This is a genomic window from Arthrobacter sp. JZ12, assembly GCF_035189165.1.
GTDB lineage: Bacteria > Actinomycetota > Actinomycetes > Actinomycetales > Micrococcaceae > Arthrobacter_D.
Genome location: NZ_CP045246.1, coordinates 2119130 through 2349815, shown reverse-complemented (window position 1 = coordinate 2349815; position 230686 = coordinate 2119130). Strand labels below are relative to the sequence as shown.

General features: G+C 61.5%; 183 protein-coding genes, 1 tRNA gene, 5 pseudogenes and 1 riboswitch (2 of these 190 cut by a window edge). Of the genes and pseudogenes, 115 read left to right on the top strand and 74 right to left on the bottom strand.

Features of this window, described 5'->3' with window-relative positions; translation table 11 throughout:
* The 4 genes from GC088_RS10765 to GC088_RS10750 all read left to right on the top strand — a co-directional run.
* Positions 1-171: the 3' portion of a DivIVA domain-containing protein gene (locus tag GC088_RS10765; protein ID WP_323959006.1), read on the top strand. 171 nt of this gene lie to the left of the window's left edge; only the last 171 of its 342 coding nucleotides appear in the window; the start codon falls outside the window, past its left edge; its stop codon occupies positions 169-171.
* The gene (locus GC088_RS10760; protein WP_323959005.1) at positions 168-755 is read left to right on the top strand and encodes a DNA-3-methyladenine glycosylase I; all 588 of its coding nucleotides are present in this window, start codon (positions 168-170) and stop codon (positions 753-755) included. Before GC088_RS10765 ends, GC088_RS10760 begins: the two co-directional genes overlap by 4 nt.
* 28 nt (positions 756-783) lie before the next feature.
* On the top strand, positions 784-1953 hold the full coding sequence (locus GC088_RS10755; RefSeq protein ID WP_323959004.1) for a putative hexosyltransferase: 1170 nt from the start codon (positions 784-786) through the stop codon (positions 1951-1953).
* A gap of 144 nt (positions 1954-2097) precedes the next feature.
* Positions 2098-2265, top strand: a complete 168-nt coding sequence (locus GC088_RS10750) for a DUF3117 domain-containing protein (protein ID WP_084033880.1) — start codon at positions 2098-2100, stop codon at positions 2263-2265.
* Positions 2266-2269: 4 nt separating this feature from the next.
* Here GC088_RS10750 and GC088_RS10745 read toward each other — a convergent pair whose 3' ends face one another.
* The gene (locus tag GC088_RS10745) at positions 2270-2905 is read right to left on the bottom strand and encodes an O-methyltransferase (RefSeq protein ID WP_323959003.1); all 636 of its coding nucleotides are present in this window, start codon (positions 2903-2905) and stop codon (positions 2270-2272) included.
* 279 nt (positions 2906-3184) lie between these two features.
* Here GC088_RS10745 and sigE point away from each other — a divergent pair, with 279 nt between their 5' ends.
* Genes sigE through GC088_RS10730 form a run of 3 tightly spaced genes read left to right on the top strand, consistent with a single transcriptional unit; the run spans position 3185 to position 5281 of the window.
* The gene (gene sigE, locus GC088_RS10740; protein ID WP_323959002.1) at positions 3185-3820 is read left to right on the top strand and encodes an RNA polymerase sigma factor SigE; all 636 of its coding nucleotides are present in this window, start codon (positions 3185-3187) and stop codon (positions 3818-3820) included.
* A 4-nt stretch (positions 3821-3824) separates the two neighbouring features.
* The gene (locus GC088_RS10735) at positions 3825-4790 is read left to right on the top strand and encodes an anti-sigma factor family protein (protein WP_323959001.1); all 966 of its coding nucleotides are present in this window, start codon (positions 3825-3827) and stop codon (positions 4788-4790) included.
* Positions 4791-4831: 41 nt separating this feature from the next.
* The gene (locus tag GC088_RS10730) at positions 4832-5281 is read left to right on the top strand and encodes a twin-arginine translocase TatA/TatE family subunit (protein WP_323959000.1); all 450 of its coding nucleotides are present in this window, start codon (positions 4832-4834) and stop codon (positions 5279-5281) included.
* A gap of 23 nt (positions 5282-5304) precedes the next feature.
* Here the strand turns inward: GC088_RS10730 and GC088_RS10725 are convergent, their stop codons facing one another.
* From GC088_RS10725 to GC088_RS10715, 3 genes are read right to left on the bottom strand one after another with little or no spacing between them, the layout of a single operon-like run.
* Positions 5305-6426, bottom strand: a complete 1122-nt coding sequence (locus tag GC088_RS10725) for an Mrp/NBP35 family ATP-binding protein (RefSeq protein ID WP_323958999.1) — start codon at positions 6424-6426, stop codon at positions 5305-5307.
* Positions 6423-7025: a DUF1003 domain-containing protein gene (locus tag GC088_RS10720; protein WP_323958998.1), complete on the bottom strand. Its 603-nt coding sequence runs from the start codon at positions 7023-7025 to the stop codon at positions 6423-6425. The genes GC088_RS10725 and GC088_RS10720 overlap by 4 nt, the downstream gene beginning before the upstream one ends.
* The gene (locus tag GC088_RS10715) at positions 7018-8298 is read right to left on the bottom strand and encodes a magnesium transporter MgtE N-terminal domain-containing protein (protein ID WP_323958997.1); all 1281 of its coding nucleotides are present in this window, start codon (positions 8296-8298) and stop codon (positions 7018-7020) included. The genes GC088_RS10720 and GC088_RS10715 overlap by 8 nt, the downstream gene beginning before the upstream one ends.
* Positions 8299-8429: 131 nt before the next feature.
* On the opposite strand from GC088_RS10715, the gene GC088_RS10710 reads away from it, so the two are divergent.
* Positions 8430-9230: a YflT domain-containing protein gene (locus tag GC088_RS10710; RefSeq protein WP_323958996.1), complete on the top strand. Its 801-nt coding sequence runs from the start codon at positions 8430-8432 to the stop codon at positions 9228-9230.
* A 70-nt stretch (positions 9231-9300) separates the two neighbouring features.
* Here GC088_RS10710 and GC088_RS10705 read toward each other — a convergent pair whose 3' ends face one another.
* On the bottom strand, positions 9301-10875 hold the full coding sequence (locus GC088_RS10705) for an aminopeptidase P family protein (protein ID WP_323962038.1): 1575 nt from the start codon (positions 10873-10875) through the stop codon (positions 9301-9303).
* A 187-nt stretch (positions 10876-11062) separates the two neighbouring features.
* On the opposite strand from GC088_RS10705, the gene GC088_RS10700 reads away from it, so the two are divergent.
* Positions 11063-12880 (top strand): acyltransferase family protein, encoded by a 1818-nt coding sequence (locus GC088_RS10700; RefSeq protein WP_323958995.1) that lies wholly within the window; start codon positions 11063-11065, stop codon positions 12878-12880.
* A 29-nt stretch (positions 12881-12909) separates the two neighbouring features.
* Positions 12910-13755: a PHP domain-containing protein gene (locus GC088_RS10695; RefSeq protein WP_323958994.1), complete on the top strand. Its 846-nt coding sequence runs from the start codon at positions 12910-12912 to the stop codon at positions 13753-13755.
* 13 nt (positions 13756-13768) lie between these two features.
* Here GC088_RS10695 and GC088_RS10690 read toward each other — a convergent pair whose 3' ends face one another.
* The 3 genes and pseudogenes from GC088_RS10690 to GC088_RS10680 form a co-directional block, all read right to left on the bottom strand.
* Complete coding sequence (locus GC088_RS10690) at positions 13769-14668, bottom strand: DNA-methyltransferase (protein WP_323958993.1); 900 nt, start codon at positions 14666-14668, stop codon at positions 13769-13771.
* A 6-nt stretch (positions 14669-14674) separates the two neighbouring features.
* Positions 14675-16291 (bottom strand): DEAD/DEAH box helicase, encoded by a 1617-nt coding sequence (locus GC088_RS10685; protein WP_323958992.1) that lies wholly within the window; start codon positions 16289-16291, stop codon positions 14675-14677.
* A gap of 254 nt (positions 16292-16545) precedes the next feature.
* A pseudogene (locus GC088_RS10680) lies at positions 16546-18164 on the bottom strand (RNB domain-containing ribonuclease).
* Positions 18165-18231: 67 nt separating this feature from the next.
* On the opposite strand from GC088_RS10680, the gene GC088_RS10675 reads away from it, so the two are divergent.
* Positions 18232-18957, top strand: a complete 726-nt coding sequence (locus GC088_RS10675) for a ferritin-like fold-containing protein (RefSeq protein WP_323958991.1) — start codon at positions 18232-18234, stop codon at positions 18955-18957.
* 135 nt (positions 18958-19092) lie between these two features.
* Here GC088_RS10675 and GC088_RS10670 read toward each other — a convergent pair whose 3' ends face one another.
* Together GC088_RS10670 and thiE are read right to left on the bottom strand one after the other, a co-directional pair.
* A complete protein-coding gene (locus GC088_RS10670; protein WP_323958990.1) occupies positions 19093-20670 on the bottom strand; it encodes an HNH endonuclease signature motif containing protein in 1578 nt (525 codons plus the stop codon).
* A gap of 94 nt (positions 20671-20764) precedes the next feature.
* The gene (gene thiE, locus GC088_RS10665; protein ID WP_323958989.1) at positions 20765-21415 is read right to left on the bottom strand and encodes a thiamine phosphate synthase; all 651 of its coding nucleotides are present in this window, start codon (positions 21413-21415) and stop codon (positions 20765-20767) included.
* Positions 21416-21428: 13 nt separating this feature from the next.
* Positions 21429-21566, top strand: a riboswitch (TPP riboswitch).
* Between thiE and thiO the strand changes: the two genes are divergently transcribed.
* From thiO to GC088_RS10650, 3 genes are all read left to right on the top strand, one after another.
* Positions 21559-22692, top strand: a complete 1134-nt coding sequence (thiO, locus tag GC088_RS10660; protein WP_323958988.1) for a glycine oxidase ThiO — start codon at positions 21559-21561, stop codon at positions 22690-22692. Its footprint overlaps the riboswitch before it by 8 nt.
* Positions 22689-22949: a sulfur carrier protein ThiS gene (thiS, locus tag GC088_RS10655; protein ID WP_323958987.1), complete on the top strand. Its 261-nt coding sequence runs from the start codon at positions 22689-22691 to the stop codon at positions 22947-22949. The genes thiO and thiS overlap by 4 nt, the downstream gene beginning before the upstream one ends.
* A gap of 130 nt (positions 22950-23079) precedes the next feature.
* The gene (locus GC088_RS10650; RefSeq protein WP_416377534.1) at positions 23080-23799 is read left to right on the top strand and encodes a thiazole synthase; all 720 of its coding nucleotides are present in this window, start codon (positions 23080-23082) and stop codon (positions 23797-23799) included.
* A gap of 21 nt (positions 23800-23820) precedes the next feature.
* Here GC088_RS10650 and GC088_RS10645 read toward each other — a convergent pair whose 3' ends face one another.
* From GC088_RS10645 to GC088_RS10635, 3 genes are all read right to left on the bottom strand, one after another.
* Positions 23821-24126, bottom strand: a complete 306-nt coding sequence (locus tag GC088_RS10645) for a hypothetical protein (RefSeq protein ID WP_323958986.1) — start codon at positions 24124-24126, stop codon at positions 23821-23823.
* Positions 24127-24157: 31 nt separating this feature from the next.
* Positions 24158-24382 carry a DUF3107 domain-containing protein gene (locus tag GC088_RS10640; RefSeq protein WP_323958985.1) on the bottom strand — a complete coding sequence of 75 codons (225 nt, stop codon included), beginning with the start codon at positions 24380-24382 and terminating at the stop codon, positions 24158-24160.
* 78 nt (positions 24383-24460) lie between these two features.
* Positions 24461-25081 (bottom strand): TetR/AcrR family transcriptional regulator, encoded by a 621-nt coding sequence (locus tag GC088_RS10635; protein WP_323958984.1) that lies wholly within the window; start codon positions 25079-25081, stop codon positions 24461-24463.
* A gap of 232 nt (positions 25082-25313) precedes the next feature.
* Between GC088_RS10635 and moeB the strand changes: the two genes are divergently transcribed.
* Positions 25314-26495: a molybdopterin-synthase adenylyltransferase MoeB gene (gene moeB, locus GC088_RS10630; RefSeq protein ID WP_323958983.1), complete on the top strand. Its 1182-nt coding sequence runs from the start codon at positions 25314-25316 to the stop codon at positions 26493-26495.
* Positions 26496-26519: 24 nt separating this feature from the next.
* Here the strand turns inward: moeB and GC088_RS10625 are convergent, their stop codons facing one another.
* Entirely contained in the window at positions 26520-27842 is a 1323-nt protein-coding gene (locus tag GC088_RS10625; RefSeq protein WP_323958982.1) for a glutamyl-tRNA reductase, read from the bottom strand.
* A 220-nt stretch (positions 27843-28062) separates the two neighbouring features.
* On the opposite strand from GC088_RS10625, the gene hemE reads away from it, so the two are divergent.
* The 8 genes from hemE (at position 28063) to hemL (ending at position 36736) form a co-directional block, all read left to right on the top strand.
* On the top strand, positions 28063-29130 hold the full coding sequence (gene hemE, locus GC088_RS10620) for a uroporphyrinogen decarboxylase (protein WP_323958981.1): 1068 nt from the start codon (positions 28063-28065) through the stop codon (positions 29128-29130).
* Positions 29127-30587, top strand: a complete 1461-nt coding sequence (gene hemG, locus GC088_RS10615) for a protoporphyrinogen oxidase (protein WP_323958980.1) — start codon at positions 29127-29129, stop codon at positions 30585-30587. The genes hemE and hemG overlap by 4 nt, the downstream gene beginning before the upstream one ends.
* Positions 30588-30673: 86 nt before the next feature.
* Positions 30674-31399, top strand: a complete 726-nt coding sequence (gene hemQ / locus GC088_RS10610) for a hydrogen peroxide-dependent heme synthase (protein ID WP_323958978.1) — start codon at positions 30674-30676, stop codon at positions 31397-31399.
* Positions 31396-32598: a ferrochelatase gene (locus GC088_RS10605; RefSeq protein ID WP_323958977.1), complete on the top strand. Its 1203-nt coding sequence runs from the start codon at positions 31396-31398 to the stop codon at positions 32596-32598. The genes hemQ and GC088_RS10605 overlap by 4 nt, the downstream gene beginning before the upstream one ends.
* Positions 32595-33551, top strand: a complete 957-nt coding sequence (hemC, locus tag GC088_RS10600) for a hydroxymethylbilane synthase (RefSeq protein WP_323958976.1) — start codon at positions 32595-32597, stop codon at positions 33549-33551. Before GC088_RS10605 ends, hemC begins: the two co-directional genes overlap by 4 nt.
* Positions 33548-34426, top strand: a complete 879-nt coding sequence (locus GC088_RS10595) for a uroporphyrinogen-III synthase (RefSeq protein WP_323958975.1) — start codon at positions 33548-33550, stop codon at positions 34424-34426. The genes hemC and GC088_RS10595 overlap by 4 nt, the downstream gene beginning before the upstream one ends.
* A gap of 3 nt (positions 34427-34429) precedes the next feature.
* On the top strand, positions 34430-35413 hold the full coding sequence (hemB, locus tag GC088_RS10590) for a porphobilinogen synthase (RefSeq protein WP_323958974.1): 984 nt from the start codon (positions 34430-34432) through the stop codon (positions 35411-35413).
* Positions 35414-36736, top strand: coding sequence for a glutamate-1-semialdehyde 2,1-aminomutase (hemL, locus tag GC088_RS10585; RefSeq protein WP_323958973.1), 1323 nt, complete (start codon positions 35414-35416; stop codon positions 36734-36736). It begins immediately after the preceding gene.
* Between the two features lie 109 nt (positions 36737-36845).
* Here hemL and GC088_RS10580 read toward each other — a convergent pair whose 3' ends face one another.
* The 4 genes from GC088_RS10580 to GC088_RS10565 form a co-directional block, all read right to left on the bottom strand.
* Positions 36846-37688: a MetQ/NlpA family ABC transporter substrate-binding protein gene (locus GC088_RS10580; protein WP_323958972.1), complete on the bottom strand. Its 843-nt coding sequence runs from the start codon at positions 37686-37688 to the stop codon at positions 36846-36848.
* A gap of 117 nt (positions 37689-37805) precedes the next feature.
* Positions 37806-38561 carry a methionine ABC transporter permease gene (locus tag GC088_RS10575; RefSeq protein ID WP_323958971.1) on the bottom strand — a complete coding sequence of 252 codons (756 nt, stop codon included), beginning with the start codon at positions 38559-38561 and terminating at the stop codon, positions 37806-37808.
* Complete coding sequence (locus tag GC088_RS10570) at positions 38558-39538, bottom strand: methionine ABC transporter ATP-binding protein (RefSeq protein WP_323958970.1); 981 nt, start codon at positions 39536-39538, stop codon at positions 38558-38560. The genes GC088_RS10575 and GC088_RS10570 overlap by 4 nt, the downstream gene beginning before the upstream one ends.
* Positions 39539-39826: 288 nt before the next feature.
* Positions 39827-40513 carry a 3'-5' exonuclease gene (locus tag GC088_RS10565; RefSeq protein ID WP_323958969.1) on the bottom strand — a complete coding sequence of 229 codons (687 nt, stop codon included), beginning with the start codon at positions 40511-40513 and terminating at the stop codon, positions 39827-39829.
* A gap of 108 nt (positions 40514-40621) precedes the next feature.
* Here GC088_RS10565 and GC088_RS10560 point away from each other — a divergent pair, with 108 nt between their 5' ends.
* From GC088_RS10560 to GC088_RS10550, 3 genes are read left to right on the top strand one after another with little or no spacing between them, the layout of a single operon-like run.
* The gene (locus GC088_RS10560; protein WP_323958968.1) at positions 40622-41041 is read left to right on the top strand and encodes an MGMT family protein; all 420 of its coding nucleotides are present in this window, start codon (positions 40622-40624) and stop codon (positions 41039-41041) included.
* On the top strand, positions 41038-44418 hold the full coding sequence (locus GC088_RS10555) for an ATP-dependent helicase (protein ID WP_323958967.1): 3381 nt from the start codon (positions 41038-41040) through the stop codon (positions 44416-44418). Before GC088_RS10560 ends, GC088_RS10555 begins: the two co-directional genes overlap by 4 nt.
* Positions 44415-47927: an ATP-dependent helicase gene (locus GC088_RS10550; RefSeq protein ID WP_323958966.1), complete on the top strand. Its 3513-nt coding sequence runs from the start codon at positions 44415-44417 to the stop codon at positions 47925-47927. Before GC088_RS10555 ends, GC088_RS10550 begins: the two co-directional genes overlap by 4 nt.
* On the opposite strand, the gene GC088_RS10545 is transcribed toward GC088_RS10550, so the two are convergent.
* Complete coding sequence (locus tag GC088_RS10545; RefSeq protein WP_323958965.1) at positions 47879-48988, bottom strand: macrolide 2'-phosphotransferase; 1110 nt, start codon at positions 48986-48988, stop codon at positions 47879-47881. The two genes, GC088_RS10550 and GC088_RS10545, sit on opposite strands and share 49 nt — an antisense overlap.
* A 129-nt stretch (positions 48989-49117) precedes the next feature.
* Here GC088_RS10545 and nudC point away from each other — a divergent pair, with 129 nt between their 5' ends.
* Genes nudC through GC088_RS10530 form a run of 3 tightly spaced genes read left to right on the top strand, consistent with a single transcriptional unit; the run spans position 49118 to position 52767 of the window.
* Positions 49118-50095 carry an NAD(+) diphosphatase gene (gene nudC / locus GC088_RS10540; protein WP_323958964.1) on the top strand — a complete coding sequence of 326 codons (978 nt, stop codon included), beginning with the start codon at positions 49118-49120 and terminating at the stop codon, positions 50093-50095.
* Positions 50095-52200 carry an ATP-dependent DNA helicase UvrD2 gene (locus GC088_RS10535; protein ID WP_323958963.1) on the top strand — a complete coding sequence of 702 codons (2106 nt, stop codon included), beginning with the start codon at positions 50095-50097 and terminating at the stop codon, positions 52198-52200. The genes nudC and GC088_RS10535 overlap by 1 nt, the downstream gene beginning before the upstream one ends.
* Before the next feature lie 27 nt (positions 52201-52227).
* Positions 52228-52767, top strand: a complete 540-nt coding sequence (locus tag GC088_RS10530; protein WP_323958962.1) for a M48 metallopeptidase family protein — start codon at positions 52228-52230, stop codon at positions 52765-52767.
* Positions 52768-52834: 67 nt separating this feature from the next.
* Here the strand turns inward: GC088_RS10530 and GC088_RS10525 are convergent, their stop codons facing one another.
* On the bottom strand, positions 52835-54262 hold the full coding sequence (locus GC088_RS10525; RefSeq protein ID WP_323958961.1) for a zinc-dependent metalloprotease: 1428 nt from the start codon (positions 54260-54262) through the stop codon (positions 52835-52837).
* 353 nt (positions 54263-54615) lie between these two features.
* Between GC088_RS10525 and GC088_RS10520 the strand changes: the two genes are divergently transcribed.
* From GC088_RS10520 to GC088_RS10505, 4 genes are all read left to right on the top strand, one after another.
* Complete coding sequence (locus GC088_RS10520; protein ID WP_323958960.1) at positions 54616-55644, top strand: YlbL family protein; 1029 nt, start codon at positions 54616-54618, stop codon at positions 55642-55644.
* Between the two features lie 176 nt (positions 55645-55820).
* The gene (locus GC088_RS10515; RefSeq protein WP_416377459.1) at positions 55821-58844 is read left to right on the top strand and encodes a UPF0182 family membrane protein; all 3024 of its coding nucleotides are present in this window, start codon (positions 55821-55823) and stop codon (positions 58842-58844) included.
* A gap of 69 nt (positions 58845-58913) precedes the next feature.
* Positions 58914-58987, top strand: a tRNA-Met gene (locus tag GC088_RS10510).
* A 107-nt stretch (positions 58988-59094) separates the two neighbouring features.
* Positions 59095-59619, top strand: coding sequence for a DUF6328 family protein (locus GC088_RS10505; RefSeq protein WP_323958959.1), 525 nt, complete (start codon positions 59095-59097; stop codon positions 59617-59619).
* On the opposite strand, the gene GC088_RS10500 is transcribed toward GC088_RS10505, so the two are convergent.
* From GC088_RS10500 to GC088_RS10490, 3 genes are all read right to left on the bottom strand, one after another.
* Positions 59588-60976 carry a cryptochrome/photolyase family protein gene (locus tag GC088_RS10500; RefSeq protein WP_323958958.1) on the bottom strand — a complete coding sequence of 463 codons (1389 nt, stop codon included), beginning with the start codon at positions 60974-60976 and terminating at the stop codon, positions 59588-59590. The two genes, GC088_RS10505 and GC088_RS10500, sit on opposite strands and share 32 nt — an antisense overlap.
* Before the next feature lie 84 nt (positions 60977-61060).
* Entirely contained in the window at positions 61061-61828 is a 768-nt protein-coding gene (locus GC088_RS10495; protein ID WP_323958957.1) for a PspA/IM30 family protein, read from the bottom strand.
* A 49-nt stretch (positions 61829-61877) separates the two neighbouring features.
* Positions 61878-63980, bottom strand: coding sequence for a TPM domain-containing protein (locus tag GC088_RS10490; RefSeq protein ID WP_323958956.1), 2103 nt, complete (start codon positions 63978-63980; stop codon positions 61878-61880).
* A 307-nt stretch (positions 63981-64287) separates the two neighbouring features.
* On the opposite strand from GC088_RS10490, the gene GC088_RS10485 reads away from it, so the two are divergent.
* The 4 genes from GC088_RS10485 (at position 64288) to GC088_RS10470 (ending at position 68464) form a co-directional block, all read left to right on the top strand.
* Entirely contained in the window at positions 64288-65739 is a 1452-nt protein-coding gene (locus GC088_RS10485) for a S1C family serine protease (protein WP_323958955.1), read from the top strand.
* A gap of 134 nt (positions 65740-65873) precedes the next feature.
* Positions 65874-66698: an electron transfer flavoprotein subunit beta/FixA family protein gene (locus GC088_RS10480; protein ID WP_323958954.1), complete on the top strand. Its 825-nt coding sequence runs from the start codon at positions 65874-65876 to the stop codon at positions 66696-66698.
* Between the two features lie 57 nt (positions 66699-66755).
* Positions 66756-67703, top strand: a complete 948-nt coding sequence (locus GC088_RS10475) for an electron transfer flavoprotein subunit alpha/FixB family protein (protein WP_323958953.1) — start codon at positions 66756-66758, stop codon at positions 67701-67703.
* A gap of 2 nt (positions 67704-67705) precedes the next feature.
* Positions 67706-68464 carry a PIG-L deacetylase family protein gene (locus GC088_RS10470; protein WP_323958952.1) on the top strand — a complete coding sequence of 253 codons (759 nt, stop codon included), beginning with the start codon at positions 67706-67708 and terminating at the stop codon, positions 68462-68464.
* Between the two features lie 6 nt (positions 68465-68470).
* On the opposite strand, the gene GC088_RS10465 is transcribed toward GC088_RS10470, so the two are convergent.
* The 5 genes from GC088_RS10465 to GC088_RS10445 all read right to left on the bottom strand — a co-directional run bounded on the left by GC088_RS10465 (position 68471) and on the right by GC088_RS10445 (position 72321).
* Positions 68471-69268, bottom strand: a complete 798-nt coding sequence (locus GC088_RS10465) for an anti-sigma factor (RefSeq protein ID WP_323958951.1) — start codon at positions 69266-69268, stop codon at positions 68471-68473.
* A 16-nt stretch (positions 69269-69284) separates the two neighbouring features.
* Positions 69285-69899 carry an ECF RNA polymerase sigma factor SigK gene (gene sigK / locus GC088_RS10460; RefSeq protein WP_323958950.1) on the bottom strand — a complete coding sequence of 205 codons (615 nt, stop codon included), beginning with the start codon at positions 69897-69899 and terminating at the stop codon, positions 69285-69287.
* 167 nt (positions 69900-70066) lie between these two features.
* Positions 70067-70861 carry a class I SAM-dependent methyltransferase gene (locus tag GC088_RS10455; RefSeq protein WP_323958949.1) on the bottom strand — a complete coding sequence of 265 codons (795 nt, stop codon included), beginning with the start codon at positions 70859-70861 and terminating at the stop codon, positions 70067-70069.
* Positions 70858-71343, bottom strand: a complete 486-nt coding sequence (locus GC088_RS10450) for a tRNA (cytidine(34)-2'-O)-methyltransferase (protein WP_323958948.1) — start codon at positions 71341-71343, stop codon at positions 70858-70860. The genes GC088_RS10455 and GC088_RS10450 overlap by 4 nt, the downstream gene beginning before the upstream one ends.
* 57 nt (positions 71344-71400) lie before the next feature.
* On the bottom strand, positions 71401-72321 hold the full coding sequence (locus tag GC088_RS10445; protein ID WP_323958947.1) for a J domain-containing protein: 921 nt from the start codon (positions 72319-72321) through the stop codon (positions 71401-71403).
* Positions 72322-72542: 221 nt separating this feature from the next.
* On the opposite strand from GC088_RS10445, the gene GC088_RS10440 reads away from it, so the two are divergent.
* Complete coding sequence (locus GC088_RS10440; RefSeq protein ID WP_323958946.1) at positions 72543-73256, top strand: hypothetical protein; 714 nt, start codon at positions 72543-72545, stop codon at positions 73254-73256.
* On the opposite strand, the gene GC088_RS10435 is transcribed toward GC088_RS10440, so the two are convergent.
* Both GC088_RS10435 and folP read right to left on the bottom strand, forming a co-directional pair.
* Positions 73253-74014, bottom strand: coding sequence for a pyrimidine reductase family protein (locus GC088_RS10435; RefSeq protein ID WP_323958945.1), 762 nt, complete (start codon positions 74012-74014; stop codon positions 73253-73255). The genes GC088_RS10440 and GC088_RS10435 overlap by 4 nt on opposite strands.
* Positions 74008-74943, bottom strand: a complete 936-nt coding sequence (folP, locus tag GC088_RS10430; RefSeq protein ID WP_323958944.1) for a dihydropteroate synthase — start codon at positions 74941-74943, stop codon at positions 74008-74010. The genes GC088_RS10435 and folP overlap by 7 nt, the downstream gene beginning before the upstream one ends.
* A gap of 67 nt (positions 74944-75010) precedes the next feature.
* Here folP and GC088_RS10425 point away from each other — a divergent pair, with 67 nt between their 5' ends.
* The 4 genes from GC088_RS10425 to GC088_RS10410 all read left to right on the top strand — a co-directional run bounded on the left by GC088_RS10425 (position 75011) and on the right by GC088_RS10410 (position 78867).
* Complete coding sequence (locus tag GC088_RS10425; RefSeq protein WP_323958943.1) at positions 75011-76219, top strand: cysteine desulfurase family protein; 1209 nt, start codon at positions 75011-75013, stop codon at positions 76217-76219.
* A 62-nt stretch (positions 76220-76281) separates the two neighbouring features.
* On the top strand, positions 76282-77421 hold the full coding sequence (gene mnmA, locus GC088_RS10420) for a tRNA 2-thiouridine(34) synthase MnmA (RefSeq protein WP_323958942.1): 1140 nt from the start codon (positions 76282-76284) through the stop codon (positions 77419-77421).
* Between the two features lie 71 nt (positions 77422-77492).
* Positions 77493-77855: a chorismate mutase gene (locus GC088_RS10415; protein WP_323958941.1), complete on the top strand. Its 363-nt coding sequence runs from the start codon at positions 77493-77495 to the stop codon at positions 77853-77855.
* Positions 77848-78867 (top strand): uroporphyrinogen decarboxylase/cobalamine-independent methonine synthase family protein, encoded by a 1020-nt coding sequence (locus tag GC088_RS10410; RefSeq protein ID WP_323958940.1) that lies wholly within the window; start codon positions 77848-77850, stop codon positions 78865-78867. The genes GC088_RS10415 and GC088_RS10410 overlap by 8 nt, the downstream gene beginning before the upstream one ends.
* A 13-nt stretch (positions 78868-78880) precedes the next feature.
* Here the strand turns inward: GC088_RS10410 and GC088_RS10405 are convergent, their stop codons facing one another.
* From GC088_RS10405 to GC088_RS10380, 6 genes and pseudogenes are all read right to left on the bottom strand, one after another.
* Positions 78881-79561 (bottom strand): DUF4166 domain-containing protein, encoded by a 681-nt coding sequence (locus GC088_RS10405; protein WP_323958939.1) that lies wholly within the window; start codon positions 79559-79561, stop codon positions 78881-78883.
* Entirely contained in the window at positions 79558-80850 is a 1293-nt protein-coding gene (locus GC088_RS10400; protein ID WP_323958938.1) for a DUF58 domain-containing protein, read from the bottom strand. The genes GC088_RS10405 and GC088_RS10400 overlap by 4 nt, the downstream gene beginning before the upstream one ends.
* A 16-nt stretch (positions 80851-80866) precedes the next feature.
* Positions 80867-81915: pseudogene (locus tag GC088_RS10395) on the bottom strand (AAA family ATPase).
* Positions 81912-83141, bottom strand: a complete 1230-nt coding sequence (locus GC088_RS10390) for a DUF4350 domain-containing protein (RefSeq protein ID WP_323958937.1) — start codon at positions 83139-83141, stop codon at positions 81912-81914. The pseudogene GC088_RS10395 and the gene GC088_RS10390 overlap by 4 nt, the downstream one beginning before the upstream one ends.
* The gene (locus tag GC088_RS10385) at positions 83138-83815 is read right to left on the bottom strand and encodes a DUF4129 domain-containing protein (protein ID WP_323958936.1); all 678 of its coding nucleotides are present in this window, start codon (positions 83813-83815) and stop codon (positions 83138-83140) included. The genes GC088_RS10390 and GC088_RS10385 overlap by 4 nt, the downstream gene beginning before the upstream one ends.
* Positions 83816-83821: 6 nt before the next feature.
* Positions 83822-84922, bottom strand: a complete 1101-nt coding sequence (locus GC088_RS10380) for a DUF7847 domain-containing protein (RefSeq protein ID WP_323958935.1) — start codon at positions 84920-84922, stop codon at positions 83822-83824.
* Between the two features lie 430 nt (positions 84923-85352).
* Here GC088_RS10380 and mtrA point away from each other — a divergent pair, with 430 nt between their 5' ends.
* From mtrA to secA, 7 genes are all read left to right on the top strand, one after another.
* Positions 85353-86030 carry an MtrAB system response regulator MtrA gene (mtrA, locus tag GC088_RS10375; RefSeq protein ID WP_323958934.1) on the top strand — a complete coding sequence of 226 codons (678 nt, stop codon included), beginning with the start codon at positions 85353-85355 and terminating at the stop codon, positions 86028-86030.
* A 1-nt stretch (position 86031) separates the two neighbouring features.
* The gene (gene mtrB, locus GC088_RS10370) at positions 86032-87750 is read left to right on the top strand and encodes an MtrAB system histidine kinase MtrB (RefSeq protein WP_416377458.1); all 1719 of its coding nucleotides are present in this window, start codon (positions 86032-86034) and stop codon (positions 87748-87750) included.
* The gene (locus GC088_RS10365) at positions 87747-89441 is read left to right on the top strand and encodes an LpqB family beta-propeller domain-containing protein (protein ID WP_323958933.1); all 1695 of its coding nucleotides are present in this window, start codon (positions 87747-87749) and stop codon (positions 89439-89441) included. The genes mtrB and GC088_RS10365 overlap by 4 nt, the downstream gene beginning before the upstream one ends.
* A 397-nt stretch (positions 89442-89838) precedes the next feature.
* Positions 89839-90372, top strand: a complete 534-nt coding sequence (locus tag GC088_RS10360; RefSeq protein WP_323958932.1) for a ComF family protein — start codon at positions 89839-89841, stop codon at positions 90370-90372.
* A 184-nt stretch (positions 90373-90556) separates the two neighbouring features.
* Positions 90557-91282 carry a ribosome hibernation-promoting factor, HPF/YfiA family gene (gene hpf / locus GC088_RS10355; RefSeq protein ID WP_323958931.1) on the top strand — a complete coding sequence of 242 codons (726 nt, stop codon included), beginning with the start codon at positions 90557-90559 and terminating at the stop codon, positions 91280-91282.
* A 29-nt stretch (positions 91283-91311) separates the two neighbouring features.
* Positions 91312-92628: a winged helix-turn-helix domain-containing protein gene (locus GC088_RS10350; RefSeq protein ID WP_323958930.1), complete on the top strand. Its 1317-nt coding sequence runs from the start codon at positions 91312-91314 to the stop codon at positions 92626-92628.
* Positions 92612-95347, top strand: a complete 2736-nt coding sequence (gene secA / locus GC088_RS10345) for a preprotein translocase subunit SecA (RefSeq protein WP_323958929.1) — start codon at positions 92612-92614, stop codon at positions 95345-95347. Before GC088_RS10350 ends, secA begins: the two co-directional genes overlap by 17 nt.
* A gap of 44 nt (positions 95348-95391) precedes the next feature.
* Here secA and GC088_RS10340 read toward each other — a convergent pair whose 3' ends face one another.
* Positions 95392-95937 carry an Rv3235 family protein gene (locus tag GC088_RS10340; RefSeq protein WP_323958928.1) on the bottom strand — a complete coding sequence of 182 codons (546 nt, stop codon included), beginning with the start codon at positions 95935-95937 and terminating at the stop codon, positions 95392-95394.
* An 862-nt stretch (positions 95938-96799) separates the two neighbouring features.
* Between GC088_RS10340 and GC088_RS10335 the strand changes: the two genes are divergently transcribed.
* Entirely contained in the window at positions 96800-97348 is a 549-nt protein-coding gene (locus tag GC088_RS10335) for a hypothetical protein (RefSeq protein ID WP_323958927.1), read from the top strand.
* 58 nt (positions 97349-97406) lie between these two features.
* On the opposite strand, the gene GC088_RS10330 is transcribed toward GC088_RS10335, so the two are convergent.
* Positions 97407-97625 carry a helix-turn-helix domain-containing protein gene (locus GC088_RS10330; RefSeq protein ID WP_323958926.1) on the bottom strand — a complete coding sequence of 73 codons (219 nt, stop codon included), beginning with the start codon at positions 97623-97625 and terminating at the stop codon, positions 97407-97409.
* A 195-nt stretch (positions 97626-97820) separates the two neighbouring features.
* On the opposite strand from GC088_RS10330, the gene GC088_RS10325 reads away from it, so the two are divergent.
* The 4 genes from GC088_RS10325 to GC088_RS10310 are packed head-to-tail and all read left to right on the top strand — an operon-like array spanning position 97821 to position 106199.
* Positions 97821-98474, top strand: coding sequence for a CpaB family protein (locus GC088_RS10325; RefSeq protein WP_323958925.1), 654 nt, complete (start codon positions 97821-97823; stop codon positions 98472-98474).
* Positions 98471-99796 (top strand): CpaE/TadZ family protein, encoded by a 1326-nt coding sequence (locus GC088_RS10320; RefSeq protein WP_323958924.1) that lies wholly within the window; start codon positions 98471-98473, stop codon positions 99794-99796. The genes GC088_RS10325 and GC088_RS10320 overlap by 4 nt, the downstream gene beginning before the upstream one ends.
* A 46-nt stretch (positions 99797-99842) precedes the next feature.
* Positions 99843-104687 carry an NAD-glutamate dehydrogenase gene (locus GC088_RS10315; RefSeq protein ID WP_323958923.1) on the top strand — a complete coding sequence of 1615 codons (4845 nt, stop codon included), beginning with the start codon at positions 99843-99845 and terminating at the stop codon, positions 104685-104687.
* Between the two features lie 12 nt (positions 104688-104699).
* Positions 104700-106199, top strand: coding sequence for a sensor histidine kinase (locus GC088_RS10310; protein WP_323958922.1), 1500 nt, complete (start codon positions 104700-104702; stop codon positions 106197-106199).
* A 77-nt stretch (positions 106200-106276) separates the two neighbouring features.
* Here the strand turns inward: GC088_RS10310 and GC088_RS10305 are convergent, their stop codons facing one another.
* Positions 106277-106525 (bottom strand): WhiB family transcriptional regulator, encoded by a 249-nt coding sequence (locus tag GC088_RS10305; RefSeq protein ID WP_056549944.1) that lies wholly within the window; start codon positions 106523-106525, stop codon positions 106277-106279.
* 293 nt (positions 106526-106818) lie between these two features.
* On the opposite strand from GC088_RS10305, the gene GC088_RS10300 reads away from it, so the two are divergent.
* Entirely contained in the window at positions 106819-107193 is a 375-nt protein-coding gene (locus GC088_RS10300) for a hypothetical protein (RefSeq protein ID WP_323958921.1), read from the top strand.
* A 43-nt stretch (positions 107194-107236) separates the two neighbouring features.
* On the opposite strand, the gene GC088_RS10295 is transcribed toward GC088_RS10300, so the two are convergent.
* Complete coding sequence (locus tag GC088_RS10295) at positions 107237-111145, bottom strand: FtsK/SpoIIIE domain-containing protein (RefSeq protein ID WP_323958920.1); 3909 nt, start codon at positions 111143-111145, stop codon at positions 107237-107239.
* A 184-nt stretch (positions 111146-111329) separates the two neighbouring features.
* Between GC088_RS10295 and GC088_RS10290 the strand changes: the two genes are divergently transcribed.
* The 7 genes from GC088_RS10290 to GC088_RS10260 are packed head-to-tail and all read left to right on the top strand — an operon-like array spanning position 111330 to position 118749.
* Positions 111330-112619: a nucleotide sugar dehydrogenase gene (locus tag GC088_RS10290; protein WP_323958919.1), complete on the top strand. Its 1290-nt coding sequence runs from the start codon at positions 111330-111332 to the stop codon at positions 112617-112619.
* Positions 112619-113557, top strand: coding sequence for a glycosyltransferase family 2 protein (locus GC088_RS10285; RefSeq protein WP_323958918.1), 939 nt, complete (start codon positions 112619-112621; stop codon positions 113555-113557). Before GC088_RS10290 ends, GC088_RS10285 begins: the two co-directional genes overlap by 1 nt.
* Positions 113544-114959: a hypothetical protein gene (locus tag GC088_RS10280; protein WP_323958917.1), complete on the top strand. Its 1416-nt coding sequence runs from the start codon at positions 113544-113546 to the stop codon at positions 114957-114959. Before GC088_RS10285 ends, GC088_RS10280 begins: the two co-directional genes overlap by 14 nt.
* A complete protein-coding gene (locus GC088_RS10275; protein WP_323958916.1) occupies positions 114943-115539 on the top strand; it encodes an acyltransferase in 597 nt (198 codons plus the stop codon). The genes GC088_RS10280 and GC088_RS10275 overlap by 17 nt, the downstream gene beginning before the upstream one ends.
* Complete coding sequence (locus GC088_RS10270) at positions 115536-116627, top strand: DegT/DnrJ/EryC1/StrS family aminotransferase (protein ID WP_323958915.1); 1092 nt, start codon at positions 115536-115538, stop codon at positions 116625-116627. The genes GC088_RS10275 and GC088_RS10270 overlap by 4 nt, the downstream gene beginning before the upstream one ends.
* Positions 116627-117619 carry a Gfo/Idh/MocA family oxidoreductase gene (locus GC088_RS10265; RefSeq protein ID WP_323958914.1) on the top strand — a complete coding sequence of 331 codons (993 nt, stop codon included), beginning with the start codon at positions 116627-116629 and terminating at the stop codon, positions 117617-117619. The genes GC088_RS10270 and GC088_RS10265 overlap by 1 nt, the downstream gene beginning before the upstream one ends.
* A complete protein-coding gene (locus GC088_RS10260; protein ID WP_323958913.1) occupies positions 117616-118749 on the top strand; it encodes a glycosyltransferase family 4 protein in 1134 nt (377 codons plus the stop codon). The genes GC088_RS10265 and GC088_RS10260 overlap by 4 nt, the downstream gene beginning before the upstream one ends.
* Positions 118750-118807: 58 nt before the next feature.
* On the opposite strand, the gene wecB is transcribed toward GC088_RS10260, so the two are convergent.
* Positions 118808-119875: a non-hydrolyzing UDP-N-acetylglucosamine 2-epimerase gene (gene wecB / locus GC088_RS10255; protein ID WP_323958912.1), complete on the bottom strand. Its 1068-nt coding sequence runs from the start codon at positions 119873-119875 to the stop codon at positions 118808-118810.
* Positions 119876-119885: 10 nt separating this feature from the next.
* Entirely contained in the window at positions 119886-121046 is a 1161-nt protein-coding gene (locus tag GC088_RS10250; RefSeq protein ID WP_323958911.1) for a glycosyltransferase family protein, read from the bottom strand.
* A 116-nt stretch (positions 121047-121162) separates the two neighbouring features.
* Here GC088_RS10250 and glf point away from each other — a divergent pair, with 116 nt between their 5' ends.
* From glf to GC088_RS10210, 8 genes are all read left to right on the top strand, one after another.
* On the top strand, positions 121163-122350 hold the full coding sequence (gene glf, locus GC088_RS10245) for a UDP-galactopyranose mutase (RefSeq protein WP_323958910.1): 1188 nt from the start codon (positions 121163-121165) through the stop codon (positions 122348-122350).
* Positions 122347-124353, top strand: a complete 2007-nt coding sequence (locus GC088_RS10240) for a glycosyltransferase (RefSeq protein WP_416377457.1) — start codon at positions 122347-122349, stop codon at positions 124351-124353. The genes glf and GC088_RS10240 overlap by 4 nt, the downstream gene beginning before the upstream one ends.
* Positions 124350-125213, top strand: a complete 864-nt coding sequence (locus tag GC088_RS10235; protein WP_323958909.1) for an ABC transporter permease — start codon at positions 124350-124352, stop codon at positions 125211-125213. The genes GC088_RS10240 and GC088_RS10235 overlap by 4 nt, the downstream gene beginning before the upstream one ends.
* On the top strand, positions 125214-125942 hold the full coding sequence (locus GC088_RS10230) for an ABC transporter ATP-binding protein (protein WP_323958908.1): 729 nt from the start codon (positions 125214-125216) through the stop codon (positions 125940-125942).
* Between the two features lie 44 nt (positions 125943-125986).
* Positions 125987-128002 carry a DUF6541 family protein gene (locus tag GC088_RS10225; RefSeq protein ID WP_323958907.1) on the top strand — a complete coding sequence of 672 codons (2016 nt, stop codon included), beginning with the start codon at positions 125987-125989 and terminating at the stop codon, positions 128000-128002.
* Positions 127992-128693 (top strand): glycosyltransferase family 2 protein, encoded by a 702-nt coding sequence (locus GC088_RS10220; protein WP_416377456.1) that lies wholly within the window; start codon positions 127992-127994, stop codon positions 128691-128693. Before GC088_RS10225 ends, GC088_RS10220 begins: the two co-directional genes overlap by 11 nt.
* A gap of 6 nt (positions 128694-128699) precedes the next feature.
* Complete coding sequence (locus GC088_RS10215) at positions 128700-129080, top strand: DUF2304 domain-containing protein (RefSeq protein ID WP_323958905.1); 381 nt, start codon at positions 128700-128702, stop codon at positions 129078-129080.
* 111 nt (positions 129081-129191) lie between these two features.
* Positions 129192-130253, top strand: coding sequence for a glycosyltransferase (locus tag GC088_RS10210; protein WP_323958904.1), 1062 nt, complete (start codon positions 129192-129194; stop codon positions 130251-130253).
* 480 nt (positions 130254-130733) lie between these two features.
* Here GC088_RS10210 and GC088_RS10205 read toward each other — a convergent pair whose 3' ends face one another.
* From GC088_RS10205 to GC088_RS10190, 4 genes are all read right to left on the bottom strand, one after another.
* A complete protein-coding gene (locus GC088_RS10205; RefSeq protein ID WP_416377455.1) occupies positions 130734-131954 on the bottom strand; it encodes a glycosyltransferase family protein in 1221 nt (406 codons plus the stop codon).
* 316 nt (positions 131955-132270) lie between these two features.
* A complete protein-coding gene (locus tag GC088_RS10200; protein ID WP_323958902.1) occupies positions 132271-133611 on the bottom strand; it encodes a glycosyltransferase in 1341 nt (446 codons plus the stop codon).
* Between the two features lie 1064 nt (positions 133612-134675).
* A complete protein-coding gene (locus GC088_RS10195; RefSeq protein WP_323958901.1) occupies positions 134676-136457 on the bottom strand; it encodes an ABC transporter ATP-binding protein in 1782 nt (593 codons plus the stop codon).
* 186 nt (positions 136458-136643) lie between these two features.
* Positions 136644-139283 carry a lysozyme gene (locus GC088_RS10190; RefSeq protein WP_323958900.1) on the bottom strand — a complete coding sequence of 880 codons (2640 nt, stop codon included), beginning with the start codon at positions 139281-139283 and terminating at the stop codon, positions 136644-136646.
* Between the two features lie 248 nt (positions 139284-139531).
* On the opposite strand from GC088_RS10190, the gene GC088_RS10185 reads away from it, so the two are divergent.
* Genes GC088_RS10185 through GC088_RS10175 form a run of 3 tightly spaced genes read left to right on the top strand, consistent with a single transcriptional unit; the run spans position 139532 to position 142541 of the window.
* The gene (locus GC088_RS10185) at positions 139532-140755 is read left to right on the top strand and encodes a TadA family conjugal transfer-associated ATPase (RefSeq protein WP_323958899.1); all 1224 of its coding nucleotides are present in this window, start codon (positions 139532-139534) and stop codon (positions 140753-140755) included.
* The gene (locus GC088_RS10180) at positions 140752-141609 is read left to right on the top strand and encodes a type II secretion system F family protein (RefSeq protein WP_416377454.1); all 858 of its coding nucleotides are present in this window, start codon (positions 140752-140754) and stop codon (positions 141607-141609) included. Before GC088_RS10185 ends, GC088_RS10180 begins: the two co-directional genes overlap by 4 nt.
* Complete coding sequence (locus GC088_RS10175) at positions 141606-142541, top strand: type II secretion system F family protein (protein WP_416377533.1); 936 nt, start codon at positions 141606-141608, stop codon at positions 142539-142541. The genes GC088_RS10180 and GC088_RS10175 overlap by 4 nt, the downstream gene beginning before the upstream one ends.
* A gap of 390 nt (positions 142542-142931) precedes the next feature.
* On the opposite strand, the gene GC088_RS10170 is transcribed toward GC088_RS10175, so the two are convergent.
* The gene (locus GC088_RS10170) at positions 142932-144008 is read right to left on the bottom strand and encodes a hypothetical protein (RefSeq protein WP_323958895.1); all 1077 of its coding nucleotides are present in this window, start codon (positions 144006-144008) and stop codon (positions 142932-142934) included.
* A 1003-nt stretch (positions 144009-145011) separates the two neighbouring features.
* Between GC088_RS10170 and GC088_RS15505 the strand changes: the two are divergent.
* The 13 genes and pseudogenes from GC088_RS15505 to GC088_RS10115 all read left to right on the top strand — a co-directional run.
* Positions 145012-145443, top strand: a pseudogene (locus tag GC088_RS15505) (hypothetical protein); the annotation flags it as partial.
* Positions 145444-146571: a site-specific integrase gene (locus tag GC088_RS10165; protein WP_416377549.1), complete on the top strand. Its 1128-nt coding sequence runs from the start codon at positions 145444-145446 to the stop codon at positions 146569-146571.
* A 290-nt stretch (positions 146572-146861) separates the two neighbouring features.
* On the top strand, positions 146862-148280 hold the full coding sequence (locus tag GC088_RS10160; protein WP_323958893.1) for a hypothetical protein: 1419 nt from the start codon (positions 146862-146864) through the stop codon (positions 148278-148280).
* 434 nt (positions 148281-148714) lie between these two features.
* Complete coding sequence (locus GC088_RS10155) at positions 148715-150466, top strand: hypothetical protein (RefSeq protein ID WP_323958892.1); 1752 nt, start codon at positions 148715-148717, stop codon at positions 150464-150466.
* Positions 150463-151011: a hypothetical protein gene (locus GC088_RS10150; RefSeq protein ID WP_323958891.1), complete on the top strand. Its 549-nt coding sequence runs from the start codon at positions 150463-150465 to the stop codon at positions 151009-151011. The genes GC088_RS10155 and GC088_RS10150 overlap by 4 nt, the downstream gene beginning before the upstream one ends.
* 68 nt (positions 151012-151079) lie before the next feature.
* Positions 151080-152084 carry a hypothetical protein gene (locus GC088_RS10145; RefSeq protein WP_323958890.1) on the top strand — a complete coding sequence of 335 codons (1005 nt, stop codon included), beginning with the start codon at positions 151080-151082 and terminating at the stop codon, positions 152082-152084.
* Between the two features lie 534 nt (positions 152085-152618).
* Positions 152619-152870: a helix-turn-helix transcriptional regulator gene (locus GC088_RS15500; RefSeq protein ID WP_416377453.1), complete on the top strand. Its 252-nt coding sequence runs from the start codon at positions 152619-152621 to the stop codon at positions 152868-152870.
* A 477-nt stretch (positions 152871-153347) separates the two neighbouring features.
* Positions 153348-153482, top strand: coding sequence for a hypothetical protein (locus GC088_RS10140; RefSeq protein WP_323958889.1), 135 nt, complete (start codon positions 153348-153350; stop codon positions 153480-153482).
* Positions 153448-154245 carry a metallophosphoesterase family protein gene (locus GC088_RS15495; protein WP_416377452.1) on the top strand — a complete coding sequence of 266 codons (798 nt, stop codon included), beginning with the start codon at positions 153448-153450 and terminating at the stop codon, positions 154243-154245. Before GC088_RS10140 ends, GC088_RS15495 begins: the two co-directional genes overlap by 35 nt.
* Positions 154246-154365: 120 nt before the next feature.
* Entirely contained in the window at positions 154366-157080 is a 2715-nt protein-coding gene (locus GC088_RS10130; protein WP_323958887.1) for a type I restriction-modification system subunit M, read from the top strand.
* A complete protein-coding gene (locus tag GC088_RS10125; protein WP_323958886.1) occupies positions 157073-158281 on the top strand; it encodes a restriction endonuclease subunit S in 1209 nt (402 codons plus the stop codon). Before GC088_RS10130 ends, GC088_RS10125 begins: the two co-directional genes overlap by 8 nt.
* Positions 158278-161562 carry a type I restriction endonuclease subunit R gene (locus tag GC088_RS10120; protein ID WP_323958885.1) on the top strand — a complete coding sequence of 1095 codons (3285 nt, stop codon included), beginning with the start codon at positions 158278-158280 and terminating at the stop codon, positions 161560-161562. The genes GC088_RS10125 and GC088_RS10120 overlap by 4 nt, the downstream gene beginning before the upstream one ends.
* Entirely contained in the window at positions 161559-162302 is a 744-nt protein-coding gene (locus GC088_RS10115; protein WP_323958884.1) for a M48 family metallopeptidase, read from the top strand. The genes GC088_RS10120 and GC088_RS10115 overlap by 4 nt, the downstream gene beginning before the upstream one ends.
* A 284-nt stretch (positions 162303-162586) precedes the next feature.
* Here the strand turns inward: GC088_RS10115 and GC088_RS10110 are convergent, their stop codons facing one another.
* From GC088_RS10110 to GC088_RS10100, 3 genes are all read right to left on the bottom strand, one after another.
* A complete protein-coding gene (locus GC088_RS10110; protein ID WP_323958883.1) occupies positions 162587-166783 on the bottom strand; it encodes an NACHT domain-containing protein in 4197 nt (1398 codons plus the stop codon).
* A gap of 170 nt (positions 166784-166953) precedes the next feature.
* Positions 166954-167961, bottom strand: a complete 1008-nt coding sequence (locus GC088_RS10105) for a RelA/SpoT-related domain-containing protein (RefSeq protein WP_323958882.1) — start codon at positions 167959-167961, stop codon at positions 166954-166956.
* Entirely contained in the window at positions 167948-169015 is a 1068-nt protein-coding gene (locus GC088_RS10100; RefSeq protein ID WP_323958881.1) for a nucleoid-associated protein, read from the bottom strand. The genes GC088_RS10105 and GC088_RS10100 overlap by 14 nt, the downstream gene beginning before the upstream one ends.
* Before the next feature lie 364 nt (positions 169016-169379).
* Here GC088_RS10100 and GC088_RS10095 point away from each other — a divergent pair, with 364 nt between their 5' ends.
* The 5 genes from GC088_RS10095 (at position 169380) to GC088_RS10075 (ending at position 177592) form a co-directional block, all read left to right on the top strand.
* The gene (locus GC088_RS10095; protein WP_323958880.1) at positions 169380-169790 is read left to right on the top strand and encodes a TadE/TadG family type IV pilus assembly protein; all 411 of its coding nucleotides are present in this window, start codon (positions 169380-169382) and stop codon (positions 169788-169790) included.
* 475 nt (positions 169791-170265) lie between these two features.
* On the top strand, positions 170266-173172 hold the full coding sequence (locus GC088_RS10090) for an NACHT domain-containing protein (protein ID WP_323958879.1): 2907 nt from the start codon (positions 170266-170268) through the stop codon (positions 173170-173172).
* A 293-nt stretch (positions 173173-173465) separates the two neighbouring features.
* Positions 173466-176735, top strand: a complete 3270-nt coding sequence (locus tag GC088_RS10085; protein ID WP_323958878.1) for a S8 family serine peptidase — start codon at positions 173466-173468, stop codon at positions 176733-176735.
* 185 nt (positions 176736-176920) lie between these two features.
* Positions 176921-177190 (top strand): hypothetical protein, encoded by a 270-nt coding sequence (locus GC088_RS10080; protein ID WP_323958877.1) that lies wholly within the window; start codon positions 176921-176923, stop codon positions 177188-177190.
* Positions 177191-177262: 72 nt separating this feature from the next.
* Entirely contained in the window at positions 177263-177592 is a 330-nt protein-coding gene (locus GC088_RS10075) for a hypothetical protein (RefSeq protein WP_323958876.1), read from the top strand.
* 304 nt (positions 177593-177896) lie between these two features.
* On the opposite strand, the gene GC088_RS10070 is transcribed toward GC088_RS10075, so the two are convergent.
* A complete protein-coding gene (locus GC088_RS10070) occupies positions 177897-178244 on the bottom strand; it encodes a hypothetical protein (protein WP_323958875.1) in 348 nt (115 codons plus the stop codon).
* Positions 178245-178327: 83 nt separating this feature from the next.
* Here GC088_RS10070 and GC088_RS10065 point away from each other — a divergent pair, with 83 nt between their 5' ends.
* The 3 genes from GC088_RS10065 to GC088_RS10055 all read left to right on the top strand — a co-directional run bounded on the left by GC088_RS10065 (position 178328) and on the right by GC088_RS10055 (position 179932).
* Positions 178328-178999 carry a DUF6308 family protein gene (locus GC088_RS10065; RefSeq protein WP_323958874.1) on the top strand — a complete coding sequence of 224 codons (672 nt, stop codon included), beginning with the start codon at positions 178328-178330 and terminating at the stop codon, positions 178997-178999.
* Between the two features lie 122 nt (positions 179000-179121).
* Positions 179122-179475: a hypothetical protein gene (locus GC088_RS10060; protein WP_323958873.1), complete on the top strand. Its 354-nt coding sequence runs from the start codon at positions 179122-179124 to the stop codon at positions 179473-179475.
* Between the two features lie 85 nt (positions 179476-179560).
* A complete protein-coding gene (locus GC088_RS10055) occupies positions 179561-179932 on the top strand; it encodes a hypothetical protein (RefSeq protein WP_323958872.1) in 372 nt (123 codons plus the stop codon).
* Here GC088_RS10055 and GC088_RS10050 read toward each other — a convergent pair whose 3' ends face one another.
* The 4 genes from GC088_RS10050 to GC088_RS10035 are packed head-to-tail and all read right to left on the bottom strand — an operon-like array spanning position 179933 to position 182202.
* Complete coding sequence (locus tag GC088_RS10050; RefSeq protein WP_323958871.1) at positions 179933-180619, bottom strand: endonuclease/exonuclease/phosphatase family protein; 687 nt, start codon at positions 180617-180619, stop codon at positions 179933-179935.
* Positions 180620-180633: 14 nt separating this feature from the next.
* A complete protein-coding gene (locus tag GC088_RS10045; RefSeq protein WP_323958870.1) occupies positions 180634-180816 on the bottom strand; it encodes a hypothetical protein in 183 nt (60 codons plus the stop codon).
* Positions 180817-180836: 20 nt separating this feature from the next.
* Positions 180837-181220 carry a hypothetical protein gene (locus GC088_RS10040; protein WP_323958869.1) on the bottom strand — a complete coding sequence of 128 codons (384 nt, stop codon included), beginning with the start codon at positions 181218-181220 and terminating at the stop codon, positions 180837-180839.
* A 7-nt stretch (positions 181221-181227) separates the two neighbouring features.
* The gene (locus GC088_RS10035; RefSeq protein WP_323958868.1) at positions 181228-182202 is read right to left on the bottom strand and encodes a hypothetical protein; all 975 of its coding nucleotides are present in this window, start codon (positions 182200-182202) and stop codon (positions 181228-181230) included.
* Here GC088_RS10035 and GC088_RS10030 point away from each other — a divergent pair.
* The 5 genes from GC088_RS10030 (at position 182186) to GC088_RS10010 (ending at position 185623) form a co-directional block, all read left to right on the top strand.
* Positions 182186-182416 (top strand): hypothetical protein, encoded by a 231-nt coding sequence (locus GC088_RS10030; protein WP_323958867.1) that lies wholly within the window; start codon positions 182186-182188, stop codon positions 182414-182416. The genes GC088_RS10035 and GC088_RS10030 overlap by 17 nt on opposite strands.
* A gap of 104 nt (positions 182417-182520) precedes the next feature.
* Complete coding sequence (locus GC088_RS10025; RefSeq protein WP_323958866.1) at positions 182521-182976, top strand: hypothetical protein; 456 nt, start codon at positions 182521-182523, stop codon at positions 182974-182976.
* Positions 182977-183465: 489 nt separating this feature from the next.
* Positions 183466-183705: a helix-turn-helix transcriptional regulator gene (locus tag GC088_RS10020; protein WP_323958865.1), complete on the top strand. Its 240-nt coding sequence runs from the start codon at positions 183466-183468 to the stop codon at positions 183703-183705.
* A complete protein-coding gene (locus GC088_RS10015) occupies positions 183686-184108 on the top strand; it encodes a helicase associated domain-containing protein (RefSeq protein WP_323958864.1) in 423 nt (140 codons plus the stop codon). Before GC088_RS10020 ends, GC088_RS10015 begins: the two co-directional genes overlap by 20 nt.
* A 690-nt stretch (positions 184109-184798) precedes the next feature.
* Positions 184799-185623 (top strand): hypothetical protein, encoded by an 825-nt coding sequence (locus GC088_RS10010; protein ID WP_323958863.1) that lies wholly within the window; start codon positions 184799-184801, stop codon positions 185621-185623.
* A 213-nt stretch (positions 185624-185836) separates the two neighbouring features.
* Here GC088_RS10010 and GC088_RS10005 read toward each other — a convergent pair whose 3' ends face one another.
* A complete protein-coding gene (locus tag GC088_RS10005) occupies positions 185837-186016 on the bottom strand; it encodes a hypothetical protein (RefSeq protein WP_323958862.1) in 180 nt (59 codons plus the stop codon).
* A gap of 96 nt (positions 186017-186112) precedes the next feature.
* Between GC088_RS10005 and GC088_RS10000 the strand changes: the two genes are divergently transcribed.
* The gene (locus tag GC088_RS10000; protein WP_323958861.1) at positions 186113-186964 is read left to right on the top strand and encodes a helicase associated domain-containing protein; all 852 of its coding nucleotides are present in this window, start codon (positions 186113-186115) and stop codon (positions 186962-186964) included.
* A gap of 27 nt (positions 186965-186991) precedes the next feature.
* On the opposite strand, the gene GC088_RS09995 is transcribed toward GC088_RS10000, so the two are convergent.
* The 7 genes from GC088_RS09995 to GC088_RS09965 form a co-directional block, all read right to left on the bottom strand.
* A complete protein-coding gene (locus GC088_RS09995) occupies positions 186992-188992 on the bottom strand; it encodes an FG-GAP repeat domain-containing protein (RefSeq protein ID WP_323958860.1) in 2001 nt (666 codons plus the stop codon).
* 769 nt (positions 188993-189761) lie between these two features.
* Entirely contained in the window at positions 189762-190151 is a 390-nt protein-coding gene (locus tag GC088_RS09990; RefSeq protein ID WP_323958859.1) for a hypothetical protein, read from the bottom strand.
* On the bottom strand, positions 190148-190540 hold the full coding sequence (locus tag GC088_RS09985; RefSeq protein WP_323958858.1) for a hypothetical protein: 393 nt from the start codon (positions 190538-190540) through the stop codon (positions 190148-190150). The genes GC088_RS09990 and GC088_RS09985 overlap by 4 nt, the downstream gene beginning before the upstream one ends.
* Before the next feature lie 629 nt (positions 190541-191169).
* A complete protein-coding gene (manA, locus tag GC088_RS09980; protein WP_323958857.1) occupies positions 191170-192318 on the bottom strand; it encodes a mannose-6-phosphate isomerase, class I in 1149 nt (382 codons plus the stop codon).
* Positions 192312-193259 carry an N-acetylglucosamine kinase gene (locus GC088_RS09975; protein ID WP_323958856.1) on the bottom strand — a complete coding sequence of 316 codons (948 nt, stop codon included), beginning with the start codon at positions 193257-193259 and terminating at the stop codon, positions 192312-192314. Before GC088_RS09975 ends, manA begins: the two co-directional genes overlap by 7 nt.
* Positions 193256-194875 carry a glycoside hydrolase family 43 protein gene (locus GC088_RS09970; RefSeq protein WP_323958855.1) on the bottom strand — a complete coding sequence of 540 codons (1620 nt, stop codon included), beginning with the start codon at positions 194873-194875 and terminating at the stop codon, positions 193256-193258. Before GC088_RS09970 ends, GC088_RS09975 begins: the two co-directional genes overlap by 4 nt.
* On the bottom strand, positions 194872-195999 hold the full coding sequence (locus tag GC088_RS09965; RefSeq protein ID WP_323958854.1) for a hydroxyacid dehydrogenase: 1128 nt from the start codon (positions 195997-195999) through the stop codon (positions 194872-194874). The genes GC088_RS09970 and GC088_RS09965 overlap by 4 nt, the downstream gene beginning before the upstream one ends.
* Positions 196000-196185: 186 nt before the next feature.
* On the opposite strand from GC088_RS09965, the gene GC088_RS09960 reads away from it, so the two are divergent.
* The 3 genes from GC088_RS09960 to GC088_RS09950 all read left to right on the top strand — a co-directional run bounded on the left by GC088_RS09960 (position 196186) and on the right by GC088_RS09950 (position 199624).
* Positions 196186-197520 (top strand): ABC transporter substrate-binding protein, encoded by a 1335-nt coding sequence (locus GC088_RS09960; protein ID WP_323958853.1) that lies wholly within the window; start codon positions 196186-196188, stop codon positions 197518-197520.
* 164 nt (positions 197521-197684) lie between these two features.
* Positions 197685-198677 (top strand): carbohydrate ABC transporter permease, encoded by a 993-nt coding sequence (locus GC088_RS09955; protein WP_323958852.1) that lies wholly within the window; start codon positions 197685-197687, stop codon positions 198675-198677.
* Positions 198674-199624: a carbohydrate ABC transporter permease gene (locus tag GC088_RS09950; RefSeq protein WP_323958851.1), complete on the top strand. Its 951-nt coding sequence runs from the start codon at positions 198674-198676 to the stop codon at positions 199622-199624. The genes GC088_RS09955 and GC088_RS09950 overlap by 4 nt, the downstream gene beginning before the upstream one ends.
* Positions 199625-199828: 204 nt before the next feature.
* On the opposite strand, the gene GC088_RS09945 is transcribed toward GC088_RS09950, so the two are convergent.
* From GC088_RS09945 to GC088_RS09920, 6 genes are all read right to left on the bottom strand, one after another.
* The gene (locus tag GC088_RS09945) at positions 199829-202654 is read right to left on the bottom strand and encodes a DUF4365 domain-containing protein (RefSeq protein WP_323958850.1); all 2826 of its coding nucleotides are present in this window, start codon (positions 202652-202654) and stop codon (positions 199829-199831) included.
* Positions 202655-203904: 1250 nt separating this feature from the next.
* Positions 203905-205962 carry an alpha-galactosidase gene (locus tag GC088_RS09940; protein WP_323958849.1) on the bottom strand — a complete coding sequence of 686 codons (2058 nt, stop codon included), beginning with the start codon at positions 205960-205962 and terminating at the stop codon, positions 203905-203907.
* Positions 205963-206057: 95 nt separating this feature from the next.
* A complete protein-coding gene (locus tag GC088_RS09935) occupies positions 206058-210359 on the bottom strand; it encodes a discoidin domain-containing protein (protein WP_323958848.1) in 4302 nt (1433 codons plus the stop codon).
* A gap of 111 nt (positions 210360-210470) precedes the next feature.
* Entirely contained in the window at positions 210471-211577 is a 1107-nt protein-coding gene (locus GC088_RS09930; protein WP_323958847.1) for a LacI family DNA-binding transcriptional regulator, read from the bottom strand.
* Positions 211578-211693: 116 nt separating this feature from the next.
* Positions 211694-212389, bottom strand: a complete 696-nt coding sequence (locus tag GC088_RS09925; RefSeq protein WP_323958846.1) for a ThuA domain-containing protein — start codon at positions 212387-212389, stop codon at positions 211694-211696.
* Positions 212389-212631 (bottom strand): hypothetical protein, encoded by a 243-nt coding sequence (locus GC088_RS09920; RefSeq protein ID WP_323958845.1) that lies wholly within the window; start codon positions 212629-212631, stop codon positions 212389-212391. Before GC088_RS09920 ends, GC088_RS09925 begins: the two co-directional genes overlap by 1 nt.
* Before the next feature lie 646 nt (positions 212632-213277).
* On the opposite strand from GC088_RS09920, the gene GC088_RS09915 reads away from it, so the two are divergent.
* Positions 213278-213799 (top strand): family 43 glycosylhydrolase, encoded by a 522-nt coding sequence (locus GC088_RS09915; protein WP_323962029.1) that lies wholly within the window; start codon positions 213278-213280, stop codon positions 213797-213799.
* Between the two features lie 195 nt (positions 213800-213994).
* On the opposite strand, the gene GC088_RS09910 is transcribed toward GC088_RS09915, so the two are convergent.
* The 4 genes from GC088_RS09910 to GC088_RS09895 form a co-directional block, all read right to left on the bottom strand.
* Positions 213995-214933 (bottom strand): alpha/beta hydrolase, encoded by a 939-nt coding sequence (locus GC088_RS09910; RefSeq protein ID WP_323958844.1) that lies wholly within the window; start codon positions 214931-214933, stop codon positions 213995-213997.
* A 121-nt stretch (positions 214934-215054) separates the two neighbouring features.
* The gene (locus GC088_RS09905; protein ID WP_323958843.1) at positions 215055-215942 is read right to left on the bottom strand and encodes an aldo/keto reductase; all 888 of its coding nucleotides are present in this window, start codon (positions 215940-215942) and stop codon (positions 215055-215057) included.
* 27 nt (positions 215943-215969) lie between these two features.
* Positions 215970-216986, bottom strand: coding sequence for an aldo/keto reductase (locus GC088_RS09900; RefSeq protein WP_323958842.1), 1017 nt, complete (start codon positions 216984-216986; stop codon positions 215970-215972).
* An 8-nt stretch (positions 216987-216994) separates the two neighbouring features.
* Entirely contained in the window at positions 216995-217849 is an 855-nt protein-coding gene (locus tag GC088_RS09895) for an aldo/keto reductase (RefSeq protein ID WP_323958841.1), read from the bottom strand.
* A 94-nt stretch (positions 217850-217943) separates the two neighbouring features.
* Here GC088_RS09895 and GC088_RS09890 point away from each other — a divergent pair, with 94 nt between their 5' ends.
* The 4 genes from GC088_RS09890 (at position 217944) to GC088_RS09875 (ending at position 221390) form a co-directional block, all read left to right on the top strand.
* Positions 217944-219029 carry an FAD-dependent monooxygenase gene (locus GC088_RS09890; protein WP_323958840.1) on the top strand — a complete coding sequence of 362 codons (1086 nt, stop codon included), beginning with the start codon at positions 217944-217946 and terminating at the stop codon, positions 219027-219029.
* Positions 219030-219039: 10 nt separating this feature from the next.
* Positions 219040-220275, top strand: a complete 1236-nt coding sequence (locus GC088_RS09885) for an MFS transporter (RefSeq protein WP_323958839.1) — start codon at positions 219040-219042, stop codon at positions 220273-220275.
* A gap of 34 nt (positions 220276-220309) precedes the next feature.
* Complete coding sequence (locus tag GC088_RS09880) at positions 220310-220969, top strand: TetR/AcrR family transcriptional regulator (protein ID WP_323958838.1); 660 nt, start codon at positions 220310-220312, stop codon at positions 220967-220969.
* A 118-nt stretch (positions 220970-221087) separates the two neighbouring features.
* Complete coding sequence (locus GC088_RS09875; protein WP_323958837.1) at positions 221088-221390, top strand: DUF4193 domain-containing protein; 303 nt, start codon at positions 221088-221090, stop codon at positions 221388-221390.
* A 119-nt stretch (positions 221391-221509) separates the two neighbouring features.
* Here the strand turns inward: GC088_RS09875 and GC088_RS15490 are convergent, their stop codons facing one another.
* Positions 221510-221833 (bottom strand): helix-turn-helix domain-containing protein, encoded by a 324-nt coding sequence (locus GC088_RS15490; RefSeq protein ID WP_416377451.1) that lies wholly within the window; start codon positions 221831-221833, stop codon positions 221510-221512.
* Between the two features lie 296 nt (positions 221834-222129).
* Here GC088_RS15490 and GC088_RS15485 point away from each other — a divergent pair.
* From GC088_RS15485 to GC088_RS09850, 7 genes and pseudogenes are all read left to right on the top strand, one after another.
* Positions 222130-222498: pseudogene (locus GC088_RS15485) on the top strand (TniQ family protein); the annotation flags it as partial.
* A gap of 342 nt (positions 222499-222840) precedes the next feature.
* Positions 222841-224247 (top strand): hypothetical protein, encoded by a 1407-nt coding sequence (locus GC088_RS09870; RefSeq protein WP_323958836.1) that lies wholly within the window; start codon positions 222841-222843, stop codon positions 224245-224247.
* A gap of 309 nt (positions 224248-224556) precedes the next feature.
* A pseudogene (locus tag GC088_RS15480) lies at positions 224557-224940 on the top strand (TniQ family protein); the annotation flags it as partial.
* 807 nt (positions 224941-225747) lie between these two features.
* The gene (locus GC088_RS09865) at positions 225748-227049 is read left to right on the top strand and encodes a LysR family transcriptional regulator (RefSeq protein ID WP_323958835.1); all 1302 of its coding nucleotides are present in this window, start codon (positions 225748-225750) and stop codon (positions 227047-227049) included.
* A gap of 138 nt (positions 227050-227187) precedes the next feature.
* Complete coding sequence (locus GC088_RS09860; protein WP_323958834.1) at positions 227188-228015, top strand: TnsA-like heteromeric transposase endonuclease subunit; 828 nt, start codon at positions 227188-227190, stop codon at positions 228013-228015.
* 228 nt (positions 228016-228243) lie between these two features.
* On the top strand, positions 228244-230154 hold the full coding sequence (locus tag GC088_RS09855; RefSeq protein WP_323958833.1) for a TnsB C-terminal domain-containing protein: 1911 nt from the start codon (positions 228244-228246) through the stop codon (positions 230152-230154).
* 11 nt (positions 230155-230165) lie between these two features.
* Positions 230166-230686, top strand: partial view of an AAA family ATPase gene (locus GC088_RS09850; RefSeq protein WP_323958832.1) — the beginning only. Its footprint extends 595 nt past the window's final position; the window shows 521 of its 1116 coding nt (coding positions 1-521); the start codon lies at positions 230166-230168; its stop codon lies beyond the right edge, outside the window.

Sequence of the window (230686 nt, the reverse complement as noted above, 5' to 3'; positions counted from 1 at the left end):
GTGGCCCGCATCCGCTTTTCCCTGGGATTCCGCGGCTACCGCATGGACCAGGTTGACGAGGTGCTGGACCGGCTTGCGGCAGCCCTCCAGGAGCGGGATGAACTGCTCGAGCAGCTTCGGGGCGAGAGCCAGGAGAGCCAGCGGCGTACCAATGAGGGGGAGGCGCAGTGAGCGCGGTCAACGGCACGGACGGACGACCACGCTGCGGGTGGGCGGTGTCCAGCCCGGAGTACGAGCGATACCACGACCTCGAGTGGGGCCGCCCCGTCTTCGGTGAAGCGGCCCTCTACGAGCGGATCAGCCTGGAAGCTTTCCAATCGGGCCTGAGCTGGATCACCATCCTGCGCAAGCGGGAGGCTTTCCGCCGTGCTTTCGCGCGGTTTGATCCGCACGCGGTCGCAGCCTTTGACGACGACGACGTAGCACGGCTCATGGCCGATGCAGGCATTGTCCGCAACCGGGCGAAGATCCTGGCAACCATCGCAAATGCCAGGACGCTGTTGGCACTGCCGGACGGGACCACCCTTTCAGGGATCCTCGAAGCACACCGGCCGGCACCGAAGCCGGCGCCCCGCGAGCTCTCGGAAGTGCCCGCCGTCGTTCCGGAGTCGGTTGCCCTCGCCAAGGAACTTCGTCGGCACGGGTTCCGCTTTGTCGGCCCGACCACCGCCTACGCAATGCAGCAGGCAACCGGCTACGTCAACGACCATCTCGCCTCGTGCTGGGTGCGGGACAGTGCCGGCGAGAATTCCTGACCTACAGCTCCCGGCTCGCGCCGCCCAGATGCGCGAAAGGCTTGCCGCGTTGCCGTGGTGGGTGCACGTCCTGCTCATTTACGGTGCGTCCCGCCTGTTCTCGACGGTCGTTCTCATCGCGGTCAGCCGCCGCCAGATAGCGAGTCCGTGGGGACCGGCGTCACCGAGCTATGAAGAGTTCGTCAATTTCTGGGACAGCGGCTGGTATCAGCGGATCCATGATGGCGGGTATCCCGTCGAACTGCCGCGCGGCGACGACGGGAACGTCCTGGAAAACCAATGGGCGTTCTATCCACTGTTCCCGGCTGCCGTTCGTCTGCTGTCCCGGGCCACGGGCACGGGATGGAATCCCGCGTCGGCCATCCTCGCCACCGTCTTCGGCTTCATCGCAGCGCTGCTCATCTACCGCATCTTCCGGTTGCGCGCATCGGCCCCCGACGCCCGGTGGGCGGTCGCGCTCGTGGCATTCTTCCCGGTCTCACCGATCCTGCAGATTCCCTATGCGGAGTCCCTGCACCTTATGCTCCTGGCGCTTGCGCTGTACCTGGTAATGACGGAGCGTTTCCTCGCCGCGCTGCCCGTGGTCGTGCTCATGTCCCTGGCAAGGCCGGCCGGGGTTCCATTCGCCATCGGGCTCGGCCTTCTGCTCCTGGTCGGGATCTGCGGGCGGGGAAGCGTACGTTCAGCCGGTGGGCTGATTCGGCTCGGTGCGCTCGCGGTAACCGCAGGACTGGCCGCGCTCGCCTGGCCGGCGGCGGCCTGGCTCATGACCGGTGAGCCTGACGCCTACGTCCAGACCGAGACGGCCTGGCGGGGTTCGGACCTGTTCCTGTTCGCGCCCTGGCTGCATGTGGCAACTGACCTGCTCGGGCCGTTGCTCGGGCCGTTGGCGCTGGTCGCGGTCGCTGGAGCGTTGGCTTGGCTCCTGCTGTCTCCCGGTGGACGGACGCTGGGATTGCCGCTGCAGCTGTGGTGCGTCGGCTACCTGCTCTACCTGGCGGCGTTCTGGCACCCCCAGACAAGTACTTTCCGCATCCTGCTGCCGCTCTTCCCACTGGCCCTTGCCGCCGTGCTGCTGTCCGGCTCCCGGGCCTACCGCCTTCTGGCCGTGGCGGGCTTCGGGTGCCTGCAGATCGTATGGGTGGCATGGCTGTGGGCCTGGCTGCCGCTGTTCGGGGGCGGGGACTATTCGCCCTGAGAGTGTGATGGGCGCCGCATGGCGATTAGCTCGGGGCGCATTTCTACGGGATAATAGGCGAGGACGAGCGTACGGGGGTAACTCCGCCGTGCAATGTTAACTGCGGCCGAACAGAGGCCGCGCACCGTGGAAGGAAAACTGTAGATGGCTGCGATGAAACCCCGTACCGGTGATGGACCTATGGAGGTCACCAAAGAGGGACGCAGCCTCATCATGCGGGTTCCTATCGACGGCGGCGGACGCCTGGTGGTGGAACTCAATGCGGAAGAAGCAGGCAAGCTCAAAGACTGCCTGCTGACGGTGACCGACTAGCCGTTCAGGGCCGTTTGACGGCCACCAGCAGGCCGTTCCCGGCGGGCAGCAATGAGGTCGCAAGCTGCTCGTTCGCGCGCAGGGTCTTTCCCACCTGGCGCAGGGTATTGGTCGATGTGTCCCGCACGGCGGGATCCGGCACCTTGCCGCCGTCGAGCGCGTCATTGATCAGCAGGGTTCCCCCTGGCTTGAGCAGGCGAACAGCCTGGTCGGCATAGAGCGGAAGATTGCCCTTGTCGGCGTCGAGGAACACCAGATCGTATGCTCCGTCGGTCAGCCGGGGAAGGACGTCCGCCGCGCGCCCTGAAATGGTCCGCGTGCGGTTGCCGGGAATTCCCGCTTCCGCATAGGCCTCGCGGGCGGCACGCAGATGATCCACGTCTGAGTCGATGGTTGTAAGCACAGAATGTGCTCCCATGCCGCGCAACAGGCAGACCCCCGATACTCCGGCTCCTGCACCAACCTCAACCACGGTCATCGCCTTGGCCGCGGCAGCAAGCACGGTAAGGGCGGCGGCGATGCCTGTGCTCACGGGTGTCACACCAAGTTCGTAGGATCTGTCCCGAGCTCGCAGCAGTACGTCGTCCTCAACCGGCAGACCTTCCGTGTAGGACCAGTTAGCCTGCTTCTGCGCGCTCATGATGTTCCGTTCTGTCCAGGAGCTCAGTGGGGGATTGCTAGGTCTCAGACTACTTCGAGGGCAGCGGGCCCAAGGAATCGGCGCACCGTTCGCGTTTCCCTGCGTTTCCAGCGAGTTCACAGCAATGTTGGGCACCATTGATAAGGCAAGACATCCAATCAGGACATCCAACAGAGGCGAAGCCCCGAATACCGGATACACCAGATGCTCACCAACTTGCACTGGGGCAGCGGGCAGGCCCGCACACCAATCGGATTCGAGGGCGAGAGGAGAAGGTCGATGTCTACTTCGCGCGCGGTGGCAGCCATCGGAGGCGCCACCACCGAAGAGCACGATCACAACGCACCCGCTTGGGTGCCACCGTCATGGGAGGAAGTGGTCCGCGACCACTCCCCGAAGGTCTATCGGCTGGCCTACCGGCTCACGGGCAACAAGTACGACGCCGAGGACCTCACGCAGGAAGTCTTCGTCCGCGTCTTCCGGTCGCTGGCGAACTTCAAGCCGGGCACCCTGGACGGCTGGCTCCACCGCATCACCACAAACCTCTTCCTCGACCAGGCGCGCCGGAAGAACCGCATCCGCTTTGATGGCCTGGCCGACGACGCCGAGAGCCGCCTGCCCACCACCCACCCCAGCCCCGAGCGCAGCTTTGAGTTCAACAATCTGGATCTGGACGTGCAGTCAGCGCTGGAGGAGCTGCCGCCGGACTTCAGGGCCGCCGTCGTTCTGTGTGATCTGGAGGGCTTGCCCTACGACGAAGTAGCCAAGGCCCTTGGCGTGAAGCTCGGTACGGTTCGGTCCCGCATCCACCGCGGCCGAACCATCCTCCGGGAGAAGCTGGCCCACCGTGATCCGCGAAAGGGAACTCCCGTTACACCCCGACTGAGCCTGCCTCGGATTGCGGGCGCTCGCTAGGTCTATGCGCCATCCATCGCGTTATCTGATCGGTTACGCCGCAGGCGAGCTGAAGCCCTCCCGCCAGCGCGCAGTCGAGAAGCACCTCCACGGCTGCCGTTCGTGCCGGGAAGCGTTGGCGCAGGAAGAGGCGGTTCGCGCCCGCCTGCATGCAGCCTCGACTCCGGATCCGTCCAAGGACCTGTGTGAGCGGATCCTCCAACGGTCTGCGGCAGCACGCGCGGGAACAGGAGATGCCGATTTCCGGCTTGCCCAAGCGGAAGGTGACAGACGCCGTCGTTCGGTCGAAGGGTTCCTGCAACACCACCGGTCCAGGCTGGCAGTCGGGGGAGGAGTTACCGTGGTGGCCGTTGCTACCCTGACCGCAGCCTATGCCCTCGGTTCCGAGGTGCAGCCGCACGAATCCGTGGTGGCCGGACAAACAGCGTCGGTGACCGAGAGCTTCCAGACCGTCGCAGCCGGCACACCGACCACCCTGACCGCCGGGCAGGTTGAGCAACTGCGCGACGAGGGGTGGTTCTGCCCCGAACTGCACAGCCTCGGATTCCAGTTGGTCAACGCCTCGGCACTGACCGTGGACGGACAGCCGACCCTGCAGCTCGAGCTCTCCGACGGAACGCATTCCCTCACCGTGTATGAGCAACGCACGGTGAACGAGACCGGAACCGGGATTGTCCCGGTGAACGCGGCAACAGGTAACAGCGTGATTGAGGACGGATTCGAACGGATCGGCGGACCCGAACAGACCGTATGGCTGCACCCGGGCCGCGCCTGGCAACTCGTCATCGATTCGGGCTCGGCCACCTACACCGTGGTGTCATCGCTCCCCGTCTCGGATATGCCGCGCGCGGTCAGCCAGCTGATCCTGACCGAACGTTCGCAGCTTGCCTACTCCCGGCCGGACGTTCCAAATGACCCGGTGAGCCGGATACTGCGCGGTTTGGGCAAGCTTGCCCAGCCCGCGCCGTGACCCAAATAGATTCAGTATCACGCGGCAGGTAGGCTTCTAGCGTGTTTGGAATCAACGGGTACGAGTTCGTACTGCTGGCGCTCATCGCCGTGATTGTCCTTGGTCCCGAACGCCTGCCCGAATACGCATCCCAGCTGGCGCAGCTCGTGAAGGGTCTGCGCCGTATGGCCACCGGGGCGCGCGAGCAGCTCCGGGAAGAGGTCGGTTCGGAGTTCGACGACGTTGACTGGCGGAAGCTCGACCCCCGCCAGTACGACCCCCGCCGGATCATCAAGGAAGCGCTTCTCGACGACATCGAGGATGCGATTCGGCCCGTCAGCGAGAACGGATCCCACCCGCAGCCACGATCTTCGATCGCAGCAACATCCCGACCTGCCCCTGGTTCAGCTCCCGAATCAGCGGCGACTGCTGCGCCGGCGGCGCCCCGGCCGGCCCCGCTGCCTCGACTCGCCGAGGGCCAGGCCGCTCCCTACGACGCCGAAGCAACCTGACGGGTTCCCTGCCCTTACGGGAATCACGCCCGGCGTGGCGACACGTTCAGCCGGAGATCCGTCAGACCCCGTGGACGGCGTGCGAGAGCGGAAGCAATGCCCTTCAGCTCGCGGGCTGCGGGCGAGGCTGAGTCCAGCACAACGGGCCTTCCGGCGTCGCCGCCCTCCCGCAGTGCCGGTTCAAGCGGGATGCTGCCCAGCAGCTCGACGTCGTAATTCACAGTGGCGCTCAGCCTTCGGGTCAACTCACGGCCGCCACCGCTGCCGAACACCTCAAGCCGCTCCCCGGTGGGCAACTCCAGCCAGGACATGTTCTCGATGACTCCCGCGAGCTTCTGCCCGGTCTGCACCGCCATGGAGCCTGCACGCTCGGCGACGTCCGCTGCTGCGGATTGTGGCGTTGTAACGATCAACAGTTCGGCACCGGGCAGCAGTTGGGAGACTGAGATGGCGATGTCACCCGTACCCGGCGGCAGATCCAGGAAGAGCACGTCCAGGTCTCCGAAGTAGACGTCCTGCAGGAACTGTTCGAGAGCGCGGTGCAGCATGGGTCCGCGCCAGGCGATGGGCTGGTTCCCGGTCACGAACATGCCGATCGAAATTGCCTTCACGCCGTGGGCCACCGGGGGAAGGATCATCTCGTCCACGCGCGTGGGCGGCTGCTCGATGCCCATTAGCGCGGGTACCGAAAAACCGTAGACGTCGGCATCGACAATGCCCACACGCAACCCCTGGGCTGCCATCGCAGTTGCGAGATTCACGGTGACGCTGGACTTGCCGACCCCACCCTTGCCGCTGGCAACCGCATAGACGCGCGTGAGCGAACCCGGCTCGCTAAAGGGAATTCCACGCTTGCCGTTGCCCCTCAGCCGCGCCTTCAGCGCGTCGCGCTGCTCCTGCGTCATCACGCCTAGCGTGACCGAGACACTCGTGACCCCCGCCAGGCTACCGACGGCGGCCTCCACGTCGGTGGTGATGGTTCCGCGAAGTGGGCAGCCGGCGATGGTGAGAAGCACGTGCACGACGACGGCGCCGTCGTCGTCCACGGTGATGTCCTGGACCATGCCGAGCTCGGTGATCGGACGGCGCAGCTCCGGGTCGATTACGTTGTCCAGCGCGGACCGGACGTCAGCCTCAAGCGTCACTTCTTGTCCTTGCCGGGCACGGGAACCTGCGGAAGAGAGACCGTTGTGTCCGGCACCTTCCGTCTGGGCTTCCGCTGCGAGGGCGCCTCATGTCCGTCCGAGGATTCCAGTAGTTCCTCCAGCACCGAGCGGAGCTCCGAGCGGACGAAGTCGCGGGTGGCAACCTCGCGCACGGCGATGCGCAACTCGGCGATCTCGCGCGTCAGGTACTCGGTGTCCGACAGGTTCCGCTCCGCGCGCTGCCGGTCCTGCTGCAGCGAGACCCGGTCGCGGTCATCCTGCCGGTTCTGCGCAAGGAGCAGCAGGGGAGCGGCATAGGAAGCCTGAAGGGACAACATGAGGGTCAGCAGCGTGAAGCCGAGCGCTGCGCTGTCAAACCGCCAGGCATCCGGAGCCCAGCTGTTCCAGGCAAGCCAGACGGCAACGAACACCGTCATGTAGAACAGGAACTGGGGAGTTCCCATGAAACGGGCAAAGCTTTCGGTTGCGATGCCGAAGGCGTCCGGATTCGGGCGGAGACGGGGCAGCCAACGCCCTTTGCTTTCGCGCGGTGTATCCAGGCCGCTGGTGACGGTGATGGTTCTGGTTCTCTCAGCCATTCAAGCCTCCCCGCGTTGTGTCGGGCGTGACGTCCTGGGCACGCCAGTCTTCAGGGAGCAGGTGATCCAGAACGTCGTCAACGGTCACCGCCCCCACCAATCGGCCATCGCTGTTGACGATGGGCAACGAGTTCAGATTGTAGGTCGCGAGGATTCTTGACACCTCGCTGATGTTTGCCTGGTCTCCCACCGGCTCCAGGTCAGTGTCCACGATATTCCCCAGCTGTTCCGGCGGAGGGAAACGCAGGAGTTGCTGGATGTGGACCACCCCGAGGTAGCGGCCCGTAGGCGTCTCGAGCGGAGGCCGGCAGACAAAGATGGACGAGGCGAGGGCAGGGGTCAGTTCCTCCCGCCGCACGTGCGCAAGTGCCTCGGCGACCGTTGCTTCCGGCGGCAGGATCACTGGAACCGGGGTCATGAGCGAGCCGGCTGTGTTCTCTTCGTACTGCAGCAGGCGGCGTACGTCTTTCGCGTCGTCGGGCTCCATGAGCTGGAGCAGTTCTTCCTTCTGGTCCTCCGGCAGTTCGTTGAGGAGGTCGGCGGCGTCGTCCGGATCCATCTCCTCAAGGACATCGGCCGCCCGCTCGCGGTCCAGGGAAGAAAGGATCTGTACCTGGTCGTCGTCGGGCAGTTCCTGCAGGATGTCGGCGAGCCGCTCATCCTGCAGCTCAATTGCGACCTCTATGCGGCGCTTGTCGCTCATCTCATGCAGCGCGTCGGCGAAGTCCGCGGCCTTCAGGTCGTCGTGCTGTGCAACGAAGGAGGTGGCCGCCTGCGGCTCGGTGGAATTGCCGTGGTACGCATCGAGCCAATCGATGATCAGGCGCTCACCCCTCCTCAGGCCCCTCAGCCGGGACTGAGTGCCACCCCGCCGCACGAAGATCTGCGAGATGTGCCAGTCGCCCGCGCGGTCCTTTTCCATGGCGACGTCTTCGATGGTTGCTTCCCCGCTGCCGTCGCGCAAGGTGATCCGCCGGTCAAACAGCTCGGCAACGACGAGTTGTTCAGCGCCCCGCTGGTCGAACCTGCGCAGGTTAACCAGGCCGGTGCAGATGATTTGGCCCGCCTCCATGGAGGTTACGCGCGTCATGGGGACGAACACGCGTTTCTTCCCGGGAACTTCGACAACAAGCCCGACCACCTGCGGTTCAACCGCGGGTCCCCGATCCAGGACAACGACATCACGAAGGCGCCCGAGACGGTCGCCGAGCGGGTCGAAGACGTCCAGGCCCAAAAGTCGTGCCACGAAAACGCGGGTTGGGTTGCTGCTCACATGCCTAGGCTACTGCCGTTACCGCACTGGCGCCGTATTGCGTGACAGCGTGCACACGACGTTCCAGTGCCGGCAGTTCACCGCCAGCGATACCGGGACACAGGGCGACTTAAGTAGGCGAGAATGAGGGTATGTCAAACGTTCTTGGACGAACTGCTTCGCGCGATGAGAGCCGCACCCTTCCCAAGGGGGAGGCCATCGGCCGCTACAGCTCATACCTTGACGCCCAAAAGGCCGTCGACTATCTCGCGGACAGCAAGTTCCCGGTTCAGCAGGTGTCGATCATCGGCAACGACCTGAAGACAGTCGAGCGTGTGACCGGCCGGCTCAGCTACCCCCGCGTGGCTCTCGCCAGTGCTGCGACCGGTGCCTGGTTCGGTCTTTTTGTGGGCTTCATCCTCACGCTTTTCGGCGGTGACTCTACCTACCTGCCGATCCTGTCCTCGATGGCCCTCGGCGCGGTGTTCTGGGTGCTCTTCGGTGTCATTGCGTACGCGTTCCAGCGGGGCAAGCGGGATTTCACCTCAACCAGCCAGGTGATCGCCACCAGCTACGACATCATCGTCGATCCTTCCGTGGCAGGCGAGGCGCGGCGCCTGCTCCAGCAACTGCCCATGAACCCGCAGGCCAATTCCAATGCGGCGTCCGGCCAGTATTGGGGAGCGCAGCCCCCGCAGCAGGGCCAGCCGCCGCAGCGGCCTGAGAGCTGGGGCCCGCCGCCCGGACAGAACCTGCAGTCGGACCGTCCTGCCCCGGAGGCCGCGGAGGGTGCTCCCACTGAGCAGCAGCCCGCGCGCTCCTCGTCCCCGGCCCGCGGCCAGTTCCCCGACCTGCCTGACGGTCGTCCTCAGTACGGCGTCCGCATCAACCCGAAGACCGAGGAGGATCGGGCCCGTTCCGCAGAGAGCGGGGAAAGTTCCCGCAGCAGCTAATAGCAATAAACGAAAGCAGGCGAGCGACCCGCCGATAAGGCGGGCTGCTCACCTGCTTTGTTTAGCGGTGCTATTCCCCGGTGGGACTGTAGATGCCCGCCATCCAGGCTTCGACGTCGTCGGGGTTGCGCGGAAGCGCTGAGCTGAGGTTGACCGGACCATCGGCGGTCATCAGCACGTCGTCCTCGATCCGCACTCCGATACCCCGGTACTCTTCCGGGACGGCAAGGTCCTCTTCCTTGAAGTAGAGCCCGGGTTCGATCGTGAAGACCATGCCCTCGGTCAGCACCCCGTCAAGGTAAAGCTCCCGCTTGGCCTGGGCGCAGTCGTGGACGTCCATGCCGAGGTGGTGGCTTGTACCGTGCGGCATCCAGCGCCGGTGATGTTGTCCTTCCGGAGACAGGGCCTCCTCGAGCGAAACGGGAAGCAGTCCCCACTCATCCAGGCGCTCTGCCAGCACCGCCACCGCGGCAGCGTGCACGTCGCGGAACTTCGCTCCCACCCGGGCGGCAGCGAAACCCGCGTCCGCCGCGTCGAGCACGGCCTGGTAGACCTTTCGCTGGACCTCGGAGAACGTCCCGTTCACCGGGAGGGTGCGGGTGATGTCGGCGGTGTACAGGCTGTCGGCCTCGACGCCGGCATCCAGCAGGAGAAGGTCGCCTGCGTTCACCTGCCCGTTGTTCCGGATCCAGTGAAGGACAGTGGCATTGTTGCCGGCGGCCGCGATGGTGTCGTAACCGAGATCGTTTCCTTCTTCCCGGGCACGGGCGAAGAACGCGCCTTCGACCACGCGTTCCCCGCGGGGGTGGGTGATTGCCCGCGGCAGTTCCTTGACCACTTCGTGGAATCCGTTGACGGTGGCCTCGACCGCCTTGCGCATCTGCTCGATTTCCCACTCATCCTTGAGGAGTCGAAGTTCAGACAGCGCTTCGGCCAGCTTGGCGTCCAGTTCGTCGGAGGCCTCGAGGTCCACGCCGGTGTTGATGCGCGAGGTGTCAACGAGGGCGTCAACGTTCAGGTCCACCTCACGGAGCAGGCGGATACGGATTCCGCCGATCTCCACCGCACCGGCGTCCTTGGTGATCGCGGTTTCCAGGTCGGCAAGGTCGGCAGTGGTCAGCGACAGCAGGGCCTGGACTTCGGCGCGGGAGAGCCGGGAACCAATCCAGAACTCGCCGTAACGGGCATTGGCGTAGAACTCGGCGCTGTCCCGGCCGGCCAGCTCCCGGAAGTAGAGCGTGGCGTGGTGGTTGCCGCCGTCGTCGCCCTTGCCCTCATCGGTGGGTTCCAGAACCAGGACGGCGTCGGGCTCGTGGTCGAGCCCGAGTCCGGTAAGGTGCGCGAACCCGGAGTGGGGACGAAAGCGGTAGTCGGTGTCGTTCGAGCGGACCTTGAGGGGCCCGGCCGGAATCACCAGCCGCTCGCCCGGGAAGGACTTGGAGATTTTCAGACGGCGCTGGGCGGCGAAGCGGGCGACCTCCGCCTCCGACGGCAGGTCAGTGCCCTTCGGCGCCCAATTGGAGGCCATGAAGGCCTTGAATGCGTCGGAGTCCGGGCGCTGGGAACGGTTCTCATTCCGGCTGGACAGGGGCTGGTCCTCCGGCGTTACCGGGGTGGCGTCAACGGAGCCGGCGGGTGATTCCATGGCTGCTGACGACGGGGTGTCTTCTGCTGTAGTCACCGTCCCATCGTCTCACCGGCATGGTGGCAGTCCAAACGTTCAGTAGGGCACGCCCGGTCCGCGTCGGTTGCTGGTGCTGGACCCCGGTTTTTGTAAGGTGGCTCGGGGGCCTGTCCGCAGGATGTCTTTGCAGCCGACCACCAAAGGACCTATGTCGCCGCACAAGCCGACGCATCGGAACAAACCGCTCGATGGGCTGAGGGCGATCGCCGTCAGTGCTGTCGTTGCCTATCATCTAGCGCCCGGCGCGCTGCCCGGGGGATTCCTCGGCGTGGACCTCTTCTTCGTGTTGAGCGGCTACCTCATTACAGCGCTCGCCGCCGAGGAGTTGCGCACTTCCGGCCGCCTCGATCTTCGTTCGTTCTGGACCCGCAGGCTCCGACGGATCGTGCCTGCACTCGTTCCCGTGGTGCTGGTGACCTTCGCGCTTGTACTGCTGTTTCCGACAGGAGCGGACCGTGAGCTTCGGAGCCAGGCCTTCGGTGCTGCGACCTTCAGCACCAACTGGGTGCAGGTAGCCTCCGGCGGCACCTACTTCGCAGAGTCGGAGCCGCCGCTGTTGCTTCACCTGTGGTCGCTGGCAGTCGAGGAGCAGTTCTACCTGCTCTGGCCCCTTCTGCTGGTGCTGCTCTGGAGGCTCTGGCGGGTACGGTCGGGAGACGGGCTTCCGCTGCCCGCTGCTTTCGTAGTCCTCGCCGCTGCTTTCGCAAGCGCCGGGCTCATGGCGCTGAACTTTTCTCCTGCCGCCGATCCGAGCCGGCTGTACTTTGGCACCGAAACCCACGGTTTCGGCCTGCTTTTGGGTGCGTGGTCAGCACTCGCCGGGGCTGGTACCGGCAGGCTGCTGGCACCGGCCGCAAGCCGCGTGGTGCTTCCTGCCGCACTGCTCGTCCTGCTCGCGTTCTTCGTGGTCCTGCACGACGACGGTGCTGCCGCCTACCAGGGCGGAATGTTCGCCTTCACGGCGGTTACGGCATTGGTCGTGGCCATACTGCGTCATCCGGAAGGTGCCGCCGCAGGGTTGCTCGCGAGCCGGCCGCTGCAGTGGGTGGGCAGGCGCAGCTACGGAATCTATTTGTGGCACTGGCCCTGGACCGTCCTGGTAACCGGGTGGCTTCCGGCAGAGGCGGACGCATGGGCGGCCGCCGCCGTCGTGCCGTTGACACTCACTTGCGCGGCACTGAGCTGGCGCTTCCTGGAGAAGCCAATCCTGGCCCGCGGTGTACGTACGTCGGGCGCGGGTGTCTTTCGATCATGGCGTGCGCGGGAAGTTCGGCCTGCCCTCATCGGCGGCACGGCTGCCCTGGCCTCCGTCACGGTACTGGCCGGTACGGCCGTTGCAATGTCCCCGGCGACTACCCAGCTTGAGGACCAGTTGGCCGCAGGACAAGCAGCGGCGGAGCAAGCCGCAGCCGAGGCGAACGCAACTCCTGCGCCGTCGGCACAGCCCACCAACACTGCACCGGAAAAGCCTCCGGCAGCTTCCGAAGCGGTGGACGACGCCCCCCTGCAGGGCGGGTCTGTGACAGCGCTCGGCGATTCGGTGATGCTGGCGGCTGCGCCCCACCTGGTGGAGCAGATGCCCGGCATCGACGTTCAGGCGGAGGTGGGCAGGCAGATGTCGGAGGCGCCGGCGCTCGCCGCCGAACTGGACAGGCAGGGCAAGCTTCGGCCAGTGGTCGTCGTCGGACTGGGTACCAACGGTGAGTTTGACGCTGGGGTACTAGAGGAACTCCTGAGGGCCATTGGCCCCGACCGGAAGTTGGTGCTTGTGACTGCGCACGGCGCACGGGAGTGGGTGCCCATGGTGAACGAGACGATGCGGTCGTTCGCGGACGGCCGGCCCAATGTGGTCCTGGCGGAGTGGGACCGGGCGGCGCCTTCGGTCACCGATTTTGCCTCGGACGGGATCCATCCGGGACCGCAGGGAGGCGCCAGATACGCGGAACTGGTGCGTTCCGGGCGATGACGACCACGGCGCAGGCGTAGAGTTGTTCGGTGAGAATCGACCTGCACGCCCACTCAACGGTGTCCGACGGTACGGAAAGTCCGGCGGAGCTTATGCGCGCGGCCGCAGCGGCAGGGCTTGATGTCATCGCGCTGACCGATCATGACTCCACCGCGGGGTGGTCTGAGGCGGCGGCGGAAGCCAGGACCCTGGGACTGGCGCTGGTGCCAGGCATGGAAGTTTCCTGCCGAACGGACACGGGAGTCAGCGTCCATGTGCTGTCCTACCTCCACAACCCGGATGATCCCGGGCTGCTCGCCGAGGTGGAGCGGTCACGGGATGCACGGCTCACGCGCGCTGAACGAATGGTGGAGAAGCTGGCGGCGGACTATCCCATCTCCTGGGAGCACGTCCTGGAACACGTGGCCGACGGCGCCACCATCGGCCGGCCCCACATCGCCGACACCCTGGTGTCCCTCAATGTGGTGGGAACCCGTAGCGAAGCGTTTGCGAGTATGCTCAGCGCCCGCTCGCCCTACTGGGTGGGACACTATGCGCCGCATCCCGTCCATGCCGTGGCACTTGTGCGGGCAGCCGGGGGTGTGCCGGTGTTCGCGCACCCCGTCGCTTCTTCCCGCGGCCGTATCGTTGACAGCGACGTCACGCATGCCATGATCGACGCCGGCCTGCTGGGCCTCGAGATCGAGCACCGGGACAACCCGGAGGAGGGACGGAAAGAGTTGCGGGGCATTGCGGCGAAGAACAACCTGCTGGTGACCGGCTCAAGCGACTACCACGGTACGGGTAAGCCCAATCTCCTGGGCGAAAACCTCACCCATCCGGACGTTCTGGCCAGACTTGAGGAACTCGGCACCGGAAGCCGCGTCATTCGCTAACGGCGGAGTCGGGTTATCCGGTCGCGACGGGGACGCCGTCCCGGTCGGTTTCGACAAGCCAGGGCGCCAGGCGGCGCTCCATCACTTCGATGGCCTGGGGATTGCTGTCCACGCAGACGAACCTTCGGTCGAGCTTTCCGGCTGCGGCGCCCAGGGTGCCTGATCCCGCGAAGAAGTCCAGGACCCAGTCGCCCGGCCTGCTGCTTGCTGCGACCGCCCGGCGTATCAGGCCCTCGGGCTTCTGCGTGGGGTAGCCGGTCTTTTCCCTTCCGGTGGGCGAGACGATCGTATGCCACCACACGTCGGTGGGAAGCTTGCCGAGCGCGGCCTTTTCGGGGGTTACCAGGCCCGGGGCCATGTAAGGTTCACGGTCCACTTCATCGCTGTTGAAGTAGTAACCCTCGGGATCCTTCACGTAGACAAGGATGTTGTCGTGCTTGGCCGGCCAACGGCGGCGGGCACGGGCACCGTAGTCGTACGCCCAGATGATCTCGTTGAGGAAGCTAGCCCTGCCGAAAAGCATGTCCAGCATCACCTTGGCGTAGTGCACCTCGCGGTAGTCCAGGTGAACGTAGAGGGTTCCGTCGTCAGCCAGCAGGCGCCAGGCTTCGGCAAGGCGCGGGGCCAGGAACTCCCAGTAGTCCTCGAAAGCATCGTCGTAGCTCGCCAGCATGCCCCTGACGGTCGAGTAGCTAAGGCCCTTGAACCCGATCCGGTCGCCCTCGCCGGGTGCGCTTCTGACCATAGTTGTCTGCTGCCGCCGCTGGGCCCGCCCGGTGTTGAACGGAGGGTCCACGTAAATCATCGTGAAGGAACCGTCCGGTAATCCTGCGAGGTACTCCAGGTTGTCGGCATGCACCACGAGGTTCGGTCCATCCGGCGTCCAGGCCGGATGGACCGCAGCGTCAACCATGAACGGTCAGCCCTCGGCGGTGGGCTTGGTTACGACCTCGCCGTTGCGGCGTCGGGTGCGGGAGCGCCTCGTGCGTTCAATGCGCTCGGTGCGCTGGCTTGCCTCGGCATCGCTGCGTTCCTCGCTCGCTGCAGCCTTGGCGCCGTTGGGGCCACCGGAACGGCTGCGGCCGCGCGACCGCTCCTCCGTCCCGGACCCGGACGCGGAACCGCTCCGCCGCCCGCCTGAGCGGGAGCGTCCGCCCTTCTTGCCGGTCTCACCCAGGTCTTCGATCTTTTCCGCACCGATGCCGGCGAGTGTGCGCTGGCTGCGGGGGAGACGGCCCTTGGTGCCCTCCGGAATGTCCAGGTCGGTGTAAAGGTGCGGGGATGAGGAGTATGTTTCCACCGGCTCAGCCTGGTCCAGGCCGAGCGCCTTGTTGATCAGGCCCCAACGCGGAACCTCGTCCCAGTCCACGAAGGTGATGGCGGTACCCTTCTTGCCTGCGCGGCCGGTACGTCCGACGCGGTGCAGGTAGGCCTTTTCATCCTCGGGGCACTGGAAGTTGATGACGTGGGTGATGTCCTCGACGTCGATGCCGCGGGCCGCGACCTCGGTAGCCACCAGAACGTCGATCTTGTCTCCGCGGAAGGCACGCAAAGCCTGCTCGCGCGCTCCCTGGCCGAGGTCACCGTGGATGGCACCGGCAGCGAAGCCGCGGTCAACCAGTTCTTCGGACAGCTTCGCGGCCGTGCGCTTGGTCTTAGTGAAGATGATGGTCCGGCCGCGTCCCTCGGCCTGCAGGATGCGGGCCACGACCTCGTCCTTGTCCAGGCTATGAGCACGGTAGATGAGCTGCCGGATGTCCTTCTTCGTGGCGCCGTCGTCCTCGGGGTCAGCTGCCCGGATGTGCGTGGGGTGCGACATGTACCGGCGTGCCATTGCCACGACCGGGCCCGGCATGGTGGCGGAGAACAGGAGGGTCTGGCGGACCGGAGGCGTTGCGGACATGAGGGTTTCGACATCGGGCAGGAACCCGAGGTCCAGCATTTCGTCAGCTTCGTCAAGGACAACAATGCGGACATTCTTCAGCGACAGGATCTTCTGTCGGTACAGGTCGATCAACCGGCCCGGTGTACCGACCACAATCTCCGTCCCCTTCTTGAGGGCTTCGATCTGGGGCTCATAGGCCCGGCCGCCGTAGATGGTCACAATGCGCGCGTTGCGCTTCTTCGACGCCTTGGTCAGGTCGTCGGCAACCTGGACAGCGAGCTCGCGCGTGGGTACTACGACCAGCGCCTGCGGGGCTCCCGGTGCGGGCAACTTGTCATAGCCGTCGTCGGAGGGGCCGACCACACGCTGAATTGCCGGCACGCCGAACCCGAGTGTCTTGCCGGTTCCGGTCTTCGCCTGCCCGATGATGTCGTGGCCTTCCAGAGCAATCGACAGCGTCATTGCCTGGATGGGGAAGGGGTGGATGATTCCGGCATCGGCAAGCGATTCGACGATGTCAGCGCGCACGTTGAAGTCCGCAAATGTCTCCGGCGCCTCGTGGTGCGGCTCTTCAGTGCTGACAAGCGTCTCTTCGACGAAGATTTCGTCGTCGCTGTTGTCTGCATGGAGGTGATGGTTGTCTATGGTCACTCGTACTACCGTTCAATTAGGCACTGCCGCGGCCGGGCTCGACGACGGCCTCGAAGGGCCATTCGGAGCAGGACGGGGCAGGGCGTCCAGTGGAAGCCGATCGCGGGCTATCAACGGCGGCTCTGACGCGGTGTATTCCGCCTAGAGCTGGTAAAACTCAAGATCGCGTAGGTACTGCGGGTCGAGTGTCGGCTCAAATTCCGACGCAAGTTCATCAAAAGAACGACCGGGCATCCATTACTACGCACCCAAGTCTACCCTGCTGCGCTCTCGCTCTCTGACGCCGTGGTCTGCGGGATGGCAGCGACCAGTTCGAAGCGCAGCTCGCGACGCCCAATGTCCGCTGTCACCAGTCGGACCCGGACAGCCTCGCCGGCCGTCATCACGCCGTCACAGCGGGCCTCAACGGCGGGGTCGGCGATTTGAATGATGCCGTGCGGCCCGCCGTTCCCGTTCTTGCCGTTGCCGTTCTTGCCGTTCCCGTTTTTTCCATTCCCGTTGCCGTTGCGGCCGTTGCCGTTCTTTGCTTCGCCGTTCTTCCCGTTGCCGGACACGGCTCCGTCGCGCTCGGCATCCGCCGGCGGAACCGGACGCGACGCGCTGATGACGACGGCGTCAAACTCCTCACCCACTCTGTTGCTCAGCAGCGCCGCCTCCACAGCCGCGATGGCTCCGCTTTCCAGGCGGGAGGCCAACTGGTTCGACGACGACATCAGGGCGTTCAATTGCGGCAGGGCAGCGCGAACCCAGTCAGGGACCTCCCTGCCGGCGCACAGCGCCTCGCAGATCACCAGCACGAAGCGGTCCACGAGACGCCGGAGCGGGGCTGTGGTGTGGGCGTACGGAGCGGCGATGGCGGCCTGATCCACTGCCTCGGGGATCTCGCCGTCGAAAGCCGTGTAACCGGCTCCGCGGAAGAGGGAGGCAGCAGCGTGCATGAGCGACAACTGCCGCGGGTCGGAGGTGTCGAGGCTTCGGAGGAACTCACCATAGGGAACCGTGTGCGGCCACGAACGGCCAAGCGCGCGGGCCTGGTGCCGGAAGCGGGCAAGCGAGGTCTCATCGGGTGCGGGCATGGTGCGAAGGATCCCCACCCTGCCCTCAAGCATGATCTCCGCAGCAGCCATGCCGGTCATCAGGGACAACTGGGCATTCCAATCTTCCGCCGCCAGCGGGGACGGGTGACGATGAAGTACCGCTCGCCGTCGTGCGCTATTTCCTGCTCGGGGAGATTGAGGCTTGCGCCTCCGCGTTCCTTCTCCAGAAGGATCCGCTTGATGCCGATCTCCTTCAGCAGCCTCAGGTTCTCTGCTGCGCCTCCGGAGTCGATGTCTTCCTGGACCTGCTGGTAGGTCAGCTGGGCGCGGCTGCGGACCACCGCGCGTTCGACGCTGACAGACTGGACCTGCGCATCCTCGTCGAGCTGGAATTCCCATACGAAGGCGGACCGTTCCCGGCCGGGCAGAAGGCTTGCGGCGTCTTCGGCGATGATCTCGGGGTGGAGCGAAATTCGTCCATCCGGTGCATACATCGTCTGCCCGCGGAGCCTGGCCTCGGCATCGATGGCGCCGCCCGGGACAACGAAGGCCGGAACATCGGCGATGGCGTACCAGACGCGGTAGCCCGAGCCGGCCCGTTCCAGGTGGAAGGCCTGGTCCAGATCGGTTGACCCGGGCGGGTCTACGGTGATGAAGCCCAGGGCCGAGAGGTCCCGTGCAGGGGGCGAATGCCGCTGCACAGCTGAACGCGCCTCCGCCAGCACCTCAGGCGGAAACTCACCTCGCAGTTCCAGCTCCTGCCGCAGCTTTTCCAGGGCCGCGGTCAGCTGGATCTGCGAGTCGCGGTTGCTCAGATCCAGATGCGAATAGGGCACAGTGACAACTTAGTACAAGGTACGGACAAATCTGCGGGTAGAAATGCGTGCGGGTACGCTGGATTGCATGACTGCCTTGCACCCTCGAACCCCTGCAGGCCCTCCGTCGAAGGCCTCGGCAGGCGGGCGGGCCAATGGTCCTGGGCGTCCCGACAGCTTTGTCGTGGACCTGTTCGGCGTGATGGCCTACGGTGAACTGTCCGCGTTCGAGCGGCTCTCGTCCGACGCCCGGTTTTCGCCGACCCTGCGTGACAAGGCCGCCCTCGGGAGGCTCGCGGTCACCGAGTTCCAACATTTCGAACTGGTGAGCGCTCACCTCGCCGAGATGGGTGTGGACGCCGAGGATGCGATGGCGCCCTTCCAGGCCTCCGTTGACTCCTTCCATGAGCGCACCCGGCCTGCCGACTGGTATGAGTCCCTGATGAAGGCCTACGTCATTGACGCAATATCCAGTGACTTTTACACCGCGCTTGCGGGCAGCCTGGACGAGGACACGCGGAGCATCATCGCCCAGGTCCAGTCCACCGAAGAGCAGAGCGAACTGCTGCAGTCACGGCTGAAGGGGGCGCTCGCCGACGACCCCCGGCTCGCCTCAAGGCTGGCCCTGTGGGGGAGGAGGCTTGTGGGCGAAGCGCTCACGCAGGCCCAGCGGGTCGGCATCGAACGGCAGTTCCTCGGTGGCCTCCTGTTCGCTGGGGAGACAGCCGACCATGAACGTGAGACAGCGCAGCTCTTCGCCCAGCTGACCCGCAACCATTCCCGCCGTATGAGCCTGCTCGGCCTCACCGCCTGAACTCACCGCCTCAACCCGCACAAGCGCGCTTGACGTGATCCCCGCGCGGGCTCCGCTTCGGCACTCCGGGCGCGTGGGAGCGGCTCACCTGCCGCTCGCTCTTCAGAACCGCCCACCTAGTCACCTTCCGCGCGCCTAGAAGGGCGGGGGTGGTTCGGGGAGGGTGGTGTAGGTTTTGCCGGCCAATGAGGTGGTGTGGGGTGGTCCTGACCGGGTTGGAGTGATGGTCCAGATGCCGTCGGTTTTGAGTGTGTGGTGGAGTTTGCAGCGGGGTGCGAGGTTGGCCAGTTCAGTGGTTCCGCCATGGGCCCAGGGCTGGCTGTGGTCGAGTTCGCAGGACCAGGCTGAGCGGTTACAACCCGGGTGAACGCAGGTGGGATTGGTGATCCTGACCCAGTCCTGAAGGTGTCTGGGCGGCCGGTACCGGTCACGCCCGACGCTGAGTACGGCCCCCGTTTCGGGGTGAACGAGGATCCGGGTGAAACTCGGGGCGTGGGCGGCAAGGTTCCGAGCCGTTTCCGGGTCGATCGGCCCGTGCCCGTCCAGCAGACCGTTCGCACAGCCTTCGACCGAGGGCGGGGTGTCATCGGTGGTCGCGCCGTTCCGGTTCGCTGCGTTGTCCGGATTCTCGGCCTTGGCGTGTTGCCAGTCCTGCCGGCGGTGGCCGAGCAGGGTCATGACCGGGACGGTGACGTAGACCGAAGCTCCGATGCCGCGGTACCCGGTGCCCTTCTCCGGGTTCCCTGTGCAGGTGTGGGTGAGCACGTCCGTGAAAACGTCGGCACGGAGCTGGGCAAGGGTACGGTGTTCCTCGGGTCCTTGGAGGGAACGGGCGGCGGTGTCGACCCGGTTGAAAATACCGACGGCTTGCTCGGCGGGCAGGTACGCCGAAAGCCAGGCCATCCCGTCCTGGTCCGGCTGCACGGTCACGTCCCGGGCCTTCCGCGCCCGGTTGGCCCGTTCGACAATGGAATCCGGATGCAGTTCCTCCCGCAGCCGCCGGCACCGCCGCGCAAGCTTCGGTGGAGTCAACATGGCCGCGGTTTCCAGGATCGTCTCTTCGAAGTGTGGCACCGCGTGGGCCGGGATGAAGGAGGATTCCTCCACGATCACCCGGGCCTGCGCGGTAGTGATGCTACCGGCTTCCAGAGCCTCCCAGGTGGCGGGAAGATCATCAGCCAGGCGTAGCGAGTTCCGAAGCATTCGATGCGCCGTCCGGCCGGGTACCCGCAGCAAAGGCGCAATCTCCTCAGCGGCCAGCGGATGAGTCCCCGGCGGGTGCTCTTCACCGGTACGGCCGGCTTCGTGCCCGTCGACCTGACGGAAGACCTGAGCAGTCAGCGCAACCTTCTGCGCTGCCACCCACGACTCCAACCGGTCCGCCGCCAGCAGCAGATCAAGGGCGTCGGGCAGCCCCTGCAACCATGGGTTCGAGGTGGCGAGCATCCGCATCAGCGTCTCCGGCTCAGCTGCCTCAACCCGGGCGCGTTCTTCCTCATCGGTGGTGGAGTCCAGCTCGAACCCGTTGCAGTACCGCGGCGGGCCCGGACAAAACAGGCCCGTACACAGGTACGGCCGCCCACACGAGCACCGCGCACTGGCTTCCCCGCGGGCATCACTCTCGCGCGCACCACTCCCTACCGCAATGCGCGCAGGTTCAAGGGAGGCCGCACCATCGGAGCGGAGATCCTTGGTAGCCGTCGCCTGAGCCATGACTACAGTCCATCACCCGCCTCCGACATTCTTGGCCCGTATGCGTCCCTCGCTTTGAAAAATTGTTGAAACGCGTTGAGCGGGCAGACAATAGCTAGGCGGGAAGCTCCGCACGCAGTGCCTGGGCAGCCGCTTTGGGGTCCGTCGCCTCAGTGATGGCGCGAACGACGACGACGCGGCTCGCGCCTGCCTCAATCACGTCGCCTATATTCTGCTGGTCGATCCCGCCGATGGCGAACCAGGGCTTGAGCGCCCGGCCTTCGGCTTCGTGCGCCTGCTCCAGACGCGCTGCTTCCTGCACCAACTCGAGTCCGACGGCGGCCCTCCCGGGCTTGGTGGGCGTAGCCCACAGGGGCCCGACGCAGAAGTAGTCCACGTTCGGGTTTGCCGCCGCAGCAGCAGCCTCGACCGGGGAGTGTGTCGACAGGCCCAGGATGCCGCCGTCGTGCAGGAAAGGCCGGGCAATACCGGGCGGAAGATCCCGCTGACCAACGTGCAGGACCGGTGCGCCGCTTGCGGCGGCGATATCGGCGCGGTCGTTCACGGCCCAGAGCTTTCCATGCGCCACTGCGGCTGCCCGGAGCACCTCCAGAACCTCGAGTTCTTCCGCCGCTTCCAGGTTCTTGTCCCGCAACTGGATGATGTCCACACCGCCGGCGAATGCTGCGTCGACGAAGTCGGCGAAGTCGTTTTGTTGCGGGCGGGAATCGGTGCACAGGTACAGGCGAGCGGCGGAAGTTTGCATGCCACCTACAATAAGGGGGTACTGCGGGAGCCGTGCCGCGCTGACTTGGTTCAGTGCCAACGGCTGAGAGGGCGTTCGGCGCCGACCGCGTTGTGGAAACAACAAACCTGATCCGGGTCATGCCGGCGTAGGGAAGGACTCCTGTGGAAACAGAGGTGGATGTCGCCGTCGTCGGCGGTGGGATCGTAGGGCTGGGTATTGCGTGGGAAGCTCTCCGCAGGGGCCTGACCGCCGTCGTGATCGATCCGGCGCCCGCGACCGGAGCCACCCACGCCGCCGCCGGCATGATCGCGCCGGCCAGTGAACTGCACTACCGCGAGGAACACCTCCTGCAGTTGACTCTCGACTCGGCAGCCCGTTACCCGGAGTTCCTAGCCTCCCTCGAGTGGACCGGCATCGATCCCGAATACCGCGGGACCGGGACCGTGGTGCTCGCCGTCGATGCGGCTGACCGGCAGTCCCTCGCGGACCTCCGCGAGGTGCAGAAACTGCACGGACTTGATGTCGAACAGCTTCCGGTGCGCGAGGTGCGCCGCTCCGAACCCCTGATCGGGCCGGCACCAACCGGTGCATTTCGTGCCGCCGGTGACCACCAGGTGGATCCACGGAAGCTCGCAGAGTCGCTGCTCGTTGCGGTTCGCGCTCGGGGGCAGGTCATCGGGATGCGCGCCACTGCGCTCCAGCGCAGCGGGACGACGGTGACGGGGGTAATGCTCGACGACGGCAGTGCCGTTCGTGCCCGCTCCACCGTTGTTGCCAACGGGCTTGACGCAGCAACCCTCGAGGGACTGCCCGTCCCGCTTCCACTGCGTCCCGTGTACGGCGACATCCTCCGGCTGCGCGTGCCGACGACCTTGAGGCCGCTGCTCAACGCCACCGTGCGTGGACTGGTCCGCGGTCATGCGGTGTACGTGGTGCCGCGCGAAGACGGGACAGTGGTTATCGGCGCCACAATGAGGGAGGACGGCAGCGGTGCGGTGTCCGCGGGCGGTGTCTATCAGCTGCTCCGGGATGCGCAGCAGTTGATTCCGGCCGTAGCAGAACTTGAGCTGGAGGAAGTGCTTTGCCGGGCCCGTCCGGGCACGCCGGACAACGCGCCGCTGATGGGCTGTGTCCCGGGAAACGACGGCCTCATCGTGGCCACAGGCTTCTTCCGGCACGGGGTGCTGCTGACCCCCGCTGCGGCGGCCGCTTGCATTGATCTTGCGGAAGGCAAGCCGCTGCCGGCAGGCCATGAGCGGTACCGGCCCGACAGGTTCCAGAAGGGAAGTGTATGAGCACTCAACAAGTACAGGCCGCCCGCACCGTTACGGTGAACGGCGAAACGCTATCGACGGCGGCTGCCGACCTGCTTCAGCTGGTCGCAGAACATACCGGCAGGCCCCTGGCGCCGTCCGGGCAGCCTGCAGACGGAGCCCGTCTTGGCGTGGCCGTCGCGGTGAATGCCACAGTGGTGCCGCGCAGCCAGTGGGCGGGCCTGCAGTTGGCCGATGGCGACGACATCGAACTCGTCACAGCAGTACAGGGAGGCTGAGTTGCAGGAAAACACTAACGTGCAGGAAAACACTAACGTGCAGGGGAACTTTAAGGTGCAGGAGAACTTGGCACCCCAGCCCGCTGACCCGCTGGTGATCGACGGGATAGCGCTCGCATCCCGACTGATCATGGGGACGGGGGGAGCTCCCAGCGTGGACGGACTGGGCGAAGCACTGGCGGCCTCGGGCACAGAGCTGACGACGGTGGCCATGCGGCGCTACACGCCACAAGCGGGCGCTAGTCTGTTCCAGTTGCTTGAGGGACAGGGGATGAGAATCCTGCCTAACACCGCGGGCTGCTTCACGGCCCGGGAGGCAGTGCTGACCGCCGAACTGGGCAGGGAGGCGCTGGAGACGAACTGGGTGAAGCTGGAAGTTATTGCGGATGAGCAGACGCTGCTGCCCGACGCCGTCGAACTGGTGGAGGCAACGGAGCAGCTCGTCGGGCGGGGCTTTACCGTGTTCGCCTACACCAATGACGATCCGGTGCTCGCCCTCCGCCTGGAGCAGCTCGGCGCGGCCGCTGTGATGCCGCTGGGAGCTCCGATCGGTACCGGACTGGGGATCCTGAATCCGCACAACATCGAACTGATCGTGTCCCGGGCATCGGTTCCGGTAGTGCTCGACGCCGGGATCGGCACCGCATCGGATGCGGCCCTTGCAATGGAACTTGGGTGCGACGCCGTTCTGCTGGCTACCGCTGTCACCAGGGCCCAGGATCCGGTTGCGATGGCAAGTGCTTTCCGCCACGCGGTGATTGCCGGCAGGCTTGCGGCACGGGCGGGCAGGATACCGAAGCGCGAACATGCCCTGGCATCCTCATCATTCGAGGGCCGGGCCGACCTTTGAAAGCGCGTTATGCGGCGATACTCAGCGCCGCTTGAGGATTGCCGTCATAGCCGCCTGGTCAGCCTGCTCCCTGTGGCGGCCGAACCACCAGGCTGTGCCGGCCGTGACTCCTGCCGCCACGATCAGCGGCAGGAGCCAGGCCAGCCAGAACAGATCCGGATGATAGCCCAATCCCGTGAACTGCAGGATTATCCAGGTGAGAAGGGCTGAGACAAGGGCTGCCGCGGGCAGCAGCAGTAGTCCGTAGCGGTGGTGCCGAGGGTCTATCAACGAGGCTAGAAACCCGATGAATACTGACACCCCGGCGACCACGATCAGGGAAACCACTGCAGCATCCTTATCAGCTGGAGGGTGTGGGCTAGAGGGCGCCGAAACCAATACGGCGCGACTCGCTTTCGCCGATTTCCACGTAGCCCAGAACAGCTGAAGGGACAATCACCTGACGGCCCTTGGAGTCCGACAGTCGCAGCTCGGCACCGCCGTTCATGGCTTTGCTGACGATCTCTGCCACCTCGTCAGCGGTCTGGTTCGATTCCAGGACAATCTCACGGTTGACGTTCTGGACGCCGATCTTGATCTCCACGGTCAGGCCTTCCTGTTGGGTGAGCGGAAACGTGCATGGCGGGAACGTGCCGCGCCAGCAGACTAAGGGAAATGTAACTCAGATTTCCTTGGGGAACCGACTGATTCCGCGCCAAGCTAAACGGTAAATGAGTTCAGCAGCGGCATCGATGTCCAGGCTGCCGTCCGTCTCCAGCCAGTAACGGGCACTGACCTGCGCCATGCCTGCCATTGCACGGCCAAGGAGCGTAGCTTCAAGATGGGAGAGCCTGGTGTCGCCGGCAATGACACCGGCGATCTCATCCGCAAAGTGTGCGTTGAACGCTTCGAGCCTTCGGCTGACATCAGGGTCGTTGTTGAGGTCGGACTCGAAGACGATGCGGTGTGCCTGACTGTCCTGGGCGATGAACTGGAAGTAGGCACGCATGGTCGCGTGCACGCGCTGCTTGTTGTCCGTGGTTGACCGAATGGCTTCCACCAGCAGATCGGTCAGGGACGCAAGATGATTCTCCAACAGGGCCAGGTAAAGCTCGCGCTTCCCCGGGAAGTGCTGGTACAGCACAGGCTTGCTCACGTGCGCCACTTCGGCGATCTCGTCCATGGCGGCACCGTGGTAGCCGTTCGCGACGAACACCTCATGAGCGGCGCGCAGCAGCTGCCGTCGCCGCTCGTCACGGGGAAGCCTAACGGCCTTTCCGCTTGCCGGTGCCTCTGAGCTCACGTTCCTGGGCTTTCGTCTGTGTGCTGAATCTTGTCTTTGATATCTGTTTTGGTCTCTGTCTTGGTCGTCGGGCTCTCGCCAACAGGTCCGCCTGATCGACGGGCTCCCAGTCTACCTGTGCACTGCGTCAACGGACCGAAAGCCGCCCGATTCATTGCGCTTGGGTTGCTGTCCGGAAGTCTTGCCTGAAGTTGCATTGCATGTATCGGCCTTGAGGGGCATACATTGAAGCATGAGCTCTCCGACTGCTGTACCTGGTCCGCTCGTAGACCCGCACCCAGAGCTGACGAGGGAGGAGACCGAACGCTATTCGCGGCACCTGATTCTTCCCGAGTTCGGACTTGAAGCCCAGAAGCGGCTCAAGAATGCGAGGGTGCTTGTGATCGGAGCCGGTGGGCTGGGATCGCCCGCCCTGCTCTACCTGGCGGCAGCGGGCGTGGGGACGCTGGGAATCGTGGACGACGACGTCGTCGATGTCTCCAATCTCCAGCGGCAGGTGATTCACGGCGTGAGCAATATCGGCCAGGAGAAAGCGCGTTCGGCCGAGCAGAGCATCCTTGAACTCAACCCGCATGTACAGGTCATCCGCCACGAGGTGAGACTGGACGCGGGAAACGCGCTGGACATCTTCGCGGGCTACGACCTGATCCTGGATGGCACGGACAACTTCGCAACCCGTTACCTGGTGAGCGATGCCGCCGAGATCCTGGGCAAACCGTATGTCTGGGGCTCAATTCTGCGCTTCGACGGGCAGGTCAGCGTCTTCTGGGCCAAACATGGTCCCAGCTATCGGGATCTGTACCCGGAGGCGCCACCGCCAGGTGCCGTTCCTTCCTGTGCGGAAGGCGGAGTACTCGGGGTGCTCTGCGCCCAGATCGGGTCGGTCATGGTGAATGAGGCGATCAAGCTGATCACCGGCATCGGAACCACGCTCCTCGGCCGCGTGCTCATCTTCAATGCGCTGGACATGACGTGGCGGGAACTGCGTGTACGGCGCGACCCCTCAGCAGCGCCTGTGACTGAACTATCGGACTACGAGGCCTTCTGCGGGCTAACTCCTGTCACCACCAAGGACGAGGAAGAGCTTCCCACCGTTACCGTCCAACAGCTGGAGGAACTCCTCAGGGACCGCTCAGCCGGTGCGCGTGACTTCGACCTGATTGACGTGAGGGAGCCGGGGGAGTACGAGATCGTCCGGATCGACGGATCGACACTCGTTCCCCAAAACCGAGTATTGAATGGCGAGGTCCAGCTGGATCCGGAGCGGGAGATGTACGTCCACTGCAAGGCGGGAGGGCGCTCAGCCAATGTGGTGCGTTTCCTTCGTCAGCAAGGAGCACGCAAGGCTTACAACGTGGATGGCGGAATCCTGCGCTGGATCAGCGATGTGGAGCCGAATAAGCCTGTCTACTGACTGTGCGGTTCGGGCCAACCTGAGTCAGGCTGAATCGACCTGTGCCTGATGTGCCGGGCAGGCCTGCTCGGACGTGGCAGCGGGGGCGACCGCCTGTTCAGGCTCAATTCCGTACAGCGCTTCGAGGGCCGCTGTGTAGTCCTCCTGGCGTCCCTCTGCCGCAAGCTGACGTGCCCGGACCGTGGGGATGTGCAGCAACTGCCGTACCATCCGCCGGAGCGCGAATTCCACTTCCTCGGCCGCGGCGGTGCAGCCGTGCTGCGCCCGAACGCGTGCCATTTCAGCCTCAAGCACCTGGTGAGTGTGCTTGCGCAGTGCAACGATCGACGCGTCGACCGAACGGGCGTTCACCTGCTCCTGGAATGACTCGGCAGCCTTTGAGACCAGATCCCCGGCCTGGCGCAGCGACTCTGCCTGCTCCTCGGGCGCCGCGAGGCGAACCGATTCCAGGGTGATGAGTTCAACGTTCTCCACCATGTCGACCTCGGGATCGAAGTCGTGGCTCAGTGCGAGGTCGACGATGACAAGGGTGCGGTCCACGCCCTCCCGCAGTCGGCGCACATCATCGGCGCTCACGCGGCGCTCGCTTCCGCTGCAGCCGATGACGACGTCGGCCCGGGTCAAAGCAGCCGGCAATGTCTCCTCGGACAGCGCCGCACCGCCGCGGGTCGCGACGAAGCTCTCTGCGCGGCCCGATGGTGAGTAAACCGAGATGTCCGTGCAGCCGCGCTCGCGCAGCAGGGCCATGGTTGCGCCGGCGTAGGCACCGGTACCGAAGATGACTACTGCCTTGTCGGACAGTTCCGGGTTGCCGGCCAGATCGGACGCAAGGTCGAGTGCGACCGAGACGATCGAACGTCCCCGTGCACCGAGCGCGGTCTGGGCGCCGACGTCGCGCGCTGTCCGCGATGCTGCCTGGAAGAGGCGGACGAGGCCGCCGCTGGCCGTGCCGGTGCCCTGGGATTCAATCAGTGCGCGGCGTACCTGGCCGGCGATCTCGCGCTCGCCGACCACTGCGGAATCCAGGCCGGAGCTTACGCTGAACAGGTGGCGGGGAACTTCCTGGCCGGTCAGGGTGGCGAAGGAATCAGAGACGGTGCTCTTGGGCAGTCCGGACTGCTCGCTGATAGCTGTGATGAGGGAGGCCCGTGCGGCTTCGACGTCCTGCTCGGAGGCTGCCTCGCCGTAGATCTCAAACCTGTTGCAGGTGGCGAGCGTTACCGCTCCAGTCAGCGCCGGGCTGTCCTGAAGCGCGGAAGAAGCGACCTGGGACGCCCCGACGCTAAGGCGGGCTACCGTCTCCAGATCGATATCCGAGTGGGTCGCGACCAAGGAAAAGTAATTCACAGCCCTTCCAGCATAGCCAAGCGCCCCGCCTCAGCCCTAATAGGTCAACCTAACCTGCAAGGTTTCTCCAAGTCCACAGAAGTGGCGCTTTTCCGCGAAATTTCGGGGTTTTTCCACAGCTCTCAGAATTTTGCACGCCACCGTGATGTCGGCCACCCACGCCGCTGCGCCCGGCAGGTGCAATTATCCGAACTGGACGAACTTCGGCAGAATCAACCCTATGACCCTCAGCGCAACTCATCCGCTCTCCGACGGCAGGACTTCGGAGTCCCCGCTCATCCAGGCCTACCGCGGCAAGACCCCTGCCCGGCGCCCCGTCTGGTTCATGCGGCAGGCCGGTCGCTCGTTGCCTGAGTACCGTGCGCTGCGTGAAGGTACGGCCATGCTCGATGCCTGCCTGGACCCGGCCATGGCTGCAGAGATTACGTTGCAGCCGGTACGTCGGCACGACGTCGATGCCGCCATCTTCTTCTCCGACATCGTCATCCCGCTCAAGCTGGCGGGAGTCGACGTCGACATCGTTCCGGGCGTGGGACCTGTGCTCGGCAAGCCCGTCCGAACGGCGGCCGACGTCGCCGCACTGCCGGAGCTCCGTGCCGTATCCCTGGAACCCATCCGGGAAGCCGTGGCGCGCACAGTGGCTGAACTGGGGAACACTCCGCTGATCGGCTTCGCCGGCGCCCCGTTCACCCTCGCGGCCTACATGGTCGAGGGGCGTCCCTCCCGTGACCACTTGGGTCCGCGCACGATGATGCACGCTGACCCTTCAGCCTGGCGGGCCCTGACCGAGTGGGCGGCCGACGCATCGGGGCTTTTCCTTCGAGCCCAGCTTGAGGCCGGAGCGAGCGCCGGCCAGCTTTTCGACTCCTGGGCCGGCTCCCTCGGACTGGCCGACTATGTGCGCCACGTGGCGCCGGCGTCGTCCCGGGCCCTTGACCACGTGCGCGACTGCGGTGCGCCGCTGGTGCACTTCGGCACCGGAACGTCCGAGTTGCTCGTGGCGATGCGGGACGTCGGCGTCGACGTTGTCGGAGTCGATTACCGGCTCCCGCTTGATGAGGCGAACCGCCGGCTTGGCGGAAGCGTTGCGCTCCAAGGCAATATCGATCCCGCCCTGCTGTCCGCGCCGTGGGACGTCCTCGAGGCCCACGTCCGCGAGGTCCTCGACGCCGGATCATCGGCTCCTGGTCACGTTGTGAACCTCGGTCATGGAGTTCCGCCTGAAGCCGATCCCGACGTTCTCACCCGTGTCGTTTCGCTCGTTCACTCGGTGCCGCCCAAGCGATGAGCCGGGGTAGCCAGAGCAGCAGGGCCGGCAAAAGCACGACGACGACTCCGGCCTCGGTGGTCGTCGTCGGCGGAGGCATGGCCGGTCTCTGCTCGGCGCGCGAACTCGCCGCTGCCGGACTTGCCGTGACCGTGCTTGAGGCATCGCCCGACTTCGGCGGCTCGGTTGCCCCCCATTCGTTGGCGGGCCTCACGCTCGACGCCGGTGCGGAGTCGTTCTCGACGCGCGCGGACACTGTCCCTGCCCTCGCCCGCGAACTCGGACTGGGGGACCGGATCCGGACTCCGAACCCGGCCGGTGCCTGGCTGCAGTTGCCTGCGCCGGACGGCGGACGGATGGCGGCCCCGCTGCCGATATCCGGGGTACTTGGGATTCCCGCCGACGTCCGCGACCCCGACATCACACGCCTGATCGGCCGTGCCGCCAGCGTGCGTGCGGCGCTGGACCGCGCGCTGCCCCTCGGCTCGTTGCTGAACCAGTCCGAACTGAGTTTGGGTGCGGTGGTCCGGGCGCGGATGGGGTCCGAGGTGCTGACCCGGCTGGTGGCTCCCGTCGTCGGCGGCGTGCTGTCTGCCGACCCCGACGACCTCGACGTGGACTCCGCCGTACCCGGCCTCCGCGCCGCCATGCGCAGGCACGGGTCGCTGGGTGCCGCCGTCGGTGCGATGCGGCAAGCGGCCCCGGCCGGTTCAACCGTCGCTGGACTCGACGGCGGAATGCACCAGCTTCCCGCGGCCCTGGTGGACGTGCTCAAGCGCGATGGCGCGAACCTCCTGGCGTCCGAGCCGGTCCGCACGCTCACCCGCCGCCCCGACGGGTGGACCGTGGTAACCGACTCCCGGACCCTGGAGGCGGACGCGGTGATAGTGGCCGTGGACGGTCCCACCGCCGTCGACCTGCTTTCACCGACGCTGCCCCAGCTGGCAAGGGACCGGCCGGAGGTGGTTCCCGACGTCGCGCTGGTGAGCCTGGTTGTGGACGTTCCCCAGCTCGACGCAGCCCCTCGCGGCACCGGGGTGCTTGTCGGAGAGGGGACTCCCGGGGTACGGGCCAAGGCGCTCACGCACGCCACCGCGAAGTGGCCATGGCTTGCAGACAAAGCGGGTCCGGGAAACCACGTGGTGCGCCTCTCCTACGGGCGTGCCTCCGACACCACCGCCCAGGTTGCCGACGACGCGCTGTTCTCGGCAGCACTGCATGATGCGTCGCTGCTGCTGGATGTGCGGATCGGGCAGGCCGACGTCGTCGACTGGGACGTCGTCCGGTGGAACAACGCCCTTCCGCACGCAACGATCGGGCACCGCGACCGGATTGCCCGGGTTCGGGCGGCCACGGCCGATGAGCGCGGGCTCGAGGTCGTGGGCGCCTGGCTTGCCGGCACGGGACTGGTGTCAGTAATCGACAATGCGCGGGACCGTGCGTCCGCTCTCGCCCGACGCCTGCTGGACGCATACTGACGTCGGTGTGTGACATTGATAACCTTCTACAGGCTGTAGAAGCCGCTGATTTCTTATTTGCCTGAGGACAGGAGCAGACTGGATTCATGAGCGAGAACGCGGGCCCCGACTACGGGCAGAGTACCTCCACTACCCATTCCACCCAGAGCAGCAACGACGCCGGAACGTCCCAGTTCTACACGCTCTGGACTGTGTTCAAGCGAGGGTCCGGAACCCCTGACGACGGCGTCGCACTCGAGTCGGCTATCTCGGACCTGGCTGCATCCGGCGTGACTGTCCGCGGACTGTACGACGTTTCTTCCATGCGGGCCGATGCCGATGTCATGGTGTGGCTGCACGGTCCCCAGCCGGAAAAACTCCAGGCCGCGGTTCGCACCCTGCGCCGCACTGCCACGTTCGACGGCACGGACATCGTGTGGTCCGCGATGGGCGTGCACCGTGATGCAGAGTTCTCCAAGAGCCACTCTCCGGCGTTCGCCCGCGGGGTGGAGCCGTCTACGTGGGTGTGTGTCTACCCGTTCGTGCGTTCGTACGACTGGTACATCCTTCCCACCGAGGAGCGCCGCGAGATGCTCTACGACCACGGCATGAAGGGGCGCCAGTACCCGCAGGTAATCTCCAACACCGTCTCCTCCTTCGCTCTCGGCGACTGGGAATGGATCCTTGCGCTTGAAGCCCCGGATCTGGTTGACCTGGTCGACCTGATGCGTCACCTTCGCGAAACCGAGGCGCGCCGCCACGTCCGCGAGGAAGTACCCTTCTACACCGGCCGGCGCATCGACGCCAAGGAAGCAGCAGAGGTCCTGCGATGAGCACCCACACTTTCCACCCGCTCGACGGGGTAGACGAGAACGGCCGGATGGCGCCGAAGAAGTACGACGCGATTGTGCTTGCGTCCTTCGGCGGACCCGAGGGCCAGGACGACGTCATCCCCTTCCTCCGCAACGTGACCCGCGGACGCGGAATCCCGGATGAGCGGCTCGAGGAGGTCTCGCACCACTACCGTGCGTTCGGCGGCATCAGCCCGATCAACCAGCAGAACCGCGAGCTCAAGGCCGCCATGGAGGCGGAGCTTGCCCGGCGCGGCATCGAACTGCCGGTGCTTTGGGGCAACCGGAACTGGGCTCCGTTCATCGCCGACACCCTCAAGGAAGCGTACGACGCCGGCCATCGCCGGCTGCTCGCCGTCACCACGAGTGCTTACTCCTGTTACTCCAGCTGCCGCCAGTACCGCGAAGACCTCGGCATGGCCCTGGTGGAAACAGGCCTGGACGGGCAGCTCGAAGTGGACAAGGTCCGCCAGTACTTCGACCACCCTGGATTCGTGGAGCCTTTTGTCGAGGGTGTGACCAACGGACTCAAGTCGGTCCGGGACCGCCTCGTCGCCGCCGGCGATGGGGACGCTCCGATCCACATCATGTTCGCCACGCACTCCATTCCCACGGCTGATGCTGAAGCGGCAGGTCCCCGCAACGACGACGGCGGCCCGGCCCTCGAAGACGGCGCCTACGTCGCGCAGCACCTCGCTACCGCCCAGGCGGTACTGGACCGGGTTCCCGAGGCTGCGGGCTGCGAATGGTCGCTGGTTTACCAGTCCCGTTCTGGAGCACCGCATATTCCGTGGCTCGAGCCTGACATCAACGACGCACTAGGCGATCTGGCAGCAACGGGTGCCAAGGGTGTGGTGATCGTTCCGCTGGGGTTCGTCAGCGACCACATGGAGGTTGTCTGGGACCTGGATACCGAGGCGTTGGAGACCTGCGCGGAGCTCGGCCTTGTTGCCGAGCGCGTCCCGACTCCCGGTACCCATGACAAGTTCGTGGCAGGCCTCATCGACCTGGTGAGCGAACGCACCGCCGACAACACCATCCTCGACCGTCCGGCCACCACGGACCTCGGCCCCTGGTACGACGTATGCCGGCCGAACTGCTGCGCCAACAAGCGCGGGGAGAAGCCGACTATCGCGGGGGCCGATTCCACGGTGGGCCTGCCTGAAGAAGAGCGGGCATGACCGATCCGGTCCTCGTCGGGACGCGGGCCAGCGCGCTTGCCCTGACCCAGACCACCACTGTGGCCGAGAGCCTGGCCGGGCTCGGCGGCTTCGGCTACGAACTGGTACGCGTGAGTACAACCGGTGACGTGAACCGGGCTTCCCTGTCCCAGATCGGTGGAACGGGCGTCTTCGTCACGGCTCTTCGGGAGGCCCTGCTCGCCAAGACCTGCGACGTCGCGGTGCATTCCCTCAAGGATCTGCCCACCACGCAGGCAGAAGGGCTGGTTGTCGCGGCGATCCCTGAACGGGTCGATACCCGCGATGCGCTGTGCGCACGGGACGGGCTGACGCTGGCCGAACTACCCGGGGGCGCGAGTGTCGGAACCGGATCTCCGCGCCGTGCCGCCCAGTTGCGGTCGGCTCGCCCCGACCTGACCGTGATCGACATCCGCGGCAACGTGGACACCAGGCTCGGCCGGGTGGCCGGACTGGTCGAAGGCGGACCGGGCGACCTCGACGCCGTCGTGCTGGCCGCCGCCGGGCTCTTCCGCCTTGGCCGCCAGAACCTGATCACGGAGTACCTGGACCCGGCGCTCATGCTGCCGGCTCCCGGGCAGGGTGCCCTTGCCATCGAGTGCCGCACGGCCGACGCCGGCGAGTCGCAGTTCGCCGAGGCCCTTCGGCTCTACGACCATGAGCCCACCCGTCTCGCGGTGACCGCCGAGCGTGCTCTGCTCCGGCGGCTCGAAGCCGGCTGCACCGCACCCATCGGTGCGCTTGCCGGCACGGAAGACGGCGTCCTCGCCCTCGAAGCTGTGGTCTGCAGCGCGGACGGGAGCCGTCTGCTTCGGCGTGGACAGACGACGCCGCACCTGACCGAATCCGGGGCCGCAGCCCTCGGCATCGCCCTGGCCGAGGAACTGCTGGCTGCCGGTGCAGCAGAGATCGCCGGGCTCAGCGCGGATTCATGACGCCATCTGATCCAGCCCCCGATCTCTCGGGGGTAACGGTGGCCCTGCTGCGCAACCCTGAGCGGGCTTCGGAAATGGCCGCCGAGCTGGGTCGCCGCGGAGCCAGGGTGCTGAACGTACCCCTCATTGACTGGGAACTGCCCGCGGATACGTCCACGCTAGACGACCGGCTCCGCGCGGCGTCAACCTATGACTGGGTCCTCCTGACCAGCGTGACCACCGTGCGGGTGCTCGCTCAGCGCGCCGAGGCACTCGGGTTCAGCCTCCCCGTGTTGTTGGCACCGGCTCGGGTGGCAGCGGTGGGCGCAGCCACCCAGAGGGAGCTCGAGCGCGTTGGCGTCGTCGTCGACCTTGTGCCTGAGCAGGACCAGTCAGCGGTGGGACTGCTGTCCGTACTGCCGGAAGGAACCCCACGGGCAGGAACCCCGCGCGCGCTGCTGCCGCAGTCCGAGATCGCGGCAGACACCCTTCGCGCGGGCCTGGCAGATCGTGGCTGGACCGTGGACGCGGTGTCAGCCTACGCAACGGTCGACTATCCGGCCGCGGCCGATCTCCGCATCAAAGCACCGCACACTGCAGAACCATCCGACAGCCATGAGCCTGACGGCATGCTCAGCAGCGGGGAACTCGCTGCCGGCCTCAGGGGCGGTGCGATTGACGCCGTCGTACTGACCTCGCCCAGCGTCGCCGGGCGACTGCATGCCATGATGGGACAGTTGCCCGGGCATGTGGCCACAGCTGCAATCGGCCGCCGTACCGCACAAGACGCCGCGAAGCTTGGGCTCAGGATCGATGCCGTCGCCTCAATGCCGGGTCCAGCCGGCATCGCAGACGCGGTGGCTGCCGCCGTCGCTCATCAACGGAAGAAAAGGTAACCCGTGAGCTTTCCCCAACACCGCCCACGCAGGCTCCGCTCGACCGCCGCGATCCGGCGGCTCACCGCCGAGCACCGGCTCAGCGCCGCCGAGCTCATCCTGCCGGCCTTCATCCGCGAGGGTCTCGACAATCCCGTCGCGATAAGTTCCATGCCCGGAGTGGTCCAGCACACCAGCGACACCCTCAAGCGGGCAGCCGCCGAAGCTGCTGCCCTGGGAGTCGGTGGGATCATGCTTTTCGGAATCCCCGCACACCGCGATGCAACCGGTAGCGCCGGGCTGGATCCGGAGGGCGTGTTGAACAGGGCCATCGCCGACGTGCGGGCGGAGGTGGGCGATGATTTGGTCGTCATGAGCGATGTCTGCCTTGATGAGTTCACCGACCACGGCCACTGTGGTGTGCTGTCCGCGGACGGTGCCGTGGACAACGATGCAACCCTTGAGCTCTATGCCCGGATGGCCGTAGCGCAGGCCGACGCCGGAGCCCACGTCCTCGGCCCCTCGGGCATGATGGACGGCCAGGTCGGGGTCATCCGACGCGCGCTTGACGCGGCCGGACATCAGGACACCGGTGTGCTGGCCTATGCCGCGAAATACGCCTCCGCGTTCTACGGACCCTTCCGCGAAGCGGTTGACTCACAGTTGCAGGGCGATCGCCGGACCTACCAGATGGACGCCGCAAACCGCCGGGAAGCTCTCCTTGAGGTGCAGCTGGACCTCGAAGAGGGTGCCGACATGGTCATGGTGAAGCCCGCCATGAGCTACCTGGACATCGTTGCCGATGTTGCGGCCATGTCCCCGGTGCCCGTCGCGGCCTACCAGATCTCCGGTGAGTACGCCATGATCGAGGCGGCCGCCGCGAACGGCTGGATTGACCGCCGCCGGGCAATCGAAGAATCGGTACTTGGAATCAAGCGGGCCGGAGCCCAAATTATTTTGACCTACTGGGCAGCCGAACTGGCCACCTGGCTGAAGGAGAACGAGTAAATGACAACTTCCGAAGAGCTTTTCGCCCGCGCACAGTCGCTCCTCCCAGGCGGGGTCAACTCGCCGGTCCGCGCGTTCGGCTCCGTTGGGGGTACGCCACGGTTCCTGGTATCCGCCGAGGGTGCTTACGTCACGGATGCAGACGGCCGCCGCTACGTCGACCTGGTCTGTTCCTGGGGTCCGGCGCTCCTGGGGCACGCGCACCCCGCAGTGCTTGAGGCAGTCCACTCCGCCGTGGACCGGGGCCTCTCGTTTGGAGCCTCCACCCCGGCTGAAGCGGATCTGGCGCAGCTGGTCCGGGAGCGGGTTCCCGCCGTCGAGCGCCTCCGGATGGTCTCGACCGGCACCGAAGCCACCATGACCGCCGTTCGCCTTGCGCGCGGGTACACGGGCCGGAACCTGATCGTAAAGTTCGCCGGCTGCTACCACGGGCACCTGGACGGGCTGCTCGCGGCAGCCGGTTCCGGTGTGGCTACCCTTGCCCTTCCCGGGTCTGCGGGCGTAACCGAGGCGACGGCGGCGGAGACTCTGGTCCTGCCCTACAACGACGTCGACGCCGTCGAAAAGGCTTTTGCGGAGCACGGCTCCTCCATTGCAGCGGTGATCACCGAAGCTGCTCCCGCGAACATGGGCGTGGTGGAGCCCGCGCCGGGCTTCAACGCCGCGCTTTCCCGGATTACCTCCGAGCACGGGGCTCTGCTCATCGTCGACGAAGTCCTGACCGGGTTCCGTGTAGGACCGGGCGGCTACTGGGGACTCACCGGGCGCGGCGAGGGTTGGACTCCCGACCTGTTGACCTTCGGGAAGGTGATCGGCGGCGGCCTGCCGGCTGCAGCCCTCGGCGGCCGCGCGGACATCATGGAGTACCTCGCGCCACTCGGGCCGGTCTACCAGGCCGGCACCCTGTCGGGGAACCCGCTGGCCATGGCGGCCGGTGTGGCCCAGCTGACTCACGCAACGGATGAGGTCTATCAGCACATCGACGCGCGCTCCCTCGAGCTGTCCGCTGCCGTATCCGCTGAGCTGGACCGTGCCGGCGTTGACCACTCCGTGCAGCGCGCCGGAAACCTGTTCAGCATCGCGTTCGGCACCGCCGAGCGGGGAGTATCCAACTACGCCGATGCGCAGGCACAGGAGTCCTTCCGGTACGCACCGTTCTTCCACTCCATGCTCGAATCCGGCGTGTACCTGCCGCCCTCGGTTTTTGAGGCCTGGTTCCTTTCATCAGCCCACGACGACGAAGCCATGCAACGCATCTTCGACGCATTGCCGGCAGCGGCCCGGGCCGCCGCCACCGCCGGGGCCACGCCCTCGGGCGTCTAACCGAAGGTGCATTCGGCGAAGACAACGAAAAGGCCGGCGGCCCCTCAGGGGGACCGCCGGCCTCTTCATAGCCGTTACGTGCAGCCGGAGCTACCTATACGGCCGTAGCCTAGAAGGCCGGGGTTACGTCACCGCTGGGCCAGGTCTCCTCGATGTACTGCTTGACCTCAGGTGAGTGCAGCAGCTCCTCGAGCTTGGCGATGCGTGCATCGCCTTCCGAGGACGTGTTCCACGCCAGGAAGTTGGCGTACGGGTTCTCCTCGACGGACTCGACCACGAGCGCGTCCTCGGTGCTCAGGCCTGCGTCAAGGATGTAGTTGCCGTTGATGATGGCAAGGTCGACCGTGGGGTCCTGCAGGTCATTAAGCAGCAGCTCGGGCTGGTTCTCAACGAACTCAAGGCCCTTCGGGTTCTGCTCGTCGGTTAGCGCGAGGACCGAAGCATCGGCCTCGATGTTCTCCAGCAGGCCCGCCTCTTGAAGCAGGGTCAGCGCCCGTGCCTGGTTGGAGGGGTCGTTGGTGATGGCAACGCGGCCGCCGTCGGGAACGGCCGAGATGTCGTCGTGCTTCTCCGAGAAGGCGGCGTAGGGCTCGATGTGGACGCCCTCACCGTGCGCGAAGTCGTAGCCCTGGCTCTCGACCTGGCTCTCGAAGTACGGCAGGTGCTGGAAGTAGTTCGCATCCAGATCGCCCTCGCTCAGTGCGATGTTCGGAGTCGTGTAGTCGTCGAACTCCTGAATATCGAGCTCGATGCCGGATCCCTCGGTGAGGTTGTCGCGGACGAACTCGAGAATCTGTGCGTGCGGCACCGGGCTGGCACCGACCGCGATCGTCTCCGGGTTGGCCGGGTCGAGCGATTCGACGGCAGCCGGAGCGTCGTTGCCTGCGCCGCAGGCAGAGAGGGTGAGAAGTGCGGCGAGCCCGGCGGCTGCCAGCGAGAACTGCTTACGCATGAATTCGTGCGTTCCTTTCGTAGTACCGGCCATGCCTTCGTCAGGCGTGCGCCGGAGGGGTGACGGCTGGCGGCTACCGGCCGTCGTCGTCCGCTGCTGGGCGGGACAAATGGGTGGTCAAGAGCCGAGGACGCCGTTCACGACTTCCTGCCCGCGGGAGCGCCTGCGGCGGCGTACACCGGCAGTAGCTGCCGTGCGGTGATCCACGCGCTGGGCGAGCCGGTCGCCGATCAGCTGGATGATCTGGACGATGGCAACGATGATCACGATGATCACCACCATCACGGCGGTGTCGAAGCGCTGGAGGCCGTAGTTGTACGCGAGCCGACCAAGGCCGCCGCCACCGATGATTCCTGCCATCGCTGAGTAACCTACAAGCGTCACAAGCGTTGTGGTGAAGGCGGCAATCAGCGACGGGAGCGCCTCGGCGATGAGCACCTTGGTGATCACCTGCATCCGGGTGGAACCCATGACGAGTGCGGCATCGATTTTCCCTGAGGCAACATCGCGCAGGCTTGTCTCCACCAGACGGGCGAAGAACGGGATCGCACCGATGCTGAGGGATACTGACGCGGCTACCGGTCCGATTGAGGAGCCGGTGAGGAAGCGAGCAAGCGGGATCAGGGACACCATGAGGATGGCGAAGGGAATGGATCGCGTGATGTTGACGACGATGTCGCTGACGATGCGGTTGACGACCGGCATCGGCCGCAGGCCTCCCGGCGCACTGGTGTGCAGGAATACGCCCAGCGGCAGGCCGACCAGGAGCGTGAAGAACCCGGAGATGCCCACCATTTGCAGGGTGGCCACGAATTCCTCGGGCAGGGCTTCGGTGATGCCGGGATTGTTGAACAGATCACTCAGGACGTTCATGCCGCCACCTCCACATGTACGCCGGCGGTCTCCAGGTATTCCGTGATCTCCGTAATGGGATGCGGGGAGTCGACCTCGACACGTAGCCGTCCGAAGCGGCTGCCGCCAAGCGTTTCGACTGTGCCTGCGATGACATTCACATTGGCGTCGAAGCGGCGCGTGAGCTCGGAGAGGATCGGCGCGGTGGCGGTTTCTCCGACGAGGAGAAGTTCAAGTTCGGGAAGATCCTTCTTCACGACGCCGGATGGAAGCGGCATCAGCGACTTGCCGAGAGAACCTGTCCGGCTGGCCACAACCTGCTGCAGCGGCCCATGCTCCACGATCCGGCCGCGTTCCAAAAGGGAGACCGAATCGCAGATGCGCTTGACCACATGCATCTCGTGGGTGATGACAAGAACCGTGAGGTTGAGCGTCTGCGTGAGGTTCCGGATGAGCGTCAGGATGTCTTCCGTTGTTGCCGGATCCAGCGCGGATGTGGGCTCGTCGCAAAGCAGAACATCCGGGTCCGAGGCAAGCGCCCGCGCTATTCCCACCCGCTGTTTCTGCCCGCCCGACAGTTGGGAGGGGTAGGCGTCCGCGAACTCGGCCAGCCCCACCAGCGAGAGTAGTTCAGAGACTTTGCGGCTGATCGCTGCTTTAGGAGTTTTCACGAGCTCAAGCGGATGGGCCACATTCTGCGCGGCAGTGCGTGAATCCATGAGGTTGGCGTGCTGGAAGACCATTCCAATCCGCCGGCGCGCAGAGCGCACCTCCGAATCCTTGACGTTGGTGAGTTCGCGGTCATCAATGACGACCGAGCCCGAAGTGGGCCGGTCAAGGAGTGTCAGGCAGCGGACCAGGGTGGACTTGCCTGCGCCGGAATGACCGACGATTCCGTGGATCGACCCCCTAGGAACGGAGAGAGAAACGTCGTCGAGCGCGGTAACGGTCCGCTCACCCTGACGATAGGTCTTGCGCAGGTTGGTGACTGTAATCATTGGTCCTCGTGCAGGTTGGAATCGCAGGGTCTCTGCGGTGTCCGTAACTCCGATGAACATGGAAGAGGCATCTGTCTGATGCTTTGGGAGGAGTCCGATGGATTGTCTTTCCACGTGCCGACAGTCGGCTGGAAAGATTGGACGCCATGCAATTGTGCCACGGTTGAAAGATCCGACTGAAATTTGGTGCTGCTCCTCACGGCCTCGGTGGAGTGGGAAGCAAATCAACCCGGAAAATCGAAGAATCTGCGACGAACCTCCTTGGGGAGCAATTCTTTGGAGGCACGATCAGCAGGCAATTGCCGGCCACTGGCCTTCGACAGCCGCAGACGGATCCATGCGTCGCAGATACTCCTGCAGGCTCGCCGCCTGCCCTCGAGCCCACCTGATCTGTGATCCGTGCAGTTCGGCAGCCGGGCGGCGGAGGTGCTCAAAACGCTGGGCAAGCTTCGACCCGACTGCGAGCGTGGCGGCAGCGTCCGCCGTCGACGTATGCGCGTTGAGCAACTCCACGCCGTAGTGCTCACACATTGCGGACAGGGTGCGTTTCCCCGGACGATAGCGGTCTGCCTGCTTGTCCATCACCCACGGATCGAGGACCGGACGAGCATCCGGAGTAGAGACGCCGTACCGCATGCCCTCCCGGGCAAGCACGGTGAAGTCGTAGCGGGCGTTGAACGCGAGGACAGGGATTCCCGCCCGGAAATAGCCCGCCAGGACGCTGGCTACCTGCCTCACCACCAGCGGGGCGGCTGATCCGCGCGCGACGGCGGTGGCAGTTGTAATTCCGTGGACCGCCGAAGCCTCATCGGGGATGTCGACGCCCGGATCGGCAAGCCACTCATGCTGCTCAACCAAACCACCGTGTTCGTCCACAAGAACTACCGAGGCGGTCACTATGCGCGCGGTAAGCGGGTTACGCCCCGTGGTTTCCAGGTCAAAAGCTGCGCGGGGGCGGAGGTGCCAACTGTTCATGGGAAGAAGCTACGGCGCGCCTCTGACATTGCAGTACGGCAGTAGCCGGCAACCCGAGAAACGAGCCCGAACTTCGGCGGGCCTCCACCGCACCGCTACGCTGGTGCGGTGCGGAACAGAGGACAGGCTTACGGGGAAGCCGTCCTCGACGTCGTTCGGCTGGTGCCTCCGGGCAAGGTCCTCACCTATGGCGACATCGCTGAGATTCTTGAAGTCGGCGGTCCCCGGCAGGTCGGGTCCGTTCTCTCCCGTAGCGGAGCCGACGTTCCGTGGTGGCGGGTACTCAGGGCGGACGGCCGACCTCCCACCGGTCTGGAGGCCGACGCCGTCGAACACTACCTGGCGGAGGATACGGCCCTCCGGGCATCCGAAGAGCAGAAGGTCGATCTTGTCCGCGCTCGGTGGCTACCCCGGCTGCCGGAGCAGGAAGAACTGCAGCGTATCCGGCAGCGGCTGGCCCGGGCTCTGGCCGGGGGAGCACCGGAAATGTCGGAAATGTCAGAGGTGGATGATGGAGTCGGTTCATGAGCAGTTTCCGTCAGATGCACCCGGATTCAGGTGGGCAGAACATTCCTGGTTTGGCAGCCGGTCTTCGTCTTCCATCCGTGGGACCGGGCGCTGAGGAAGACCGCAGGACAATCCGGCCCAGCCGCGCCCAGCAGGAGGTACTGGGCCTTGGTCCCGGTTGCGGCCCTGTGCTCGTCCTTGGAGGACCAGGAACGGGCAAAACCAGCCTTCTCGTCGAGTCGGCGGTGCGGTGGATCCGGCAGGGGCAGGCGGACCCTGCGGAGATCCTTGTCATTGCTCCCACCCGTACGGCCGCAGCGCGCCTTCGCGATGAGGTGACCCTGAGCCTTAACCGCACCGTCAGCGCTCCGCCGGCACGTACCTGGTCGTCGTTCGCCTTCGACCTTGTGCGGCGCGCCAGGGTCGCAGGGTTGCTCCCGGAGCTGGCTCGCGCGCCGCGGCTTTTGTCCGGGGCTGAGCAGGACCTGATCATCAAGGAACTGCTCGACGGCCATCGGCGGCTCGGGTTGCTCGAAGCCCGCTGGCCGGACGGGTTAAGGCTGGCGCTGGGGACACGCGGCTTCCGACAGGAAGTCAGGGAACTCTTCGACCGCGTCAGCGAGTACGCGCTCCACCCGGATGAACTGGCAAATCTGGGCCGCAGATTCGACCGCCCTGACTGGACGGCCGCCGCCGCCCTCTACAGCGAGTACAGGGATGTCCTGGACTTGAGGATGCCGGAGGCGTTCGACCCTGCGGGAATTCTCACGGCTGCTCGGGGTGTCCTGGAGAACAACAGTGAATTCTGGGAGGAGGAACGGCGACGCTACAAGCTGATTCTCATCGACGACTACCAGGAGTCCAATACAGCCATGCACGCCCTCTGCGGGCTGATCGCTGAGGGAAAGGATTCGCTGATCGCAGCATGCCCGGACACCGTTGTACAGGGTTTCCGTGGAGCACGGCCGGAGTTGGCCGGACGGCTACCCGAGGTTCTGGGCGAAGTCCGCACCATGATCCTGGGAAAGTCGCACCGACTACCCGCCGCCCTCGCGAGAGGCTGGCGCGCCGTCGCTGCAAGGACTCCCGTCAGCGGAGTGGCGGTCGGCTATCGAAAACTCTCGGAAGAGCCTGGAACTGATGGACAAGGTGCCCAGGCTGGTCCCGAGGAAGGCATTGGAGGCACCCTGTCCGTGCACGTCGTGGATTCCGGGTACCACGAGCAGCGTTACGTTGCGCAGCGGATCCTGGAAGCACACGTCCAACAGGGACGGAGCTTTGACGATATCGCCGTGATCACGCGCACGGGTGCGCATGTGGGTGCGCTGCAGCGGTATCTGGCTGCACAGGACATTCCCGTGAGCGTGCCGCCGGCCGAGCGCGCGATCAGGGATGAGCCGGCGGTACGTCCGCTGCTGGACATTCTTTCCGTTGTCACAGGAATCACCGAACTGGACGCAGAACTTGCCGTATCGCTCATGACCTCCAGAATCGGTGGAGCCGGACCTCTCGAGATCCGCCGCCTGCGCCAGCTGCTCAGAAGGCGGGAACGGATCGCCGACGGAGAGCGGGAATCAGATCAGCTGATAGTCGACCTACTCAGCGGAGGCGCAATAGAGGACAACTCGGTACAGCTGCGGCCGGCCCGTCGGCTGTGGACAATGCTGAACGCCGGTCGGCAGGCTCTGCAGGATGAGGCCAGCACTCCCGAAACCGTGCTCTGGGCCGTGTGGTCGTCCTCCGGCCTCTCTGCCCGGTGGGAGGAGGCAGCGCTTCGTAGGGGTCCCTCCTCGGCCCGTGCTGATCGCGACCTGGATGCCGTTGTCGCGCTCTTCCAGACGGCTGAACGCTACGTCGATCAAATGCCCGGCGCGCCCACCGCCGGCTTCCTCGAGTACCTGCTCAGCCAGGAACTGCCCATGGACACCTTGGCTGCGAGGGCTCAGAAGGGTGCTGCAGTAGCAGTGATGACCCCCGCCGCGGCAGCGGGCCGCCAGTGGCCGCTCGTCCTGATCCCAGGGGTGCAGGAAGGGGTCTGGCCCAACCTGCGGATCCGCGGTGAGTTGCTTGGCTCAGGGGACCTCGCAGCGCTGCTTGAGCATGGGGCAGATTTCCGGAAGCACCGCGACCCGCTCAGTCTCATGCAACTCACCCGGGCAGATGAACTACGCAGCTTCTCAGCTGCCGTCAGCCGCGCATCGGAAGAACTGATCTGTGTGGCGGTTTCGTCGGAGGACCAGCAGCCGTCGTCGTTCCTTGACATTCTCGACCCGCTTCCTCCGGGAACCTTCGATCGGCCGCGAACCGAGGTGAAGCGCCCATTGACGCTGCGCGCCCTCGTGGCCGAGCTACGCAAGTATGCCCAGCAGCCGGAGCGACACCCGGAGGAGGCCCGCGAGGCGGTCGGCCATCTCGGGTCCATGGCGGTGCAGCAACCGGAGGTTCCCGGCGCGCACCCCGATCAGTGGTGGGGCCTGGCTGAGCTGTCCTCAACCGGCCCTGTTGTTCCGGACGATGGCATCGTTCCGGTTTCCCCATCGAAGGTCGATGCTGTGCTCTCCTCTCCGCTGAACTGGTTTGTATCGGCGGCGGGAGGGGAACGACCCACGGACTTCGCCCGATCGCTTGGAACACTTGTCCACGCGATTGCACAGGACATGCCGGACGCCACTGGGAACCAGTACGCTGCCGAGCTGATGCGCCGTTGGCCGGGGCTGGGCATGAAGGACACTTGGGAATCAAAGGCCGACTTCCAGAGGGCCGAGCAGATGGTGAGGAAGCTCGGCGCCTATCTGGTCGAGATGAGACGCGCCGGCCGTTCCCTTGAGAGGGTTGAGGCGAGCTTCAGCGTCGACCTTCCGGTGCCGATCAATGGGACAGAACGGCAGGCGCAGCTGAGGGGACAGGTCGACCGCCTTGAAGTTGACCAGGATGGGCGATTCTTCATCGTTGACCTGAAGACCGGAAAGAGCGCGCCGACCGACGCCGAGGTTCCCCAGCATCCCCAGCTCGCGAGTTACCAGGTTGCCGCGGCGGAGGGCGGGTTCAACCGACATTCCCACTCCGACTCCGACTCCGACTCCGACACCGGCACCGGGGAGGCAGGTGCAGGTGTTGGCAACTTCGGCGACACAGGATTGTTCAGCGGGCAGCGATTGGGTGGGGCGGCGCTGGTGCATTTGGGCACAACCGCCAAGAGTCCGAGGATCCAGGACCAGCCGGCGCTGCTCGCCGGCGAAACCTGGGCGTACGAAATGATCCAGCAGGCAGCGGTGCTCATGGCCGGGGCCGAATTCGAAGCAGTACACGACCCCAAACGCTCGGGCTACGGAGCCGGAAGCTGCCGTCTTCCGGAGATCTGCCCACTGTGCCCTGAAGGAAAGCAGGTGACCGAATGAGCGCTCGAACCACGCAGCAAACCCAGCCGGACAGTCCGGAGGAGGTACTTTCTGCCGAAGCCCTTGCCCGCCTGCTCGCCGGTGACTCGGCAGCTGAGGTTCTGTACCCGACTCCGGAGCAGACCCGGATCATTGAAGCCCCGCTCACTCCTCTGCTTGTGATTGCCGGTGCCGGTTCAGGCAAAACCAAGACCATGGCAGACCGGGTGGTATGGCTTGTGGCGAACGGGCTGGTCCGGCCGGAGCAGATCCTCGGAGTGACGTTCACACGTAAAGCCGCCGGCGAACTGGCCACACGCATCCGCCAGCAACTGGCCGCTCTCTATCGTGCAACAGGCGAAACCGTGGATGAGCCCGCTGACGACCGGCTGGAACCGACGATTTCCACCTACCACTCCTACGCGAATGGGATCGTGCAGGACTACGGCTTGCGGATTGGTGTGGAACGTGACGCCGTCATGCTCGGCACAGCACAGTCATGGCAACTCGCCAGCAGGGTGGTTGAGTCCTACCCGGGGGCCTGGGAACACCTCTCTGCTGCCAGGTCCACCCTGACAAACGCCGTGATCTCGATGGCGTCCGAGTGCGCCGAGCACCTCGCTGATCCCGCTGCGGTCCGCAGCACCCTCCTTGCACACATTGACTATGTCGAGGGCCGTCCCTTCCAGGCGGGGAAGGTTAAAGCGGCAACCCAGGGAGTGCAGAAGCTCCTGAACAAGTTGCGTACCCGGGCAAGCGTCACCGAGATGGTTGAGCAGTACGCTTCAGCGAAGCAGCAGGGCGGACAGTTGGACTATGGAGATCTTGTCTCCCTCGCTGCCCGGATAGTGAGCGAGGTTCCGGAAGCCGTGGAAGTGGAGCGGCAGAAGTACTCCGTTGTCCTGCTGGACGAGTTCCAGGACACGTCCCATGCGCAAATGGTCCTCTTCTCCACGCTCTTCGGAGATGGCCGGTCGGTAACGGCCGTGGGCGACCCGCATCAGTCGATCTATGGCTTCCGGGGTGCCTCAGCCGGGCAGCTTGGCACCTTCCGCACCCGATTCCCAATGCGGAAAGACCACTCCCTGGTGCCCGCGCCCGTGGTCAACCTTTCCGTTGCATGGCGCAATTCCACCGGAATCCTGGCTGCGGCCAACACGGTAGCCTCTGCATTGAACGACCCCCCGCCCTGGCTGCGGACACAGAGGCGCCTTGAAGTGCCCGCGCTGCTTCCCCGTCCCAAGGCCCCGGTCGGGGAGGTTTACATTGGCCGCTATCTCAGTGAATCGCGTGCCGATTCGACGGCGCCTTCCGCGCCGGACAACCCACGCGCCAGTGAGGCTGCTGCCCTCACGCAAATTATCGAGGCGCAGCGTCGGCGCTCGTTCGACACCGACGACGGCGGACGTCCGCTCCGTCCCACTATCGCTGTCCTATGCCGCGGACGCAGGCAGTTCGAGCCCATCCGGAAGGAGCTGGAAGCAGCGGACATCCCGGTGCAGATCGTCGGTCTTGGTGGGCTCCTCAGAACTCCTGAAATCATCGAGATCCTCTCTGTGCTGCGGGTGCTGGGAGACCCGGAACGATCAGACGCCATGATGCGGCTTCTGGCTGGGGCACGCTGGCGCCTTGGCGCTGCGGACCTGATGGCGCTCGGGGACTGGTCGAGGCAGATCGCCCAGGATCGCGACGCACGCATTGGTCAGCTGAAAGCCCAAGGCAAGGGAGCCAGTCCCTTCGAAGGAGGGGAAGCACCGCCGGACAACGGAGAAGCGCCGGCTTCCGCCTCCGTACCACCCACGGATGCTGAACCGGCAAGTCTGGTCGATGCAGTAGACCACCTCCCGCCGGTGGGCTGGGTATCGGCGGGCGGCCGGAGCCTGTCCGATTCAGCGAGGCAACGGCTCGGGCTCCTGCGCGACGAGCTCCGACGGCTGAGGCTGTCGGTGGGAGACGACCTGCACTCGCTGATCGGCGAGATCGAACAGACCCTGCTGTTGGACATTGAGCTAGCGGCCAAGCCGGGGGTGAGCATTCACGAGGCCCGACGCAACCTCGATGCCTTCGCCGATGCCGTAACCAGCTTCGTCTCAACCTCCGACCGCATCGACCTTCCTGCCTTCCTGGCCTGGCTGGAAGCCGCGGATGCCGAAGAGGACGGTCTGCCGGTCACCGCCCTGGAGACAAGCAGGGAAGCAGTACAGTTGCTCACTGTCCATGCATCCAAGGGCCTGGAATGGGACGTGGTCCTCGTCCCCGGCCTGAACGCCGGCTCTTTTCCGAGCAGTACCGACTCACGCTGGAGTTCGGGCGACGCGGCCATTCCGTGGCCGCTGCGGGGTGATGCAGCAGAGCTCCCTGTCTGGGACTGGGAGCAACCGGACCAGAAGACCTGGCTGGAGAGCGAGAAGCTGTTCGCGGAGGACGCGCTCCTGCATACGGAGCGTGAAGAGCGGCGCCTTGCCTACGTCGCAGTGACCCGCGCTCGCCACGTACTCGTCTGCTCGTCTTCCGCATGGGGCGGGGGACGATCGAAGAGCACAGCCTCCTCGCCATACCTTGAGTCGCTCCGGGCACTGGCGGCGGCCGGGGAACCGGGATACCGGGAGCTCGCCTGGCTTGAGGACGCAGATGTCGGCGAGAGCAATCCCGCCCGAGCGAATGAAGAACGGGCGCTTTGGCCCACGGACCCGCTGCGGGAACGACGCGAAGCCATGGAGTCGGCAGCAGCGGCGGTCAGGGCAGCCGCAGAGCAACGGCACTCCGGTGGGGGAGTTGATTCCCCGCAAGCTCTCCCGCCTGGCACAGGCCGATGGGACGACGAGGTGCGCAAGGCGCTCGCCAGGCAACAGCGGCCGGCAGAGAGCACCGTAGAACTACCAACCCATATCTCGGCGTCGCTCATGGTGGAACTGACCGAGGACAGCGCGGCGGTGGCACGAAGGCTGAGGCGTCCTGTGCCGCGCAGGCCCGGCACTGCCGCGAGGCGAGGAACCGCCTTCCACGCCTGGATCGAGGAGTTCTACGGGTCAACCGGCATGCTCGATCTTGGCGAGTTCCCTGGAGCAGCCGATTCATTCGTCGACGACGGTTTGAAGCTGGAGCAACTCACAGAGAATTTCCTCGCATCCCCGTGGGCTGGACGCATGCCCTACGGCATTGAGGTCCCCGTGGAGACGAGGGTGCAGGCGCTGGTCGTACGCGGACGCATCGATGCCGTTTTCCTCGATGATGACGGCGCGTGGGACCTGATCGACTGGAAGACCGGACGTCCTCCCGCTCACGCGGACCGGGAAGCCAAGGCCGTCCAGTTGGCCGTCTACCGGTTAGCCTGGTCCAGGTTGAAGGGCGTGCCGCTCGAGAAAGTGCGGGCAGCCTTCTACTACGTCAGCCATGACCTGCTCGTCAGGCCGCATGACCTTGCGGACGGCAACAAGCTGGAGGGGATTCTGCGTAGGGCGACGCAGAATCCGCAGGGAATTCAGGAAAGGCGCACCACCGGAAGCGCCGACGTTTCGAGGCTCTCGTGATGCGACCACGAGCGGTCAGCTTCCCTGCCGTTGTGCCCGTCGCTATTGTCCGTCGACCTTCCGCGGCGTGCAGTGTCGCCGTTGTCGGCAGTCGCATTGCCGGCGTGGTGATCATCGCCATCGTCAGCGGCATCGGGCGAGGATGCCTCCTCGGCGGCCAGGTCCGCTGACAGCGATGCCATCATCTCTTCCGCTTCGGACACCATGGTCTCGTCATTCAGTGCCAGCCCCCGGACCATCCACTGCGCAAGAGCAAATTCTGCGGCAAGTGACGCCCGGCGCAGCAGGTGACCGTCCGAAGCGTCGGAACGCGCCTCGAGGTAAGCAGCGTGCACGCGGTCGGCGAATTGCGCATCCGGGGCTGCGGCCAGCCAGGCAAAGTCATCGGCCGGATCTCCAACTGAAAGATCCGTCCACCCGGCGACGGCAGATACCCTGCCGGCAGCGACCAAAAGGTTGTCCTCGTGGAGGTCGCCGTGCACCACCGTCGGGTTGAATCGCCACAGCGAGACGTCCTCCAACGCATGCTCCCAACGGAGCAGCAGGTCGGAGGGAATCCGGCCCGTGGTCGCAGCCTGGTCCAGCTCATTGAGACGGCGCTGACGTACTTCATTCGCTTCATACGAAGGGAGGTCCGCACTGCTCACTATGGCTCTCGGCAATTCATGGACGGCAGCGATGGCCCGACCCACTTCAGTTGCCAGAGCCGGGCCTCCGGATGCCAGTTCCTCAAGCGACCGGGTAGCGCCCTCGATGTGTGAGTAGACGAACGTCCGCAGCTCGCCCTGGCGCACCGTCCCGGCGACGTGCGGAACCAGGAATGGCAGTTCAGCCCGCACAGCGGGAGTGAACGCGCGCAGTACCTGAAGTTCCGTTTCCAGGCGCATGCTGGCCTCAGCGTGCCGCGGGGCACGCACGCGCCACTGCTTGCCGGCGTCGTCAATCAACAGCGCCGACTCGAAGTCAGCCGGATCATCCGGTGCACCGCACACGCCGGTCGGGGAAAGACCGGGCACGGCCGCGCTGGCGAGGGCGGCGAGTTCCATGGGTGAGCGTTTCACTCCTCCACGTTAAGCGCGCCGCCCGCAGGCGGCGGGGGTTCCGGACGGCGAGTCGCGGCTAGGGCCCACTATTCCTCCCAGGAGGCCTCCGAATGTCCATTTGAGGGTGCTGGAAAGTACCTTAGAAGTATGACCCGAGGACTCGGTACCCAGCCGGTCGGCGCCACCAGCCTTCCTCCCATCGGATCCCTGCCGCTGGCACGTGGAACCGCTGACCGCGGATCCACCTTCCGCACTGCTCCGGATCTTTTCGACCGTTTGTGGGAGCAGCCGGAGACACGTGTCCTGCACCTGGCGCAACAGAGAACGCCCATTGAGCGGAACCGGCTCATCCTGAGCAGGGCAACGGACGTGGAACGTCCGGCGAACCCTATCTACCTGGGAAGCACAGTGGAGCAGGACGCTGAGGTGCCGGTCGGAACCCACGTAATCCTGGTCGAGCACCAGGACATCCAGACCGGCATCGCTCCCGAGAAACAATGGACGGGATTGCGTGCGGCTGCTGCTGCCATGTCCGCCCAGGAGTCTGGGCTCTTCGTTCAGGCTCTGGCGATTTCCAACTGGCATGCGGTACATACCCACTGCCCGCGATGTGGTCACGCCACCGAGTTGACCGACGGCGGATGGGTCCGGCGCTGCCCGAATGATGAGAGCCTGCATTATCCGCGCACTGATCCGGCGATAATCGTGGCCGTCACCGATGAAGAAGACAGGATTCTGCTCGGTTCCTCTGCGTCGTGGCCGGAGAACCGCTATTCAACTCTTGCGGGGTTCGTGGAGCCCGGCGAGTCCCTGGAGGCCGCGGTGATCCGCGAGGTGGAAGAGGAATCAGGGGTAGTCGTGCACTCGCCGGAGTATGTCGGTTCCCAACCATGGCCCTTTCCCGCGTCGTTGATGCTCGGGTTCACTGCGCGGGCATCCCACAGTCGTCCCGTACCTGACGGCGTGGAAATCAGGGACGTGCGTTGGTTCAGCAGGGAGGAGCTGTTCAACGGACTCATGGAGGAACGGATCTCGGTGGCTTCCGGCGCCTCGATTGCGCGCGCGTTGATCGAACACTGGTACGGGGGGCCGCTGGATGAGATGCCGTCGGCCGGTAGGCCGTAGTGGAGGATTCTGTGGAGGAACGGATCCTTGCGGGTCTGGATGATGAGCAGCGGGCAGTTGCCACGCAGTTGACGGGACCGCTGTGTGTCCTGGCCGGCGCGGGTACCGGCAAGACCCGCGCCATCACGCATCGGATCGCCTACGGGGTGCATACCGGTGTCTACAAGCCGCAGCAGGTCCTGGCGGTGACCTTCACGGCACGGGCCGCGGCGGAAATGCGGACCCGTCTTCGCGATCTCGGCGCGCAGGGCGTGCAGGCCCGGACCTTCCATGCCGCCGCCCTCAGGCAGCTGCAGTACTTTTGGCCCCAGGCTGTCGGAGGTTCGCTGCCCGGGCTGGTTGACCATAAGGCCCAGCTCCTCGCCGAGGCATCACGGCGGTTGCGGCTGAGTACCGACAGGGCTTCCATCCGGGACCTCGCTGCCGAGATTGAGTGGGCGAAGGTCTCGATGTTGACCTCTGACACCTACGTTGAGGCGGCTGCCGGGCGTTCGGAGCCGGCCGGAATGGATGCCACAACCGTGGCGCGGCTGTTCGCGGCCTACGAAGACCTCAAGGTCGACCGCAACGTGATCGACTTCGAGGATGTCCTGCTCATCACGGTGGGGATCCTTCAGGAGGATGAGAAGGTCGCGGCCACTGTCCGGGCCCAGTACCGGCATTTCGTGGTGGACGAGTACCAGGACGTGTCGCCGCTGCAGCAGCGGCTGCTGGATCTCTGGTTGGGGGAGAGGGATGAACTCTGCGTTGTCGGTGACGCAAGCCAGACGATCTATTCCTTCACTGGCGCAACCAGCTCGCACCTTCTTCAGTTCACCGGCCGGTACCGTAACGCGAAAGTCGTGAAGCTAATTCGGGATTACCGATCCACGCCCCAGGTGGTCCAGCTCGCGAACTCCCTGCTCGCGGCACGCACGGCAGAATCAGAGCGGCGCGGCACCCGGGACTCCTGGCCCACCCCGTTGCAGCTGGTTGCCCAGCGTCCTCCGGGGCCATCGCCCACTTTCACGGAGTGCAGCGACGACGAAGCGGAGGCAGCGGATGTGGCGCGCAAAATTACCGAGCTCCTGAACAACGGTGTCCCGGCCAGCGAGATCGCTGTGCTGTATCGCACGAACGGGCAGTCGGAGGCGTACGAGCAGGCCCTTGCCTCAGCAGGAATCGGTTACCAGCTCCGGGGAGCGGAGCGTTTCTTCGCCCGCCGCGAGGTGCGTGACAGCCTGCTGCAGCTTCGTGCCGCCGCACGCACGGCAGGTAACGACGACGTTCCCCAGCAGGTGCGCGATGTCCTGTCATCGCTCGGCTATACCCGCGAGGCTCCTCAGAGCTCGGGAGCCGTGCGGGAGAAATGGGAGTCACTTGCCGCCCTCGTATCGCTGGCTGACGAGCTTTCTGAAGCACGGGCGGATCAGGGTTTCACCCTGCAGGCGTTCGTCGCCGAACTGGAGGAGCGGGCAGCGGCGCAGCATGCGCCTACCGTCCAGGGCGTAACCCTCGCCTCACTGCATTCGGCGAAGGGACTCGAATGGGATGCCGTGTTCCTGGTGGGCCTGAGCGAAGGCCTTATGCCTATCTCCTTCGCTGACACGCCGGAGGGGGTGGACGAGGAACGCAGGCTGCTGTACGTCGGCATCACCCGCGCCCGGAAGTACCTGGCACTGTCCTGGTCCACCTCCCGTACACCGGGTGGTCGTGCCTCGCGCAAGCCCTCCCGATTCCTGGACGGACTCCGGCCCGATTCCGGAGCGGCGCGTTCCTACCGGCAGCCGACAATGCGGCGCGAGCGGAAACTATCGGCGCCCGCACACTGCAGGACATGCGGCAAGGTCCTTGCATCCGGGGCAGAACGCAAGATGGGGCGCTGTGCGGACTGTCCGGCCAACTACAGCGAGGAGACGTTCGAGGCCTTGAGGGCCTGGCGGCTGCAGGCGGCACGCGAGACCGACGTGCCCGCGTTCGTGGTATTCACCGACGCAACCCTCGTAGCCATTGCGGAGGCGCGGCCGAATTCCCTGGAAAAGCTTGCGGAGCTCGCCGGCGTCGGACCCGCCAAGCTTGACCGGTACGGGGAGTCGGTGCTCTCCGTACTCGCCCAGACCAATTAGGAGTGCCCATTGTTGAACGAGTCAAGCGTGGCTCTGAGCACGGAACAGTCGGCCGTCTCCTATCCCGTGGAAGTGCGGCGTTCGGCGCGGCGGCGCAGGACCGTCAGCGTGGACCTGCGGGACGGAGTGGCAGTGGTCTCCATCCCGGCTTCCTTCTCCGCCGCGCAGGAGAAACACTGGGTGGAGCGCATGGTCGCTAAGCTTCACGCAAAGTCCCGCGTGCCAGGACAAACGGAATCCGAATTGGCTGGTCGGGCCACCGACCTTTCAGCGCGGTTCCTGCAAGGGGAAGGCGCTCCGCACAGCATTCGGTGGGTTACCAACCAAAACTCCCGTTGGGGCTCAGCTACACCGGCAACGCGTTCCATCCGTCTCTCCCAGAAACTTCAGGGAATGCCCGACTGGGTTGTCGACTATGTCATCCTTCACGAGATGGCCCATCTGATTGAGCCCTCACACAACAGGCGCTTCTGGTCGCTCCTTGAGAGCTACCCGCACACGGAAACGGCCAAGGCATTCCTGCAGGGCGCAGCGTACGCGTCGGACCATGGCCTAAGCGGAAGGTAGGCGGGCCAGCATCGGCACGCCCTGGCGATTTTGCCGCTGCTCCTGTTAATCCGCCCTTCCTCTTCTCCTACCGGCGAGGGGCGTCGTCGTCCCCGTCAGGGCCGTTATTGTCCTTCTCACCGCTATCCTGGCCGCTTTCTTCGGCAGCCTCGTCCCCGGGTGATTCGAATCCGCCCGAGAGCAGCTTCTCAAGGGCTGCGTCGACGTCGGCACCCTCGGATTCGGCGAGCTGCCGGCGGGCGCTGAAGCCGGCCGGATCATCAAGATCCTCCGGGGTGGGAAGCAGATCGGGGTGATGCCATACGGCATCCCGCCCGGCCACTCCACGTTCCTCCTGCAGCTGCTTCCACAGGGCAGCTGCGTCCCGCAGGCGGCGGGGCCGCAGTTCAAGGCCTACAAGGGAAGCGAAAGCGTTCTCGGCGGGTCCGCCCGTGGCACGTCGCCGGCGCACCATCTCGCGCAGGGCCGCCGAGGACTCGAGGTTTGCAGTAGCTGCCGCCGTCACCTCGTCGACCCAGCCTTCGATGAGGGCCAGTGTGGTCTCCAGCCGAGCAAGTGCCGTCTCCTGTGCGGGAGTCCGCTGCGGCATGAAGACGCCCTGCGACAGCGCGGCCTGCACCGATTCTGGGTTGGACGGGTCGATGTCCCGGGCTACGTCCTCGATCTTGGACATGTCGATATGGATTCCGCGGGCATAACTTTCGACTGCTCCGAGCAGGTGGGCGGTGAGCCAGGGAACGTGCGTGAAGAGACGGACGTGCGCCGCTTCGCGTGTGGCGAGGAAAAGCCGGACATCGTGATCCGACAGGTCAAGACCTTCCCCGAACGCCGCGACATTCGCCGGCAGCAGGGCCATGCTGTGCTCGGCCAGCGGGATTCCGATGTCCGTGGAACTGACGACGTCGCGGGAAAGCGCACCGACTGCCTGTCCGAGCTGCATTCCGAACATGGCGCCTCCCATGTTCTGCAGCATGGAGGATGCAGGGCCCATCATCGTCTTCATCTCTTCGGGCATCTGCTCTGTAAGTGCGTTGGAAAGAGCGGTTGCGATGCTGGTTGCAACCGGTTCCGTCAGACGCTTCCACGTGTCCATAGTGGCCTCGACCCACTCGGCGCGGGACCACGCACGCCCGAGGAGCGCGGTCGAGGGGAAGTCCGTTACAGGGTCGAGCCACATCTCTGCGAGCCGCAGCGCGTCGTCGACTTCACGCTGCTCCCGGGAGGAAACAGACGGATCACCCCCCGTCGCGGCGGCACGCCGCGCCTGATCGTGGGCAAGCTTCCAATTCACGGGCCCCTCGGACTGGGCGGCGGAGAACATCGCCTGGACTTGCTGCATCATCATGGCCATCGCCTGCGGATCGCTAGGCAGACCGGCCGCCCGGGCTAGTTCCTGCGGGTCCATTCCCTGCATGTTGCCGCCCATGAGGCGCTCAAGCATTTCCGAGAAAGGATCCTTGGGAGCATCATCGTCATTCGACGGGTTTGAACTCATCGGTACCACCGGTCCTTGGTCGAAAGGTGTCTGATCGGAAGCTGTCTGATTGAAAGGTGTCTGGCCGACAGCGGTCGCTCGGGGTTTCAAACGTTACCGGCACGTTCCGGCGTTGTCGTCTGTGCCCTCGTGAGTTCGCTCTAGGCAAAGCAGGTGCGGGAAGATCGGCAGGCTTCTATCAGGAACGGCTTGTAGGCTTGGGCTGTGATGCCCAGGGGCGGCGCCGGATCTGGGTTGCCCTTCAGGACGCCACCCCAAGCTGAAAGTGATTCTCCTTGACCCAGCCGACGCTCTCGCCAGATACGTCCCGGCGCAATGATCTCCCCAGGAAGCGGGACCCCCGCTTCACCGTCATGTCGGTCTCAGGGCTGCTCGCGATAGGACTCGGTGCTGCTGCCGTGCTACTGCCTGCGCCGTACGTCGTGGAATCCCCGGGCCCAACCTTCAACACAATCGGGACGGTGAATGAGGACCCGCTGATTTCGGTTGAAGGGCGCGAGACCTATCCCACCAGCGGGAAACTGGACCTGACCACGGTTTTCGTGGCGGGCGGACCGGGCCAGCAGATAAGCATCTTCGACGCATTCCGAGCGTGGGCGGATCCCGCGCAGACCGTCACCCCCCGCGAGCTGGTCTATCCACCTGAGACCTCCCAGGCGGAAATCGAAGAGCAGAACGCGGCCGCCATGACCTCCTCGCAGGAAGCAGCGGTTGCAGCCGCTCTCGGCCACCTTGACATACCGTACGAGGAAACCCTCTCGGTGGTTGGGTTTGCGCCGGAATCGGTGTCGGAGGGCATTCTTCGAGAAGGTGATGTGCTGACCGAAGTCGACGGAGATGCGGTCCAATCCCTGCAGCCCCTGCGGGATGCCCTGAATGAAGCCGCCGGAGATGCCGTCGACATCACGGTACTGCGGGACGGCGAGGAGGTCGTGGAGTCGGCGCAACCCCGGAAGGGGGACACCGGCGACTACCAGCTGGGCATCTTCCTGATGTCCGAGTTCCAGTTTCCCTTCGACGTCGATATCGCCCTGAACAACGTCGGTGGACCTTCAGCGGGAATGATGTTCGCCCTCGGAATTGTCGACAAGCTGACCGAGGGGGAACTTACCGGCGGGCGCCACTTCGCCGGCACCGGCACGATCGAGTCCTCCGGAACGGTCGGCCCGATCGGGGGTATCCGCCAAAAGCTGGTAGGGGCCCGCGAGTCCGGCGCTGAAGTGTTCCTTGCGCCGGCAGATAACTGCGGAGAGGTCGTCGGCCATGTTCCGGAGGGGCTTCAGGTAGTCCGCGTTGAGACCCTTGCTGACGCGGTCAGCGCGGTCGAGGCATTGGGCGCGGGAAATGACGACGGCGCCCAGCTACCGTCCTGCGAAGGCTGACGTCGAGGGTTCCGCAAGAGGCAGTTTGGACACGATTGGGAAACGATTGCGTCCCGTCTCCGAAGAGCCGGAACTGAATTGGGTGGCGCGCACGTGCTCAGGGCAGAATAAACAACAGTGGAGCCCGCGCCGTCGGGTGTTTCCAGCACTCCGTACCCCCCAAGGATGAGGTCACAGTGACATCCGGACAAGACCGGCCTTTCAGCAACCGGCCGAGCCAACCGTATTCCTCCCCGAACAGGCGGCGCGGGCCGCTGGTTCCAACGCTGGTAGTCCTGGGACTGCTTGTAGTTGGGTTCGTCTACTTCTCGCAGGTCTACGCAGACGTCCTCTGGTACAACCAGCTCGGGTTCCTGGAGGTGTTCGTCACCGAGAACCTTTCCCGGATCGGCCTCTTCCTGCTTGCCTTCCTGGTGATGGCGGTATGCGTCTACTTCAGCATGCGCATCGCGTACCGGTCCCGTCCTATCTACGCGCCGGACAGCAGCATCCAGGACAACCTCAACCGCTACCAGACGCAGCTGGAGCCCATCCGCCGCCTCCTCATGATCGGCATACCGCTGGTCCTGGGCGCCTTCGCCGGCACTGCAGCAGCCTCGCAATGGGAACGGATGCTCCTTTTCTTCAACGCACAGCCCTTTGGCGAACCAGACCCCCAGTTCCAGCTGGATATCGGTTTCTACGTCTTCACACTGCCGTTCCTTGGTTTCCTCGTCGGGTTCCTGGTCAGCGTGGTCGTGATCAGCGGTATCGCCGGCATCCTCACCCACTACCTCTACGGCGGCGTCCGGATTGAGGAGAAGGGGCTGTTCACCAGCAGGGCCGCGAGGACGCACATTGCCGTCCTCGCCGCACTCTTCCTCATCCTGCAGGGTGTCAACTACTGGCTCGACCGATACGCCACCGTGACCGGCAGCAGCGGTAAATGGGCCGGCGCGCTCTATACGGACGTGAATGCTGTCATCCCAACCAAGGCAATCCTGGCGGCCGCTGCCATTATCGTCGCCGTCCTCTTCCTCATCTCGGTGGCTATCGGCCGCTGGCGGCTTCCCGTCATCGGAACCGCGATGCTCATCATCACCGCCATCCTGGCGGGAGGAATCTATCCATGGGTCATCCAGAGGTTCCAGGTGGTTCCGTCCGAGTTCAGCCGCGAGGAACCGTTTATCGAGCGCAACATGAACATGACGCGCGCTGCCTATGGGCTGGACCAGGTGCAGGTGAGCAACTACGGCGTCGAAGAAGTGCCCCAGGAGGGCGCGCTGAACGAGGACGGCGAAACAACTGCGAATATCCGCCTGCTGGATCCGAACCTCGTCAGTGATGCGTTCAGCCAGCTCCAGCAGTTCCGGCAGTACTACCAATTCCCCGAGATCCTCAACGTCGACCGGTACGAGATCGACGGCGAGATCGAGGACACCGTGATCGCGGTTCGCGAACTCAACACTGCGGGTGTGCCCGACGGCTGGATCAACGAGCACGTGTATTACACCCACGGCTATGGCGTGGTTGCGGCGGCAGGTTCGACCGTCGAGCCGGACGGGCGCCCATCATTCATCCAGTCCGGCATCCCGTCCACGGGTCTGCTGGGAGATGAGAGCACGTTCGAACCCCGCATCTACTTTGGGGAGGAGTCTCCGGAGTACTCCATCGTGGGTGCCCCTGAGGGAGCAACCCCGCTGGAGATCGACCGGCCGCAGACCGAGGAGTCGGATCAGGAGGCGCGCAGCACCTTCGAAGGCGATGGCGGGCCGGGTGTCGGGAACTTCTTCAATCGTCTTGTGTACGCACTTAAGTTCCAGTCGACGGATCTGTTGCTCTCCGACCAGGTGAACGGCGAGTCGCAGATCCTCTACGACCGGGATCCCGTGGAACGGGTCGAGAAGGTCGCGCCCTACCTGACCCTGGACAGCAACGCCTATCCGGCCATCGTAGACGGACGCGTGAAGTGGATCATCGACGGCTACACCACCACGGCCGACTACCCGTATTCCACGCAGCAGGAGCTTCAGTCCGCCACGGTCGACTCGCTGACGGCGGAAGGGGTGGCCACCGCCCTCCCTGCTGAACAGGTCAACTACATCCGCAACGCAGTCAAGGCAACAGTCGATGCCTACGACGGCTCAGTGAACCTTTATGCCTGGGATGACCAGGATCCGATCCTGAAGGCCTGGCAGAACGTGTACCCTACGTCGCTTCAGCCGTACAGCGAGATGTCAGCCGACCTGATGGCCCACGTGAGGTATCCGGAGGATCTCTTCAAGGTTCAGCGCGAACTCCTCGCCCGCTACCACGTCACCCAGACCCAGCCGTTCTACAGCAACAACGAGGCGTGGGCCGTTCCGGTCGACCCGACTCTGGAAGAGGGCGAGCAGGAGGTCAAGCAACCGCCGTTCTACCTCTCGCTTCAAATGCCTGAGCAGGAATCGGCAAGCTTCTCCCTGACGACGCCGTTCATCCCGTTTGTGCCTGAGGGGCAGGAACCGCGCAACATCCTCTACGGCTTCCTTGCTGCCGACGGTGATGCAGGAACGGGCGAGGACGGCGTAAAGGCAGAAACCTATGGCACGCTGCGGCTGCTGGACTCCTCGGGGCAGGACTCTGCAGTCGGTCCCGGACAGGCAGCCAACCTCTTCAACTCGGATACCGAGGTTTCCCAGCAGCTAAACCTGCTGCGGCAAGGTGCTTCCGAAGTGATCAGCGGCAACCTGCTCACCCTGCCGATCGGCGGCGGCGTAGCCTATGTCCAGCCCGTTTTCGTTCAGTCTTCGGGTGACTCGTCCTTCCCGGTGCTGCGTCGTGTGCTTGTGAGCTTCGGGGAACAGGTTGGATTTGCGCCCACGCTTGCCGAGGCGCTGGACCAGGTCTTCCAGGGTGACTCGGGCGCCGAGACCGGTGACAGCGAGAATGTGGGTGAAACACCGGACGATCCGGCAGCGCCACCTGCGGGTGAAGAGCCAACCGGCGAAGCGACAGCCGAACCTACCCAGGAGCCCACGGCGCCGGCTGATCCGGGTACCGGGGATCCGGCAGCGGATCTCCGTGCGGCGCTTCAGGATGCGAACACTGCGATCCAGGAGGGAGAGGCCGCACTCGCTGAGGGAGACTTCGCTGCTTACGGCGAAGCCCAGGAGCGGCTCAACCAGGCCCTGCAGCGTGCTCTCGACGCTGAAACCCGGCTCTCGGAAGCCGGAGAGTAGGCAATCGAATAGGCTGCAGACCCTCGATTTGGGATCCGGCCCCGCGGCGGGTAGAGTAGTAATCACCGCCGCGGGGTGGAGCAGTTCGGTAGCTCGCTGGGCTCATAACCCAGAGGTCGCAAGTTCAAATCTTGCCCCCGCAACTTACTGAAGGTCCGGAAAGCTTAGCTTTCCGGACCTTCGCTTTTGCCGGTCGCTTTCGCTGGCATTTGTCCGGCGGAGTGTGCCTCAGCTCACCTACACTGTATCCATGATTGAGCAGGGTCCGATTGGCGGTGACAGTGAGCGTGGGGAAACAGCTCTACAGCGGGTCGACCGGAACTGGCTGGAGTTACTTCAGGAGTTGCGCGTACTTCAAACCGGTATACAAATCCTGACGGGGTTCTTGCTCACGCTTCCATTTCAAGCGCGCTTCGAAGAGCTCGATGATTTCCAGTTGGTTGTCTACCTTGTGCTTGTGGTGCTGTCTGCGCTCATTACGACACTGCTCCTGGCTACCGTGATCATGCACCGTACATTCTTCCGTCTGCGAATCAAGGAGACACTGGTTCGCAATGCAAACCGCATCCTTCGTGCCACAATGGTTTTTGTTGCGCTCGTCCTGATCGGAACAACCGGCCTAATCTTTGACATCGTGCTGGACCGAAGCGCAGGAACTGTCGTTGCCGTCAGCCTAGCAATGCTGATTCTGGTCTTGTGGGTAGTGATCCCGGAAGGGATTAAACGTCGGTCGGTCCAGAATGCTAATTCCGGCGCAGATCCCGGTAGGCGGTGAGGGCGCGCTCGCGCGACTCCTTCAGGTCCAATAGCGGAAGCGGATACCCGTTCCTTGGTCCCCTCCACGGTTCGTGCACATCTTCCGCTCCGCGGAGCTCCGGGACCCACCTTCGGATGTACTCTCCTGCGGCGTCGAACTTTCGGCTCTGTGTCACTGGATTGAAGATCCGGAAGTACGGGGCTGCGTCTGCCCCCGAGCCGGCCACCCACTGCCAATTCGCTGCATTGTTGGCCGGATCGGCGTCGACGAGTGTGTCCCAAAACCACTGCTCGCCCACCCGCCAGTCCACCATCATGTTCTTGACCAGAAACGATGCCACCGCCATGCGGACGCGGTTGTGCATCCACCCGGTGTGCCACAGCTGACGCATCCCGGCGTCGATCAGGGGGTAGCCGGTCAGCCCGCGCTGCCAGGACCGCAGCTCAGCCGGGTCCGGCGTCTGCCAGGGGAAGGCGTTGAACTCCGTGCGGTAGTTCTCGTCCGCCAGGCCTGGATTGTGGTACAGCAACTGCCAGCAGAATTCGCGCCAACCCAGCTCTTTGGTGAAGACGGTCAGGTCCGGCGCGCGGACTGCGCTTTGGGCGAGCGATGCAGCATGCCAGACCTGGAAGGGGCTTGCTTCGCCGAAGCGAAGATGCGGTGAGAGGCGACTTGTTCCCTCAACGTGCGGCAGTTGCCGGGCATCGGCGTAGCCGTCAATGGCCTCCTCGAGGAATCGCGCAAGCTGGCCCTGCGCGGCGGGTTCCCCGGGAGTCCATGTCTCGCGCAGTCCGCCTGCCCAGTCAGGTGCGCTAGGCAGAAGGTGCCAGTCCGCCAGGTTTTCGGACCCAATTACGGGACCGGAGAGGGCAGCTGGCGGATCGAGCGGAGCACGGGGAAACGGCTGTGCGAGGCACGCCCGCCAGAAGGGCGAATACATGCGGTAGGGCGAGCCGTCCGCTGTAGTAACCGTCCACGGCTCGAAGAGAAGGTTCGCCTGGAAGCTGTGAACCTCGCGGCCGATTGCGCTAAGTCTCGCCTTTATGCCGGCATCAACAGTTCGTTCGGCGGAGCCGTATCGACGATTCCAGACAACGGCGTCCGCACCAGTGTCCTGAACCAGTTCGGGAATGACTGTTTCCGCCGGTCCTGACCGCAGTACCAAACCTGCCCCCAGCGCGCGCAGGGACTCAGCGAGGGAAGCGAGAGAGTGGTGAAGCCACCAACGCGAAGCTCCACCAAGGGGCCTCAAGTTTGGGCTCTCTTCGTCCAGAACGTAGCAAACGACGACGTCGCCGCGCTCAGCAGCGAACTGCAGCGCCGGGTTGTCGCTCACCCGCAAGTCATCTCGAAGCCATACCAGGGTCAGAGGCACAGGGCTCAATCTACCGTTCCGGACACAAGAACGGCGGCCCGCAGCGGACCGCCGTTCTTGTGTTGCTGATTGTCTGACAAGTTGTCAGTACTTGGGGCTTTCCTCGCCCTGCTCAATTGCCGACGGCGCGGCAGAACTTGACGCTCCGGCCTTGAGGGCGGCGAGGCGGGCCTCAATCTCGGTCTGCTCGCCAAGGTCCTCCAGGCTCTCAAACTGGGCGTCAAGGCTGGAGCTGGCCAGTTCCTGCTGACCGCGAACACGTGCTTCCTCGCGCCGGATCTTCTCCTCGAAGCGGCCCACCTCGCTGGTGGGATCCATGAAGTCAATGCTCTTCATAGCCTCGTGTACCTGCTGCTGGGCTGCTGCTGTCCGGGAGCGGGCAATGAGTTCATCACGCTTGCTCGTGAGCTCGTTGAGCTTGCCCTTCATCTGGTTGAGGCCGTCCTTCAGCTTCTCGACGATCTCCGTCTGTGAAGCGATGGTCGGTTCTGCGCCCTTGGCCTCATTCTCGGCGTTGATCTGCCGCTGGATGGCCACCTTGGCAAGGTTGTCGAACTTCTCGGCATCGGTCGTGTTTCCGGCCGAGCGGAACTCATCGGCCTTCTTGGACGCGGCCAGCGCCTTGTTACCCCAGGTGCGCGCGTTTTCGCGGTCCTCGTTGTAGTCCTCCTGAAGCATGCGCAGGTTACCGATTGTCTGGGCTACGGCGCTTTCAGCTTCGGCGATGCTGTTTGAGTAGTCCCGCACCATCTGATCGAGCATCTTTTGCGGGTCCTCGGCCTGATCGAGCAGTGCGTTGATGTTGGCCTTGGCGAGGGTTGCGATTCGTCCGAAAATTGACTGCTTTACCATGAGATACCTTCCGATGTGCCTGGATAATTACTGCCTGAAAGGCGCCCGACTAGAAGTCGCCGAAGCCCCCGAAATCTCCGAATCCGCCGCCGCCGGAATCGAATCCACCGAACCCGCCGCCGCCGAACATCCCGCCTCCGTCTCCTCCGAAGTCCCCGCCTCCTCCGCCGAAGAAGCCGCCCCCATGGCCGCCACCGTTGAGGATGGAACCGATCAGGATCCCGCCAAGAAGGGCGCCGCCCATGCCGTCACCGCGGCTTCCGAACATGCCGCCGCCGCCGAAGCCGCCCATCCTTCCACCGAATCCCTCGACGTCGCTCTGCGCGATCTGGCCGGCCTGCTCCGCCAGAGCTGCGGCCTGCTGGGCGTGGGACAGCGCCGTCACTGGGTCCTGACTCTGGATCCTGAGGGCATAGTCGAGGTTGCGTTCGGCCTCCGCCAGGCGGGTTCGTGCCTCACTGCCGACGCCGCCGCGGCGTGCGCGGATGTAGTCAGCCGTGCCCGAGATTCGGGATTGTGCCGCCATGATGGTGTGCTGCAGGGTTTCCCGCGCTCGACGAACCTGCTCCGCATGGTCACGTACTCCGCCGATCGCTGCATCCAGCTGTGTATGCGCTGCCTCGACCCGCTGTAGGAGGGCGACCGGATCAATACGGCCGCCTGCGATTTCCCGCTTCACGGCCTCCAACGCGGCGGCCGCACCGGCTACCGGACCCGACAGTTCCGGGTTGGAGCCGGCGGCAACCATGGCCTGGCCCTGCGCGAGGTCCTGTTCGGTATCTGCGACCGCCCGTTCCATTTCACGCTCCGCAGTGGCCAGCTCTTCGGCCCGTCGATCGATGGCCTCCAGAAGGACTTTGGTCTGGTGCACGCCTTCTTCCGCAGCGCGAACTGCAACGACGGCGGCACCGGTGTTGCCCTCGGACAGGTGGCGTTGCGCGGTCGCGGCAGCGTTGTCCACGAACTGAAGACGCTCGCGGGCCTGGTCGACATTGTCCTCGACCTGAGACGTGGCGGAAGCTGCGTAGCGGCTCTGAAGTTGGCGGAGCCTGCCCTCCGCCGCCGTCAGGTGCGTCCCGACTTCGCCTGCTGCGGCCTGGGCTTCAGACAGTGCACGGGGTGCGTTCCGTTCCAGCTTCCGCAAAGCGTCGAAGTCGGCCTTGTGCTCCTGGAGCGAAGCATTCACTGATTCACACCGGCGAATGATGTCGCCCAGCCACTTGCGCTGGTCTTCTTCGGTGTCCGGAATGTGGTCGTCAAGCTGCTGCTGGAGTTTGAAGGACTCGCTCATATGTGCTTTGGCAGCTGCGATGTCGGCTGCGAAAGGCTTGACGGCGTCGTCGCCGTACTGCGCCTGGGCGAAGCCAAGCTCCTGTTCGCTGGATTTAATCGCGTCGTCCGCAGCGATGAGAAGACTCCCGGCCCGGCGCCGCAGGTCCTCGATGCTGACCGACGCCAGCGGATCAAGGACTTCGCCGTTACTACCCCTGCCGGGCCCGAATTCCATCTCGGACGGCAGTTGCTGCTGGCCGGCTGCCTGCCTCCTGCCTTTTGAGCGGAGGTAGAAGTAGCCGCCCACGCCGGCGAGGATCAGAAGCAGTCCGATGAAGAGCACGGATCCGAAACCTCCACCGCCCTGGTCAGGCGTGCCTGTACCTACGGTTCCGCCTTCAACGACCTGGGCGATGGCGTTGGTTGCTGCGATAGCTGCCCCATCCCAGTCGCCGTCCGAAAGTTCGGGCAGAATGACGGAATTGTTGATCTGATTTTCCTGGTTCCCGAAGGGTGCCGAGTCATCAGCGATCAGACCTGCGCGCTCTTGCTCAAGGCCCACCACCATGAGTGCGTCCGTCGGTGAGAAGCCGCTTGCCGATGCCGATTCCTGAGCCCATGCCTCGGCATCCGAAGGATTGGTGAATGAGTCTACGTAGGCGACGTGCAGCGTATACCCGTGCTCGCTCTGCAGCTGGGAGATCGCCTGCTCAACCTGCTGCTGCTCGGCGTCGGTCAGAACGTCAGCCTGGTCGATGACTGTCTCGGAGCTGAAGTCAACGGGATCCACGGCGTATGCCGCTCCGGCAGCAAAGGGACCTATCAGTAACAGCGTTCCGACACCCGCAACGGAGGAGATGCGTGTGATGCTCGACTTCATGCACGACCCTTCAGCTGTGTCCGCCGGGCGCTCCGGGAACGGGCGAAAAACCCGGCCTGCATGGGCAAAATCCCCGGGTTCGCCTGTTTGCGATTCTATGGTGCCGTCTGAAGGCAGTCCACCGGACCGCGTATGCCTGGAGCGAAATGGCGAAGGCGTGCGGAGGAGCGCGGAGCGGATGGCAGTGCGGAAGAATGGGAGTCAAGACGTGCCGCTTGGTCGGCTCACAGCGCGCTTACAGCTAATGTGGGCTGTTGGCTCAGGCTGCCTTGGCATAGTGCTGGAAGCATCATTGAAAGGACACCCGATGACCGAGAACAACCCCGGTTCCTACAATGGACCGCTTCCTCCGAGGCCGCAGAACCCGCCGAGTCCCCGATGGGGGGAAGACCACCCGCTGTACCCCCGGACAGAGCAGCAGCCCGCTCTTCCTCACGAGGCTCAGGCACAGGCTACCCAGCACGCGGAGGCCCACAGGGAGACGGAGCATTACGGAAACGGCGCGTTCGGTTACGGCCCGCATCATCAGCAGCCCGAGAACATTCAAGGGGGCAAGGCAAAGGAGCGGGTGGGAACCGGCACTTTCATCGCCGGCATGCTGGTTGCCGGCCTCATCGGTGGCGGCGTGGTGGCCGGCGCTGATGCCCTGCTGGAGTCCGGAGGCGGCGGAGCCAACGGAGGGGCAGCGCAGGCGGAGTCCGTCGTCGTCAATGACACCGAAAGTGTCAACGAGATTACCGGCGCCGCTGCCAAGGCATCACCGAGTGTTGTCACCATTTCGGTCAGTGGAGCGGGATCCGGCGGGTCCGGTTCGGGAATCATCCTCGACGCCGAAGGCCACATCCTGACGAACACCCATGTGGTCACCCTGGGTGGCCAGGTGGCTGATCCGGCGGTCGAAGTCAAGACGAACGACGGCCGGGTATTTCAGGCGCAGGTGGTTGGCACCGATCCGCTTTCCGACCTTGCAGTGATCAAGATCGATGCGCCGGATCTACAGCCGGCAACGCTCGCCGACTCCTCCGAACTCAATGTAGGAGATGTGGCGATCGCTATCGGCGCACCCCTCGGACTCAGCGGGACAGTCACAGACGGAATCATTTCCACTCTGAACCGAACCATCGCCGTTCAGTCATCGGCCGTTCCGGAACAGCAGTCGGACGCGCCCGAGCAGGAGCCGGGCGAGGGATTCAACTTCCTTCCGCCGGACGGCTCGCAGGCCCCGGAGCAGTCAGCGCAGGGGTCCATCTTCCTGAACGTTATACAGACGGACGCTGCAATCAACCAGGGCAATTCGGGAGGCGCCCTGGTGGACTCGCAGGGCCGCATCATCGGGGTCAATGTTGCGATTGCCTCTGCCGGAAGCGGAGAAAGTGCGGGAAACATAGGCGTCGGCTTCTCCATCCCGATCAACTACGCCCAACGCGTCGCCAACGAGATCATCGCCAATGGAGAAGCCACGCACGGCTTCCTCGGCGTGAGCGTCGGTGCAGCGGCATCGGGTGGTGAGGAAGCATCGGCCAGCTCCTTCTCAGTGGGCGCCGAGGTGCAGTCAATTGAAGGCGGTAGCCCTGCTGAGACAGCCGGGATCCAGGAGGGCGACGTGATCACCAAGGTCGGTGAACTGGTGATTGACGATCCACAGGCGTTGACGGCTGCTGTGCGCATGCTTGCCGAAGGCGAGACGACAACGGTGGAGCTCCTCCGCGGCGGGGAGACGCTCACGCTCGACGTCACTGTCGGGCAGGCGCCCGCCTAGGGAATCCCGCCTGGACCCTCGCCAAAAGCAGCCCTTCCTGGAAGGGCTGCTTTTGGCGTCATATCCCTGCCGTAAACGGCGCACCGGTGTGGTTAGCTTGTGTGCGGCAGCTAGAAGCCGGAGGAAAGGCAGCAATGGCCGAGACAGAATCCGCACTGAAAATCGCGGTACTGGTTAAGCATGTCCCTGACGCACAGTTCGATCGGCACCTGAGCGGGGACAACAACACTACCGACCGCTCGGAGAGCATCCTGTCGGAACTTGACGAGTACGCCCTGGAAGCGGCGCTGCAGCTGATCGAGGCCAGAGGCGGTGAGGCAGCCGGGCACCGTGTCACGGCGGTGACGATGGGTCCTGCCGGAGCGGTTAATGCAGTCAAGAAGGCGCTTCAGATCGGTGCCCATGACGGCGTGCACCTCAGCGACGAGGCACTGGCCGGGTCCGATGCCTCCGGAACATCAAAGGCGCTCGCGGCTGTTGTCCGTCATCTGGGTGACGTCGATCTGGTGCTGACGGGGATGGCATCCACCGACGGCGAGACCTCCCTTGTTCCCGCGCAGCTTGCCGAAATGCTCGGCCTGCCGCAGGTAACCTTCGCATCCTCGCTCGAATTGCAACAGGAGGACGGCGGCTGGCGGCTGACTGCCCGGCGGGAAAGCGACCACGTTGCCGAAACTGTGGAGAGCGCCCTGCCGGCTGTGGTCTCGGTGACAGACCAGATCAACGAGCCCCGGTACCCGAACTTTAAGGGCATCATGGCGGCGAAGAAGAAGACCATTACGACGCTCTCACTGGCAGACATAGGACTTGACGCGTCCGAAGTAGGCTTGGCCGGCGCCTGGACCCGCGTGAATGATGCTCAGCCGCGACCTCCCCGCTCGCAAGGTGTAATCATCACCGACGAGGGAGATGCCGGGATCCGGCTGGTCGATTTCCTCGCGGAGCAGAAGCTGCTCTAGAGCGCCACTTCCTACCAGCGACTTCTTCCAGCGACCCTCTTCTCAAGGAGCCTTGCCATGGCAACCGTCCTCGTATATCTCGACAATCCCGGCGCCAGCCTGCACAAGACCGACCGGGAATTGCTGACCCTCGCCGGGACGCTCGGCGAGCCATCCGTTGCCCTGATCGGGGAATTGGACAGCGCTGTAGCGGCCGAACTTGGTGCCTACGGTGTGCAGACGGTCTTCCAGCCGTCAGACTCGGGGCTTGCCGACCTGCTGGTTGCAGGCAAGGCGGCCTTCCTTGCCGCCGCCGCGGAAGCCGCGAACGCAGGCGCACTACTGCTCGGCAATACATTCGAGGCGAAAGAGATCGCGGCCCGGGCCGGGGTTAGGCTCGAATCCGGTGTCATCACGGACGCGGTCGCTATTGCCCCGGACTTCACTGTGACCAAGTCGGTCTTCGCAGGCTCCTACACGGTCAACGCTGTTGTCACCACCGGCCGCCCCATCATCACAGTCAAGTCCAACAGCATCGAGGTTGCGGACCCAACGGAAGCAGGTACGCCGGAGGTTCGCGAGATCGACGTTCCGGCACCGACTGCGGCTGCACGGATCACCGGCCGGTCGGAGAAGACGGCAAGCGGGCGCCCCTCTCTGGATGAAGCGAGGATTGTGGTGGCTGGCGGGCGCGGCGTCGACGGCGACTTCAGCCCCGTTGAGGATCTCGCGGACGCGCTTGGCGGCGCTGTCGGAGCTTCCCGTGCGGCTACCGACGCGGGGTGGATCGACCACTCTGCCCAGATCGGGCAGACAGGCAAGACTGTATCGCCGCAGCTGTATGTCTCGGCTGGTATTTCCGGTGCCATCCAGCAGAAGGCAGGGATGCAAACCGCGAAGGTCATCGTAGCGGTGAACAAGGACCCGGACGCCCCGGTCTTCGAGATCGCCGACTTCGGCGTTGTGGGTGATCTCGCTACGGTGCTGCCGCAGGCGACGGAAGAGATCAGAAAGCGCAAGGGCTGAGGGTGGCACAGGAACCCTCCAAGCGGGAAGAGGGCGTGGACCGGGTTCTGTGTTTCGCGGCGCACCCGGACGATATCGATTTCGGTGCGGCCGGCACCATCGCCCGCTGGACGGCGGCGGGCGTCGTCGTGGATTACTGCATCATGACTGACGGCGACGCCGGCGGGTTCTCGGAGGAGCACCGCCCGGACATTGTTGAGCGCCGCCGCGAGGAGCAGCGGGCGGCAGCGCGTCTGGTGGGCGTGGAAACGATCCACTTTTTGGGGCACCGCGACGGCTACCTGGAGCCCAGCCACGAATTGGTCGCAAGCATCGTTGAGCTCATCCGGGCCCTGCGTCCGCAGATCGTCCTGTCCATGCACCCGGAGCGGAACTGGGACCGTATCCAGAAGTCACACCCCGATCACCTCGCCTGCGGGGAGGCAGTCACCCGGGCGGTCTACCCGGCCGTTGAGAACCCCTATGCCTTCCCCGAGCTGGCGGCGAAGGGGCTGGAGGCATACCGCCTTCCCTGGCTGTGGTTTTACGGCGGCCCCTCCCACCTGGAAAACCACTTCGTCGACGTAACCGAGCATGTCGAGGACAAGATGCGCGCCCTGCATTTCCACACCAGCCAGCACCCTGACGTGGAGCGGATGGACCGGAGCGTGCGGGGCTTCCTCACGGCGAACGCAACGCGTGCCGGTTTGCCGGAAGGTCGGAGCGCCGAAGCCTTTCAGAAAGTTCCAGTCAACACAGAAGCTACGATCGCCGGCTTCTAGGGCAGCTCACGCGTCGAAGGGTATCTGGACGACCAGCGGCAGGGTGGGGGTCTCCGAACCGCCTTCGGGCTCCACCGTGATCGCCAGGCCGCTATAGGCACTGATGCCTTCGATGGCGACTTCGGTATGGGCGACGTCTTCGCCGGTCATGGTTCCGAGCGATTCCGGTGATGCTCCGCCCTCCGGCAGGCGCCACATTTGGTAGACCTTGCCTTCGGGAGGCGCGGGAACTCCGTCCAGGGTGACGACGGCGGCGTCCTCCGACCTGGAAACCGCCAGTTCCGCGGTACCGCCGGCGCCGATTGCGACCTCGTCGCGCTGCAGGTCAGCCGCCCGAAGCACTTCCTGCTCAACTGACGACGGCTGCAGGTTCTGCGCTATGGTCACTCCGCCCACCGCCAGGACTACGGCAGCGGCCGCGGCCAAAAGCCAGCGTGTCACCGAAGAGGTGGTTCGCCGTTCACGCCGCTGGGCGAGCTCGACAACCGGAGCAGGAGCGGAGATCGGGGTCTGATCAGGAGCGGCAGGGCGTTCTGCTGCGGGCAGGCTGCCCATGATCCGGTCGAACAGGTCTGCGGGCGGCTCGGCCTCGTCTACCGCGTAGGCCCGAGCGAGAGTCTCCCGTGTGGACCTGACGCGGCTGTCGAATGCCTCACGCACCGTGGGAGCAGCGCTGGACATGTAGCCCTCAAGAGTCGCTCGCTCTTCATCGCTTACAGCGTCCAGCGCATAGACCTCGGCCCATTCGAGGGCAAGGCCGTTTTCCAGGTCCTGCTGAAGGTTGTCCGCGAACCGCTTGTTCATATCCTTGTCCTGCATCTCAGCTCACCCCCAGACAGGTTTTCAGCCGGATAAGCCCGTCCCTGATTCTCGACTTGATGGTTGGTACCGCCACCTGAAGTTTCTCGGCGACTTCCCGGTAGGTCAGGCCGCCGTAGTAGGCCAGGCGAACCGATTCCTGCTGTGTGGGCGTGAGCGTTTCGAGACATTCGATGACAGCTTCCGCCTCCAGCCGCTGAGTAACGGTATCGACGACGTCGTCGTGGTCCTTCACCTGCATAGCCGCCCCGTACCGCGCCTCGCGCTCGGTGGAACTCTGCTCCGAGCGCACCCGGTCCACCGCACGCCGGTGCGCCAGTGTCATCAGCCAGGCCATGGGGCTCCCGGCAGCAGGGTCGAACCGTGCTGCGCTGTTCCAAACCTGAAGGTAGACCTCCTGCGTTGTGTCCTCGCTGAGCTCGGGATCGATCAGGACGCGCCGTGCAAGTCCATAGACTCTCCGCGAGGTTAAGGCGTAGAAGTCCGCGAACGCGCCCTGGTCTTGCTGCGCAATCCGGTCAAGGAGTCCGGCCAGATCCGCTGCAGACCCTGCAGGCTCTCCGCCGGACGCTTCCGTTTCGGAGGAGGTGAGTCGGCTCACACGCGGCGTATCCATAGGCCTCAAGCATAGAACGCCCAAGGGTTCTTCCCGAACAACAGGATCCGCCAAGGGAACGAGCATGCCTGCCTGCTGCCCAACGTCCATCATGCGACACCGCCATCTCCCTCACTATCAGCGTGAATGATTCGGAGCGGGCGAACCCGCGGATGGGTCAGCGGTAGTTACCGGCTGGCTACCGCGATCAGTGAGTCGGCGTTGAGTGCGAAGTCATCTCCGAGAGTTCCCAGGAAGCGGTCCCGAATTCGGTCGCGGCCGTCCTGGTCGATGGGGAGCAGGGCCCGATACCCGGTGCCCAAAACCAGTTCCCAGGCAAGTTCCGCATCGAGCGGAACTTGAAGAGCCATCTCGTCGATCTTTGTGTCCTCGAACCCGCAGGAGGCCAGGAAACCGTCCAGCTTCTCCGGGGTCGAGATTTCCCGAAGCTGACGGCTCGGGCGCGGTTCAGGAGCATCCCGCAAATGCGGCTGCTCTTCGAAGCACGCTTCCTCGAATAGGGTCACGAAAGGTTTGTGGGCCTGTTCCTGCCAGGTGCTGACCGCCAGCCTGCCGCCGCGCCGCAGCTGGGAGGCGAGATGACGGACTCCCGCTGCCATGTCGGGCAGGAAGAACAATCCGTAGCAGCAAAGCACAGCGTCGTAGGGTTCCGATCCCGTCCAGGTGGCGGCGTCGGACCTTGCAAACGTGATGGTGTCAATGTCCAGAGCGCTCGCCTTGGCCGCTGCGAGGTCAAGGAGTTCGGACGAGAGGTCGACGGCGTCGACCCGGCCGCCCGGTCCGACTTCCTGTGCTGCGGGGATAGTGCTTGCACCACTGCCGCAACAGACATCGAGGACGCGCTGATCAAGGGAAAGTCCGGCTGCTGCTACGACGGCGTTCCCCATCGGATTCCACAGCGCGGGGGCCAGACGCTCGAAGTGCTCGGCGGCGTCATTGAAGAGCTCTCCAACGGTGGTCATACCTGCCTTTCAGATGTTAGTTGCGCACCCTTGAACCCCTGCTGTCGCCAGGCTTCGTAGACCACGATCGACGCGGAATTGGCAAGGTTCAGCGAACGCCGGGACGGGAGCATGGGCAGCCTTACACGCGAAGTCACTGCGGGGTGGTCCTTCACATCGGCGGGCAGCCCGACTGACTCCGGCCCGAAGAGGAGGACATCCCCGGGGCGGTACTGGATGTCGGAATAGTTCACGGTGCCCTCGGCTGTGTAGGCGAAGAGCCTGTCGGGCTGCAGGGCGCCGAGGGCTGTCTCGAGGTCCGGGTGGACGGTCAGGACCGCGAGGTCATGGTAGTCGAGTCCGGCCCGCCGGAGCTTTGCATCATCAAGATCAAACCCCAGCGGCTCCACCAAATGGAGTTCCGCGCCCGTGACGGCAGCGAGCCTGATGGCGTTTCCGGTGTTGCCGGGAATTTCGGGAGTGTAGAAGAGGATGCGGAACACCGTGCCATCCTAACGCCCTGCCATCCTCACGCCCTGCCGTCCTGACGCCCTGTCGTTCTAGTGGGCTGCAGCGCGAAGCAGCCTCGCCAGCACCGGAACCTGGACGGTGTCGGGCTGTGGCCCTTCGGCGAGGAAACCGCGCACTTCGCGCAGCAGGGAGCCGGCATTGGCCACGTGCACCGAAACGAGCGCCGACCGGTCCAGGCTGGGCGGATAGTCGATGATCGGCTCGAATGGATTGTCCGGTCGTCCGTGCAACACCAGCCATGCGCGGACGTTGCACTCGGGAAACAGATCCTGAACCCTGCGCACCGAATTCCGAATGCGCACGTCACCGGCGGGCCGGCCACGGTGGCGGAGGTGATGCCCATCCCAGGAGTAGTTGCCCGGGGGAGCCTGAAGGGAATCGATGACGGCGATTCGGTACCCTGCAAGTACGGCGTGGCCGACGTCGACCCCCCCACCGAAGGAGAGTCCGTTGACCAGCCTCGCGGCGGGAAAGCCGGGCAGCAGTTGCGCCTCGAGCAGCCGGGCTGTGGCGCGCTCGCCGTCATAGCGCGCCCCTGATCCCCGGCGCAGTCGAGCCAGAGTCCCGGGTTGGCGGGCCGTTCCGTGGACCTGGATTCCCGCGATAACCAGCGGAAGCGCGGGCTCAACTCCGGTTGAGTAGGAGGGTTCGTAACGCGCCGGCTGAGCGAAGGTATCCACCGGTGTCGGCCGCGGGCGCCTTCCTGACGGCGCTGGGCGTGCGTGGGGGAGCGGGTCTTCCACTCCGAGAGTGCGGTCGTACCGCCGTCGCCGTTCAGGGTCTGAAAGCATCTCGTATGCAACGGCGACGTCGTGGAACAGTTCCGAACTACCGCCGTGGTCGGGGTGGGCTGAACGGGCGGCCCGACGGTAGGCGTCCTTGATCTCTTTGGCTGTGGCGCCCCTGCTCACCCCAAGCACCGCATAGTACGTGCGGTCTTGGGATGCCATGAAAGCCTTTCATCACCGGCAGCGGGAGCGCGCCGATACTGGCGCGCTGGTGGACGTCGCTTCGACTCTAACGCGCGTGGCGCCGAAACGGTGCCCTCCGCTCGCCCAGCACAGCGCCGGACAACAGACGAACGGCCATCCGAACCGGCGTTGCCCGGCCGCTAGAGTAGGGTGCGAATGCCCGGCAGCGGTTCGGGCTGAAGGTAAAGGGGGAGCGGGGAATGCTGGTGCGGCCGTTCCGACCGGTTCTCCGGCTGACGAGCCTGGCCGTTCTGGTCCTTGTCCTGTCGGGCTGCCGGATCGAGGTGCCCACGGGGACACCTTCCGCGCCCCCAAATGCAGGAACGACGACGGCGGCCTCCGAGCCGCCGGCCTCGCCTTCCGGTTCGTCCGCTGCGAAGGTTGAATTGCCGCCGCTGCCGCGCGCCGAGATCGTCGGCAACGATCTCACCTTCGATCGCGGCGCCTACGTCGGCGACGCCTCCGCCGTCGGATTCTCCGATGGTATGTCCCGCGTGCCGGGCTGGACGCAGACAAAGAACCTGGTCAATGGAGAATCGGTCTACACAAACGCGGTGGGGTGCACCGCAGCGCTACGCTCCACTCAGCCTCAGGACCCGCTGGTGGTGGCCGGCGATGACAGGGCCTCCACCGAGGAACTCTTCCGCTTCATTGACCCGAGCATCCTTCCCGAGTACCTCACCGTCAGCAGCTGGTTGTGGGGAGCCTCACCGGACGACTCGAAGGCATCTATCGAGTTCCTGAGCTATGCGCAGAAGGCGGCCGGCGAAAGTCCCGCCAGCCTGGTCTCGCTCCGTCTGTTCCACACAACGCGTACGGCGCTCGCGTTCACAGTTTCGTGTCCTGCCGATGATGCCCTGAAGGCAGCGGTTGCCGACGTGCGCGCCAACACGTCGGTGATCCCACCACGTTAGGCGCCCGGGCGCACCCAACGGCCATACAGCGCTGAATCGGACTCAAGGAGGGAAGCCAGCTCAAGCCGCCGCAGGCCCGGGCTGTCCGATCCCGACGAGATCTGCTGCCCCGCTCCTCCCGACAGCAGCGGGCTCAGCGACAGGCATAGCTCGTCCACGCCGTCGTCGGCAATGTATCGGCCGAACACGCTGGGACCGCCCTCGCACAGTATCCGCCCCAGCCCCCGCCCGTGCAGCCACTGCACGCAGCCGCGGCTGTCCACGCTGTCTTCGCCGCATATGACGATGTCCGCCACCCCGGCCAGTTCCTGCGACCGCCCGGGCTCCGCGGCAGCGGAAGTGAAGATGAGCGGCCGGACAGGGGACCGGGAGAAAAGTTCACTGTGCGGATCGAGGTCCAACCTTCCGGAAATCAACGCAAGCGCCGGATGCGCAGAAAGGCCGTTCGCCTCCCGCCAGCGGGAATCAGCGCTGCTGACCAGGGGACCGGCATAGCCCTCAGCGCGAACGGTGCCGGCACCCACGAGGATCACGTCGCAGAGTCGGCGGATGAGGGCGAACAGGCGGCGGTCGCCGTCGTTCCCCAGGGGAGCCGATACCCCATGATGCGTGGCGGAACCATCGAGGCTTGCGATGAAGTTGAACCGCACCCACGGCCGGCGCTCCGGATAGGCGTACAGGTTCAACAGCTCCTCATCGCTGAGGTCGGCACCGGGCTGGGGAAGAAGCTGGTTGATCCTGGTTTGTTGATTCAACATGGCTCGTTGAAGTCCCCCATGTTGTGCTTCAGGTAGGCGGGCTGTCGCCAACCCATGGCGGCCTCGACAACATTGATCGCCGAGCGCGCGGCGGCTACGTTGTGCATTCGGAGAACCCTCGCGCCGCCCAACGCGCACATCACCGCAGCGGCAAGCGAACCCTCGACCCGCGCCTTCTTAGGCAGGTTCAGCGTCTCACCGATGAAGTCCTTATTGGAGACCGCAGCCAAGGTGGGGTAGCCGAGGCCTGCAATCTCCGAGAACCGGCGCGTGATCTCCAGCGAGTGCAGGGTGTTCTTGTTCAGGTCGTGTCCCGGATCGATGAGGATGCGGTCCTCCCCGATACCCAGGGAAACGGCGTGCTCCACCTGCCTGACCAGGAACTCGGCCACCTCCGTTACCACATCTGCGTAGGTTGGCCGCCCCAGCACGGTACGCGGCTCGGCGAGGCTGTGCGTGATGATCACATGGGTGCGAGTCTCCGCGATCACGGCGGCGAGGTCTCGGTTCCGAAGGCCGGTGGTGTCGTTGATGACATTGGCGCCCGCCGCGATGGCCTGTTGGGCCACTTCCGGAAGGAAGGTGTCGGCCGAGATGACGACGTCGGACGCTTCCCTCACTGCCTGAATGACCGGAACCACCCGGTTGGCCTCCTCAGCCGCCGGAATGGCGGGACCGGGAGCGAAAGGTGCGCCGCCGATATCAACCCAGTCCGCGCCGTCGGAAACGGCCCGAAGCGAGGCATCCACCGCAGCCTGCAGCGCGAAGGTGCGTCCGCCGTCGTAAAAGGAGTCAGGCGTTCGGTTGATGATCGCCATGAGGGCGATCTGGCGCTCGAAGTCCAGGATGCGCTGCCCGAATTCATGCTTGGGATGCAGCAGGCGGGGGAGGAAATGCTGGGAGCCGGTGCGCACGGGAGTCTCTTCCACAGCTTATTTCTATCAGCCGGCCCTGACAGGTTCGTCAGCATCAACTGCCCGACGATAGAATCAAAGGGTGCCCGTGTACCTCGACCACGCGGCGACCACGCCTCTTTCAGCGCCCGCGCTCGCCGCACTCACCACCGAACTCAGCCGCAGCGGAAATCCCTCATCGCTGCACGGCTCGGGTCGTCGTGCCCGCAGGGTCGTGGAGGACGCGCGTGAAACCATCGCGCGTGCGGCAGGAGCCCACCCGTCCGAGGTGATTCTCACATCGGGCGGAACTGAGGCTGACAACCTTGCCGTGAAGGGCCTCTACTGGTCCCGTACCAGCGAGGACGCGCGCCGTACGAGAATTCTGTGCAGCGCCGTCGAACATCACGCGGTGCAGGACACCGTGGAGTGGCTGGAGCAGCATGAAGGCGCGCAGGTCACCTGGCTGCCGGTGGACAGCGAGGGGGTTATCCGCCTGGACGTACTCGAATCGGAGCTCGCGGCCCACGGGGATGAGGTAGCCCTGGTAACCGTGATGTGGGCGAACAACGAGGTGGGCGCGCTGCAGCCGATCCCGGAAATCGTAGCTGCGGCTTCAGCTCACGGAGTTCCCGTCCACTCTGACGCAGTACAGGCATTCGGTTCGGTGCCGGTTTCGTTCTCCGCCTCCGGGCTTGCCACGATGGCCATCAGCGGGCACAAGATCGGCGGACCTGTCGGCGTGGGTGCGCTGCTTGTCGGCCGCGCGGTGAAACTCACGCCTGTCCAGCACGGTGGGGGACAGGAGCGCGACATCCGGTCGGGCACGCTGGATACTGCCGGCGTCGCGGCCTTCGCAGCAGCGGCGGACGACGTCGTCGGGCACCTCGCCGAGGAAGCGGCGCGCATCGGTGCGCTGCGGGACGAACTGATCGCCGGCGTCGAACGTGTGGTTCCGGAAGCGGTGCTTCGCGGCTCGCGCAGCAGGCGGTTGCCCGGCAACGCCCACTTCACATTCCCGGGCTGCGAGGGTGACTCTCTTCTCTTCCTGCTGGATGTGGCAGGCGTGGAGTCCTCAACAGGTTCCGCGTGCACGGCGGGAGTTCCCCGCCCATCGCACGTTCTGCTGGCCATGGGCCTGTCTGAAACGGAAGCCCGCGGCGCTCAGCGTTTCAGTCTCGGGCATACATCGACCGCTGCCGACGTTGATGCATTGGTGGCCGCTTTGCCTGAGGCGTACGAGCGTGCCCGGAAGGCCGGTATGTCGGGCCATGCGTCGTCGATTCGGACCGCCGGCACTGGCTTTGCCTGACAGTCGATTCTGGACTGTCTTTTGCCATTGAAATACGTACTGAGACTTAAGGACACGGATACATGAAGGTGCTAGCTGCGATGAGCGGCGGAGTCGATTCGGCAGTGGCCGCGGCGCGCGCAGTCGAGGCCGGACACGACGTCGTCGGCGTCCATCTGGCTCTTTCGCGCATGCCCGGAACCCTGCGTACCGGTAGCCGTGGCTGCTGCACCATCGAGGACAGCCGCGACGCCTGGCGGGCCTGCGACATCCTCGGCATTCCCTACTACGTCTGGGATTTCTCCGAGCGGTTCAAGGAAGACGTCGTTGACGACTTCATCGCCGAATACGCCGCCGGCCGCACGCCCAACCCCTGCATGCGCTGCAACGAGCGGATCAAGTTCGCCGCCCTGCTGGAGAAGGCTCTTGCCCTCGGTTTCGACGCCGTCTGCACCGGTCACTACGCGAAGGTCATCGAGAACCCTGACGGCAGCCGCGAACTCCACCGGGCCGCTGACTGGGCCAAGGACCAGTCCTACGTCCTCGGCGTGCTCACCCACGAGCAGCTCAAGCACTCGATGTTCCCGCTAGCTGACACCCCGTCGAAGGCGGAGGTCCGCGCCGAAGCAGAACGGCGGGGGCTGTCCGTGGCCAACAAGCCGGACAGCCACGACATCTGCTTCATTCCGGACGGTGACACGCGCGGTTGGCTCGAGGAGCGGATCGAGCTTACCGAGGGCGACATTCTTGACGTGAACGGCGAGCGGATCGGCACCCACCCTGGAGCGAACGCTTTCACGGTGGGACAGCGCAAGGGCTTGAGGCTCGGCCGCCCGGCGCCTGACGGCAAGCCGCGCTTCGTCCTGGAGATCCGGCCGAAGGAGAACACCGTCGTCGTAGGTCCCGAACACCTGCTCGCGGTGGACCAGCTGCGCGGGATCAAGGTGTCCTGGGCGGGGCTGCCCATCCCCGCCGTCGAAACCGGCGAGGAATTCGAGTGCATGGCGCAGGTACGCGCGCACGGTGACCCCGTGGACGCCCGCGCGCGCGTGGAGTACGACGACGACGGCCGGCAGAGCCTGCTGGTCCGGCTCGTGGAGCCCATGCGGGGGGTCGCCCCTGGGCAGACGGTGGTGATCTATCAGGGCACTCGCGTGCTGGGCCAGGCAACCCTGGACTCAGCCCGGTCACTGGAGCGCCCGGACCTCGCGGCGGCACGCTAGCCGCACGCCGCCTCCTTACCGTCGTCGTACACAATGCGGGTTGGGCAGGCACGGTCTGCTTAACTGGAACCATGACCGAGAAACCCCAGGAATTCGATCCTGCGGCGAGCTCACTCGCCGGTGAAGTTGACCCAGCCGTCATGGAGGAACTGCTTGCCGTCCGGGGCAGTATCGACAACATCGATGCCACCCTGGTCTACCTGCTGGCCGAACGCTTCAAGGCGACGCAGCGCGTCGGTCACCTCAAGGCGGAGCACAAGCTGCCGCCGGCGGATCCGGCCCGGGAAGCGGCCCAAATTGCACGGCTGCGGGCGCTTGCCGAGGAAGCGCACCTGGATCCGGGCTTCGCGGAGAAGTTCCTCAACTTCATCATCTCCGAGGTAATCCGCCACCACCAGGACATCTCCCAAAACCACTCCTCCCGTAATGCCTGACGCAGGGGCGGTAACGGTCACCGCCCTGGGGGACTGGCCGGGACGTGACCCGGTGGAGGCCACGCGAATCATCCGCGGCGAACTGGGCGAGCCGAATCTGCCGTTCCTTCCCTCCCTCCCTGAACGCGGCGTCGGCAGCGACGAGGTCGGTCGGACCGCCGGCCTGCTTGAGGAGCTTCCCGTCGACGTGCAGCCGCACGGTTGGAGGCTGGTCGATCGGCCCGGACAGGATGTTCGAAGGGCCGTTTCGGCGCTCTCCACGGACCTGAACGTTCTCGCTGATGTGGCCGGGGCAGAGGAAACCCCTGCGACAGGACTTAAGGTGCACTGCCGAGGTCCGCTGTCGCTGGCCGCCAACCTGTACCTTCACAACGGTGAGCGTGCGCTGCTCGACTCCGGTGCCCGCCGAGACATCCGCGACGCGCTTGTCGACGGCATCTCGACGCTGCTGCGGCGTGCCGCCTCCGCCTGCCCGGGAACCAGCATCACGCTGCAGTTGGACGAGCCGGAGATTTCGGACGTGATGGCAGGCACGATTCCCACAGCAAGCGGCTACCGGACGCTTCGCGCCATTGCCGAGCAGGAAGTCCTTGAGGCGTGGGCCCGGGTAGCTGACGGTGCCTGCGGTTCCGGTGCCGCCGCCGTCGTGCTGGCCGCACGGAGTTTCACCGCCCTCCCTCTCATCCGGCGGATTCCCGAGCTCGGTTGCGCGCTTCCCGTCTCGGGGCTCGGCGACCGGGACTGGGAACCTATTGCGGAACTGGTCGAAAACGGGCGCGCGTTCTGGGCGGGGATGTCCTACGCAGGAACCCGGCCGGTGCAGATCCGGGCGGCAGCGGACTCGCTCCTGCGTCCCTGGCGGGGCATGGGGCTTCCCCTGTCTGCCCTCGGAACGGTCCGGCTGACTCCCACCGGTTCTCTCTCGGGAGACGGAACCGACGCTGCACGGCGGTTCCTGACGCAACTTCACGGGACCGCAGACGCGCTTAACCAGGCAATCGCGGACGCCTGAGCTGCTCTGCCTGCTACCTGCGCCGTTCCCACCGCAGCGGAGAAGCAGCGGTGGGCAGGCCGCCGTCGTACGCAGCAAGTTCATAGGTGAATGCGCCCGCGTAAACAAGGACCGGCCCAAGCTGCCGGTGGAGGACGTTCGCCGAGATGCGGAAACGGTTCTCCTCCCTATCCCACCACTGCTCGACGAAGGCCTGGGCACCCACGACATCGGGGACGGGTAGTCTCAGTGGCCCGGCAAAAAGGCGGGTAGCCGAAGAAACCATGCGCATGCGGCGCTGCTCCGTCACATGACACACCAGGGCGGTGGCCACGCGGCGATGCGCTCCGAGGTAGTCGACTAGGGTGTTCCCCGTCCAGGACGTGGTGTCCTCGAACACGCGGCTCGCGGTGGGGAAGGCGAGCTCACGCCGTGCGGTGAGAGAGGGCCGGCCGAACGGATCGAGGTGTGCCCAGTTCCGGATCGTGAATCCGACTCCATCGGCATACTCGGGGAAGAACGCGTTCTCGCGGGCCGTCAGCGAGAAGACCGGCCGAAGGAGTGGGGAGGGGCAACCGGCGACATCGAATGTGCCCCGGCCGACCCCGAACATCCCGGAGTGTTCGTTGAGACTGAAGTATTCCTGCAGCTCGGGCTGCAGACGGTTGAACTCACCTCCCAGAGCGCGCTGGTACACGGACAGCGTTCTGCTCACAACCGCCCCGCTGCCTTGAGACGGATGTAAAGGTCGGCGAGTTTTGACGGAAGCTCATGGGGCGGTTCGTCAACAACTTCTGCGCCCAACTGATGAAGCCGGGCCTTGATGGCAGCGCGGTCGAGGACGGCACGCTCGGCTGCGGCCGCCCGGTAAACCTCCGCAGCTGTGGTCCGCTCATGCCGGAGCGCATCCAGCTGCGGATCACGGACTGATGCCACCACCACGAGGTGCTGGGCGGTCAACGACGGCAGCACAGGAAGAAGCCCTTCCTCGACGGCGCCGGCTTCAAGGGAGGTCAGCAACACCACGAGGGAACGATGGGCGGTGATCGACCTGACCTGTGCCGGGATTTGGGAGAAGTCGGCTTCGATCAGCTCAGGTTCAAGCGGAGCCATTGCCTCCACCAGTGAGGAAAGGAGGTTGCCCTTTGCAACAGATTGCACCCTCGCACGCGGACGCCGGTCGAACGCAAGGAAATCCACCCGATCACCCCCGCGCTGCGCCAGAACTGCCAGCAGAAGGGAAGCTTCGATGCCGGTGTCGAGCCGGGGCTCATCCTCGATCCTCGCAGCAGAGGTGCGTGAGGTGTCCAGGACGATCAGGACCCGCCGGTCGCGTTCAGGCCGCCAGGTCCGTACCACCGTATCCCGGCGTCGGGCGGATGCACGCCAGTCAATCGATCGAACATCATCACCACGGACGTAGTCGCGGAGCGAATCGAACTCGGTACCGGCACCCCGGATCTGGACAGCAGCCCGGCCGTCAAGCTCGCGCAGCCGGCGAAGTTTGGATGGCAGGAGGCGCTTCGAATGGAACGGTGGCAGGACCCGCAGTACACCCGGTGCAGGAATCGTGATCTGGCGTGCCGCAAGCCCGAGGGGTCCGACGCTGCGAATGGTCACGTGGTGCACGGCCAGATCACCGCGGCGTCGGGGTAGCAGGCGCGTCGATACTCGGCGACCCTCGCCCGGAGGGACACTGACGCGATGGACGGAGTCCTGGGCACCCGCTGAAGGTTGCCAGCCCTCACGTACCCAACCCCGGAGGGTTCTGGACCCGTGGTTCCGTATCGTCAGGGTGCTTGCGCAGTCCTCGGTCAGGCGGACGGTAGAGGGCACGCTGCGCTGGACCCCGACCTTCCGGGGTGAAGCGGCAAGGGCGAGGTCTACGGCCGCTGCAAGGACCAGCAGGGCAAGCCACACTGCGGCCGACACAGCCCCGGGGTACAACATCACCGGGATGGCACCCGCAAGGGCCAAAACGACAAGTCGAGCAGTAATGCTCATGCTGCGGCACTCACCGTTACCGGGGCACCGGAACGGTGGCCAGAATGCTTCCGAGCACGTTGTCGACGGTGACGCCGTCCATCTGGGCCTCGGGCGAAGGGCAACACGGTGCCGCAGCGCCGGTAATGTGAGGGCCTTGACGTCGTCGGGAGTTACGAAGTCCCGGCCGGAGAGCCACGCCCAGGCGCGGGACGTGTTCAGAAGCCCGGTGGCCCCGCGAGGGGACACACCGAGCTGGAACGAAGGTGCGCTACGGGTGGCGCGGACCACGTCCACGATGTAGCTAAGCACCTCCGGAGCAATGGTGACGCCCTGAACGGCCCGCCGTGCGGCTGCCAGGTCCTGCTCACCGGCAACGGCAGACACCCCCGCCTCGGAGAGGTTGCGCGGATCGAAGCCGGCACTGTGGCGGCGGATCACCTCGATCTCATCCTCCCGGCTGGGCAGGGGAAGGGTCAGCTTGAGGAGGAACCGGTCGAGCTGTGCTTCGGGGAGCGGATAGGTTCCCTCATACTCCACCGGATTCTGGGTAGCGGCAACGATGAACGGTTCCGGCAGCGGGCGTGTAACGCCATCGACGGACGCCTGCCGCTCTTCCATCGCTTCCAGCAGGGCAGCCTGGGTCTTGGGCGGGGTCCTGTTGATCTCATCGGCAAGCAGGATGTTCGTGAATACAGGGCCCTCGCGGAAGGTGAATTCGGCTGTCCGGGACTCGAAGATGAGCGAGCCGGTCACATCGCCCGGCATCAGGTCGGGAGTGAACTGGACGCGCTTCGTGTCAAGGCTGAGCGCCGCAGAGACGCTCCGCACAAGCAGGGTCTTGGCCACTCCAGGCACACCTTCAAGCAGCACATGCCCTTTGGCTAGGAGAGCGATGAGCAGTCCGGTGACGGCGGCGTCCTGCCCCACTACAGCCTTGGCGACCTCCTCCCGTACCGCAGTCAGGGCGCGGCGTGCCGGGTCTCCACCCGGCCCATCTGCCGTCAGGACGGGCCGGCTTCCGGGAGCGGGATCGGCCGGACGGTATGTGGGCGGTGCCGGCTGGTACGGCTGCTGCTGGTTCATGCGCGTTGAATCTCCTGTTCGAGGTCTTCCAGTTTCTGGCTCCACCGAACCAAATCGGCGTCGGAACTTGGCATGTAGGCGTTGAGCAGGTGGTCCAGGTCTGCAGGACTATGGCCTGTTCGCTGTGCGGCGGCGTCCACCACCGCGCTTCGCGGGCTTGAGGCCGGCACCCGAAGCACCGCAGCCATGCGGGTCAGTGTTCCCGCCCGGAGTGTCTCGGCTGCATGCCGGACGGCGCCCGCGTCCTGGTAGAGGCGTGCCCGTCCCGCGGCCGTCTCTGAAGACCGCACAATCACCGGAAGCGGTTCAGTCACCAGCGGGCCAAGCCTGCGTGCCCGCCACAGGATGGCAAGCAGGGCGACCACCAGCAGCCAGAACATGAGTGGATTGACGAAGGGTGGCAGCAGGCTCAGCGGGCTCACCGGTTCAGAGCCAACCGCCAGATCCTCGCTCGTTGGCTGGTACCAGACGAGGGTCGGGGTGCTGCCGAGCGTCTGCAGCGCCAGCGCGGCGTTACCGTGCTCGTCGATGTGCTGGTTGCTGAGTACGGCGCTGTTGCCCATTGTTGCCACCCGACCGTCCGCAGTAGTGACGAAGGTGCCGGCGGGGTTGTCGCTTCCGCTCTCGGGTACCAGGAAGCACGTGACGTCGCCGCGGTAGGACATTCCCCCGGCAGTGGTGCTCACGGCAGCCTGGGCGCCGGCGTTGCTGCAGCTCGCCTGGAGGGTCTCCTCGAAGTCCATCGGTACCGCACCGGCTGACCGGATGCCGTTTCCCAGCTCCGCCAGTATCGTCAGGTCAGGCTCGACCAGGACGATCCGGTCTGCACCGGCGTCGTCAAGGACGGCAAGCTGGTCGGTTGACAGCCATCCGCTGGGATCGTGCAAAAGTAGGGTGTCATTCGAGGTCGCAAGAGCGGTTGCGGCATCCTCCAGCGATTGCGCACGAATGACGCGCACGCCGTTCTGTTCGAGCACCTGCGCCGCCGCCCGGGCACCTTCCGGGGCGGGATTATCGGGGGACAAGGGAACGCGTCCTTCATCGCCTCCGGCCAGCACTCCCACCAAAAGCACCAGCAACAACAGCGCACCGAGAACGATCCATGCTCTCGCGCGCCGGAGTTTTCCGGCCAGCGTGCGCGCGGGGCTGCCGCCGTCGCCAATGATTTCCGCACTGCCCTCGCCGCCCGGTGGATCAGCCACGTGCACCGGATCTGCAGTTCTCATGCCGGCACCGCCCACCGGGGGCCGCTCACTCCACGTTCCGGTTGGCTGTGCAGCAGCTGCCCATCAAGGTTGACGGTACGCAGATAGTCCTCCTGTGTAGCGGGCCGCGCACCGTAGTGGACCTCGTTGAAACGGGAGGCGAGCCAGGCCAGCTCTGCTGACAGTGGGTTGAACGAGTTGCTGAGCTGGTCAGCAACTTCGACGGCGGTACGTCCCGGCTGCTCGTCCAGAATCACCCGCTCTTCCGCCGTCCTGGTGATAGCGCGGAATCGCTCAGTAAGGGCAGTGTCCCAGTCGGTGCGTCCCGCGGCGGATTCGGCGAGCTCACGGTGCCCTGCGGCGGACCGGCCGGTCTCCGCGCCGAAAACCTGCGGGTCCCGGCGGCGGCGTGCGTTCAGCCGGGGGCGGATCAGGAGAACAGCGACGAGAATGAGCACAACAGCACCGGCAGCGAGGAGGATTGTCCCGATCCCCGCATCCACGCTCTGAATACTGCCGAGAACCTCAGCCAGCCAGTTCAGCAACGCCGTCCATGCACGTTCGAGCAGGGACGGCTCCGCTTCCTGGTATATACCTTTGGCAAGCTCTTCCCGTAGCAGTTGGCGTGCTTGTTCATCGTCGGGCAGCAGGGGAACCGATACAGGAACCGGAATGGAGGTGAGATTCAACAGCATGCGGTGTCAGGTTCCCGGCTGGTTGGAAGGACCCCGGTCTCCCGGATGCCCGAAAGTTCCACCAGCGGACCGCCCGGGGATGGAGGTAGCCCTTCCCTGTGTCCTGGCCTCGTTCTCCCGAAGCAGTACGATGTCGAATCCTTCCCGCCGGATACGCAGATCCACGTAGAGAAGCGCGGTGACTCCCGCCTGGAAGGCGAATCCGATCGCCGTGAACACCGCAGTGACAGCCTGCGTGATGAGCAGAACGGGAAGCGATTCCAGCAGGGCGGTCTCGGCGGAGGCTGGGTCCGTGGTGAAGGAACCGAATCCGAAAACGATGAAGGATAACGGGGCGGTGACCACTTGCGTGATGATCGAAACGATGATTGCGGTCAGAACGAGGATGCCGAAGGTTCGCCACCAGTTGCGCGTGGTCAGGGTCCAGGACCGACGCAGGGCGGTGATCGGCCCGACACCCTCCAGCATGAGCGCAGCCGGCGCCATCACCCACTTGATGTTCAGCCAGACCGCGGCCACGATGGCCAGCAGGATGCCCACGATCACTATGGCGATGGCCGCTTCCTCAAAGGCAAGCGAAAGCCCGACAAAGATCAGTACCAGCACAACAACGGACACAGTCCAGAGCAGGACGAGGATCAACCCCAGTCCGATCAGGGGAAGGATGCGCCCCCAGGCCAACTTCCACAGTTGAGCGAACCCGGTGCGCTCGTTCAGCACCGCCCGCGCAATGGGAATGATGAGGACACCCTGCAGGATAAGCACTCCGGCCGAGGTCAGCAGGACGAGGACGGAGCCGACCGAGAGCGCTGAAGCTACGAGGCCTGTGACCTGGCTGGCGGAGGCCGTCACCGGGTCCAGGTTCGCCAGCGTTCCTGTGAGCCCGAAGGTGAGCAGGACCGTGATGACCGCAATGACCACCTGAAAGAGGATCGCGATTCCGAAGGTGGACAGCGGATTGCGCCGACAGGCCTGGAAAGCGCCGTCGAGTATCTCGCCCAGACCCAGCGGACGCAGAGGAATGATTCCAGGCTTCGGCGGAGCCTGGTAGCCGTAGGGGACCGGGCCAGTCGATGGCCAGCCAATTCCAGCCTGAGCAGGCGGCATGTGGGGATTGGGAGGCCAGGGCCCGGGTCGCTGTTGCCCCCATTGCGGCTGTTGCTGAGGCTGAGACTGGGGCTGGGTGGATGGGGCTCCCCATTGCTGCTGTTGCCCCGGCTGCGAAGGATCGAAAGGAGCATCGGAAGGGGGCTGCCACGGCCGGTTCTCCGAGTCCTCGCCCGGGTAGTTCCCGCTCATGCCTGATCCCCTCATCACGTGTTGCTGACTTAACTAGAACTATAGTGACCGCCGCTGACCGTTGGCCTTGCACGAGCGCACCGTGTGGACACACATCGGCTCCGCGGGCTGTGCTGCCTTCCATTCTTCCCGCTGCGGTTAGGCCGCAAATCGTCCTCTAGGATGACAAAGGCATGCCCGCCCGCTAAGGGGCGCGCGGCAATGCGACATTGTTGGGGCGATGGGAGAACATGGAGTCATGAAGGCACGGATCCTGGTCATAGACGACGACGAAGCACTGGCCGAGATGATCGGCATTGTCCTGCGTAATGACGGGTTCGATCCGGTGTTCTGCGCGGACGGGGCGCAGGCACTCGACGTCTTCAGGGCCACCAAGCCGGATCTGGTTTTGTTGGATCTGATGCTTCCCGGGATTGACGGAATCGAGGTGTGTCGCCAGATTCGCAACGAATCGGACCTTCCGATCGTCATGCTGACCGCGAAGTCGGACACCTCCGACGTCGTTCGCGGCCTGGAATCGGGAGCTGACGACTACGTGCCGAAGCCCTTCAAGCCGGCGGAACTGGTTGCCCGGGTCCGGGCACGCCTGCGTCCTGGGGAGCAGAAGGCGCCGGAGACCCTGCGCATCGGGGAAGTGAGTATCGACGTCGCCGGGCACTCGGTCACCCGCGCGGGGGAGCCGATTTCACTGACGCCGCTTGAATTCGACCTGCTGGTGGCACTGGCGCGGAAGCCCTGGCAGGTGTTTACGCGGGAATTGCTGTTGGAACAGGTGTGGGGCTACCGGCACGCAGCCGACACCCGACTCGTTAATGTCCATGTGCAGCGGTTGAGGTCCAAGATTGAGCGTGACCCGGAGGCTCCGGAGATCGTACTGACAGTTCGAGGCGTTGGTTATAAGGCAGGGCAAGCGTAATTTGAGTGGGCGGGCAGGCCAGTCCCTGCGTGCGGCTTCGGTTCTGGCCGCGAAGGGATTGAGATGGATTCGATCCATCACCAGGCAGACTGCGCGGCAATGGCGCCGATCGCTGCTGTTCCGTACTGTCACGTCCACCCTCGTGCTCACCGCTGTGGCGCTCATCGCCGTCGGAGCATTTCTCTCGAGCCAGATTGCCAACGGCCTCTACCAGGAGAGGCTCGACCAGTTCAAGGCTGAGGCGAGCGCCGGGCTCAGCGAGGTAAAGCAGATTTTTGCGCAGACCTCTGTGACGGATCGTGAGTCCACCGCCCAGCTGGTCCGCGACACCCTGCCAAGTCTTGAAGGCGGCGCAGCCGATGCCCCACGCCAGTTCATCCTCAATAGCGTCCCGGATCAGCAGACCCCCATCTTTGTGTCACCGTTCGCGAGTCCGGACCGGACGGAATCTTCCACAATCCCTGAGAAACTGATTGAGGCGGTGCGGCAGGGGGATGATCAGTACTGGGCTCCCATCACCCTGGCCACGTCGGCCTCCGGTACAGAGTTCGACGTGCCCGGGATCGCATTCGGCACCAAGGTCACGCTTCCGCCCGAGCAGACGGAATATGCCCTTTACCTCCTGTATGACCTCTCATCCATGCAGGCCACACTCGACTACATCCACGGCGTCATCTGGATTGGAGGCACGCTCCTGCTCGTGACGATCGGGGCTATCGTCTGGCTGGTCACACGAAGCATCGTGGGGCCGGTCAGCCATGCCGCCCTTGTCTCAGAGAAGCTGGCGGCCGGGCAACTGCAGGAGCGCATGGAGACTCAGGGCGAGGATGAGGTAGCGAGACTTGGTGCGTCCTTCAACCATATGGCAGCCAGCCTTCAGGATCAGATCACCCAGTTGGCACAGCTGTCCCAGATGCAGCAGCGCTTTGTGTCTGACGTTTCGCATGAATTGAGGACGCCGCTGACAACGGTTCGGATGGCGGCTGAGGTGCTGCATGAGGCCCGTGAACAATTCGATCCCGTGAACCGGAGGTCGGCCGAGATTCTGTACAACCAGGTCGAACGGTTCCAGTCGCTTCTCGCGGACCTGCTCGAGATCTCCCGGTTCGACGCCGGCGCCGCCGTGCTGGATGCTGAGCCCACGGACATCTTCCAACTCGTTCAGCACGTGATCGACGGCGCCCGGCCCCTGGCGGAGAGCCACAAATCCGAGATCAGCATCATCTCGAACGAGTCAAAGTGCATTGTCGACGTCGATCCGCGCCGAATTGACCGCATCCTCCGTAACCTCGTGGTCAATGCACTGGAGCACGGCGAGGGCCGGCCGATCAATATCTACATAGCCTCAAGCCCCGATGCAGTCGCCGTGGCCGTCCGCGACTACGGCATCGGCATGACTGCCGTCGACGCTGCCCGCGTGTTCGACCGGTTCTGGCGCGCCGATCCCGCCCGGGCACGGACCACGGGAGGCAGCGGCCTCGGATTGTCGATCGCGACCGAGGACGCCCGCCTGCACGGCGCATGGCTTCAGGCGTGGGGCGCGTTGGGTGAGGGTTCGTGCTTCAGACTTACGCTGCCCAAACGCCGGGACACCGTGCTCAAGATGTCACCGCTGCCGTTACCGCCGCGGCAGGCGGCGCTCCCGGCGGGCCCGGTCAGCAATAGCTCCTCGCCTGATGCAGTGCCGACACTGCATGGTGCCACTGGAGGTGACCGATGACTGTGAAAAGTGCGCTTGTTCGGGGGACTCTCGCCGTCTTGCTGATCTGCACGCTCGGCGCGTGCTCCTCCATACCGACGGCCGGACCCGTAGGGACAATTGAGGTGACAGCCGACGCCGGAGCCGGCGCCCGCTTCGTCAACAACCCGCCGCCGCCTCCCCAAGGTGCGAGCCCAAGCGGGATTCTCGAAGGATTCCTTGTTGCCGGTATCGGCGTTTCAGATGACTACGGCGTCGCGCGCAGTTATCTGACCCCTGCTCTGGCCCAGACTTGGGAGCCGGAGGAGGAAATCACAATCTACCGTTCGGATTTCAAGATCAGTTCGACCCCCACCGAGGGGGAGCTACAGCTGCAGATGGAAGTCGCAGGTTACGTCGACGGCTCTGGGGTGCGGCGCAACGTCGGTCCAGGCACTACTGAGTCCCATACCGTGCGACTGGAGCAGGTGCAGGGGGAGTGGCGCGTAGCCGACATCCCGAACGGGATCATGATTTCAGCCACGGATGCTGAGAACCTGCTTCAGTCTCACGAGCTGTACTTCTACAGCAGCGGCTACCGTTACTGGGTCCCGGATGTCCGGTGGTTCGTGAATCGGCAGGGCATTGCAGCCAATATCGTCCAGTCACTCATCGCCGGTCCGGCCGCCTACCTGCAGGGGGCGGTGACCAGCGCATTTCCGGAGAACGCTGCGCTCGCCGTTGAATCAGTTCCCATCGAGTCGGGTACGGCTACCGTGGATTTCACGGCTGAGATTCTTGCTGGAACCGATGACCTTCAGCGCCAGCAGATGAAACAGCAGTTGCGGGCTACCCTCACCGGTCTGAACACCGTGAACTCGGTCGAGGTGCGCGCAGGGCAGCTTTCCTTTGATGAGGATCCCGACCTGGTTTCCGCAGGCCTGAATCCGGCGGTACCCAGTCGGCAGATCGTCATCAGCGAGAACGAATTGGCCTTCTTCGAGGGCGGCCAGCTGACTCCGGCTGACGATGTCCCGTCCGTCTCCCACCTTCGTCCCCGAGACCCGGCCATGTCGTATGACGGACAGAACTTCGCGTTCCTCAACCGGGCTCGGACCCAATTACTGGCGACCGGGGCGGGTCAAGCCGTCCGGACGTTGACGACGGGCGCCGGCCTTACTGCTCCAAGTTATGACCCAGCGAACTGGATCTGGACAGCCGGCACATCCAATGAACGGTCATATGTGCGGGCGGTTCCTCCGGGTGGAAGCAGCGACAATGCAGTCGATGTGCAGGCGCCATGGTTGGGCAGCCGCACGATTAGCGAGATCAGGATTTCCCGGGACGGTGCGCGCGCCCTGATAGTTGCGCAACAGTCCGGACAGAGTCAGCTTCTGCTGTCAGGTGTCAGTCGAAATGAGGACGGAGTTCCTCAGACTTTGGGAGAACCTATCTCACTCAATGCTCCGGGGCCTATCAACACAGCGAAATGGGTGTCTGAAACCTCTGTCGTCGTGGCCAACACCTCCACCGAAGAGCCGGTTACCGCCATTGTGATTCCCTTCGCCGCTGATCCTGAAGAGTTGCAGCCGCTTGATGGCCTGCAGCATCTCAGCGCGGGAACCGGGCGTTCGAATATCTATGCCCAAAGCGGCAACAACATCTTTGCGGTGGTCGGCAACACCTGGGGGAATCAGGGAGTGGCCGCGATCGATCCTGCCTTCGCCGGATAAGCCCAGCCAGTCATCCACAGATCCCCGGAATGCCTCCCAACCGGAACACCGATGTGGGAGCGTGGGGCCCATGACATGGGCCCGATTACGGAAGTTTCTTGACCGGGCACGGCTGAATGTGCATTGGCGCAAGGTCAGCGAAGCTCTTCGCGAGTTCCTGTCGCTTGTAGTTCCCACTGAGTGCGTGGTGTGTGAGTTTCCGGACGTTTCCCTTTGCGATCGGTGTGCGGCCTCGCTCAGGCGGGCGACAGTTCGTCCGTTCCGGGCGGAGTCAGGGGCGGAAGGTCTCCCTTCCTCGGAGCTTCCTGCAGTTGGCGCGCCCCCCGCCAAACCGCAGTCGTTCTCACCACTTCCAGTCGTCGCTGCCGGAAGATACGCGAAGGCCCTCGCATCAGCGGTGCTGGCCTTCAAGAATCACGGACATACCGACCTGGCGCGGTGGCTGCAGGCCGCCATGGCCGGCGCCCTGCATGATGCCCGCTGGTCGCTCTGTCCTGCCTCCGCCGAAGTTCTGCTCGTTCCCGTTCCGTCGCGCGGAGCGTCAGTGCGACGCCGGGGCTACGACCCGTTGGCCGTGCTGCTTGGCGGATTGGAACGGCGCAACGAACTTCCTGCCGGAACTTTCGTGGCTCCCGCAGTCCGACAACGATCCAGTCCGGTACTGCCCGCGCTGCGGGGTACGGGCGGGTCCGGCCAGAAGGCACTGGGCAAGCGGGGGCGTCGCAGGAACGTAAGGGGAAGTATGGAGGCCGTTCAGCCCCTCCGCCGAGCTGTCAGGGGCCGGCACTGCCTCGTCGTCGATGACGTTCTGACCACCGGGGCAACCATCGCCGAGACGACTCGAGTGCTGCGGGGCATGGGCGCCAAGGTAGCGGGCGCCGTCGTGCTTGCGGCCACTCCTGCACCGCAGGGAGCAAACAGCACCCCTTGAGCGGCGTGTTGTCAGCTCTCAGCGCACCGGAACAAAAAAACCGATGAGTAGGGGTGATTTCAAACATTTGGTGAACTACCGTGAAGTATGGGTATCACAACGAAGACAGTTACCCATCGACAGCGGCTGGAAGGAGCAAATCCTCGGCCGCTGTTGTGTCACCTGAGCGATTTTGGAGGGCACTATGGAATTCATGATCAACGGCCGAAACCTGGCAGTTTCTGACCGCTTCCGGGAGTACGCGGAAGAGAGGATCGACAAAATCGAACAACTGGGGGACAAGGTCCAGCGGCTTGACGCGAAGGTTACCAAGGAGCCGAACGCCCGTCAGGCAGACAGCGCGCTCACTGTCGAACTCACGGTTCTCGGAAGGGGTCCGGTAATCCGGGCCGAAGCATCCGCTGCGGATAAGTTCGCAGCATTTGACCTGGCTTACAGCAAGCTTCTGGAGAGGCTGCGCAGGGCCAGGGACCGCCGCAAGGTTCACCATGGGCGGCATACCCCCGTCGCGGTCCGGGAAGCGACAGCTGCCCTGGAACCTGCAAGCACCAGTCAGCCAATCTACGCGGAATCTTCCAACGACACAGGAAATGCCGCACCGGAATCCGCGGAACAGAGCGGTTATGAACCGCAAGAACATATTCCAGCGGGTGACTCACCCGTCCTGATTCGGCGCAAGGTCTTCTCGGGAACCCCGATGAGCCTTGATGACGCCGTTGACAACATGGAGCTTGTAGGACACGACTTCTACCTCTTCGTCGACTCCCAGACCGGCGCGCCCTCTGTTGTTTATCGCCGTCAGGCCTGGACGTACGGCGTAATCACGCTCGACTCCAAGTGCGCTGAGGCGCCGGAAGACCCACATGAGGAAGTCGTCGCCTACCGTGCGCGGGAGTCTGCCTCCGCCTGATATGGCAGACCGGAGCCTATGATCAGGAAATGAGCTCAATCCTGACGCTTCCGCAGGCGCGTCGAATCGCGCTGGAAGCACAGGGTTTGGCAAGGGTGCGGCCCATCAACGGCGTGACAACGCGGGAGATGGGCCGCACCCTTGCGCGGTTGCAGCTTCTCCAGATCGATTCTGTGAATGTCCTCTCGAGGAGTCACTACCTGCCCCTTTTCGCCCGGCTCGGCTCCTACGACGGGACGCTGCTTGACAGGTTCTCCGGGAAGTCACCGCGTCGCTTGGTGGAGTACTGGGCGCACGAAGCAAGCTTTGTTCTTCCGGAACTGTTCCCCTACCTGGTGGCTGTCCAGCGTCGCCGGTGGGCGAGCGCATCCTCCCTGCCCGTCGATGTCAAGGAATCGCTGGCGCACAGGATTCTTAATCTGCTCGAATCCAGCAGACCGCTCACGGCAGGGCAGGTTCAGGACCAGCTCGGTCATGAGGAAGAACGAAGCACGGAGCAGTGGGGCTGGAACTGGAGTTCGGTGAAGCGCGTCCTCGAGGACCTGTTCCAGCACGGGCTGATCTCGTCCGCGGGTCGGACGGCGCAGTTCGAACGCCGCTATGCGCTGACCAGGAAAGTGATGCCTGACCCGTCACTGGCAGGCCGGGAAGTGCCGCCTGCGGAGGCATACCTGTTCCTGACCGAGCGCTCCGCGGCCGCGCTTGGGATCGGGACGACCCGTTGCCTGGCGGACTACTTCAGGATCCCGGTCAAGGCAGCAGCTTTTGCAATTCAGACGCTGGTACAGCGGGGAACGTTAGTGCCGGTTTCGGTTGAGCACTGGAAGCAGCCCGCCTATCGTTATGCCGGATCCGTGCTTCCGCGTGCGGCTGCGGGGCGTGCCTTGCTCAGTCCATTCGATTCGCTCGTGTTCGAGCGCCAGCGGCTGCACTCCTTATTCGACTTCCACTACAGGATCGAGATCTACACTCCCGCCGAGAAGCGGAAGTACGGGTACTACGTGCTCCCGTTCCTGCTGCGTGACCGCATGGTTGCCCGAGTGGATCTGAAGGCAGACCGTGTCCAGGGACGATTGATGGTGCGTGGCGCGTACGCCGAGGATTGCGCGCCGGCTGACACCGCCGTCGAGCTCGCGGAGGAGCTTGTGCTAATGGCCGGATGGCTGGGTCTGGACCACGTTGTCGTCCAGCCGCGAGGAGGGCTTGCGCAGCCCCTCGCCACAGCACTAGCGCGAGAGTACGGCTGGGAACTAAATCGGGAGACGGCGCGTCTCTCACGTAGACTGACAACGCCAGAAAGCGGCGTACCGAGATTGGGAGCAAACACCAGTGCCATCACTTCTTGAACGAGTCCTTCGTACCGGCGATAAGAAGACACTGAAACAACTCCGCAACTACGCCGACGCCATCAACGTCCTCGAAGACGAGTTCCGCGGCCTTAGCGATGAGGAGCTGCGGGGTGAAACCGACAAGCTCAAGCAGCGCTACCAGGACGGAGAGTCACTGGACGCGCTGCTGCCCGAGGCGTTCGCCGCAGTCCGGGAAGCGGCCGGCCGCACCCTCGGCCTCCGCCATTTCGACGTTCAGCTCATGGGCGGTGCCGCTCTTCACCTCGGGAATATCGCCGAAATGAAGACAGGCGAAGGAAAGACCCTGGTCGCAACAGCGCCGGCCTACCTCAATGCGCTGACAGGCAAGGGCGTCCACGTCGTTACCACTAACGACTATCTGGCGGAGTACCAGTCCGATCTGATGGGCAGGGTCTTCCGCTTCCTGGGACTCAGCTGCGGATGCATCCTTTCAAAGCAGGATCCTGCCACTCGCCGCGCCCAGTATGCCGCTGACATCACCTACGGCACGAATAACGAGTTCGGGTTTGACTACCTGCGCGACAACATGGCGTGGAGCGCTTCCGAACTGGTCCAGCGCGGTCACAACTTCGCTATCGTCGACGAAGTCGACTCGATCCTCATTGACGAGGCCCGAACCCCGCTCATCATCTCCGGGCAGGCCTCCGGCGACGTCAACCGGTGGTACACGGAATTCTCCAAGGTGGTCACACGGCTGGCACGCGAGACCGATTACGAGGTCGACGAGAAGAAACGAACCGTCGGCGTGCTCGAGAGCGGCATCGAGAAGGTCGAGGATTACCTTGGCATCCACAATCTGTACGAGTCGGCGAATACGCCGTTGATCGGTTTCCTCAACAACGCAATCAAGGCCAAGGAGCTGTTCAAGAGGGACAAGGACTACGTGGTCCTGAACGGCGAGGTCATGATCGTCGACGAGCACACCGGCCGCATCCTCGCGGGCAGGCGCTACAACGAAGGTATGCACCAGGCGATCGAGGCCAAGGAAGGCGTCGAGATCAAGGCGGAGAACCAGACCCTGGCAACCGTCACTCTGCAGAACTACTTCCGTCTCTACGACAAGCTGTCGGGCATGACCGGCACAGCTGAGACCGAAGCGGCAGAGTTCATGAGCACGTACAAGCTCGGGGTGGTTCCCATCCCGACCAACCGCCCGATGATCAGGGAAGACCGCTCAGACCTCATCTACAAGAACGAAGTGGCGAAGTTCGAGGCTGTGGTCAAGGACATCGCTGAGCGTCACGAAAAGGGCCAGCCTGTACTTGTCGGCACCACCTCGGTGGAGAAGAGCGAGTACCTGTCGAAGCAGTTGGCAAAGGCAGGCATCCGGCATGAGGTGCTAAACGCGAAGAACCACGCTCGTGAAGCGGCTATCGTGGCCCAGGCCGGCCGCAAGGGCGCCGTCACGGTAGCAACCAACATGGCAGGACGCGGTACCGACATCATGCTGGGCGGAAACGCCGAGTTCGACGCCGTGGCCGCCATGGAAAAGAAGGGGCTGCATCCGGCGGAAAACCCCGAAGAATACGAAGCGCAATGGCCTCATGAGCTTGCCGCCGCGAAGGAAGCGGTGGAGGCGCAGCAGGAGGAAGTACGCAACCTGGGCGGCTTGTACGTCCTCGGAACCGAACGGCACGAATCACGCCGTATCGACAACCAGCTGCGCGGACGATCCGGGCGCCAGGGCGATCCAGGCGCTTCCCGCTTTTACCTGTCGCTGACCGACGATCTGATGCGGTTGTTCAATTCGGGTGCGGCCGAGCGCATCATGAACAGTTCCTCCATGCCCGACGACGTCGCGCTGGAGTCAAAGATGGTCTCAAAGGCTATTGAGAGTGCCCAGGGACAGGTAGAGAGCCGCAACGCGGAGCAGCGAAAGAACGTCCTGAAGTACGACGACGTCCTCAACCGGCAGCGCGAAGCTATCTACAGCGATCGCCGCCGGATTCTGGAGGGCGACGACCTCCACGAAAAGGTCGAGCATTTCCTCGAGGATGTAGTGACCGCGATGGTTGACGAAGCTACGTCGCAGGGTCACGGGGACGACTGGGACTACGAACAGCTGTGGACCAACCTCAAGACGCTCTACCCCATCAGCCTCACCATCGACGAGGTGGTTGAGGAAGCAGGCGGCAAGTCCAAGGTCACCCGTGATTTCCTTTACTCCGAAATTCTCTCGGACGCGAAGGTTGCGTATAAGCAGCGCGAGGAAGCCCTGGGCGAGAAGACAATGCGGGAGCTTGAACGGCGCGTTGTCTTGTCGGTGATCGGCCGCAAATGGCAGGAGCACCTTTACGAGATGGACTACCTCAAGGAGGGAATCGGTCTGCGCGCAATGGCTCAGCGCGACCCGCTCGTTGAGTACCAGCGGGAAGGGTTTGTGCTCTTTCAGGCGATGATGGAGGCCATCCGGGAAGAGAGCATCGGCTACATCTTCAACCTCGAAGTAGAGGTCGCTCCCGCCCAGCAGAGCACCCTGCCTGGCGTTACTGACGCACGGGGAGTAGTTGGTACTCCAACGATCAAGGCTGCGGGACTCGAGGAACCCGCGCGTCCGGCGAGTCTGGCATTCACGGCACCCAATGCGCAGGGCGGCGTCGAGACGAGGGTTGAGCGTCGTCGCAGTGACTCGGACGAGGCCGCGAAGGGCGGGCGCGCGGATCAGCGCGCGGCAGCGAAGCGTCGTCGTCGGTAGTAGTAGTTGTCGGTAGTGGTAGTAGACGAGGCAGGCCGGGCGGATCAGCCAATCTGAAGTTCGGTGACGCGCCACTGCCCACGCCATCGCTCTATCCGTAGCGCGAGAGCGCGGACGCGTTTCTGCTCGGCGGCTACTACGGACGCCTCGAAAACGACTGGGGTAATGGGGCAGATGCGAACGCTCCTGATCATGACGTTGCGATGCAGTCTGACTGCGCCGCCCTGCATGGCCGTTCCGGTCGGCAACGCGTTCTGCGACAGTTCGATGCTTCTGACGAGGTTGGATCGTAGTTGCAGCCGCTCGTAGCTCCGGGCGTCAAGAAGCCTGGACATCTGTTGCAGGGGCCTGGTTCCACCGAGTACCTCCAGCGCGCCGCGGGCCACCTTCCGGGCAATCGACTCGAGCTCATCCGGTACCTCCGGTACCGGACTTGGGGCAGGTATGGGACGGGGCTCAAACCGCGCTTCAAGGTCCTCAATGTCTCCAGTAGAAGTCGAAGGCCGAACGAGGACCGGTCGAGGTGGAGTCGCAGGTCCTGCGGGGTGAGCAGGGCCGACGGGCGCCGGCAGATGGGTCAGTGCGCTCATGTTAATACCTCTTTCACTGTTGGGCGGCAGGTGGTTGAAGTACCTGTCCGGGGCATAGGAGATCAGGATGCTCTCCGATGATGTGTTTGTTCGCTGCGTACCAGTGCGGCCAAGCTTCGGCCACATCAGCGTCGGTTCCGCCTGGGCCGATCCACCGGGATGCAATTGACCAGAGAGAATCGCCGGGAGTCACTGTCACTTCCGAGCGCTGGTGACGATCGCCTGCCCGTTCTGCTTTGACGTTGCCGATCAGCAAGCTTCCGTCTGACGGCAGCCTGGAGGGACGCCAGGAGGGTCCGGCAGCTTGCGTTTCCTCAGTTGTCTGCCAGAGCGGGCTAGGTGACGGAGCAATTCCAGATTCAAAGCGGGCTTGGACAAGTTCCAGGGTGTGGCTATGGCGAGGACCATCAGCGTGAGCGGATGGAATTGCAACGAGTTGCGCACCCAGAGCGACGCACACCGTCCGACGCATGAAGGCAGGAGACAGGGCGCCGACGCGTTGGGCGGTTCGCCATGAGCCGCTTCTTGCCAGAGCCTCCGCAGCAACCGCGAGGCAGAGCGTCGCAATCCACCATGCGATCACGAGGAGACCGAAGCCCGTAACACCAAGCCCGACCAGAAACTGCAAGTTCAGTGCCGACGGTCTCTCGGTTGCAAGCAGATAAGCGCCGGTCAGCGCCAACACACAGCCGAGCAAGAGTACGCAAAGCGCTAACGCTGTCTCGGGATAGCCTTTTTTCACTTTCAACCCGCCTGATGCAGTTTGATGCCGTTTGATTAACTTTGCTGCTCCTTGTCTACCTTGAAGCGCACTCGATGTCTACTGGTTGCTGCAGGCGGTTCTCGCACTTAGGCTGAACTGATGCGCTGGAAGTCCCTCTTTGATGACGTCGAAGCTCAATTCGAGGCAGCTGAGCAGGCTGCGCTCGAGAGTGAGGTCGCAGATCGATTCCGAAGCGAGCAGGCAACCCTAGGGCTGGTTGATCGGATGCGAGGGCAGATCGGGCTGGTGTTGAAAGTCGCTGTTTCGAACGGGCGGGTGTTCACAGGGGAACTTACCCACGTCGGTTCTGAGTGGCTTGTTTTGAGCTCAGCGGCGGAAGAGGTAATCGTGCCCATCCACGCTGTTCAGCTTGTGGAGGGACTAGGCAGGACCGTAGCGCTTGAAGCGTCGCGCCTTCAGCAAGCTCTGGGTCTGTCGTCGGCACTGCGTACGCTGTCGCGGGACCGCGCTCCTGTCACTCTGCACCGGGTTGGCAGCGAATTGCGTGTAGAGGGAGTCATCGACCGCGTCGGAAAGGATTTCGTGGAGTTGGCCGAGGTGCTGCCGGGGGAGCAGCGGAGACGAACTGGAGTGAGTTCCGTTTTTGCTGTGCCGTTTCGAAGCATTGCGGCGATTTCGACGCGATGAGGTTGTCCTTGGGCGCCGGAGGTGGAAGCTTTCGCCTCTGGTAGAGGAGAGGCACTGACTACTCGGCGTGTAGACCTTCCCTGACGCTGGCTGCAGTTTTCTCGTAGGCGCGGGCAATGTAGTCCTCGAGGGCCTGCGTCTCGACACGCCACTGGCCGCGGCCACCCACCTGGATTGCCGGTAGTTCCCCCGAGCGCACAAGCGCGTACGTCTGCGAGGACGAGATGTTGAGCACTTCTCCGACATCGGCGAGTGTCATGAACCGTTTCTGTGCCACGAAAAGTCGCCTTCCTCTCGCCCGTGCAACAAACCGTTGAGTCTATCTTGTCACCAATAACCCCGTTTGATCGCCCTTATCCACAGTTTGCGGCCAATTGCCCCGGAAGGTTTTCATTTGCCGAAGCTGTACAAGAGAATGTGTGCGGGTGGCTGGATCGGCCACCCAGTGCCGCTGTTGGGGGTATAGCAAAAAATGAGTCTCAAGTTCGAAAGCATGACGGGCGCGACGACGCCACTGCGGTTGCGCAAGCCGTCCTGGAAGGATCCCCGGCTTCTCATCGGACTTCTGCTGGTCTGTATCTCCGTGGCAGGCGTTCTGGCGCTGGTCAATAGCGTGGACAGGACTACAGACGTCTATGCTGCGCGGGAGGACCTTCCGGTAGGCACAGAATTGACTCCTGAGCATTTTCGAATCGTCCCGGTTCGGCTCGGTGAGCTGGAGGGTACCTACCGCACCGTCGCCGCAGGGTTACCGGATGAAGCGGTCGCACAACGCATGATCGCAGCAGGCGAGCTGGTGCCGGACTCAAGTATCGGTTCACCTGATGCGTTGGACCGAAAGCCTGTTGGCCTTTCAGTCGAGGCGCCACTCCCTGCAGGGACATCTACAGGTGATCGAGTAGATGTATGGGTGTCCCCCCGAGGCGAGGGCAACGAGTATGGAGAGCCGGTCCTGCTACTCGAGGGGGCAGAAATTTTCGACTACGTCGAGGAAGATTCAGCGCTTGCCGCCACGCAGTCAGCACGCGTCTTCGTGTTGGTGGATGATGAAACGATGCCGTCGCTGCTCGATGCGCTATCCAACGACGCAAGGATCGCCGTCGTAGTCAATGCGGGTATGCGATGAGCATCCCGGTGGTCACCCTGGGCCGTTCGGCAAGTGACTGTGTTCCCGCTCTGGAGCGGCTGCGCGGTCCGGTCACGGTGGTCCGTCGGTGCGACGAATTTGCTGAACTACTGGCCGCCTGCCAGACAGGCATCGCCCGCGCTGCAGTCATAGCCGCGGACGCCGTCGAGCTCACGTCCTCGCTCCTGGAACGGCTCCACGCCGCCGAGGTGGCAGTCGTTGCCTTGACAGATGATTCGGATACACAGGAAAAGCTCCGTGTCCTCGACGTACGGTGCGTCCCGACAGCGGTTCACTCCGAGGTTTTGTCCGATGAACTCGCCGCGGCAGTGACCGATCTTGAGTTGCGGGGAACAAGTGCGTTGAGGACAGCGCTGGCCGACCCATCCCAGTCCCTTGCTCCCCGGAGCGCCGAGCCCGACGATCTGCCTGAACCCGACGGTCAGGGCACCCTGTCCGTTATCTGGGGTCCCACCGGTGCCCCCGGTCGGACGATAATCGCTGTGAACCTGGCGGCCGAACTTGCCGCTGATGGTTCCCGCGTTCTACTGATCGATGCCGATACGTATGGAGCCAGTGTTGCTGCCTTCCTGGGACTGCTCGATGAGTCAGCGGGCATAGCGCAGGCCTGTCGTGTTGCCGATCAGGGCTCGTTGAACGCTGACGCTCTTCTCCGCCTGTGCTCGGAGATACCACTAAAAGGCCAAGTGCTCCATGTACTGACCGGGATTACGCGTCCCGACCGCTGGGCGGAGGTGAGGCCGGCTGCCCTGGGGCTCGTGCTTGGCATGGCACTCTCGGTGTTCGATGCGGTCATCGTTGATTGCGGGTTCGGCCTGGAAGCGGATGAGGAACTCAGCTTCGACACCCTTGCACCGCGGCGCAACGGTGCCACCCTTCGTTGCCTGGAATTGGCAGATGAGGTATATGCCGTTGGCTCCGCCGATTCCGTAGGCGTACCGCGCCTCGTGCGAGGAATCGCCGAACTGGAGGATGCCGTGCCGTCCGTGGCTCCGCGTGTTGTTCTGAACAAGGTTCGGGCTTCCTCCGTGGGCCGCTCCCCAGAACGACAGCTTCGGGAAGCCTGGGAGCGTTTCGGACCGCAGGCTGCTATCGGAGCATTCCTGCCTGCTGATTTCGATGCCGCAGATGGCGCTCTTCTCAAGGGACAGACCCTCCTCGAAAGTGCCCCGACGTCGCCGCTTCGTCTTGCTCTGATGCAGTTGGCTGGTGGGCCGCTTGAACAACGACGGCGCACGTCTTCTGGACCTACCCACAAGGAAATGAAGTTTCCCGGTAGCGGCGTTAGGCTCTCACAGTAAGGGGGCCGCAAGGGAGCGGCCTTTCATCTCGTTATGGAGGCGTTTCATGTCGTCTGGATCCAGCACCACGGAACAATCCAGCCCAGACACTTCACTCACCGAGTTCGTCCAGCACTATTTCCAGCATCTGGCCGAAGAGGATTCCGCCGCTTATTCCCCCGCAGCACTAGCGGATCGTGCCCAGGAGCACCGCGCGCTTGCACGGGTACGTCCTGCCGGCGAAGCGGTGGTTGGGATTTTCGACCAGGATGACGCGAGCGTCGTCATGATAGTCACCGACGATATGCCGTTCCTCGTCGATTCAGTGACCGCGGAGTTGGTCCGGCAACAGGCGGCTATCCGGCTCGTGGTGCACCCCACCTTCGTGGCGGTGCGTTCCCGATCGAGCCATGAGCTGATCCGGCTTCGCCGTGTCCCTTCCTCCGCCGGTTCGTCGAGCGGAGACACAGCCGCCCTTCCCAAGCTCGCCGACCTCGCGGCCGAAAGCGACATCAGCGCGCACGTGGAGTCCTGGATCTCCGTCGAGGTCGGACGCATCACGGGGGAGGACCGCCGTGGGAAGGTGATTGAAGGTCTCCAGCGTGTGCTGACCGACGTGAGGGCTGCCGTCGACGACTGGAGCGAGATGCGCGGCAAAGTGCGGGAGATCTGCCGCACTCTTGAAGCCCTGCCTGCCGCCGCCGAAATTCCCGACCTGCAGCAGGCACGCGAACTTCTCGCCTGGCTTGATGACGGAAACTTCACCTTCCTCGGCTACAAGGAATACGACCTCGAGACTGAAGACGGCGAGGACGTCCTGCGCGTTCGCAGTGACAGCGGCCTTGGGCTGCTGCGGTTCCCTGGTGTCGATAGGCGGCAGGTGCAGCACCTGACGCAGGCCGGCCAGGCCAAGGCACGGGAGAAGCGGGTCCTGGTCATCACCAAGGCGAACTCACGTTCAACGGTGCACCGCGCAGCATATCTCGACTACATCGGTATCAAGCAGTTTGATGCGCAGGGGAACGTCTGCGGTGAGCGCCGCTTCATCGGTCTCTTTGCAACCAGCGCATACACGGGTTCCGTCCGGAGCGTGCCCATTGTGCGGGATAAAGTCAATGAGGTTCTCCGGCGCTGCGGTTTCCCCTCTGATTCCCACTCAGGCAAGGACCTGCTGTCCATCCTCGAAACGTATCCGAGGGACGAACTATTTCAGATCGACGTCGATGACCTCGTTGCCACGGCAATGGGGATCCTTCGGCTTCAGGAACGACGCCGGACCCGGCTTTTCCTTCGTCCTGACACTTACGGCCGGTTCATGTCGGCTCTCGTCTACCTGCCGAGGGACCGTTACACGACAAGCGTTCGCTTGCGCATCGAAGAGGAACTGCGCCGGACCTTCAATGCGGAGTCGATCGATTATGAGGCGCGGATGAGCGAGTCGGCCCTCGCACGTCTGTTCTTTCGCATCCGGCTTCCGCAGGGACTTGAGATAGCACAGGTCAAGGTTGCTGAACTGGAAAAGCGGCTTGTCATGGCCGCGCGATCGTGGTCGGAGGGAATCGACGAGGTAGCCCGCACCAGGTTCAGCCGCGCGGAGGCCGAGCGATTCTCGGAACTGTGGGCGGAAGCATTTCCTGCCGCCTATCGCGTCGACTACGAGGTGGAAGACGCGCTTGAGGATATTGAACGTTTCTCTATTTACGACGAGTCGGGCACCCCGAGCCCGATCATGCACGTCTATACACCTACTGGAGTAGGGGATCGCCTCGAAGAGGACGCGCGACTCAAGCTCTATCTCACTGAGCCGAAGAGCCTGAGCCAGATCCTGCCGTTCCTGCATAATCTGGGACTCGAGGTCCTCGATGAGCGTCCCTTTGAGATCCGGCGCGGCGACGGCAGGGAATTTTTCCTGTACGACCTCGGGCTGAGGTATCCGCAGGGGATCGATCCTGCAGGCACAGGAGAACTCCTGGAAGAGGCCTTCGCGGCAGCGATGGTGAACCGCAGCGAGTCTGATTCGTTCGACAGGCTGGTGCTCCGTGAGAATCTTCGCTGGCGGCAGGTCGTAATTCTGCGCGCCTACGCCAAGTACATGCGCCAGATGGGCAATACAAACTCGTACGGCTTCATCAGCGACACGCTGCTGCTCAATCCGGACGTGACCCGATCCCTCATCGCCCTCTTTGAAACGCGGTTCGATCCGAGAGTGCCTGGGTCGGAGCGCGAAAGCCTGATGGGTGAGGTGCGGGAACGCCTCAGAGCGGACCTGGAAAAGGTGCCAACCCTGGACGCGGACCGCGTCCTTCGTACCTTCGCAAACCTCATCGAGGCAACCCTTCGAACCAACTACTTCCAGGAGAAGGCCCACGTCAGCTTCAAGCTGAACACGTCAGCGATCGAGGGAGCGCCCTACCCGCGTCCGAAATACGAGATCTGGGTGTACTCGCCCCGGGTCGAGGGGGTCCATCTGCGATTCGGACAAGTTGCGCGCGGTGGATTGCGATGGTCCGACCGGCGCGAAGATTTCCGAACCGAAATCCTCGGTCTCGTAAAGGCGCAGACCGTCAAAAACGCCGTCATTGTTCCAACCGGCGCCAAGGGCGGCTTCTACGCAAAGCAGTTGCCGGACCCTGGCTCTGACCGGGCGGCGTGGATGGCTGAGGGCCAAGCCAGCTATCGAACGTTCATCAGGGGTCTTCTGGACATCACCGACAACCTGGCCACTACCGCCCAAGGCGAAGAGGTTATCCCGCCGGACCAGGTGGTGCGACACGACGGTGACGACAGCTACCTGGTGGTTGCAGCGGACAAGGGAACAGCATCCTTCTCCGACATCGCCAACGAACTGTCCGCTGAGTACGGGTTCTGGTTGGGCGATGCGTTCGCTTCCGGAGGCTCGGTTGGGTACGACCACAAAGCTATGGGTATCACCGCCCGCGGCGCCTGGGAATCCGTCAAGCGGCACTTCAGCGAGTTCGGCGTCGACACCCAGACCGAGGACTTCACCGTCGCCGGCGTCGGTGACATGAGCGGTGATGTCTTTGGCAACGGGATGTTGCTCTCCCGCCATATCAAGCTGGTGGCCGCCTTCGATCATCGCCACATCTTCCTCGATCCGAATCCGGATCCGGCTGCGTCATGGATCGAGCGGAAGAGGCTATTCGAATTGCCCCGTTCAAGCTGGGAGGACTATGACGCCGAGCTCATCAGCGAGGGCGGCGGAGTCTACCCGCGCCACGTGAAGTCCATTCCGGTCAGCAGCCAGGTGCGCGCTGTCCTCGGTCTGGAGAGCACCGTAACCAACATGAGCCCGCCGGAGCTGCTGCGTGCAATCCTGACTGCTCCTGTAGATCTGCTCTACAACGGCGGTATCGGTACTTACGTGAAAGCATCCACCGAATCTCATGGCGATGTGGGGGACAAAGCCAATGACGCGATCCGCGTCGACGGCAACCAGTTGCGCGCTCGAGTGGTGGGTGAGGGCGGAAATCTTGGGATGACCCAGCGCGGCCGCATCGAAGCTGCACTCAACGGCGTCATCCTGAACACGGACGCGATCGACAATTCCGCGGGCGTGGACTGTTCCGATCACGAGGTCAACATCAAGATCTTCGTCGACCGCATGGTCCGCACCGGAAGATTGTCCGCTGAGGAACGGACGGCTTTCCTCCATTCCATGACCGATGAGGTGGCGGAGCTTGTCCTGCAGGACAACATTGACCAGAACGTGCTGCTGCTCAATGACCGGCAGCGCGTGGTCGAATGGAGCGCCAGCTTCGAGCGGCTTATGGACTGGCTTGAGGTTCATGCTGACCTGAACCGCGAACTCGAGGCGCTTCCCACCAACCAGGAACTCCGGGCCCGGGTCGAGCAGGGACAGGGGCTAACCTCCCCTGAACTGTCGGTCCTTGCGGCTTACGCAAAGATCGAGCTGACCAAAGCACTCACCAAGAGTGATCTCGCTGACGACCCGTGGTTCAAGGGAACGCTCAGGAGCTACTTCCCCCGACAGGTGGTGGAGCGGTTCGACGACGACCTGGACACTCACCCTCTGCGCCGGCAGATCATCGCCACCGTCATCGCGAATGACATGATCAACATGGGCGGGATCACGTTCGCGTTCCGGGTGATGGAGGAAACGTCCGTTAGCGAAGCGGTGGTGGCGCGTGCGTTCGTGGCGCTCAGGGAGATCTACGAACTTGACCGCATCACGGACGCGCTCGCCGAACTTCCCGCAAGCTTCCCCACGGAGCCCTGGACAATAGTGCATCTTGACGTGCGCAGGCTCCTCGATCGGGCAGTCCGGTGGTTTGTCAACCATGTCGGAGGCGAGACCACCATCGCTGAGGACGTTGCCGCGTTCAAACCGCTGATCGATCCATTGCGCACCCGACTCGTCAACTATGTGCGCGGTGGTGACCTCGACCGCATCCGCAGGTGGTTCGACCAAGCGGAGGAGTGGGGCCTGCCGAACTCGATCGCCCAGCACTGGGCTGAGCAGTTCGAGTCATTCGGCCTGCTTGATGTCGCTCTGATCTCCCGCCGCGTGGACGAGCCGGTCGAACGGATTGCACAGGTCTACTTCGCAATCTACGACCGTTTCGACATCGATAACCTGCTGGAACGCATCACCTCGTTACCGCGTGAGGACAGATGGCAGGCTTTGGCCCGCGCTGCATTGCGGGACGACCTCTACTCCACGGTTGCGGAAATGACAGTGTCGGTTATGAACAGTTCGTCCCATCTGGGAACATCGGATGCGTCGGTCAGGCTTCAGGAATGGGAAAATCTCAATGCTGAACACCTGGACCGGGCAAGAAAAATGTTCGCCGAGGTGAACCAGCTGGAGCGGGACGATATGGCGTCCCTTTCCGTTGCACTACGTCTGTTGCGCTCGATTGTGCGGCAGTAAGAAAGGGTTCACGTGGCAATTTTCACCGATCCGATCCGGGATCACGCCGGCTTCGCCCCGGGGGACGCTGAATGGCTCCACCTTCTGGTCGGTGACTGGCAGATGGTGGCTGACCTGGCGTTCGCCGACCTGGCACTGTGGTTCCCGTTGCACGACGGCGGTTACGTCGCCCTCGCTCACGTCCGCCCCTCCACCTCGCACACCGTATTCCACAGCGACTTCGTCGGCGAGCGGATACGGGCCGACCTGCAGCCTCTCGTGGACAAGGCGTGGGAGAGCCGGCAGATAGAGCGTTCAAGTGAGACGAGCTGGACGTCCGAGATGGCGATGCGCGTGGAAGCCGTGCCCATGGTGCGCAATGGGCGCACCCTCGCCGTCGTGACGTCCCACATGGATCTGTCCAGTTCGAGGATGCCGTCCAGGCTTGAGTTGACCTACCGGCAGTGCGCCTACGACCTGCTGCGCATGGCCACACTGGGGCTCTGGCCGGATTTCGCCACACCGACCGGCTCACGGCGCGGCGCACCTCGTGTGGGTGACGGTCTCATCAGGCTCGATGTCGACGGCGTTGTCCAGTATGCGAGTCCGAATGGCGTATCGGCCTTCCGCCGGCTTGGCGACGTCGAGACCCTGGAAGGGCGCCCGCTGGCGGAGATAGTCACCTCGCTGCTCAAGGACCGCCGGATGGTGGATGAGACTCTGCCGCTGGTGCTGACGGGCAAGATGCCCTGGCGCACGGAAATTGAGTCCCGCGGCGTGAGCCTGTCCCTGCGTGCCATTCCACTGCGGGACGAAAAAGAGCGCTTCGGAGCCCTGGTGCTGTGCCGGGACGTTTCGGAGTTGAGGCGTCGCGAGATGGAGTTGGTGTCGAAAGACGCGACCATCCGCGAGATTCACCACCGTGTGAAAAACAACCTGCAGACGGTCGCTGCGCTACTGCGCATGCAGTCGCGCCGAATGGTCAGCGACGAAGCCAAGCAGGGCCTCGAACAGGCAATGCGCAGGGTAGCGACCATCGCACTCGTTCACGAAACACTGTCGCAGGGTCTCTCTCAGAGCGTTGACTTCGACGAACTGATTGCGCGTCAGTTCCGGCTCTCGGCCGAAGTAGCCTCGCCCAACCGGACGGTACGAACGGAGCGTTCCGGTGAGTTCGGTGAACTGCCCAGTGACTTCGCAACCCCGCTGGCACTTGTGATCAATGAACTGGTGACCAACGCCGTCGAACACGGGTTGGCAGACCGGCCGGGTACGGTCTGGCTGACAGCGGACCGAAGTGTCGGTAGCGATGGGGAAGTGCTCACCGTGTCAGTGGCGGACGACGGCGCGGGGATTCCCGAGGGTGACTACACCGAAGGCCTGGGGCTGCAGATCGTGCGAACCCTGGTGATGAGTGAGCTCGGGGGCACGATCGAGTGGAAGCCGCGTGATGGCGGAGGAACGGTTGTCACCATCGAGATGGGCATCAGGGGCGCTCGACGCGCTCCCGAGGTGTCTGGCGGTGCTTCATAGCGGCGGTAAAGCAATGCCGAGCAAGCAGAAAGGGGAGGACATTCAATGTCCTCCCCTTTCTGCTTGACCCGTCTAAGTCAGGAAGCCCGCCGTGCGCGAGCGGCCCGGCGCTTGAGAGCGCGCCGCTCATCCTCGCTCAGCCCGCCCCATACACCGGCATCCTGCCCTGACTCGATTGCCCACTGAAGGCAGGTATCGATGACCTGGCATCGGCGGCAAACACTTTTCGCCTCTTCGATCTGAAGCAGGGCAGGTCCTGTATTGCCCACCGGAAAGAACAGTTCCGGATCCTTGTCCAGACAGGCAGCGCGGCTACGCCAATCCATGCTGATCACTTCTCCTTACGACCCGTGAGCTTTGTGAAAACATTCACGAGGGGTTTCATAGTAAAGGGGGCCACTACGGCCCCCGCATTTTCCTCCATCAAGGCTGTCACGTTACGTGCATGCAAACAAGAGGTAACCGTGAGGTAATTGCCTCAAAGCGTGAGGGATGCGTCACAGGATCAACGCCAGGAATAGCGCTCGTAGCTGTGCACGACTATGTCGGGTAGGGTGCCACTGTGTCAAGACCCACCCAGGAACCCCAGCCCGATCGAATTGCCCGGCCCAAAGGGGTCATGATCATCGCAGCTATCCTCGTCTGCGAGGCCGCGGCTCTTCTGGCTGTGGCAGGGTGGTTCCTCCTGGGTCTGATAACGAGTACGCCCATGTCGCTGGGCGGGGCGATCTTCATGCTCGTCCTCCTTGTGCTCCTGGCGGGGTGGCTTCTGGCGGTAGGGCACTTTTTCTTCCGGGGGTACCGGTGGACGCGATCGGCTGCCCTTGTGTTCCAGTTCTTTGTAGCCGTTATCGCAATTCCTGCCCTGACCGCCGGTGTTATCTGGTTGGGCCTGTTGCTGCTGGTGCCTGCGGTCATCATGGTGCATCAACTGTTCACCCGGCCCGTTGTGGCGTACACCAGCAGGACCAGCGACGGCACTCCTATGCTCTAGCCGGCGTCTGGTCTGGCCCGGCACCGATGACGCGGCCCTGCTTTCATAAGCTCGCTACCTGAATTTCCCTGACTCCGCTGGAGTCGACGAGCACGCCGCGGCCGGGGGGAGGTGCGTTTTCGACGCCCAGCCGCACGCCGAACAGATCGCCGTCGCCCGAAGAGCGAGGACCCAGCACTATGCCAAGGGGGCTGGTGCGCAGGTTCCCGGCGAGGGGGCTGACCGACAGGAGCGCAAGGGCTGGCGACGAGGCAAAAACGGCACGAGCGCCGGCAGCCACAAGCTGCGCAAGCAACTGATGGCTTTCCCGCGGCAACCGGTCTGCTTCATCCACGAGGAGGAGCTCATTCCCGCGGGCGCCGACGGTCGAAAACCGCCGCCAGAACGCCACCGCGTCTTCGCCGGCAGCGGGCCGGATCCTGCGAAGAAACGGCGGAGCCGTCTGCGCGATGAGATTGAGCGTATGCGATTTGCCGGAGCCGGCAGCTCCGAGGACGAAAGCGGCAGTGCGTTGCGGCAGCAGGAGGTGTGCGGTCGCGAGGTCGTCGCCTGCCACTCCCATCGGGATCGCTGCCGGTTCGATTTCCTCGTCTGCTGTATGAAGGGTTTCCACGCTCACGGCCCGCGGAAGTGCGGCTACCTGAAAGGGCTTGAACGTGGGTCCACGGGAATGTTCAATTTCCTCGCCGACATCGAGTACAAGTTGCGCTACCGCGTCCCCGGATGGACTGATGCGGCCCTGTACGAAGGCGCGACCGGGCAAGGCGTCGATGGTGGGCAGCCTGGGCCAGGTGAACAGGGTTTCAGAGGTGGCGCCGAATGGAAGGAATATGCGGTTGGGCAGCATCGGGAAGAACCTGCCCGACGCGAGTTCCCTTTCACCCCCGATCATGACCGTCACGGACGCGGCTTCACCGTCGCGAACAATATTCTGCAGGGCGTCCTCAACATCGCCGTGCCGACTCGACCTGAATGACGCCGACCACCTGCCCCAGCCTGAAACCAACAGTGCCAGGCAGGGGCGAACGGACCGCCGGCCCTGCACCGGACGATCCAGTCGGTGGGTAACCTCCTCGGCGACGCGGTTCAGAACGCGGGCGGCGCGCTTGACTTCGGAGGCGGTCACATACGCACCCACCTGCGGTGCGGAGTCCCAGGCAGCCAGCGTGCCGTCGCCGTCGAGGACGTAGAGATGGGTGTCCGGGCGCATGTGCAGAAGTTCGCTGAGCGTGCACGCGAGCGCCTCTGCCAGCCCGCTGCCGGGTGGACCCACAAAGGCGAGGTGTGAGTGACGCTCGGGATCCCACCGCAGCGGATGCTGGTTCTGGATATGCGGTAGATCGAGGATCCCCAGGTACAGCGAGTAGTTGCCGGAGTCGGGCCGGTTGAGGCGATGCGGAAGCGGCGGCAGCACTGGCAGGTGCTGCGGACCCGTCAACATCTCCTGGGCAGCTCCCTTGATAGCTGTAATGAGTCCTTCGAGATGGCCGGCAGCGCTTCCTCTTGCTCCCCTCTGCCCCAGCGACCTATGGGTTCCGGCGCCTGCGGGGTCTTCCAGGTAGGAGCTCAGGGGCCGAACGCGGACATCCGGTGCACCTTGCCCGATGACTGCGGCTGCTGTCTGAAACTCGACCGGCATGCCCGCCCCAACCCGAAGGAAGCCTCGCCCGGGTAGTCCGACAGGGATGCCGGTGGCGACCGTCGAATCCAGAATGTCCTGCGACTCCATAGCGGACTGCACTCTCAGGGCTATCCAACTTGTGATGTTCGCCCGGATGTCTGAGGTGACCGCGCCCTGCGGCCGCTGGGTAGCCAGCACCAGGTGCATGCCCAGCGAACGTCCCAGCATGGCGATCCGCATCAGGTCCTGGACCGCATCGGGCACTTCCTCGGCAAGCATCCGAAATTCGTCGATCACCGTGACAAGGCGTGGAAGCGCGGGCGTGCTGCCGGAGCGCAGGTACTCGCGGTAGTCTGCGGCACCAGCGTCGGCGAAGAGCCTCTCGCGCCGTTTCACCTCCGCCTTGAGAGAGGTAAGCGCACGCGAAACCGATGCCGACGAAAGATCCGTCAGGATGCCCACCGAGTGCGGCAGTTCCGACAGGGCAGAAAGACCCGACCCGCCCTTGAAGTCGATGAAAAGGAAGTTGACCATGGCGGGGGAATGGTTCAGGGCCAGCCCGAGGACGAGCGTTCGCAGGAACTCGGACTTCCCCGCTCCGGTGGTGCCGGCTGCCAGCAGGTGCGGACCCTGTGATTCAAGGTCAATCTCGAGCATTCCAGAGGCGGAGGAACCGACGACGGCGGCAAATTGCGTGCCGTCCGACGGGACTTCCCATCGGGCCCGGATGGCGGACGGGCGCGAGTCGGTAAGCTGCCCCAACTCGACGGCAGTTGGGATTGTGCCATCCGCCCCGGCGGCGCTCGCAGAAACGGCACGCCCACCGATGAGGCGCGCAACCGCCGTGAAAGTGTCCGAGCCCAGCAAATCCGGTGAGAAGCAGGTTTCGCCTTCGGGCGTTCGTAGCACCGGCGGGGTGCGGGAGTAGTCGAGCACCCAGGAATTGTTTGGGAGCCGGCTGCCGGCGTCCTCGTCGAAGAAGCGGTACGTGCGTATGGGCCCGGCCGCAGGGGCCGCTTCGTACTGCTCGTCGAAGATCAGGAACGCGGAAGGCCTCGCCGTTTTCACTGTCTCTCTCAGTTTCTCCTTGCTCGTCACGAGGGTCACCCCGGGCAGGAAGCGAGCCGCATGCGGCAGGTTCCGCGAAGAACCAAAGCAGATGATGCCGCCGGACAGGTCCAGGGCGCAGAGCTGCAGCACCACAAGATGGGCCACGCGCAGGAGGGTCTCAGATGGACCGATTATGTCCACACAGACGGGACGCTCTATGGAGCTGTTCCCGGCTTCAGATAAAGGAATAAGGAGAGGCGCGGATTCGAGAACGGGTTGCTGCCACTCCGCCGGGGCGACCTTGACCCCAAGATTCGCGGACTGATCAGCGACGCCAACCCGCAGGTAGCGGGTGTGGTCGGCGTCGGGGCGGCGCTCAACAGCGTCCGGGGCGAATTGAGGCTGGACCGAACGCAGGGCGAGGCTTCCGATGTCGTGGGCCGCGCGCCGTCGTCGTTCGCGGTCCTGGTCAGCGGCTTTCGAAACTGCAGCACGAAAGGCAGCCCGCTTCTTCCGTGCGGAGACCAGCGGGACCACTCCAGTCACAGCGGACAGTGCGCTGAAGGCGAGGAAGAACCACATTCCGGTAGTGACGGCCAGAACTATGCCGAGGATCAGGGGCAGAAATGCCGTGATCAGAAGCAGGCGACCTGGTTCAGGCGGGGGAGGAGCGCTGACCTCGCAGGGTTCCGACAGGTCGACGGCATTGATCGCCGGCTGTGGAGTATCGGCGAGGACGAGGGCGCATCTGCTGGCACCGATGAGCACATCGCTCGAGGTGGTGACTACCGCTTGCCCCGTCCTGTCCCCGTTGACCCAGACTCCGTTCGCCGAGTCGAGGTCCGTCAGCAGGACCGTCTCATTGGTCACCGTAAGGCGGGCATGGGTGCGCGACAGTTCCGGGTCATCGATCCGGATGTCCGCAGCCGTACGCCCGATACTGTAGGTCCCCCTCGCCAGCGGCACGATTCTGCCGGCGTCCGGTCCCGTGCGCACCAGGAAAAGGAGATTTGCTCCCTGCCGCGGGCGGGCCGGCATGCGCTGGCTCTCGGGAACCACGACGACGACGGCGCCTGACGTCAGCGGCGGCGTCCCTGGCACGAGCGCGTCCAGGGGCTGTCCGTCGACGGAGAAACGTGCGTGCCCGGTGCGGGCGGCAAGCTCTTCTCGAATCTGCTCGCCCGTAGCAGGGCCGGCGATGCTTATCACCACTTCTTCCGTTGTTCTGCCCTCGGGCAGGGTCACTCCCGGACCCGCGGCGAGGGTGACGTGCAGATCCATGTCTTGAGCGTAGGAGGTTCGCGGCGAGCGGCGCTCGCAGAACGCCTACCCTGTGGATAAGCAAATCTGGATATGTACAACGCCACTGCTTCCCGAACGGGCGATATTTCTGGTTGGGCGTTAGGCTTGGCTACTGGATCTGGAGATATGTCTGCTCCGCGTACAGAGAAAAGGTCACTTCATCGTGAAGATTGCTGTCATTGCCCTTGGAAAGATCGGTCTGCCGCTGGCGGTCCAGTTCGCGTCGAAGGGCCACGAGGTCGTGGGTGTCGACGTCAATGCGCAGGTTGTCCAGTCGATCAATAGCGCGATCGAGCCGTTCCCGGGCGAAGCTCACCTTCAGGAGAAGCTCTCGGAGCTGGTGCCTGCCGGAAAGCTCCGGGCGACCACCGACTACGCCGAGGCTGTGCCGAACGCGGATGCCGTTGTGCTGGTTGTGCCGCTGTTTGTCGATGCCGAGGCAAAGCCTGACTTCGGTTGGATGGACGGTGCCACCACCGAACTGGCCAAGCATCTGACGCCGGGAACTCTGGTGTCGTATGAGACGACCCTTCCTGTCGGGACCACCCGTACCCGTTGGAAGCCCATGCTCGAAGAGGGCTCGGGCCTGGTTGAGGGTCAGGACTTCCATCTTGTGTTCTCGCCGGAGCGTGTACTGACCGGTCGCGTCTTTGAAGACCTACGGAAGTATCCCAAGCTCGTCGGCGGTCTCTCCGACGAAGGCGCGAAGGTAGCCGTCGAGTTCTACGAATCGGTCCTGGACTTCGATGACCGGCCCGACCTGTCCCGCGGCAACGGCGTATGGGATCTGGGGTCCGCTGAAGCCTCGGAGCTCGCCAAGCTGGCGGAGACCACCTACCGGGACGTGAACATCGGACTCGCGAACCAGTTTGCCCGGTTCGCTGCCACGGCAGGCATCGATATCTACCAGGTCATCGAGGCATCGAACTCGCAGCCGTACAGTCACATTCACCAGCCGGGCATCGCGGTCGGCGGTCACTGCATCCCTGTTTACCCGCGTCTCTACCTGTGGAATGACCCCTCGGCAACCGTTGTACGTGCCGCCCGCGAAGCCAATGCAGGCATGCCCGACTACACCGTGGGACTCCTCGAGGGGGCACACGGGAATCTCGACGGGGCAACCGTCGTCGTGCTTGGTGCGGCCTACCGTGGTGGAGTGAAGGAAACCGCGTTCTCCGGAGTCTTCTCGACCGTTGAAGCGCTGAAACAGCGCGGCGCAAAAGTACTCGTTCATGATCCTCTATACAGCGACGAGGAGTTGGCCTCGCTCGGCTTCGACCCGTACCACGTGGGTGAGGCCGCGGACGCTGCTGTCGTCCAGGCCAACCACGCGGAGTATGCGTCCCTGACTCCCGCTGACCTGCCCGGAGTGAAGACGTTCATCGACGGCAGGCGAGTGAGCACCGCTGACAAGTGGGACGGTGTCACCTACCGGGTCATCGGCAAGGCCTGATGGCAACAAGTCCAACGATCGCCGCCATCGTTCCTTGCCACAACGAGGAACAGGCGATTGAGAAGGTTATTCGTGACCTTAGGGCTGCGGTACCCGGCATACATGTTTATGTCTATGACAACTGCAGCACGGACCGTACGGCAGTTGTTGCGCATGAAGCCGGCGCCACAGTCCGTCGCGAGGAGCGTAAGGGTAAAGGCAACGTGGTCCGGCGAGCGTTCGCGGATATCGACGCGGATGTTTACCTGCTCATCGACGGCGACGACACTTATGACACCGCTGCCGCGCCGAAGATGATCGAAACTCTGCTGACTGGGCCGTATGACCAGATAACGGGTGTCCGAAATCAGCAAACGGAGTCGGCATACCGAGCAGGACATGAGCTAGGCAACCGGTTCTTCAACGAGATAGTCGGTCGCATCTTCGGCTATCGAGTGAGCGACATGCTGAGTGGGTACCGAGTGTTTTCGAAGCGATTTGTGCGGTCATTTCCCGCACTGTCGCGCGAGTTTGAAATCGAGACGGAGCTGACGGTGCACTCCATCAATGCCCGTGTGCCGCAAACGGAGGTTTCGGTCGGGTTTCGGGACCGTGCGGTGGGAACCGAAAGCAAGCTGCGTACTTATCATGATGGACTCCGCATCCTGAATATGGTGCTGAGACTGGCGGCTCATGAACGCCCCCTTCCGACCTACGGATTGCTTTCAGGCCTTGTAGCACTAGTCGGTCTTCTGGTTGGTCTTCCCGTCATTGTTGAATTTGCGCAGACTGGGCTGGTTCCGAGGTTCCCGACGGCGATTCTTGCCTCATCGCTGGTCATCCTTGCCGTGCTAACGCTCATTGCAGGAATGCTTCTCGGCGTGCTCAAGAAAATTCGCGACGAGAGTTCCAGACTTGCGTACTTGCGGTGGGAGGCTCCGGGAAATGGTCATAACTGACGTGAAGAGAGACAAAGGATCACGCCGAATCGCTGCAAAGAATAGTGCTCGCGGTGTGATCGGTAAGAATGTTGCCGTCCTTATCGCCGGCTTCGCAGCACTGCAAACTGTTCTGTTTCTGCTGCTTGTGGCAGGGCAGGCTGTACCGGATAAGCCCATCGTCGACAACTTGGTCAAGGCGATCGACTCGGGCACGTACGGCCCCTCAGGGTTACCGGATCGAATGGGCGGGGTGTCGGACACTTTCACGGAGTGTGTTGTTGTCGGGACGGGATTAGGCGACGGTAGTCCAGACGACTCTCCCTGGCAGCAGGCCGGATATATGCCTCGAATCTCGAATTGCGAGAAGGGAGTTGGGGACCTTCGCGCCCTCGCCGCAGGAGATACCGCAAGCCAGGGGCAGTACTACAAATACTGGGCCGGCTACACCGCAATCACCCGGCCAGCACTTGCCATGGTAGGTCTCGAGGGCCTCCGCATCTTGTCCGGTGCGATGCTGGTTTCATCGTTGATTGTTGCGCTTATCGCTGTAGCAGGGCGATTGAATTGGTGGGCGGCAACAGCTCTCCTCGGCCCCCTTCTCCTCGCGTCGAATGTGTTCTCGACCCCTTCGACGTCCTTCAGCCAGGCAATCTCGATCTCCTTCATCTTCCTGAGCACTGCCCTTGCGGCCTTCGGGGCCGGTCGTTCGACTACTCGTCTGATTGCTTTCACCGGACTTGGAGCAGCCCTGTTCTGCTACGTCGATTTGCTGACCACCCCAGCTATCCCATGGGCGCTCGCATCTGTAGTTGCGGCCGCAGTCACATTCGGCCACGCACGGAACTTCAAGCAAGGCGTATTGGCTGGAGTGATAGCTGCTGTAGTTTGGCCGCTTGCATTTGCCCTGACGTGGGCTTCACGGTGGGCCATTGCCGCGATGTTCCTTGGTTTCGATAAGGTGGTTGAACATGTGGCTGGGAATGTCGAGTTCCGGACCGGAGGCGACTTTGGGCACGTCTCAGATACATTTGGGGCGTCCACCCTGAGGAACGCAAATTACTGGTGGGACCGCATCCCGACATCGCACATTGTTCTCATCCTTGTCGCGGCAGCAGCGGTGATTGCAATAATTCTCTCCGTGCGGAGGAATGGCGTCTCAAGTATCCTGATGGGCGCGGTGTTGGCCGCTCCGCTGCTTGTTATTCCGATCTGGTACGAAGTTCTAAGGAATCACTCACAGATTCACGACTTCTTCGCCTACCGTGGGATACCGGTAGGCTTCGGGATTGGCCTGTTCGCACTGGTGGTGGCGGCCTCCATTCAAATGAAGCGGGTCGAGGTCGCAACTGTTCGACCGCACGAGCCGGAAAAGCTTGTAGCCAACACCAAAGAGAGGGGCGATGATGAGCTACATCGCTGACAGCGCTGACGTCTCCGAGCAGGCGGAGTTGGGCGAGGGCACCAAGATTTGGCACCTCGCCCAGGTGCGGGAGAAAGCGCAGCTCGGTGCCAACTGTATCGTCGGCCGCGGCGCGTACATCGGCACCGGCGTTTCCATGGGCGAGAACACCAAGGTCCAGAATTATGCGCTCGTGTACGAGCCGGCTGTTCTCGGTAAGGGCGTTTTCATCGGACCGGCCGTTGTCCTGACGAACGACACCTACCCGCGGTCTATCTCACCAGACGGAACGCTCAAGAGCGCGCACGATTGGACCCCGGTCGGTGTGACCATCGAGGACGGGGCGTCGATCGGAGCGCGCGCGGTGTGCGTTGCTCCGGTCACCATCGGTGCGTGGGCGACCGTGGCTGCCGGCGCCGTCGTAACCAAGGACGTGCCTGCCTTCGCGCTGATGGCGGGTGTTCCGGCACGCCGGCTCGGCTGGGTGGGGAAGGCCGGTCACCCGCTCAAGGAGCAGGACGGACTGTGGGTTTGCCCGGAAACCGGCGAAAAGTACACAGAGACTGACGGAACGTTGGCACCAGTAGAGGAACAGAAATGAGTACAGGTTTCATCCCGGCAGCTAAGCCCATTGTGGGCGACGAGGAGCGCGCTGCCGTAGACGCGGTGTTGGTTTCCGCCATGCTCGCGCAGGGGGCAGAGGTCGCCGAGTTCGAGAAGGAATTCTCGCAGGTGCTGCTCGACGGACGCTCGTCCGTAGCCGTCAATTCCGGCACGTCTGGCCTTCACCTGGGTCTGCTGGCAGCCGGGGTCGGGCCCGGTGATGAGGTGATCGTTCCCTCGTTCACCTTCGCTGCAACGGCCAACTCTGTTGCGCTGACGGGTGCGACGCCGGTGTTCGCCGACATTGAACTGGACCACTACTGCCTCGATATCAGCCACGTCGAGTCACTCATTAGCGAGCGGACCAAGGGCATCATGCCCGTGCATCTGTACGGGCATCCCGCGAACATCATCGCCTTCAAGGAGCTGGCTGATGCGCGCGGAATCAAGCTCTTCGAGGATGCTGCACAGGCTCACGGTGCTGCCCTGAACGGGCAGAAGGTTGGCACGTTCGGCGACTTTGCCATGTTCTCGCTGTACCCCACGAAGAACATGACCTCCGGCGAAGGCGGCATGGTCTCGACCGGTGACGCCACCGTTGAACGGAACCTGCGTCTGCTGCGGAACCAGGGTATGGAGCGGCAGTACGAGAATGAGCTGGTCGGGTTCAACGCGCGTATGACCAACCTCCACGCGGCCATCGGACGGGTACAGCTCACCAAGGTGCTGGGCTGGACCGCGCAGCGCCAGGCGAATGCCCGCTTCCTCACCGACAACCTTGAGGGCGTCGGAACTCCTGCGGTGGCCGAGGGTGCTGAGCACGTCTACCACCAGTACACAATCCGGGTGGGTCAGGACCGGGACGGTTTCGCTGCCGCCCTGAAGGAGGAGTACAACATCGGCAGCGGTGTGTACTACCCGATCCCGAACCACCGGCTGCCGTCCTTCAACCGGGTTGAAGACCTGCCCAACACCGAGATCGCGGCACAGGAAGTGCTCTCCCTGCCGGTCCACCCGTCGTTGGACGATGAGGATCTCGACCGGATCGTGACTGCTGTGAACAAGCTTGCGGGAGCGGGTGCCTGATGGCTGATCTGAGGGTAGGCCTGATCGGCCTGGGCATGATGGGCCGCCACCACGCTCGAGTAGCGCGTGAGTTGGACGGTGTTCAGCTCGTCGCCGTTGCCGATGCATACGGTGACCCGCACGGCGTCGCCGGTGATCTACCGTTGTGCGGATCCATCGACGAGCTGATCGAGCAGGGCCTGGACATGGCCATCTGCGCCGTGCCGACCGGACTCCACGAGGAAGTCGGCCTGGCCCTGGCAGCCGCCGGCGTGCACACCCTGGTCGAAAAGCCCATCGCCTCCACGATTGCAGGCGGCGAGAAGCTGGCCGATGCGTTCGAATCCGCAGGGCTCGTGGGAGCCGTTGGCCATATCGAGCGGTTCAATCCCGCCCTGCAGTCACTGCGCGTGCGGATTGAGAACGGTGATCTGGGAGATGTCTACCAGATTGCCACGCGTCGGCAGGGACCCTTCCCGTCGCGCATTGCCGACGTCGGAGTTGTAAAGGACCTGGGCACCCACGACATCGACCTCACCGCGTGGCTGGCGCAGTCACCGTACCGGTCCGTATCCGCGCGCACCACGATTCGATCCGGTCGCCCGCACGAGGACATGGTTACAGCGTCCTGTCAGCTGGAAAGCGGCGTCATCACCTCGCACCTGGTGAACTGGCTCTCGCCGATGAAGGAACGCCTGACGGTTGTGACGGGGGAGAAAGGTGCTTTTGCGGCCGACACCCTCACCGCTGACCTGACCTTCTACGAGAACGGCACCATCAATACGGAATGGGAAGCCGTCTCGAACTTCCGCGGTGTCAGCGAAGGAAATATCACGCGCCTGGCCCTGACCAAGCGGGAACCGCTGAAGTCGGAACACGAGGCCTTCCGTGATGCCGTGCTAGGCAAGCGTAACGACGTCGTCACCATGCGTGAGGGGCTGAACACGCTGCGCGTGGCCGAAGCGATGATCGAGTCGGCCGCCGAGGGTACTGTCGTGAATCTAAGCGCGTGACTATCCGCGTAGTTCTTGCAACCCGGTTGTATCCGCCGGAAGTAGGTGCCGCTGCATTCCGCCTGAAGGCCCTCGCAGAAGCGCTGGAAACCGGAGGTTCGTCCGTCGTCGTGCTGACAACACGGCCCCCTGTACAAGGATACAAACCGGAAAAGAAGGTGTCCCGCTGGCCGGTATTGCGGGACGCGGGTGGAAACGTTCGGGGATACATTCAGTACCTGAGTTTCGACCTACCCTTGTTTTTTCGGCTTCTCTTCACTTCCGCTGACGTCGTCGTTTCTGAGCCGCCTCCCACGACGGGCCTGATGGTGGCTGTTTCCTCGTGGCTCCGCAAACGTCCATACGTCTACTACGCTGCTGACGTCTGGACGGACGCGTTAGTCGCCATGGGTGCGTCCGCTCCGGTGGTCTCAGTGATGCGATGGGTGGAAGGGATTGCCCTGCGGAACGCAGCGGGCGTCGTTGCGATCTCTGAGGGCGTCGCAGACCAATTGGGACAGTTCGGTGTGCCCTCCGACAGAGTCCACGTCGTAGGAAACGGCATCGATACTGAGACTTTCAGTCCCGGCGGCGTCTCGGAGCAGCCCGGGCACCCCTACTTCGTCTACACAGGCACTATGTCGGAGTGGCAGGGAGCTGAAGTCTTCATTCACGCACTGGCGCAGCTTCACGACAGAAAAGATGTGCGCTTGTACTTTTTTGGGCAGGGGTCATCTGAGCCGGATCTCCGAAAGCTGGCCGAACGCGTTGCTCCAGGCCGAGTCGTATTCGGCGGAGTCCGACCTCCCGGTGAGACGGCTGCATGGATCCGGGGAGCCGCGGGCGCGCTAGTGAGCATTGTGCCGAATAAGGGTTATGACTTCGCGAAGCCGACGAAGATCTATGCTGCCGCGGCGTGCGGTACGGCCGTCGTTTTCGCAGGCGCCGGTGCGTCGGCAGAAATGGTGTCCGGGAATGGTCTTGGGGAGAGCGTCCCGTATCAGTCCGAAAAGGTGGCTGCAGCGATGCGGAAGCTCCTGGAGGAGTCGGACGAAAGCCCCGAGAACCGAGTTCGGTGGGTACAAGAGAACGCGTCACTCAAGACAGCAGGCAGGCGGGCTGCGGCCGTAGTACAGGCTGCGGTGCGCTGACGCAGGACTGAAAAACGCTGGCGGAGGACCGTGGTATCGGTCCTCCGCCAGCGTTCGGTCAGGACCGGCCCAACCCGTTAAGTAGTGCCGTCACGACTTGCTGCGCCGCTCGGCCAGTTCCATAAGGCGCCGCGTCAGTTGGCGCGGGAGCAGATCGGGTCACGGCCGTTGCCAGTTGGTTGAGGTTCTCTGACACCAGAACGTTCCACCCCAGCTCCACGGTCTCAACCCACTCCGTTTCGGGTCGGACCGTGGTGCAGGGAACGCGCAACAGGAACGCTTCCTTCTGGAGCCCGCCCGAATCGGTCACCACACCCGCAGATCCCTGCACCGCATTGACGAGCTGCGGATAGGCGAGAGGATCGATTGCGGTCAGGGCGCCTGAATCCAACGCGATGCCATGCTGGTCAGCGAGGGAGCGAAGTCTGGGGTGAGCCAGTAGAAGCACAGGCTTGTCCAGTTCCGCGAGTTGCCCGATGATCTGGGCGAGCCTTCCGGCGTCATCAGTGTTGTCCGGGCGGTGGATCGTACTCACGTAGTAAGCGCCGGCGTCGAACCCTTGCGGCAACGGCTCCTGCCGTTCGCTCACCGCGTCCCGGGTCAGGTAAAGAACGTCCGTCATCACGTCGCCCACCAGGACGCTGCGGTCCGTCAGGCCTTCGCTTGCAAGATGCTTCATCGCCACTTCCGTAGGAGCCAGCAGCAGGTCCGACGCATGATCAGTTAGCACCCGGTTGTGCTCTTCAGGCATCCTGCGGTTGAACGACCGAAGTCCTGCTTCCAGGTGCGCGACGGGGATGTGCATCTTTACCGCAGCGACCGCCGCTGCAAGTGTGGAATTCGTGTCTCCGTAGACGAGTACCCAGTCCGGGCGCGCTTCCTCGAAGACTTCCTCGAGTCCGGCGAGCATCGCGCCCGTTTGACGTCCATGCGGGCCGGAACCAACACCGAGGTTGAAATCCGGTTCGGGAATGCCGAGATCCTGGAAGAAGACATCCGACATAAGTTCGTCGTAATGCTGACCGGTGTGGGCGATCAGGTGTTCGACCTTGCCCTTCATGGCAGATGCTATTGGAGCCAACTTGACGAATTGAGGGCGCGCGCCAACCACGCTGAGAATACGCATGGTTCTCAGCCTACCGGTTGCTTGGCTCATGCCTCGTTGATAGCAGGCGGGTGATGATCCCTCGGACAACCAGGTCGTCAGTTTGCGAGCTGAGGCTTCGGGCATGCCTGTGAGTGTTTTCCTTCAGGGCTGAAATACGCTGCCGAGAGAGCGACTTGATCGCTCTTGCGAGGGATGCGGGGGAAAAGTCCTCTGCCACTGCTCCCACCTGATACTCGTCGATCAGGCGTGAAGTTTCAGGTGAAGGGCTGAAGACGATGCCCAGGCGCGCCTGAACAAAATCGAAGAACTTATTGGGCAGCATCAGTGCTTGGTTGCGGGTGCGCGGCGGAAGGCTGTAGATGCCTAGATCGTATTGATTGAGAACGATGGGCAGATCGTTTGGTGCGACCGATGGGTGGAAGCGGATCTGTTGGCTGTCCCCGGCGATTTGCTTGATCTTTTGAAGGTATTTGCCGTTATCCCGTGCCTCGATCAGGTAGAAGTCGAGAGTGTAAGCGTCACCAAGCTGATGAACCGCTTCTATCATGCCTTCCAGATTCCGTCCGGGGACGGCGGCCCCGCTGTGCACCAGGCGGATTGGACCATCGGCGAGAGGCTGAGGAGTGAGATCCACGAACGGCCGTGCGTTGCGCACCGTCTCAGTCGTGCAACCGAAATTCTTTGCATAAAGCTCGCCGATGGAATCGTTCACAACAGAGATGGCGTCAGTCGAGGGAAGGTATCGTCTACAGACGTAAGTCATAAGGGGAGCAACGAGAAGGCGCCAGGACAGTACCTGTACCCGTTCCTCGGGCGCCCACTCGTGCATGTCGCCCCACACCGGAGTCCCATCGGCGATCTGATGCGCAAAAGGAAGGGCACGCGCTTCGTTCGCCACAATCAGGTCGTAGGTGTGACCTTGGACAAGCTGTAGCGCACGCTGTACCGCCGGCGCCATCATCGAGGCCTTGGAATGGATTCGGGCAGCCAAAAAAGCCACGCCCAGCGGAGTCTGAGGAAGGGAAGCTAAACTCGAGTCGACTTCCAAGTGTACGGACGCGGACGCAGGTTTCGGGCCATAGCCGAGCGTGGTCACGTCGCCGTATTCGGCTAGCAAATCGAGCTGGCGAAGCACGCGGGCGTCCGCGACTATCTCAGAAAAGGAGACACAAAGGATTGCTGGGCGCATGGAGCCAACTCTAGACGTTGTGCCTATGCCAATGCGCCGAAGGATGGGCGGTCGGGTAACCTTGACCCGCAGGCACCCGAGCCTTGTGCCTCGCCAAACTCAACTCAGGAGAATTTGTGAACGTTGACCTCGTCGTCGTCGGATCAGGCTTCTTTGGCCTAACGATCGCCGAAAGGGCCGCTACGGAACTCGGGTTGAAAGTCGCAGTTCTCGATCGCCGCCGTCACATCGGCGGCAATGCCTACAGTGAGAACGAGAAGAAGACCGGGATTGAGGTACATCGCTATGGAGCGCACCTTTTCCATACGTCGAATGAGCGGGTTTGGGAATACGTCAACCGCTTCACTCAATTCACGAGCTACCAGCACAAGGTTTACACCAGCCACAAGGGCGAGGTGTACCCGATGCCCATCAACTTGGGCACGATCAACCAGTTCTTCCGTGCCTCCATGGGCCCGGCAGAGGCTCGAGCACTGATCCAGGAGCAGGCAGGCGAGCTCGCAGGCACCGACCCTCAAAACCTGAACGACAAGGGCATCCAGCTCATCGGCCGCCCGCTGTACGAGGCGTTCATCAAGTACTACACGGGTAAGCAATGGCAGACAGACCCCAAGGACCTGCCAGCGGAGATTATCTCCCGGCTGCCCGTTCGGTACACGTACGACAACCGGTACTTCAATGACAAGTACGAGGGCCTTCCTCTTGACGGTTACACGGCATGGATCGAACGCATGGCAGCGCATCCGAACATCTCGGTCGAACCGAACACGGATTTCTTCGACGATGATCACGCCTACTCCCGGAACGCCACCCGCGGACAGGTTCCTGTTGTCTACACCGGTCCTGTCGACCGCTACTTCGACTACGTTGAGGGCGACCTCTCCTGGCGAACCATAGACCTGGAGGAAGAAGTGCTGCCGGTCGAGGATTTTCAGGGTTGCTCGGTGATGAACTATCCCGACGAAGATGTTCCATTCACGCGTATCCACGAATTCAGGCACTTCCACCCCGAACGGGACTATACGAGGGACGCGACGGTGATCATGCGGGAGTACTCCCGTTTCGCTGAGAAGGGCGATGAACCCTACTACCCGATCAACACTGAAGCCGACCGGAAGAAGCTCCTGGCCTACCGCGATCTGGCGAAGGGCGAGGAAATGGTCCTGTTCGGCGGCAGGCTTGGAACCTACAAATACCTCGACATGCATATGGCGATTGGTTCAGCCCTCTCGATGTTCGACAACAAAATCAGGCCCCACTTTGACGGCGGCGCGAAACTCGAAAGTGGGGGAATCGACGCATGAGCATGACGGCAACACAGCCCAGTGGAGCCGGAGAAACGGCACACTGGCAAACACTGCAGCGGGTAATCTTTCCCAGCGAAAGCAATCTTGACACTGCTGCTCTTTACATAGACACGGGAAGCGCGCTGGGCGTGCAGCTGAATACCATGGACGGGAGCGCCTCAAGCGAGAGGTCCTCCTTTGGGAGCTTCGGTAACGCGAAGCAAATTCATGCGGAGGACTTCCGGTCACGACATTCGACATTGGTTCGGCGCGGAGAGCGGCTCTCCTTTGGCAGTTACTTCAATGCCTTTCCAGCGAGCTACTGGCGGAAATGGACCTCGGTGCAGGAGATCCGGCTGGAGATTGCGACGTCCGGGCCCGGCAGCGTCAGCGTCTACAAATCCAATGCCCGGGGCTCATTACAGCACGTTGACACCAAGCGTGTGTCTAATAGGACAACTACAACTTTTGATCTATCTCTGAAGCCGTTCGGAGACGGGGGTTGGTACTGGTTCGATCTTGTTGCGGGGTCAGAGGACTTTGTCCTTGAGGCTGCCCAGTGGTTGGCTTCGGAAGAACCTCGCGAAGCAGGCAGCGTAACGCTTGAGATCACTACTCTGAACAAGCCGGACTTCTGCCTTAACAATCTGCAGATTCTCGCTGCACATCCAGAGAACCTCAAGTACCTGAAGGAAATTCTCGTTGTCGACCAGGGGACTCAAAAAGTTGCTGACGAGCCCGGCTTCAACGATGTCCGAGATGCACTGCATGGAAAGCTGCGCATCATCGACCAGGACAACTTGGGCGGATCCGGTGGTTTCGCCCGGGGAATGTACGAAGCAGTCGAGAATGGTAGCGACTACGCTCTTCTGCTCGACGACGACATCGTCGTTGAGCCGGAAAGTATCACGCGCCTGCTCACTTTCGCCGACCGCTGTAAGAGTCCGACCATAGTCGGCGGACACATGTTCGACCTCCATAACCGGACAGTGCTGCACACCTTCGGCGAAATAGTGAATGTCTGGCGTTTCCAGCCGGACCAGCCTGTGGCGCAGCAGATCCTTGGACACGACTTTGTCCGCTCCAACCTACGGCAGACGCCCTGGCTACACCGTCGCGTCGACGTCGACTATAACGGCTGGTGGATGGCCCTGATCCCGACCGCGGTGATCAGGGATATCGGTCTTTCCCTCCCCGTATTCATCAAGTGGGACGATGCCGAGTACGGCCTGCGCGCGAAGGCGGCGGGTTACCCGACGGTATCAATGCCCGGGGCTGGGGTATGGCACGTCTCCTGGATCGATAAGGACGATCTGGTTGGCTGGCAAGCATATTTTCATACCCGAAATCGCCTGATTGCTGCACTTCTGCACAGCCCGTATGCGCGCGGCGGCCGTGTCGTCCGCGAATCCGGATATATGGACATCAAGCACCTCATTTCCATGCAGTACTACACTGCGAAGGGCCGGCTCATGGCAATGCGTGACGTGCTCAAGGGACCCGGGCAGTTGCATTCGATCCTGGCCACCAAGCTGCCCGAAATCAGGGACATGGCCAGCCAGTATCCCGATGCTCAGTTCCGGAACGATCCGGATGCCTTCCCCGGGCCGAAGATGGACAAGCCTCCCAGACATGGCAGGGGATTTAGTGCACCGTCCTACCTTCGGCTCGCTCCCTGGGCGGCGAAAACAATCGTGCGCCAGTTGAGCAAGCCGGTGCCACCCTCCACAAAGGAAAGGCCGCAGGCGTTTGTCGCCCACCAAGACAACAAATGGTGGCGAATGTCTCAGTACGACAGCGCGGTTGTGTCGAATGCTGAAGGCACGGGAGCCTCCTGGTATGTGCGGGATCCGCGGAAGCTGCGGGCGATGCTCACGGAATCGGCGAAGTTGAACGCCGAGATCCTGCGGGAATGGCCACGGCTGCGCGAGCAGTACCGTGCGTCGCTGGCGGAAATTACGTCCTTCGAAGCTTGGAAGAGAACCTTCGAGGCGCACTCCGATAAGAGCGAACACGATTGAGCGCGGAGCTGGTCACACCCGGCTTGGGCAAAGGATTGCGAGACGTCGTCCGATCGCGATTCCTGCTCAAGTTGTTGGTAGCGAAGGAACTGAAGGTACGATACAGGGGGTCCGTGCTGGGGCTACTCTGGTCGTATGTGAAGCCCGGCGTGCAGTTCGTCGTTTTCTGGTTCGCCTTAGGCGTCTTTCTCGGTATGAACAGGAGTACGGAGAATTATCCCATATACCTGTTCTCGGGAATCGTCCTCATCAACTTCTTCACTGAGGCTCTGGGTAACGCGTCGCGCTCGATAGTCGGGAACGGAGGGCTGATCAAAAAGATTTACCTCCCCCGCGAATTGTTCCCGGTTGCTTCCGTGTGGGTGTCTGCAGTGCACTTTGTGCCGCAACTCGTTGTTCTTTTGATTGCCTGCATGTTAACGGGTTGGCGGCCTGGTCCGGCGGAGATTGCTGCCGCGCTGGCGGGTTTCGTAATCGTGGCGCTGTTGGCTACCGGATTGGGACTGTTCTTCGGAGCAGCAAATGTGTATTTCAGGGACTCCGAGAACTTTGTGGACATGCTCCTTATGATCGCCACTTGGGCGTCACCGGTTCTGTATTCCTGGACCATGGTTAGGGACACATTGGGGTCTACGTTCCTTTGGATCTACCAATGCAATCCGCTAACAATCGCAGTCGAGTTGTTTCACTTTGCTTTCTGGAAACCTACAACGACAGCCGATACCGACCCTTCCACGCTCGCTCCTCCCGACCTCTTCGGGTTGTGGCTACCGATCGGGTTAGCTATCGCAATTGGGGTCATCCTGCTAGGTCAGTTCACCTTCCGGCGCCTTGAGGGGCGCTTCGCACAGGAGTTGTAAGTGGCAACTGCGATAGAAGTCCGAAGCGTTTCCAAGCAGTTCGTGCTCCGCCACACCCGGTCCATCAAGGAAGCTTTTGTTTGGCTTGTGAAAGGGCGCAAGGGGGATCTCTCGGAGAAGTTTCACGCGCTGAAGGGCGTAGACCTCACTGTCGAAGCGGGGGAAACTGTAGCCCTCCTCGGTTTGAACGGGTCCGGCAAATCGACCCTTCTGAAGCACATCTCCGGTGTGATGCTTCCCGACAGCGGCAGTGTTCGGACCAGGGGACGCGTAGCTGGACTAATAGAGGTAGGTGCGGGATTCCACCCGGACCTGAGCGGACGGGATAACGTATACCTGAACGGTGCCATCCTCGGCATGACGCAAGCTCAGATCGACGAACGCTTCGACTCGATTGTCGAATTTTCCGAGATCGGTCAGTTCATTGACACCGAAGTCAAGTTCTACTCATCTGGAATGTACCTTCGGCTGGCGTTTTCTGTAGCGGTTCATACTGATCCTGAGGTCTTTCTGGTCGATGAGATCTTGGCGGTCGGGGATGAGCCATTCCAAAGAAAATGCATTGAGAAAATCAAGGACTTAGCTGATGCCGGAAAGACATTGATGGTAGTCAGCCACGATCTGGACCTTGTGGCGCAGATTTGCAAACGGGGCGTCGTACTGGAGCACGGTCACATAGTGTTGGACGCTCCGGTGCATGAGGCTGTGCGTAGGCTCCGCGGGGAGTAATTTTGGACGTTCGGCCGCGTTAGCGGTGGAGAGAGGACCTAGTTGTGAGTTGGTGGGATGCAATTCCCGCTGGTCTGTTGCTGTTGTTGCTCTTTTATGTTCCCGGACTGGCAGTTCTCAGCGCAGCCCGGTTGAAGGGACTGCTGATCTTCGCGGCTGCGCCCGCTGTTTCGGTGGGAGTTCTTGGGCTAGCAGCGATAGCAGCCGCGCCACTGGGTCTCCACTGGAATCTGTTGGTCGGCATAGCCGCCACATCTGTTTCGGCGATCGTTGCGTTGCTTTTTGCTACTGTCGGCCGTTGGAAATGGCGAACTATTGGACCTGGTAATGGAAAACGCGACTCAGCTCTGATTGGGATTGGGCTCGTGCTGTCGCTTCCTTTGTCGGTGCTCCCGATCAAGTACGGAATGGATCGTCCGGACATCCCGGCTCTGACCTGGGATTCGGTCTATCATCACAGCGCCATCCGCTGGATCCTCGAGACGGGCAATGGCTCCAGTCTTGCGCTCGGTGCGATAGGCAGTGATCTAAGGAGTCCACGCTACTATCCGGGTGGATGGCACGACGTGCTGAGCCTCGGTGTTCTCAATGAACAAATCAGCGTTTCCATAAATATGTCGGCGATCATACTGGCGTGTATTATTTGGCCGATCTCCATGACCTACCTGGTGCAATGCTGTTTTCCCAATTTCAGGGCGGCATTCCTCATTACACCGATACTTGCCGCCGGCTTCCTCGCATTTCCGGCGCGAATGATTTCGTACGGCACACTGTGGCCTACTGCACTTGGGCTTGCGTTCGTGCCCGTGCTTATTGGGATTACAGTATTCGCTATTCGCGATGCCGGACACGTTCGTCCCAAGCTGAGATTCACTGTCGTGATGCTGACAATTCTCGCTGGCACTGGTCTGGCTCACCCAACTGGGATCTTCTCCTGGCTGTACTTGTCGGCGCCTCTCATCTCTATCTATTACCTACGGCGCATCGCTATTTTGCGTCGATCCGGACGCCGAGGACCGCTTCTTCGTTTGATTGCTATCCCTGTAGTGATTGCTGGATCACTAGTTGTTGCGATTTTTTCGGTGCCTGCCTTCAGGACAGTCTTCGGCTTTCAGTCCCAGGGATTCGAGTCTGGAGCTCAGGCAATGGGTGAAGCGATCTTTGATGCGATGCTTGGTCCGATCGGTCACGGTAATACGCAAGAGTTCTGGGTGATGGGGCTCTTGGCCCTTCTCGGATCGTTGCGGATGCTTGCCTATCGGCAGCATCGATGGATCGCTGTCACCTATTACTTTTCAATAGCCCTTTACATGATTGCGGCGGGGCAGGACAGCTTTCTTCGTCCTATCGTTGGGTTTTGGTACTCCGATCCTGTTCGGCTGGGAGGGCTCGTCCCGATTTTCACGATCGTGATCGCGGTCTACTCGATCGTCAACCTCTCCAGATGGCTGCTCACGAAAACAACTACCTTAGCCAGGTCTGGGCGAGATTGGGGGGGCGCTGATCACCTGAAGCCTGGTGGCCTACTTCCCGTTAGCACAGCGATCTTCCTCGTGGTGGTAATGCTTGCTGGAACGAATTTGTTTAGGGCGGACGTACGGCAGGACCGACTCGAAGCTGATTATGTGGACCACTTGGGATGGGCGCAGGGCCTTGTTGGCTGGGATGAATTGCAAATGCTTCGAAATCTGGACGAAACCCTTCCACCGGATGCAAAGATCGTGGGGGACCCCACGTCTGGAGCAGCGTTCGCATACGCCATGTCGGGCATTCCGACAGTCTTTTCGACGCTGTCTGGTAGTTGGAGTTCGGATGCTCGATATTTGGGGAATCACTTCAACGACCTAGGGTTCGACCAGAATGTGTGTCGTCTCATTGAAGAACGGGGAATCACGCATTTCTATGATGACGACGCGCGGTATCTACCGGATATTGTCCACCGGAAGGACATGGAAGGTCTCACAACAATTGACATAGAAGAGGGGTCCCTGAAACTGGTGGAGAGTGCTGGAACGGCGCGCATTTTTGAAATTGAAGCATGCTCGTCCGATGAGGGATGACCGCCCAGTGTGGGATGATTGTGGAGTGAGTCGTACTTGGGTCGTTATCCCGCTATATAATGAGGCCCCAGTTATCGGGGAAGTTGTCAAAGGCTTGCTTTCGCACTTCCCGCACGTAGTCTGTGTCGATGACGGCAGCGCAGATACTTCGGCGCAGGCCGCGCGGGATGCTGGTGCCGTCGTCGTTCAACATCCGGTCAATCTAGGACAGGGTGCCGCCTTACAGACAGGGTTCGAATACGCCCTTTCGGATCCTGAGATGTCGAGTGTAGTCACATTTGACGCGGACGGGCAGCATCGCGTTGAAGACGCCGCGGCCATGGTGGAGCGGATTAACTGTGGGGAAGCAGAGGTTGTGCTGGGGTCCAGATTCTTGGATAGCCGGACAAATATAGGATGGTTGAAGCGAATCGTCCTGCGTACTGCGGCCTTGCAGACGCGGCTCACTACGGGCATGCCGCTCACGGACGCTCACAACGGCCTTCGGGCATTCTCCCGTGGTGTCACTGCCAACATCCATCTCACCCAGAACCGAATGGCACACGCATCGGAACTGGTGCAGTTGCTCGCGGTACTTCGACCACGCTGGACAGAGCACCCAGTACAGATCATCTACACCGAGTATTCAAAATCCAAAGGCCAGTCACTTCTCAACTCGGTCAATATCATTGCTGACCTCCTATTTAGGTGATTTAACGTGCTATTTGTTGTCCAAATCCTGCTGGTCCTAGCAGTCGCCGTCGTTTCCCTGGTGCTAATCAGGGGTGGCTCTAATGCTAAGCATATGGCTGTCCGGCGCATCATGGTCCTGCTATTCGCGCTCACGGCCGTCTTGTCCATCTTCTTCCCAAGCCTGCTCACTTCAACCGCTCACCTGCTTGGTATCGGGAGAGGCACAGATCTCGTCCTCTATGCCTTCATCGTGAGTTTTCTTGTCTACATGTCCACCACGCACCAGCGCTTCAGGCATATGGAAGCTTCGATCACCAAGCTAGCGCGTCGAGTGGCGCTTGATGAAGCTGAACGTCCCTGGGAGAACGGGCGGTCTCCGAGCAGGAGCTCTCAGACCGATGCATGATTGCTGCCATGGGAGCAGGTTTTTAGAGGCTAGCGCGCTATGAGAGTCGCACTCACGAAGGGTACGCTTCGTATCCCGCCCACCTACTTCGCACTAACCCACGCACAGTTGATGCAATCAGCTCATCACTTCGAGATGTTTTCGCTAGTGGCTGACGTACGTGTTGAGACGTCGATCCCAATCCATGACTATGTACCGGCGGTGGGACTTGGGTTTCGACGGCGTGAGATTGTGATGCCGGCCTTCATTCCGGCCATGGTGTCTGGCTTGAGAAAGTTCCGCCCCGACATCATCCACCAACACTTCGGAACCTGGTCCGCTCCAGCCACGCAGGCTGCGCGACGTTCACAAGTTCCCCTTGTGACGACGCTCCACGGTGCCGATGTCTTTACGTTAAGCAGCCGGCCATCGACTGCGATGGCTAGGTGGCATAGGTTCAATATGGCGGGAACCAGTCGGCAGAGCGATCGCTTGCTTGCGGTAAGCGAATTTTTGGCAGGAGCGGCCGTGTCGGCAGGATTGCCTTCCAAGAAGTTGGAAGTGCATTATCAAGGTGTCGACACTGACTACTTCAAGCCGCTCGACGAGAGGCTCGAGGAAACCACCCGCGAAGGATTACCGGTTGTGCTATTTGTGGGGGGCCTTAGCGAAGGTAAGGGAATTCGTGATTTGGTAATGGCATCCCAAATTCTGAGCAAAACTGCAAGGCATAGACTCGTTATAGCGGGGGACGGCCAATTGAAGGCAGAGGTTCTTCAAGCGGCTTGGCAGTTTCCGCACATCGAATTGGTCGGCTCGCTGAACAGACACTCGGTGCGTGATTGGATGCGCAGTGCACGCGTACTCGTTGTTCCAAGCCGCGAGCACCGTGGCGCGCGTGAGGCGGCTGGACTGGTTGCGTTGGAGGCCGCAGCATGTGGAACGCCGGTAGTTGCCTATGACTCTGGTGGTCTCCGGGAGATGATGATACCGGACAGCACTGGTCTGCTGGTTCAAGAAGGCCAGTTGGACGAGTTGGCCCAGGCGATTAGGGCTATCATCGAGCTACCCGAGCACTCGTACATGGGCATGGGTGGGACTGCCAGGAAGTTCGTCGAAGTGGAACGCAGCCTCAGCAAGAGTTGCCGCGAGCTTGGGGAGCACTACGCTGACCTCACTATGCGAGCCTCTTAGCAAGTACTTTCAAAGCCGCGCTAAGGCCGAAGTATGCATCAATAGATGGCTGTTGTCGCCGCATCTTCCAAGCCGTCCTGACGGCAGCTAAATCCGCGGCGACAAGGAAGTCAGCAGAGCGAAGGGCGGACAGTGCAGTTTCATTCTTTTGGACTGCCCTCCAGAAAACCCTTGACTGGTCGAGAGGGCCCACCGAGTTCAGCAGTCGCCCTAGCGGATGTTTCTGCAGCAAAGCATGAGCCGAGCGAGCACGAATCAGTCCCAGGAATCGGTCAATAAACGGTCTTGACCGATCAAGCTTCGAGATTGCGATACATCTGATGTCGGCGCAAGGCAACCAACTAATCACAATCAGTTCGATCTGTCTGCCCGAGGCTTCAGCCAATGCGTGATTGATAGGTTTTCCGCCGAGCGCCGAGCGGAACAAGTCCTCTGGATCGCTTTCAGATCCTACGATAACTGCAATTCGGAGAGGCGAAATCACGAAACCTGATCCTTTCTGATGACCGATTCTTCCAAATGCCGTATTCGCGGCAATAGCTGTCTTTCTCGAGTGAGATGGGAGGCCCACTCCTGGTTTCTCGCATAATCCTCGGCGGTCATTTGGGTCGCTCGTGCTGCCGTTTTTAGGAACACCTCACAGGCAGCTTGCGCAGAAACTTCGCTGACAGGGTACCAATCGTTCCGGTCCTGCAACACGGTGCTGGCGGCGCTTTGTGGATCGTGAACAGAAGCAATGGGCAAACCTGTGGCTGCATATTCGAACACCTTGCCACTCGTGACGTACTTGCTGCCGGCAAGTGCTAGTAAGAGTGCATCGAACTGAGAATATACCGTCGCCACTTCAGTCTTGCTGACTGGTCCCTCGTAGGAAACTCCATCCTTGGCATAAGCATTCAGTAATGCTAGAACTTTAGGATCGGGATCAGAATAATGCCCCAGTCTTCCACGGAAAACTAGACGGGACTTTTCCAATAGGTCAGACCGTGACCGCGCCATTCTCCAACCGTCCAAACATTCTCGTAACGGTATCGGGCCGTATATGGTTCCGAGGTAACCGAATATCAGTCCGCCGCTATGCGTGTTGTTCGCGCGGGGCTGCATACCCCTGAAACTAGACGCGAACACCTCATCAAATGCATTCGCCACCACACGGAATTTATGAGCGCGGTCCGGATGCTCCTGGACGTGCCAGGCTCGGATTGCTGCATTCACGAACCAGGCCTCAGCAGCATGTTCTAAGTATCGCTTTTCGAGGCGTGCAGACCAGGAGTGATGAGAGCCGACCCTCTGGCCGGAAAAGACATCTAAGTGCCAAGCGTCTCTGTAGTCCATAACGTATGGCACTCCTGCCTTTTTGTGCAGGTGCCAGCCGGGGACGAAATCTACATTTGGGTTTGCGGTGCCGAGTACCAAATCAATGGGATTTGTGCGTTGAACTTGATCGGTAGCGCTCACCAGCGCGTGGCGCCATCCTCCGTATACGGGTTCTGGAAAAGAAATGCGGTCCTTCTGCCCACTTAGATAAGACCAGAGGAGGTTCGAACTCACACGCGTTCGGGACCACTTGACCAGGTTTGGTTCACTTCTCATGGAGTTGAAGGGCACCCTTATGATATCGATTCGCGGATCGATGGTTTTCTCGAGATCACTATCAATCCCGGTTTGGTACTCGAAAACTTCCCGGCTCGCCGTGAGCACCGTTACTTTCCATCCGCTCTGGGCGAAAGCGTTTGCCGTAGCAAGTGCCCTATAAACTCCCGCACCGCGGGAAGGAGGATACCCCCACGCGACGTATAGAAGGTGCGGTCGTCCATCGGCTTTCATACGCGGTTCTCCATTCGTCGATGCAGGCCTTCAAACTCTACAGCGGCTCTACAGCTATCGTTCATTTTTCGGCGCCGCCGCGGTGCACGCTGCGCCTGCTGCGCTGGAGGGCACGCCGTGAGTTTCGTGAGGGCTCTGGGGCTTGCCCAACCGCGGAATCGGCTACATATTGTGTGGCGCTGCAACCCGATCAGGCGTCCACCCTATTGGCCAGTGCGGACAAGTGCTCAATTCGTAGCTTTAATTGTCGCTCTCGCGAGAGGTGGCCCGCCCACTGCTGATTCTTTGCGTAGTCCTCTGAAGTCATCGTGGCGGCTCGTTCCGCGGTGGTGAGCAGTACCCTGCAGGCTTCATTCACGCTGACCTCATTCATCGGGAACCAGTCACCCCGGCCCCGCAGGACGTCTGTTGCAGCTGTCTCTGGGTGATGCAATGAAGCTATGGGCAAGCCGGTAGCGGCATACTCAAAGACTTTCCCGCTTGTAACGTACTTGCTGTGGCCAAGAATCAGCAGCAGCGCGTCGAATTGCTTATATGCAGTGGCTACCTCGGTTTTGCTCACGGGGCCCTCGTAATAAACGGCGTCAGCGCGATACTCCTGCAGAAGTGCCAAGACCCTGGGATCCGGTTCCGCAAAGTGCCCTAGCCTTCCCTTAAAAACGAGGCGGGAGGCGGCCACGAGTTGTGATTCCTGTCGAGCTTTGCGCCAACCTTCCAGAGTCTCTTTGAGTGGCATTGGCCCGTAAACGGTGCCAAGGTAGCCGAATACCAACCCCCTCTTCGACGGGCCGACGACAGAGGGTTGCAGCCCGGCGAACTTCTCAGCAAACTCGTCATCGAACGCATTAGCAACGACGTGGTAGTTCTCCGAAGCCTCCGGGTACTCCCGGGCGTGCCAGTCGCGGATCGGACGGTTCACGAACCACGCTTCGGCAGCGCGTCTAAGCAGCTGGCGTTCTTTTGAAGCCGAGCGGGCGCGAAGCGATCCGATTCGCTTGTCGCGGTAAACGTCAAGATGCCATGTGTCGCGATAGTCCATGACGTAAGGCACACCCGCTTTCCTGTGGAGGTGCCAACCGGGTACGAAATCTACGTTCGGATTGGCAGTGCCGATCACCAGGTCTACAGGCTTCTGTCGGTGCACCCTGTTCGTTGACTCAATGAGGTGGCGTGCCCAAGCGCCATACACCGGCTCGGGAAAATTCACCAAGTCCCACTTAGCACGCAGATAAGTCCACAGCAGATTTGAGGCGATGCGCAGGCGGGACCACCGGGAGACATCTGGCTCTCCCCGAATCCAACTGAATGGTACCCGTACTACATGAATAGCGGGGTCGATCAGCGATTCCAGTTCAGTGTCAACGTCCGTCTGATACTCGAATACTTCCCGGCTAGCTGTGAGAACGGTGACGTCCCACCCACTGCGCGCGAATGCGTTAGCTGTTGCGAGTGCACGATAGACCCCAGCACTGCGTGAAGGAGGGAACCCCCAAGCTACATATAGGAGGTGTGGGCGCTTTTGCACAGTCATCAATATCTTCCGTCCGAATGGCCGCTAGCAACTCTACAGTGGACGAGCTCCGGAGCGACGATGAGGTCTGCTAGGTTCGGAACATGTTTGACCGTCATACTGAACCCCGGGTGCTTCATCTTTACGATTGTGCCGACGTCGGCTCCACTCTTGTTCAGTACGGTCGGGCTGCCGGACGACCGTGGCGGCACCTACCGATGCGGGACACAAGCAGCGATGGAACCAATTTCATTAGTGCAGCGAGAACGAGCGCAAGCGTGTCAGGCTGGACCGCTCGGCGTCTACTTGGAAGCTTGGGTGCTGACTTACTACATGTTCACTTCGGGACCAGACTGGACGTCCTTACCAAGTGGCCAAGGAAGCCCTTTATCGTTCACTTGCACGGGACAGACATCCGTACGTTCTATTACGACACCGCACAGCGCGACAGGATTCAGTGGGGGGCCGATAATGCTTCTGCCGTCTTGTATTCCACTCCCGATCTAAAGGTGCATGCAGAAAAGGCGCGAGGCGATGCGATATATCTGCCCAACCCAGTGAATCTGGGAGAATTGCCTGCTTGGAAGCCGTCGAGTCAACCGTCAATTGCATTCGCCTCCCGCTGGGACGGTTCTAAGGGTGGCGAGCAGCAGCTTGAGCTTCTTTCGAAGATTCGCCAAGTGGTGGGACCTACAGTGCGTATGGTCGGTCTCGATTGGGGGGATTACGCCGCAGAAGCAAGTCGGCGTGGAGTCGAACTGGTTCCGAGGATGCCCAAGCCAGATTACTTGCGATGGCTCGCAGGGGCTCACTGTGTGGTGGGTCAGACATCAGGAATCCTAGCGATGAGCGAGCTACAAAGTCTCGCTATAGGTGTTCCCCTGGTGGCTGGCCTGACACCCGGGTATTACCCTGAGCCAGTGCCCGTACTTCGCGGGGCAAGCCAGGAGGACTTGGCAGTCAAAGTGGCTTCGGTCATCGAAGATCCACTGGGCATGGCGAAGCAGCTACAAGCACGCAAGTGGATAGAGACTTATCACGCGCCGAATGTTGTTGTTCAAAAGCTTGCGTCGATTTACCGTCAGTCAGCTTAAACCAGCCAGCGCTGCTTGCCGCGCAAAATCAGGTACTTGCGCCACCACCTCATTGAAAGAGCCATGGGCTTCGACCCGTCCGTCTTTCATGAAGAAAACGATGTCTGCATTCCTGATGGTCGATAGTCTGTGAGCCACGGTGATAACAGTCACTTCGCCGTGAAGTTCTCGAATTGCGGTAGTCACAGCAGCCTCGGTGGTGGTGTCCAGCGCGCTCGTCGCTTCGTCCATGACCAGTACGTTCGGATTGTCATATAGTGCTCGGGCGATGCCGAGACGCTGCCGTTGCCCGCCTGAAAGGGAGAGTCCCCGCTCCGCGACCATCGCATCGATGCCACCGGGCCGGTTTTCAATTGTCTCGAGAAGTTGTGCACGACGAAGGGCCGCTCGCACCTTGTTCGGGTCGACCTTGGAGGGATTCCAGGTGAGAGCGACATTCTGACCGACGGTCGCGTCGAATAGGGACACTTCCTGAGGGACATAACCGATGCGCTTGCGCCAGTCATCCAAGACTAGATCCATGCTTGTCCCGCCAACTTTGATATGGCCGCTGCTGGGCTCGAGTAGACCGAGAAGCAGGTCTATGAGAGTGGATTTCCCCGCACCAGAGGAACCGACAAAGGCCACATGACTACCGGCGGGAATGGTGATATTCACGCAATCGAGCGCTCGGACCTCAGCATTTGGGTACGCATAGCTTACGTCCAGCAACTCGATGTCGATCCTGCCTGGGCTGAGCCGTTGTTGAGGTCGATCACGTTCTCTTGCGGCGAGTAGCGCGTCGCTGTCGCGGATATCCTTTATCACGTTGTTCGCGAATGATGCGCTCGAATTCGCCTGGGATTGAACAGCCTGGAGGCGGGTGAGGGACGGCACGAGGCGGAAGCCAGCAACAGCGAAGAGGCCGACGGCGCTGACCGCTCCCGCGGTTCCGCCGGTGATTAGTCCGACACTTCCAACGAGAGCAAACCCGACGACCAGTGCTGTCTCGAGAACGTAGCGCGGAACCTGATTCAGGAAGATGGATCGCGCGCGCGCCCGAGAGCTGTGCGTCCGAGTCAGGTTTACCCTCTCCTGCACATCAGGAGCTCTCCCCGCCAGAGTTAGCTCCTTGAGGGCGCTCATTGCTTCGGTCAGCATCATGACGGTTTTACTGGACCACTGCCTGTTGTCCCTACCAGCCTGCACAGCCTTCGGCGAGATGACCCGGGAAAGAAGGAAAGCGACCAGTCCAAGGTAGAGAAGTGTCACAACTGCAATGATCGGTTCCGCTAGGAACAGTACGACGATGATTGCAAGGAGTGTTCCAAACTCACCGAACAACGTCATTGCGGGAATGAGGACACCAGCAACGGTCATGCCGACGCCCACGTCGACCATCCGGACTAGATCGCTCGAGTTCTTCTTGAGGCGTTCGGACCACGGAGAAGCGAGATAGGCGGCGAAGAGTCGGTTCCCAATCAAGACCTCGTGCTGCGCGAATCTCGCGGTGGCCATACGCAGGAGAACCACTGCAAGCACACCCTTCAAAAGGATGAGCAAACACACACCCGCGAGAACGGGTAGAACCGTGGCGGAAACGTCACCCAACAGGGGAAGAACAACAGCATCCCCAGTCACTAAAGCTGGAAGGATGAGAGCGATCGCGCCCAGGGCGACCATGTCTAGAACCGCTAAGCAGGCGGTTGCGATGCCATAAGCTAGAAGGAACCGGCGGCTGCCGGCAGGTAGCGTGGCGAGAAGCGGGCGTAGAATCTTAATTAGGTTTTTCATGCCGTCCCTCAGCGTACTCGAAACTCCAGTTCAGGTACCCGAATGCAGGCGCATATTTGTCAGCGACTGCCATCTTCCTTCGCTGGCCTCGACACACTGGGGACAAGGCGAAGGCACTATGTCGATCCCGAACCTTGCAGCTACATCCCAGCCGCCGAGCGCCGAGTCTTCAAAACCTCGGTAATCCTACTTGAATCCTGTTCCGGAGATGGTGAAGCTGCTCCACTGGGTTCCGACGGTGGTGGCTCGTCCGAAGCCGTTGGTGGTGAAGGGGTAGTAGGTGAGGTTTCCGGCGGTGGTGCGGCCGATGAGGCCGCGGCTGGTGGTGCTGTTGAAACCGTCGACCGGATTGACGGCGTCGATGATTTCCCAGCCGGTGCCGACGGTGGTGCGGGAGCCGGAGACGATGGTGCCGGTGCCGGAGCCGGTGTAACGCAGCAGGTTGTTGTTTGCGTCGCGGGCGAGCAGGTCCATGCGCCCGTCGAGGTTCTGGTCGGCCATGACAATGGGCATGTTGGTGAAGCCGTGGCCGATCTGGACCGCGCGGCCTAGGCTGTGGGTGGAGGTGTGTGGCCAGTAGTAAAGGGCGCCGTCGGCTCGTGCGCCGACGATGGTCATGCCCTGCCCCTTGACCCAGGGGCCGACAGAGATGCTGATATCTTCCCACCCGCCGGAGCCGATCTGGACGGGGGAGCCGAACCCACCGGATGGGCGTCCGGGGTAGTAGCTCAGCGTACCGTTCGTCCACTGGGCGAGCAGGTCGATGGTGCCGTCGGCGTTCCAGTCGGCCGGATTGATGGACTTGATGCCCGTCCACTTTGATCCGATCTGGAAGCGGGCTCCGAAGACGCCGTTGCCGTTGGCGGGGTAGTTCCACAGCTTCCCGGCCGAATCGATTGCCACCATATCGGCCAGCGACCGCACCGAGGGTTTGGGGGAGATTCCCGATGGGGCGCTGCCGCCGCGGGTGGGGAATCCTGTTCCGGAGATGGTGAAGCTGCTCCACTGGGTTCCGACGGTGGTGGCTTTGCCGAAGCCGTTGGTGGTGAAGGGGTAGTAGGTGAGGTTTCCGGTGGTGGTGCGGCCGATGAGTCCGCGGCTGGTGGTGCCGTTGAAGCCGTCGACGGGGTTGACGGCGTCGATTGTGCCCCAGCCGGTGCCTACGGTGGTGCGGGAGCCGGAGACGATGGTTCCGGTTCCTGAGCCGGTGTAGCGCAGGAGGTTGTTGTTGTTGGCGTCGCGGGAGAGCAGGTCCATGCGTCCGTCGAGGTTCTGGTCGGCCATGACGATGGGCATGTTGGTGAAGCCGGAGCCGATGCGCACTCCGGTGCCGAGGCGGTGGGTGGAGGTGTGCGGCCAGTAGTAGAGGGCGCCGTCGGCGCGGGCGCCGACGATGGTCATGCCCTGTCCCTTGATCCAGGGGCCGACGGCGATGCTGATGTCGTCCCAGCCGCCGGATCCGATTTGGATGGGTGAGTTGAAGCCGCCGGATGCCCGGCCGGGGTAGTAGCTGAGGGTGCCGTTGTTCCACTGGGTGAGCAGGTCGATGGTGCCGTCGGCGTTCCAGTCGGCGGGGTTGATCGATTTGATGCCGGTCCATCCGGAGCCGATCTGGAAACGGCTACCGAAGCCGCCGTTGCCGTTGGCGGGGTAGTTCCACAGCTTCCCGGCCGAATCGATCGCCACCATATCGGCCAGCGACCGCACAGACGGCTGCGACGGAGCAGGAGCAACCGAAGTGCCACCACGGGCGAAGGCCTGCAGGCTCGCCAGGTTGCCGTTCCACTGGTTCCAGTCGCCGACCACGGGTCCGGTGCTCGTGTACTGCCAGACGCTGTAGAAGCTCCAGCTCGCCGGAAGGGTGCCGGCGCCGTAGTTGTTGTAGCTGGCAACGTGCAGCGCATGGTCGGAGAACGCCCTGCTGCTTCCGGTGCACCGGTTCCACCAGTCAGTGGTGGTGTAGATCATCGGCTTGCGGCCGGTCAGTGTGACCATCCGGTTTGAGAAATCCCGGATCCAGGTAACCATCTGAGCGGGGGTCATGTTGTAGCAGTCGTTGCCGAGACTCTTGTAGGGGTTGTACTCGACATCGAGCAGCGGGGGAAGGGTTCTGCCATCAGCGCTCCACCCGCCGCCGTTCGCGACGAAGTAGTTTGCCTGCTGTGCGCCGCTGGAGACGTTCGGGATGGCGAAGTGGTAGGCGCCGCGAAGCATTCCCTGACTGGCGGCTCCGCTGTACTGGTGCCCGAATTCCGGATTCTTGTAGACGAGGGCTTCGGTTGCCTTTACGTAGGCCCAGCGCGAGCCGTAATCCCAGGCGCCGCGCCAGTTCACGACGCCCTGGTGGCTGCTGACATCAACTCCCAGAACGCCCGACGACGGCTGCCAGTAGTTGGTTGCGAGCGGCGCCATCGCGGCGCCGGACACACTGTCCGAAGCGCTGCCGGACTTTGTCGACGGCGCTGGTGTCTCGCCCTGCGCAGGCTCTTGTGCGTCACCGGTCACTTCAAGCCGTTCGATTCCCTGACCCATGCTGGCTCCATGGGCTCCGATCAACTCGGCGAGAAGTTCGGGGTTGTTCTGGAAATCGTCGGCTGTCGGCTCGACTGCCTTTGCCTCCGACGGCGACGGCGACGGTGACGGGGCCGGTGACGACGGCGTCGGCCCCGGTTCCGAGGCAGGCGCCGGCATGGTGGCGGTCGCCTGGTTAGGTTCGGCGGGAGCCGTCGCTGCGTTAGTGGCGATTGCCGGCGTCATGCCCGTCAGAAGGGCGAGGGTGACGAGCGATGAGACGGTAAGTGACCTGGTGGCACGGGAAGCTATCAAGGGGAGATCTCCGGATAGGCATTGCCCCGGACGGATCCGGGCGTAACCCCAGCAGGCTAGTGCCGCAGTTACGTTTGGGACAGGAGGGGCAAATGTGACTAACCAGAGACAAGGTTATCCACATACGCCCATAGGGCTAGGTATGTTTTCGGGTCTGGCCTACGCTTTGAGGCAGGGAACGAGCATTACCAGTCTGTCAGTCTCCGGCTTGCGCATTCCGTTCGCAGGTCGAATCCTTGGGGAAAACTATGGATGCAGTGCGCATTGTCGAGGGCGAGGTCCGCGAGCTTATACGCCGTCGTGGCCTTGATCCGACGAACCAGGGTGCGGAGGTACGCCGCCTGATTGATGCGGCAGTCAATGACTACGACGAGCGCTCACTACTAGGAGCACTGCCGCCCCTCGGTTCGCTCGAACAGGCAAGCCGTCATGTGTATGACGCCGTTGCCGGCTACGGGCCGCTTCAGCCGCTGCTTGATGATCCCTCGGTCGAGGAAATCTGGATCAACTCCCCTTCCGAGATTTATGTCGCGCGTGGCGGTGATTCCGAGCTCACGTCGCTGACGCTGTCCGATCAGCAGGTACGCGACGCAGTAGAGAAGATGCTCAAGTCCTCCGGACGCCGGCTGGACCTGTCCTCTCCATTCGTCGATGCATCATTGCCGGACGGATCGCGTCTGCATGTAGTCATCCCTGACGTCACCAGGCGACACTGGGCCGTCAATATCCGTAAGTTCATCTCGCGTGCAACCCGCCTGGAACACCTGGTCGAGCTGGGTTCCCTCTCACCTGATGCGGCGCGCTTCCTTGGTGCCGCAGTGGCCAGCGGGCTTAACATCCTTGTTTCCGGCGCCACGCAGGCAGGCAAGACCACCATGCTGAATTGCCTGGGAGCTTCAATCGGGCCGCGCGAGCGAGTCATTACCGTGGAAGAGATCTTCGAACTGCAGCTTCCTCTAAGGGATGTCGTCGGGCTGCAATGCCGGCAACCAAACCTGGAGGGCCACGGCGAGATTCCGCTTCGCCGCCTCGTGAAGGAAGCGCTGCGCATGCGGCCGGACCGACTGATTGTCGGCGAAGTTCGGGAAGCGGAAAGTTTGGACATGCTGATTGCGCTCAATTCGGGCTTGCCGGGGATGTGCAGCGTCCACGCCAACAGCGCGCACGACGCCGTTACGAAGATCTGCACGCTACCTTTGCTTGCCGGCAATAACATTTCGAGTGCCTTCGTTGTGCCCACCGTCGCCTCGTGCATCGACCTTGTGGTCCATTGCACCCGGGAAAGGTCAGGCGTCCGGCGGGTTGCCGAGATCATCGCCCTGGGCAGGCGGGTCGAAAACGGAGTCATAGAAACCTCAACCGTCTTCAAACGCATTGACGGCGAGCTTCGTGTCACCGCCTCGGACATGCCGGCTGAAGAGAAGTTCGCCTCCGCCGGTTACTCACTCGCTTCGCTCCTGGGCGCATCGTGACGGTTGCCGCAGGAGCAGCCTTGGGGGTAGGGCTTTTTCTCATCTGGTGGTCCACCTGGGCTGTCCCTCCCCGCCCTTCGACCGGCTCTCGTCGAACCGGCAAGCTTGATGAGCTGTTGCTCCGGGCAGGCGTTGAGCGAGTGTCAGCGGGCGGTCTTCTGGCGGCGAGCGGCGTCGTCGGAATCGTGACTTTCCTGGTGACATTCCTGATCACTGCGACCCCTGCGATCGCGGCATGTTTTTCTTTGTTCGGACTTCTGGCACCGCTGATGCTGCTTCGGTGGCGAGCCCGCAAGAGGACCGCGTCCCTTCGCGAGTTGTGGCCGGACATCGTGGACCATCTTCGTTCGGCGATCAGGGCCGGCCTGTCGCTGCCAGAGGCTTTGATGCAGTTGGGGGTGAAGGGGCCGGAGGAACTCCGACCGGCCTTTGGTGAATTCGCTGCCGACTACAGGTCCAGCGGGCAGTTCGAGCCGGCGCTTGACCGGCTGAAGGACCGCCTGGCCGATCCGGTTGCGGACAGGATCATCGAGGCGCTCCGGCTTACCCGCCAGGTCGGCGGCACAGACCTCGGCCGGCTGTTGGGCACGCTTGCCGAATTCCTGAGGGACAGCGCGCGCACGCGGAGTGAACTTGAAGCGCGGCAGTCCTGGACGGTCAACGCGGCTCGGCTGGCTGTTGCGGCTCCGTGGATCGTGCTTGCACTGCTGTCCACACGGCCCGAAGCGGTCGAGGCCTACAACACGGCGGGCGGTGCCGCTGTGTTGGTGGGCGGCCTGCTGGTCTCCGTCTTCTGCTACTGGATCATGCTGCGAATAGGCGCACTGCCGGAGGACGAGCGGGTGCTTCGCTGATGGGTGTCATCACTGCCGCAGCACTGCTTGGTGCCAGTCTGGGAGCGGGGCTCTGGCTGACCTTTGTTGGACTGCCGGTGATGCGTCAGGTTCGCTTCGTCGAGCGCATAGCGCCGCATTTGAAGTCTGTAGACGTCAGTTCGCGGCTTCTGGACGCGCCCCCGATCACACCATTCGGCCCTCTGGAACGGATCATCAGGCCGATGGCCCGCGATGTGGTGAGAAGGTTGAGCAGGTTCAGTCCGGCGTCGTCCGTTCTTGCGAAGCGGCTCGATCAGGCAGGCAGCAGCAAGTCCGTCGTGGACTTTCGGGCCGAACAGATTATCTGGGGGAGCGTGGGCCTCGGAGCGTCGACCACCGTTCTTGTAACGCTGGCCGCTGCCGGCAGCTTCAACCCGCTCCTTGCCGTTCTGATCGTATGTGGAAGTGCCGCGGGCGGATACCTGATGCGCGACTACGTACTGGGAGCCGCAATCAGAAAGCGGGAGAGTCGCATGCTCGCGGAGTTCCCAAGTCTCGCCGAACTCATGGCGTTAGCCGTAAGTGCGGGGGAGAGCGCCACCGGGGCGCTGGAGCGGCTCTGCAGGACCGGGCACGGGGAACTCACAGAGGAGTTCCGGCGGGTGCTCGCCGAGACGCGGGCTGGAACTCCGCTGATGCAGGCCCTTCACAACTTCTCGGGCAGGACCCAGCTGACGCCCTTGGTGAGGTTCGTCGATGGAATCAGCGTCGCCGTCGAGCGTGGCACGCCGCTCGCTGATGTCCTTCGTGCACAGGCCCAAGACGTGCGGGATCTCTCCAAACGCGAGCTGATGGAGTCGGCCGGGCGCAAGGAAATCGCCATGATGGTCCCCCTGGTTTTCGGCGTACTTCCACTCACCGTTCTCTTTGCTGTCTACCCAGGTATCGCTTTGATCAACCTGGGTTTGTGACCCTATCCGAATAGAAACATCTGCAATCACTGAACAGAAAAGGACATCAGCGTGCGTAACCGCCTCTTCGCTTGCTTCCTGACCGTCGTCGCCCAACTGTGGGCCATGCGTCAACTGTCACCGCATGCCGACGATCCCGAGCGGGGTGACGTCCCCCCAGGTTCTCTGTAAAGTTCCCGTGTTGTCGTACATATGTGGCGGCTGAACCCCCGATTTTTGGCAGGCAGGGTCGAACCCCTTCGTGTGCACCGACGTGGTCGATGCAAGGTTGCGGTGTCGAAGCATCGAAGCATCCCTGCTAAGTCATCTGTTCGACAGTGTCGAGAATGTGTTGGAGATTCGCGCTTGCCTATGCTGTAGCGGTCTCTTGAACCGCCAAGACGCTTGGCGTCATCTGAACGGTATGTGACTCACCGAAACTTTCACATCGTCGTACCCATGATCCGCCAGTAGTTGAAGCAAGCTAGCTCTAGCGTCTTCCGGGTACGGAGTAGAGGAGATTTTAATTTCCTTAATTGGGAGCTTGCTGGCGCGCTTCGCGTAGCTGGCAGGAGAATCTGGAGCGGTCAGCTCGACGTATGGGAGCACTCCCAATGCGCCGGGTCGGAAACGGACAAACATCCAAGAGGGGCGCGCGACGGGCACAAGCGTACGCACTTCTCGTTCATCTCTGAATGAACTACTCTTGACGAAGTCGAGCAATTCTAACGGGACTTCCCATTCTATTCCTGCCACTTGTGATTTCACATGATCGGGAAGGGCAAGGGCGTAAAGATAATCAGAATGAAGTAAGTTGAAGGATCGTCTCACCAGTTCGTCTATCTTCGTTTCCTCATAAATTACTTCTTGCCACGACCGAACAGCCGTTTCTATTCGAGGAGGCTTGAAGGCTAATCGCAATGAGCCCCACTGATCTTCCTCGATGTCGGTCGTGGAGGGCTGCAAGGAAGGATATGGAGGAACAGTTCTCTGGCGAAGTGGAACAAGTCGTATGGCCATGTCAAATCCGATAGCGTAACTGATCGTCCCTCCACCATAGTTCCGAAATAATGTCAGATTGTCTCCGTCTGTTGAACCGGAAAGTATGAATCGTTGGTTTGCGCGGGATGCGTGGTCTGCTGGAAGTGACTCAAGAATTTGATCAGCTGCTTCGTCTCCAATTTCATCCTTAAGATTCTCAACGTAGGCACGCAAAGCACCGACTCCGCTTTTGAGCTCCTTGTAATCATTCATTAGCGCCGCAGATCCGGCCCAAACTACGTTATTCTGCAGAATGCCCAGGAGTGCTGCGGGAGGCGCGTAATGCCAAGCTAATCCCTGCGAACTAGCTGGAAAGCGAGAGGATAATCGTGTTACCTCATAGAAGAGGTCGGTTGGTACCCAGGCGCGCCGTTCAGGCGACCTAAGCCGCTGTTCGGATTCCTCAAAGAATTGCTTCCAAAGGCCATCTTCATCGAAAGCTTGCATCTAACTCCTTGCGCATCGCGGTGAGGGAGAAATTTCCCGCCATCGCGCTAGCACCTTCATACCTGATCGGATTACTGAGTCAGTGTCGCCTGGTGCATCAACACGTGCGATCGCTCCGGCACTTACTTCACGGATCTGTGACACATCCTGCTCCGGACTCGTCGACGGACCAAGACCGTCGATACCGACTTCGTTATCCGGCTGAGAGGCCGCGATGTGGCAGTATTCCTCGATACCCAGCATGTCGACATTTTGCCTGATAAGTAAGCCCGTTCATAGGTTTGCATCAGGGAACTGCCAGCAGCGGTCATCACGTTAGCGGCCTCGTTCCTGGCTACATTCGCAGGCGAAGGAAACATAATGCGTTGGAAGGTCGAGTCGGTCGGGCACCTACTGTTGCAATCATGAACCGCTGACGACTCCATCCAGGCGGTTAGGGCGTACCGGCTTCAACGGCAGAAGATACCCAAGACGCATGGTCAGGTTCTGCTTTGCGGAATGAGCCAAGACCGCCTAACGCGGATCCTCTTATATGAACGACATTTTGCTGCCAAGTAAAAGCTACGCAATCACTCAGAATAACGGCGTGCGAGTTTTCGTTCGTATCTGCATTCGCACCTCAGTCCGATAACGACAGTTCTCCGCGTTGGCGAATCGGCCCTGCCGTGTAGCGCATTTCGGCTTTCAGCATGCCTTTGCCGAAGTAACCGCGATCGCAGAAGTATTCGAAGCTATTCGCTCCTCGCATGCATGTGCACCAATAGCGCTTACTCAGTATGAGTCGCGGAGTTGAATCGTCCGAAGACAGATCCCACAAAGCTGGGTCAAAGCCGACTTTTTCCATCAACTCGCGGAGATAGATCTAGCAAGTGTTAGAAACAGTTTCTATGAAACGCATAACGACACGCTGAGCGACTAAGTAGTACGTGCACAGTGAGGTTTTTCATGGCACTCTGACGAATCGGTATGTGGGGTAGAGGCGGCCGTGCGAAAGGGGAGAAGGATGATGAATGATGCAAGCTGTTCGAACCGAGAAACGGAAGCGTTCCCGGGGCCAGAACTCGCAGACACGGAGGGCTTCAGACACTTCACGCCATGGGTAATGGCGACAACAGGCGGACCGTTGAAGCTCCCTCTTGACTTTCATCCGCTCGCTCGTACTTGGTCTACAATTGCTCACGAAGAAGCGCGACTCGGAATCGCTCCTGGGATGCCGGTGCTTATTTCGAGACTTCAAATAGACGCTCGAATCAACTCCTACTTAAGACAGGCGTTTCGTCGCGATCGAAGATCGACGGCGAAAACCTACGCTGTCGAATTACGTACATGGTTCACTTTCCTGCAGTCCCGCGGAACTCTCTGGGACGAAGCTCGCAACGAAGATGTGCGGTCGTACCAAGTATGGAGAGTTTATGATTCCCGCAACCCTTTCAGGGTGACTCCGGCGACCTGGAATAAGGGTTGGGCCGCGTTGAAACACTTCTATAAATACTCCTGCGAGGCGGGATGGATAGAAGACACCCCTGTGAGAATTCAGGATCGGCTGGATACATCGAGTCAAATCGGTGGCTTCCGCGAGAAAAACGCACGGTTGTCTCGAGACCGTTGGCTCACGCCTGCAGAGTACTCCATGTGGCGGGATGTGGGCTTGCTCGGCTACTCAGGTCAGGTCAACGGAAGTATGAGTGTGGTGGCGGACTCACCAAACGTGAATTTCCGTGGACGCAACTCTGCGCGGAATGCAGCCTACACCGACTACGTCTTGTCGACTGGGCTTCGCGCGGCGGAAGCGGGGTCGCTCCTCAGGATGGAGCTACCGATCGGAGTCAACCACCAGGTTCCCATCGTCACTAAAGGCCGTCTCCTACGTCATTACGTTCCTATGCATGTATACGGGCTGGAGTCGGTGCAACAGTACGTCGATGGGGAGCGCTACGACAATGTACGACGAGCACAAGAAATCCGAAGGTACGACGGCATTGCTGATCCTTTGATTATCGAGAGAGTCCTTCCCGATGGTCCTAGGGGACAGCGACTTCGTCTCGAGAATTATGGTGAGGTTGATGTCCCGATGCTTTCCCATAGCGATCGGATTCGGCTGTATGGTCGGACCGAGCACGGTTTGGAGCCGGCGGCCCTTTGGCTCGGAGAGTCGGGGATGCCGATGCAACCGGCGAGTTGGAATGCTGTATTCGCTGCTGCGAATAGGAGGGTGACTGCAGCAAGAACTGCGCTTGGCGTGCGAGCACCCTGGGTTCGTGTAACACCGCACTCACTGCGCTTCACGTTCGCGTTGATGGTTCTGGTTGCGGGAGTTCGCGCGACCGATCGCGAACAGGGTCTGACTCCTTCACACCCGTTCTTAGAGGGAAACTACTCTCACGTTTTCGATGAAGTGCGGGACTTGCTCGGTCATGCCTCAGTCGAGACAACGAAAAACATTTATCTGGAGCCGGTGAAACGTATACGAAGATCCTCACTTTTCACCGGGGACAGCATTGCTGAAGTGTGGAGCGGCATTCGGGCTTTCAGTCCACTGGTCGGTTTCCGGAGCGCCGATTGAACCGGGGTAGACGGGCAGCGCAACCTCCGATAACCCTCCCATCTGAGACCCGATCAAAGGCTCCAGAGGGCCTCGTTGTCACCCTCAGGCTGGAAGATGCCCCGGATCACCGGTTCGACCTATCACGGATGGCCGGACCTGAGCTAGTGCGTATGCAGCTTGCGGCCAGCATTTTGGCGTCGACAGCAACGGAAGCGGGGGTCCGCCGCTTGGCGACTATTCGCAACGTACGCAGGGCAGTATCCGCGTTTCTGCGGTGGCTTGATACCCGGAACAAAGACGAAGGCGCAGTGGCCATAGTCGATCTGACGGACTTCACGCCGTTCCATCTTCGCCAGTACCATCACTTCCTCTGCTCTCATTATGCGGACTATTCGATCTGGGAGTACTACTCGAGGATCATCATGCTCTTGAAACGAGTCCCCTCTGCGTCCAGAGAATTAGTGCTCGAGACGAACAAGAAGTCTTCAGTTAAACCAAGCCCGATCTCCTTCATCGAGCGGTATCCAAAGGCGGAGTTCATAGCACTGCGAAACGCCGCAAGACGAACCCTTCAATCCGCCCATGCTCGGATTACGGCGGCGTATGCACTTTCCAAGCACGAACAGAGTAAAGAGCATCCCGACTGGCTGAGGGCAAGAGTGCTGCACGAAGTACTTCATCACGGAAGGCCGCGCACTAAGGAAGGAATAAGGGCTTTGGAGACGTCTTACAGTTCGATGGGACCGAATGAGCGTGTGAACGCAGCGAGGAGACAGTTATTCCTCTCTAGTGAGGAGGCACTGGCGGCAGTCGTTTTACTCGGCTGTCAGCGTGGTCTGAACATCTCGACGATAGACAGCGCCCCCGTGCCGTTCGAACACGAACCGGGCGTCATGCAGTTGGACCTCGACAAACCTAGGCGAGGAGCGGCATATCGATACTGGCCGGAATTGGTCCTCGACGGGACAGACCCAGTTGAAGACTCCGAGGTGCAAGCTTTGCAGATGATTGCTGAGGCCACAGAGCCAGCTCGCGAGCACTTAGCGTTACGAGGAATCCCTACGGATCGTTTGTTCGCCTACTGGCCAACGGGTTCTCGATCGCCGTTGCTGGGAGTGCCGCGCTGGGAGGTGCGCAAGAAAGCTGCTTGGGTTCCGAAGGGTACAGCAATCGACTTCCGACGCTTACGACGAAGCATCCCTGGGGCGGGAGTGACAGCCGAGCCGACGAACCACAGCGCAGAGACACATCTTCATTATGTTCGGAGCGATGCCACCGCCCTTGCGCATCACCAAGCCGCTGCCATGTCCGGTATCCAGAAGGTGCTTGATCATGGACGAGCAAGGGTCGAGCTACGGATGAGCGAAAACGAAGAAATGGACTCTGCCAACGATGCTCTGATCGTGAACTGTTCGGATCCCGCGAATCATCCCGACACGTCAAGCGCGTGCACATCCGGATTCTACGGATTCCTTGACTGTTTGCAATGCGCGAATGCAGCCACAGTGCCTCGTCTGCTTCCCAGGATGATAGCTGCCTTGCAGGTTCTGGAAGAGTTGCGGGACGGTATGGGCGAGAGTTGGGACCGTCGATTTGCGCGTCATCATGCCACCTTGTCCGCTGTAGTGGATCGGTACACGGTGCAAGAAAGAGAATTGGCTTCGAAAGAAGTCGCACAACACCTCCCGGTCCTCCTAGCGGCTCTTCGGCACGAGCCACCAGCATGATTGACCAGAAAGCCGAGTTGAAGGCAAACAACATCCGGAGTAGCCCCGACGTTTTCCCCGACGCGAAGACTCCCAGTATCGGTCCACACCGACTTCACAACGCAGGTGCTGTGATTGCGCCATTCGAGGCATCGTCGTGGCCATTGGCAGCTCTAGAGGTGGGAGACCGTCCGAGTCGAACTATCCATTTCGAAGGTTGGCCTGCTGGCTTCCAAAACTTTGCACGCCATGTCGCATACGTGTTGATCAATCACGGAACCCCGGATGCGGTCCTAGAGCAGCGAACTAGCTCCGAGTCGAAGTGGCTCAGCGCATCCAGCATTGCCAATGCACTGCTCAAACTACGCTCTCACATCATCTGGTTGACGTCGGACTGGTCGGCACGGCACTCGGACACCCCGGTCAGGTGCCCAGCCGATCTAGACGCATACCACATGGCCGACTTGAAAGTATGGATGGAAGAAAGCCAGCTGAATCCTACCCATCGCAACAAGTGTCTTGCTGTCATTGTGCGTGTATGGCACCTGAACCCATTGCTGCCTGATGACTGTCAATTTCCAGAGCCCATGTGGAATCGACACGAATGGCGTCACAAGCGACCATCGGGCGAGAACAAAACTCTTCCCATCGGCGAGTCTGCTTTCTCAACGCTACTGGAATGGGCATGTGCATTCGTGCGTGAATTCGCACCCGATATTCTAGCAGCGCACCGACATTACGTTGAGAGCATGCGAAATCGGGCAGTAATCGCTGCAACTTCGATACTTGACTCCTACATATCGACGGGGAGGCCACTTCCGTTAAGACCGTCGGGTTATAAGCGAAATGATGATGAAGTGGGATGGCAGGTTCTGAGCTATCGTCACGGCGTGGATGCGGGAGAAGCTGCTTCTGCTTATAGGAGTTGGCGTAAGCAACTTCTAGTGGTGAGTTCTGACCCGCAAGAAACGGCTCTGAATCTTCCGATCAACGGACGATTCCATGGGTCGCCTTGGATACCCTTCATTGGTGTGTATGACATCATGCGCGCGGGGGGAGGCAATCCTGAGACTCAAGCGTCACCATTGATTGCGCACCTTCGCACCGCTTGCATGATAGTTGTTGCAGCGCTAACGGGGATGAGACCGGAAGAGGTCCTTCATCTGAAGGCGAAGTGCCTGAACGAGCCACTGGAACGGCCGGGAGGTTCTCGTGTTCACCTGGTAAGTGGTGAAGTTTATAAGGGTGTAAAACGGCAGGAGGATGGGTCTCCGGGGATACCGAAACCTGCGGTTTGGGCTACCGTTCCAGTGGCAGCAGCCGCAATCAAAATCATCGAGGAGATCAACGAAGAACTGGGCCAAGGTGGAGGCTTCCTCTTCTCGGAGCGAGCCGAGGTTTCGATCTACACGCGTACGGCCGCCGGTTGGATCGCTTCGTTCATTGAGTTCGTGAACACTCGTCTAGCTCCCCACAGCGTCAGTCCCGCCGCCCTCAATATCCCCGAAGACCCTCATGGCGCAATTACCTTGCGCAGATTTCGACGCACTCTTGCCTGGTTTCTGAGGCACCGTCCAAACGGGGATATAACGACAGCAATTCAGTATCAACATGTGGGTACCACGATCGGCGAGGGATATGCCGGTACCAAGGCTTCTGGTATGCCGGATCTGTTGATTGAGGAGGACTGGAACCACAGACGGGACACCATTCGCGAGCTAGCCCAGCTTGTCTCAGAGGGGCAAGGACTTAGTGGGCCCGCCGCAGAGGACGCGATACAAGCGGTCCGCAAGCTGCCTAGAAATTTATTGCCAGCCGACGAGCGACGGCTCCGAAAGGACAGATCCTTGAAGGTGTATGACAACCCGGCCGCCATAGCGCTCTGCATCTACAGGGAAGACAGAGCCTTGTGTGCGAAGTTCAAGGATGCTGGGAAAGACACTCAGCCCGACCTCCTAAACTGTGTCGACGGTTGCAAGAACGTCGCCCGCACCGAGAAACATCTGACTCGTCTCGGGTCAGATTCAATCCAACTCCAAAAGCAGGCGGAACTTGCGCCTGCGCCGATGGCCCAGTCGTTGCTGGCGAAGGCGCGTAGAAACGATTTGATAGTAGCTGAGGCGATTGCGACTCGAGTATTCGGAGATTCAGTAGTCCGAGAGGGGCCGCCGAAGGCAGAGGAGTTCGACGGAGACGGGAACCGATGAGCGCCGACGGGACTCGCGCCTTTCCAACGAACCAAGCTCCCTCTAACTCAGAGATCAGAAGCGAAAAGAATCCCACGCGCCAAGCCATTTTGTCGGCGATGCAGCGAATCCTTTCAGGAGTCCCGAAGAGGGTTCCTTCGGGCGCGCTGACGACGCGCGACCTTGCGTTCGAAGCAGAAGTTGGCCGGCACCATCTGTACCAGAGCCACCCCGATCTTCGGCAGAGATTCGAGTTCCTCAGGGAGCGCGAAGGAACTCGTCCGGAACGCGAAGTCGCTTTGCAAGAGGCTTTAGAACGGGCACGAAGCCAAGCGGTCAGGCACAAGGATTCTCAGCAGCGAGCTAGACAGGAAGCTGATGACTGGAAAGAACTGGTCGAAGTACTAGCTCGAGTGATCAATGCGCTCCAGGAGGAAATTCATCAGGAGCAAATCAAAGTTGAACGGCTGACTCGGAGGCTCCATGAACCCGGCTCATCTCACCGCCCCACGGTGGTGCCCATAACGAAGTATTCGGCTGGAGGCAAGGACGTTCCAATCGCCTAGTTCCGGTGGATACTACCAACCTGCGCACCGGGAGGCGCGCTACGAGCATAGTGGGAGGCAGACCAAGGATGACCATCAGAAAGAAAACGGCATACATCGGAGATGTCGGAGAGGTCGAGGTCCTTCGCGCCTTGCTGGACACGGGCTCGGCGGTAAACCTCATAACAGGAGCCGATTATGGTTGGGATATACACGTACAGGTTCCGCGCACACCTACGTCTCCTTCGGATTATCGAGGAGAGGCGGCTTGGGGCATGTCGGGACGCTCGGCGCATATTCAAGTCAAAAGCAAGACGGGTAACCTGTCACCGTCCGTAGATCCTGGGACTGTCAGAGGCTGGATAACTGGCTCCAAAACGGGAGCGCCCACATTTGTGGTCCTTGTTGTGCCTGGAAAAAAGCTCTACTTCTCGCCGAAGGACCTTCAGCTCCTTCTGACCAGATGGGAGGAAAAGAACGAGAAGAAGAGAGCCGATGGGAAGAAAGAAGTTGAGTCTCTAACTCTTCCGCTGTCTAGCGCCAGGCTTTTCGCGTCGGAGCAGTTGTCTTGGCTCCTGCACTTATGGTCCAAATACCCCGGTATCATGATGAGCTCCACGCTCGAGGATTGGCCTTCGTTGACCCGGCAGGCGCTCAGCTTTGAAATATCTAACTTCATCCATCAAGTAGTTCTAGCTTGGTTGAAGTCGCATTTTTCGGACATCTACGTCGGCCCCAATGCGAAGGGGGTACTCAAACGCACCACTGGATCGCACGCAGACAATGATGCTGATGCTGATTTCATTGAGCTGATTCAGGGCGCAGATGCCCTGGGAATTGCTGAGGCCGGTTATTTAGCAATGCACCCCGGTGAGGCAATCAGTCAGGAGGATCTCGAAGCCTTTGCCTGGAGCGTTCTCGAACGAATCGCGAATGCTATCGAGAAGTTTGATTACAGATGGCCGAAGGCAGAGTTTTCGACGTCCTACTCCTCGAGTTCAGACATTGGACGTTCGAGAGAGGAAGCTATCGACCTCGTCCGAGATGTCGGGAAGTTTTATGCTCAATGCGAAGGCTGGCTTAGCAACTCGTAGGTACTAGGAACTCAATGGCTTGATGACCGCGCGGAGTACGTGCTCAGAATGAAACGGTGTCAACCGACACGCCGTTGTCACGTAAGGGACAGGAACGACACACCTGCAGCGGTCCATCTCGAATGGTCGTTCGTTCGGACGTCCTGCAGATAGTTGCGTCCGGGTCACTCCTGCATTGACATGGACGGAAGCAGGACCTGCAAGAAATGCGGTGCCTGAGCACTTGTGTCTCTGGGATCCCTTACTCGCAAATCTGTGGCTTCGTCGAAGTCTTCCGGGATGAAGCTGAGGAACTGTCTCAAACTAGCCGCAGATACGTCATCGGTCAGATCAAGGACAATCGAGACTGCCATCTAGTAGCCTTCCTGCAATGATGGTGATTTAGGTCTCATGTCGCACTAGTGCGACAGACAACGATGTTCAATTCTAGTGGCATAAATTGTGCCCACCCGACCCTCACAAACAACGCCTGCTCGCTTGAAGGTATGGCAGGATCGCCGCGAGCAGGTCGGTGCCCGCATACGTGAGCTTCGGATGACCCAAGGACTCAGTCAGGAGGCGTTGGGACTTGAAGCAGGGATGCACAGAAGCATGGTCATCAGCCTTGAGTGGGGGCGAAGGACGGTCGCATACGAGCGCCTATGGGACGTGGCAGACGTCCTGGGCGTAAGAGTAGAAGAGTTGTTTGTTGCACCATCCAGCGCTCCAAAGGTCGAAGGGCAACGCCGGGGTAGGACGAAAAGCAGCACCAGGACGCGGCTGTCTACTGGGCCCAGCTCAGAATAGGGGCAAGTTTCACTTTGAGCGCCGAGGAACTCGGCAGGAGCGCCTTCGTTCGAAGTGGGAAGTCAGTTCTGACGTCAGCACCTCGTTAGCCGGACCGCAGAAGGCCTTGCTGCTGAACCCACCGTGTAGGTCGGCGTGTGTGGGCTGGAGCCGTCGCAGGGGCCTGTTAACGAAAACGATGGGTCCCATGATCCTCGGAGCGAAGTTTCAGTGAGGGTAAGAAAGTTCAAGGGCCGGAGATAGACATACGCCTACGCCTGCGTTCACTATGGTTTGTCCGCTTGCTCCAAGATTGATGCAGCACCCCCTGCACCGGTGAACAGACGTCGCAGCAGCCATAGTATGTGTGAAGCCAGACAAGCTATTCGGGAGGTCTTCACAATGCTCGGCCGGTCAAAGGGAATCTTCACGAGACGAAGGAAGCAGCCGGATAGCGCCTTGTCTTGGCGGCTAACACGAGCGGCACTAGACCGGGCAATGAGCAATAAGCCGACGGAGCAACGCATGGGTATGGCCGAGCTGGTGATTCTATCGGGCAGCGAATTGACGATCGATTTGGACAAGTGGATTGCGACCGATGCAATCGAGGTGCTCAAGCGTGAACGGGAGTAGTCGCCCGATTGCCTTTTTCGGTGATTGGCACGGCCATCTGGGCTGGTCCTTGGGATGCATCGACGCTGCCGAGAAGGCTGGCGTACGGACGATGGTCAGCGTCGGCGACTGTGCCTTGGATTGGCCCGGAGCGCGACGGGGCCGGTACGAGAAACGCATCAATGAGATCCTCGCTCAGAAGAGCATGCGTCTCCTGATCAGTCCTGGCAATCATGACAATTGGGACACGATCCTCAAACTGCAGACAGAAGGGGATGGCTTAGCTCGATGGCGCTCCCGCATTTGGGTCCTTCCGCGCGGGGGGCGCACAGTATGCGAGGGTCTGATGATCGGTGGACTCGGTGGAGCTTTCAGCATCGATTCGAAGCGCAGGACTGAAGGGAAGGACTGGTGGCCTGACGAGGAACCAACGTATGAAGAAGCTCAGCGACTGATCGAAGGTGGGCCAGTAGACGTACTGGTCACACATGATGCGCCCTTGTCAGTGCCCCTAAAGAGCCACCTGAAACTTTCTGCTGACTTGATTATGCGGGCCAATCAAACGCGCACTCTAATCGATGATGTCGTCGCTAAGCTCACCCCGGCACATCTCATAGCTGGCCACTGGCACCAGCGCAAGATCCACGAGATCCTGCATCCGGGTGGCGAGGTTACCCGAGTCGACATTCTGGCCAATGAGATGCACAACCTGGGTAACGCCATTCTGGTTCACCCTTCCAGAGAGCGACTAAAGGTTGAAACGTTGAAGATCACGAGCCGATGAATGGCGAGCGGCATGTGAACCGGTGGGTTGAATGATCATTCGTATGGCCAGACTAGATGGATGCGTTGTGACGTCGTGACGTCGTGACGGCAAGCGGCCCTTGCATCTCCGAATTCCAGGATGAACGGGGAAGCACTGCGGGTTGTTGCTGAATTCGAGCTTTCCCTTCAAACACTCTCACGCCCGGCATCGTTCATCCGCCCCTTTGTGCACGACCATCCGCAAAACAGTGGCCACGCTGCTTGCTGGCGACCAATGCGGTTCTTCCCTAGAGGCCGTTCGTCGCTGTCAATGTGCATGACATCCTTGAACCTGGTGGATTTACAGATAGCGGCCCATTACGCCAGCTGGGATATTTTTAGTCACTTTAATGAGCGGAGGATCTATGAGGTTTGGTCATCAGCCACCTGCAGTATCGGAGGTTTCCCTATGGTGCGCCTGACCCTTCCACAGCTTGAGAGACACTTGTTCGCCGCGGCCGACGTCCTGCGCGGCTCGATGGAAGCCTCGGCCTACAAGGAATACATCTTCGGAATGCTTTTCCTGAAGTACGCTTCGGATGAGTTTGAGGCGGTAAAGGCGCAGGTCATCGATGAACAACTGGCCAAGGGGCGTTCAGAGACGGAAGCCAAGGAACGCGCTGAAGCCCCGGCTTTCTACCGCGGCACGTTTTTCGTCCCTGAGGAAGCCCGCTGGTCCTACATCCATGGACATCTGCACCAGAACATCGGCGACGGACTCAATACGGCCCTACAAGCGCTGGAGAACCGAAATCGCTCCCTCGAGGGTGTGCTCCAACACATCGATTTCAACCGCAAGGTGGGCCAGTCGAGCATGTCAAATAAGAAGTTGCGCGAGCTCATCGTGCACTTCAATAAGGTGCCTCTGCGTAAGGCAAACTTTGAGTTTCCGGATCTGCTCGGCGCCGCATATGAATACCTCATTCGCGATTTCGCCGACTCTGCCGGCAAGAAGGGAGGGGAGTTCTACACTCCCCGTGACGTCGTCCGCTTGATGGTTCTGATAGCCGACCCGAAGCCGGGCATGAGCGTTTACGACCCTTGCCACGGCTCCGGCGGCATGCTCATCCTTTCGAAGGATTATGTCGAGGAAAATGGGGGCAACCCGCAGGATCTAGCGCTTGCCGGCCAGGAAAAGGACGGTAGCGTCTGGGCGATCGCGAAGATGAATATGCTGCTGCACGGAATCCCCGACGCAGACCTGCGCAACAATGACGACGGCACGGTGGAGGACCCGGCTCACACCTCAGGGGGTGAGTTGCAACGCTTCGACCGAGTGATTACAAACCCTCCATTTTCCTTGAACTACAGCAAGGAAGGTATCCAGTTCCCCGAGCGATTCAAGTACGGCTTCACTCCAGAGAAGGGCAAAAAAGCCGATCTGATGTTCGTTCAGCACATGCTCGCGGTCACCCGTCCGAACGGGCTGGTCGCCACCGTTATGCCCCATGGCGTGCTGTTCCGCGGCGGGGAGGAAGGGAAAATTCGCACAGGCATGCTCGACGATGATGCCATCGAGGGTGTGATCGGCCTCGGAGAGCAGCTCTTCTACGGTACCGGGATTCCTGCATGTATCCTCGTGCTCCGCCCGAAAGGGTCCAAGCCGGCAGCGCGCAGAGACAAGGTGCTGATCATCAACGCCGACCGCGAGTACCGGGACGGCAAGTCTCAGAACTTCCTCGAGCCGGAGCACATCGAGAAGATTGTCTCCGCTTTTCGCGATTTTACTGACGTTGAAAACTTCGCTCGGGTATTGAGCCGTGAGGAGCTGCGTGCCAACGAGGACAACCTCAACATCAGGCGTTACGTCGATACCGCCCCTCCGCGCGATCTGCAGAATGTTCGCGCCCACTTGCATGGTGGCGTGCCCAAGGCTGAGGTCGGCTCCAAGGATATCTTGTTCGAGTCCCACGGGTTCGACTTAGCGAAAATCTTCGTCGAGCGGGACACCGACCACTATGACTTTGACAGGGCCATTGAGAGCGCATGGCATCTCAGGAGCATAATCGAGTCGGATAGGGGGCTTGTCGGATCCGAAGATGCAGTTACCGATGCTATCGATGAGTGGTGGAATGTAGAGCAGGAACGTCTTGACGTTTTGAATTCGACTGAGCAGCTGGTTCCGTTGCGCCGGCAGTTGCTCTTCAGCTTTGCCGAAGCATTAGCATCGACGAAAATGCTTGATCGCTTCCAGATCGACGGCATCATCGCTTCCTGGTGGAGTCACGTTACTCCCGACCTCAAGGCGTTAGCGACGCACGGCTATCAAGGCCTCATAGACGCCTGGGTATCGACGGTGCTCGATGCGCTTGAGGAGGAGAAGTCCAAGATCGACCCGCTCGAGCACCCAATCGGAAAGATGTTGCTTCCGGACTACTTAGAGTCGCTCGCGAAGGTCGCAGCAGAGGTCGGCGAGTTGGACGCGAGAATCAAGGAAGCGACGTCCAGCGAAGACGACGAAGAAGACCTTGAGGCGGAGAATCGACTTTCCGATGAGGAACTTAAGCGCCTGCGAAAGCAGCTGGCTTCGTCGAAGCGAAAGATGAAGAGTGACCGTGCATCATTTGGCGCACGCTTGACCGAGGCCAGCCAAAGTCTCTCGGATGGCGTGGCCAGAACTGTAGTAATCGATGCGCTCGGCGCCGAACTCCATCGTCAATCCGCAGTCCGTGTTGGGCGCCATCGAGAAGCGGTCGTGACTGCATTCCAGAACTGGTGGCACAAGTACCGTCGCTCATTACAGGATCTGGAAGCTGTCCGAGCGTCAGCAGAAGCCGAACTGAAAGTCGTACTGTCGGAGCTTGGGTATGAGTGACCGAATTTTTCGGCGCTTCATGGGGAAGGTACCGAGTAACTGGGAGAAACATAGGATTGGCGATGTAGTACAGCTGGTCGATGAGCCCATTCGCATGGCGGACGACGAGGTATACAACTTAGTCAGCGTGCGTCGCGCGCACGGTGGATTATTCAACCGCGGGAGCCTACCGGGCCGTCAGATCCTGACGAAGACACTGAGATGGGCGGTGCCTGGCACCGTCGTGCTCGCGCGCATGCAAATTGTTCACGGTGCTATCGCCTATGTCACGGACGAGTTCGCAGGCTCCGCGATCTCCAAGAGTTATTCGAGCTTTCGGGCGCGGCTGGGTCATGACACGCGATTCTTGTTCTGGCTCTTTCAACATCCTATGCTTCGCCTCTACTTCCTCGATGCAAGTCAGGGTGTTGTCATCGAGAAAATGACGTTTGATCAAGACCGATGGTTGGACTTCGAGATAGCAGTACCTCCGCTCGGGGATCAGCTGCGAATCCGCGGCACATTGGATTCGCTCGAAGCGGCTATCAGCTCCTCGGCCGACGTGCTTGCCAAACTTCGTCTGGTGAAAGCAGGGCTGTCAGACGAATTGCTTGAATTGCCAGATGCGCCAAGAGTCGAATTGTCAGAAATTGGCGCTGTGTCTAACGGAAGCACACCGTCACGTTCGCGCCCTGACTATTGGACACATGGATCGGTTCCTTGGTTGGCGAGTGGGAAGGTCAACGACTACAGAATCCGGAAAGCCTCGGAATTCATAACCCCCAAAGCGGTGTCCGAGTCAAACCTCCGCATCATCCCGGCAGGGTCAGTAGTTATAGGGATGATCGGCCAAGGGAAAACACGAGGCATGTCTGCATTCCTTGAGATCGACGCGTGTATCAATCAAAATCTTGCGGCGGTAACTCCTGGGCCGAAGGTTGACGGTGAATATCTACACCATGCGCTCGTCCACAGCTATGAGAATTTGAGGAGTGGTGGAAGGGGTAGTAATCGGGATGCTTTGAACACCGGAATCGTAGGATCATTCCGTATACCGATGCCAGCGAGGCACGTCCAGCAAAGCATTGCGCGCGCGCTGACAGTTTTGGACGAGCGGATCCTCAGTGAGTCCGACCAGATCGATAAATTGAAGGCGCTCCGTGACGGAATCGCCGACGACCTGCTAATGGGGCGGGTACAGCCTACGGAGGTACACGGATGAGTTCTGGCGCTGAGTACGACGAGGTTGAGAAGCCCCTCCTCGATCAACTCGCGAACCTGAAGTACACGACGATTGTTGGGCACAAATATGACCCCTCAGTGACCGAGCGAAGTAGCTTTCGTGAAGTACTCCTTGAGGGGAGGCTACGCAAGTCCCTACGCGAGCTCAATCGACGCGACGGTGATCCTTGGCTTGACCATTCACGCATCTCGGAGGCTGTTTCGGCTCTGTCGCGGCCAGGAGCGGGCAAGCTTCTCGAGATTAATGAACGCATGACGAACCTTTTGCTTGAAGGCGTGACGGTTGCCGGTATGCCGGGGTGGGATCAGGGTCGCAACCAGCGCATCCACTTCGTCGATTGGGACAGGCCTGAGCGAAATGACTTTCTCGCCATCAGCCAGTTTCGAGTCGACGAACCAGGCGGCCAATCGAGTAAGTTCATCGCACCGGACGTCGTGCTGTTTGTGAACGGCATCCCACTGGTTGTCATTGAGTGCAAGAACCCGCACATCGTCGACCCGATGGCGGAAGGTATCGAACAGCTTCGTCGCTACGCGAATCAACGCGATCTCGGCATTCCGGAGGGTAACGAGACCCTGTTCTGGACGAACCAATTCATTATTTCGACCCACGGGGACAGAGCGCGCGTCGGCACTATTACTTCCACTCCAGAACACTTCTTGGAGTGGAAGGATGCAGCACCACTCACAAGGGACGAACTCGCTGACAAGCTTGGAAAGTCTAAGGATCAGCTTTCTGGGCAAGAGTTGTTGGCTGCTGGGATGTTGACGAAAGCAAACCTGCTCGACATCGCCCGCCATTACGTACTTTTCACGGGATCGGACGGCAGACGGGTCAAAATCGTAGCCCGATACCAGCAGTACCGGGCTGTGGGGCGGGCGCTAAATCGCCTACGTACTGGCAAGACTCGACTTCAACACGGGGAGCATGACCAACGTGGTGGCTTAATTTGGCACACTCAGGGTTCGGGCAAAAGCCTAACGATGGTTTTCCTCGTGCGCGCGATGCGTTCCGACCCGGCATTGCGAACGTACAAGGTAGTGATAGTCACAGACCGGACGGATCTCGAAAAGCAGCTCTCGCAAACGGCCCGGTTGTCCGGCGAGATAGTAGAACGGGCGCGTAAATCTTCGAAGCTGCGAGCACTGCTCTCCGAGCAGGGACCCGCGGTAGTCTTCGCCATGATTCAGAAATACCGCGACATCGACGATACCTCACGTGACGGAGGGCTAGCAGAGGACGACGGCTCCGAAGCGTTCGGGGAGCTGAACTCCGACGAGTCGATTGTGATTCTCGTCGACGAGGCACACCGTTCACAAAGTTCAACCTTGCACGCAAACCTCATGGCTGCGTTGCCGAATGCCGCAAAGATCGGTTTTACTGGCACTCCAATCATGAAGGAAGGAAAGAAGAAGACAGAATCGATCTTCGGCACGAGGATAGACCATTACACGATCCGGGAGGCCGAAACCGACGGTGCCGTCCTGCCGGTTCTGTATGAGGGGCGCACGGTCAAGGGTGCTGTAAAGGCTGGCAGCGACCTCGACGAGCTATTCGAAGACATGTTCGCCGAGCGCACACCAGAGGAGCTCCACAAAATCAAGACACGCTACGCGACTGCCGGTGTAGTTGTTGAAGCTCCACTGCTCATCCGCGATAAGGCTCGTTCGATGATGTGGCACTACATCTCGACTGTCATGCCAAACGGCTTTAAGGCCCAGGTAGCGGCCAGTAGCCGCCTAGCTGCAGTGCGTTACCGCGAAGCCTTGATGGCCGCTCGTGATGAAATAGTCGAGCAGATCGATTCCCTCGATCAGAACGGGATAGCCTCGTCCGCAAATGGTGATACTGACCTCAACTCGTTCGATAGAAAAACGCAGGTCCTGCTGCGTGCACGGCGCCACATTGAACTGCTCAAACTGCTCGAATTCGTGCCGGTCATGTCAGGGCACCACAACGATGACCCTTCTTGGGCTGCATGGACTCACAAGTCCAACCAAGAGGTCGCCATTGCCGACTTCAAGAAGGCGCTAGGACCGGTTAGCGAGAGAAGCAGCCCTGTCGCATTCCTGATCGTTCGGACAATGTTGTTGACAGGTTTCGACGCTCCGATCGAACAGGTTCTCTACCTCGATCGTTCCATTCAGGACGCGGAGTTACTGCAGGCCATCGCCCGTGTTAACCGAACGGCCAGCGGGAAGCACGCTGGATTCTTTGTCGACTACTACGGTGTAGGTGGGCACTTGCAGAAGGCTCTAGCGGCTTATGCGCCGGAAGATGCAGCGGACACAACCGGCGCGGTCACCTCAATCCTCGACGAACTACCGAAGCTGCGAGACCGTCATGCTCGCACAGTGGCCGTTTTTGCTACGGCAGGGATCGAGACTTTCGGGCGGGCGGAAGACATAGAGGCCTGCGTAGTGGAGTTAGCCGATCAATCTTTGCGAGCCAAATTCAGCGTGTTACTGAGATCCTTTTTGACCACGCTCGACGTAGTGCTGCCACGCCCTGAAGCCTTGCCGTATGTGCACGACGCTAAGCGACTCGGTCTCATCCAGATGGTTGCTCGCCGCCGTTACCGTGATGATAACGGTAACTTCGATGCCTCCCTATATGGCGCCAAAGTTCGCGAGCTAGTTGACGAGCACGTCACTGCGCTCGACATTGCAGTGAAGGTCCCCCCGGTGTCGATTACCGCGCCTGATTTCATCGCCAAGGTAAAGGGGCTGACCTCTGACAACGCGCAGGCCTCGGAGATGGAGCATGCGCTTCGTTATCATATTCAGAGGAACTTCGACCTCGATCCTGCTAGATACGCCAAGCTGTCCGAGCGCTTAGATGAGATATTGAGGAACCTCAGCGGAAAGTGGGACCAATTAGCGCTTGCCCTCGAGCAGTTCACTCGCGAGGCAGCAGATACAGAGTCAATTTCGCATGACGGTGACCCCCTCGTGGCACGCTTCCTCGGCGTGCTTGAAACCGAGTTCGCCTTGAACGAGAAGAGCGCAGAGGGCCATCGAGAATCCCTTCTCGACGTCGCCCAAGCAGTCGTCGGAGTGGTAGTTGAGCGTTCACTTATCGTCCGTTTCTGGCAAAATCTTCACGCACAGGACGACCTACGAGCTGAGCTAATACATATTCTCGATGAGTGGGACGTTCTCCCTTTCGGGCAACTGCCATCTGTCGCCGACAAGCTTGTTGCCTTGGCGAAGGCGAATCAACCTTTGATCGCGTCTCGACGGCCAGGAGGAGGGACATGAGCGACAAGCTCGAATTGGACGGCATGACTGTCCTTGTTGAACGGACGAGTGCGCGAACACGGCGCGCTCGGTTGACTATTGAACGCGATGGCGGTCTCCGGTTGCGAGCGGCTCGTGACATCGAGAACGGCGAGCTACTGTCTTTTCTACGTTCCAAGCGGGAGTGGATCTACGCGAAGCTCTCTGAGAAGGAACTGCTTTACACCGACCCGCTTTCGAAACGGCTCATAGATGGTGAGGGATTTCTTTATCTCGGACGAAATCATCGGCTTCGCGTAGTCCCTAACGGTGCGAAAGAGGTGCAGCTGGAACGCGGCCGGCTCGTCTTGCCCAAGGATCAGGTTGACCGCGGGCACGAGTTGATCATTGCGTGGTACCGCAGCCGCGGTTTGAAGTGGCTTCGCCCGAACGTTTCGGAATGGGCAGATCGGTTACAAGTTGAACCGAAGCGAATTGATGTCGACGACCTTGGTCACAAGTGGGGGTCTGCCAGACAGGACGGGCGCGTTCGAATTCACTGGGCGACCCTTCAGCTGCGACCAAGCCTGATCGACTACGTTCTCGCCCATGAATTGGCTCATCTCCAGGAACCGCATCACGGCCCCGCCTTTTGGGAGCTCCTATCCCGCGTAATGCCCGACTATGAACATCGGCGCGCGCGGCTGGCACTTGAGGGTTCGGCTCTGTGGTTCGGTCAGCAAGATGCGCCGATGTACGCCTCCCTGACTGAAGTCGGTTGAGTGCAAAGATTCGCTTAATCGCTTGCGCTCTGTGAGCAGCGTGATGGTTATCAGTTGTTCCGATTGCGGGCGATCGATGCTCCGTCTTACGCCGAGGCTGGCAGCGGATATGGATGCGGAGATGCCTCCAACGTCGTGCAATCTGTATTTTTCTTTCGGAGCGCGAGAGCGAGGTGTGGGTAGTCGGCCTGATGTCGAACTTATTTTGCGCCCGTGGCTTCATATCAGTCCCATCATCTTAGGTTCGTCAACGTTGGCCCGAGGCTAGCAGATTGTTGCCAGCATCACTGACGTGATTTACTGCGCTCCTCGCTGGGTCTGCGTCGGGAAGCGTCAAGGACAACAACTTCAACATGGCGGCCCGCTCGCTTGTACAAATCCGCTTCCGCTTGCAGGACGGAGCGCAAACGCTCAGGTGTACCAAGTGCTTCCGCTTTGCGCCGCCGGGCGTCCTCGGGTGTCCAAGACTCAGGGTCGAACCAAATAGCAATATAGATGCCGTGTTTGGTGTGAAGGTCAGCCATATATCTGTCAATCAATTGCCTTTTTATCGACCCAACTATCCCAGAGTTCCAGCACCCTTTGACCTCGCCGACGATCGTGTAGAGGTTGGGGTATGCACATCCGCTCGGGGCGATCGCATCCACTCGTAGGTCGGTGCGCTCTCCGATGCCTGTATTGACCCTCCGAATCTGAACCTCGCGGTTCACCACGGCACCACTACTGAGAAGCAAACTGCTCAGCTCATTTCTAAGGAAGTCGGACACGTCGTCTTCTGACTTCGGCCTTCCGGCGAAAGTGTCCCAAAGAAGTGCGGAGGAGGGCGTGTCGCCTTGGAGTCGCGCTTGAATCTTGTTCAGCGCCTCCACGCACACATCCAGAAGATCTATCTCGCTACGAACAACTCGCGATAGGGCATTTGACGCGAGCCGGTCTATCTGCGCAGGGGTCAGCGGCTGCCAGCTTCCCTCTAAGTGCAGCTGCTCCGCGCGGAGCAATGCGAATTTCAATCCAGGTAACTCTGGGTGACCTTCGACGATACGTCGAATCTCCGACACCGCGGTCGAACTCCCGCGCTGCACCAACGTTTCTAGCACGTTGTCCCGCCACATCGCCACTGCCTCTAACGGCCCTAAGACGCCCCCTTCCTCGCTTCGGAGGTCTTCCGCTGGGGGAAACATTTCCACTAGCCAGTTGTAGAGCGAAGCCAGTTCGGCGTCCTCCAGATCCGGACCTGGTCGCCCTACTAAGGGTTGCATCGAAAGGAGGGCAGACTTGAAAAAATCCGGCGTGTTCGACATGAGTTCAAAGATTGCTGGCCACGCAGCGCGGCCGAACACGAAAAGTAGATTAAGGGCTGCCTCGCGGGCACGTTCGGGGTTAGCAACCTGCTGGTCGGGTTGTACCCAATCCAAAAGAAGAGGACGAACTAGTTCGGGATAGCTGCCCAACAACGCATCTATCAGGTCCGTCATCGGTCGGATCGGAACGCTCGTTGCCTGCAACTTATCCAGTATCGTGGCCGCCAAGGGCTCAGTTAGGAGTAGCTCTAACTCATCCTCCAGGTAGATATTGGAGTGCTCGGCTATCGCCACTTCTATGAGCTTCAGAAGTGTTTGCGTCAACTCTTCCCGCGCGTAGGGCAAGGCCATTGTGATAATTTCGCGTCTGTCTTCGACACCGTTACGATCGGCCATTGGTCCCCACCCGACTATGATGGGTGCCCACTCGCGCCACACCGACTGTTCTAGCTGCGGAAGCAGTTGCGGTCGCTTCCGGAGCAGAAGGATCAGCGCGCAATAGCCGGCAACGGCCGGATAATGGCGAACCCTTTTGCCTATCCATTCCTTTGGCTCGCATCTGCCTGCCTGTAGATACAGGTATGCTGCGGTGATCAATTCCTCCTGGGTCTCCGGACTAAGAGTTTCCCATCGCGGGTGTTTAGTGAGATCTGGCTGACTTTCATTTCTGTAGATAGAGCTGCTGGGCGGCAGCATGAGGCGGCGCGCCAACTTCCAGAAAGCAGTGACGTCACCGTCTCTAGCGAGTGGGGCCATCGATGCGAATTCACTTCGAACCTGCGCGTCGGTAGACGCTTCTCGCTCCTTCCGCTCAGCAATTCGATTCCTCGTCTCGGCTTTGAGCCGGTACATCCTACGAGCCTCGTGAGCGGCGGGTGAGTTGAGGTCGATTGGTCCCCTCCACGATTCGAACACCTTCGCAACAGGATGGTCGTTAGGCAGGCCAAGTACCTTCTCCCACATAGCTCGGTCCCCAGAATCAGCGACAAGCTGTAAGGCCGTTCCGATGTTCCTCTGCTGAATGCCGCTGGTATTCATATATTGTTCGGTCAGCCAATCGAAGTCTTCGATCGAGAGTAAGGCGGGGCCGTGGTCACCTAGCAAGCCCGTCATTCCCGCAATCAGCACGGGATCATCGTCCTCCAGCAGTGACAGGGCCAGCTTTCGCCTAACCTCAACGGGCAAGTTGAAGGGCTGGGCCATGCTCGTGCTAATCCAAGCTTCGGATCCCTGTACTCGGCGCTTTATGATTAGCGTTGCCGCTGCGAGCACCGGACCTTCTTCGAGATGTTCTAAGCACAGACGAAGAATCGTGTCTTCCAAAGGTGCGATCGATGATTCGCCCACCAAGTTGGGCTTGCTGAGAAGCCATTCACAGGCAGCACAAAGATCTTCTGGTCGGAGCGATCGTGCAACCTCTGAGAGGGCAACGGAGTACGTACCAAAGGAAGTTCTTCCATGTTCTGGGCTTATGAACTCGAACATCTGAGCGGTAGAAATCGCGTGCGGCCACGAGGCCATTAGAGCCGCAGCGATAAGCTCTTTAGTTTGTGTGGGGTCGCCACCCAGCTCCATCGGTGATTGAAGTATAGGGAGGAGGGCGCTGCCGGGATCGCCTTTGCTGAGTTGCTCAATTGCCCAGGCAGCGGGAACTCGAAGACCCAATTCGACCCGGTTGTCTAGAGCGATACTGATCAAGTCCGGTAGAGCATCCTGCACTTCACACTGTAAAGCGATGTCGATGCCGATCCGTTTTGACTCAAATGAGTCAGCTTCTAACGCGCCTCGCACCTGATCAGCAAGGTCGGGATGTGTCAAACCGGAGAACTTCCGCTGATAATCATGGTGCATGCGTCCTCGTTGGGCCAAGGAGATCACTGCAGACACGATTCGTCGCCGTAACGATGCATCGGGTATCTCGACGTTCAGTAGGAATGCTTCGGGGTCGAGGTCAATCAGCCACGCGTACTGTTCTGAGGCGGCGACAAGCCATCCAGCGATCTGCCGGACCCGTGGATGCAACTTGCCCGATTCCGACCCGAGCAACGCTTCGATCTGTTCTCGAAGGAGCCCATTCGCTTTTACCCACTCGCTTGCCAGGTAGTCTGCGAAGGTTGCGTGCGCCCACGTGAGACGCTGGCTTCCACTCCCTGAAAAGATCCCAGTTTGAAGGACGGCCTCGTTGGCTGCAACAGTGAAACGAGCGGGAGTATCACGCTCTGCAGTGGCACCTGTGCTGCACTCGTGAATGGAGAGATCCTCAGGTTCCGCTAGAGCGGTGGGACCGAGCCAGAAACATTGGCGACCGCTGAATATCGAAAAAGCCGCGAGACGACTGGCCGCTGCGAATAGCTCGGCTCCTTGATGTCGGGTGGGGCCTTTTGCGTCCCGTCTCTCCGGGTTTATCTCCTCGCAGAGAGCAAGCAGGCCTCTCTTGTATATGTCGGCGGACCTTCTCGGCAAGGTGCCCTCATTCTTATAGGTTTCCGCCAAGAGCCGTAGTGTGAGGGGGCGGGACGCGAGAGGCACCACCTGTGACGCTTCAATCGCTGAAAGAAACGGCTCGGGATCGAGTCCGTAGGAGCGGGCGATATTTCCAGCATCCTGCCGCCGCAGAGGAAGTAGCTCAAAAGGGACCACTTCATCGAAGTGCTTTTCGAGCCGTCGTTCTAGAGAAGTCGGCCATTCAGCCGTCCGACTCACAATGCGCAGTTGTAGCCGGGCGCAGTCCCAAGTATCCAAGTAATCAGCTAAGACTAGGTGGAGGGTTTCGATGCGGGTGTGCGCCTCGTCGAAACTGTCAAGAGTCAGACAAAGCTCATAATCACCCTCCAACCAAGAAGTCACTTCGCGCCCCTCCAATACAGTGCGGATGAGACGGTCTTCTGTTGAATACGAGGCTAAGTCGAACCGAAGCGCTTGTGCCTCAGGCCGCGCAGTAACAAGTGGGGAATCTGGCGAAACGGTAGTGGACTTACCAATACCTGGCTCTCCCAACAGCACCAAGCACCGTCGACTAGCCAGCTCTTGCGTGGAGACCATGTCAGTGTTAGCCGAGAAGAAAGGGCCTTCACTCCTGCCCATGAGCCAGCCGAGTTGATCTGTGTAGTAGGTGCGGTCTGCAGGGATCCAGAAGCGATCAACGGGAGCAGCTGACGCATTCGAGACGCTTGGAGCCATAGGCCCATCTTAGAATGGGTCGAAAATCAATGAGGGGTGCAAGTCGTCAAGCGGATGACTTGTACACCGCCGCTAGCACGGAGATTCCCCGGAAAACCACTACATGAGGCGTTGTAAGGCCTACCGCGATAGATGGCGTTCCCGTCTTCGTCGGTCCCGCCGAAACGGATTCAGCTGAAAAAGCCCCTCGCGTTGCTCCAAAGTGCCAGAGGACGGATCAGATCCTGGAGCTCCGAATCTTTGGTTACGATGCCTAACCCGTATGGATTTTCTTTCAGCAAGGCCATATAGAGGAGTGACTCGGGTTGAGTAATGATCCAATCATTGGTCACGTCGAAGGTGTCAGATTGAGGACCGTGGAGTTCAACTATTCGACGTGCAGAGCTTCGGTGTACCGCCATGTAGGAGTCGAAAATCTCATGCAGTTTCTCTATTGAATACAGCTGAAGCTCATCCAATGTATCCAGAGATTCGTGTAGTAGTTGCGTGCTAAACGGACCCTGGTACATCGTACTGAATTCCTGCTCAAGCTTCTGGGCCAAGCGCAGACGAGCGAAGGATTCGAGCTTGGACACGTCCTTGACTCCTCTCACAAGCTCTTCGTCAAGTATCTCGACCAACGCGAGAAGCCTTGAGAATATTCTCCTTGTCGGGTCTGGGATTCCACTTGGGCCTTTGTAGATGTACCTGTGCTCGGTTTCGGCCCAGGTGTGCTCAGCGATTGTTCGAATCTGAACTTCGCATGTGATAGCGTCGCCCCGGCGATTCTCGAGGCCAGGTAGCGCGACTTGTACGTGAAGACCGCCATAAACAAGCTTCCGCGGGTCTCGACTCAGCTCTTTGTCATCAATGTTTATGACTTCGAGATCTGAGCCATCGAGAGCTAGTACGATTTGCTGTTTTTCACTTCCTAAGCTCACCGTTAGCCTCGCTCCAACGAGGTCCTCGCACTGAACCCAAGGGTCTTGGTATCTACGATCTTGCTGCTTCTTGAATAGACTTAGAGCGTCCTTGGGTCGAACTTTGATCGCGTGCAACTTGAAATCTAGGTCGTCCGTGATTGAACGGAGGGCGCTCTCGTACAGCTCTGCAGCGGACTGATAATCCTCGAATGCCTCCAAATAGGCCTCATAGACGCCCTTCGGCGAGGTGGAGACCGCTTCCTTATCGGGTGCCATTGCTTGAAACGTTCCCAAGGGAGGCTCCGGTGATCTTGATCAGTACCTCGTCTTTAGTCGATGTTTCAGATTCGACGCGTTCCACCCGTACTACTTTGTCCCTTCCAATCAAGTCAGGCGGAGCAACAAGATAAACACCCTGGCTAAGATCGATGCGTATTCTGTTGAGACGGGCGTTCACCCGAGTCGTATTCTTCGGGAATGAAGTCATGGGTGTGCCGGTGGTGGGGGCGATTCGGCTGACCTCCCCTTGATGTGTGAAGGGAATGTGCTTCTGAATGAAAGAGGTGGGGTTCAAACTCGTCGCATTACTCTGAAGTTCTAGCGAAAGCGCTGTTTGTGCGTCCATCTTGTCCTCAGGCGCCATCCCGCTTTCATTGATGGCCTTCGTCATCCCCTTCAAAAATGCTTCGGTGAGGACTTCCGGCTCATCAGCGAGCCTTAGCCCCAAGAAACCGCGCAAAAAGTAACCAGCAACTCCTTGACCGTTCTGAGAGTCGGCAAGATCGCCTGTCAAGGGAGAAAGCGCGTCGGTGGTTTTTGGCAGGGCGGCGATTTTATAGATTTTCGTCTGTTCGCCGAATACGAGATCTCGTATTCGCTCGATACGTACGTACTGATTCCCAGCCTCATTCGTCTGCGGCTCGGCACGCATAGCCTCCTGATGCTCTACCTTGGCAATCAACAGCGTTTCCTCGCCATTATTGGTTGCGTCTGCCACCACGAGAACGCCCGGCCTTGATACTCCTGTTTGCACTTCGACAAGAGCATGAGTCAGCCCTTTGCTGAGGGCGACGATGTCGGCGTTTAGCCAGTGTTCGCGAATCAGCTTGGGAGCAACAGAGTCCTCGTTGTCGCCAATCTCGGTAACGGGGGTTGCTCGGCGGAGCAGCGCCTCCTGGAAGCGTCTGGTAAGAAAGGCGCGGTCCTCTGATTCGAAGTCCACAGGCTCATCAGTGAGACTTGCCTCGAACTTAGGTCCGTCGGCTGTAGCAGTTCTGCGAATTTGATGGATCAGCACAGGTCCGAGTTCAAGGCCCGAGTAATCGTTCATGTTCCCCCATACATTTCCGGTCGCTGAATTATCACCCAGAGAGTCTCTTTCAACAAGGCGAGCCACCATCGTATGAGTAAGAGGTCCAGTTCTATGCCTTGTTTTCGCCGAACAGACTGTAGGCGCTCCTCCCTCCTCGCACACTACTTTCTCCGCTACAGCAGTCAGTGGCCTCTATAGGGTCCGTCTCTTCCAAGATGGCATCCGAACACTGTTAAACACACGCGAACCCTGCAGAGAACGGCTGGGTCATGATCACCCTGATGTCCGCCGTCCTCGTCGCCGCGCTGCTCGCGGTCGCTTCTCCGGCCCTCGAAGGACTGTTCAACGAGGCGATCAACCGCGTCAGCCCCTAGCAGCAGCGGTGCGCAAATCCTCAAGCCGCAAGCGGAAGGGCGGATCACCGGGTAATGACCGTGGAGCGGCTACCGTCGATTTCGCCCTGATCGGCGGCCTGCTGACGGTCATCCTCATGGCTATTGTGCAGTTGACCCTGGTGCTGCACGTACGGAACACCCTGATCGACGCCGCATCCTCGGGAGCCCGTTACGGAACCCTCGCTGACCGCTCACCGGTTGATGCCGCCGCCAGGACCCGATCCCTCATCTCCGGTGCAATCAGCGAGACGTATGCGCAGGACATTTCTGTAACCCAGGCGGATCGAGGTGGGATCGCCGTCCTCGAAGTCACCGTGAGGGCGCCGGTGCCCGTCATCGGGCTCATTGGTCCTACCGGAGTCATGGAGGTGAGTGGGCGTGCGGCCTTGCCTTCGTGAGCTTTCCCGCCGGAGGGAGCGGATTGCGGGTGCCTACCGGATGCGGCCGAACCAGTCGGAGAACGACGACGGCAGTGCGGTTCTCGAGTTCACCTTCCTTGGCCTGCTCCTGCTGGTGCCTGTGGTGTACCTCGTGCTGACGATCGGCGCATGTCCAGTGAGGTTCAAAGTTAGCAATTTTCGGAGTAAGTTTTTCTACCCTTAACAATTGCTAAATTCGCTAAGGGTTCGGCAACTGCAGAATCGATGAGCGGTCAGGCCGGAATGTCATGGTGTCGGTGCAGGAACACTAGCTGGCTTCCTATTCGTCCCTCCCCGGACAGCTTTGATGTACAGCCTTAGCTATGCGCTTGATGGCATCAATCACGACCATCGATGGTGGCATCTCGAAGCGGTGTTACGTTCCTGGACTGCCGCCGACAACACAGCATAGGGCGCAGCAGCTCCACAGTGAGGCTGAAGATAATGTAGTCCCGTGGTGGAATACGACTTGGTAAGACTTGGCAACAAAGAGTTCGAGGATCTTGCGGTTGCGCTCTGCAACGCGGAGTTCGGGCCTGGAGGTCAAACTTTCGGCACCGGCAGGGACGGAGGCCGGGAGTGGACTTACTCGGGCAACCTTCAGATGCCTGCCTTGCCGCTCGGCGAGTCAGACGCGCCCACCCAGCCGTCGGGGCACTGGGATGGTTACACAGTCGTTCAAGCCAAGCATAAGGAGAGACTTGCTGGCGGAGGGGAGGATCAGGAGTGGCTTCTGAGCGAGATCCAGAAGGAGGTCAATGCATGGACACGTGAAGAGAAGCCACGCCATCCGAAACCTAAAAACTTTCTGGTGATAACCAACGTCCGATTGTCTGCGGTTCAAGAGGTCGGAGGCGTCGACAGGGTTACCGAAAAGATGAACGAACACGCTAAGACCATGGGGCTAGCCGGCTGGAGCGTATGGCACGCGGCGCACGTCTCGAGGCTATTGGATAACTATCCAGGAATTCGGCAGACTTACCTTGGGCTCATCGTAACCGGAGACATCCTGCGCGCGATTCTCGATACAACTAAGTCTACGAACCCCGAAGCAGCGGAGACATTAACCGGATTTGTCGCGAAGGAGCTTCGTACATATAGCCACATCCGGCTGACAAAGGCGGGTAACAGCCCCGACCAAGAATCTCTGGCCGACATAGGAATCGACTTACCCGCAATTGACATCGCAGATCCTACTGACGAGGACGGCAAAGTTGTCAATCACTTCATCGCCAGTACGGTCATCGGGGACGGTGACCATCCCAAAAGTCTGAGAAGCCAAAACTTTGCGACTATCCTGATTGGTGGGCCAGGACAAGGCAAGTCCACCATAGGCCAGCTCATCTGCCAAGCCTACCGAGTTGCGATTCTGGAGGGCCGTTCTAGCGAACTGACCCTTGAACACCGGCAGATCCTCCAAGACACTGCCTCGCACTTGAAGGAAATAGACGTTCCCATTCCGAGAATGCATCGATGGCCAATATACATACGGTTGACTGAGTACAGTGAGAAAGTCCTTGGCGCTGAAGACTTCTCCCTGCTCAAGTTCATTACCGAGATGATCAATGCACGCGGCGGTCCGTACAAAGTCGTACAGTCGAATCTTGCGAGCTGGTTACGCGAATGGCCTTGGTTGCTAGTTCTGGACGGACTGGATGAGGTCCCCGACGCGTTCACCCGAAAAACCTTGCTGGAGAAGATCAGCGATTTTGCAGCGGACGCAGCTGAGTTGAACGCAGACGTTGCGATCCTTGCGACCACCCGTAGGCAAGGCTACAACGATGACCTCCGTGTCCTCGTACCGCGAGAATACGAGTTGGTCGACCTCACTGTGAAGCAGGCATTGCGGTATGGTCGTCAACTTATTGATTCGAGACATCGAGGAGACCCCAACTTTGCTGACGAGATTGACAAGAGACTAAAGGCGGCGTCGCAGGATGTAATGACCTCGAAGCTGCTTGGTTCACCGCTGCAGGTGAGCATCATGGCATCGCTACTCGAGGAAAGTGTCCGTCCCCCTCGCACCAGACATGCGCTCTTCTCTGCCTTTTACGAGACAATCTTCAAACGTGAATCCAACAAGCTTGGGTCTATTGGCCGGGACGTACTCGAACACAAATCTAATATCGACGCGCTTCATGACTCAGCTGGGATGTTGCTTCATATGGAAGGGGAACAATCCGGACGCGCTGATGTGCACCTCAGTCGAGATGATCTAAAAAAAATCTCTGTAGCGCACCTTATGCACCAAACATATAGTACGGATGACGCCGATCAAATCACTCAAAAACTTATCGCTCTTGCTACGGATCGCTTCATCCTGCTGGTTGAATCATCACCGGACAAATGGGGCTTCGAGGTGCGGAGTTTCCAAGAGTTTATGGCTTCCAGGTATCTGATAAACGGGCCAGAACCGGCCATACTGGAACGTCTTCGCATACTGTCAAAGAGTAGTCATTGGCGCAACACTTGGTTGTTTGCTGCTGCACAGCTATTCGGCGATCGTGCCCATCTTCGCAATGACATCTTGGCGATGGTGACGGGGTCGGGATCGAGTTCGATGGCTGAACATTTGGTGAAGCCAGGTGCGGTGCTCGCGGGTGAGATGTTGCTGGAGAACTTCGCCGGAGATACGCCCGGCATTCACTCACAGCTCCTTAACCAAGTCTTGGAACTGGTTGACACCCCTCTCCTGAATCGAAATCTCGTTCCCATCTTGCATAAAGCGACCGAAAAGGATTCAGTCTACCGACGCAAAATGGAGGAGCGCATGAAGACGGCTCTTCAATTGGGAGGTGCCAAGGGATACTATGCCGAAAGCCTGATGCGTTATTGGGGCCGCAGGTTCACAGGTGCTATCCCAACCTTCATCCGGTCCAAAGTCTCGATAGGCAAAAACTGGTCGGCCCGCGAGCGGGGTGTGGATATTGAAGATCGGCGGTGGTCCGTTGAGAAGGACGAATCGGGTGTGACGAGAACTCTCTCCATGGCGGACGTATACGGGTCCGTATCCCGCGCAGATCTATCCAGTGACGACGAGGTCACCTTTGGCGCTTTCCTGAAGTCTGCCTCCGACGCCAAGCTCATAATGGGTGCAGATGAAGGGGGTGATTATACGATGCACGGCTACATAAGCATGGAAGTGCATCCCGGGGTTCTGTCTCGTTTGGTCAAGTCAGATGCAATATGCACCGCTCTGGCTGATGCCAATGATTCACTTCCCGCCTCTGAAGCGGTGGCTTCAAGATGGTTGTTGAATCAGATTGCTCAAGCCTTAGGTCAGGAGCAGGTGGGCCAGAAAATCGAACAGTTTGGGTCGTTGGGGCAGGAGCTATGGCCTTGGACGACTAAGCAGGAGTAAGGCCAAGGCGAGCAACGTCAACCAATCCTCATCGAAACATGACCGAATGGTTAGGGCGTTGCGATGATTAATTCCCGAACACTAGCGGAGGAACCGAGCGGCTGGTGAACGAGAGAAGCTACGCAGCCCGCTCGTAGCGCAACCCGAGCCAAGAAGGGTCGCGACCCTCCGCAACAACGGCGGGCATGTGGCTGCGCGAGGGAACTCCTACTTTCCATATATCATTCTCTGCGGGGGATGCAACTGGGCGCTCCCGTCGCCCGTCGCATCGGGCCCTCACCTCAAGGACGTTCATGGGTCGTTCCCGTCTGGTACTCACCGCTGCCGCCACGATCGCGGCGCTGCTCGGTTCCACCCTTTTCGCAGTTCCAGCATCCGCCACACTCGAGCCGAAGGTGGACGACACTGTTCGTGCCACACCTGAGGCCAAGCCGACAGATCAGTTCATCGTCAAGTTCAAGGAGACGGCGGGCACTGCTGCTGCCCGCGGCAAAGCGTACGGCGCAACAGCCAAGGCCCTCGGGGTCAGCATCAAGGAGCTGCGTGGTCTGAGCACCGGAGCGAGGGTCGTGAAGACTGATCGCGAGCTGGATGCAGCAGCGGCCGAAGAGTTCGTCACCGACCTGGCAGCGGATCCGACGGTCGAGTACGTCGAGCCGGACACCATGATGTTCGCTATGGCCGCCAGACCCAATGACACCTTGATTGGGTACCAGTGGGACCTGACCCAGGCAGCCTACGGCCTCAATGTGCTGCCGGCGTGGGACCACAGCACCGGCTCCGGCGTGGTGGTCGCCGTCATCGACTCCGGCACGGTCCCGCATCAGGATCTGGACGCCAACAGTCTGCCCGGCTACGACATGATCGCCAGCACCGCCATCGCCCGTGACGGCAACGGACGCGACTCGGACCCGCGCGATGAAGGAACCTACGGCGACGGCACAAACTGCCCGGTCGACCATTCCTCCTGGCATGGAGCCCACGTGGCCGGCACTATCGCCGCGGTCACCGGGAACGGCGTGGGCATCGCCGGTGTCGCACCTGACGCCAGGGTTCTTCCAATCCGTGCGCTTGGCCTGTGTGGCGGCGGGTACACCTCCGACATCATCGACGGCATCACGTGGGCTTCCGGCGGTTCCGTCGTAGGGGTCCCCGCCAATGAGAACCCTGCCCGGGTCATCAACCTCAGCCTCGGCGGCGAGAACTTCTGCTCGTACAGCTACCAGAACGCCATCGACGCGGCAGTAGTCCGCGGCAGCGTCATTGTCGCAGCGGCAGGCAACGAAGCCGACGACGCCTCCTACTACTCGCCGGCCAGCTGCAACAACGTCATCACCGTTGGTGCTACCGGCCCCGACGGGCTCGACGCCCCCTACTCCAACTACGGCAGTAGCGTCGACGTCAGCGCTCCGGGCGGCAACCACAACTTCGGTCCCGCCGAAGGCATGATCCTTTCCACCGTCAACTCCGGATTGCAGGGACCGACATCCGGTAGCGCATACGGCTTCATGCAGGGCACTTCCATGGCAGCCCCGCACGTCGCCGGCGTCGCCGCGCTCATGCTAGCCGCAAACCCCATGCTTACCCCTGCCAAGGTAGAGGAGACTCTCAAGAGCACCGCGAAGGGATTCGGCGGCTTCACCGGTGTCTCCTACGGCACCGGAATCGTCGATGCTTCACGGGCGGTTGAGGCAGTCCGGATCGTTCCCGTTGGCGAGATCCCCGGCCCCTCGCCGAAGCTTGAACCCGGCCAGGTATTCATGGATGGCGTTCTCCGCGTCGGCGAGACGATTACCTCCAGCGTCAGCGGGTGGGAGCCTGCACCCGTGAACGTCACCTACGAATGGTTCGTCGGCGGGAACACGACTCCCGTTGCCACCGGCAGCACCTACACATTGAGCCCCAACGACCTGGGCCTCAACGTGGCGGTCGTCGCAACGGGCACCAAGGAAGGCTATGAGCCAGCCAGCAGCGAGCTGCTCTCACCTGGACCAGTCGCTTACGGCGTCCTCACCGCAGGCACACCGACCATCTCAGGCTCGGCAACCGTCGGTGGTGTGCTGACCGCGGATGATGGCCAGTGGGGTCCTGCCCCTGTCTCGCTGACCCGTCAGTGGCTCCGCAACGGGTCCATTATCCTCGGTGCAAGCGGAACGACCTACACCGCGGCTCCTGGCGATGCCGGCGCGAAGATCAGTGTAAGGGTCACCGGTTCCAAAGGCGGTTACCAGATGGTCTCCCAGACCTCATCCGAGACGAGCATCGGGGGAGTCGGATTCGCGGCGCCTACACCGACCATTTCCGGTGCGAGGTATGTCGGGCAGAAGCTGACGGCTGTTCCGGGATCCTGGTCGCCGGCACCTGAGGCTTTCAGCTACCAGTGGCTTCGCAGTGGAGCTGCCATCAACGGTGCGACGTCTTCAACCTACACGCTCACCAGCGAGGACTTCGATCAGATGATCGCTGTCAGGGTCACCGGCACCAAGGCCGGCTACCCGGCTCAGACCGTTCAATCCTTGTGGACGAACAGGGTGTTGCCCGGGAAGCTCAGCGGACCCGACCCCGTGATGAGCGGGATTCATCGGGTTGGGGAAACCCTCAAAACCGACGTCGGCACCTGGGCACCCGCAGCCAACATCGCGATCCAGTGGATGCGCAACGGCCTCCCCATCGAGGGAGAAACGTCCTCCACGTACACGATCAAGCGTGAAGACGTCGGCTGGGCGATCAACGTCAAGGTCACAGCAACCCTGCCCGGATACGAGACCCAGATCAGGTTCGCCCCCTCCACCACCAACGTCGTCGACGTCACCTCGGACTTTTCCGGGGACGGCAACGCGGACGTTCTCGCCCGTGACACCGCCGGCGCCCTCTGGCTTTACCCTGGCAACGGTTCTGGAGGCTGGAAGTCGCGTGTGAAGGTCGGCTCCGGCTGGAACGGCTTCACCAGCATCGTCGAACCCGGCGACTTCAACGGCGACGGCAACACCGACGTCCTGGCCCGCGACACCAAGGGCGTCCTCTGGCTCTACCCCGGCAACGGCAACAGCGGTTGGAAGTCGCGTGTGAAGGTCGGCTCCGGATGGCAGGGATTCACCAGCATCGTCGGCCCCGGTGACTTTACCGGCGACGGCGCTGTGGACGTATTGGCCCGGGATAAGTACGGCGCACTCTGGATGTACCCAGGCAACGGCCTCGGCGGTTGGAAGTCGCGTGTGAAGGTCGGCTCCGGATGGCAGGGATTCACCAGCATCGTCGGGCCCGGTGACTTCAATGGCGACGGTGCTGTGGACGTCATGGCCCGTACAGCTGCTGGCGACCTGCTTCTGTACTCAGGCAACGGCGCCGGCGGCTGGGCTGGCGGCGGTACCAAGATCGGATCCGGATGGCAGAACTTCACCAGCATCGTCGGTCCCGGTGATTTCAACGGCGACACAACCATGGACGTCCTCGCCCGCGACAAGGCCGGAGTGCTTTGGCTCTATCCCGGCGGCGGCCTCGTCCCGTGGGGTCCGCGGGTGAAGGTCGGCTCCGGCTGGAACATCTTCAGCACAATCCTCTAGCTTCAGCCACTCAGGCAGGGCATCTCACATCATGTGCCCTGCCTGAGTGGTGCTTTCGGTGGTGAGGCCTTCGCCTGAAGCCGCCGAGCCGGTTGCTGTACTACCGGTAGGCACTTCTCCCCATTGTGGACGTTCGCCAGCCCCCGATATGGTTTCGGCATCATCCAACAACTCCTGGGGGACTCTTGAAATTCATTGCCAAGGCGGCTGCTGCTCTCACGTTGGCCGGCGGCCTGGTGCTAAGTGCCGGCGTACCCGCTAACGCGGTGGTCCGCTACTACACGATGACCAACGCCTTCAACACGTACACAGGCTGCGTAAGCCAGTTCAACTACACGAAGACCCGCATCAATGCCAGCCCGACAATGCAGGTCGTACGGTCAACGCCTTGCGCGAAGGACAAGTGGGGGACCAACGCCTACCGGTACTACATCACGTACGCCTACAACATGTGATGACTCATCACTGGCAGAGGGAAGCTCTGGGATGGTCGGGGGCTTCCCTTTTCAGTGCGTAGGCTCGGACGTATGAGCTCGCTATCCGACCTGCTGAACGACTCCAACACGGAGCAGCTCTCTGCCCGCCGCATCACCGCCATCGCCGCTGCCAAGGGCATCGAGGTCTCAAACACCTCGATCTCGAAGTATTTGCGCGCTGTACCGGAGGAACCCAGCGAGAAGATCCTGAAGGCCTTCTCGATCGCCCTCGACATCCCGATGACAAAGCTCAGGGAAGCCGCCGGGCTGCCCGCGGGGGAGATGGAGCCGTTCGTCCTGCCGGAGTCGGCGAACCGGTTGAACACCCGCCAACGCGAGCTCGTCCTCCACACGGTCCGGGTCCTCCTGAATGAGGAGTGATCGCGCAACCGCGTGCGGGCTTTACTTTCAGCAGTTGCAGGCTGCACCTAGTGGCAGTGCCAGTTGAGCATCTGGCCGTGTGGCCACCCATAAGCGACACAGGTGGGTGGAACGTATTTACTGGTGCACCTGAAGCCTCGAGGGCAGTGGTATCAGCGCGACATCGCCTCCATCAGCCGGATCGTCTTCCGGACAACTACCGACACTGTCCTACTATGTTCGAGGCGCTCAACAGTTCCAAGGCCGACTTCGCTGGGCAGCCATCTCCTGCTGGGTGATCCCGTGTCTATTGCGGACCTTGCCATCAGGAGGCGGCGCCCTCTTGGTGAGCGCGTAGAGCGTCAATGAGCGGAGTCGCTCCCTCCAGTCGGTATAGGTCGATGGGCCGGCCACGAAGGTGAATGTTCTGGCCTACTAGCCAGAGACGAGCCTGCGCCGGCGTGAGTGCAGTCAGCAGCTGATCCACCAGCTGATCTATCTCGGCTAGTTGAAGGCGTACCGCTTCGCTCGGTGTGTCTTGTCCGTTGGCCCAGCGGCCTGGGGAGCCCGCGGCCACACCGAGTAGCGCAGCAAGGTTATCGCTACCGATTGCTTTCACCAGCCGCTGGGTCACTGGGTCCGCACCGCCATCGGCTACACGCTGCTTCGCCATGGTTATAAGTTATCCTTCTTGAGCTCACGAGCGCAGGAGTCAGTGTCGAAGAGTCGCGCAGGACAAGCCAACATGGGGGACCAATGAGCGAGGTACATCCGATTCTGTCCAAGGACGGGTTCGAGGACGCGGTGGAATATGTAAGCAGCTACTTCCATGACGTCGGGAAGTCCGGCCGGAAGTACTACGCCGGCGCCTACTTTGACACTTGGGCCGGCGGCGGGAATAGCGCCACAGCCAATGAGCTGACCGGTGACGACTTCGTCGCAGTGTCGATGCTCAGTGTGGAAGTGCCTGGCAAAGCTGCGGCGGGACTGGCTGAGAAGGCCTTCGAGGTCCGCGGGTTATTGGCTGCGCTGCCCGTAGGCCTGGATTTCACCGAACTCAGCCGTGAGCAGTTCGACCGCTACCTCGGCAAGGGCAGTCCGGGCTGGAGGCTCTGGCACGTCCTACGGTCGGCGAAATCCGAGCGCTGGGGCATTGGTGAAACTACCGCAAGCAAGATCCTTGCCCGAAAGAGACCAGCTCTGATCCCCATCTATGACTCCGAAGTCGGACCTCAGATGGGGCTGCAGGACTCCGACAAACAATGGGAACGCTGGCACCAGGTGTTCCAGGACGACGTCGAGCTGGCCGGGCGCCTTGACCGGATCGGCAAGGCAGCCAGCGTTCCGCACATCTCCCGGTTGCGGATCATGGACGTCGCACTTTGGCGTTATGCGAAGGATGAACATCCCGTGCCGAGTCCGGTGTAGTTGGAAAGATAGCAGCGGGGTTCCGAAGGCCTTCTAAGCGCCCGTCGTCTCGCAGGACTGTCCGGAGGTCCCTGGGATTTCGCGGTTGGTAGGCTGGGTCCACGACAGCATCGGGGGACGCTATGCAGGCGCACAGTAAGTTGTTCATGATCGGCGGCGCAATTTTCATCGTGGGCTTCCTTCTCTTGGCTTCGGGGATCTCTGCCTATGCAGCCGCGCACTCTGATGGCGCCGAGCCTCAGCTGTGGTCCGGCTTGTTGCTGGCCGTTGGTGGAGTGCTCACACTCTCAAGTGCCGGGATCCTCATCCGGAGCCTCCTCCTGCAGCGCAGAGCCAGCGAAACCGTGCAGACGTGGGACTCACGGGATGATCCCGATGTGACACGCTCCCGTCCGGCTGCTTTCGGGGACCGGCCAAAGTGGATGGACAGGCCCGTGAACCACATGGGCGACAACTACGGCCACAAGCGGGATTGACGATCGTGCGACGTCACCTGCCCCCGGCTCATAGGCTGCTCAAACTGCCGGTACTCTCCGGCATATGGCTCGGAAAGGACACGCTATGAGCGCAGAAGCGGTGCACGGACAAACCGTAGTGAAGCCCCAGCGCCGAATCCGACGCTCCACCGTCCTCATTCTCGGAGTGGTCGTCATCCCTGCCGTGCTGGGGCTGGCCTTGAACAGTTATGGGCCGCTCACGGTGGACAGCGCGCTACGAATGGCCGCTGCCGCGGTGGCCGGACAGACGATCGCCATCCTGAGCGCCATCGCCGCCGTCATCCTCACCATCAAGCGGCGTCAAAACCTCGCAGTGATCATAATCATCGCGGTACTGATTATTGGCAACGCACTCAACACCATGGGTGCAGCAGGGGAGTCCCTCATCTCCTGGCTCGACCTCATCGCAGAAGTCGACAGAAGGCACGGGCAGTAGTCACACCCTGTTGGCCGCCCGCTCGACGTCAAGGATCAGCGGCATATGGTCACTGTACGGTAGCCAGTCCTCCTGCCGGCCAACCACAAGGCTCGCCTGCGTTCCTTCGCTGAGGAACGCGTAGTCGATGTGGTGGCCGAAGTGCAGCTTCTTCGTGTGGAAGTAGGTCTTCACCACTTCGGCCCCGTGCGGCACATCTTCCTGCCGGTGATGGACGCTGTGCAGGCCCATGCCGGCGAGCTTGTCGACCAGCATCGAGTGGCTCTGCCCGGGGTGTTCCCTGTCCCAGGCGGTATTGCTGTTGAAGTCGCCGATCAGAAGCGACGGCTGGTGCTGGAGGAACTCGGCGTGCCGGTCCACGATCTCGTGGGTGACCCGGACGTAGCGCAGCTGGCGGGTGTGGACGTGGGCCCAGAGCGCGATGATATTTATGCCATCGACGCTGAAGGGGACATGCCAGGGCAGCAACCGACCCGCGGGGAATTCCTCGTAGGTCCGGTCGGTGAACCCGAGGACGCCGAGCCCCTTGTTCGGGTTGGAGCCCACCCAGGACTTGAACGGCACATCGGACTCCGTGATGGCCTTCATCGAGACCTCGGGCAGGATCGCCACATCCGGCTGCAGCGCTTCAACCAGGTGCCGCTTCTTGGCGAAGCCCATGGCACAGTTCCACGAAATGATACGCATGGATAAATCGGCGGCTACCGCTTTGCCAGTTCAACAATCCACGGTGCGGTCGTGACCCCGCGCTTCCGGTCGGCAACAACTCGCGCGCGGGCGGCGGCCACCCTCTCGTTCTTGCTTACGAAGCGACCTGACACGGTTGAGCGACTCACGGTCCTGCCTTTGGCGAGACCGGAAACGCGCTTCTGTTCGTCAGCCACGTGCCCTCCTTTACGGTTAATCATTCGCCAGATCCCGGCGGTTGTCGAGGCTCGTCCTCGTCACCCTCAAGTAAGCCTGCGTCCAGAGCGCGCTCGGTGGCTGCAGCAATCACGTCGCCTTCGTGTTCGTCGGCCCATTCGCTTTCACCGAGGGCTTCGAGCACGCGAAAGCCGATGGCCCGGGTCTCACTGTCCTCGCTGAGGGTCAGGTTGAGCGCCCATTGTGCGCGGGACCACCATTGCGCCTTCCGCTCCGCCTGCTCGCGTTGGATTCGGTCGTCGAGGGCGTTCTTGCGTTGCACGGACGCGCTGCGGCGGGACGCTGCATATGCAATCACGGCAGCAAGCAGCGCGGCGGCGCCACCGAAGCCGGGGGACTGCAACCACTCCAGAAACCAGTCCATCGGAGGCTCAAGCCGCTCCAGCCAGCGCCGCTGCCTGTAGTCGTGGGAAGTCGTCCGGGTACATGCTCGCCAGGTCTTTGATCTTTGGGGCGTAGGCGCTGTTGTGCCAGAGAAAGCACACCGTCCGTGGCCAACCGCCGAGGTGCATTTCAATGATGCTCTGGCGGGGGTCCACCCGGCCGGTGAGCTTGTTGTCACGGCCGAAGGACGGGTACTGCTCGGCAACCTCCGGATAAGCCCGCAGGAAGCGGTCACGGGCCTGCGTGCCAACCACGATGACGAGGTTCGCCGGAGATCCAGCCAGCACCCGGTTCATATGCATGGAGCTGCAGCGGTCGGCCGCCTCTTTGACGCCTTCCTCGCTGCCGGACTTGCAGTGAACGACTTCGGTCATGGCGACGTTCTCGTACCAAGGGCGGCCCGTTCCGACCAGTGCCTCGGTTTGCTGCTTCACCCAGGTCCAGTACTTCTCGACCGCGCCGCGGGATTCCCCGTCCACCTTCAGATGCTGCAGGCGCTCGTTCACCCAGCCGCGTTCACTATCGAAGCGGTTGAGCATGAAGTCGGCGATGTGGGCATCGTCCCAGTCGGCGGTGGGGTACATCTCGGCCTGCCGCTTGTAGCTTGCGCGCGCGTCCGGCACGCCAGCGCTGATGGCCGGGTTAGAGGACAGGAACACCACCTTGGCGGTCTCCAGCTTGCCTGCCCAGGCCTCGGGCACCTGAAACGGGCCCTCGTACTGGTCCTGGGAGTGCACCACCTTGTGACACGGGTGGGCAGAGTCGCTAGCCGCCAGCGGCACCTCAGGGCAGCGGGCCACGCTCAAGGCAAGTTCAGCAAGATGTACCGGCACAGTTCCCCCAGTTCGGTTGACGATGTGGTGAGCATACCGGCCTTGGGGCGCAACAGTGGTTGCTGGGTTGAAGCCCGGCAGCGCTAGGGCGAACTTGCCGAAGGCCCACGAGATGAACGCTACAACCATGCGCACCATCTACGGCTTCGCGCCCGAGGGTCCGGCCACGACGCGGGCCGACCTGCAGCAGGAGACGCTGGCGGCGCTGTCGCTCTACATCAGCCGGCACACCTGGACGCAGCTGACCACCGATCAGAAGGCATGCCTCGCCGACGCCATCGACAAGGACCGTGAGAAGGAGCCTGAGTTCCTGGCGCCTTTTGAGCGCTGGTGGCGGGACTAGGACACAAACGGGCAACGACTCGTTCGCATTACTCCCCTGGGGGTGACATTGCAACGTCGGCAAGTGCAGGCTGGTGAGAGGCGATGTTTATATGGGGGATTTCAATGACGAATACTTCGCACTCTGGCAGGGGATTCCGCTCCGTCGCACCCAGCCGGGTGCTTCGCACCACAGCAATGATCGGCGGGCTCGGAGTCGTTGTGGCCGTTGCTGTTCATCTGGTCTGGCGAAACTTTGGCAGCGACGACTTCGCTCGCTCTGCGGAGCTCGGTGGTCTCTTCCTCTACTGGTGGGCCTTCGGGGCGGTTGTGGGATCCACATGCTTCGTGTTTGCACTGAGATCGACGAGGCCAGCTCCGCTACTGGATCTCATCGGAGTCTTCGCGATCGCCTCTACCGTAGGCGTCGCGGTTGCGTCCACCGATTTCTCCACCGGACGTATCGGGCCTGTCACGCTGACTGTGCCGTTGCTGTTTCCGGTTGCCCACTTCCTCCGCGTGAGGTGGCAGGCGGTAGGCCGGCGGGAAACCGCCGCGTTGAAAGGGGGTGAGCGGTCGTGAGCGGTAGGCGTTTACGCGGCGTCGCGGTGATACCCCTCCTGGCAGCCGGTCTTTTTTAGCCGGCTGTTCGAGCGTGGTTCAGGCTGGTAGTGGAAGTCTGCCGGCGTTTGACTCGATCGATGACGCATACGACGCGGTCGACCGTGTCTTGCAGTGCGAGAAGGAACCTATTGGCGAACCGATCGTCCCGATGGGAGACGGAACCCCTCTCACTAGTGATCAATGGCTTTGTTCGGAGCATGTCCAGGTCGACCTCTACGCTGACGAGGAAGCTTTGCAGTAGAGCTTCGACATGTGGGCCGATTCCCATTAAGGCAAAGTGCAGGTCGCGCACGGGGTGAACTGGTTGGTCGTGGACGTCACCGAAGCGGCGACCGGAGAAACTAGCTCCTGGGAGATTCGCCGTATCCTCGAGGAACTTGGCGGCGAATACACGGTGGCAGGATGATAGCCAGTTGGTGGCGAGACTAAACCAGCTAGGGTTTTCCCATGCCAGAACCGCGTTTCCTGAAACTTGATGACGTTTGCGACGAACTGAGCATCTCCAATTCCCAGGCGTACGCTTTGGTGCGCTCCGGAGACCTGCCAGCCATCCAGGTCGGCGGCCGCGGCCAATGGCGTGTGGAGCGCTCCAAGCTGGAGGAGTACATCCAGCGGATGTACGAGGAGGCTTCCCGGAATGTGAACAGGATGCTTGAGCCGAAGGACGATGACGTCGGACATCAGTGACTGGCCGCCGGCGCGCTCTGAATCCGAATGGGTCCTGTTCTACCTGCGCGGCCTGGGTATCGCCCACATCGCCCGGCTCTGCAGGGTCCCCGAGGCTGCCGTCCGGAGGGTCATCAGATCCAGGGAGGCGGCTGATTCCGGGGTGATGGGGCGGCGGCTCATACTGCACGACCGACCCAGGCCGGCCGCGCAGCCGAAGGATGCGTGCGACCGCGAATGGGATAAGCGCTACACGGCCCTCTTCCGGTTCGTCGCCACCCAAGGCCGCTTCCCGCGACAACTCGGCGGACCCGTCGAACGGAGCATGCAGCGGTGGCTCTACAACCAGCGCCTCAAGCTGGCCGCGGGAGAGCTGGATACGCGGCGGGAGGGACTGCTCGACGCACTAGGGGATTGGCGTTGACGGCGATGGGCGCCCTTGGCTCCGCCAACCGTTGCGCTATTGCCAACCAAGAGGGGGTGGTCGGATAATTTCCGAAGAACCTGTGGTGGTCCCGTTTGAGGAGTCGACATGGGGCTTCGTGAAGCAGTCCTGCAGCAGCTGTCAGCCCTCGAGCGGCGAGGGCGCAGACTGCAGCCGAAACCCGTTCCTCGATGCCTGTGGTTCTATGACGCTCCACGGGGTTGGACTCGGCTGAGGGAGCTGGACCGGCTAACTGCAGGAGAGTCGTTCGACCCCACAGTGGTCTCTGACACCCTGGCTCCAGAACGGGCGAAGCCCGCTTACATCACGAGCCTGGGAGCTGTACTCGGGCAAATCGGTAGATTGGACCCAGCCGGCCGCATGCGCATGCTGGATTCGCTGACCAGCCATGCGTCCTCTGCCGGCAACCTGTCCGGGCTGCACGGCCCACTCGTGTCCCTCATGATTACAGCTGAAGCTGTTGGGGATACGACTCGATTCAAAAGTGCTGCCGATCTGCTCACAGAGCATGGCGGAGAAATGCCGTCCGGTTCAGCTCCGCCCCTGGGCGTCCCCTATCTGGATGCTCCGGCTAGCTCGGTCGGGTTCCTGCCTCGAACGGCGATGGAAGCTGTAGCTCAGGCAGCCCAACAGGCACCATTGCTCGGAGGGCCAGGGCCTACCTTCCAGATGGCTACCAAATCTTCGTCCGCTGATCCGGCTCTAGCTGGGATGGATGAGGAAGACGTGGATCTGGCCTGTCGGGTTGTGGGAGGGGTGGTCGGCACGGCGGCGTCCGGCGGGGTTGCCTTGGCCGCCTCGGCCGGTGCACCAGCCACAGGCGGAGCATCCCTGGTGCTGTGGCTCGCTGAAGCTCAAGTCGGATTCTTCGCGGGCTGGTTCGCGGAGGAGGTTTGCAATGCGATATTCGATGACGAGCGGCCGACGGCCGAAAAGGATGAGGGCTCAGGCACTCAGGATGGCGGCAATCGCTCGGGTGGAGACACAGCAGGAGACTCAACCTACCCGAACCCGGAAGACACCGGTCACGACGAGATTGACTTGGCGGTTGCAGCGGCAACGTTGTCCGTTCTCACCAACTGGCGTACACAGACCTCCCCGCTGCTGGATCAATACAGCGGCGCCTACGGGCCCTTGAAGATTCCGCCTGCGGTGATGGCAGGCTACTGGCAGGAGCCCCCAGGCGGATGGAACACGCCGGCACTCGGAGAGGAAGCCATTCAAGCCAAACTGGCGCAACGAATTCAACCCGTCCCGCCGGAAGTCGCAGACGGCGCCCACGTCACTGTGTTCGCACAAGCGTCCCCCGGGCTGGCAGCATTTGGTGCGCAGACCGGCCCAGGAGGTTTACGACGACTTCAGCACGGATACGGTGCACTGCTGGATAGTCGAGGCCTCGCCCCGCGCCGAGCCATGCGGGATCACTCATCCACCGCCGGGAGACACACCCTTCGGCGGGTTCAGGACGCAATATTTAGCAGGTTCGGGCGGTAAGGCGCGGGCCATCACTCGTCGAGGGCCGGTGGTATTCACTGCCGTCGTCTTACGCGAGGTCCGCCAGCCACCGCTAGACGGCAGTAAGGGCGTAGCGGATCTTGAGCCCGAGCTCGGCTTCCTTTCCGTCGATCTCAGTCGTCTGCAGGGCCGCCTCCCAGGGTCCGCCATGCACCCAGGTCATGTGGGGGCCCGCCCCTCTCAGCGTCACAGTCAGGTGATGAGTCGACGGATGATTCTTGAAGCCTCTTCGAGGGACGGATGTGTCAGCGTAAGCGGCTCGGGCGAACCGTCGACGGCCAGCCCCGATATGTCCCACAGTCCGAAGCTCGCCCAGCGGGGCTCGTAATAGGACCACCAGGAAACTCCGGAGTAGTCGCCGGTATCGTACATTTCGCGCGCCCACCGTTGCGTGGATGCGTTGAGCGACGGGTCCCCAGGGCCGCCTGGAGGAAGCGGTGGCTGTTCTTTTTGCGGTCGGAGGACAGCGTGGAGGTGCACCTGGACTTTGTCATCGACTGCAAGCTTTTGCGTGTCTGGATCCAGGAATGGCAAAGGGCTGATGATCCTCCGGAGGAAATCTCCCTCATTACGAGGTTCTATCCGAAGTTTGCAGTAGAGCAGATTGACCGTCTCCTCGGACGCCGCGCCCACCAGTATTGGGATCGCGGATGGCTACTGTTCTGCCCTGCCTGTTTGGACGAGGGATGCGGCGGTGTGACAGCAGACATTTCTCGTGCGGATGGAAAGGTTTACTGGTCCGGTATCGGCTGGGATGACTCCCTCACCCCAGACACCTACCGAATAGAGGACGCCGTGGACTTCGTCTTCGACGAGGAGGACTACGAACGAGTCATGTTGGAAGCACGGAAGTGGGCCGGAGCTCCCGCAAATGCAGAGCTGATGTCATCGAACGAGCGAGGCCGCCTGGAGGAAGAGTGGCCGCCGGCCCGGTCCGAGAATGAATGGCTGCTCTTCTACCTGGGTGGGCTCAACGTCACCCAGATTGCCCGCCTCTGCGGGATCAACGATGAAGCCGTCCGGCACAGCATCCGCCAGCGCGAGGCCCTCGACCCGACCATCTCCGCGCGCCGGCTGATCCTCCACGACCGGCCGAGGCGTGGAGAGCCACGGAAGGTTGGCCGGGACCGTGACTGGGACAGGTGGTACGCCGCCGCCTTCCGGTTCATCGCCCAGCACGGTCGCTTCCCTAGGCAACTTGGCGGACCAGCCGAGAAGGGCATGCAGCGCTGGCTGTACAGGCAGCGACTCAAGCTGGGTGCTGGCGAACTGGATCAAAGGCAGGTGAGGCTGCTCGACGCGCTGGGGGAGTGGCGCTGATGGAGCCCAATGAGGAGTCAGGTGGAGCTAAGAGATGTGTGTGAAGCCGTTCCAGCCCGAGCCGATCTTCGCCCGTGGTTTCCATCCGCCGGATCCGTTGCCGGGGTACAGGTAGAGTGCGCCGTACTTGTCGCGGGCGACGAGGTCCATCGTGCCGTCACCGTTGAAGTCACCGGCAGCGCTGATGCTGGTAAATCCCAGCCACCCTGAACCGATTTTTGTTCGTGGTTTCCATCCGCCGGATCCGTTGCCGGGATACAGGTAGAGTGCGCCGTACTTGTCGCGGGCGATCACGTCGACGTATTGGTCGCCGTTAAAGTCACCTGGGCCGACCATGGCCGTAAATCCATGCCAGCCGGAGCCGATCTTCGCTCGTGCCTTCCATCCGCCGGATCCGTTGCCGGGGTACAGGTAGAGGGCGCCGGCCTTGTCTCGGGCCACCACATCGGAGTACCCATCGCCGTTGAAATCCCCGGGGGCGACAATGGTGAACCCCTCCCAGCCAATGCCAACCGGGGACCCGGAGTAACTGGAGACCAGAAACATCTCTGAGCCGTACACGGCAAAGTAGTCGTAGAACCCGCTATCGCCGTCGAAATTGCCTGGCCTGAGGAGGGCGGTGGGCTCCAGATCGTCGAAGCGAACTGTCTTGCGGGCACCCCAGCCCCCAGAACCGTTGCCAGGGTAGATGTATATGCCGCGATTGTCGCCAACGAGTACGTCCGACTTTTTATCGCCGGTGAAATCCATGAAAGAACGCGTATCGAAGGTGACTGGAGTGAGCGCGGACAAAACGGTCGCGGTGATGTAGAGGGCTTTGCTGTACCGGACACGGACGGACATGCGGTGCCCGCTGTCGGCCTGGGTGACTTGATAGGTGGGGCTCCTACTCCAGTCGGTGACCTTAGCGCCGCTGCGGTACCACTCATATTCGACGCGCTCGGGGGCCGGGGTCGTCGAGGCGGGGACGGCGGTGAGGACCTGACCGGGCAGGACAGTGCCCTTGATGGTGGGGGCAGTAAGCCCGGCGAATACGCCCTTGATGAGCGGTGCGGCAGAATCCTTGCTGCGGTAGTACGTGCTCTTGTACTCCGGGGCGGAGGTGGTGATCTGCACGGTAATCCGGCTGCCGACGTTACGGGCTGTGGTGGTGAACGTTGGCCCGGTTTCTCCGTGGAGCCAGCCCCAATACGAATCAATCCACTGGTACTGGTAGGTCAGCCCGGGAGGTGCGCCGCCGGGCGGTGGGGCCGTCGTCGCGTGTAGCACCGTTCCGGCGGGAGCCGTGGTGGCGTCACCGCCGGTCCAGGTGATGACTGGGGACGAGGTCAGGTATCCACGGAACGCGGTGCCATAGGATCTCGTGTAGGTTTCGGTTTGGTAATCCGGGGCGGAGAGGGAGAACGTACTGGTGAGTTCGGCGCCCATGTCATCTTCTGTGGGCGTGTAGGACGCACCATCAGCGCCCGGGATTGGGATACCGTTCCTCGACCAGACGAAGGTCGGTTGCGGGGCGCTGGCTAAAGCAGGTCGGGTAGACACTTGGCCGGCATCGATGGAAATACTCTTCCCCAAGATAGCCTCAGCCGATGAATACGACGCCTGTGGAGAGATGGATCCCAGAACGGGTGCAGTCTCTCCGGAGACGTACACGACGGGATCCGCACCGAACTCTTTCATGGTGACGCGAACCGAGAGACGGTGCCCGAAATGCGCTTCTGTCACTGTCAGAGAATTACTGGCCTCGGGATCTCCCCGGAACTCGCCGTCCACCAGCCACTGGTGGCTTATCCGCTCCCACCGCTTCGTCTGGTCTACGTCGACGTAGAGCTGCAACCGTTGCCCCACGACGGGATCGCTACCGAACCACATGGCTGGCGCCGACGAAGTCTCACTGGCCGGCGGCGGGTCCTCGTTAGTGGCCGTGGCGGGGGCAACCGGCGAGAAGAAGATGAGCGTCGTCAAGGCGGCGCAGAATACTGCGATGGCCCGATGCCGGCGCCCGGGCAGGCTTGAATCTGTGTTCACGTGCGTGTCCCCTGATCAGCGTGGGACTACCGCAGTCGCACGTTATACCGCTGAAGATATAGCACCGCGGCTCGCTCCGCCATCTCGCGAGGCGCAGGTTTTTCACAAGTTTTTCAGCCCGGCCTATGCACCCGGAGATAGCAGGGAGCCCACGCCTGCGATCGGTGGTGTGGGCTCCGCTGGATATTGGAAAGAGACAGCCCGGTCAGGCCTTGGTGATGGTGAGCTTCACTGCGGCGCGCTTGTCGGCCCACTTGATCAACGCGGCCTTCTCCGTCTTGTCGACGGTCATAGACCCCAACGCTGAACGAATCGGGCAGAATCGCCTGCTAACCGGTGGGCACCATCGTGTGCACTGATCGGGCGAAAGACGTGTACTTGCCCGTGAGGCGACGACGCGGCAGTTCGCGACTGTGACGGGGTGAGTGATGACGCGCCTTAGGAGAGACCGCGCTTCAGCATCATTGAAGGGGCTTGGCAGCCAGGTCCTTCACCCACTGAGGTGTTTCGTTGCCAAGCTTGCGGTCGGTCGTTACCCGCAAACGTGCTGCGAGGATTCGGACCTGTTCGTCCACATCTTCCGGCGGAGGTGCCGGAAGGGGGGTGTTCGCCAAATTCTTCACCCACTGAGGTGTTTCCTTGCCTAGCCTGGAGTCGGTCGTTAGTCGTAACCGCGCAGCCATGATTCGGACTTGCTCGTCCTCCCGCCCGTTTGCCCGCTCATCTCGTGCGCCGTGCCGGCCTACGCGGGGCGCTTCACCTTGAGGTGTCATGACGACCATGCCGCAGCGTCAATCGCGGCGAGCTGAAGGACTGGCTCTACGTCGCCTTCGTTCCGAAGCCAGTCTGTCACCGTCTTGCCGCCCAGTTCTTCGGGAATGGCGGTCTGCAGCCATAGCGCCCAGGTCCAACCATCGTTGATTCCGGTCGCGAGCACCCTGAGGACGGAGGATAGTCCCGGCAGGATTTCGCCGTCACCTCGGAACTGCCAAGCCGGGTAGATGAACTCGCCGTCAGCGGTAGAGCAAGCGAGGATCATTTGCTTTTCGCGCCGCGCCTGAATTTGATGATGCGTGAGATTTAACCAGGTGGCCAGTCCGTCCAGGTCGTAAAAAGGGCCGACCTTCTCAACCAATGCGTTGCTGCGCTGCCCAGTCATAGTTCTTCAAGCCGAATCTCGGTGGGCATCCACGGTAGACGGGTAGCTCGGTGCGGTAGCTTCTCAGGGATAGGCTCGTCTTTCCAGACTTCGATGCTCACCGCTGGGGTAGTGTGGCGAACTGTCTCTACGCCATCGTTTCTAATCTGCAAGGTGAACACAACCTCCTCGCCGAGCTGCACTCCGGAGAACGCGAGGACGGGGATCGGTGTGCCGTCCTTTCTGAGGTCATATACAGGTACATGCTGGTAGTCGGACGTGGGCGCGAGGATCTGCGCATAGCGCGTGAGGAAAGAGCCCGCGGCTGACGCCTGCAAGCGGTAGATCGTCCCGCTGGCTGTGCGGATCTGCCAGTCCCCGTGCTCTGTTGCATGAACCTGCTCGATCATGCGACTAGCGTACGGCGCAGAGTGCCAAAACAAGCCTGTCAACAGAGATGTATTTCCTTCCGAGCGCAGTTCCACAAAATTCACAGGATTCACAAGACTCACAAGACTCACAAGACTCACCGCCGTTCACACGTTCACTCCGAACACTGTGAGGGCTACATGATGTGGTCTTGTGAGAACGAAGAATGCAGTAAGTATGGTGAGTTCGACTGTGTGGCCACTTGCTGGTTGTCGCCCCGGTTGTCTGCGATTGTCTGCGATTGTCTGCGCGAACCCAAGCCACTTGTCCAGGTATGCACCACCCGTACCGCTTGTTCCGACCCGATTCGAGGGAATTGGAACGATGTTCGATCGTTGCTGGTGAGAGGCGTTGCAACGGTCCCACCCAGTCCTCAAGGACTTGTAAGACAGCTGACGTGAGACGACATATGAGACAGTTTGGCCCGGCGTGTTCAGTGTCTTGGGGGAGGAAGTTCCGTAGGTCCGCCAATCTCTAGCTCGTGAGACGGTCCCTCCCTTCGGTCTTCATGCTGCGGTACTTAGCCCAGCCGTTGCACGAGAACAAGATTCTCGCGAGACCTTGATTCCTGGTATTCCGTCTTAGCTCGACTGAACGTGCATTGGCCCTTTTAGAGTGTTTCGCCCATGGCGAGGAACACCTCTGCACCCTTGTTGAGTGTGACCGCTTGTTCCTCGGATGAGAGGTACAGGCTTTGGCCCTGTGCTATGTCGTGTGAAGCCTTCGTGGTGCGCACCCGAGCTTCGCCGGAAAGACAGATGGCGATGGTTGGTCCGGTGAGGACGATCCTGGTTTCGGCCGATCCGTCAGCCCGGATGAGTTGGAAACCGACGTTGTCTGGTCGGTAGGCATATACACCACTGCCCAACGGGACGGGCTCGAGTTTGCTATCGTTCGTCGGCTTGTAGTCGACGATGCTAATCAGTTCGGCTGCGTCGACGTGTTTGGTCGTGAGTCCGCCTCTTAGTACGTTGTCCGATGCACCCATCAGCTCAACTCCTACGCCGTGTAGGTAGGCATGGATGTTGCCAGCTGGCAGGAAAAGCGCTTCTCCGCGTTGCAGGGTGACGCGGTTCAGTAGGAGAGCGAGCAGCAGACCCCTGTCTTGCGCGTATTTGGAGGCAAGCAGCCGGGTAGTGGAATCCGGTTCCTGGGCGTGGGCGGCGTCAAGCAAAGCCGCCAGTGGTTCCTCGACTTCTGCGCTGTCGGCGAGGAGTATCCATTCGACAGCGGGTTTCAGACCTTTCGCCAGGAGCCTTATCAGCGGTGCCAGGGCGGTGGTGGTTCTGTCGTCGAAGGAGGTGAGGTCTGCAATTGTTTCTTTCGCGGATCGAAACCCGGCCAGTGCATGGAATTGGTTGCTGATCGCCACGATGATTTCCGGTTTCGCAGCGTTGTCCTTGTAGTTTCGCGCTGGGCTGTTGAGTGGGACGCCCTCCCTGTTTTCTCGTTCGAATCCCTCCTGTGCTTGTTCCTTGTTCGGGTGGACCTGCAGCGATAGCGGGCTTTCGGCGGCGAGGATCTTGAGCAGGAAGGGAAGCTTTCCCGCGGTTGCGGGGTCGTGCCGGGTCAGCCATTCGGAGAGTAGGGCGTCGCCGTCATCGGATCGATCTACAACGCGCGTCGGGGAACCGTCGTGTGTGCCCAACCAGAGTTCTGCCTCGGGTAGTCCGGACGGCTTTCTTCCTAAGATTTGGGAGAGGGCTGTCAGTGAGCCCCAGTTGTAGTTCAGCGGCTCGTTGGCGATGGGGATCAGCATGTCGTTGACCTAGTCCTTGATAGCGGTTCCTGGGGACAAGTCCTGGCACTGGGGCTGGCGCTTTTTCCGTGCCTAGCCAATCTGGGTATCCCGTAGACGGGTGGTGCTGTGAGGACGCGTACGTCGTGGATTCCTGCGTTGTCCAGACTCGCTCGGAAGGATGACTGGAGGATGATGCTGTGTTCTGCCACCCCTCCGCCGATAACTACCGGGCCTGGCATGCGCAGTTGGTCGGCTGCTTCAGCAGCGAGTTCACCGAGGTCTTGACCGGCTTGGACGAGGATTTCGAGGCTGCGTCGGTGCCCCTTGGCTGCGCAGGAGATAACTTGTCTGGCCAGGCCGGCGATGAGATGTCTTCCGCCGTTTCTGGCGTGACATAGAGCGATCATTTGGTTGGGATTGTGCAGGCGGTGTTGGGCGAGGATTTGCGTGGTCAGCTCGTCGGGAGGGTGGCCCTCATTCATCCGTCGAAGGCTCCATCGGATAGCTTCGCGTCCGATCCAGTAGCCGCTTCCTTCGTCGCCGAGCAGATAGCCCCATCCGCCCCGACGGACCTGCTGCCCCGCATGGTTCAGACCCCATACAGCGGACCCGGTTCCAGCGATGACGGCGATGCCTGTGTCGGTTCCTCCTGCTGCCAGTATGAGCCGTGAGTCATGGACGACCGTGATGTTCGCGCCGTGGCTGTATGGGCGGATCAATTCGGTCAGCGCCTGAGCGTCCTCGGGAGTGTCGATGCCTCCTGCTCCTACCCATACTGAGTCGATGTCCGAGGTTGCCAAGAGGTTGAAGACCTGTGCGAGATTCTTCGAGGCCTCTTCCCGGGTGGTGTTCTGTACGTTTGCGCTGCCTGCGAATGCTTCGTTGACTGCTGTGCTGCCGTCGAATTTCACGGCGTGGGTTTTGGTCCCTCCGATGTCCAGACCGATCATGTAGGTCATGGCAGCGGCTTCTCCTTGGCTGAGTAGGTGAAGTCGGAGAAGTCGGCGGTGAAGCCTTCTCCTGTGTGGTCGTCCACCCGGATGCCGACGAAGCAGCCTGTGAATCGGAGTTTGTCTCCGTGGTCGTCGGAAAGGATCTTTCCGTCGCAATCCAGTCCGATCGGCTTGCGGTCATCGGAGTCTTGGGTGCTCCAGAAGAACCGTAGGTCGCCTTCGCGGAGCTCGGCGTGGAGACGGACCGGGCCCTGGCCGAGGAGGACAGGGTCAGCGACGTAGCGGAGTGTGTCTTGGTCCCGCATCAGCAGGCGAAGGGTGTATGAGCCGCGCTCGTTCCACTGCTGTCCAGCTGGGTCTTCACCTGGCGGTTCTATCCAGGTCAGCTGCAGGAAGAACCATGCGCTGGTGTTGTAGTGGAAGGTCAGTCCCGCTGCTTGGGTGAACGTTCGAGGTTCGGCGTCAAGCAGCACGCTCGCGCTGAGGTTGTGCTCGGTCACCCGGCGGGCGATCAGGCTTTGCTCGAAGAGCGAGTCGGGGCTGTCTGCGCCAGTCAATCTGAGCCAGCCGGGTCGGGAAGAGGTATCTGCCCACTCCGGGGATATGGTGCGGCGTAGTGAGCTCCAAGGCCAGGTGAGGGCGGTGAGGTCCGCGTCTAGTGCCGCGTCATGGCACGCTTGTGTCGGTTCGTCGCTGCCTAGCGAAGTGATTTCGAGTTGGGGGTGCCAACCGCCTGCGGCAAGCCGTAGCCAGCCCTCGTCATTCCAGTAAACCTCCTGGATGCACGTTTCGCGGCCGAGGATGGACTGGGGCCCGGTCGGTGATTCAAGCCACCGACTGGCCAGGTGCACGAGGTACCAGCGTCCGTCCGCGGTTTGGACCAGTTCGCCATGGCCGGCTTTTTGCAGAGGATGGGCCGGGTCGTCCCGGGTGGTCAGTAGGGCGTGCTGCGGATCGGGTTCGTACGGGCCAAGGACTGAGCGGGAACGCATCATGGCGATTCCGTGTCGTGGCCCTGTTCCGCCTTCGGCGAGCATGAGGTGGAACCAGCCGTCGTGGTAGTAAAGGTTGGGACCCTCGATCAGCATTTCGCGCTGATGGATGAGGTTGGGGGTGCCGATGACGTCGGTGCCGTCGCGGTTGAGTTGTTGCAGGGTGATACCGGCGAAGCTGTTGTGTCCAGGTCGCGGGTCCCACTGCATGTTGAGCAACCAGTGTTTGCCGTCATGGTGGAAGATCGAGGGGTCGAAGCCGTGTCCGGGCACCCGGGTCGGTTGGCGCCAGGGGCCGGCGATGTCCTCGGAGGTGGTCACGAAGGTTCGAAGTTCCTTGGCGCCGTTTCCCATTCGATAGATGACGCTGAAGGTGAGCCAGAAGAGGCCCTCCGAGAAGCTGAGGGAGGGCGCCCAGATTCCACCGGAATCCGGCACACCGGTCAAGGTCAGCCCGAGGTCAGGACCGTCAAGGCATCCTGCGTATTCCCAGGTCACCAAGTCCTTGGAACGGTGGATAGGGATCCGCGGATACCACTCGAACGAGCTGTTGGCTAGATAGTAGGTGTCTTCGCGTTTCAGGATGGAAGGATCCGGTGCGAAGCCTCGGATCATCGGGTTGCTGATCATAGGAGTTCTTCGGCGGCGAAGCGCTCCCCGCGGGCGAACCTTTTCAGCTCTTCGACAAGGTGCTCTCCCATGCGACCGAGCTCTCCACTGACCGATCCGGCGATATGTGGCGTGAGAAGGACGTTGGGCAGTTCATAGAGGGGATGAGCCGGGGGCAGGGGGTCCGGCGTGGAAACGTCCAGTACCGCGCTGATGCGATTGGCCTGAAGTACGTCCAGCAGTGCGTCCTGGTCGATCAGTTCACCGCGGGCGGTGTTGATCAGTGTCGCCCCGGGCTTCATTCCCCCCAACAGTTCAGCAGAGATCAGTCCTTCGGTGCTGGGAAGCAGCGGGGCGTGGATACTAACGATGTCGCTGATGGCCATGAGTTCCTCGAGGGACACTTTCCGTGCGTTCATCAGCCCGGCTTCGGGTGCTGTGACATAGGGGTCGTAGAGGACGATGTCCAAGTCGAACGGGGCGAGCAGTTCCATGACCCGGCGGCCGATGCGAGAGGCACCGACGATGCCTACTGTGCGCCGGAAGTTTCCGGCCTCCGGGAAGGTTGCTTCGCGGTCGATTCGCTCCTGGCGTGCCCGGTATTCCCGCACCGCTTGGAAGAACCGCTTGTTCGCCAGCAGGATCATGCCGAGCGTGTACTCGGCGACGGGTAGGGAGTTTGCGTCACCGGCGTTGGTCAACCGAATCCCGCGGGCACGAAGACCAGGGGTGGTGATGTCGCTGGCTCGGCCGCCGGCGTGCAGGATGGCCTGCAGGTTGGGCGCATAATCAAGCAATGTTTCATCCAGTCGTGGACAACCCCAGCCGGTGATGATGACTTCGGCATCGCGCAGTGCTGTCCGTGCGCTTTCGGATTCCCAGTGGCTTAGGACCTCGTCGGCCTGCAGTGTGAGCGTCCCGCGCAGGAGGCTAAGGTCCTCGCCGAACAGGTAGTGGGCCAGTACGGGGGGATCCATGACGAGCACACCACGCGGGGCCGTCAGTGTCTTGGCTCGTTGGGTGGGCACTGCGGACTCCCACGACGACGCCGTCGTGGTGAGGTGCTGAGCCTGCTCGCCAACACTCGTCACGGCTTGATCTAGTGCAGATCCAGTGACAGCGAGTACAGGGTCGGAACTGGTCATGGTGCGGTTCCTTAGTTGGGGAAATGAATTTTTTCGCTGCTATTGAAACTAGTTACATTGTGTCGTAGAGTCAAGGGAATCGCTCAAACCGCAAGGAAGTCACTAGCGGTTCCGAGGGACGACAAACTCACTTATAACGAGGCGATCCGCTGGGACAATGAGCCCCAGATTTCTTTAGGAGACGTAGTGAAATACGCAAAGACGCGTTGGTGGGCCGCTGGGCTCGCCGGCACCCTGGCCCTTTCCATGGCTGGCTGCTCCGCCGGTGGTGGAACGGCCACACCGGCCCAGGAAGCTCCAACTGCCTTCGAGGGCGAGCCGGTCACGATTCAGTACTGGGGCAGCAAGCCGCAGCTGGAGCCTGTTGTCGAGCTCTTCAACGAACAGCAAGACACCATCACCGTCGAGTTCACCGAGCAGGCCGGCGACATGGAATTGGCGACCGCACTGCGCAACGCTCACGCAGCGGGTAACGCGCCCTGTGTCTTCGACACGCAGACAGAGCAGCTTACTTCGTTCGTGTCCGATGAGATCGCATCCGACGTCACTGAGGTTGCAACGCCTTATCAGGCCGATTACTCAGAGCACGCCTGGAATGCTGTAACCCTGGGTGAGCAAACCTTCGGTCTTCCGGCAGCTAGCATCCCCGCATTCATGCTCTTCAATTCACGTGTCTTCGAGGAAGCTGGCCTGGAGTACCCGACCACGTGGGAAGAGTTCATCGAGGCAGGCAAGGTCCTGAACGAGAACGGTTCGAAGATCTACAACCTGGCTCCTGAGGACTACACCACCTTTGTCTACCTTGCCTGGCAGGCCGGCGCGCAGTGGTGGCAGCTGGAAGGCGACAGCTGGAAGGTCGACGTCGACAGCGAAGCTACGTCCCGTGCCGCGGACACCATTCAGCAGATGATCGATAATGAGATCGTCGAAAGCATTTCCTACGCCGAGTACGCAGCCATGATGCAGGAATACAACGACGGCGCAATCGCCTCCCGGCAGCTGTCCACCTGGCAGACCGCCGGCATGCAGAACAACCTGACCTCCGGACTGGGAGAGTGGGAAGCTGCCCCCAACCCGACCTTCGAGGGCGAGGACCCTGCAAACGTGTCCTTCACCCGGGTGTACGGCATCGAGACCCAGTGTGAGGATCCCGAGGCTGCAGCGTTCTTCGCCAACTGGATGGCCACCGATGAGGAGGCAGTCGCCCTCCTGGCCAACCAGATCGAGGGTGCCGGCTGGTTCCCCGCCGTCGCGGACCCTGCTCCGTTCATCGACGAAACTGAACCCACAAAACTCCTCGGTGATCACACGGATTCATGGGAGCCGACGGTGCAGAACGCTGTAGAGACGCAGAAGGGTGATTGGACCTACGGCCCGAACACCGCTGCAGCATTCGAAGTTCTGGCCGACCAGTGGGGCAAGGCCGTCGCCGGCGAGATCAAGGTCGCCGACATCGCGCCATTCATGCAGGACTGGATCGTCAAGGACCTCGAACAAAGCGGCATCTCCGTCACGGAGTAAAGCCTTAGCTCGGCGGTGTGTTCAGTAAAGCACACCGCCGAGCTACCAAACAGAACAAGGATTCATCCGGGGTGAGATCATCCCGGCAGTTGCGAAGGAGCAAGTATGTTCAGCGAAACACTCGGCGGCGAAAGGCCCATAAGCCGCGGAGGGGCGGTCGCGCGATGAGCAAGCAGACCGTTCGCGACCGGCCGGCTGACCTCAGCTCACACCGGCCGGCAAGAGCACCACGGAAGGAACCGGTGGCTCGGAACCGGAAGCGCGGACTCAGTTGGAACCGAGCACGAGGGCTCAAAGGTTTTCTCTTCACCGCACCCTTCTTCGCCGGGTTCCTGGCCGTCTTCGCACTCCCGTTCATCTACGCGCTGGTGCAGAGCTTCTACTCAGAACGCAAATCCGGCGCGGGTCTAGGCGGAGCAGTCACCGAGTTCGTCGGAGCGGACAATTTCGTTCGCGGTATCGCAGACCCGGTTTTCTGGGACTCCATGCTGCGGGTGACCATTTTCGCCCTCGTCCAGATCCCACTGATGCTCATCTTGTCCCTGGTGATGGCATTGCTGCTGGACGCCATGCACGGCCGCAAGGTCGCCTTCTTCCGGATGGGACTTCTCATCCCCTACATGATCCCAGGCATCGTCGCCGCGCTGATCTGGCTCTACCTCTACTCGCCACGGCTCGGCCCGCTTACCCAGGCCGGGGAGGCTCTCGGCGCGGACCTCAACTTCTTCTCACCGGACCTCCTGTTCCTGTCCATCGGCAACCTGCTGACATGGTGCGGCATCGGCTTCAACATGCTTATCATCTATAGCTCCCTGCGTTCTGTGCCCAGGGAATTGTTCGAAGCCGCCCGCCTAGACGGAGCCTCCGAACTGCGCATCGCCCTGTCCATCAAGGTGCCATTCGTGCGGTCAGCTCTCGTACTGACCGGGATGCTTTCGATTATCGGCATGCTGCAAATCTTCAATGAGCCGCTGATCTTCCGTGTCAGTTCGCCGGAAACGGTCAGCTCGAACTTCACGCCCATCATGATGATCTTCAACCAGGCATTCACGGCCGGCAACTACAACTACGCCGCTGCCCTCTCCGTCATCCTCGCAATCGTCGTCGGCGCGGCGTCGGCGCTCTTCTACAAACTCACGAATAGGCCACAGGCATGACCCCGACAACAACCGCCACCCCGTTGAGCGGGACAGCCCTCGCAAGCAAAAAAATCAAGCGCCAGAGGCCAGCAGACGACGACCTGCCCGCAGGCGCGCAATCGAGCCGCGCCTCCCGACTGCTGGTCCTAGTCGGGCTGGTGCTGTTCCTCATTTACTCGGTTGCACCGGTCTGGTGGTTGATCGTCTCAGCGACGAAAAACCAGCAAGACATGATCAGCACCAGCGGATTGCTGTTCGCCGAATTCAATCTGTTCGAGAACCTGCGCCAGATTTTCGAGTACCAGAACGGCGTATTCATCACCTGGACTCTCAACTCCCTGCTCTACGCAGGCGTTGGCTCGCTGGTCGGAACCATCATCGCGATCGCCGCCGGCTACGGGCTGGCCCGCTTCGAATTCCCCGGCAAGCGGCTCTCCCTGGCACTGGTCATCGGCTCATTCCTCATCCCCTACGCAATGCTCACCTTGCCCTTGTACCTCCTCTTCTCCGAAGTGGGACTGGTCAACACCGTGTGGGCGGTCCTCATCCCAACCTTCATATCGCCCTTCAGCGTGTACCTCGCCAAGGTCTACATCGAGGGAGCGATCCCGCCGGAACTGATCGAAGCAGCACGAATCGACGGTGCTGGTGAAGTAAGAATCTTCTTCCAGATCGTCGTCCGTATGCTGACCACCGCCGGCGCCACCATCTTCTTGCTGGCGTTCGTCGGCTCCTGGAACGGGTTCTTCCTGCCCCTGACCATGCTGCAGGGATCGGACAAGTGGACCATGTCCCTGGGTCTGTACAACTGGCTCGTGCAGAGCCAGACCAACGCAGCCAGCGAGTTCGACTTCACCGCTCTCGTAATCACCGGCTCGCTGCTGGCCGTGATCCCACTCGCTGTCTTCATGCTGGCCATGCAGAGGTTCTGGAAGTCTGGTGTGTCGCTCGGTGCGCTGAAGTAGCAATCCGTTCAAGCGAAAGCCGCCGTTCCTTACGCGGGGAACGGCGGCTTTCATTGTCCCCGAGCGCTCAATACTGCATCGTGAAATCGCAACGATCTGGTGAGTGAACCGCACCCACGCCTCGGCACACGTTTCTGAAGAGAATGCGGCTAGTGCATCGGTCCCCAAGTGGCCGGCCACTACTGGTAGGCGCCGGCTGAAAGATCAACTTACGCTCTCACGGTTATCATCGGTCAAGTGCGAGGGTACAACCTTATTCCGGATCAGAGCGGATGGATGCGCCATCAGGACAGCGCGAACCTCCTGAAGGCCTTGTTTGTTCGAAGCATTGAGCGCTGATGCTGCAGCGTTGTGCATCAGGCTTCCCTCACTTAGACCTAGTGCGACCACAACTAAAACGCCAATTTCATCTACATTCTCAGCCCGTTCGTCTGCGAAGTCGATTAGCGCGTAAACGGCATGGGCGCGCACTTGCGGATTCGAGTCAGCTGCCAGGGTGGCTAGAAGAGATAACTTCTGAGGGCTATTCCAGAATTTGAGAAGTCTAGCGAAGTTGGCTGGATCATCTCGCCGGAACTGCAAGAGCCTGATGAGCACTTCATGCTCCGTGAACTGACCAGTAGCTATCTGAAGGGCAGTCAGCGCCGCTCTGAAACCAGCGTTGTGGGCAGAGTCAGCGTCGTGAGCGAGAAGACTCTTCACCGCGGACAGCTCTGGCGCGATCTCGGCGACCCGCTTTCTAACGAAATCAGGAAGGTCTCGGAAACGAATGGCGAGTAGTTCCAAAGTTCTGAACAACTGGTCCGTCGGAAGGACGTTGGCATGGAGCGCGGATAGGACTTGTTCCCAAAGCTGATCGTTCTCGGTCTTCAAAGCTGCCACAGCGAGGTCATGCAAGTGATCGAAGTCGCCGTAGCTGTAGACGAGGTTGCCTTCAACGCCTCTCGCGGCAACAACTGCCTTCTCAACCGCGACTGCTGCAGACCTGCCCAGCTGCTGATAATGTTCGGCCGCGGTTGGATCGACCACGAGAAGACTGTGAATAGCTGACGTTACTCCGTCACTGGCGAAGTTCCGCAACATCTCCATCGCTGCCGGAAGTTGCGGGGCAAGGATCTCAAGCAGTTCGTAACGGCATGCATCGTCGCGCATCAGGGCAACATCACAAACCTTCTGGGCTACTTCGCCTTCCAAAAGCGAAAAGTCTAGATGTGTTGCTATGCGAATCGCAGCTGTCGCATGCCCCCATGATTCTGCGAAGTGGGAGCATATAAGGTCGGCACAAGCGCGGTGGGACTTCTCTGACGCAGCAGACAGGAGCCTGCTAAGGGCGGCACCAATCTCACTCCAGCGATCGGCCCATTCGTGACCGAGCTGACGGACCGGTCCATCAGCTCGCAGCACATCGAGTATGCGGGCCACCGCACTGTCTGCAAGTTCCGGTGATAGCAGGTCACCTCCATGGGCGAGTATCCCCATGACTGCACCCTCTGAGCGCCTTGACCAGTCCTCTCCAGCTAAGCGCGACGAGGCTCCTCGCAGTGCATCTAGCGGCCCCCCAATCCATAGCCGACGTGCTGCCGCTTTTGCTGCCTTCTTCTGGCCGGTATGGGCGATTAGTGCCAGAGCCTCTTGAGCAAACTCCGGATCCCTGGTTCCGGTGAGTACGAGTTGAGCCATAAGAAAAGAAAGATGACGCCAGCTGCTCCAGTTGGCGGAGAACGCGGCGTTAAGCGCTGCCGTGTTCAGCTCATCTATAGGGTCGACCGTCCTGAACGTGACGGAACCATCATCCGACCACTCCCTAAATTTATCGTTCAGCGCTGTAGTCAGAGCGTAGCTTGTGTCCTGTGCACGCCACCAAGAAACGGCGTTGTCCTGTGCGGCTACAGTCCCCTCTAAATCACCTGTTCCCAGCTCTGCAAGGGAGTACAAAATTGCCGCGCAACCGCCTCTAATTGCGCTGACCGAAAGGTCTCCTCCTAGAGATCTGAGCGTGATCAGAGCGTCCTGAGCGGCTTTGGCAGCTGCTCTTGATTCGTTTAGCTCGAAGAGCATGTGTGCACGCTGCGCATGCATCCATCCTCTATCGGCGATTTTGGTGTTAGGACGCACGTCGAGTAGCTGCACTGCTTCAGCAGTGTGTCCTTCGGCGTGAGCTGAACAAGCTCTGACGATATTGCAGGCATCCCGCTCAAACGTCAGCCTCTTGGGTGCTGAGGCAGAGGACAGTTCATCGAGCTCTGAACGATCCTCGTCCATTATCAGGGTGCGGAGGGCACCGACGAATCTCCAGCCCCATTGCCGATGCTGTTTCCACGCGTCGGGGGCCGGGCATAAGCCTTTCTCCGAAGCATCTCTAAGGTCATTGATGCGGTTGCGAAGAAGCATGGCGGTCGCTTGCTCGTAGCTTATTTTGCTGGGCTGACGATTGGGGTGTGGCGCGACAAGACGGGGCATGACGAGGGCATTGCGAAGGCGTGCCGCTGGCACGAGGTTCTCAAGCACTCCCGCCCAAGCGCTGCCTTCCAAGGACGATGACCGATGCCCTGTTGCTATCGCGTTCAACGCCTCAAGTGATGCTTCCTCTACGCGCTGGTCGGAAGGCACGAATACCTTGCGCCCCTTCCCCGTCGCCTTGATCTCAGAACCGGTGATGTGGGTCCAGTACGCAAGCTCCTTCGTAAGGTCGACAAGTACCAAAAGGTATGGAAGACCGAACATCAGCCAGTGATCAAAGTGGTCAGTGTCCGACTCGGAGAACCACCAGCCTTCTCTCCCGTTCACCGTATGAGTTGGCTTGTCGTACTCCGTATAGCTCGCTTTCACCTGCAAAAATACTGGTGCGCTGAGATCGTAGGTCTTCGAGGGCTCGTCGCTGACGGACCGATCGCGTGCGAATGTGATCAGATCGTCGCCGATGTCTTGGTCTATCTTCGCCGGGGGAGCCCAACCAATACGTTGAAATACCACTCGCGCTACGGATTCGCCCATGCTGCCGGCGGCGAGTTTGTGCGGAACTTCTGTCATTTGGTTAGTCCTAAATACTTCAGCCGGATCGGTGGTTCATCAGAAGGGAGATTGAAGAGTTAGCGGGATGGAGGCATTTCCGTCGAACCAGGTTGCCGAGGATCGTCTGCTATGGCGCCGGGAGGAAATTCAATCCAGTCAGGTTCGGTGGCTCCGGCTCCGACGCTGAAGATTCGCCAGCCGAGCCCTGCATAGAATACGAGCGTAATAATCTGAACTCGAACTTCAACGTAGCCAGCGGCAGAAGGAAGGAACTTCTGGTCTTCCTCATGGACCAGCCGTACATACGCCACCTGGGGCGCTGGGTACCAAACGTGCGCTGCCATGCCGTAATCGGCGAGTTCCTCGCCGATTGCTCGAACGGCAGAGTCGTCAAGTGTTTTCCAACCAGTAGCGTTCTCTGCGTAGTAGGGCTCCAATTCAGAAGCAGTCGCCGGAGGGTCGTCGCGTCGAATGAGCTCTAGGAACGCCATGGCGGTCCATATGGGACTGAAGGAGTTGAAGGGATCCCCCAGTTGTCGAAGTCCTTCATCCTCGCTTGGCCTCTGGTCCGGCTCCCCGCCGGTTAACTCGCTGAGCTGACCCTGGAAATCACGCTTCCAGCGGACCTGTTGGACGTCAGAAAAACAAACCCTCGCAAGGGGTTCAGAGGGGATTTGCAGTCCTCCGCCAAAGGCCAATAAGCCAAGTGATATGTCCCAAGAACGGTGGCGTCGAGGGGGGAGTACTGGGATTGGGGTGGGAACCGAGAGCGGGCCAATTTGGGTAGCAGGTTGGCCAATTCCAACGGTCACGTGAACGTCAAATACTGGTTCGTTGCTTTCATTGGCTAAGTGAAGGGTTCCCCGACGAAGGTAATGCGTTCCGTCTGGTGACGGTACGTAACATGTTTCCACCCACGCCGAGACCAAGGCTGCTGTTGCGAACCTGTCCGACTCCAGTCGTTGCCGTCGCTCAGTAGTAAGCGTCTTCTCCGCTCGACGGGCCCGTACGCCTTCGTAGAGCGCCAACAAGAGTGCGATGGCTACAGCGCCAATGGTTCCAAAGGCCTGCCAAGCGTCCCACCACTTGGCCCCCCATACATCTGGCACGATTCCCCAAATCCTTCCGGCAACCTCTTCCCGCATCTCCACTCAGGTTATAGGGGCGACCTTCCCTAGCTCAGTAAGCACGAGAAGTGGGCACGTGATGCTGCTGAATCCGAAGCCGCCATCCCGTTATTCACAGGGTGGCGGCTCTCCGGTATGGCGTTATCGGCGGACGCGGAAGACCCTTGCAGAGCGCCCGTCTGGGACATCCAGCAGAGCACGGCCCTGAGGCGTGTACCGAATTCGCCAGGCCGGTTCGGCAGCAGGGTAAACCTGATCCATCGCTGCGTAGGGCAGCTCGATTTCCTCGCCGCTTCCGCGCGACCAGACGACGGCTAGGGCATCGGTTGCCGTCTCGAGTTCCACCAGCAGGATGTTGTCATCCCACCCGGGCAGCCCGAGCGGCCAGCGCGCAGATGACTGGCTGAGGTTGCCGCGCCATGCCTTGTGCAGTGCCACTGCTTCGGCCACGAGTTGTTGCTGCTCGTGACGGAGCGTGTGCAGGAATCCGGAGAGGTAGAGACGGCCGGCCAGGCCCGAAGCCATCGCGAAGACTGTTTCCTCCTGGGTCATCTCCGGGGTGGGGTATGCCCAGTTGCCACTCTGTTCGGGTAGCAGGCTTAGGGGAGCGGAGACGGCAATGGGCGGGTACAGCTCGTAGTTCTGTTGATCGCTCGTGGACTGGAGATGAGTGACCGCCAGCAAGTTTTGGTCCATCCGCATGGCACCTGAACTGCAGTTCTCTAGGAGCAGGTCGGGGTGCCGCTCGTACAGGGAGAGCAACCAGTCCCGGTAGGCGAGGGTATGACCCAACAGCCCTTCTCCCGCCCCGGTGGCGTCGAGGTCGGTTCCCACCCCTGGGTTGATGTTGTAGTCGAGTTTGAGCATGCTGATCCCGTAGGTGGCTACGAGGTGGTCGACGGTGCGGTCTAGGTGCTCGCGGGCGGCAGGGTGTCTGAAGTCGAGGTGGTAGCGGCGGTCTTCCACGACGCGCTCACCGTGGCGGATAAAGAACGCTTCGCGAGGCAGGCTGTCGGCTATCGGGCTGTTGACGCCGATGACTTCCGGTTCCAGCCACAGTCCCGAGCGCATTCCTCGTGCATGGATGGAATCGATAACTGCGCGCAGACCGCCGGTGAACCGCTCGGGGTCCTCCCTCCATTCGCCGACCTTGTCCCACCAGGTTGCATCCTTGGCGAACCAGCCGGCGTCGATACAGAAGTATTCGGCTCCAGCGTCCGCGGCCGCCTGGATGAGGGGGAGGAGTTTTTCGGTGGTTGGATCGCCCATCAGTGTGTTCATGAAGTCGTTATAGATCACCGGGAGCGTCGCATCGATGGGACGAACTCGCCGTCGTGCACGACGTGCGGCAGTCAGCTCCGCTACGACCCCGTCACGGCCTGCCGACGATACCGCCAGCGTGGCTGGTACAGAGGTGAACTGTCCGCCGGAGGCGATGCTTGTCGCGAAGTGATGCTCGATGTCGGTGGGTCCGAGGGCGCTCAGGTAGAGCCCGTCGAGGCCCTGTCCCAACTCCCAATGCCATCCTGCACTTGTTTCGATTTCCCAGGCCAACGCCAGGCCGGAGGTGCGTTCGGTCATCACGCCGATCGGAAGGAACTCGCCCGTTGACCATGCGCCATGGCTGGTAAGGCTGTACCGGCCGCGGCCGTTCTGGGCATGGATCGGCAGTCCCAGTCTGGGGACAACGGACCGGAGCGGCACCTCGTGCCACCGGCCTTCGGCCAGCCACTCACTTTCACCCCACAGCAGATCGAGCTCATTGGCGATGTCTTCGTGCTCACCGATGCCGACGGACAGAGACGATACGGCTGTGAGGGTGACTGTGGAGTCAGAGGAGTTCCGCACGGTGTGCTGCACGGTCACGGCTGCTGCGTCATCTGGCACCGAGAGTTCGGTTTCAACCTCCAGCCCTGTGTCGTCGTCGCGCTGACGGATCGTCAGGACCTGCTCCGACCCGTACGTGCCTTCATTGTGTTCCTGGTAGCGAAGCCGATCGCCCACCGCCGAGCGGACGTAACCCTGGCTTGTCCTTCCGCGCTGCTCGCGCGAGGTGAAAAGTTCCACTAGGGACTGCGAGCCCCGGATCAGTGAAGAGTCCGCTGTAGACGGGGCCAGGTACTCCAGTGAGATGGGAGCATCCGAGGGTGCGGCCAGCCGTATGTACAGGCCGTTGGTTTTCCACTCGATGTGGGTCATTCTTACCAGCTCCTTAGGTGCGGGCTTGGGGGCATGAATGACGGCGGCTTCCGCAGGAGCAGAAGCCGCCGTCATGTCGGGGGATGGGTTCGGGCTTATTGCAACGTTCCGTAGAGCTTGAGTTCGGCCACGTTGAGGATGGTCCTGTTGGTCAGGCGCAGGTAGCGGAACTGGGTTCCTGCCCCGTCACCTGTCGGCAGGTCCTGCCAGCGAAGGGTCTTCTGCGGGGTTCCGGCGACCTGAGTCCAGGTGGTGAGGTCATTCGAGCCCATGAGCTGCATCTCGCTGATGCGAGTCAAACCGAAGTTGTCCTGACGCACTGCCAGCTCCGCTCGATCGACTGAGACCTTCGCAGCACCGAAGTCCCAGATGATGTCCGCAGAACCGTTCACCACGCGCGCATCGGTGGCGGTCGCGAGGTTGTTATCGAACAGGTTCCGTGGGCGGGCGACGGTGGAGGTGTCGTCAGCACCCGTCAGGGTGATCATCTTGGCCTTCGCGGTAACGTCGCCCAGATGGCCCTGAGTTGTTCCGAGCCTCACGTATGAGTCGTTGGTGGTTGAGCTCATCGGTTCTCCCGATGCTCCCGTGTAGCTGATCTGGAAGGTCACATCTGACCCGGCTTGCGCTTCAGAAACGGGGACGGATGCCTGCTGCCGGAGCGGATCCCCGTTCACTGGGGTGAAGACGGCTTCGACGGGCTCGGCTGCCACACCGTTGACGACCGCGGTGAGACCCTCAAGGGGTTCGCGGGTCGTGACGTCCAGCGTCACCGTGTCTCCTGCGACCGCGTAGTTGCTTACGGGTCCGGAGGACTTGATCGCCACACCACTGATAGGGGCAGTCGGGGGAGTGTGCTCACCGTACAGCCGCAGCTCGGCAACTCCCATGATGTCCCCATTGATGAGGCGCACGTAGCGGTACTGAGCGGTATCTCGGATTACCCATTGCTGCCACGCGAGCGTCCCCTTCGGCGGAGCCGGAGTGAGACGAGACCAGGTGCGGCCGTCGTTGGAGCCCTCGAGGCGCAGGTCCTTGATGCGCGAGATCCCGAAGCCGTCCTGACGGACGAGGATCTCGGCGGCGTCGAGCTGCACGGAGCCGCCGTGCCCGAAGTCCCAGGTGAGTGCGTGGGCTCCGCTGTGCAGACGGGTGTCCGTGAAGGAGGCAGCATTGCCGTCGAATAGTTTGGCTGCATCAGTCGCGTGGGTGCTGCTCGATACCAGGTCGGGGCTGGTCACCTTCGCCTCAGCAAAGGCTGAGTCGACCAGTCCGGAGTCCGTGGAGACGTACAGGGAGGACCCGTCCGTGGATGCTGACACAGGGTCTGCGGTGCGTCCGTCAGGGGTGGTGAAGTTGATGTTGAAGGACACCAGCGACCCTACGCCTTCGCCTTCCCCGAGCGTGCGTCGTGCAACCCAGGAGCCGGGGCCTTCCGCAGTTACGGTCGCGGGCTTGCCAAGGATGTTGGTCGAGACGTTGGTGTTCCCGGTTTCCCCGGTGAAGCGCACTTCCACCACGTCCCCGGCCACTACTCGGCCGGCAACTGCATCGGGTGATCCCACAGTGACGGTGTCCATGATGCCAACCGCTTCGGATCGTGAACCGTCGATCCGGAATTCGGAGAGAGTCCAGATGCCGGGGAAGAGCGGGTCGCTTGCCACACCGGGTTCGTCGACCTGCAGCTTGAGGAATCGGAACCTTTCGTCCCTGACCTCCTCGCGGACGTTGATGTACTCGATTTCATCGTCCCGGCCGACGTTGGGCTGTTCGGTGAGCAGCGTCCAGTTCGCGTTGTCGTTTGAACCGTAGACATTCGTGCCTTCGGCGCGGTTGGTGAACGTATCACGTGCGAGGAAGCCGAAGCGGTCAGCGCTCACCCGGTAGGCAGGGCCGAAGTCGAGCACCGCGGACAGGACTCGCTGGTCGCCCCAGGTGGTCTGATTGGACCCGTCGGTCAGGGTTGCCAACGCGGAGTTGGTGATCTGCGGGGAGGTCGCGGTTCGGGTGAAGTCCAAGGATCCATCAGACAGGCGTGGGTTCAGTTCTTCGAGGCTCTCAACTGCTAGCCGCAGCTCCTCCAGGAGCTTGTAGAAGCCGGCGGTGTCTGCGGTGCCGATCGCTGCGGTAGCGGCATCCCTGGCCGCTTCCACTGGGCGCCAGGTCGACGTCGTGTAATGGGCCGGTTCCTGCAGGTCGGCCAGAATCGTGTCGATCGCGCCGCTGCGGTCAGCTGCCACCGTGATACCGACGGGCAGTGTTGTGGTGCTCTTTCCGTCCGTGGCGATGACGAGGATGTCCTCAGCAGGTGCCCCGGCACCGGGGGTCCAGGTCAGAACACCGTCCGCATTGATCGATGCGCCGCGCGGTTCGCCCTGCAGGCTGAGCGAGGGGGTGGAGTCGGGGTCGGTAACTGAGATCTTGTGTGAGAGCTGCTCGCCGGCGACAGCGACCAGGTTCAGCCGCGGTGAGGCTGCGAACACAGGAGGGGTCAGGATCCCGTTTGCTTGGCTGAGGACGCCTGCGATGTCCACCTGAGGTGTGTTTCCCTCGGCTCGCAGGTAGAGAATGTTCTCGCCAATCTGGCTGCTGGGTATTTTCCTTGAGTCCAGGTCAAGCCAGACGTAGGTCCACTTGCCCTGGGTGTCCGGCAGTGAGATTTCGGCGAACGGCTCGGAGGTGGCAGTCCTCTTGGCTTGCAGGACGGCGTGGCCCTTGGTGCGCACGCGGATGCCCACCAGCGAAGTGGTTTTCGTATCGGACCAGACCATGCGGCGGACAGCGACAGTGGCATCGTCCTTCTTGGACTGCAGCCGGATGAAGCTTTCTTCTTCGGAGTCCATGTGCTTGGCGTCTGAACCGACGACGTGGCCGTAACGGTTCACCGGCACTTCAGCAGAGTCGGCCAGTGGCGGCACCTGGACGTCCTGCTGCGCCAGCTCGGCGGGGAAAGCGGCCCAGTATTCTGCGCCGGTGAAGTCGGAGCCGCGCGGGTTCCAGAAGTTCTCCACCTTTGGCCCGTAGTAGTAGAGCGGGCCATCGCTGTTCGCGTGCAGTTCGGCCAGGAAGGGAGCTTCAGTTGCCACGTCGATGCCTTCGACGTAGCTGTATTGGTAGTACAGCTCGCTGAGCATGTCGCGCAGCCGGCCGCGGTAGGCCTGGGACAGCTTGCTGGAGCCTCCGGAGACGTCGATGAAGGGCACTTCCTCGCCCATCATGAACTGAGCGAACGCATCTGCGCCTTCGAGGAGGCGGTTGTCCAGGAATGCGTAGGGAGTAACTGCGTCCGGTGCGTCGGAGACGGTGCCGTGCACGGGGTCAAGGAGGGTGCCCTGATTGTTCACCATGCGGGCGATGGCGGTCAGGGTGGTGATGTCACCTTCTGAGTGAGCCTGGTCCCGGCCCATCTCAACGAGCTGAACGAAGTCGTGGCCGTACGGGTTGAGCGGGTTATTTGCCTTGATTTCTCGGATGACTGAGGCCAGTCCACCGTTGACGTCACCGCCGTTGATGGTTCCGGTGGGCTCGAAGGTGGCGTTCACGGAGAACCATTCGACGCGCTCAGCGTAGAGTTCCGGATCGTCCAGGAAGATGGCACCTGCCACCATGCCGATGACGCCGTAGAGGTGCTGGTTCCACAGCCGGTTCTGTGAGAAGAGGAAAGTCTCTATCGTCGGGCGGACCATGTTGTCTTCTGCGCGCTGCTGGTCGCGTTCTGTCCACCGCAGGTCGTAACCGTCGAGGGAGTCATTGACGGGGTCGGTGGCGCGGAGGATTTCCGCTGCCGTGAGGAACTGATACAGCGGCACGCCGGTGTGGATGTGCGAGTCGTTGAAGTACTGGTACTTGGCCGGGTCGAGGCTGCTCCATGTGCGGATCACGTGCAGAGCGTTGGCGCGGTAAGTCTCATCACCTGTCATCACGTACATGAGAGCCTGTGTCAGCGCGCCCAGACTGTCGGTGTGTGCCATTGAGCGCATGGACACCTGGTTGTAGGCATCGCTTTTCGGCTGGTCGTCCGTCGGGCCCTGGTTCTCGGCAACATAGTCCCGTGCCGCGTACTTGGTCTGCGCCATCGCCTCGTAGTAGCTTGCCCACGGTTCGACACCGGCCTTCACCTGGGCCTGCGCGTTCTGCAGGTGGTCGGCGGTCAGGCCCACGCCCGGATGGGCAAATCCTTCTGCGCTTACCGTTTCAGTGATGGCAGGAAGAGCCTGCTGCTCCGTTTCCTCGGCCGATGCCGGTAGGGGGGCCAGGAGACCGACTCCGAAGATCATCGTGAGGGCGCCGGCCAGAAGGGCCTTTGCGGAGGATCGAGGCCTGCCTCGATGACTGGCCCTACTCGGCCGTTCAGGGGCGACGTCTGTGCCGCCGCCACCGATGGAAAATTGCCGCATTGCATTCTCCCTAGAAGTTTGGGTTTGCGCCGAGATGGGACAGCGCCGTTAAAGAAACTAGTTACATCGTCGGTCAAGGTCAAGTACTGAGGCGGAAAATTGTGACCTCAGTCACTCGGTGACGGGCGGGTGTCCTGTTGATTCTCGAATGACCAGTTCGGTCTTCAATTCGATGTGCTCGGCTTGCTCTCCCGTTAGACCCAGGGCGACCGCAGCGGTCATTCTTCCAAGTTCTTCGAAGGGAACGTGAACTGTGGTTAAGGCCGGAGTCAGGTCCGCAGTGAGAGGTACGTCATCGATGCCGACAAGGGAAACATCCCCTGGGACGGCCTTCCCGGCCTGCTTCAGGGCCCGCAACGCTCCAATGCTCACGGCATCAGAGGCGCCCAACACCGCCGTGAAGTCAAGGTTCCGATTCATGGCGAGAGTGATGCCGTCGTAACCGCCATCGATCGTGAATGGGCCGCCGATGATCAACTCGTCATCCGCAGCGATTCCAGCATCCGCCAGGGCCTTTTGGTAACCGGCGAGGCGGTCGCTGACGGTCGACTGGTTGGGTTCTGCGCCGACGAAGAGGATCTTCCGGTGCCCCAGGTCCGTCAGGTGGCGTGTCAATTCGTAGGCTCCGCCATGGTTGTCGTAGGAGATACTGGCGATCCGGGGCAGGTCCGGCGAGGGTGGGTGCCCGCAGAGTATGAGTCTGGTGCCCACCGGGTCCAGTTCCTGGAGGTAGCGCTTTAGCCTGGACGTGTGCTGCTCGCCCATGGGGGAAGCGCCCACGAGGAGGACTGCTGCCGCCCTCTGCTGCGCCATCAGGGTGACCCATTCAAGTTCTCGTTCCGCGTCGCCGTGGGTAGTGCACAGAACGAACATGGCATCGTTCTCCGATGCGACTTGTTCGACGCCGTTGGCCAGGGCCGCGAAGGACGGACCGACCATTTCGCTGACCAGGAACGCCACGATCTGCTTTCCACGGCCGGTCATCGCCCGGGCGAGCCCGTTCACTACGTACCCAAGTTCAGCAACCGAGCGGAGCACCTTGTCGCGGGTCTCAGGGCGGACACTTTCAGAGTCCGCAAGAACCCTGGATACGGTCGCCGCCGAAACACCTGCATGCTGGGCAACTGCCCTCAGGTTGGTGCGGCTGGCAGGAGCGGGGCCGCGGCGCTTCACCCGCTGAGACACGATCTCAGCGCCCGGGGCTTCCGCTTGTGACACAGTTTCATGCTATCCGACGTTCAACTAGTTTCAGAGCGATCTCGCTTCAATCAAATTCCAAAGTCAGAGCTCACTATAGGCACTGCTAATTGGAGCAAGGGGGAAGAGGACCCCGGCTAAACCTCCGACTCGGCCGGCCGGTCTGCCTGCCGTTCTCTGAGTAGCCAATCGACCACCGACAGCAAAAGGGCAACTCGGCCAGGAGCTGAATACGAGTCCTCGTCGTGGCCCAGCGCATCGCAGGCCACTTCGCTCGACCCCTGCTGATTCACCCACACCAAAGGGTGGGATAGGCCGTCATGGTCGTGCTCGGCAAGAACATGCACCCCTGGCTCAGTGCGCAGGTAGCTGTAGCGTTCGTCGTGCACATCGAAGGCAGGTGGCATGCCTTGTGCGGCCGGATGGCCACTAGGAAGAATACGAATGCTGGCCTTGTCTTTCGGTGGGTGCATGCTGACCCCGCGGACCCACCGGCCCCCGAGTACCTCTTCCCATTCATCCCACTGGGGGAACGCCGTCAGGCTTGAATGCATGGCCAGCAATGGATGGCCTGCTCCAGTGTAGGTTTTGATGCCTTCGGCGGCCTCCGGTGTCGGCAACCCGTCGGCTGGATTGCCGATATTCACGATCAGGAGCTCAGGGCGCGCACTGTCGTCGACCAGTCCAGCGAACGCCTTGTCGGGGTTATCGGAGATGCTTACATGGTGGTCGCGCGTGGCCAGTAGGCCAGCCATCGCCTTTGATGTTGCGCTGAAGGGATGCCACGGGTCCGCATAGCGCTGGCCGCCAGAGATGATGTCGATGCGCGCCATTAGGCCTGCTCGCTGGCTTCAGCAGAAGGTTTTCCGTGTTGGTCGGTCCTGTCATCTTCCCGGATCTGCCCGAAGGGAACCTCCTCAGAGAGCGAAATGGTAAAGCATGAGTAGCTGTGCCGGGTTACAAGCACTCCTTGCCGCGAGCGGCCTTGTGCCGCTGTGGCGGCCGATTCGATAGCCGCGTTGAGTTTCGCCTCTAGTTCCTCGACCGAGTCCACCGAAAACGTCTCGCTGTGCATCAGCCCCTACCCTTCGTTACTGCGCCGTTCAGTGCTTCCTCCCGCAGCCAATACAGTAGTGAAACTAGTTACATAGCGCTAGGATTGTCAAGGTTTTGTGCTCGGTCGGCTCCCGATTCCGGCTCCTCGACTGCCATGTAGGCGCCGTTGTCGTGCTCCCGGGCGGCCTCGCAATCGTGGCTCTAAGAGAAATGGCATCAATGCACTCGTATGCAAAGCGCGGGAAGATTTCACCGGGGAAGCTCTTCCTCGACCAAAACGGGGAGGTTGCGCAGCTGCATGGCGTTGGAATCCAGCGCTTCGGCGACAGGTTCTTCGCGTGGGGTGAGGATAAAAGCAATGGCGGAAGTTTCGGGGGAGTGGCTTGCTACTCATCTCCGGACTTGGCCTCCTGGACGAGTCATGGACATGCCCTGGCGGTGTGCCCGGATATTCCGGACTTATTACCGGGTCGCGTGGTTGAGCGGCCCAAGGTGTTGAGGAACCCGGCAGGCATCTACGTGATGTTTCTCCACGTGGATGCAGAGGATTATTCCGATGCTCGGGTGGGCTGGGCTATCGCGGAGAGGCCCGAGGGCCCTTACCGGTACTTGCGTTCTGAGCGTCCTCTGGGCAATCTCAGCCGTGACATTGGTGTCTTCGCGACATTGGTGTCTTCGCCGATGACGACGGCTCCGGCTACCTCCTCAGTGAGGACCGCGACCACGTCCTCCACATATACCTACTAGCGGCAGACTATTTGTCCATCGAGGAAGTAGTTTCGACAACCCTGAGCGCTGACAGGAATTACCCGCTCGGGCCTCACGGATATGAGTCACCGGCCATGGCGAAAGTCGATGGCCGCTACTACCTCTTCGGCTCAGAACTCACCGGCTGGTCCTCAAACGATAACCAGTATGCAACTGCACCATCCCCAGCCGGCCCCTGGAGCGATTGGCGCGATTTCGCCCCATCTGGTTCGGCAACGTACGACTCGCAAATCTCCACCGTGGTTCCGATCAACGGAGCTAGTACGACAAGCTACGTCTACGTCGGCGACCGCTGGGACAGAAACGACCTCTTTCATTCTGCCCCGGTGTGGCTCCCTCTTCACATCCATGACGGCATCGCTCAACTTGAGTGGCGCGACGAATGGACCATTGACCCCCGCTCCGGCAGCTTTTCTTGAGCCCAAGTCCCTCCAAGGGTGTTCAGCCGCCCTGCCAGGTGCGGTTGGCCCAGCCGGACAACGGGATTCACCAATCCGGAGGTCGATGGACCGAAACAATCTCTAACTGTGCGGTCCTGCCACTTGAAGACGGTCCGCTCCTGAACCATGACAGCGCCTCTTGCCCTCAAGGCGCGAAAGGGTGCGCGTTGGCCCTCAGTCAGTGAGGTGCTGTTTGAAGAAAGGTACGAGCCGATCAAGTGCAATTTTCACCGGCTCGGGTTGGTCGTAGAGATCGTAATGCGAGTATCCCTCGGCAACGACTAACTCCTTGTGGCGTGAAGCTGCACGTCGGTACAGCTCTACACCGTCGCGGTACGAGCCCCACGCCCCTGGCTTGTCGCCCACAACGATGCAAAGGGGCTGGGTGAGGAGAACTTCCACCCGGTGGAAGGCGTCCCAACCGACAGCGGTAGCTTGGCGGGAGAACAGGGAGAGGTTGTCTCCGCTGGGTTTCCGCCCGCGATCGGTGCGGTAGTATTCGGTCGCTTCGTACAGATCGATTTCGGTCAGCCCTTTTTCCTGGGCCTCCTCTGGAGAGGAGGGAAGCGCGTCGTCGATGCGGGGCTGCTGTCCTCGCGCCTCAGCGGTCCGCTGGGCGGCGATGGCTTCGAGGGCGCCGATCGGGTCCCAGTTCATGGGAGACTCGTGCATCATCCGTCCGTAATTAGCCGCAACTACCGTACCGAGCGCGCGAATGCGGCGCTCGGTCATCGCCGCATTCACCGCATAACCGCCGCCTCCGCAGATACCGACAAGCCCGATACGCTGTTCATCCACGTAGGGCAGGGTCACAAGATAGTCGATGACGTAGCTGAAGTCCTGTACGCGCATGGTGGGGTCCTCGATGAAGCGCGGCTCGCCGCCGCTTCCGCCGTGGAAGCTTGCGTCGGGGACAAGGACTATGAAACCTGATTGAGCCAGCTGAGCCCCGTACACAGCCCCGGCGGTCTGCTCCTTACAACTGCCGATCGGGTGGGCGCTGACAATTGCCGGGTACCGGCGTGATTTATCGAATCCGGGCGGGAAGTGAATATCAGCGGCGATCTCCCAAGCGAGGCCCGGGAGCTGAACGTGACCGATGTTGGAAGTCATTGATGTCTCCTTGCGTTGGTGATGGCCGCTGCGGTGTTCGGCGGCGGGAGGGGCGCCGGACAGCCTTGTCCATGCTGCTCTCTGGGGGCGGGAGTATCCACGGTCTGGATTCGGTGGGAACTCAGGCTTCGGGTATCTCGAAGCCTGCTGTTTCGAGAGTGAGGCTCGCAGGTTCCGGACCACGACGGATTCCTTGATCTAGCCGGTCAATGGAGGCGACGTCCTGTGCGCTCAGTTCGAAGTCGAATATGTCGTAGTTTTCCTTGGTCCGGTGGGGTTGCACCGATTTGGGGATTGCGGAGCGGCCCTGCTGCAGGTGCCAGCGGAGCATAATCTGAGCGGGAGATTTGCGATGGGTATTGGCTATGGCGGCTATGGTTTGGTCCTGCATGACATTGGTGCGGCCCTCGCCCCAACCTGGGTAGAAGGTGATTCCGCCTATTGGCGACCATGCCTGGGTGATGATGCCGTGCTCGGCGTCGGCGCGCTGTACATCAGGCTGCGTGTAGTAGGGGTGCAGCTCAATCTGGTTCACCGCCGGGATTACATCGGTTTCCGCGAGGAGTTGTTCGAGGTGTTCGGGGGCGAAGTTGCTGACGCCGATCGCGCGAACCTTCCCGTCGGCAAGGAGCTGCTCAAGCCCCTTGTACGCCTGTATTGTGCGGTCGAATTGTGTCGGAAAGGGCTGGTGAAGGAGCAAGAGGTCGATGACCTCGAGACCGAGTTTCCCTGCGCTTTTGTCGAAAGCATGTTGGGTCGCTTCGAGACCGTAATCGGTAATCCATACTTTCGTTTCGATGAACACTTCGTGGCGATCGAGCCCTGACTGTCGTAGTGCCTGTCCCACTTCCCGTTCGTTACCGTAGCCGGCTGCCGTGTCTATGTGCCGGTAACCCAGCTCCAGTGCCGCGGTGACGGCGTCCACTGTTTCATCGGGCGAAGTCTGGAAGACTCCCAGCCCGATCGCGGGCATTTCGATCCCATTGTTCAGAACGATTGTTGAAGTCATTGGTCCTGGTCCTTTCGGATGGTGACGTCAGCGCCGTCGAAGTTGCGGAACGAGTGAGTCTGCGCCGATGTTGGTGTCATAGGGATTGATCGTCACGCCCGGAGTCGTAATCTCATCGATCGCGTCGAGGACTTCGGAGGTTAGCGTTACGTCCACCGCCGCGAGGACTCCCTCAAGCTGTTCCATCGTGCGCGGGCCGATGATCGCTGAAGTGACTGCGGGGTTGCTCAGCACAAAGCCGATAGCGAGCTGGATCAGCGTGATCCCCGCATCGTGTGCGACGTCCTGCAGCTGTTCGACGACGGCAAGTTTGCGTTGGTTGCCGGGCAGTGACATGTCGAACCTCGCCGCGAGCCGTTTGCGTGCGTCGGAGGTGGGCGCTGAGTCTTTCGTCCACGATCCGGAGAGCCAACCGGCGGCCAGCGGGCTGAAGGTTAAAGTGCCCATGCCGTACTTCCTCGCCGTGGGAAGGACGTCCTTCTCAATCTCACGGGCCAGTACGGAATACGAGGGCTGTTCGGTGACGAAGCGTTCAAGGTTCCGCCGTTCTGCTGCCCACTGAGCCTCGACGATTTGAGATCCGGTGGAGGACGACGAACCGATATATCGGATCTTGCCTTGCCGCACGAGGTCGGTGAGCGCGCCCAGTGTTTCCTCTATGTCCACGGTCGGGTCAGGGCGGTGGAGCTGGTAAAGGTCGATGTAGTCGGTGTCCAGTCGGCGGAGGGAGTCTTCGACCGCGCGCATGATCCACCTGCGCGACGCGCCACGCTGGTTAGCGCCTTCTCCCATCGGGTTGAAAAACTTCGTCGCGAGTACCACATCATCTCGGTGCCCCTGGAGTGCTTTCCCTAGGATTACCTCTGATGCGCCTTCACCGTAAACGTCGGCGGTATCGATGAAACTCACTCCAGCTTCCAGAGCGCGGTGAATGATACGAACCGAAGCGGCCTCATCGTCGTTCCCCCACGGGCCGAGCATCATGGTTCCGAGGCAAAGCGGGCTTACCGAAACTCCGGTTCGGCCTAGTGTTCGTTGCTGCATGTCTCTCCTTACGTGTCGAAGCGGGTGGTGCCGAGCATGGAAGCACTGCTTGGGTCGTGGTGGTTGAATGCCGTACTGGCACCGGTGTCGAGCGTCGCGATGCGCGCCATTTCATCGTCGGCGATAACGAAATCGAACACATCGAGATTTTCTGCCATTCGAGCCGGATTCACGGTCTTGGGGATGACCGCGATCTCTCGTTGAAGTAGCCAGCGGAGAACGACCTGGGCAACGGTTTTTTCATGGGTTTGCGCGATTTCGGTGAGTATCGGGTTGGTGAAGAGGTCCTCGCGGCCCTGACCGAGGGGACCCCAGGACTCGAGCTGCACGCCGCGTGAGCGCATGACTGCCTGGTCTGCACTCCGTTGGAAGAACGGATGGGTCTCAATCTGGTTGACCGCCGGCACAATCTCGTTGTGGTCTATGAGGTCGACGAGGCGATCGGGATAGAAGTTCGACACCCCGATCGCACGCACCTGTCCACGGCGGTAGAGATCCTCCATTGCGCGCCAAGTTCCGTAGTAGTCACCGAAGGGCTGGTGAATCAGTAGGAGATCTACCTGTTCGACGCCTAAGCGCACACGGGAACGTTCGAAGGCGTCGAGCGCATGCGTCTCACCAGCGTCCTGGATCCACAGCTTTGTGGTGACAAAGATGTCTTCCCGGGCGATCCCGCTCCGTGCGATTGCCCGTCCCACACCCGCTTCGTTTTCGTACGCAGCTGCAGTGTCTATGTGGCGGTAGCCCTTCTCCAAGGCCTGTAATACCGCACCCTCTGCGTCGACGTCGGGGACGAGGAAGACACCGAAACCCAGGGCCGGCATCTCGACTCCATCGTTCAGGGTCAGATTTGGAACGGTCATGATCGTCACTCTCCTAAAAGTGGATAACTTAGCTCCACTTCGTCTACAGTAGCAATGAAACGGATATTCTGCATCCGCTTATTTGGAGGTGATCATGAACCGATCAGCGTCGATGAGCGCAATTGTCGTGGGCGGAAGCCTCGCCGGTCTCACGACCGCGCTTGCCCTTACGCGCATTGGTTGGCAGGTGCACGTTTTGGAGCGCAGCGGCCCGAAACCGCGAACGGGCGGAGCCCTGCAAACTTCATTTCAGGAACTCGCTCGTGCGATAGGTCGGGACCATGCCGAGACGGTCATCGACGCCATCGGGGGAGAAGCCAGCGGAGCCCCGACATTTTGGTCTCCATTGAGGGAGGGCTTGCGTGGAGCGGTCCATCGAGATCCCTTGGCCACCCTGCACCACGAAACCCAGGTAACAGCGCTACAGGATGAGGGTGACTCCGCGTCGGTCACCTGCTCCGATGGACGGACCTGGCGGGCCGACGCTGTAATCGGTGCTGACGGCCACCGCAGCATTGTGCGTGAATCGGTCGCGCCGGAGCACCCGGATGCGACTTACGCGGGATACTCGCTCTGGATTGGCCTGACCAGACAGTCGGACATCCCTCAGGCGCAACCAGCACGAAGCCAGTTCTTCATGCGACATGGCGGTCCCCACCTGCTGTTGAGCTACCCGCGCCCCTCGGACGGCGGAGACATGCTGATTGGGTGGGCATGGTATGACGCCACCCGTAATTCGCTCTTCCGCAAGGAAGGCAGCATTGCGGGCAGCGTTGTCCAGCGCACGTTGCGCGCCGAGAATGTGCCTCCATGTGTGCTGAAGGAACTGGCCGGGGAGGCTCGGAAATACTGGGAATCGCCCTTCTCGGACGCGATCGCAGAAAGCGCCCGTCGGCGCGAGATCACAGGCATCCCGATTGCCGAATACGTGCCCGAACGCATCGCCCGAGGCCGTCTCGCAATCGTCGGGAATGCGGCACATGTTCCAACCCCGATGACTGGCAGCGGCTTCGCGGCGTCCGTTGACGACGCCGTGGCACTGTCCCATGCGCTGCGAGGATCCTCACCAGCCACGGTCCCGGACGCTCTAGAGACCTATCAGAAAGCCCGGCTCGACAAGGCGCAAGCACTGGTCGAATCCGGGCGCGGCTTCAGCCGCAGCTTCGCGATTGAACAATGAAGGAAGACTTATGACATCCAGCAACACACCCTCCAGGAGCACCCCGCTTACGGCGTGGCTGACGCTCTTCGTCCTTGCGACGGCAGGCTTCCTTGCTCTCGCCGTTGAACTCAGTCCTGCCGGGCTACTCACCCGTATGGCACCAGACCTCGGCAGCGATGTCGCGACGGCCGGATCACTTACCGCTCTCTACTCAGTCGGCAATGCCGTACTCGTCATTCCTCTCACTGCCTGGGTGCTGCGCTTCAACCGCAGGAACGTACTCAGTGCGGCGCTACTCATCTTTGCCCTCAGCAATGTTGCCGTGGCGGTCTCGAGCGAGCTCGCTCCGGCCCTTGTGGCACGATTCGTGGCAGGAGGTGCGCACGGCCTGCTGATGGTGCTCAGCCCAGTTGTTGCCATGCGCGTCGTCCACCCCGACCACCGTGGGAAGGCTCTCGCGATCGTAATTGGCGCCAACACCGTCGGCATCGCCGTCGGAGCCCCTCTCACCTCAATCATCGGAACGACTTTCGGCTGGCAGGCCACCTTCCATGCCGCTGCGGGCCTAGCCTTGATCTGCGCTGTCCTGCTGTGGGTCACCGTCCCCAGTTTCCGCACCCAGAGAGAGGCACGCGTCTCCATCATGGAAACGCTTCGCCAGCCCGGCGTGGGACGCCTGGCCGTTGCATGGGCGCTCATGATGATGGGTTACCTCGGCGTGATCACCTACATCGACCCATATCTTGCCGAGCTCGGCGCACCCCCGGTGCTCGTCAGCGGCGCGCTTTTCGTGTTCGGCGTCGCCGGCCTGATCGGTGTTTGGGCAGCAGCGCGCATCGCCTCAAAGTCACGCATGATCGCGCTTGTTTCGATGCCAAGCGTAATGGTCGTGGCCCTGGCGGCAATGGCGTTGGCAATCTCCAATATCGGGATCATTCTGCTGCTCCTCGCGTTCTGGGGTGCCGGGTTCGCCGGCGCCATCCTCATCAACCAGCAGGTCCTGCTGCAAGTAGGATGGCGCGCACCCGAGACCGCTGGCAGTATCGGCGTTGTCTTCTCCCAGGCGGGCATGGCGGTGGGATCGGTGCTCGGTGGCGTCGTGCTCAGCACCACCGGAGTTCTCACGGTTCCGCTGCTCGGCGCCGTGTCGATTGCCGTCGCTATGCTGCTCTTCATCGGTCTGTCGAAGACCGTGCGTCATGCGACCCAGGACCAGGCCAAGAGCGAGAATGAACAGCAGCTCGTTCCAGCCTTGGGCTCATAATCAGCACCCTCCAGCGGCCGGTAGCATGAAACTCATGACGGAATCCGGACTGCGGAAGGACGCCGTCCGGAATCGCGAACTGCTGATCGCGGCCGGGCGGCGCCTGTTTGCCGCACGTGGTTCGGATGCCACACTCAATGACATTGCACACGAAGCCGGTGTCGGCATCGGTACGGCATACCGGCGCTTCCCGAATAAGGAAGCGCTTTTCGACGCAATCTTTGAGGACCAAGTCAGGGAGCTCGAACAAAGCCTCGCTGAGAGGCTTGCGCAGGACGACGCCTGGCAGGCAATAGTTGACTACCTTGAGGCATCTCTCGACCTGCTCGCCCGAGACCGCGGGGTAGCACAAGTCATCACAGGCAAGAGCGTGCGGGACGAACAGTTCGACTGGCAACGCGACCGGCTCGCGCCGCTCGTGAACCAACTCGTTGACCGGGCAAAAAAACAGGGCGTCATCCGAGGCGACGTCGCCGGAACCGATCTGATCTTCATCCAGATCGCCCTCGTCGGCATCATCGACGCGACTAGGCGCGAAGGTGACACCGTTCGCTCCGACGTCCATGAACTACATCGCCGCTACCTGTGGCTCATGCTCGACGGATTACGCCCCAACAAGACCTCACTGCTGCCCGTCGCCGCGTTATCGACGGACGAAGCACATCGCCTGCTTGGATCCCCGCTAAGCAATTGACCACGTCAATTCGTGAACGCTCGCCACAGGTGGGTCACTACACGCTTGAATAGTTCCTGAAGGATGTGCGGGTGCAGGCACAGCCCTGCACGCTGGGGCAACTCTCCGAAGGAGACTGATGGCCACCGATGAGGATGAGCCGCGCAATAAGGACGACGAATCGTCCAACGAGTCTCTTGAAGGAATTCGAGCTCGGGCAGCACAGAAAACGCAGACTGCCCTCATAGATGTGGACGAGTCGGATACCGCCGAGCGCATTGAGTTGCCCAGGGCAGACATATCCCATGAGGAACTGCAAGTTCTGGTGGTTCAGCAGCAGGCTGATGAGTTCACCTGCTCGTCTTGCTCCCTGGTCAAGCACCGCAGCCAGGTTGCGCGGACGTCGGGCGCCCGGCAGTACTGCAAGGAATGTGAGGGTTAAACGACCCTGTCCGATGGTGTACATCATTTCGTTTGGCTACAGGATCAGACTTTACGGCCTTGGGGAATTTTCGGGCTCAGGTGAGCGACTCGGGAAGTGTGCGTGCCGAGAGGCCCTGGCTAGTCTTTAGGGCCTCGGCCCATTCGTCGCCGGCCCCCCTGGAAGGGCTTGGTTGTAGGGGCTGAGTCGGCCTCAACGAACAGGCTGTTGATGGGGACTCCGAGTACATCAGCGACGTCCCATAGGCGCTCGTAAGCGACGCTCTTTTTACCCCACTCGATGCCGATGACCATATTCCGGCTGAGCCCGGACTCGAGTGCTAATGCCTCTTGTGAGAGGTTCTGAGCTAGCCGGAGCTCTCGAATCCTGGCGCCAACCTGGAGCCGCCGGGCTTCCCACCGCCGAGATTGCTCAACGCTCAGCTGGGAAGGACGAATGGGCATAGATCTATGCCATCGAACGAGTACACTCTTGTCTGCTCCACTAGTGATACATAGCCTTGGTGTGAGGGATCGCCTCACGGTGCGGTTTCCGAGGCTGTTTCTCAGATGAACTAGATCGAGCGTCCGCAACAGGAACGACAGATGGAAACCGACCTACGTCAGCATCCTTCCCGCCTACTATTCTCTCCGCCCATCATGTCGAAGCCTTTGGGGAGGGCCTGCCCTTACGTGTCTGTGCCTGAAGGCCGCACTGTCAGATTCTGTCGCCGGCAGTTCGACGCGACTCCTCCCAGTCCATGAATCGGCGGAGGTTTCCGATCCTGGTTCGTCCTGTGATCGGTGAGTCACTCGTCAGTTGGCTTGATCGTTACTGTTCTGAGCTATCTACCTCGCGGAAAGACCTGTACGAAGGGGTAGGTTTACGCCCTCTGAACCCGAAGCAATCGCCGGACCACACCCTGCGCGTGTCCGAAAGCCAGGCAGATAACATCTACGCCGCCACCGGCTATCCGAGCCAGGATGTTTCACAGTTGACGCTGGCCCGCTTCGAAGGGAGAGCACTACTCTTTCGGGAGAAGCGCGAGGGAGTGGACTTACGATTCCTATGGGCGAGGGGGACCGGCTCGCGCTATTGTCCTGCTTGCCTCAGGGAAGCGCACGGGGTCTGGAAGCTAACTTGGCGTTTGTCATGGTCCTTCGCCTGCGTGCGCCACAAAGTGTTGCTGCTAGATGACTGCCCAGAATGCGGGCTGCCCCCTCGGAACAGACCAAGCATTCGAGACGTTCCCGTCGCGAATCTGTGCGGCAACGCCGTGCCGACCGGCTCGCGCTTCTCATGCCGAGCGGACTGCTCGCAGTCGGAAGAGATTCACTTGCCCGATGAATGCTCGATCCTCCTCACCCAGCGATGGCTGCAGGAAATAATTGAGGACCGAAGCCTCTCATCCGAGCACGTCCGGCGTCTTCTGGACGATCTGAAGTTGTTAGCGGGGTGGATCCTGCAAGTCATGCCTGCTGGGGATCTGCGCAAATGGAATGGTGTTGACCACTTGGCTGAACTGCAGAACGAGGTCAACACTGAAGAGAAGCGCAGAAGTTTGTCTTTCCCCCGATCGGCTTCGGCGATGGCCACCGCAGTAGCGATGGCCGCGACAGTGCTTCGCAGCGAGGAGGAGGAGATTTACCTTCCGGTGCTAAGAGCTCTGATGCCAGACCTTGGAGAAAGCGCCGCTAAGGAATTCCCATCCAGTTACCTGCGCCGCTGGGGGGATCCTTCGCTCAAGCTCCAGTCCAAATTGCTCAAAGCACTTCACACTGGTATTCGACCAGAGAGTGCGCTGCGTTACGGTACGGCCGGCCCGTCGCCGTTGCCACCATCGGTGAGCCAAGCTCAAATCCTGCAAAGGGCGAGATCCGTCCCGCAACGGTTTTGGCCAGGGTGGATCACCCTTCTGCAGAGAGACCTGCCCGTTGGGCCAAGAATCCTTCAAGCCACCCTCAGTCTTGCCGTCTTACTGCCCGGACATGCGCGGGCCGACTTCACACTTCAGCGGGAAGCACTGAACCTCACCAGCAACGACAGCTCCTTCGCTTACCTTCATCGCAGATTACAGCCCTCGGCCCGGGATACGCTGATGAAAGCAGTGTTGACCCTGGCAACCTATCTCGATAGCCACCCCGCGCCTGTGGACTACTGCCGTCGGCGAACTCTATCCCTGGATGGACTCTTAACCTCGAACATTTGGCGAACCCTGAGCGACCATCAATATGGGGGCGATCCGACTACTGCCCGGCTCTATCTCGCCTACAGGGTCACCGGCTCGATTTCGGAACACACGGATCGGGGCGGGGATGGTTACTACTTGCTGCAGAACTTCATCGCCGCAACTTCCGAATCGGTCCTCGACGAACTCGACCAGAGAGCTAGAGCATTCCTGGCCGAGGCCGGGATGACGGAGCCCTTGAGCTGGGAGCCGCCCACGAACCTACTCGGAAGCACACCTTATGTATGGTCGCAAGAAATTGGGACCGATCCGCTCCTCAACTCGTTCATCAAACGCGGGCTAATCGATCGTCCGCTTCTCCGCCAGATCAGTGAACGCTCTGTCAGACCTATTGGAGCGCTACTCCACGGCTCCGATTCCTTCGAAGCTGAACTTCGTGGGCTTCTCGATCGAGGGGAATCTGTCGAGAGCATGTCGATCGCTATGCACAGGAGTCAGAGCATGATAAGGCATCATATTTCGAGGCTCGGTCTTCCAACGCCTTCTGGACGCAAAACGCCACTTGACAAGGAAGGACTCCGTGAGAGGTACGTCGTTCAGGGTCTGACAGCGCAGGCAATCGCCGATGAAACCGGATGGAGTAGAAACACGATCCGGCGACTACTTCTGGTATCCGGATTCATCACATGATCATGCCAGGGTGATTCGTCAGCGTGAGCATCGGTCCGTGTCGCTGAAGACGCTCTGCCGTCACCCTACGCAGCGGTTGTTTGTGGGGCTACTATCAGCGCATGGTTCATTAAGCGCGGTTGCCTACCTGACGCATCTGCTAGTAGCCCATTGTGTTCGGTGGGAGACAGCGGAAGTCACCCGTTAGTCAGGATCAGGCCTGAGTTCGTTCGGCGAGGTCCCTGTCACGGCACCTCGCCAACACAAATCTTCCCATTGACGTGCCGGTCGATGCTTTTGGAGTCCCCCTAGGCTTCGATCGATGGGTAGGTGAAGGTCGTGAAGCAGCGAACGTTACCGATCAGGATTCAACCCGTCGTGGGCGAGTCTCTGGCAAGTTGGCTTGACCGCTACTGCTTTGCTTTGTCGACCTCGCGGAAGGACTTGTACGCGAGTGTGGGCTTGACATCACAGAGTGCTGCCGGGCTGGGATATTCCGACTACAGCCTTCGGATTTCGGACGCCAATGCGTCTAGGTTGGCTTTTGCAACAGGCGTTACGACCCAGAACATCCACAGGCTGACGCTGGCCAGATACGAAGGGAGGGGTGTTGTTTTTCGCAAGCACGGGCAGGGAGTCGATATTCATTACCTCTGGGCGCGCGGAGCCGGCACTCGGTACTGCCCGGCATGTTTGGAAGAGGACGAAGGTGCTTGGCAACTTGCTTGGCGACTGACGTGGTCATTTGCTTGCACCCGACATGAATGCCTGCTGCGGGATTTTTGTGACCGATGCAACTTGGTTCCACGCACTGGGCGAGGGATCACCGACACACCTCAACCAAGTTTCTGCGACAACGGTCGCACCGGTCCCTACGGAGACGTACTGACCTGTCAGCGAAACCTCGCTCATGTGCCATTGACACGTATTCCGCCGACCAGCCCACTTCTTGCTACTCAGAAGTGGCTTGACTCGATACTCGACGCCGATGACATCAGTTCGAATGAAGTGACTCGACTGCTGGACGATCTGAAACTGCTGGCCGGAAGAGCACTACGAGTTATGACGGCAGTTGACCTGCAATCGTTGACGTACATAGATGCAGCCGTTGACGAATTTGGAATTGACCCTGGCCGGAAGCGAACTGGCTTGTTTGCACCCGCTTCAGGGGTAGCTATAGCTCATGCAATAACCCTGACGTCTCCGGTGATTCGTACAGATGACCCGGGTACTTACGTCCCTTTGATTCGGCGTCTCCTGTCGAGGTCGGACGGCGAAGTTGCGACGAAATATCCCTCCAAGATTGTTCGGGAATGGGGGACCCCTTCACCAGACCTGGAGCGTAAACTGCTCAAAGCCCTCGACACGGACCTTCGTCCGCACACTGCTCTTCGATACCGCACTGTCGGCCCATCCCCTTCGTTACCGTCTCGCGATCAGACACAGGTGCTCGTTAGGGCACGCTCGATTCCCCAGCGCTTCTGGCCAAGCTGGACCCTTCTTTTACATATGGAGGGTTCTATGCGACCGAAGACAATCCAGACAGCTCTTAGCATCGGTGCTCTGCTGCCCGGCAGCGACCGTCCTGACCTAAAGGTCGAACACCAAGCACTTGATCTACCCTCGAAAGAGCACTCGTTCACCTTTGTGTTTCAGCGCCTCTCGGTCCCAATCAGACGAGCTGTAATGCAGGCACTGTTAGTGCTCGCGTCCTACTTGGACGAGTATCCGGCACCAATTGACTATCACCGGCGACGTCAGCTTGCTCTGAACCGATTACTTCCCGTGTCTACCTGGCGGGAAATCGCGCTGGACCAAAGCATACGAGAGAACGCCCCGAATACCGCCCGTATGTACCTCGCCTATCGCCTGACCGGGTCCATCCTCGAACAGCCTGAGGAAAAGGGAAATGGATACTTCCTGATACAAAACTTCATCGCGGCAACCCCAGCACACATATTGGACCGGCTCGATGACTACGCGAGGGCATTCCTCCGCGAGAATTCCATCACTGAGCCACTCAGCTGGGAACCTCCGCTCAGTGTTCTTGATGGCATCTCTATGCCTACGGAGCCCGTCTGTTCCATAGACCCGCAGGTGGAAGACGCGGTCGGCCACGGCCTTGTGGAACCGCGGCTCATCCGTCAGCTGCACAAGGGGACCGCCAAGGCGACGGAAGTACTACCTTCCGAGAACGACTCTTTTCAAGCACTTCTACGGCAGTCGCTTGACAGTGGCGACTCAGTAAAGGAGATAGCTAGCAAGCTGAACAAGAGCGAGCGGATGGTGCGGCATCACCTCGCCCGGCTCTCGTTCCCTACTCAACCCCCGGACAGAATCCAGGTTAGTTCCGATGAGCTCCGTGACATGTACATCGACCAGCGGTTGACCCTTCAGGAAATCTCTGACCGAACCGGCTTGTCGTGGCCAGTTGTCCACCGACTTATCCATCGTTCTGGCGCTCCGCTCAGAAGTCCCGGCAGCCCCACCGACCGGAAAGGCATTGATCCGCAAACATTTGTTGAACTGCCAGCGCTCCTTGTGAACGCTCTGAAGGGTCACCGCGGCAAGGAGCGACTGCAACGCTTCGCCGCAATCAGCAGCTATCCAAGCCTCAATTCTGCGGTTCGTAGCCTAGGGCTCACTCAATCAAGGTTGAGTACTCAGATTAAGGCCCTTGAACGCAACGTAGGTGGTCCTCTTCTGACACGAGCGGGGCGGGGGCAGCCGATGCATTTGACACCCCTGGGGAGCGAATTGCTCGAGGTTGCACGGGAGAAGGGCATACTCAGGTCGGAGTCAGCTGCTGCAGATCCAGAGTAAGGGCAGAAACCACTAGTACAAGACTGCATGACCAGTTAACGTGGAGACATGCAACGGCGCACAACCAGTCTGCGCACCCCAAGTACAGCCTCCACGGACCTTGCAGATAGTCTAACAGTGGCGGCCGTCACTCGACAAGTGGATTCAGCCACTTCCCTTTCCTCTGCACGCAGGAAACTCAAGGCCGCCAGGAACTTGGATCAACTGCGCTTCATCCCGCACCCGTATCTTGCGCCGGATGAGATCATGCTCAGCATCAGGAAAAGCCGCTCCTACTGGCGAACCTTTCCCTTCCGAGATGTGACACTCGACGCCTTCGACGGGGCGGTCCCTTGGCGCCGACCGCAATACCGGCACGGCCAGAAGAACAGGCCGGGGCTGTATTGGGCTGTCACAGAGGAAGCGCATGTACCTTACGAATCCCTGACTGAGCACCTCGCACTACTGCGTCTGGATAGGGACCCAGACGTGGTGCGTATCCTCGCACAGCCCTTCCGGCTTTTCGTCAATGAGCGCCATGGGAAAAGTTACGTCCCAGACTTTTTCATAGTGCGTGATGACTTATCGGTAGAAGTAGTCGAAGTTAAGCCACTCGACAAGATGAACGACCCCAAGACGTTGGCGACCTTGAACTGGGCCCGAGAGATAATCGAGCCCCATGGTTGGAATTACGAGCTCGTCAACGAACCCGGCCAACAACTCGGGTACAACCTTCGTTTCCTTGCTGGTTACCGCAGGTCTCAGCTCTTAGCCAGCGAACTTCTGGCAGCTGTCAGAGCCAACACGTACCAGCCCGAGTTCTTCGGGGCACTTGAAGCGCGGATGGCTGAACTTACTGGTACTCACGCAATGTTCATACGCCCGCACTTGCTCCATCTCGTGTGGACCGGCGAGCTCACCTGCGATCTGAACAAACCAATAGACGCTGGCGTTGTAGTTTCTCCTAGGGGCCGGCTTGAACCATAAGGAACGGTAGCGACCGTGAGCAACATACTGGTCCTCACAATAGGAACTCGCGTGATCCATGAGCACGAACAGTGGACAGTTTGCGCCATCATGGGCACAGAAGTGTGCCTTCAGCGACAAGGCTCACCCGCTTTGGCCCGGGTCCAAACCGTGTCCCTATTGGATCCATCCGGCCCCTTCCGGATCGCGGATCGAGTTCACTTCGAAGACCGCCAGGAAAAAGGTCAAGTGCCCAGCGACGTAGCACTCCACCTGATTCCCGAAGACCAATGGGAAGAAGTGACGGACCGGGCCTCACACGTGCGCGAGGTACTTTCCGGCTACAAATCGGGGACCCAAGCGTCGCCACTTCCAGGGGAACCTAGAGATAAGTACGATCCGCGAAAATCCCTCATGTCTAGGTATGAAGCGAAAGCTGCTGAACTCCATGTCAGCGTCCCCACTGTCCGCAATTGGGTGCGCAGGTACCAGGACGACGGTGTTCTGGGCCTCGCCGACCGCAGATCGCAGAAACCGGTTGACCCGTTACAGGGGTGCAGCCCGGAATGGATCGCGATAGCACGAACCGTAATCAAGGAACGAACATATCGGTCGAATATCAGCACGAAGAACCTACTTCTCTCCATTGAGGAGCGAGTCAACCGAACCAACAAGGAAAAGCTCGCACGAAACGAAGGAGCGTCTGAGTCAATACCTATTCCCATGCCGACGGAGTGGGCGGCCAGCAGGGCTGTGAACGAGCTAAATCGCAACAAAAGTCCTAAATCGGCCCGTAAACGCCGCGAGGCGGCAGAGATGCCCCGTGACGGGTTCGGGCGCTTTGAAGCCTCGCGCCCGGGTCAACTGGTTTTATTGGATACGAACAGGCTTGATGTATGGGCACTTAACGAGATCACTCTGAAGTGGGTGCAGACAGAACTTACAGTCGCCATGGATGTCTACAGCGGTTGCATCCTCGGCTTGCGATTATCTCCAATATCAACGAGAAGCATCGACGTGGCGCCCGTTCTCTACGAAATTGTGCAGCCTCACGAGGCGCCCCCGAGTTGGCCGCATGGGGCTTCTTGGCCTTACCACGGTGTTCCTGAGACTGTGCTCATTCTCGACGAGGACGACGAGGTACGGTTCCAAGGCCCTGGTATTCTTCCCGATGCTGTAACAGTGGACCACGGGAAGGTCTATGTTTCCGCCCATATCGTCAATGCGTGCGCAGAGCTCGGCATCTCGATTCGGCCAGCCCGTAAATACACGCCCACGGATAAGGCTCCCATCGAGCGATTCTTCGGGACTCTTAGGACTGGGCTACTTGATCTTCTTCCTGGTTATAAGGGTCAGAATATTGAGGCGCGGGGGATAGGCACAGAAGAAGAAGCTTTTTATACAGTTAAGCAGCTGGAAGAGATGATCCGTGAATGGGTTGGAACCGTTTATCACAGGCATCAAGTAGACAGCTTGAGCGAACATCAGATGCCGGGCTTGCGGCTTAGTCCGATGGATCGTTATGCGCTGGGGGTAGCATCAGCAGGCGCAATCGTGTTGCCTCGGGACCCGCACTTTGCCCTTCATTTCCTTCCAGTGACTTTCCACGTCATGAAGAGGGACGGCGTCTACTTCACGGGACTCATCTTCAAGGGCCCGATTCTCGCGAAATGGCGCGATCGACAGAACCCCTACGGTGGTCCGAAGAAGAACAAATGGCCATTCCGATATGACCCCTCCGACCTAAGGAAAATCTATTTCCTGGACCCCGAGGATAGGACGTGGCATATACTGCAATCGCAATTAGCAACCTCTGTGGGGCGCCCGTTCGGTTCTGATGCCTTAGAGATTGCTAAAAGGCTAGCCATGGAGAAAAAAGTCCCCTTGAAGGAAGCGCTTCTGCAGCTTCTCGCGAAGTTCGGAGCGGGATTGGAGCTTACGCCGGGAGAACGGAAGGCGGCCATCAGGGAGAATCAAAAAGCCGTCAAGCTTCAGGAAGCCACCAAGACGATTGAGGAAGAAGCCTCAGCTAACGATGATGCCTTGCAGTATGAAGAAGGTCTCTTTGCTGAGGATTACGACGATGAAGAACCATCACAAAGCGGCCATCAGGGTCCGAAGAGTGACGAATACTACGATGATGCTGCTGGTTCACTATGAAAACATTTGCAATGCGACAACCAACTATCAGTCTGTCTCGAAAGGAAGGTTGGGTAGCCTTCGCCAACAAGCCGAAGCTCGAACCGCCTGAGCCGGTCACGAGGAGTGCTCTGATCGGATTGAGTGATGCAGCGGCCGCCGACTATGCCGCTCAGCGGCTCAGATACCTCTCATGGCTGACCATCGCAACGCCACAACTCAGCCGCGTCCATGCAGCAATGGACGACATGATCAATTCTGACCTTCAGGACTTCGACCGAGTCCGCAGCGCCCCGGTGATTGATGCAGAACCAGGGGTTGGGAAGTCGACAGCAGTGAATGTGTTCGGGCGGGAGATACATCGGGAAATCATTGCGAAGGAAGGACCGATGGTCGGAGGGGAAGCCGAGCGGATCCCCGTCGTGCGAATTGGCCTTACTGGGAACACAACACCAAAGTCCCTGCTCGTCCAAATACTCGACTTCTACGGTCACCCGAGAAGATCCGGAACAACTCTAGAAGTGAGCTCTAGTGCACTGGACTGTGCGTTGAG

What these genes read in the sequence shown, in the direction of transcription:
- GC088_RS09865 (WP_323958835.1), top strand. Translation starts at nt 225,748, where the DNA reads ATGCGACCGAAGACAATCCAGACAGCTCTTAGCATCGGTGCTCTGCTG.
- thiE (WP_323958989.1), bottom strand. Translation starts at nt 21,415, where the DNA reads ATGCAAACTTCCGCCGCTCGCCTGTACCTGTGCACCGATTCCCGCCCG.
- hemC (WP_323958976.1), top strand. Translation starts at nt 32,595, where the DNA reads ATGACCGATCCGGTCCTCGTCGGGACGCGGGCCAGCGCGCTTGCCCTG.
- GC088_RS10435 (WP_323958945.1), bottom strand. Translation starts at nt 74,014, where the DNA reads ATGTTGAATCAACAAACCAGGATCAACCAGCTTCTTCCCCAGCCCGGT.
- GC088_RS10390 (WP_323958937.1), bottom strand. Translation starts at nt 83,141, where the DNA reads ATGAGAACTGCAGATCCGGTGCACGTGGCTGATCCACCGGGCGGCGAG.
- GC088_RS10495 (WP_323958957.1), bottom strand. Translation starts at nt 61,828, where the DNA reads ATGGTAAAGCAGTCAATTTTCGGACGAATCGCAACCCTCGCCAAGGCC.
- GC088_RS10700 (WP_323958995.1), top strand. Translation starts at nt 11,063, where the DNA reads ATGTCGCCGCACAAGCCGACGCATCGGAACAAACCGCTCGATGGGCTG.
- GC088_RS10745 (WP_323959003.1), bottom strand. Translation starts at nt 2,905, where the DNA reads ATGAGCGCGCAGAAGCAGGCTAACTGGTCCTACACGGAAGGTCTGCCG.
- hemE (WP_323958981.1), top strand. Translation starts at nt 28,063, where the DNA reads ATGACCCTCAGCGCAACTCATCCGCTCTCCGACGGCAGGACTTCGGAG.
- GC088_RS10705 (WP_323962038.1), bottom strand. Translation starts at nt 10,875, where the DNA reads ATGGAATCACCCGCCGGCTCCGTTGACGCCACCCCGGTAACGCCGGAG.
- GC088_RS10105 (WP_323958882.1), bottom strand. Translation starts at nt 167,961, where the DNA reads ATGGCACCCGATAAGGAAGCGGTCTCCACCTCGCCGAAGGGCGTCTAT.
- GC088_RS10520 (WP_323958960.1), top strand. Translation starts at nt 54,616, where the DNA reads ATGTCGGTCTCAGGGCTGCTCGCGATAGGACTCGGTGCTGCTGCCGTG.
- mnmA (WP_323958942.1), top strand. Translation starts at nt 76,282, where the DNA reads ATGAAGGTGCTAGCTGCGATGAGCGGCGGAGTCGATTCGGCAGTGGCC.
- GC088_RS10015 (WP_323958864.1), top strand. Translation starts at nt 183,686, where the DNA reads ATGACGTCGGACATCAGTGACTGGCCGCCGGCGCGCTCTGAATCCGAA.
- GC088_RS09905 (WP_323958843.1), bottom strand. Translation starts at nt 215,942, where the DNA reads ATGACTTCAACAATCGTTCTGAACAATGGGATCGAAATGCCCGCGATC.
- GC088_RS10030 (WP_323958867.1), top strand. Translation starts at nt 182,186, where the DNA reads ATGAACGCTACAACCATGCGCACCATCTACGGCTTCGCGCCCGAGGGT.
- GC088_RS10490 (WP_323958956.1), bottom strand. Translation starts at nt 63,980, where the DNA reads ATGAAGTCGAGCATCACACGCATCTCCTCCGTTGCGGGTGTCGGAACG.
- GC088_RS10315 (WP_323958923.1), top strand. Translation starts at nt 99,843, where the DNA reads ATGTCGTCTGGATCCAGCACCACGGAACAATCCAGCCCAGACACTTCA.
- wecB (WP_323958912.1), bottom strand. Translation starts at nt 119,875, where the DNA reads ATGCGTATTCTCAGCGTGGTTGGCGCGCGCCCTCAATTCGTCAAGTTG.
- GC088_RS15490 (WP_416377451.1), bottom strand. Translation starts at nt 221,833, where the DNA reads ATGCCCATTCGTCCTTCCCAGCTGAGCGTTGAGCAATCTCGGCGGTGG.
- GC088_RS10040 (WP_323958869.1), bottom strand. Translation starts at nt 181,220, where the DNA reads ATGGACTGGTTTCTGGAGTGGTTGCAGTCCCCCGGCTTCGGTGGCGCC.
- GC088_RS09880 (WP_323958838.1), top strand. Translation starts at nt 220,310, where the DNA reads ATGACGGAATCCGGACTGCGGAAGGACGCCGTCCGGAATCGCGAACTG.
- GC088_RS10325 (WP_323958925.1), top strand. Translation starts at nt 97,821, where the DNA reads ATGAGTCTCAAGTTCGAAAGCATGACGGGCGCGACGACGCCACTGCGG.
- GC088_RS09875 (WP_323958837.1), top strand. Translation starts at nt 221,088, where the DNA reads ATGGCCACCGATGAGGATGAGCCGCGCAATAAGGACGACGAATCGTCC.
- GC088_RS10085 (WP_323958878.1), top strand. Translation starts at nt 173,466, where the DNA reads ATGGGTCGTTCCCGTCTGGTACTCACCGCTGCCGCCACGATCGCGGCG.
- moeB (WP_323958983.1), top strand. Translation starts at nt 25,314, where the DNA reads ATGAGCTCTCCGACTGCTGTACCTGGTCCGCTCGTAGACCCGCACCCA.
- GC088_RS10130 (WP_323958887.1), top strand. Translation starts at nt 154,366, where the DNA reads ATGAACGGGGAAGCACTGCGGGTTGTTGCTGAATTCGAGCTTTCCCTT.
- GC088_RS10475 (WP_323958953.1), top strand. Translation starts at nt 66,756, where the DNA reads ATGGCAACCGTCCTCGTATATCTCGACAATCCCGGCGCCAGCCTGCAC.
- GC088_RS10485 (WP_323958955.1), top strand. Translation starts at nt 64,288, where the DNA reads ATGACCGAGAACAACCCCGGTTCCTACAATGGACCGCTTCCTCCGAGG.
- GC088_RS10280 (WP_323958917.1), top strand. Translation starts at nt 113,544, where the DNA reads ATGGTCATAACTGACGTGAAGAGAGACAAAGGATCACGCCGAATCGCT.
- GC088_RS09985 (WP_323958858.1), bottom strand. Translation starts at nt 190,540, where the DNA reads ATGATCGAGCAGGTTCATGCAACAGAGCACGGGGACTGGCAGATCCGC.
- GC088_RS09895 (WP_323958841.1), bottom strand. Translation starts at nt 217,849, where the DNA reads ATGACCGTTCCAAATCTGACCCTGAACGATGGAGTCGAGATGCCGGCC.
- GC088_RS10240 (WP_416377457.1), top strand. Translation starts at nt 122,347, where the DNA reads ATGAGCATGACGGCAACACAGCCCAGTGGAGCCGGAGAAACGGCACAC.
- GC088_RS15495 (WP_416377452.1), top strand. Translation starts at nt 153,448, where the DNA reads ATGCAATCGAGGTGCTCAAGCGTGAACGGGAGTAGTCGCCCGATTGCC.
- GC088_RS10340 (WP_323958928.1), bottom strand. Translation starts at nt 95,937, where the DNA reads ATGAGCGCACTGACCCATCTGCCGGCGCCCGTCGGCCCTGCTCACCCC.
- GC088_RS10070 (WP_323958875.1), bottom strand. Translation starts at nt 178,244, where the DNA reads ATGGCGAAGCAGCGTGTAGCCGATGGCGGTGCGGACCCAGTGACCCAG.
- GC088_RS09955 (WP_323958852.1), top strand. Translation starts at nt 197,685, where the DNA reads ATGAGCAAGCAGACCGTTCGCGACCGGCCGGCTGACCTCAGCTCACAC.
- GC088_RS10350 (WP_323958930.1), top strand. Translation starts at nt 91,312, where the DNA reads ATGAGCTCAATCCTGACGCTTCCGCAGGCGCGTCGAATCGCGCTGGAA.
- GC088_RS10455 (WP_323958949.1), bottom strand. Translation starts at nt 70,861, where the DNA reads ATGACCACCGTTGGAGAGCTCTTCAATGACGCCGCCGAGCACTTCGAG.
- GC088_RS10060 (WP_323958873.1), top strand. Translation starts at nt 179,122, where the DNA reads ATGCAGGCGCACAGTAAGTTGTTCATGATCGGCGGCGCAATTTTCATC.
- GC088_RS10465 (WP_323958951.1), bottom strand. Translation starts at nt 69,268, where the DNA reads ATGAACAAGCGGTTCGCGGACAACCTTCAGCAGGACCTGGAAAACGGC.
- GC088_RS10300 (WP_323958921.1), top strand. Translation starts at nt 106,819, where the DNA reads ATGATCATCGCAGCTATCCTCGTCTGCGAGGCCGCGGCTCTTCTGGCT.
- GC088_RS10100 (WP_323958881.1), bottom strand. Translation starts at nt 169,015, where the DNA reads ATGAACGATTACTCGGGCCTTGAACTCGGACCTGTGCTGATCCATCAA.
- GC088_RS09945 (WP_323958850.1), bottom strand. Translation starts at nt 202,654, where the DNA reads ATGACAGAAGTTCCGCACAAACTCGCCGCCGGCAGCATGGGCGAATCC.
- GC088_RS10720 (WP_323958998.1), bottom strand. Translation starts at nt 7,025, where the DNA reads ATGGCTGAGAGAACCAGAACCATCACCGTCACCAGCGGCCTGGATACA.
- GC088_RS10050 (WP_323958871.1), bottom strand. Translation starts at nt 180,619, where the DNA reads ATGCGTATCATTTCGTGGAACTGTGCCATGGGCTTCGCCAAGAAGCGG.
- GC088_RS10115 (WP_323958884.1), top strand. Translation starts at nt 161,559, where the DNA reads ATGAGCGACAAGCTCGAATTGGACGGCATGACTGTCCTTGTTGAACGG.
- GC088_RS10650 (WP_416377534.1), top strand. Translation starts at nt 23,080, where the DNA reads ATGGGGACGGGGGGAGCTCCCAGCGTGGACGGACTGGGCGAAGCACTG.
- GC088_RS10125 (WP_323958886.1), top strand. Translation starts at nt 157,073, where the DNA reads ATGAGTGACCGAATTTTTCGGCGCTTCATGGGGAAGGTACCGAGTAAC.
- GC088_RS09965 (WP_323958854.1), bottom strand. Translation starts at nt 195,999, where the DNA reads ATGACCAGTTCCGACCCTGTACTCGCTGTCACTGGATCTGCACTAGAT.
- GC088_RS10445 (WP_323958947.1), bottom strand. Translation starts at nt 72,321, where the DNA reads ATGGCATCCCAAGACCGCACGTACTATGCGGTGCTTGGGGTGAGCAGG.
- GC088_RS10155 (WP_323958892.1), top strand. Translation starts at nt 148,715, where the DNA reads ATGGCCGACTTGAAAGTATGGATGGAAGAAAGCCAGCTGAATCCTACC.
- GC088_RS10200 (WP_323958902.1), bottom strand. Translation starts at nt 133,611, where the DNA reads ATGACTGTGCAAAAGCGCCCACACCTCCTATATGTAGCTTGGGGGTTC.
- GC088_RS10195 (WP_323958901.1), bottom strand. Translation starts at nt 136,457, where the DNA reads ATGAAAAACCTAATTAAGATTCTACGCCCGCTTCTCGCCACGCTACCT.
- GC088_RS10150 (WP_323958891.1), top strand. Translation starts at nt 150,463, where the DNA reads ATGAGCGCCGACGGGACTCGCGCCTTTCCAACGAACCAAGCTCCCTCT.
- GC088_RS10120 (WP_323958885.1), top strand. Translation starts at nt 158,278, where the DNA reads ATGAGTTCTGGCGCTGAGTACGACGAGGTTGAGAAGCCCCTCCTCGAT.
- GC088_RS10565 (WP_323958969.1), bottom strand. Translation starts at nt 40,513, where the DNA reads ATGAACAGTTGGCACCTCCGCCCCCGCGCAGCTTTTGACCTGGAAACC.
- GC088_RS09925 (WP_323958846.1), bottom strand. Translation starts at nt 212,389, where the DNA reads ATGGCGCGCATCGACATCATCTCTGGCGGCCAGCGCTATGCGGACCCG.
- GC088_RS09870 (WP_323958836.1), top strand. Translation starts at nt 222,841, where the DNA reads ATGCCTGCTGGGGATCTGCGCAAATGGAATGGTGTTGACCACTTGGCT.
- manA (WP_323958857.1), bottom strand. Translation starts at nt 192,318, where the DNA reads ATGCTGATCCCCATCGCCAACGAGCCGCTGAACTACAACTGGGGCTCA.
- GC088_RS10025 (WP_323958866.1), top strand. Translation starts at nt 182,521, where the DNA reads ATGACGAATACTTCGCACTCTGGCAGGGGATTCCGCTCCGTCGCACCC.
- GC088_RS10185 (WP_323958899.1), top strand. Translation starts at nt 139,532, where the DNA reads ATGGATGCAGTGCGCATTGTCGAGGGCGAGGTCCGCGAGCTTATACGC.
- GC088_RS10525 (WP_323958961.1), bottom strand. Translation starts at nt 54,262, where the DNA reads ATGAGTTCAAACCCGTCGAATGACGATGATGCTCCCAAGGATCCTTTC.
- GC088_RS10275 (WP_323958916.1), top strand. Translation starts at nt 114,943, where the DNA reads ATGAGCTACATCGCTGACAGCGCTGACGTCTCCGAGCAGGCGGAGTTG.
- GC088_RS10010 (WP_323958863.1), top strand. Translation starts at nt 184,799, where the DNA reads ATGGCTACCAAATCTTCGTCCGCTGATCCGGCTCTAGCTGGGATGGAT.
- sigE (WP_323959002.1), top strand. Translation starts at nt 3,185, where the DNA reads ATGTCTACTTCGCGCGCGGTGGCAGCCATCGGAGGCGCCACCACCGAA.
- sigK (WP_323958950.1), bottom strand. Translation starts at nt 69,899, where the DNA reads ATGGATACGCCGCGTGTGAGCCGACTCACCTCCTCCGAAACGGAAGCG.
- GC088_RS10140 (WP_323958889.1), top strand. Translation starts at nt 153,348, where the DNA reads ATGAGCAATAAGCCGACGGAGCAACGCATGGGTATGGCCGAGCTGGTG.
- GC088_RS10550 (WP_323958966.1), top strand. Translation starts at nt 44,415, where the DNA reads ATGAGCGCTCGAACCACGCAGCAAACCCAGCCGGACAGTCCGGAGGAG.
- GC088_RS10605 (WP_323958977.1), top strand. Translation starts at nt 31,396, where the DNA reads ATGAGCACCCACACTTTCCACCCGCTCGACGGGGTAGACGAGAACGGC.
- hemL (WP_323958973.1), top strand. Translation starts at nt 35,414, where the DNA reads ATGACAACTTCCGAAGAGCTTTTCGCCCGCGCACAGTCGCTCCTCCCA.
- GC088_RS10210 (WP_323958904.1), top strand. Translation starts at nt 129,192, where the DNA reads ATGCAATCAGCTCATCACTTCGAGATGTTTTCGCTAGTGGCTGACGTA.
- GC088_RS10220 (WP_416377456.1), top strand. Translation starts at nt 127,992, where the DNA reads ATGAGGGATGACCGCCCAGTGTGGGATGATTGTGGAGTGAGTCGTACT.
- GC088_RS10400 (WP_323958938.1), bottom strand. Translation starts at nt 80,850, where the DNA reads ATGAGCATTACTGCTCGACTTGTCGTTTTGGCCCTTGCGGGTGCCATC.
- GC088_RS10670 (WP_323958990.1), bottom strand. Translation starts at nt 20,670, where the DNA reads ATGGCTCAGGCGACGGCTACCAAGGATCTCCGCTCCGATGGTGCGGCC.
- GC088_RS09940 (WP_323958849.1), bottom strand. Translation starts at nt 205,962, where the DNA reads ATGACCCACATCGAGTGGAAAACCAACGGCCTGTACATACGGCTGGCC.
- GC088_RS10735 (WP_323959001.1), top strand. Translation starts at nt 3,825, where the DNA reads ATGCGCCATCCATCGCGTTATCTGATCGGTTACGCCGCAGGCGAGCTG.
- GC088_RS10285 (WP_323958918.1), top strand. Translation starts at nt 112,619, where the DNA reads ATGGCAACAAGTCCAACGATCGCCGCCATCGTTCCTTGCCACAACGAG.
- GC088_RS10110 (WP_323958883.1), bottom strand. Translation starts at nt 166,783, where the DNA reads ATGGCTCCAAGCGTCTCGAATGCGTCAGCTGCTCCCGTTGATCGCTTC.
- GC088_RS09975 (WP_323958856.1), bottom strand. Translation starts at nt 193,259, where the DNA reads ATGACCTACATGATCGGTCTGGACATCGGAGGGACCAAAACCCACGCC.
- GC088_RS10075 (WP_323958876.1), top strand. Translation starts at nt 177,263, where the DNA reads ATGAGCTCGCTATCCGACCTGCTGAACGACTCCAACACGGAGCAGCTC.
- GC088_RS15500 (WP_416377453.1), top strand. Translation starts at nt 152,619, where the DNA reads ATGACCCAAGGACTCAGTCAGGAGGCGTTGGGACTTGAAGCAGGGATG.
- GC088_RS10305 (WP_056549944.1), bottom strand. Translation starts at nt 106,525, where the DNA reads ATGGATTGGCGTAGCCGCGCTGCCTGTCTGGACAAGGATCCGGAACTG.
- mtrA (WP_323958934.1), top strand. Translation starts at nt 85,353, where the DNA reads ATGAAGGCACGGATCCTGGTCATAGACGACGACGAAGCACTGGCCGAG.
- GC088_RS09990 (WP_323958859.1), bottom strand. Translation starts at nt 190,151, where the DNA reads ATGACTGGGCAGCGCAGCAACGCATTGGTTGAGAAGGTCGGCCCTTTT.
- GC088_RS09900 (WP_323958842.1), bottom strand. Translation starts at nt 216,986, where the DNA reads ATGCAGCAACGAACACTAGGCCGAACCGGAGTTTCGGTAAGCCCGCTT.
- GC088_RS10020 (WP_323958865.1), top strand. Translation starts at nt 183,466, where the DNA reads ATGCCAGAACCGCGTTTCCTGAAACTTGATGACGTTTGCGACGAACTG.
- GC088_RS10710 (WP_323958996.1), top strand. Translation starts at nt 8,430, where the DNA reads ATGTCAAACGTTCTTGGACGAACTGCTTCGCGCGATGAGAGCCGCACC.
- GC088_RS10035 (WP_323958868.1), bottom strand. Translation starts at nt 182,202, where the DNA reads ATGGTTGTAGCGTTCATCTCGTGGGCCTTCGGCAAGTTCGCCCTAGCG.
- GC088_RS10065 (WP_323958874.1), top strand. Translation starts at nt 178,328, where the DNA reads ATGAGCGAGGTACATCCGATTCTGTCCAAGGACGGGTTCGAGGACGCG.
- GC088_RS10555 (WP_323958967.1), top strand. Translation starts at nt 41,038, where the DNA reads ATGAGCAGTTTCCGTCAGATGCACCCGGATTCAGGTGGGCAGAACATT.
- hpf (WP_323958931.1), top strand. Translation starts at nt 90,557, where the DNA reads ATGGAATTCATGATCAACGGCCGAAACCTGGCAGTTTCTGACCGCTTC.
- GC088_RS10320 (WP_323958924.1), top strand. Translation starts at nt 98,471, where the DNA reads ATGAGCATCCCGGTGGTCACCCTGGGCCGTTCGGCAAGTGACTGTGTT.
- GC088_RS10170 (WP_323958895.1), bottom strand. Translation starts at nt 144,008, where the DNA reads ATGCAAGCTTTCGATGAAGATGGCCTTTGGAAGCAATTCTTTGAGGAA.
- GC088_RS10145 (WP_323958890.1), top strand. Translation starts at nt 151,080, where the DNA reads ATGACCATCAGAAAGAAAACGGCATACATCGGAGATGTCGGAGAGGTC.
- GC088_RS10385 (WP_323958936.1), bottom strand. Translation starts at nt 83,815, where the DNA reads ATGCTGTTGAATCTCACCTCCATTCCGGTTCCTGTATCGGTTCCCCTG.
- GC088_RS10250 (WP_323958911.1), bottom strand. Translation starts at nt 121,046, where the DNA reads ATGCGCCCAGCAATCCTTTGTGTCTCCTTTTCTGAGATAGTCGCGGAC.
- GC088_RS10270 (WP_323958915.1), top strand. Translation starts at nt 115,536, where the DNA reads ATGAGTACAGGTTTCATCCCGGCAGCTAAGCCCATTGTGGGCGACGAG.
- GC088_RS10440 (WP_323958946.1), top strand. Translation starts at nt 72,543, where the DNA reads ATGCTGGTGCGGCCGTTCCGACCGGTTCTCCGGCTGACGAGCCTGGCC.
- GC088_RS09910 (WP_323958844.1), bottom strand. Translation starts at nt 214,933, where the DNA reads ATGACTTCCAACATCGGTCACGTTCAGCTCCCGGGCCTCGCTTGGGAG.
- GC088_RS10380 (WP_323958935.1), bottom strand. Translation starts at nt 84,922, where the DNA reads ATGCCGCCTGCTCAGGCTGGAATTGGCTGGCCATCGACTGGCCCGGTC.
- GC088_RS10005 (WP_323958862.1), bottom strand. Translation starts at nt 186,016, where the DNA reads ATGTACGATACCGGCGACTACTCCGGAGTTTCCTGGTGGTCCTATTAC.
- GC088_RS10595 (WP_323958975.1), top strand. Translation starts at nt 33,548, where the DNA reads ATGACGCCATCTGATCCAGCCCCCGATCTCTCGGGGGTAACGGTGGCC.
- GC088_RS10580 (WP_323958972.1), bottom strand. Translation starts at nt 37,688, where the DNA reads ATGCGTAAGCAGTTCTCGCTGGCAGCCGCCGGGCTCGCCGCACTTCTC.
- GC088_RS10335 (WP_323958927.1), top strand. Translation starts at nt 96,800, where the DNA reads ATGCGCTGGAAGTCCCTCTTTGATGACGTCGAAGCTCAATTCGAGGCA.
- thiS (WP_323958987.1), top strand. Translation starts at nt 22,689, where the DNA reads ATGAGCACTCAACAAGTACAGGCCGCCCGCACCGTTACGGTGAACGGC.
- GC088_RS10755 (WP_323959004.1), top strand. Translation starts at nt 784, where the DNA reads ATGCGCGAAAGGCTTGCCGCGTTGCCGTGGTGGGTGCACGTCCTGCTC.
- GC088_RS10365 (WP_323958933.1), top strand. Translation starts at nt 87,747, where the DNA reads ATGACTGTGAAAAGTGCGCTTGTTCGGGGGACTCTCGCCGTCTTGCTG.
- nudC (WP_323958964.1), top strand. Translation starts at nt 49,118, where the DNA reads ATGACCCGAGGACTCGGTACCCAGCCGGTCGGCGCCACCAGCCTTCCT.
- GC088_RS10690 (WP_323958993.1), bottom strand. Translation starts at nt 14,668, where the DNA reads ATGGTTGACGCTGCGGTCCATCCGGCCTGGACGCCGGATGGACCGAAC.
- GC088_RS10675 (WP_323958991.1), top strand. Translation starts at nt 18,232, where the DNA reads ATGACTGCCTTGCACCCTCGAACCCCTGCAGGCCCTCCGTCGAAGGCC.
- GC088_RS09950 (WP_323958851.1), top strand. Translation starts at nt 198,674, where the DNA reads ATGACCCCGACAACAACCGCCACCCCGTTGAGCGGGACAGCCCTCGCA.
- hemQ (WP_323958978.1), top strand. Translation starts at nt 30,674, where the DNA reads ATGAGCGAGAACGCGGGCCCCGACTACGGGCAGAGTACCTCCACTACC.
- GC088_RS09920 (WP_323958845.1), bottom strand. Translation starts at nt 212,631, where the DNA reads ATGCACAGCGAGACGTTTTCGGTGGACTCGGTCGAGGAACTAGAGGCG.
- hemG (WP_323958980.1), top strand. Translation starts at nt 29,127, where the DNA reads ATGAGCCGGGGTAGCCAGAGCAGCAGGGCCGGCAAAAGCACGACGACG.
- GC088_RS10415 (WP_323958941.1), top strand. Translation starts at nt 77,493, where the DNA reads ATGACCGAGAAACCCCAGGAATTCGATCCTGCGGCGAGCTCACTCGCC.
- GC088_RS09970 (WP_323958855.1), bottom strand. Translation starts at nt 194,875, where the DNA reads ATGATCAGCAACCCGATGATCCGAGGCTTCGCACCGGATCCTTCCATC.
- GC088_RS10480 (WP_323958954.1), top strand. Translation starts at nt 65,874, where the DNA reads ATGGCCGAGACAGAATCCGCACTGAAAATCGCGGTACTGGTTAAGCAT.
- GC088_RS09885 (WP_323958839.1), top strand. Translation starts at nt 219,040, where the DNA reads ATGACATCCAGCAACACACCCTCCAGGAGCACCCCGCTTACGGCGTGG.
- GC088_RS10505 (WP_323958959.1), top strand. Translation starts at nt 59,095, where the DNA reads ATGATTGAGCAGGGTCCGATTGGCGGTGACAGTGAGCGTGGGGAAACA.
- GC088_RS09935 (WP_323958848.1), bottom strand. Translation starts at nt 210,359, where the DNA reads ATGCGGCAATTTTCCATCGGTGGCGGCGGCACAGACGTCGCCCCTGAA.
- GC088_RS10750 (WP_084033880.1), top strand. Translation starts at nt 2,098, where the DNA reads ATGGCTGCGATGAAACCCCGTACCGGTGATGGACCTATGGAGGTCACC.
- GC088_RS10295 (WP_323958920.1), bottom strand. Translation starts at nt 111,145, where the DNA reads ATGGATCTGCACGTCACCCTCGCCGCGGGTCCGGGAGTGACCCTGCCC.
- GC088_RS10570 (WP_323958970.1), bottom strand. Translation starts at nt 39,538, where the DNA reads ATGATTACAGTCACCAACCTGCGCAAGACCTATCGTCAGGGTGAGCGG.
- GC088_RS09890 (WP_323958840.1), top strand. Translation starts at nt 217,944, where the DNA reads ATGAACCGATCAGCGTCGATGAGCGCAATTGTCGTGGGCGGAAGCCTC.
- GC088_RS10265 (WP_323958914.1), top strand. Translation starts at nt 116,627, where the DNA reads ATGGCTGATCTGAGGGTAGGCCTGATCGGCCTGGGCATGATGGGCCGC.
- GC088_RS10575 (WP_323958971.1), bottom strand. Translation starts at nt 38,561, where the DNA reads ATGAACGTCCTGAGTGATCTGTTCAACAATCCCGGCATCACCGAAGCC.
- GC088_RS10055 (WP_323958872.1), top strand. Translation starts at nt 179,561, where the DNA reads ATGAGCGCAGAAGCGGTGCACGGACAAACCGTAGTGAAGCCCCAGCGC.
- GC088_RS10410 (WP_323958940.1), top strand. Translation starts at nt 77,848, where the DNA reads ATGCCTGACGCAGGGGCGGTAACGGTCACCGCCCTGGGGGACTGGCCG.